The sequence below is a fragment of the Archangium violaceum genome, from assembly GCF_016887565.1.
Classification (GTDB): domain Bacteria; phylum Myxococcota; class Myxococcia; order Myxococcales; family Myxococcaceae; genus Archangium; species Archangium violaceum_B.
On record NZ_CP069396.1, the window covers coordinates 2,701,910 to 2,931,666 of the forward strand.

A 229,757-nucleotide genomic window follows, 5' to 3' on the forward strand; every position below is an offset into this window, starting at 1 on the left:
GGCCTGGGGGGTGATGGTGTTCTTCTGGCCCTACGGTCTGGTGCGCCCGTTCAAGAACCCGCTCAATGCCATCCGCGAGGCGGCGGCGTTCGAGTGGGACGAGCCCCTGCGCTTCCTCGGCCGGGACGTGCGTGGGCGGCGCCTGCCCTGGACGTACCTGCCGGTGTCCATCGGCATCAGCCTTCCCGAGTTCTTCTACCTGGGCCTGCTCGCGGGAGTGGGGGCCTGGGTCGCCCGCTGGCGCGCCGGGTGGCGGTGGGCGGGGCAGGGGTGGATGAAGGCGGGACTGCTGCTCTTCGCCATCCTCTTCCCCATCGGAGCCGTCATCGTGGCGCGCTCCACCGTCTATGACGGCATGCGCCATTTCCTCTTCGTCCTGCCGCCGCTGGCGGTGCTGGCGGCGTGGGGCGTGTCCTCGCTGTGGGACGTGGTGGGGGCTCGCGCGGTGCGGGTGGGAGTCGCGGTGGCGTGCGCGGCCGGAATGGCCTGGGTGGTGGGGGAGATGGTGAGCCTGCACCCCTACCAGTCGGTGTACTTCAACCGGCTGCTGGCGGGGGGCCTGCGGGGCGCGGCCGGACGCTTCGAGACGGATTACTGGGGCGCCAGCTACCGCGAGGCCGCCGAGTGGCTCCTGCGCGAGTACCACCCGGACACGGACGAGCCCATCGTCGTGGCCAACCGCTCCGCCGACTTCCTCTCCTCCTATTTCCTCGAGCGCGCCTCCGGGGGGCGCTTCGTGGGGGCGTACGGACGCGAGCCGCACCTCATCCTCGCCACCGAGCGCTGGGACTGGCACAAGCGGACGCCGGGGCGGCTCCTCCACGTGGTGCGCCGCCAGGGCGTCCCGCTGGCCTACGTCTTCGAGGTGCGCCCACCCGCTCCGCGGCGGTGAACGCCGGGAGGGCCTTCCCGACCCTCCCGTCGCGGCGGGATTGCCGCTACTTCGTCACGATGCCGCAGGCGATGCGGTCACCGGCGTTGCCGGCCGGATCGCTCTGGTAGTCGTCCACACCCGCGTGGACGACGACGGCCGCGCCGTCCTGGTCCTCCACGTCCTTGAGCTTCAGGCCGTGCGCGAAGAAGTCGAACTGGATCTTGCCGTCGGCGGGCACGTGCAGGTTGGGCAGATCGCCCTCGTGCTTGCCCTCGGCGGCGAGGATGCCGTGCTTCTTCTTGGCCGGGTTGAGGTGGCCACCCGCGGTTTTGAAGGGGGCCTCGCACTTGCCCGTCTCGTGGATGTGGATGGCGTGCTCACCGGCCGGAACGTTGGAGAGCGTGCCCTTCACCAGCACGCCGTGGGGCGTCTCGGTGAGCGTCACCTCGCCCAGGGACTGGCCCTTCTGGTCCTTCACGTCGGCGCGGGCGGTGGCGCCACCGGCGGCTGGCTTGTTCTCGGTCTTCTCGGCGGCCTTCTCCTCCTTCTTGGTGGCGGCCTTCTCCTTGGCGGCGGGGGCCTTGCCCTGGGCGAACGCCGGGCCTGCGAGGCAGAGGACGGCAGCGGTCAGCAGCGCGCGAGTCTTCATACGGGGTATCTCCTTCTCCGCGGGAATTCCCGGTTCCGGACTTCCGGGCCGAGAGTGAAGGTGGACACTAATGCGCCGTGCGTGTTCCTCAAGGCTGGAGAGCAGTCAGGGGGACGGGCACCACCCGAGAGGCGCCGTACACGGGGGCCCACCGCCGCTGCACATCGGGGCCATTGAGGAAGCGCACGATTGCCCGGAAGGCGGCGAGCGGGCCACCGAGCCCCTCGGCCCAGGCCAGCCCTCGTGGAGAGAGGTTGGGCACGAGCGGGCCCAGGGACTCCTCGGAGTGGAGGACGCGGGTGATGTCGAGTCCCTCGTCGCGTACGCGCTGGGGCACGAGCAGGGGCGCGAAGCGGGCGTGCCGGTGGTCGTGCACGCAACCTTCCTCCTCCAGGAGGGCGGCGGACAGGGGCAGCTCGCGCACGTTGAAGAGGAGCTTCACCGCGCCGCGATGTGGATCCCACGGGCCGCGCAGCCGGTGGTCGCCGCGGGGGATGAGGCGCCGGTCCAGATAACAGAAGGCGCGAGCCTCGGAGGGGAGGGTGCCGCGGTGACGCGCTCCGGCATAACGGAAGAAGGGACGAACACAGGCCGAATCCACCGCGAAGGGGGGACCTTCCTTCAAGGCCCGCAGCTTGGGCAGCAGGGCCGCGGGAATCCCCTGCGCGCGGGCGAACTCCCCGAGTGCCTCCAGGGGGGTGCGCGCGAAGTCCTCGAGGCGAGCGAGAAGCCGTCGGGGATCCTCATCCACGAGCAGCTCATCGAAGCGGGTCTTCACACCGGTCAGACTCACGGGGACGAGCGAGGTGAGGGGCTCGCCCTCGGAGCGCCAGCGGGCATCGAGCTCGGCGGCCTCTGGGGGAGTGGGAGCCAGACGCCACTCGGGGGCCTCGGGAGTAAAGGGAACCCCCACCATCCCCTCTCCCTCCGGGAGAGGGTCGGGGTGAGGGTACCTGGAGTAAACGGCCCGAGCCCGTGCATCCAGCGGCGACGTCCACACGGTGATGCAGGTGCGCACCTGCGTGCCCGCGAAGGCGCCCGGCCCGAGGTCCACCACCTCGCGAAGAGACAGCGTGCGAAGCAGCGTGTCTCGCAGGGGCGCATAGAGGAAGGCGTCGAGGAGGCTGGTGGGGGTGATGAAGGCGAGCACGCCCGGGCGCGAGGAGAGCCGGTGCGCGGCGAGCAGGAGGAAGAAGGCGAAGTCGTCGCGCAGGCTGGTGCCCGGAGGGAGCGCGAGGGGCAGCAGGGCGCGGAGGCGGGCGTAGGCGTCGCGGTCCTTCAGGAGCGCGGAGGTGCCGTTGTAGGGCGGATTTCCGACCCAGACCTCCCGGTGCGAGGGGGGAAGGCTCGCGAGCAGGGGCTCGAGCCCGCCGCGCAGCGCATCTCCCACGCGGACGTCCGCGCCAGGGACGCGAGCCTGACAGGCGCGGGCCACCTCGGGGGAGAGCTCCAGACCGGCGAGGTGGGCCTCGGGGCGTGCGAGTGCGGCGGCGGCGAGGAAGGCCCCGGCACCACAGGCGGGGTCCACCACCGCGAGCGGTCCGTCGCCGGCATGGGCGAGGGCGAGCGCCAGCGTGCGCTCCACCAGGGGCGCGGGTGTATAGAAGGCTCCGAGCGCGCGCCGGTCGAGTCCGGAGAACTGATGGACGAGCGCCTCCTCGTCGAGTTGAGGCATCCGTCATCCATCCTACTCCGGCGCGCTTTCCTTGCCGGGCCGGACCGTAGCAACATGGCCCCTCCAGGGTGCCCCATGCCGCCTCCGCCGTCCAAGCCGAAGGTTCCAACCAGGGATGTGCCGCTGGGGGATGATGACGAGGCCCCCACGCAGATGCAGCCGCGCAAGCTCGCCCTGCCGCGCGCCCCGTCGCGCGAGAGCGAGAGCACCGTCGTTGGACGTCCCTCCTGGTCGGGCGGAGACGGGTTCGAGGCCTCCGAGGTGAAGACCAGCCCGGGACGGCCGGCCTTCACGGGAGGGCGAACCAACCCCGGCGTGCCGGCGCTCTCCGGGGAGGCCACCAGTCCGGGGCGGCCGGCCTTCACGGGCGTGGCCCCCGAGGTCCGCAAGAGCCTCTTCCATGACCGCTCCGCGCCGCCGCGAGGGCTGCTGCCGTCCGAGGCGCTCCTGGCGGGCCTGGACGAGGCGCTCCAGAAGGCCGCGCAGCTCAAGGCCCCCGTGGCGGCCGTGCGGGGGCAGCTCAAGAAGGACTGGCTCCCCCTGCTGCGCCTGGCGGTGGAGCAGGCCGGTGGGGACGGGATGGATGCCTACGTCACGCAGCTGCTGGCCCCGCCGGGGCGCAAGGCGACGTCGCCCCTGTTCGGAGACCTGGCCTCGGGCATGGAGCGGCTGGAGGCCGCCGCGGACGTCAACGCCCTGAGCACGGTGGCACAGGAAATCCGCGCCACGGTGGCCAGTGCGCTGGGAGACCCCTCGCCGCGCGCCATCTCGCTCAAGCTGTTGGAGAGCGAGCTGGATGGCCGGGTCGAGGTGGACGCGATGCTCTCCATCCGCTTCGCCTCGAACGCCGAGCTCATGACGCGGCGGGTCGAGGCGGAGAAGACGCTGGAGGAGCTTCGCAAGCAGATGCAGGTGCTGACGGGCAAGCCGCCAGGAGGCATCTTCTCCAACTTCGCCCGCGTGAAGGTCGAGAAGCGGGTGATGGACGCCGAGGCCCGTCGCCGCGGCGTCCGTTGAGTCCCCTCAGTTGCGCGTCACCGGAGCCTCGGGGCTGGAGGCCACCGCGTCCGAGGCCGGCGTCTCGGGCCCCGAAGCCACGGCGCCCGCGGGGGTGCCCCTGCCCGGCGTCTGCGCCACCTGCGTCATCAGCGCCGTCATGCGCCGCGCGAAGCGGTTCGGATCCTCCACGCTGCTGCCCTCGGTGAGCAGCGCCTGGTCGTAGAGCATCTCCACCCACTCCGTCACCTGGGGCGAGCCCGCCTCCTTCTCGTTGAGCGCGCGCAGGTGCTCGATGATGGGGTGCGCCGGGTTCACCTCCAGGATGCGCTTGACCCGAGGCACGCTCCGGCCGCGCTCGCGCAGCAGCCGCTCCACGAACGCGTGCGAGCCGCCCTCCGGCACCACCAGGCAGCACGGCGAATCCGTGAGGCGATCCGACACCCGCACCTCGCGCACGTGCTCCTTGAGCACCTCCTTCATCCGGTCCGCCAGCGGCCCCAGCCCCTTGGCGCGCTGCTCCTTCTCGCGCTTCTCCTCTTCCGTCTCCTCGAGCTTGAGATCCGCGTGCATCGCCGACACCAGCGGCTTGCCCTGGAACTCGCGCAGCCCCTGCGACGCCCACTCGTCCACCGGGTCCGTCATGTACAGCACCTCGTACCCGCGCTTCTTCAGCGCCTCGAGGTGCGGCGAGTCCACCACCGCCTTCCGCGACTCGCCGAAGACGTAATAGATGGCCTTCTGGCCCTCCTTCATCCGCGACACGTAGTCCGCCAGGGAGGTGAGGCCCTCCTCACGCGAGCTCTCGTAGCGCAGCAGCGCGCCCAGCTTCTCGCGGTGCTCGGTGTCGACCGCCAGGCCCTCCTTGAGCACCGGGCCGAAGCCCTGCCAGAACGTGCGGTAGTCCTCCGGCTTGTCCTTGGCCAGCTTCTCCAGCATGTCCAACGTCTTCTTCGTCACGTGCTTGCGGATGGCCTGCACCACCGCCGAGTCCTGCAGCAGCTCGCGCGACACGTTCAGCGGCAGGTCGTCCGAGTCCACCACGCCGCGCACGAAGCGCAGCCACTGCGGCAGCATCTCCTCGCAGCGGTCCATGATGAGCACGCGCTTGACGAACAGCCGCACCCCGCGCTGCTGCGGGCTGTTCAGGTCGAACGGCGGCTGCTTCGGCAGGAAGAGCAGTCCGGTGAAGACCTGGTTGCCCTCGGTCCGGAAGTGCGTCCACGCCAGGGGCGGCTCCCAGTCGTGCGTCAGGTGCTTGTAGAACTCCTGGTACTGCTCGTCGGTGATCTCACTCTTCGAGCGCTGCCACAGGGCGCTGGCCTTGTTGACCACCTCGAGCTGCGTCTCGGTCTTCTTCGCGTCCCCCTCGCCCGTGGTCTTCTTCACCTGGAGCTTGATGGGGTGGTTCACGTAGTCCGAGTACTGCGTCACCAACGAGCGCAGGCGCCACTCGTCGAGGAACTCCTTCTGGTCCTCCTTGAGGTGCAGGACGATGGAGGTGCCGCGCGTGGCGCGCTCGGCGGGTTCCACGGTGAAGCTGCCCTTGGCATCCGACGTCCACCGCCACGCCTGCGTGTCCTTGCCCGCCGCCCGGCTCACCACCGACACCTGGTCCGCCACCAGATAGGAGCTGTAGAAGCCCACGCCGAACTGGCCGATCAGGTTGACGTCCTTCTGGCCCCGCTGCGACACCATCTCCAGGAACTCGCGGGAGCCGGAGTGGGCGATGGTGCCCAGGTTCTTCACCAGCTCGTCGTGCGTCATGCCGATGCCGGTGTCCTCGATGGTCAGCGTGCCCTTCTCCGCGTCGGGGATGAGGTGGATCTCCAGTGCGGAGGCTCCTTCGAGCAGCTCGGGCTCGGTGACCGAGCGGAATCGCAGCTTGTCGAGCGCGTCCGACGCGTTCGACACGAGCTCACGCAGGAAGATCTCCTTGTGGCTGTAGAGGGAGTTGATGACCAGGTTGAGGAGCTGGTTGATCTCCGCCTGGAACTTGTGGGTCTCCCGTTGAGTATCGACGGACATTTTTCCTCCGGGCGCCTCGGCGGGCGCGGACGCCCTCCCTGTAACCATTGAAAACGGGCTGTCCAGCCATCTGGCTCGCCTGGCAGTAGGGCGGGCAGGGCCTTTCTGTCCTAGGCTGTGACGCCTGGGAGGACAGCGTGGATACGACCGCACCGCACTTCGGACCGCCGCGGGGAGAGCAGGAGCTCGCCACCGCGTGTGACATCGTCGCTCAGGCGTTTGGCATGAGTCCGGACGAGATGGGTCCCTGGCTCCAGAGGGTCCAGGACGGGCAGGGCCAGTTGAAGGTCATGCGCGAGGGGGGGTCGACGGTCGCCACGCTCGTCTTCATTCCCATGGGGCAATGGTTCGGTGGGCGATCGGTGCCCATGGTGGGGATCGGCGGGGTGGGGGTAGCTCCCGCCAGCCGGGGCCAGGGCACGGCCACCCGCCTGATGCAGACGGGTCTGCGGGAATTGCGCGCCCAGGGCGTGCCCCTCGTCAGCCTCTATCCCGCCACCCAGCCGCTCTACCGGCGCGTGGGCTTCGAGCAGGCCGGCTCGCGCTTCGAGATTCGCGTGCAGGTCTCGGGGCTCGACTTCCAGGAGCGCACCCTCTCGCTGCGGCCGGTGCGGGCGTCCGACATGCCGGCCCTCCACGAGGTCTACCGCCGCCATGCCCAGCGGCAGCAGGGGTGGATCGACCGGACCCCGTATACCTGGAACCGCGTCACCCACCCCAAGGGGGAGACCGCCTACGGCTACCTCGTGGAGGGCAAGGCCGGGGTGGAGGGCTACCTCTACCTCACGCGCCGGGCGGATCCGCGCAACCTGAAGCAGGAGCTCAACCTCACGGACCTGGTGGCGCTCACCCCGGCCGCGTGCCGACGGCTGCTGAGCTTCATCGGCGACCACCGCTCGCTGGCCATGGAGGCGGTGTGGCGCGGCGGGCCGGTGGATCCCATCCTCTTCCTGCTGCGCGAGCAGACGTACCAGGTGAAGCACCTCTTCTACTGGATGCTGCGCGTGCTGGACGTGCCCGCGGCCCTCCTGGCGCGCGGCTACCCGGTGGGGCTCTCGGGCGCGCTGCACCTGGAGGTGGACGACGACCTCTTCCCGGAGAACCGGGGCCGCTTCGTGCTGGAGGTGGAGAACGGCGAGGCCGAGGTGCGCCCCGGAGGGGATGGGGACATGAAGCTGCACGTGCGCACGCTCGCGTCCCTCTACAGCGGCTTCCTCTCGCCCGCCGCCCTCCAGCTCGCCGGGGTGCTCGAGGCGGACGAGACCTCCCTGCGCACCGCCACGGCGCTCTTCTCCGGACCGCCGCCCTGCATGCCCGACATGTACTGAGCCTCGGGGCGACTCCCCGGCTCAGACGTGCCGGCGGAACAGGAGCGACACGTTCGTCCCTCCGAAGCCGAAGGAGTTGCTCATCACCGCGTCCACCCGGCGCTCCCGCGCCTTGTTGGGAACGCAGTCCAGCCGGATGCGCGGATCCTGACGCTCCAGGTTGATGGTGGGGGGCAGGAAACCCCGGGTCAGCGCCAGGATGCTGATCGCCGCCTCCGCCGCGCCGGCCGCCCCATTCATGTGGCCGGTCATCGACTTGGTGGAGGACACCGCCAGCGAGGGGAGATGCTCGCCGAACACCGCCTCGATGGCTTCCGCCTCCAGGGCATCCCCGATGTCCGTGGAAGTTCCGTGGGCATTGAGATACCCCACCTCCGCGGGGCTCATGGCCGCGTCCTTCAGCGCGAGCCGCATGGAGCGCCGCGCGCCCTCGTGACCGGGCGCCGGAGAGGTGACGTGGTAGGCGTCACTGCTGGCGCCGTAGCCCGCGAGCTCGGCGTGGATGCGCGCTCCCCGTGCCAGGGCGTGCTCCCGCTCCTCGAGCACCAGCATCGCCGCTCCCTCCGCGATGACGAAGCCATCCCGGTCCACGTCGAAGGGCCGGCTGGCCTTCTCCGGGGCGTCGTTGCGGGTGGAGAGCGCCTTCATCGCGTTGAAGCCCGACACGGCCAGGATGCAGACGGGCGCCTCGGACCCGCCCGTCACCGCCACGTCGAAGTCGCCCCGCTCGATGCCCCGCATCGCCTCGCCAATGGCGTGGGCGCTGGTGGAGCAGGCCGAGTTGGTGGCCCAGCTGGGGCCCTTGATGCCGTGGCGCATCGTGATGTAGCCCGCCGAGAGATTCACGATCATCTGGAGGATGAAGAACGGGCTCACCCGATCCGGGCCCTTCTCGAGGACCTTCCGGTACGTCTCCTCCAGCGAGGAGATTCCGCCGATTCCACTCCCGACGATCGCCGCCACGCGCTCGGCGTTGTCCGCCGTCACGCGGAAGCCCGAGTCGGCCAGGGCCATGTCGGACGCGGCCACCGCCAGGTGCTCGAAGCGGTCCATCCTCCGCAGCTCCCGCCGGTCGATGAAGTCCTCCGGCTTGAAGTCCGGCACCTCGCCCGCGAAGCGCGTCTCCAGCGCGCTCGCATCGAACAGCGTGATGGGGCGGACTCCACTCCGGCCCTCGATGAGATTCCTCCAGCTCGCTTCCACCCCGGTGCCACACGGCGTGATGAGCCCGAGCCCCGTCACCACCACTCGCCTGCGCTTCATGGTTCTCTCCTGGAATCGAACGGTCGTATGATTTTCGGGCATGCGTGCTCCTCGTGGGCGCGTCGTGGAGTGAAGAAGTCAGTTCATGGCCTGGGCCAGCAGGTCCTCGAACGCGGCGAGGGCGTGCTCCTGGGCCCTGGGGTTCTGAAGCAGCCGGTGCGAGTGGTGGTAGCTGAGCAGCAGCCCCTGGACGGAGAAGGCCAGCCGGTGCACATCGAGCCCGGCGCGCAGCTGCCGCTGCTCCTGGGCCTGGCGCGCGAGCTTGACGATCAGCAGCAGCAGGCTGCGCATCTGCGCCACCACGCTGTCGCGCACGGGCCCGGGGCAGTCATCCACCTCGGAGGAGGCGGAGAGCAGGATACAGCCGCCGGGAACCTCGGGGCGGCTCAGCCACGCCAGCCAGCGCTCGAACAGCGTGCGCAGGCGCGGCAGTCCGGGCTCCATCCGAAGCGCCGGTTGGACGACCCTGTCGTTGAAGGCTTCCGACGTGAAGTCCAGGACCTCGAGCTGCAGGCTCTCCTTGGAACCGAAGTGGGCGAAGAGGCCCCCCTTGGACATCTGGGTCTCCTCGGCCAGCTTGCCAATGGTGAGCGCCTCCAACCCCTCCCGGCTGGCCACCCGCACGGCGGCGTCCAGGATGCGCTGGTGCGTCTGTTCTCGCTTGCCCACGAGGGATTATTACGACCGTTCGATTTCTGGCGCAAGCGGCCGGAGTCCGAATCTCAGGGCACCCAGGGGCCGAGCCCGGCGGGCGCTCCGCCGCAGGCCGCGCGGAGCCGCGCGAGCGCCTCGTCGTAGGAGAGGGTCTCCGCGGCTTCCTTCACGGTGGGGGAGACCCAGTCCCGCCAGGAGCGGAGCACGGTGACGTGACGGCCACTCTCCGCCTGGGCCTCGGAGAGGTGCACGAGCAGCCGCTCCTCCAGGGCCTCGCGGGCCTTCGTCCACTCGCTGTCCTTGTCCAGGCGGACCACCCGGTCCCGCTCCACCGCCGACAGCAGGGTGCGCGCCTGGGGGGCGAGCCCCTCCAGCGAGCGGCGGCGCCGCGACGGCTCCATGGCCACGCGGTACACCACGGGCCACAGCGAGGCGTCCACGAAGGCCACCTTTCCTTCCACGAGCCGCACGGCGAGCACCTCGTCCGAGGCCCTCAGCATGCGGCCGAGCCGGTACATCAGCCGGCCCTTGGCGTGGTTCCTCCAACTCCCGTGCACCGGGCCTCCGGCCACGGCCTCGACGAGCGACGTCACCCCGAGGGCGGGAACCTCGGTGACGACCAGCCTCTGCCGGATGAGCTCCAGGGCGTCGTGTTCGGTGTGGACCACGCTCGCGCTCCCTTCGGGGGCCGCCGCCAGGTACCCCGGACGGAGACCCACCGCACCGACATGGGCCGCGTCGCCCATGCCGATGCGTGTGAGATGCCTTCGCGTCAGCCCTGGTCGCCGGTGCCCTTGTCATGGTGCGAGCAGCCACACGCGGCTGCCTCGCCCGAGCCGCCCTGGGCTGCTGCCTGGGCGCAATGCGGACAGCCACAGCCCTTGGCCTCCGCCTGAGCGGAGCCCTCCTGGGCCTTGGCGTGGTGCGCGCAGCCACACCCCTTCTGGCTCTCGCCCTGTGTGCCCTGTTCCATGGAGGTGCTGGACGCGGTGGCGTCCTCGCGGGGCGCCGTCTGGGTGGTGGCGCAGCCGGCGAGCAGGGACATCGTGGTGGTGGAGAGGACCAGCAACAACGTACGTACGCTCATGTCATGACTCCTTCGACCGGGGGGGAAGGGGGGGCAGGTCCGAGGATGCCAGTCCCTCGGTCGGGAACGCTTCAGGCCACGAGCGAACCCCCAGGGGAGTGGAAGGAGTCGTCATGTACTGAACGCGGCCGGTATGCTCCGGGCCGGGTCACGGTGTCGCGGGAGGACGTCCCGATGCTCGAGCAGCTCCTCGGTCTCTGGCATGGGCTCTCCTCGTCGGACAGCGGCATGAAGGGTCCGCTCGTCTGGGCGATCCCCGTCCTGCTCGCGATGATGGTGCTCGAGGCCCTCGTGAGCGCGCTCACGCGTGACGGCCACTACGACGCACGAGACCTGCTGGCCAACCTGGGCATCGGCATGGGCAACGCCGTGGCGAACCTCGCCTGGAGCCCGCTGGCCCTGGCCGCCAATGCCCTCGTCTACGCGCACACGCCGCTGCGCATGCCTCCGGACGCCGTCTGGGCCTGGGTGCTGCTCTTCTTCCTCGAGGACCTCTGCTACTACGCCTCCCACCGGGCCGAGCACGGGCTCCGCATCCTGTGGGCCTCGCACCAGGTGCACCACTCCTCGGAGCGCTTCAATCTCAGCATCGGCGTGCGCACGCCCTGGCTGCATGGCGCCTTCCTCTGGGTGTTCTGGGTGCCGCTGGCGCTGCTGGGGTTCTCTCCGCTGATGATCGTCACCCAGCAGGGGCTCAGCATGGTCTGGCAGTTCTTCTCCCATACCGGGCATGTGGGACGGCTCGGTCCCCTCGAGCACCTGTTGAGCACGCCGTCGAACCACCGCGTCCATCACGCGCGCAATCCGCGGTACCTGGACAGGAACTTCGGCGGGGTGCTCATCCTCTGGGACCGGCTCTTCGGCACCTATGTCCCCGAGCGGGAGCCTCCCGACTATGGCGTGCCGGGGGCTCCGCGCTCGTACAACCCGTTCATCCTGGTGCTCCACGAGTGGGGGGCGCTCCTCCGGGATGCCGCTCGCGCGCCCTCGTGGTGGAAACGCCTGCGCTGCCTCGTGGGCCCGCCCTGAGTCTCATAGGATTGCCTGGTGAGGGGCCCTGCGGGTACTCCCAGGGTCGGGAAAGGAATGCCCGTCCGAGGGGTTCCGCTCAAGTATTCCGGACTTCGTGCGGATTCTGATATTTCCGGAATACAGGTAATGTCCGGCCAGGGCCGGAGCTCAAATCACCCGGGGGGGTGCTCATGGAGATGAGGAGCAAGGGAATCAGTATCGCTCCGCGAGAACCAACCTCGCGGTTGGACGAGGCGACGGCCCAGCTGGAGGTGCTGTGGAACGCGCCCCTGGGCATCGCCTTCGTGGACCAGGAGCTCCGGATCCTTCGCCTCAATCGGGCCCTGGCCGAGATGAAGGGCCTTCCCCTTCCCGAAGCGCATTCGGGCAAGCTCCTCGCCGACGTGCTTCCGCCGGGCGAGGCCTCGCGGGACCTGATCGAGCGTGCCCGGCGGGTGCTCGTGACGGGTCAGCCCCTCACGAATGTCGAGCTGGAGTGGGGGACGCGGGAGCAGCCCGGCCAGCACCGCTTCTCCCGGGTGAGCTGCCATCCCGTCCACGATGGCGTGGAGGTGGTGGGCCTGTGTGTGTACGTCGAGGACATCACCGAGCGGATTCTCGTGGAAGAGGCACGCCTGGTGAGCGAGGCCGGGCTGAGGCGGCTGTTCGACTCGAACCTCATCGGCATCCTCGTCTGGGAGCGGACGGGGCGCATCCTGGATGCCAATGGCCGGCTGCTCGAGATGTTGGGGTATCGCCGTGAGGACTTGAAGAGCGGGGGCCTCGACTGGCTGGCGATCACTCCTCCGGATGACGTGGGAGCCCACGAGCGTGGCCCGGAGGAGCTGTTCTCCTCCCAGGTGCCTTCCGAGCGGGAGCTCGTGTGCAAGGACGGCAGGCGGGTGCTGGTGCTCCTGGTGGGCGCCTTCTTCGAGGGCTCCCGGTCCGAGGGCATCACCTTCGTGCTCGACATCACCGAGCAGAAGCACGCGCGTGAGGCCCTGCGCGAGAGCGAGCTGCGCCTGCGGGGCGTCGTGGCCGCCCTGTCCGAGGGCATCGTCTTCCACGATGCCTCGGGCGCTATCGGCTTCTCCAACGCGGCGGCCTGCCGGCTGCTCGGTCTCACGCAGGATCAACTGCACGGCCGCACCTCCTTCGACCCGCGCTGGCAGGCCGTGAAGGAGGACGGCAGTCCGTATCCGGGAGAAGAGCACCCGGTCATGCTCGCCCAGCGCACGGGGACTCCCCAGCTCGACAAGGTGATGGGGATCTACCGTCCGGATGGCTCCCGGGTCTGGTTGTCCATCAACGCGCTTCCGCTCTCCGGTCCCGATGGAAGGACTCCCCGGGGGATGGTGGCGTCCTTCTTCGACATCACCGGGCGCAAGGAGACGGAGGCGGCGCTCCGGGTGAGCGAGGAGCGCCTGCGGATGGCGATGGACTCGGCCGCCATCGGCACCTGGGATTTCAACCCGGTCTCCCTCGGGCTGCTGTGGGACTCCCGCACCCGGGCCCTCTTCGGGCTGCCGCCGGACGCGTCGGCGGACTATGGCGTGTTCCTCTCGGGCCTCCACCCCGAGGACAGGGAGCGCACGGAGCAGGCCATCCAGGCGGCCCTGCGGCCGGAGAGTGGCGGGCACTATGACATCGAGTACCGCACCGTCGGACTCCAGGACGGTGTCGAGCGGTGGCTCGCGGCCAAGGGGCGTGCCTGGTTCGACGACAAGGGCCAGGCCGTCCGCTTCGTCGGCACGGTGCTGGAGATCACCCAGCGCAAGCGGACCGAGGCCAGCGCGCGCTTCCTCTCGGAGGCCAGCCGCCTGCTGGCGGAGCGCCTGGACAGGCCCGAGGAGATGCTCCAGCGGGTGGCCCGGCTCACCGTCTCCACCCTCTCCACCTACTGCATCATGATCGTGGTGCAGGAGGACGGCGGCCTGTCGCGTGTGGCCGGTGCGCACAGGGACGCCTCCAAGGAGGTCTTCATCCGGGCCTCCTCGAAGTTGGGGACCGGGGCCCGGGAGCCGACCCCCCTGTTGGAGGTGGTGCGTACCGGCAGGTCGAGCCTCGTGCGCGACTTCACCCCGGAGGTCCGGCAGCGCTATGCCGTCAGCCCCGAGCACCTGGACGTGATGAACACGTTGGATGCCTGCTCGATGATGTGCGTGCCGATGAAGGCCCGGGGGCAGGTGGTGGGCTTGATGCTCCTGGCGGCCGCCGCGCCCCAGCGGAGGTATGACGAGCAGGATCTCGTGCTCGCGGATGAGCTGGCCCAACGGGTGGGCATGGCCCTCGAGAACATCCGCCTCTTCCGCGAGGCCCAGCATGCCGTGGGTCTGCGGGACGAGTTCCTCTCCATCGCGAGTCACGAGCTGAAGACGCCGCTCACCTCGCTCAAGCTGCAGCACGCGCTCATCGACCGGTTCCTGGGGCCGGAGACCCGGGCGGCGGTGGGCCCGAGGCTCTCGGCGGCCATCCGGCAGGTGGAGCGGCTCTCCTCGCTCGTGGGCAGTCTGCTGGACGTGAGCCGCATCGGGGCCGGCCGGTTGACGCTCGAGCCCATCGACATGGAGCTCACCCAGCTCATCCGTGAGGTGATGGATCGCTTCTCGGAGGTGTTCGCCGTGGCGGAGTGCACCGTGGACTTCCCCGCCACGCCGCCGGTGCGCGGGTACTGGGACCCCCTCCGGTTGGATCAGGTGATCGTCAACCTGCTCTCCAACGCGGCCAAGTACGGGGCGGGCAAGCCCATCCACGTGCGCGTGGAGGTGGAGGGGGCGTTCGCCCTGGTGATGATCCAGGACCAGGGCATCGGCATCGCCCCCGACGACCTGCCCCGCCTGTTCTCCCGTTTCGGGCGAGCGGTGTCGGAGCGGCACTACGGCGGGTTGGGGCTGGGGCTCTTCATCTCCAGGCAGATCATCGAGGCCATGGGGGGTAGCATCCGCGTGGAGAGCTGGCCCTCCCGGGGCTCCACCTTCACGGTGGAGCTGCCACTGAGGGCGGGCCCGCCGAAAACCCCGTGAACTGGAGGTTCACCGTGGAGCGCACGACGCTGCACTCAGACAGAGCACCGAAGGCCGTTGGTCCCTACTCGCAGGCCGTCGTGGTGGATACCACCCGGACCGTCTACCTCTCCGGCCAGACGCCCATCGAGCCCTCCACGGGCGAGCTGATCCAGGGAGACGTGAAGGCGCAGACCGAGCGGGTGCTGGAGAACCTCCGCGCGGTGCTCGCCTCCGGTGGGCTGGACTTCTCCCACGTCGTCCGGTGTGGCGTCTTCCTCGTCGACATGGCCGACTTCGCCGCGATGAACGAGGTCTACGGGCGCTACTTCCCCGGCAAGCCACCGGCGCGGACCACCGTGCAGGTGGCGGGGCTCCCGCTGGGAGCGCGGGTGGAGATCGACTGCATCGCGGTGGTCGTCCGCTGAAGCGCGTCACCCGGGCGGGGGCACGAGGCGCCCCAGCCCCCGCCGGGGACGGTGCTCAGGTGGTCTGGGGACTCGAGGTCGGCACGGACACGGGGACGGGCGTGACCGCTGGGGCGGGCGCGTCGGCTTCCGCACCCACGTGCATGCGATGCCGCACCTCGTCGAAGCGGCCGGCCGCCGTGGGCTCGGGGGAGAGCAGCGACACCACCCAGCCCACCAGGAAGGCCAGCGGCATGGTGACGAGGCCCGGGTTCTTCAGCGGGAAGAGCGCCTCCGTGTGGCCCAGCAGATCCACCTGCACCGTGGGCGACAGGAAGATGAACAGCACCGCGCTGACCGAGCCCGTAATCATGCTGGCCACCGCGCCGCGCGTGGTGAAGCCCTTCCAGGCCATGGACAGCAGCAGGGCGGGGAAGTTGGCGCTCGCGGCGATGGCGAAGGCCAGGCCCACCATGAAGGCCACGTTCTGCCCCTTGAAGACGATGCCCAGGAAGATGGCGAGGATGCCCAGGCCCAGGCTGGCCAGGCGGGCCACGCGCAGCTGCTCGTGCTCCGGCGCCTTGCCCTTGCGCACCACGCTCGTCCACAGGTCGTGCGAGAGCGCCGCCGCGCCCGACAGCGTCAGTCCGGCCACCACCGCGAGGATGGTGGCGAAGGCCACCGCGGAGATGAAGCCGAGGAAGGGCTTGCCACCCACCGCCTCGGCCAGCATGGGCGCCGCCATGTTGCCGCCCTTGTCCACGAGCTTGATGGCATCGCGGCCCAGGAGCACCGAGGCGCCGAAGCCGAGGATGAACGTCACCAGGTAGAAGTAGCCGATGAGGCCGGTGGCGTAGAACACCGAGCCGCGCGCCGCCTTCGCGTTGGGCACCGTGTAGAAGCGCATGAGGATGTGGGGCAGGCCCGCGGTGCCGAACATCAGCGCCAGGCCCAGCGACACCGCCTCCAGCGGGCTGGACACCAGCTTGCCGGGGGCGAGCACCTCGGGGCCGTACTGGTCCGCCGCCGCCTGGAAGAGCGCCAGCGGGTTGAAGCTGAACTTCACCAGCACCATCAGCGCCAGCACCGTCGCGCCCGCCAGCAGCAGCACCGCCTTGACGATCTGCACCCACGTGGTGGCGATCATCCCGCCGAAGAGCACGTAGAGGATCATCACCACGCCCACGATGACGACGGCGGCCTCGTAGGACAGGCCGAACATCATGTGGATGAGGTTGCCGGCGCCCACCATCTGGGCGATGAGGTAGAAGCTCACCACGGCGAGCGTGCCCACCGCGGCGGAGATGCGCACCGGCGTCTGCTTGAGCCGGTAGGCCACCACGTCCGCGAAGGTGTACTTGCCCAGGTTGCGCAGGGGCTCGGCGATGAGGAACGTCACCACCGGCCAGCCCACCAGCCAGCCCACCGAATAGATGAGGCCATCGAAGCCGGAGAGCGCCACCAGGCCGGCGATGCCCAGGAAGCTCGCGGCGCTCATGAAGTCACCGGCGAGCGCGAAGCCGTTCTGCACGGCGCTCACCCCGCCACCCGCCGTGAAGAACTCCGAGGTCGTCTTCGTCTTGCGCGCCGCCCAGTACGTGATGGCGAGCGTGAAGCCCACGAACACCAGGAAGAAGACGATGGCGATGGTGTTGGGCTCGCCAATCGAGGTCGCTGCCTGCTGTGGATTCATTGGTGTGTTTCCCCTGTCAGCGACGGAACTGGTGGAGGGCCTTGTCGTACGTGTTGTTGGCCCACAGGACGTAGATGCCGGTGAGCACCCAGGCGGCGGCGATGACCAGCGCGCCCAGCAGGATGCCGAGAGAGAGCCCCGGGGCGAGCTGCTTGCCCATGAGCGGCTTGTCGAAGGCCACGAGCAGGATGAAGCCGAAGTAGGACACCAGCGTGCCGGCGGTGAGGACGGCGGCCACGCGCCATCGCGCCGCCGCCAGGGCTTCGAGCTCTTCGGCCTTTGTCTTCTGGGACATGGTGCGGGGTTCTCCTTGGGTGGGCACGCGCACCTCCCAGGAGCAACGCTCGTTCCAGCCCGCGGCATGAAGGGTCTCGCGGACTTGGCGCCTGCCACGCCGCGTCAGATGTTTCGAAAGGTAACGTCCCCGTCACCCCGGTAACGCCGGCCCCCCGCCCCTCGGGAGCCCCACCAGGCATTCGTTCACGGAGGTCTCCGCGGGGCACATTGCTCCGTCTGCCGGAGGTGTCCATCCCTTCACACATCCAGGGGGTGGAGGCCGATGACGCGCGAGCGGTACCAGAGGGAGGGGCAGCCGAGCGGAGCGCACGGTCAGGGAGCGCCGCCATCCGGGGCGCTGCCCTTGCCGACGCTGCGTGTCATGGACGCCATCGCGCTCATCGTGGGCATCGTGGTGGGAGCGGGCATCTTCCGGACGCCCTCACTGGTGGCGCAGAACTCGGGGGGTGGGGGCACCGTGCTCCTGCTGTGGAGCCTGGGCGGGCTGGTCTCCCTCATCGGGGCCATGTGCTACGCGGAGCTGGCCAGCACCTGGCCGAACGCCGGCGGGGACTACCACTACCTGCGCCGGGCGCTCGGAGAGTCGTTGGCCTTCCTGTTCGCCTGGGCGCGGCTGACGGTCATCCCCACCGGCTCCATCGCGCTGCTGGGGTTCATCTTCGGGGACTACGCCTCCCAACTGCTGCCGCTGGGCGACCACTCGTCCGCCGTCTACGCCGCGCTCTCGGTGGTGGTGCTCACCGGGTTGAACGTGGCCGGCATCCACCTGGGTAAGTGGACGCAGAACCTGCTCACGGTGGCGGTGGTGGTGGGGTTGGGGTTGGTCATCGTCGCCGGGCTCCTCTCCCCGCCGCCCAATCCTCCACCGGTCACCGGGGGGACTCCTGGCGGGGCGGGCCATGCCGGCTGGGGGCTGGCGATGGTGTTCGTGCTGCTGACGTACGGCGGTTGGAACGAGGCGGCCTACATCTCCAGCGAGCTGCGCGGAGCGCGTCGTGGCATCGCCTCCGCGCTGCTGTGGAGCCTGGTGGCCGTCACCTGTCTCTATGTGCTGGTGAATGTGGCCTACCTGAAGGCGCTGGGGCTGGCGGGGGTGGCGCAATCGGATGCCGTGGCGGCGGAGCTCCTGCGGCGCGTGGTCGGGCCCGGGAGCGCCCAGCTCATCAGCCTGATCATCTGCGCGGCGGTGCTCACCTCGTCCAACGCCACCGTCCTCATGGGCTCGCGCACGAACTACGCGTTGGGACGCGACTTCCCGATGTTCTCTCCCCTGGGACGGTGGAGCGCTCGGGCGGGCTCGCCGGTGAACGCGTTGCTGGTGCAGGGGACGCTCTCCCTGGCGCTGGTGGGCGTGGGCGCCATCACCCGGCGGGGCTTCGAGACGATGGTGGAGTACACCGCGCCCGTCTTCTGGTTCTTCTTCCTGCTGACGGGCATATCGCTGCTGGTGCTGCGCCGGCGCGAGCCGGACGTGGTGCGCCCCTTCCGCGTGCCGCTCTACCCGCTCACCCCGCTGCTGTTCTGCGCGACGTGCGCGTACCTCCTCTACTCGAGTCTCGCCTACACGGGGACCGGGGCGCTCGTTGGCGTGGCGGTGCTGGCCACGGGGCTGGTGCCGCTGGTGCTCATGCGGCGGAAGGCTCGCCAGCCAAGGAATCCGTTGCACGGAGGTCGTACACCATGGGGACTCGGAAGGCAGCGATCGGCGTAGCACTGTTGGCGGGCCTCGGGCTCGGGGGCGGCTCGCTCGCCACGCAGGCACCCGAGGAGCAAGACTCCTCGGACTTCGTCTACGTTCCCCCCAACATGGGGCGTGCGGATCTCCCCGAGCGGGCGCCGGACGTGCCGTACGTGCCCACCTCGCAGAATCTGGTGGACGCGATGCTGGAGCTGGCCGGCGTGCGGCAGGGGGACGTGGTCTACGATCTGGGCTCGGGAGACGGCCGCATCGTCGTCACCGCGGCGAAGAAGTACGGTGTGCATGGGGTGGGCATCGACATCAACCCCGAGCGCGTCCAGGAGGCGGAGGCCAACGCGCGGTCCGCGGGCGTGCAGCGGCTCACCGAGTTCCGGCAGGAGGACATCTTCAAGGCGGACATCGGTGATGCCTCGGTGGTGACGATGTACCTGCTGCCGAGCGTCAACACCCGGCTGAAGCCCAAGCTGCTGCGGGACCTGGAGCCGGGGACGCGCATCGTCTCGCACGCCTTCGACATCGAGGGATGGGAGCCGCTCAAGACCATCGAGGTGGATGGGACCACCCTCTACCTCTGGGTCGTCCCCGAGAACCCATCCCAGGTGCGGTAGCGCGCCGCGACCGGGTCAATCGAGGAAACGACGTTCCCAGCGGCGCAGATCCTCCGGGGTGAAGTCGGTGCCGCCCTGGGATTGCTCATGGTAGAGCCAGGGCTCCAGCACACGCGCCAACTCCCGGTAGGCTGGCAGTGTCTGGCCCTGCTCGGTGTCACCTGCCTCTGGCCAGGGGCCGAGGGTGACGACGGCCCGGTCACCTTGCATGTCCTGCACGGTGGTTCCCGGCGAGTGCAACCGGGAGCGCAGCCCGGACGTGCCCCCCAGCTCGCCGAGCACCGGTTGGCCCAGGAAGGTCATCCACGCGGAGCCTCGCACCTGCGTGCCAAGGTGAAGCGAGTAATCACCTGGTTTGGGAATGTCCATGCCTGGGTAGCGGAAGCACTGCTGTCGAATCTCTCGTTCCACGCCCAGAAGCTCTGTGTCGCAGTTGAAGGAAAGACCCACGTAACCGGAGCAGAAAGGCAGGTGGCCCGCGACCTCGAATGCCAGCTCACGGAGCTTCTCCGGCCCATGTTCCTCGAGATACTCGGTGGGGAGCCAGAAAGACGCCGCGCACGTCATCCCCAGCCGATCAGCCCTGGATGGGTTGTCCAGCGGCCTCCCGTAGTATCGGAATCGATACCGATCCTCCGCGTTCGATGCATCTCGCAAGTGGATGATGGGCCAGCGGCGCTTGTTCATCTTTTCCCGGATGTGCTCCCAGCCAGCATGATCCAGCTTCTGCCAGTCCCCCTCCTCATCCGCATAGAGGCCGAGCGCATCTGGTCCTACCGTACGCAGGTACGCCGTTAGCGCGTTCATTACTGCGCGAGAAAGCTCCGCATGAGGGCGGTGCATATAGAAATCGAGGCTCAGCCCCTCGCGTATCAGCAGGTACCCGCTGCGTGAGCAGGTGCGAATCCGCGGGTAATGGTGGCTTGCCATCAAAAGACTCCCAAGCGGGGGACGATCATCCGTGGCTTTGGTCCCAGTGCTTCCTTGACGAAGGTCATCTTCCAGCAGCAGGGCGGACCTGTCCTCGAAAGGTGGACACTACGCCGAGCCGCTGGTGCCTTTCATACAGAGTCTCGGGCTCGCCGTGGCTCTCGCGCCGGGCCGGCCCCTATTGTCGGGCCATCGCCCGAGGCTCGCGCATGAGTGTCCGACCCAACATCTACGCCCCCAACATCTGGAACAATCCGCACTCCTTCTACTCCTCACTGCGGCGTGAAGCGCCGGTCAGCCAGGTGGAACCGGGTGGCATGTGGGCGGTGACCCGCTACGAGGACGCGCTCCATGTCCTCAAGAATCCGCAGATCTTCTCGTCGGAGGGCCTGCGCGCGGCCACACAGCCCGCCTGGCTCGGGCAGCGCAACCCGGTGAGCGACTCCATCCTGGTGTTGGATCCACCGGACCACACCCGCCTGCGCTCTCTCATCACCCGCACCTTCTCGGCCCCGGGCGTGGCCCGCCTGGAGTCCTTCGTCCGCTCCAATGCCGAGTCGATCGTCGCCGACATGCTGGCGCGCCGCCGGGTGGATTTCGTCGAGTCGATGGGTCTGACGCTCCCCTCGCGCACCATGAGCGCGCTGCTGGGGCTGGACACCTCGCTGGCGCCGCGCTTCAAAGGCTGGGCGGATGCCATCGTGAGCTTCGGCATCACTCCTCCGGATGCCACGGAGCGGCAGGCCGAGCTGCGCGCCACCCTGACCGAGCTCAAGCATCACCTGGGACAGGTCCTGGAGCTGCGCCGGCGCGAGCCCGGCAACGACGTGGTCAGCGATCTCCTCCAGGCCCGGGCTCAAGGAGGGGTCCTCTCGGATGACGAGCTGCTGGGCTTCCTCGTCCTGCTGCTGGTGGCGGGGCTGGAGACGACGTACGACCTGCTGGGCCTCTGCGGACTGATGTTGGCGGACCAGCCGGACATCTGGGCACGCTTGAAGGCGGACCGCACGCTTGTGCCGAAGTTCGTCGAGGAGGTGCTGCGCTTCGAGTCGCCCTCTCAGTCCACCATGCGCATCACCACCCAGGAGACGGAGCTGGGTGGGGTCCGGCTGCCCAAGGGGGCGGTGCTGATGGTGCAGTTCGTCTCGGCCAACCGGGACGAGTCGGTCTTCCCCAACCCCCACCGCTTCGACCTGGACCGCACGGGTACTCCGCACCTGGGCTTCGGCCATGGCATCCACTTCTGCGTGGGCGCCCCCCTGGCTCGGCTGGAGGCGCGGCTGGCCGTGGAGGTGCTGCTCGAGCGCTGCTCCAAGCTGGTGCGCGAGCCCGGGCCGGTGCAGTGGAACGTGGCGGTGACGACCCGCGGGCCCGCGGTGCTCCCCCTGGAGCTGCACCCGGCCTGAGCTGCGAGCGCCTGGCGTGGCTCAGGCGCGGATGCGGGGAATGCCCAGCCGCTGGCGCTTCTCCCAGAGCGCCTTGCGGCTGATGCCCAGCCGGCGCGCCAGCTCCGTCTCCCCCAGCTTGTCCTGGTGCTCCAACACGAAGCGGCGGAAGTACTCCTCCAGCGAGTCCGGTGAGGCGCTGCCCTCGATGCCGGGCTCTGGCAGCTCGTGCGTCTCGAAGGTGATGTTGCCACCGGGCTCCAGCGCGAGCAGCCCGGGCGTGACGAGCGGGCCATCGGCGAGGATGACGGCGCGCTCGATGGCGTTCTCCAGCTCGCGCACGTTTCCGGGCCAGGGGTGCGTGGTGATCGTTGTGAGCGCCTCGGGCGAGAAGGTGGCGGGCGGCCGGTTGAGCCGCTGGCACGCCCTCTCCAACAGATGCTTCGCGAGCGCCGGGATGTCCTCGCCGCGCTCGCGCAGGGGCGGCAGCTTGATCTCCACCACGCGCAGCCGGAAGTAGAGATCCTGCCGGAATGCGCCCTCCTGGACGCGCTTGGGCAGGTCCCGGTGAGTGGCGGCGACGATGCGCACGTCCACCTTGCGCGAACGGGTGGCTCCCACGCGTCGCACCTCGCCGTCCTGCATCATCCGCAGCAGGCGGGCCTGGGCGGGGGCGGGCAGCTCGCCAATCTCGTCGAGGAAGAGCGTTCCTCCGTCCGCGCTCTCCACCAGGCCCGCGTGCGCGGTCTGCGCTCCGGTGAAGGCCCCCTTCTCGTGGCCGAACAGCTCGGACTCCAGCAGGCCCTCGGGGATGGCGGCGCAGTTGACGGCCACCAGCGGGCCATCGCGCCGGGGGCTCTGCGCGTGGAGCGCCCGCGCCACCAGCTCCTTGCCGGTACCGGACTCGCCCAGCACCAGCACCGTGGCAGGCGAGGCGGCCACCTTGCGGATTCGCTCGAAGGCGTCGCGCATGGCCAGGCAGTTGCCCACCATCCCGCTCACCGCGTACGTGCGCTCCACCTCGCGCTTCAGCGCCGCGTTCTGCCGGTTCAGCCGGCCCTCGCGCAGCACGCGCTCCACCTGCAGCAACAGCTCGTCGTGGTCGAAGGGCTTGGCGATGTAGTCCACCGCTCCCAGCTTCATGGCCTCCACCGCCGAGCGCACCGTGGCGTAGCTGGTCATGATGAGCACCGGCACTCCCGGCGCCTTGGCGATGACGTCCGTGCCCGCCGCGCCCGGCAGGCGCAGATCGCTCAGGATGAGGTCGAACGTGTCCAGCTCGTGGTTGGCCTCGGCTTCGTGCACGGCGCCGGCCTCGGCCACGTCGTGCCCCGCCCGCGTCAACAGGCGGCGCAGCTCGGTGCGGATGACGGGCTCGTCCTCGATGACCAGGATGCGGCTCATAGGTGCTTGCCCCCCTGTCCGAGGTCGCTCGCGGAGGCCCGGCGCGTTCTTCGGAAGGCTTGACCGTAAGGGTAGTCCCTCGGACCCGTCCTGTCTCCACCTCCAAACGGTTTGACGAGGCGCGTCATGCCCGGTGCGCGGCTCGGACCCGCCAGGCCGGAGCGCGTGCGGGAGGCGGTGCGGGATGTGCTGAAGTCCTGAGCCGCCGGGCCTTTCTCAGGGCACGGCCACGGCGCTTCCTCCATCCACGCGCAGCAGCGCGCCGTGGATGTAGTTCGCCAGCGGGCTCGCCAGGAAGGCCACGGCATGCGCCACGTCCCTCGGCACGCCGATCCGTGCCTGTGGCGTCGGATAGTACTCCTCGACGATGTGTGCCTTGACCTCTTCCCAGGTCTTGCCCCAGCCACGATGCACTCCCATCATGAACATGTGGGATTGCATCGACTCGGTCTGGATCAGTCCCGGGCTGACCGTGTTCACGGTGATGCCCGAGTCTGCCAGCTCGAGCGCGAGGCTCGCGGTCAGGTGGTTCATGGCGGCCTTGGAGGCGCCATAGGCGGCCATGTCCGCGAGCGGGCGGGTCGATACGTTGCTCGAGATCTGGATGATTCTCCCGAAGCGTGCCTCCTTCATCGCGGGGACGAGCGCGTGGATGAGCTCGATCGAGGCCACGACGTTGATGCGGTAGGTCCGCTGCCACTCCTCGGGGGGCGGAGTGAACCAGCCGGGCATGGCGAAGCCAGGGGCGTTGTTGACGAGAATGTCCACCCCGCCGAGCCGTTCCCGGGCCTCCGCCGCGAGGCGCCATCCCGCTCCTGACGGCTCGAGGTCGACGACGAGGGGGACTGCTCGCCCGCCAGCGTCGCGGATGGATTGGGTGATGGCCTGCACGCGCTCGGCGTTGCGGCCGTGGATGGCCACGGTGGCGCCTTCGGCCGCCAGGGTCCGGGCGATCTCCTCGCCAATGCCCATGCTGCTGCCAGTGACGAGGGCGCGCTTGCCCTCGAGTTCCAGATTCATGGAGCCTCCATGTCTTCGCTTCGGGAGGAGTCGCTCAGGCCACCAGGCGCTCGAAGTCGATGCCCAGGTCCTGACAGAGGATTTGTGCCGAGGCGCGGCCACTGCCCGCGCTGATGCTGCCGCCTGGGTGGGTGCTCGAGCCCGTCATGTAGAGCCCGTCGATGGGGGTGCGGTACTGGCCCCAACCCGGCAGCGGCCGCAGGGCCATCGACTGGAAGAGGTAGTTACCGAGGTGTGTCGATTCCCCCTCGATGAAGGCGGCGTTGCGGCGCTCGATCTCCCGCGGGTTGATGATCTTCCGGTGGATGAGGTTCGACGCGCTCATGTTGGTCGTGTGCCGCTCCAGGTGCGAGAGCACCTCGTTGGCCACTCCCATCTCGATTTCATCCCACTTCTCCGCTCCCTGCTCGAGGTGGTAGGGCGCGTAGCAGTGCAGGTAGCCGGTGTGCTTGCCGGGCGGTGCGCGCGTGGGATCGAACAGCGTCTGCGTGACCATGGCTGGCACGTCCGGCCGGAGCTGGCCGCGCTGGAGATCATCGAAGTAGCGGCGGAACTCCCTCCGTGTCGCGGGAGAGAATTCGACCATGGCGGAGCGATTGACCTCCTCACCGGCCTTGTAGCGGGGCGCCTCCTCGAGGGCCATGAGCTGGCAGAAGGACTGGAAGGGATTGATCTTCAGGCGGCGCACCCGGTGGGGCATCTCGGAGGGCAGCTCCTTGGGGTCGAGCATCCCGAGGAAGAGCTGCTTGACGTTGACGCCGGACACCACGGCCCGCCGCGCCGTGAGCGTCTCGCCCGTCTCGAGCTCCACCCCGGTCGCCTTCCCGCCCTGTACGAGGATCCGCCGCACGCCACTCCGGGTGCGCACCGTGGCTCCGTGGTCACGCAGACATTCCGCCAGCTTGTCGACGAGCACCCCGCTTCCTCCCTCGGGCACGCCGATGCCGAAGCGGTGGATGAACGGGGTGAGCATGTAGAGATGGCTCCCCGTGCCCACCTCGTGCGGATCGAAGATGACCTCGCTGGCCTGGCGGGCCATGGCGATCTTGAGCCGGTCATCCTCGAACCACTCGTCGAGCAGCTGCATGCCGCTCAGCATCAAGGCATGCATCGTCTCCCGTCCCGCGTCGCTCTGGTCGAGCATCGAGAAGAGCTGTCCGGTGGGCGGACAGGCGGAGAACATCGTGGGCAACATCATCTCCAGCCCGTCCCCCGCCCATGCGCAGAAGCGCTTGTAGGCATCCGCGTCACGGGCCGAGAACTTCTCGGCGATCGATGCGCAGGTGCGATCGATGTCGCGGTAGCAGATGAAGGAGCTGTCGTCGGGAAAGACGACCGAGTAGAGGATGTCCGGGTAGTGATACTTGAGCCCGTACTTCGACATCAGCCCCAGCTCGTCGTCGAGGAGGAGCGGGTTGGCCTGGATGGTGATGTGGCAGGTCGACGCGGGGTCGGACTTGAATCCCGGGCCGCACAGCTCGCGAGTCACGCAGCCGCCACCGAGCCCGCCACTCTTCTCGAGGACACAGACGTCGAGCCCCGCCTTGGCCAGATAGGCCGCGGCGGTCATGCCGTTGTGGCCGGAGCCAATGACAATCACATCGTAGGAGGGGTTCTTCATGGATTCATGAAATTTGGGATTGGAGGCCGAACCGCTGCTGGAGGACACACGCGCTGAGGGCGGCCAGGAGGATGGGGTCCAGCGCGTTACGGGTGGGAAGGTCCATGCCAGGCAGCCGGTCGAGCAGGGCGAGGACCTTCTGGGGCTCATAGAAGGGCAGGGCTCGGAAGGCCGGTCCCCGCAGTGAGTCCTGCACCAGCTCGTAGAACCGGCTCCCCTGCGACAGGGTCGACGGAGGCGCCATGAACGGGTGTTTCTGTCGCCGGTAGACGGCGTCCGTCAGCACGGGCCGTGCCGCCTCGCGCAGCACGTACTTCTCCGTCGTGCCGCGGATCTTCTGCGAGATGGGGAACGTCCGCGCGAGCTCCACCAGGGGGTGGTCGAGGAACGGCAGCCGACCCTCGATGGAGTTGGCCATCTCCATCCGGTCTCCCAGCAGGCTCAAGACGTAGTTGGGAAGCCCGCATTTGGACCAGAGATACAGCGACTGGTTGACGGGCGCTCGCCCGGTGAGCTGGCCGCGCACATCCAATCCGCCGAGGAACAGGCGGTAGGCGTCCCGCCCGGCGAAGTGTGTCGCGAACCGCTGGGAGAAGAGGCCTCGGCTGTGGGTCGCGATGTTGGAGAAGCTCGCGAGGAACGAGGGGACGAACCCGAGCACCCGCGAGATGCTGGCGTTCTCGGGGTTGTTCGCATCGGGCAGCAGGGTGCCACGCGAGACCTGGTTCGCGGCCCGGAGCTCCTCCAGGGCCCGCTCGATGGCCGCTGGATCCTGACCCCGCTTGTCGTGGAGCAGCATGTCCCGGCGGAAGTGCGGGTAGCCGGCGAGCACCTCATCGGAGCCCTCTCCCGTGAGGACGACCTTGTAGCCCGCCTTCCGCACGGCGCGGCTGAGCATGAACTTGGCGACGCTGTTGGCATTGATGAGGAAGGACTCCCCGTGCCAGACGGCATCCGCGAAGTGGTCGGCGAGATCCTCCTGGCGCACGGGAATGGGCGTGAAGCGCGCGCCCGCCTTCTTCGCCATCTCTTCGGCGATGGAGGACTCGTCATACTCGGGACGGTCGAATCCGAGCGTGAAGGCGTGGATGGGCTTGCCGCATTGCCGCTGCGCCAGGCCCAGCACGGCACACGAGTCCAACCCGCCGCTCAGGTACATGCCCACGGGGACGTCCGCGTGGAGGCGCAGGCGGATGGCCTCGTCCAGGGCCGTACGGAACCGCTCGACGTACGTCTCCGTCTCCTGGGGAGCCGCCTGTGTTTCCTCGGTCGGATAGTCGAAGTCCCAGTACTTCAGGAGCTGGAACTGTCCCTCCGTCGCCAGCCCATAGTGCCCGGGAGGAACCTGGTGGATGCCCTCGAAGAGGGTCCTGTCCTGGAGCGGGTTGAGCAGGTGGTGGAACTGGAAGACGGACTCATGATCCCACCGGGCGGGCACGCCGGCGGCGAACAGGGCCTTGGCCTCCGAGGCGAAATACAGCGTGTCGCCGTGCCGGGCGTAGAAGAGGGGCTTGATGCCGAAGCGGTCCCTCGCCACGAAGAGCAACCGGTTGCGCTCGTCCCACAGCACCAGGGCGAACTCGCCCCTCAGGTGGTGGAGGCATTGCGGACCATACTCCTCATACAGGTGGAGGACGATCTCGCTGTCGGAGCGGGTGCGGAAGCGGTGCCCGCGCTCCTCCAGCTCACGCCGGATGCGCTGGAAGTCGTAGAGCTCGCCATTGACGACCACTCGCAGGGATTCGTCTTCGTTGGTGAGCGGCTGATCTCCGGTGCTGAGATCGATGATGCTGAGCCGGGCATGCCCCAGCCCGACGCGCCCGTCTCCCCGGAGCCAGTACCGCTGCGCGTCGGGACCGCGATGGTGAAGGGCACGCGTGGCGCCAGCCAGTACGTCTGGGGAAATGGGCCCTTCCTTGGACAACAGGGCGACGAATCCACACATACATCCTCACCAGGTTCGCGTAGGAGAAGGGAACGGCTTCGGGACCATCAGAAGGAGAGCGACTCCACCGACTCGCTCTCCTCGGACAGCAACTCATCGGCGGCCGAGCGTCTGTCGAAGAGCGGGTACTCCATGGGGCTGGGACCCTCGGCGACGACCATGGCCACGGCGAACCCGGCGCTGTGGCTCAAGCTCAGCTTGAACCGGTGGATGCCGAGCTGCTGGGCGATCTGGTGCGCGGCCCCGGACAGCCGGAGCTCGGGCTTTCCGTCGGCGGCACTGAGCACCTCCAGCTCGTGCCAGTGCAGTCCCTCGGGGGCCCCGAGCGCCTTGATGACGGCCTCCTTCGCCGCGAAGCGCGCCGCGAAGTGCTGCCCTGGCTGCTTGCGGCCACGGCAATACGTCCGCTCCGCCTCGGTGAAGACTCGCTCCTCGAACCGCCCGTCATGCCTTTCCAACGCCCTGGACAGGCGCCCGATCTCGCACAGATCGATTCCGATGCCGATGACCATGGATGACTCCCACTTCCGTGCTTCGTACCGTGCTGCGTGGTGCGTGCCCGAGGGAGTCGCTCCCTCGGGACCGCGTGGACCGCGTCAGGGCTTCGCCGACATGAGCGAGTAGAGGTCGCCGACGGTCTTCAGCTTCTTCTCGACCCCGTCGTCGATCTCGACATTGAAAGCCTTCTCCAGGGCGCTGCAGATCTCGACCATCTCGGTCGAGTCCACATCCAGATCGTCCTTGAGGGAGATCCTGGCGTTGATCTCCTCGATCTTCCGCTCGAGCAGGTTGGACAGGATGCTGTTGATCTTCGATTCGACCTCTTGCGGCATGGGAATGTCCTCGATGTGTTGTGGGGTTTGTTTTCTCTACCTGCCCGAGTCGCGGCGGATGACCAGGGACGCGTTCATGCCGCCGGAGCCGCGCGAGTTGATCAGGACGGCATCCAGCTGGTTGACGGCGGTGGCCTGGGTGACCACGGACAATCCCAGACTCGGATCCTGCTGCTTCAGGCCGACCGTGGGCGGGAGCTGGCGGTGCTCGAGGGCCAACGCGCCCCAGGCCGTGTCCAGCGCCCCGGCCGCCCCATACAGGTGGCCGGTCATGGACTTGGGTGCAGTCACGGGCAGGCGGTGGCGGAGGTCTCCGAACACCTTCTGGATGGCGGTGGCCTCCTGCTGGTCTCCTTCCCGGGTGGCGAGCCCGTCCGCCAGCAACAGGTGGATGTCCCTGGGCTCGAGCCCGGCATCCTTCAAGGCGCCGGACATGGCGCGCGACAGGCCTCCCTCCTCGGGAGGGAGCGTGGCCGGGTGGCACGCGTCGCTCGACAGGCCGAAGCCGTCGATCTCCGCGTAGACATGGGCACCGCGCCGCAGGGCGTGCTCCCGCTCCTCGAGCAGCAGGAAGGTGGCGCCCTCACCCGGCAGCAGGCCCTGCCGCGACACGTCGAACGGGCGGTAGGCCCGGGGCGCGGTGGCGTCCTGACCCCCGGCGATCACTCCTTCCGTCACGCAGGCCAGGTAGGCGAAGGGCGTGAGGGGGGCTTCCGCTCCACCCGCGAGGATGATGTCCGCGGAGCCCTGGGCGATCGTGCGCGCCGCATAGCCGATGCTCACCAGGCCGCTGGCGCGGTCACACACCAGCGTCTTGCTGTGGCCCCGGAGCTCGAACAGGATGGAGATCTGCCCCTGCGGAGCGGCGGGGAACCATGCTGTCGCCTGGAAGGGGCTGAGCTCCTTGTAGCCCAGGGTGTGAAGCTTGCGCAGCTCCCGGTCGGTGAAATCCCAGCCACCGAGGCAGTTGCCCACGAAGACACCGAAGCGCTCGCGGTCGACCTTCTGCAGGTCGACCGAGCCATCCTCCAGCGCGAGCTTCGACGCGGCCACCGAATACTGGGTGTACGGGTCGAGCTTGCGTGCCAACCGCATGGGCATGAAGTCGGAGGGGCTGAAGGCCTCCAGCGCGCCTCCTTCCCAGCCGGAGCGCTCCGCCAGCGGGTCGCCGGTGAGGGGGCGGATGGACTGCTTCCCAGAGAGGGTACTCGCCCAGGCGTTGCGTTTGCCGATACCGCCAGGGGTGATCATTCCAAGGCCAGTGATGACGACGCGGCGGCTCATCGCAGACCTCCAACGAAATCAGGGTTCGAGAAGACGACGGCGCTGTGGATGCCAGAGAAACCGCTCGCCTCCTTGAGGACGACATCGAGCTTCTGCTGGATGCTCTTGTTGGGCACGTAGTGCAGGTCGCAGGCCGGGTCGGGCGTCTCGTAGTTGATCGTCGGAGGGAGCTTCCCGGTGTGCAGGGCGAGCAGGGCCGAGATGCTCTCGAGGACGTTGGCGGCGGCCAGGGGGTGGCCCACCATGGACTTCAGCGAGCTGACGTGGATTTCATAGGCGTGCTTGCCGAGCACCTCCTTGAGCGCCGTCGTCTCGTTGACGTCGTTCTGCCGGGTGGAGCTGCCGTGCGCGGAGACGTAGCTGATCTCCTGGGGGCGGACGCGGGCGTCCTCGAGGGCCGCGCGCAGGGCCCGCGCCAGGTCGTGACCGTCCGGCGGCAGGTCCGTCATGTGGAAGGCGTTGTTGCAGGAGCCGAACCCTCGCACCTCGGCGTAGATGGGGGCGTTGCGCCGCAGGGCGTGCTGGCGCTCCTCGAGGATGAGGATGCCGGCACCCTCGCCGAGCACGAAGCCGTCGCGGTCGGCATCGAAGGGACGCGACGCCTGGTGCGGAGCGGCGTTGCGCTTGCTGGAGAGCGCGCCGACGACGTCGAAAGCTCCCATGGCGATGGGGGTGATGGGCGCCTCGGAGGCACCGCAGATCATCACGTCCGCCTCGTTCGAGCGGATGCGGTCCAGGGAGAACCCGATGGCATCCAACCCCGCGGTGCAGCCGGTGCTCAGGGTGAAGCAGGGCCCGAATGCCTTGTACTCGGTGGCGAGCTCCGCCGAGGCCACGTTGAAGGTGGCGCCCTGGTAGAGCCAGCGCTGTGCCCACGCTCCGTTCAGGGGCGCGGTGCCCCCCTCGGTGAGCACCAGGAACTCCTCCTCCATGAAGCGGGTGCCGCAGATGGCGTTGGCCACGCACACGCCCAGCCGCTCGTGGTCCAGCTTCTGGAAGTCGATCTTCGAGTCCCCCGTGGCCATGCGCGCCGCCGCCAGGGCGAACTGGGCATAGCGGTCCAGCCGGCGGATCTGCTCCTCCTTCAGCCCGAGATCCCGCGGCCGGAAGTCCTTCACCAGTCCGGCGATCCTGGACCTCAGTCCATCGAGCGGGAACCGGTCCACCTCGAAGATGCCGGACCTTCCCTCCAGGGTGTTGCTCCAGAAATCGTTCAGGCCGATCCCGTTCGGGGCGATGATGCCCATCCCGGTAACGACGACACGTCGCTCTTTGTTGTTATGTGTTTTCACCTGTTGCCGCTCCGGATGGCGAGTTGCTAGTAGTTGCCCAGACCGCCGCAGATGTTGATGGCCTGCGCGGTGATGCCCCTGGCGTGGTCGGAAGCGAGGTAGGCCACCATGTCCGCCACCTCCTCGGGGGTGATGTAGCGGCCGATGGGAACGCGCTGCTCGATGCGCTTCTTGGCCTCTTCCACCTGTACGCCCCAGATGCGCGCGTAGTTGCCGCGGACCTTCTCGGCCATCCCGGTCTCCACGAAGCCCGGACACACCGCGTTGACCGTGATGCCCTTGCTCGCCAGCTCCAGGCCCAGCGACTTGGTGAAGCCCACCACGCCATGTTTGGACGCGCTGTAGGGGGCGCCATGGAGGACGCCCTGCTTGCCGCCCGTCGAGGCGATGTTGATGATGCTCTGGAGAGAGGGGCTGGCCTTGAGCACCGCCTTGGTGGCGTAGAAGACGCTGTTCAGGTTGGTCTCGATGACCTCCCGCCACAGCTCATCCTCCACCTCGCTGGTGGTGCCACCGCCGGGGCGGCCCGCGTTGTTGACGAGCACCTCGATGCCTCCCAGCGAGGAGACCACGTCATTCACCATCGAGTAGATGGACTGCGGCGAGCGCACGTCGCACTGGGCGATGACCGCCCGGACGCCAAACGCTCGAATCTCGGAGGCCACCTCCTCGAGCTGCTCACGCGTACGCGCCGCGAGCGCCACGTCGAATCCATCCTTCGCCAGCCGCAGGGCCGCCGCCTTGCCAATGCCGCGACCCGCCCCCGTCACCAGCGCCCGCTTCCGGTTGTTGCTCTCGTTCCTGGCCGTCTGCTGCATGGGTTCTTCTCTTTCTGGGATGTGATGTGCTTGCCGCTGGCTTCAGGCTGACAGCCGCTTCTGGATGGCCTGCATGGTTCCGCGGCTGTTGGCGTTGATGGCCTTCTCGACGCGGTCGAGTGCCTCCCCCGCGCTCAGCTCCCCCCAGAACTGCTTCACCTTGTCGGGCTTGAGCTCGACCAGGTGCCGGGAGGTGACGCGCACTCCGCCGGAGACCGGCTCCAGCAGCCACTCGCCGGTGTGGATGCGAATCAACGGAGGGGGCTCGGACTGGAAATAGGAGACGCAGGAGGAGGGATTGCAGTGGCGCACGGTGCGGATGCGCTCCTGGCCAGCCTGGGTGGACACGGTCATGATGAACTCCTGGTGGTGGCCGTCGTCGTAGACCATCTCCACGGAGTGGCAGTGGGGCAGGAGCCTGGGCCACTCGTCCGCCCGCTTCAGCAGCTCGAAGATGGCCTCGGGCCGGGCGGCGATGACCAGCTGCTCCTCGAACTGCCTGCGCCACGCATGGGTGGCGCTCTTGGAAGGATCTCGCTCGAGGTATTCCTTGATGGCGGACAGCTCACGCTGGCTGTTGGTGTCCACCGAGCGCGTCATGAACTCCAGCGCCTCCCTCGGGTTGGTGACGCCCTGGATGCCGTGGTTGGGGTCGAGCTGCTCCTTGATGTCGAAGCGATGCTCCAGCACCACCAGGGTGCCCTTGCGCAGGGGGAAGAAATGCCAGACACCTTCCATCCAGCTCAGCAGGGGAGAGGGCTTGACCTGCCGGAAGGTGATGACACGCGAGTCGCGGAAGAGCTCCCGCCGCGAGCGCCAGGTCATCGGCTGGCCGTTGGCCAGCGCGGTGAGCTCGATGAGCTGAGAGCGCTCGTCTTGCTCGATGACCTTGGCGGCCTTGCACGGCGGGAAGATCTGGGGCCAGCGCTCGACCTCCAGACAGAGCTTGTAGGCGGCCTCGACGTCGGCATCGATCTCGATATGGTGTTCCATCAGGTGCATCGGTGTCTCCTCTCCTGCGTCAGACAATCGCCACGACGCGGCACCAGGCCGCGTCGGCACGCGCCAACTTCACTGGGAAGCACGCCACCTTGAATCCATGGGGCTGGCTGATCCCTCCCAGATTGGCCAGCCGCTCGAGCTGGCAGTACTCGCGCTCCCGGCCGAAGAGATGGGCGGGCCACAACTCTCCCGGGTCCCGGGTGCGCAGGTAGGCGTTGATCATCCGGGGGAAGGGCGCGTCGAAGCCGAAGCTGTCGATGCCAATCACCCGGATTCCCTGCTCGATGAGCCAGGCCGTGGCGGCGCGAGTGACACCCCGGAAGTGGGTGAAGTACTCGCGCTTGCCCAGATGGGCATCCCCGCCGGTGTACAGCAGCACCACGTCGAGCGGCTTGAGGCGGTAGTCGATCCGCTCGAGCGCGGCGGCCACCTCCTGCTGGGTGACGGGTCCCTGCTCCGCCGGCCCGCGGACATCCAGCACCACCCCATCGCGGAAGCACCACTCCAGGGGGACCTCACAGATGGTGCGCGCCTTCTCCCCCTGGGCATTCTTGTCGCCGTAGTGGAACGGCGCGTCCATGTGGGTTCCCGTGTGGGTCGTCAGGTAGTAGTGCATCAACGACAGACCCTTGCCGTCCGGGAAGTTGCGATGGTCGAGCCCCTTGCCGAGGTGGTGTTTGAGCCACTCGCGGACCGTGGCGAACCAGGAGCCACGCACCGCGTGGATGAGGCCCTTGCCGAGCAGGTCGGCCCCCTTCCGGTGGTCGATGTATTTGACCGTGACGGGCTCTGGCTCCCAGTACCGTGGATCCACGGGAACGCTCAGATCGATGAACCGTTGCGCGGGGCTGGACGCGGAAGTCCGCGAGGCTGGAGAAGACATGGTGGGAGGGGTGCTCTCAGCGCCGGGCGCCGGCAGGGAGGGGAGCGGTGGCTCCGAGCTTCTGGGCCATCCAGTCGCCGAAGCGCGGGATGAAGTCCGCGAAGTAGTTGGTGCTCACATGCCGCTCACGGGGATAGGAGATGAGCTCGAATCCACCCCGGGCCCAGTCCTTGAAACGCTTGCAGGCGACGAAGGGGAAGACGTTGTCCTGCTCGCCATGGATGCACAGCAGCGGGGCGGTGAGGGCGGGGGCGTCGTTCAAGTGCAGACGCTCACGGGCCAGGAGGTTCATCGCCTCGTCGTCCTTCTGCTTGAAGACGAAGCGGAAGTCCGTGCGAACCCGGGGGTTGATGCTCAGGTAGTTCTCGAGGTCGAAGGTGCCGGCCAGATTGATGCAGGCCTTGATGTCCTGGGGGTGGAAGGCCGCCGCCCGGCTGGCCAGATATCCGCCGTAGCTCACCCCGAAGATGCCGATCCGGTTCAGGTCGATGCCACTGTTGCCGCGCATCTTCCGCAGCACGGCTCCCACCACGTGCTCGAAGTCGGGCGTCAGCGGCTCCACGCCGATGAGCTCACCCTGGCCAGGGCCGTCGAAGAGCATCACCGCCATGCCCCGCGCCAGGAACGTCTGGGCGAACACGAAGAGCTCGACCTCCTTGGCCGAGTCCAGACCATTGACGAGGATGACGCAGGGGTGGGGGCCCGGGGTGGCCGGGCGCATGAAGTAGGCCGGCAGGGCGTGGCCCTTGTACGCCACGGTGAGCGGCTCCGTGGGGTACTCCAGATAGGGGATGGCCCGGTGGAAGACGCGGGTGACCCACATGCGCGTCTCGTGCTTGAGTGGCGGGTTGTCGAAGTACATGAACTCCGCGAAGTGGCCGGCGGCCGCGGCCTTGAGCAGCCATTGCCGGGCCGTGAGGTGGTGGCCCGCGGCCAGGGCCTTCTCCGCGGACTGCTCGTAGTCCTTCCCGAGCTTCAGCCAACGGTCATGCCAGTCCCGCCAGTCGACCTTGCCCGGGGCGCCGGGCTTGAAGCCCTCCAGCGCGATGGTGGCGTCTCCCCAGTCCAGCCCGGCGAAGACCAGGCGCGTGAAGAACGCCTCCCAGGCGTGGAAGGCTTCCACTGGAAGGCTCCGGGTCTGCGGGAGCTCGTTCGATACGGACTGGCCAGGGTCTTTCGCCACGTTCTGCATGTGATGGTGCTCCTTGAAGGTGAGGCGGGTGGAGGTTGTTACTGGCGCTCGGCCCAGTCCTTGAGGTGCGTGAGCACCTGCGCGGTGTTGGAGTAGACGTTCCGCCCCAGCTCCTCCCGGGCCTGCACGGTGGGCTGCGCCGGCTCGAAAGTGTGGATGACCACCAGCTTGGAGCCACCCTCACAGGGCTCGACGCTCCAGGTGCCGTGCATTCCAGCGAACTGGGGCGGCACGGTGATCATCTTGAACTGGATGTGCTGACGCTCGTGCGCATAGTGGCGGTGCGAGCGGATGGTGTTGGTGCCGAAGGCGTTGCGGACCGTCATCTCCATGATGACCTCTCGCGTGTCCGCGCCCACCGCGCTCTGCTTCACCGACAGACAGGTGGGGAAGACCTGGGGCCAGGACTCCACCTGCGTACAGCAGCGATAGACGATGTCGGGGGTCTGCTTGATGATGATCTCGTTCTTGACGGAGGTTTCCATGGCGGATTCCGGGAGTGGCTCTCCCCATCCGCCGGCTGGCGGCAACGAGGAGAGGAGGTGGGTTCGAGGCGAAAGACGGTCGCGGCTGGGACTACTCGATTCTGGAAGTCTGGCGGGGGATGAGCCTGCCGCTCAGATTGAAGCCATCCCGCATCATCAGGGTGAGCAGGTAGATGTTGGTTGCCCCCGCGAGGATTTCCACGAGCTGGAGCACCGTGAACAGCGTGCCGAAGGAGCCACGTAGCGCCAGCATGTAGAGCGTGATGGCCAGGGGGGTCAGCACCAGAAATCCATTGGAGGCGATGAACCGCATCCGGGCCTGCTTCTTCTGGATGAGGGCGCTCTTGCGGTTGGCGGCCAGCGAGCGCCCCACCGCCGCCGTCGCGATCATGCAGGGAACCGCGAAGACGAGCGCATAGGCGATGTAGCGTTTGGCGGCGAGGATCCAATCCGTCCTGCCCGAGAGCTCGACGATGCTGGACGTGATGAAGAAGCTCAGGATGAGGAGGAGCGCGGTCGTGCCGAGGATGGCGTGGATGCGGTTCTTCATGTCGTGGCGCTCACTGTCCCTTGTGCGTGCCGTCGCTCTCGAGGCCGGCGGCCGGCGGGACCTGCTGTTTCAGATCATTGATGACGAAATCGAGGATCTCGTTGGCGACAGCGATGATCTGTTGCGCTGTGTAGCCATTGTCCCTCAATTGCAGGATGAATCCTCGGACGGTGCTCTCGGAGTTGTGAGACTTTGCCATGGCCAGCATGTGAACTTTCTGTGAACCGGTAACGCCGGATGGAGAGGGCGTGCGCGGAGGTGCTCACACGTCAGGCTTTTGACGTGTTGATGGCTTTTGAGAACGTGAGAGAGTGGAGAAGTCCGCTCTCACTGATTTTTATTGTGCAGACAATCATACCGCTTGGCAATGCTGTTTTCTTTTGTGCAACGCGGGTGCCAGCTTCGGGAGATCCTCAAGTCGCCTGGAATGCTAGGAGTGGGAGGAGTTGGGGTGTGGCGTCTCCGCGCAGATGTTTCGTTTCGCGGTTGGAGACCAGCAAAATTTGCGTCTCTCCGCTTTGGGAGTCTTTGATTTGAGAGTCAATCCCGGGTGATGGTGCACGGCTGTCAGGATTCAGCCGGCGGCGGCTATCAGTCAGGATTTGAGGGGGAGCTCACGCCCGGGCAGCGGGCGGAGGGGTGTTCCGTCTTCCATCAACCGGCGCGGTGTCGGAGGATTGCCTCGGCGATGCGCGTGCGCTCTTCGGGCGTCAGGGCGCGGGTCTTCTCCACCATGGGCTTCATCGCCTCGAAACCTTCCGGGGAGACCCGCGGAGCGCTCTTCCCCTCGAGGAACTGGACGAGCTCTTCCCGCGAGGAGTAGTGCGTCGAGATGAGGCGGAGGGAGGGGCCCAGTCCCTCGGTGGACGGCGTGTGGCACGAGGAACATCCATGTTTCGCGAGCACGGTGTCCGGTGCCTCGCATCCCACGAGGAGCCAGGCGGCGAGGAGTGCCGTCGGCAGCGTGGCGGTGTCCTTCATGCGGCCACCATCAGCGCCCAGCGCTGCCGGTAACGCCAGAGCAGGAACAGCTCGCAGGAGACGAGGAAGAGGGCCATGACCATTCCCGGCCCCGTCTTCGCGAGCAGCAGCAGGTAGAGCGCGATGTTGGTGATCACCGGGGCCAGGATGGCCACGCTGATGGGAATGTACCGTCCGGACAACAGCAGGGCTCCCCCCATGACCTCGATGACTCCCAGGAGCGGCCACATGTATCCGCTGGTCATCAGGGCCGCGATGAACGTGGCGGCCTCTGGCGGCACGGGGGGGGTTGGCATGAACGGGTAGAACTTGCTCGCTCCGAAGAGCACGAATACCGCCCCCATCAGCCACCGGACCACGACTTCCAATCGCTGCATGTCGACCCCCTTACATTGTATTGTTGCTCGGACAACTATACGGAGAGGGGAGGGGAGGGGCAAGATTCAATTGTGCGGACAAGTGTTTCTGGATAGATGGAGCCGGTCATGTGGCACGACAAGGAGAATCGGCGACCCCCTCGATTGGCGCCACCGGCGCGACCGGGCATCATCGATGCGGAGGACGCCGTGGAACTGAACGACCAGCTTGGATACAACCTCTATCGCGCAGCGCTCTTGTTCCGTCGAGAGCTCATCCGAGCTTTGAGGGAGCACGACCTCACGCCCGAGCAGTGGCAGACCCTTGCATCCCTCTGGGCGCACGGCCCGCTGTCTCCCTCGGAGATCGCTCGCGTGACCCTGCAGGATCTCCCCTCCATCTCCCGGATGCTCTCCCGCATGGAGAAGCGAGGGTGGGTTGGCAGGGTGGAGGATCCGAAGGACGGGCGTTCGTTCCGTGTGGAGCTCACACGGGAGGGGAGCCATCTGCAGACCATCCTGCCTCCCCTCATCTTCGAGCACTTCGAGGAGGTGCTCGACGGATTCCCCGAGACGCGTCGCCGGAAGCTCCTGGAGCTCCTCCGCGAGCTCCGGCAGGTGCTGGGAGATCCAACCCCCTGAGCCTTCAGGATGACACCGGAGCAGGCGGGGCCGGGTCATGTCGAGCCATCGCCTTTGGAAGGGTGACGCGGATGGTGGTGCCCGCCTCGGGCTGGCTGTCCACCTCCAGCGTGCCTCCGTGCTCCCGGATGATGCTGGACACCAGCGCGAGCCCCAGCCCCGTTCCCTCTCCAGGCTGCTTGGTGGTGAAGAAGGGCTCGAAGATGCGCTGCGCCAGCTCGGGAGGAATCCCGTGGCCCTTGTCCACCACGCGCACGCGTACCTGCTCTCCCGCCTCCTCGGCGAAGAGCTCCACCAGGCCACCTCGTGGCGAGGCGTCGATGGCGTTGGTGACCAGGTTCACGAAGACCTGCACCAGCCGCTGTGCGTTCCCCACCACCTCCAGGCTCTCGGGGCAGTGGCTCACGCACTGCACGTCCGCGCTCTTGCGGCCCAGACGCGAGAGCTGCGCGGCCTCGGTCAGCAGCGGCGCCAGTGGCACCCGGGTGATGGGCTCCCCCTGGCTTCCCGCCGCCCCCGCGTGGCTGAAGGTGACGAGCGCCCGCACGATGGCGTCGATGCGCTTCGCCTGCTGGAGGATGAGCTGCACCCGCTCTTGAATCTCCGCCGGATCCTCCTCGTAGCGGAGGTTCTGCGCCACGCTGGTGATCGCCGTCAGCGGGTTGCCAATCTCATGCGCCACGCCCGCCGCCACCCGTCCCACCGAGGCCAGCCGATCCTGATGAGCCAGCCGCGCGTCCATCGCCTTGCGCTCGGTCAGGTCCTCCAGCAGCAGCACCGCGCCCTCCAGGCGCTCGGGCTCCGCCTCCGAGGCTCCCGAGGGCGTGGCTAGCGAGCGGTGCAGCCGGAGGATGCGCTCGCGTCCGTCCAGCCGCACCTGCGCCTCCGCGTCCGCGTCCGGGCCCGAGGCGAAGCCGGAGAGCAGCTCACCCCAGGGCGGAGGCAGGCGTGACAGCGTCTGGCCTCGTACCTCCTCGGACTTCAGCCCGGACAGCCGCTCCAGCTCCGCGTTCCAGATGACCACGTCCTGGTCCGGTCCCAGCGCGCACGCGCCCAGGGGCAGCTCCTCGAGGATGCGCTGCAGGTAGCGCCGCACCGCCTCCAGCTCGCGCACCGGGCCCTTCATCCCACTCGCGTCCCGCAGCCGCTCCTCCACGAAGCGCAGTTGCTCGGCGAGCGCCGTGCGCGCCTGGGGGTCCACCTGCAGCGCCTCGCTCACCGCCAGCCGCGCCAGCACCGGGCCGAGCAGGCCGGACAGGTTGCGTTCGATCTGATCCCTCAACCGGCGCAGCTCGGCGGGGCGGCGCTCCCCCTGCGACAGCCCGAGCTCGGCGAGTGCCCGGTCCAGCTCGGCGACGGCGGCGTCCGGGCCGAGCACGGGGGCCAGCTGGCGGCGGAACTCCTCCGGAGAGCCGGCCGTCACGCTGCCAGCGGCGAGCGACGGGGCCTCGCGCGCGCACAGCCGGGCCGCCTCGGCTTCCTCGGAGGAGGGCCGCGTGGCCAGCGACAGGCCGACGAAGGCCAGCGCGTTGAGGATGAGGGAGGTGAAGGTGACGAAGCCCCAGGGCTCGACGGTGGAGAAGCCCAGGAGCGCCGCCAGCGCCGTGGCTCCCGGGGGCAGGCCGCCGCCGAGCCACAGCGGCCGCAGCAACAGCACGCCCCACACGGTGGTGCCGGCGGCCAGGCCCGAGAGGAAGCCCACGCGCGTGGCCCGGGGCCAGAAGAGGAGGCCCAGCAGCCCGGGGATGAACTGCGCCACGCCCACGAAGGAGACGAGCCCCAGGTCCACCAGTCCCGCGGCCCTCCTGTCGAGCAGCAGGTAGAAGCCGTAACCCGCGAGGATGATGGCGGCGATGAGGACGCGCCGCGCCCAGAGCAGCCGGCGGTACAGGTTGCCCGGCGCGCGCGCGTAGCCGAGCGGCAGCACCAGGTGGGTGAGGCACATGGGCGCCATGGCCAGGGTGGTGACGATGACCATGGCGCTGGCGGCGGAGATGCCGCCGAGGAAGGCCAGCAGCGCGAGCGCGTGAGCACCGCGCGACGCGGGCACCGCGAGCACGTGGAAGTCCGCCGGCCCCGTCAGGCCCAGCGCGGTGCCGGACCAGAGGACGAGCGGCACGGCCACGTTCATCAACAGCAGCAGCAGCGGAAAGGCCCACGTGGCCGTGGAGAGCGCGTCGCGCTCGGGGCTCTCCGTGAAGGCGACGTGGTACTGGCGCGGGATGAGGAAGGCCGCGGCGCAGGAGAGCACGAGCAGCGGTGTCCAGGAGGCCTCGCGCGCGGGCTGCTGCATGGCGCGCAGGGCCTCGGGGTGCGCGTCCAGCCAGGACTGGAGTCCACCCGGACCGCCGAAGATGGAGACCACCGCCCAGGCGCCCACGAGCACCAGGGCCACGCCCTTCACCAGCGACTCGAAGGCGATGGCGAGCGCGAGGCCCTCGTGGCGCTCGCCCGGGGTCAGGTGGCGGGCACCGAAGAGGATGGAGAAGACGATGGTGATGATGCAGAAGCCCAGGCCCAGCACGGTGGCCGAGGCCGAGGGGCTGAGGACGCGCGCGGACTCGACGATGGCGCGCACCTGGAGGGCGAGATAGGGCAGGGTGCCGGCCAGCAGCCCCAGCGTCACCAGGGTGCCGGTGGCCTGGCCCGGGTAGCGGAAGGCGAAGAGGTCCGCGAGCGAGGTGAGCCGCAGCTCCCGGGTGAGCTTGAGCAGCGGGCGCCACAGCACGGGGACGAGCAGGCAGGAGAGGGTGGCGCCCAGGTAGATGCCGAGGTAGCGAAAGCCGTGCTGGGAGGCGTAGCCCACGCTGCCGAAGTAGGACCAGGAGGTGGCGTAGACGCCGAGCGCCAAGGCGTAGACGAGCGGGTGCTGGGTGACGCGCGAGGGGATGCGCCCGCGCTCGGCGGCGTAGGCGATGAGGAACAGCACCAGCAGGTAGGCGAGGGAGGCGACGACGAGCGTGCCGAGCTCAAGGGTCATGGCCGCTCCGGCGCGCGGCCCACGCTCCGAGTGCGATGACACCGAGCCACACGGCGAAGGGCTGGTACCAGGGCGCGCCCTCGCGCAGCCACAACTGGCGCAGCGGCGAGCCGAAGAGGAGCGCAGCCACGGTGAACACGAACAGCGAGAGCATGGCCGGTTGTCCCCCCGGCTCCGAAGCGCGCTTCATCGGCTCCGAGCATAGCAGCGCACGGGCGGGAGCCGCGTTCCCGGAGCTGTTAGGCTGCGTCCGCCATGTCCGCCTTCGTCCTGGGGGGGTCGGCGATCGTGCCGTCCCTCCTCCTGCTCTGGTACATCCTCGCGCGCGACAAGAACCCCGAGCCCCGCTCGCTGCTGGTGAAGACGTTCCTGCTCGGGGTGTTCATCTGCCTCCCGGTGGCCCTGCTGGAGGAGGTCATCCAGGGGCTGTTGCGGCCATGGCTCTCGGGCATGTGGCGGGCGGCCTGGCTGGAGGCCCTCTTCGTGGCCGCCATCCCCGAGGAGGTCTTCAAGTTCCTGGTGCTGTTCGGCTACGTGTGGCGCAAGCCCGCCTTCAACGAGCCGCTGGATGGCGTCGTCTATGGCGCCACCGCCTCGCTCGGCTTCGCCACGCTGGAGAACATCTTCTACGTGAGCGAGGGCGGCATGGGGGTCGCGCTGGCGCGTGCCCTGTCCTCGGTCCCGGCCCATGCCTTCTTCGGCGTGGTGATGGGCGCCCATACCGGCCGGGCGCGGTTCTGCGAGACGGAATCCGAGCGCTTCAGGCTCCTGTCCACGGGCCTGATTGGCGCCATCGCGCTGCATGCCGCCTACGATGCCGTCCTGCTCACCCGCAGCGAGTTCGTCCTGCTGATGCCCGTGGTGCTGTTCGTCACCGTGTTCTGGGGGCGGAGGCTCTACAAGCGGCTCCAGGCCGAGCAGGTTCGTGTCCTCCCCGAGGTCACCGAGCAGATCCTCGTGCCGGAGTGGATGCGCGCGGCGGGCGGCATGGGTAGAGCGCTCCCGGCGGATCCATCGGTCCCCTCCACCGGGCTGGTTCAGATTCCTCTCGAGCCTCCAGTTGTCGAGCGCACCTGGTGGTCGTGGTGCAAGCTCATCCTCGGCGGGCTGGGGCTCTCCTTCAGCTCGTTCGTGCTGCTCGGTGCGTCCATGGGGGTCTCCGGGTGGAAGACACCGTGGGGCCTCGCGGAGATCGTCTCCTTGGGAGTGGTCCTCCTGATGGTCGGGCTGCCGTCGGTGGGCTCCTTCCTCATCTTCCGCTCGGGGCTTCGTGGCCCCTTCGCTCCGGCTCGCGGGCCCTGAGCGTCTCGGATGGCTCCGGCTCGCCCCCGGGGTAGAGCACCTCCCGGCCATGCAGCACCGCGAAGGGTGTGAGCTCGTGAGGGGCCGCGCGGGTACGGCTGGTGATGTGCCGCGCCACCACGCCCCGGGCGTACAGTGCATCCGCCACGAGCGAACGGTGGCAGCGCCAGCGCACCGCCTCGGCGCACATCAGGGCCAACGGACCGTCTGGCGTGAGCTCCCGTAGTTCTTCGAGCCCTCGTGCGAACTCGTCGGTCTGCATGTAGTCCGCGTAGCCCCGGAAGCTGGCATTGCGCCACGCGGAGTTGGGGGAGTCCTTGTGCGCGCGCCGCAGGCCTCCGAGCCTTGGTAGGTGCACGTAATGGATGTCCTCTTTAGCGAGTGTTTTCGGCAGCGTGTCCTGGTTGAACTGGGGGTTCGTTCGCGAGCGCGGCACCGTGCGGATGTCCACGAGCGTCCGGATTCCGTGGGCCCGTAGCAGCTCCACCAGTTCCTCCGCCGAGCGCGTGGAGTGGCCCACCGTGTAGATGTCCGCCTTTCCCCAACCCGGTGCTTTCCGTTTCCGCTGCTCCGTGCCCCGCTTCGTGCCCATTGGTGGGTTCCCCTGGCCAGAAGGTGGGCACGGGGACGCACGAGGGGAAGCAAATACCCTCACCCCAGCCCTCTCCCAGAGGGAGAGGGAGCTTGCGACAGTGGGTCAGCGGGGCTCGATGCGCACTCTCGCTCCCCTGCCTGCCCTCAGTACGTCGGCCGCGCTGCCGTCCCGTATGGAGACCTCCAGCAACCCCGTGCTTCCCACCAGTGATAGGGGTTCTCCGGAGGCGACGACCTGGTAGTGCGCGTGGGGCGCTTCCGGGATGGTCGTCGTCCCGATGTGCACCCGGAAGCGCGCCGGCAGCATCGCTCCAGGGAGGTTGGTGATGAGGTTGCCGTAGGTGTCCACGTGGAGCACCTCGCCCACCGGACATCCGTCCTCCTCCTTCGGAGCCGGGAATGAGAACGGTCTCTCCAGGTGGTGCAGCGCCCGGCCCAGCCTCTCCAGGGGCACTCCCGCCGCCAGGTGCCCCACCGCCGGGGCGAACACGTCCCTCCCGTGGAAGGTCCTCGATTGTCTCGGCCCCCAGTATTCCGGCTCGGTCAGCTCGACCGCCGATGCCAGTCCTCCCAGTTGTTCGAGGGCCGGCACCAGCAACCCGTTGTCCGGGCCCACCAACACATCGCCTCGCCGTGTCCTCGCCGCCACGGCGCGTCGCGTCGACCCCACCCCCGGGTCCACCACCGCCAGGTGCAGCGAGCCTTCTGGAAAGGCCTCCACCGCGCTCCACAGCAGGAAGGCTCCCGCCTTCACGTCCTGCGCGGGAACCTCATGGGTGAGGTCCACGAGGTCCACTCCCGGGGCGACCCGGAGGATCGCCGCCTTCATCTGGCCCACGTAGGTGTCCTTCAGGCCGAAATCCGTCAGCAGGCTGATGGGGGGTGGCATCGCCCTGAAGATATCCACGGGCCTCCCGTTCATGGAATGAAGAGGGGGCATTCACGCCTCGGGCTCCATCCGCGATAGAACGGAGACCAGTCCCCCCGGCTCCGTATGCACCTCGTCATTCTCGGATGTGGAGTCTCTGGCCTGTCCTGCGGTGTCCGGCTGCTCGAGGCCGGTCACTCGGTGGAGCTTTGGGCGCGCGAGCTGCCCCCGCACACCACGTCCGATATCGCGGCCGCCGTCTGGTACCCGTACCGCGCTTTTCCCCAGGACCGGGTCACCGCCTGGTCCCGGCGTACCTTCGAGGAGCTGTGTGTGCTCGCCGGGCAGCCCGAGACCGGTGTCCTGCGAGTGCTCGGGCTCGAGCTGCTGCGCGAGCACGCTCCCGACCCGTGGTGGCGGCCGTGCGTGCCCGACTTCCGCCGCGCCTCCCCGGCCGAGCTGCTCCCGGGCTACGTGGACGGCTACGTCTTCGAGGCTCCCGTCATCGACATGCCTCGCTACCTCCCGTACCTGCTGGCCCGCTTCCGCCGGCTCGGCGGCACCGTGCTCCAGCGCGAGGTGCATTCGCTGGACGAGGCGTGGACGGCGGCTCCACTGGTGATCAACTGCACCGGCCTGGGGTCTCGTTCCCTGCTGGGGGACGAGACGCTCGTTCCCATCCGGGGTGAGGTGCTCCGCGTGGCGCCGCTCCCGCTGGAGCGCTTCCTCCTGGACGAAGACGAGGCGCGAGGCATGGCCTACCTCATTCCCCGTACCACCGACTGCATCCTCGGCGGCACGGCGGAGGAGGGCAACGCGTCGCTGGCGCCCGACCCGGCCCAGGCCGAGGCCATCCTCGCTCGCGCGGCGCGGCTGCTGCCCGCGGGCACCCGCATCCAGGTGCTCCAGCACCTCGTGGGGCTGCGGCCCGGGCGGCCCTCGGTCCGCCTCGAGCTGGAGCGGGTGGCGGGGCGCCCCGTCGTCCACAACTACGGCCATGGTGGGGCGGGCGTAACACTCTCGTGGGGTTGTGCCGAGGAGGTGACGGCGCTCGTCGCTCAGGTCGCCAGTGGCGCGGACCCCCTTGGATCGGTCAAGAATCCTTCGAGCACTGGGAGGACGGATGGAAACTGAGCAGAGCCACGAGCGCCTTCAGGCCGTGCTGCGGTTGCCCGCGGCCAGGCGCTACTCGTACTTCCTCCAGCGCGCGGTGGAGTCCGGCGAGGTCTGGGGACTCGATGGCGAGGGGTGGGCGCTCGCGCTCGACGACGCGGGGCGGGACGTGCTGCCGCTCTGGCCCGCGCCCGAGTTCGCCGCGCTCTGCGCCAGGCGGCTGTGGTCCGGCTTCCAGCCTCGCGCCATCAAGCTGGAAGAGCTGCTGGACAACGTGCTGCCGCAGCTCGAGGAGGAGGGGATGCCGGTGGGCATCTTCTTCACGCCGGAAGGTCAGGGCCACCCGGTCTCCGCGCGCGAGCTCATCGACGCTCTGCGCGCGGCCAGCGGGCCCGTGGCCTGAAGTCCCGTGCCCGGGGGGTCTCACGTGGCGTGGAGCGGGAGCCCGCTCCGCCGCGAGTGGAACCTTGCACCTCCAGATACCTGCGCGTACCTGTACCGCCTTGAGGCACACCCGGGCGGGGCTTCTAGCTTGCGTGCCATGCCTGGAGATTCCGACAACAAGACGGTGTACGCGAAGGGGATTGGCCCCCGTCAGGGAAGCGGTGGCTCGAAGCCCTGGGTTCCGTGGCTGGTGACGGCGCTGGTGGTGCTCATCTCCGGTGCCGCGGGCTATTTCGGATTCAACGCCTGGTCGGCGCAGAAGACGCGCGCGGAGGGCGCGGAGAAGTCGGCCGCGGAGGCCCGCGCGCAGGTGGTGGCCACGGAGCAGGCGCGCAAGGAATTGGAGGTGAAGCTCTCGGAGCAGCTCGCGGTGAAGGAGCAGAAGCTCTCGGCGCTCGAGGACGAGCGCACGCGGCTGTCCACCGAGCGCGACCAGCTCTCGCAGGCGGTGCAGGAGAAGGAGGCCGAGCTCGCGCGCCTCAAGGCCACCTACGAGGACATCGAGCAGAAGCTGAAGGCGGAGATCACCGATGGGGAGATCCGCCTGTCCCAGGCCGAGGGCCGCATCCAGGTGGACCTCGTGGACAAGATCCTCTTCGACTCCGGCGAGGCCAACCTCTCCGAGCGGGGCGCCGAGGTGCTGGCCCGACTGGGCACCGTGCTCTCCAAGGTGGAGGGCCGCTCCATCCTCGTGTCGGGCCACACGGACGATGCCCCGCCCTCGCAGCGGCTGGCGGCCACCTTCCCGACGAACTGGGAGCTGTCCGTGGCCCGCGCGGTGAACGTGGTGCGCTTCCTCGGGGAGAAGGCCAGTGTTCCCCCGGGCCGGCTCGTGGCCGCCGGTCACTCGGATACGAAGCCCGTGGCCAGCAACGCCACGCCCAAGGGGCGCGCCCGCAACCGCCGCATCGAGATCCTCCTCATTCCGGATCTCCCGGCGGGCAAGCGCAACGAGGCCAAGGCCGACGCGAGCGCGCACTGAGCCCGTACGTCAGGGAGTGCCCGGGCGGTGGGGCGGCTGCCTGCGCTTCGACAGGCGGACGGAGATGAAGGCGAAGGCCGCCGCCGCCACGACGAGCACCGCCAGCCAGTACCAGAGCAGCGGGCCGCTGGTGACCGCCTGATTCTCTCGCGTCTGCGCGAGCGCCAGCACGGGGGTGAGCAGGTACAGCATCCAGACCGGGATCGTTTGTGAGCTCTTCATCACCCCGGAAAGCTGGCCATGTGTTCCGGGGCTCACAAGCCGAGGGCGTCGTGCCGCCCGCTCGGACTCCGGGCGGGCTTCTTCACGGAGGAGGCGTCAGCGCCATCGAGCCGGGTGAGGCCGCCTTCGGGGCATGCCGTTTCAGCAGGGCCTCCAGCTCGGAGAGCTCATTCGCGTGGAGGATGGGGGTCTTGAGGTAGGTGGCGCGCGCCGCCAGGGCGAGCTTCAGGGCCCGCTCCTGCTGCTGCCCGGCGTCCCAGAGCGCCCGGGCCAGGGCGAACCGGACGGAGGCCGCGTACTCGGGCCGTCCCGGGTGCCTCTCGATGACCTGGAGCGCGTGCTCGAGCAGGGGAATGGCCTCGGTGGCCCTGCCCAGCTTCTGCAGCGCCTCGCCCTTTCCCGCCACCGGCAGGACGCCGGCCGGCGAATCGACGCCCATCACCTTCTCGAAAAGGGGCAGCTCCTTCTCGAAGAGGGGGAGCGCGCGAGCGGCCTGGCCCATCTCCAGGTAGGTGGTGCCGATGTCCACGCGGATGAGGGCCGTGTTGAAGTGGTCGGGTCCCAGGTACTGCTCGCGCAGTTGCAGCGCCTGCTGGCGCAGCCGCAGGGCCTTGTCGTTCTGGCCCCGTATCTCGTGCAGCTGCGCGAGCCCGAGCAGGGCCATCGTGTAGATGTGCTCGTGCTGCCGCGGGTCCTTCTTCGCCACCTCCAGCACCTCCTGGAAGGTCTGCTGGGACTGGGACAGCCGCTCCAGCGAGGTCTGGGCCTCGGCCACCTTCTCGAGCGCCTGCAGCAGGTGGGTGCTCTCCGGACCCGTGAGCTCCCGGAACAGGCGCACGGCCTCCTCGTAGTGCGAGAGGGCGTTGAGATCCCTCCCTTCCGAGGCATCGAGATCGCCATAGGCGAGGTGCAGGTGCGCCCACTCCTCGGAGCGGTTGCCATAGGACTTCTGGTTGATCTCCCGCACCCGGTCGAGCAGGAGGCGCGCGTCGGAGATCCGCCCCTGCGAGGCATAGGCGTACGAGAGGTTCGTCAGGGGCTGGGTGAGGAACGGGTGCAGGGGGCCGAGGTAGGTCTCGCCCATGCGCACGAGGGACTCGAGCGCCCGCTGCGACTCGTCCATGCGATCCAGGTTGCCCAGAGCGGCCAGGGAGTTGGTGGCGTAGCGCAGCGTGGTCGCGCTGGCCGGACCGAGCTGCCGCTGCGCGAGGGCGAAGGCCTTGTCGAAGGACTCGTAGGCCTCGGCGAACTTGCCCTGTTGATAGAACGCCATGCCCTGGTTGTTGAAGAAGATGGCCCGCAGCTCGCCATTCTCCCCCAGCCTGTCCAGCGAGGCCTGCGCGAAGTGCCTCCAGCGCTCGGCTTCCTCCTGGGGGCCGTTCAGGCAGTAGTAGCCCATCAGCCGCACGCTGGCCGCCGTCGCCACGGTGTCGTGCCGGGACTCGAACGCGAGCCACAGAGCGTCCGTGAGCAGCGGGGGCACGCCCTGGTTCTGCCCGGAGATGATCTGCGTCCACGCCCGCGTGAAGAGGGCCTCGGCGTGGACGGGCTTGTAGCCGAGCGTCGCCGTCTTCTCGATGACCTCCGAGGCCAGGGTCAGGGCCTCCCCGTACTTGCCGGCCTCGGTGAGCGCCTTGACGCGGGCCAACCGGGCACGCTCGGCCTCCACGGCCTGGCGCGTGGTGGCGTCCTCGGGGGGCTTCACCTCGGACAGCAGCGCCTCCACGTCCGCGCAGCGCCGCAGGGGCCGCAGGGCGCTGGTGGCGGAGATGGCCTTCTCCACCACCGTGGCGTCGGCCTCGGTGAACACGTCGGTGAGCGCGGCCAGCTCCTTCCGGCTGCCCTCCAGACACGCCATGCGCAGGGACATGACGGCCTCGGACTGCTCACCGCGGATGCGCGTGGCCTCGCAGGTGTCCTGGTGCATGTCCGTCCACGCCGTGGTGTACGCGTTCAGCGCCTCGCGCACGCGCCCCCAGGTGTCCTGGGCATGGGGCTGGCCGGTGGCGAGGAAGGCCTTCTCGATGGCCGTCTGGCGCGGCGCGCCCCACACGTTCTCCAACTGCGCGGGAACGCCCGTGCACACGTGGACATGGTGGTGGTGCCACTCGGTCCAGGCCATCACGCTCGCGCCCGTGACGAGGAGCAGCAGGGCCGCGACGGACAGCCAGCGGCGGCGCACCTGGGCCGGATCCCTCTCCAGGATGGCCAGCAGCGCGTCCAGCGAGGGGTAGCGCGCCTCCGGCGGCGTGTTGAGGGCGCGCAGCAGGGCACGGTGCACGAAGGGCGGCACCTTGGAGTGGGGCGGCGGCGGCTTGATGCGGCCGGCCAGCACGTTCTGCTTGCGCTCCTCGGGAGTGCTCCCCTCGAAGGGGCGCTCACCGTAGAGGGCCTCCCACAGCGACACGGCGAAGGAGAACTGATCGCTCCGCGCGTCCGCCGTGGCGCCGCGGAACTGCTCGGGCGCCATGTACGCCGGAGTGCCCAGCACCGCGCCCCGCTGCGTCAGCTGCAGCTCCAACAGGCTGTGCTGCTTGACCGGGCCCGTGCTCGTGCCCGTGGCGGGCGCGCCGTCGCCGGACGAGGGCTCCTCGGCGGGCGCGTTGTGCGGGCGCGCCAGGCCGAAGTCCGTCACCCGGATGCGGCCGTCCCTGCCCACCAGGACGTTGGTGGGCTTGAAGTCGCGGTGCACGAGCCCGGCGGCGTGCGCGGCGGCCAGGCCCCGGCCCGCGTCCAGGAAGGCGGAGAGCGTCTCCTTCCAGCTCCGCGGCTTCTCCTGGTGCCACTGCAGCAGGGTCTGTCCGTCCACCAGCTCCATGGCCATGAAGACCTGGGCGCCGTGCTGGTGCACGTCGTAGATGGCCACCACGTTGGGGTGGGAGAGCCGGGCCATGGCCTGCGCCTCGCGCAGCAACCGGGCCCGCCCGGGTGACCCCTCGGTGCCCCCGAGCGGGTCCTCGGGCGGCAGCAGCTTGAGGGCCACCTTCCGGTCCAGCACCGAGTCGTAGGCGGCGTACACCATCCCCATGCCGCCCTGGCCCAGGGGATCCAACACCACGTACCGGTCCAGGGGTGTTCCCCGGCCGAGCGCCGGCGCTTCCGGCGGACGGGGGCTGGCGCTCGGACCTGGCGTCGCCCCCGTGCCGAGCGCGAGCGTGCGACGCTCGTCGGTCACGAGCGTACGGCGCTCGTCGGTCACGAGCGTGCGGCGCTCTTTGTCATCGAAGGACCCCATGCCACCTCGCTCCCGCAGGATGTCACGCTCACGGGGCAGCGAGAATGCGTCGCTGCGTCGATTCTCCAGTCAACCCGCGGAGGGCGCCGTGAGGCAGGCCGCCTGGCGGGGGAACGGCCTCAAACGGCCCGCGCGAACCGCTGCAGCGCCTCGCCGGTGAGGCGGAAGAGCTTCCACTCCCGCTGCATCTCCGCGCCGAAGGACTCGTAGAACTCGATGGCCGGCGTGTTCCAGTCGAGCACGGACCACTCGAAGCGCCCGCAGCCCCGCTCGACGGCGAGCTTCGCCAGGTGGGACAGCAGCGCCTTGCCGTGCCCCCGGCCCCGGTGCTCCGGCAGGACGAAGAGGTCCTCCAGGTAGAGGCCCGGCTTGGACAGGAACGTGGAGTAGTTGTGGAAGAAGAGGGCGAAGCCCACCACCTGTCCGGCCTCCTCGGCGAGGACGACCTCGGCGTAGGGCCGGTCTCCGAAGAGGTGCTCGCGCAGCTCCTCCTCTCGGAGGGTGACGACATGGGTGAGCTTCTCGTACTCGGCCAGGGCGCGGATGAGCCGGCTGATGACGGGGACGTCCGAGGGGGTCGCGGAGCGAATCATGCGCGTGATGCTAGCGCGTGGGAGCACGGCCGCCCATGGTAGCGTCCGCCAGCATCCGCACACCCGATACCCGGAGGAGCAGCACCATGCGCAGGTTCGAGTTCGTCGAGGGCACCAGCGCGAAGTTCTGGATGGCCGAGGTCCAGGGCAACACCTTCATCGTGGTGTACGGGCGGTTGGGCACGGAGGGGCAGCGCAAGGAGAAGGATTTCCCCGACGAGGAGGGCGCCCGGCGCGAGTACGACCGCAAGGTGGCCGAGAAGCTGCGCGAGGGCTACCACGAGGTGTCCGCGCAGGCGCCCCAGGAGGCACCCACCAAGGGGGCGAAGGGGGCCGCTGCGGCCTCGCCGAAGCTGACGCTCCCTCCCCGGGTGCGCGCGGGCAGGCCCACCGCCGAGCAGGTGGCCGCGGCCGTCGAGGCGCTCACCCGGCTCGACACCCTGGTGGGTGGACGGAGCTGGCGGGTGGCGCTCCAGGCCCGCCGGGCGCGGCGCGCGCTCCGGGCCCTGGGCGGACTCGAGCCGTCCAGCCACTCCGCCATGGGCCCGGTGTTCTCCTCGTTGATGGAGAAGGTGGTGGCTCCCAAGGAGCAGCCGCGGCTGCCGCTGTGGGCGGCCATGGCGCTGCTGGCCGAGGTGGATGTGGCGGCCTTCGTCCGGACGCTGGAGCAGTGGAAGCGCGCGCCCGCCGGAGCTCCGGCCCTGGCCGCCACCGGTGTGCTGGCCCGTCAGGCCGAGGCCCTCGGCGAGCCCGAGCTGGCGCTGCGCATGGGGGCGCTGCTGACCTCGGACGAGGCCTGGGACAAGCGCTGGAGCGCGCTGCGCCCGCATGTCGAGGGGCACCTGGTGGCGGGGGGCAGCTCGCTGCCGGCCTGGCTGCGCTCGCTGGACGCCGGAGGGGATTCGCGCCTCGCCGAGCGCCTCTCCCGCCTGGGCGCGTGAGGGGTGTACCGTGCGGGACATGACCGTCTCCCGCTGGTTCTGGGTGCCCGTGCTCGTGCTGTGCGCGACCGGATGTGCTTCGGGCAGGAGGGCCTCGCGTGCCCCCTCGGGCTCCGCCACCGAGCAGCGCGCGCGGGACCTGGAGGCGCGCAACGAGGCGATGCGCCAGGAGCTGAACCGCAAGAAGGCCGAGCTGCAGCAGTCCTTCCAGACGATGGCGCAGGCGGAAGGCGCCGCGGGCCTCGGCTCGCTCGGCTGCACCGGAGTGGCTCCGGCCAACGGGCCGATGCAGGGGCTGCCCCGCTCGGGCGCCGTCCACGCCTCGTTCAACCTGCGGGGCCAGCCCTACCGCATGACGGCCACCTTCTCCGCGCCTCGCCCGTCGGGCGGGTGGCGCGTGTCCCAGGGCACCTGCAGGGTGGTGGGGCCGTGAGGGCCCTCCGACTCGGACTGCTGGCGCTGGGGGCGCTCGTTGGCGCGGGCTGCGCAACTGATCCGGCCACGCGCCTGCGTCTGGCCGAGCAGGAGAACCAGCGCCTCACCCGGGAGACGGCGGAGACGGACCTGGCCCTCCAGTCCGTGCACGCCTACACCGAGGAGCTGCGCTCGCCCGGCGCGTCGGGGCGCTCCTTCAACATGTACTTCTCGCCCGCGTCCCTGCAGCAGCTGGCCTCGCAGCTGCTCCCCATGCGGATGGCCGCGCGCAACTTCCACAAGCAGCTCGAGGGCGAGGTCATCGTCGAGAGCCTCTCCGACATCCGCTTCGGCCCGCTCAACACGCTCACCTGCAGGGCCGTGATGCGCGGGGAGAACGTCCGCTACACCGGCAGCGTGCCCAAGGGCTACCAGAACGAGATCCGCAAGTTCCAGGCGGGCGTGGCCGCCGGCGTGGTGGCGGACCTGGTGGTGGAGCTCTCCCTGAGCGAGAGCTCCCTGGTGGCCCGGGCGCGCGCCACGCAGACGCGGCTCAAGGCCAACTCCAACGGCACGGCGGAGGGCATGCTGAGGGATCAGATGAATGAACGGACCCTGCGCTCGCCCTTCGCCTTCGACCTCACCATCCAGGGCAGCGGCGCGGTGCCGCGCCGCATGGTGCTCACCTCCAACCACCTGGTGGTGACGTACGCCCCGTAGTGCTCGCGCTCAGTTCCCGCCCGACGACGAGCTCTGGGCGGGAGCCGACGTGCCCGACAGGTCCGGCTGCGTGTCGATCTCCTCCGCCGGCCAGCCGCGCGCCGCCTCGTAGTAGCGCGGCGCCTTCACCTTGCGCTTGTCCTTGGCGCTCAGGCCCTCGGGGGACACCAGGCTCTGCTCGCCCCCCTTCACGGACTGGACGATGTGGCCGTCGCAGAAGAGCCACTCGGTGCGGCCGTCGGCGAACTTGCGCGCGTAGTACACGTCGGTGCTGCCGATCTCCGGGTTCTTCGCGCACCACGTCTGGCGCGCCGTCTGCTCGCGCTGCGGTGCTTCCTCGTTCCACTTGGCCTGTGCCGCCTCCACCGCGGCCACCGCCGTGGCCTCCACCAGCCGCGTCCGGGACATCTCCACCAGCTCCGTGCCGCGCTTCGTCAGCTCCGGGAAGGCTCCGGACTTCGCGAAGGCGCACGACTGCACCGCCTTGAGGTTGGCCTGGTGCACGTCCAGCACCTTGCCCAGCGAGCCCGAGGCCTCCTTGAGCAGCGCCACCTGCTGCGCGTACTCCGCCGCCTTCGGATCCTTCGCCTGCTCCGTCGAGGACAGGAAGCGCGCCAGCAGTCCGTTCACTCCGCTCAGCTCGTCCGACAGCCAGCGCGGCTCCGCCTCACAGATGTTGGCCTTGGCCCCCGTGTAGTCGCGGTACTCCGCGCGGGCGGATCCCAGGCTGTACTGCTGTGACGGTGCCACCCGCTTCGCCCCGCACGCACCCAGCGCCAGACTCAAACCTCCGACAATCCACAGCTTCCGGCTCAAGAAATTCATGGCTCCCGACTCTATCGGACAAGGACGCGTCCGGTCGAATTGCTTGGAGTTCAAAATACATGACCAGCGGGTTGATCAAACCCCGACAACCCAGGGCCTTTCGTGACAGGGCTGTCACGGTCTTGCAAGAACCCGGTGAGTTGAGCGGTGGACGGTTGAGGCGCTTGGCGCGTCGTCACACAGTCGTGGCGCACGTGTCGAGGGGAGGACCGTCGGGATGCGGAAGCTGCTTCCAGGAGTGCTCGCGGTGGTGGTGGCGCTGGTTGCCTGCAAGGAATCCAACCAGGGCTCCTCCGGAGCCTCGGCGTCCGCGCGGAAGCAGGAGGTGGTGGGCGGGCCGGCCCTGGTGCTGACGGTGGCCTACGGCAGTGAGAAGAAGAGCTGGTTCGAGGAGCAGGCGCGAGCCTTCGAGCGGAGCGGGGCGAAGACGAAGTCGGGCCGCTCCATCCAGGTGCGGGGCCAGGCGATGGGCTCCGGGGAGGCGGTGCAGGACATCGTCTCCGGCAAGCTCAGGGCGCACGTCTACAGCCCGGCCTCCAGCGCCTACCTGCCGCTGCTCAACAGCGCGTGGCTGATGTCCTCGAGCAGGACGAAGCCGGTGGTGGGGGAGGGGGAGCCGCTGCTGCTCTCGCCCATCGTCATCGCCATGTGGAAGCCCATGGCGGAGGCGCTGGGCTGGCCGGGCAAGCCCATCGGCTGGGCGGATCTGATGAAGGTGGCGGCGGACAAGCGCGGGTGGGGCGCGTACGGGCACCCCGAGTGGGGCCGCTTCAAGCTGGGTCACACGCACCCCGAGTTCTCCAACTCGGGGCTGCTGTCGGTGCTGGCCGAGGCCTACGCGGGGGCGGGCAAGACGCGCGGGCTGGCGGTGGCCGACGTGGAGGGCGAGAAGGCGAAGGAGCTGCTGACGGACATCGAGGGCACGGTGGTGCACTACGGCAAGTCCACCGGCTTCTTCGCGGACAAGATGCAGCAGCGCGGTCCGGGCTACGTGTCGGCGGCGGTGTTGTACGAGAACCTGGTCATCGAGTCCTACGGCAAGCCGTCGGACGCACCCTTCCCGCTGGTCTCCATCTACCCGGTGGAGGGCACCTTCTGGTCGGATCATCCGTACGCGGTGCTGGACGCGGACTGGGTGGGGGCCGAGGAGCGTGAGGCGGCGCAGGCCTTCCTGACCTTCCTCAAGGCGCGACCGGCGCAGGAGCGAGCGCTGGCGCTGGGCTTCCGTCCGGCGGACCCGGCGGTGGCCATCGCGGCGCCAGTGGACGCGGCGCATGGCGCGGACCCCAAGCAGCCGCAGACGCTGCTGGAGGTGCCCGGCGCGGACGTGCTGGAGAAGCTGCTGGCCGTGTGGCGCGAGACGAAGAAGTCCACGGACGTCACCTTCGTCTTCGACAAGTCCGGCAGCATGTTGGGCCGCCCATTGTCGGAGGCCAAGGTGGGCGCCCGCCGCTTCCTGGAGTCGCTGTCGGACCGGGACTCGGTGACGCTCATGCTGTTCGACAACAACGTGTACCCGCCGATGGGCCCGCTGGAGCTCGGCAAGGGCCGCGGCGAGCTGCTCGGACGCGTCGACAACATCATCGCGGACGGAGGCACGGCCCTCTACTCCGCCACCCTGGCCGCCTATCAGTCCGCCGTGGCCCGGGCGCGGAAGAGCCCGGGGAAGATCCACGCGGTGGTGGTGATGACGGACGGCAAGGACGAGAGCAGCACCATCACGCTGGCGCAGCTGCAGAGCGGCCTGTCCTCCTCGAGCGAGGAGAACCCGGTGCGCATCTTCACCATCGCCTACGGGCAGGGCGCCGAGGGCCAGGTGCTGGAGCGCATCGCCGAGGCGGGCAAGGGCTCGAGCGCGAAGGGCGGCGTGGAGGACATCGTCCAGGTGTACCGGGACATGGCCTCCTTCTTCTGAGAGCGGGACATGGAACGCATGCGGGGGACGAGGGACGGGATGACGGGACGCGGCAGGAGCGGACATGGCCGAGCGCGGTGAGTCGACGCTGGTGGGCCACCTTCCGAAGGTGCTGGCGCGCTCGGCGGGGAGCACGCTCAACCTGGTGGTGGCGGGCTCGTCGGCGTTGCTGGCGGCGGCGCTGCACTCCTGGGCGGTCGCGGCACTGGGAGGCGCGGCCTACGTCGCGCTGGTGGCCTGGGACGTGGTGTCTCCCGTCTTCTGGAAGGAGACGCTCTCCGGTGCCTCGGACGAGGCGCGCAAGCTGCCCGCCCCGGGCCGGCTGGAGGATCCCCGGGTGCGCGACTCGGTGCGGGCCATCCACCAGGCGCGCGAGGAGCTGACGCGCACGTTGGAGGGCGCGCCGCGCGGGGTGGTGTCGCACCTGGGGCTGGCGCTGGCGTCGGTGCGGGAGCTGGAGGGCCGGGCGGCGCGTCTGGTGCAACGGGGGGAGGAGCTCTTCCGCTACCTGCGCACGGTGGACCTGAACGCGGTGCGCGAGCAGATCCGCCTGTTGGACGAGCAGGCCCGGGCGGCGCGAGACACGGAGGCGCGGGGGCAGTACGAGAGCTCGCGCAAGGCGCGCGAGGAGCATCTGGCGGCGCTGATGGACATCCACGCGGCGTACGAGCGGGTGCTGGCGAACCTCTCGAGCGTCGCGGTTACCTTCCAGGGGCTTCCCGCCAAGGTGATGCGCCTGCGCGCTCTGGACGCGCAGGCCACGGACAGCATGTACGGGGACCTCAGCGAGGAGCTCGGCCGGATGAACGGTGAGCTCCAGGCCTTCGAGGACACCCTGCAATCGTTCAAGGAGGTTCGAGTCGCATCATGAAGCCCAAGGTCTTCATCATCCTGGGGTTCCTCGTCGCGGTCGGCGCGGTGCTCTTCATCACGTCCTCGAACAAGGACAAGGCGCAGCAGGGCGGAGAGACCGCCCCTTCCTCGCAGGCGCGCTCCTCCGGGCCGGCGACGGAGATCACCTTCCTCTACAGCACGGAGAAGAAGGAGTGGGTGGAGGCCGCGGTGGCGGGCTTCCAGCAGGAGAACCCCTCCATCCGCGTGAAGCTGGTGGGCAAGGGCTCGCTGGACGCGGCCCAGGCCATCCTGGACGGCAAGGAGAGGCCCACGGTGTGGAGCCCTGCCGACAGCGCCGTGCTGCGCATGCTGGCGTCGGACTGGTCGACGGATCCGCAGCGCGGGCAGCTGTTCGCCACCAGCGGGGACGACGCCCCGCAGCCGCTGGTCATCACCCCGCTGGTGTTCGTGGTGTGGGAGGACCGGGCCGAGGTGTTGCAGAAGGCGTCGGGGGGCGTGGTGTCGTGGAAGGCCATCCACAAGGCGGTGGCGAGCGACCAGGGCTGGCCGGCCATCGGCGGCAAGCCGGAGTGGGGCTTCGTGAAGCTGGGTCACACGGACCCGACGCGCTCCAACTCGGGCCTGCAGGCGATGCTGCTGGCGACGCTGGAGTTCTACGGCAAGCGCTCGGGGCTGTCGGTGGGAGACCTGCTCAAGCCCGAGTACCAGACCTGGGTGAAGGAGCTGGAGAAGGGCGTGACGCGGTTCGAGACCTCCACCGGCACCTTCATGACGGACATGGTCCGCTTCGGCCCGTCGAAGTACGACATGGCGGTGGTGTACGAGAACCTGGCCATCTCGCAGATCGGCAACGCGCAGGGCCGGTGGGGCAACCTGAAGGTGTACTACCCGGCGCTCACGTTGTGGAGCGACCACCCGGCGGCGCTGCTGCTGGGAGACTGGGTGACGCCGGAGCAGCAGGACGCGGCGCGCAAGTGGCTGGCGTACCTGCGCAGCCGTCCGGTGCAGGAGCGCGCGCTGGCGTTCGGCTTCCGCCCGGCGGACCCCTCGGTGCCGCTCAAGACGCAGGACGCGGCCAACCCCTTCACGCGGCTGGCCTCCCAGGGCATCCAGGTGGACGTGCCCCCCGTGGCCGAGGTGCCGGAGGGGCCGGTGGTCCGCAACCTGCTGACGATGTGGTCGCGCGTGGTGGGCTCGGCACAGCGCTGAGCCCCCCGTGCTCATCAGCAGCAGCGCCCGCCGCCGCCCCGGTAGCGCGCCCGCATGCGCTCGTCGAAGAACTCCTCGTAGCTCATCACCGGCCGCGAGGGGTGGTGCTGGCGCATGTGCGCGACGTAGGTGTCGTAGTCGGGCACGCCGATGAGCAACCGGGCGGTCTGCACCACCCGGCGCCAGAGGGTCTTCGGGGTGTCTCGCGAGGCGTCCATGTCACGGGCCCGCCGTCGCGAGGGGGACATGCGGCGTTTCCTGGGACGTCGGTACCGTCGAGCGGCGGGCCGCCAGCGCCGCGCGGACTCCGAACGTGAGGGTCGCCACCACCACCAGCATGAAGATGACGGTGAGGGTGGCGTCCACGTAGTCGTTGGTGATGACCTGCTGCATGTCCTCCAGCGACTTCGCCGGTGCCAGCACCCTGCCGCCCTCCGCCGCCGCGGAGAAGGCGCGCGCGTGGGCCAGGAAGCTGACCCGGACATCCGCGCCGAACACCTTCTGCCAGCCGGCGGTCAGCGTGCAGCACACCAGCCAGACGGTGGGAACCGCGGGAATCCACAGGTAGCGCTCGCGCTTCATCTTCACGAGCACCACGCAGGCGAGGATCAACGCGATGGCGGCCAGCATCTGGTTGGCGATGCCGAACAGCGGCCACAGCGTGTTGATGCCGCCCAGCGGGTCCACCACGCCCTGGTAGAGGAAGTAGCCCCAGCCCGCCACGCAGATGGCCGTGGCGATCAGGTTGGCGCTCCAGGACTCGGTCTTCTTCAGCGGCGCGTAGACCAGACCGGCCAGCTCTTGAATCATGAAGCGCCCCACGCGCGTGCCCGCGTCCACGGTGGTGAGGATGAACAGCGCCTCGAACAGGATGGCGTAGTGGTACCAGAAGGCCATCATGCCCTCGCCACCCACCAGCCCATGGAGGATCTGCGCCATCCCCACCGCCAGGGTCGGCGCGCCACCCGCTCGGGACAGGATGGAGGACTCGCCAATCTCCCGGGCGGTCTGGGTGAGCATCTCGGGGGTGACGACGAAGCCCCACTGGCTGATCGTCTGGGCCGCCTGCTCCACGGTGGTTCCAATCACCGCGGGCGGTGAGTTCATGGCGAAGTACACGCCCGGTTGCAGCACCGTGGCGGCGATCAGCGCCATGATGGCGACGAAGGACTCCATCAGCATCGCGCCGTAGCCCACCATGAGCGTCTCGCGCTCGTTGGCCAGCATCTTCGGCGTGGTGCCCGAGGAGATCAGCGAGTGCCAGCCGGACACCGCTCCACAGGCGATGGTGATGAAGAGGAACGGGAACAGGTTGCCCGCGAACACCGGGCCCGAGCCGTCGACGAAGCGGGTCATCGCCGGCATCCGCAGGTCCGGCATGGCCAGGACGATGCCCACCGCCAGCAGCAGGATGGTGCCGATCTTCAGGAAGGTGGACAGGTAGTCGCGAGGCGCGAGCAGCAGCCACACCGGCAGCACCGAGGCACAGAATCCGTAGGCGATGAGCATCCAGGCCAGCGCCTTGCCGTCATAGGTGAACAGCGGCGCGAAGGTCGGATTCTCCGCCACCCTGCCGCCCAGCCAGATGGACAGCATCAGCAGCACGAAGCCGATGACGGACACCTCGAGCACGCGGCCCGGACGCAGGTAGCGCAGGTACAGACCCATCAGCAGGGCGATGGGAATGGTCATGGCCACCGTGAAGGTGCCCCAGGGACTCTCGGCCAGGGCCTTGACCACCACCAGGGCCAGCACCGCGAGGATGATCATCATGATCATCAGCACGCCGATCATCGCCACCACTCCGGCGGCGGGGCCCAGCTCCATGCGCACCATGTCGCCCAGGGACTTGCCGTCGCGGCGGGTGGACAGGAACAGGATCATGAAGTCCTGCACCGCGCCGGCCAGCACCACGCCGAAGAGGATCCACAAGGTGCCGGGCAGGTAGCCCATCTGCGCGGCGAGCACCGGGCCCACCAGCGGACCGGCACCCGCGATGGCGGCGAAGTGGTGGCCGAACAGCACCCACTTGTCGGTGGGCACGTAGTCCAGGCCGTCATTGCGGCGCTGCGCCGGTGTGGCCCGTGAGGGGTCCAACCTCAGGGCCCTGTCGGCGATGAACCGGCCATAGAAGCGGTAGCCGAGCAGGTAGATGCTGACGGACGCCACCACCAGCCAGGTGGCGTTGATCGTCTCCCCCCGGTGCAGCGCCACCGTGCCCAGACAGAACGCGCCGAGAATGGCGAGCAGTGCCCACCCCAGTTTGCTTGCGACACGATTCATGGTGTTCCCTTCGCTCGGTGCATCCCGGGAACGTTCCCCAGGGACCGGGCCGGGTCAATGTTCCAGATCGCGCTCCGGGCACCAGTCGTCAGCGCGGGTTCAGCCGAAGGTCACCGGGAGGTGCTCCAGGCCCCGGATGAAGGCCGTCTTGCGCCACTCCAGGCGCTCGGGCTCCACCGCCAGTTTCACCCCCGGCGCCCGGTTCAACAGCAGCTCGAAGGCCACCGCCGCTTCCATCCGCGCCAGCGGCGCTCCCAGGCAGAAGTGGATGCCGGAGCCGAACGCCACGTGCCGGTTGGGCGTGCGCCCCACGTCGAAGCGATCCGGCTCGGTGAACACCTCCGGGTCGTGGTTGGCCGCCATGAGCCCCGCGACCACCATCTCCTCCGCGGGAATGATCTGACCGCACACCTCGATGGGTTCCACCGTGAAACGCGCCGTGCTCGTCTCCACCGGGCTGCAGTAGCGCAGCATCTCCTCCACCGCCGGGCCCATCAGCTTCCGGTCTCCCCGCAGACGTTCGTGCTGCTCGGGGTGCTCGAGCAGCGCCAGCAGCCCACTGCCCAGCAGGTTCACCGTCGTCTCGTGACCGGCCACCAGCAGGAGGAAGACCATGCTGGTGAGCTCGGTGGGACTGAGCCTCTCTCCCTGCTCCTCGGCCGTCATCAGCGCGGTGAGCAGATCCTCCCCCGGCTCGGAGTGCCGCCGCTGGATGAGCGTGGAGAGGTACTTCACGAAGCTCTGGCCCGCGGCCATGGCGTGCTCGGGGTTGCCGTCCGCTGGCGGAACGAACAGGGCCTGTGTCCACTCGCGGAACTGATCGCGATCCTCGGCGGGTATTCCCAGCATCTCGGCGATGACGATGACGGGTAGGGGGAAGGCGAAGGCATCGATGAAGTCCACGCTCCCACGAGCCAGCGCCGCCTCCATCAGCTCGGTGGCGATGGCGACGATGCGCGGGCGCAGCGCCTCGATCCGCCGGGGGGTGAAGGCCTGGGAGACCAGCGCGCGCAGCCGGGTGTGGTCCGGCGGGTCCGAGGCCAGCATGTGCTCGAGCAGCCCCTGCTGGGCGGAGCGGAAGACGGTCGACCGCGCGTGCTCGCTCAGCTTGCGCGGGTCCTTGGTCAGACGCTCATCGCGCAGCACCTCCACCGTGTCGTCGTAGCGGGTCACCAGCCAGAAGGGCACCTGCCGCAGGGGCTCCAACAGGCGGACGATGGGCGACTGCTCGCGCATGCGCGCGTAGAGGGGCCTCGGGTTGGCGCGGTGGGCGGGGGTCCACAGGTCAAGGCTTCTTCCAGGCATGGCGGTTCTCCGAGAAGAGACGGATGCGGGAAGCTCGAGGCGCGTTCATTCTATCGATGCGCGGCGAGGGCCTGGGACTCCCGTTGGGCGTTTTGTTGCTTGGGCAGCGCGTAGTGGGTGCGCCAGAGCGTCAGGTAGGCTCGGGCCTCGGACTCCCAGTGCGCGTCGTCCCAGCCCAGCTCGTGCTGGCAGAGCGCGCGGAGGACGGGCAGGTGTTCCTCGCCGCCGTTGGGCAGCAGCAGCCCCAGCCTGACGCGCCGCAGCAGCAGATCCTCCAGGTGGACGACGCCCTCGCTCCGGGCCGCCCAGCGCAGCTCCGCCCAGAGGGTGGAGCTGCCGGGGATGGTGTCGAGCTCACCGGGACGCGCCGAGGCCACCAGGGCGGACGCGTCCGCTCCGTAGCGCCCCCGCAGGCGCAGGCGGGCCGGTGCAGCCAGGGGCACCTCATCCAGCGCGGGTGGCGTATCGAGGAAGGGTCCCTCGGTTTTCAATGAGGCCAGCTCGGGCAGCCGGTGCCGCAGGACGCGCAGGGCATCGTGCGCGATGGCGCGGCAGGTGGTCAGCTTGCCGCCCGTGACGGTGACCAGTCCCTCCTCCTCGAGCACGAGGTGCTCGCGGGACTCCTTGGACGGGTCGTTCTCGCCGGAGGAGATGACGGGCCGCACGCCCGCGTAGCAGGACACGATGTCGTCCAGCGTGAGCCGTGGCGAGGGGAAGCGGGACTCCACCGCCTCCATCAGGTAGGCCACCTCCTCGGAAGAGATGGAGGGCTCCTCGTCCAGCGAGGGGCGGTGGTCCAGGTCCGTCGTCCCCACGAGCGTGGAGTCCTCCCAGGGCACGGCGCACACGAAGCGCCCGTCGCGCGGGTGGCGGAAGCTGATGCCGTGCGCGAGCGGGAAGCGTCTGGAGGAGAAGACGAGGTGACTGCCGCGCAGCGGGCGCAGCCTGGGCGCGGCGGACAGGTGCGCGCGCACTTGATCGGCCCAAACGCCCGTGGCGTTGACGACGGCCCGGGCCCGGACGGTGGTGGAGCGCCGCCCCACGGTGTCCGACAGCTCGACGCCCGTGACGCGGCCCTCCTCGCGGAGCAGGCCGGTGACACGCACGTAGTTGAGCGCCGAGCCTCCCGCGGCCACGGCCTCGCGGAGGATGCGCAGCACCAGCCGCGCGTCATCGACCCAGGCCTCGTCGTAGGGCACGCCGAGGAGCCCCTCCTCCTGCCCGAGCGAGGGCACCCGCTCGCGGAGCTGATTGGAGGAGTGATTGCCGCGAGGCCACCTGCCGGTGAGGAGCTCGTACACGAAGATGCCGACGCGGCCCTGCCAGTGCTTGCCGCCTTCCCTCGGGTGGCTGGCGAGCAGGAAGTCCAGGGGCACCACCAGGCCGTGGCCCTCGGCGAGCAGCCGTTTCCGCTCACGGATGGACTGGCGGACCATTGGCACGTCGCCGTTGGCCAGGTAGCGCAGTCCGCCATGGACCAGCTTGGTGGAGCGACTCGAGGTGCCCCAGGCGAAGTCCCGCTGTTCGACGAGCAGGGCCTTCAGGCCCGCGCGGGTGGCCTCGCGCAGGACCGAGGCGCCGGTGATGCCGCCTCCGATGATGATCAAATCCCAGGGTCGTGCGAGGGCTCCCCAGAGCGCCTCTCGTTCAGTGGATGCGGACATGATGTGACGACTCCCCCCAACGGCGTGTCAGACGAGCTTGCCCGGATTGAGCAGGCCCGTCGGATCGAAGGTTCCGAGCATCTGGCGGATGGCGGCGACGCCGAGCGGCCCCTTCTCCGCCTCCAGATAGGGCCGGTGGTCCGTGCCCACCCCGTGCTGGTGGCTGATGGTGCCACCGTGGGCGACCATGGCGCGGCTGGCCGCCGTCTTGAGCGCGAGCCAGCGGGCGTGGGTCTCCGCTGCCTCGGCGCCCAGGCGGAAGATGAACGTGGTGTAGAGATTGGAGCCGCTCGGGTACACGTGGGACAGGTGGGTGAAGGCGAGCACCCGCTCACCCCGGTCCGCGAGGGCCTCGCGCAGTGCGCCCTCGACGGCGGCGAGCAACCGGGGCACGTTGCTCCAGGAGGTGGCCGTCTCCACGGTGTCCACGCCCCAGCCGCGCTCCCAGGCGGCGTTGCGCAGGTAGGGCGAGCGGAAGCGGCCCTTCTTCCACTTCTCGCCGAGAGCGGGCACGCGCACGCCGCCGTGCCGGCCCGCGAGGTCCAGCGCCATCCTCCGGCCGTGCTCCACGTTGCGCGCGCTGCCGGACAGGCCGAGCACCAGCATGCAGCTGTCCGGGCCGATGCCCCGTAGCGAGAGCACTCCCGACAGCAGTCCCACCATGCGCGGGTGGCCGGCCAGCGCGAGGTTGATGGCCGTCTCCTCGGGGGTGCTCAGGCGCAGCATGGACAGCGGCGCGCCGCTCTGCGCCAGCTCTCGCACGGCGGTGCGGGCCCGCTCCCAGTCGGGGAAGAAGAGGGCGAGGAAGTCCTCCCGCTCGGGCAACGGGGAGATGCGCACCGTGGCCTCGGTGAGGATGCCCATGCGCCCTTCCGAGCCGAGGACGAATTCACGCACGTCCGGCCCGGTGGCGCTGGCGGGGAAGGTGGGCAGCACCAAGGTGCCCGCGGGGGCCTCGAGCCGCCCTCCGGCGAACAGGTTCTCGATGCGCCCGTAGCCGAGCGACTGCTGCCCGCGCGAGCGGGTGACGATCCACCCGCCGAGCGTGGACTGCTCGAAGGACTGCGGGAAGTGCCCGAGCGTGTAGCCGCGGGCGCGCAGCTGCTCCTCGAGCCGGGGCCCGCTCACGCCCGCGCCGAAGGTGGCCAGCCGGTCCTCCTCGGAGAGCGCGTGGAGCTGTTGGAGGCGCTCCAGGGACACGGTGAGGATGGGGGCGTCACCGGGCTCGACGTTGACATGGCCGACGACGCTGGTGCCCCCGCCGTAGGGGATGATGCGTGCGCCCGCGTCGCGCGCGTAGGCGAAGAGCGCGCGCACTTCTTCCGATTGGTTGGGGAAGGCCACGCCATCCGGGAAGGCCGGCACGTGCCCGTCGCGCATGACGATGAGGTCGGGGAAGCTCTGACCGCGCGCATGGCGCACGCGGACCTCGGGCTCGGTGGAGACGAGCGGATGGGGAGGCAGGCGCGAGGGAGGCACGGAGGCCATCACCTCGGGCAGCGTGGCATCCCGGGGGGTGGTGCCCGGACCGACCCGTTCCGCGAGGACGGCGGCGGTGGTGTCCGGCAGCGGGTAGCCGACGGCTGCGTGTCCCCAACCATTCCAGCGCCTCACGACTTCCTCCTGACGGGGGCGTCCGGCCCTGGTGCTCCCGGGTTCGCTGACCGTGCGGGCCCGCGAGCGCAGTGTGCGGGGCGCATCCGGTACTGGCAAGAGAGGCCCCTGGCCGTGGAGCTGGACTGGTATAGGGGCGCCGTCCGCAAGACCCCTAGGAGTCTCCCATGTCCGCGACCGTCCCATCCCTTCGCGCGGTGGATCGTCTCGAGGTGTTCGTCGTCGTCGACAACGTGCTCGATCTTCTCTCCACCGTCCCATCCACGGTGACGCCGGAGGTGCCCAACCTCGTGCGAGCCGGGATGCGGGAATTCACCGGCTCGTGCCTTTGCTGCGCGGCATGGGGCCTTTCACTGATGGTGACGGCCCATGTCGGAAACACCCGGCACACCGTGCTGTTCGACGCGGGGCCCGAGTCCTATGCCTTCGAGCGCAATGCCCGGCGGCTCGGGGTGGACCTGGGTTCCATCGAGGAGGCCGTCCTGTCGCATGGGCACTTCGACCACGCGGGCGGGCTGCCCCAGGCGCTGCGGATGATCAAGGAGGCCAACGGTGGCCGGGACATCCCCCTGCACGTCAACCCGGGGATGTTCGGCAAGCGCGCCTTCAAGCTCGCCGATGGCCGCGTCCTGCCGCTGGGAGATGTGCCCTCGGTGGAGGAGCTGGCCGCCGCCGGTGGCGCGGTGGTGAACGCGCCCGAGGCCCGCACGCTCCTCGAGGACATGTTCTTCGTCAGTGGGGAGATCGCCCGGGTGACGCCCTACGAGAAGGGGCTGCCGCAGCAATTCCGCCGCGCGGAAGACGGGAGCTGGGTCCCCGACCCGCAGGTGCTCGACGAGCGCTACCTGGCCGTGCACGTGCGGGACCGGGGGCTGGTGGTCTTCAGCGCGTGCTCGCACGCGGGCATCGTGAACGTGCTGAAGGACGCCGCGTGGCGCTTTCCCTCGGTGCCGCTCCACGCGGCCATGGGGGGACTGCACCTCTCGGGGCCGTTCAACGAGCAGTGGATCGACGACACGGTGCGGGACATCCAGGGGTTCGGTTTGAAGCGGCTCGTCCCGGGGCACTGCACGGGATGGAGGGCGACCCAGGCCCTCGTTCGTGCGCTCGGAGACGTGGTGGTGCCCGGCGCGGTGGGGCAGCTCCACCGGTTCGGTCAGGAAGGGTAGGGCAGCGTGGGATTGCCACGGTGGGCGCCGGTGGGCGCCCTCTCACTCATCGTCCTCTTCCTCCATGCCGCGTGCGTGACGCAGGCGCCCATGGGCGGCCGTGGGGCGGGGAGCGGCCACTCAGGGGGGCCGACAGCGGAGCGCGAGAGGCGCACGGCGCCGAGGGAGCCGCGGCCGATGGTTGTCGTCTACGCGGGCCTCGTCGAGGCGCGCGGGAAGACGCGAGTGGTGGCCCGCACCCAGGAGGAGTACCAGCGCGCGGTGGCGAAGCTCGGCCACCGGTTCCTCGTGAAGGGGACGCCCCAGGAGACAGCCCAGCGTCTGCTTCAGGCCATGCCGGAGGAGGAACTGCTCGCTGAGGTGTACCGCGACAAGGTGCTCACGCTGGTGCCGCTCAACGACAAGGGTCCGCTCGTGCCCGAGGCCGAGGCGGCGCTGAAAGTGAAGTACCTGCGCTGGTGCGAGCGGCGCGGAGGAGGTGACTGCCTGGGCCTCTTCGCGGATGGGCCCTACCTGCGCACGGACGACAGGCGGACTCTGGCTCTGGCCCTGGCCTTTGGTTCCGTGCTCGACGAGACGCAGGCGGCCCTGGGGCGGGAGCTGAGCCCGCGGGCGATTCTCTCGTCGCTGGTGTGGGCCGCGGGCCTGTATCTGGCGCTCTGGCTATTTCCCGATCCGAGCACGAAGGCAGTGGCGGCCGCGCTCTCGGTGGTGCTCCTGGCCTGGTTGGGCCTGGACGCCATGTGGGGCCTCGTGGACGGGTGGGCCAGCATGGCGCACCGGGCTCACGAGGCCACCACGTTCGAGGAACTGCGCGAGGCGGGCGAGTCCTTCGGGCGGGTGATTGGGACGGATGCGGCCCGGGCCCTCATTCTCGCGGTGGCCACCCTCAGCGGGAGGACGCTCGGGGATGTGGCCGCTCACGTGCGCTCGCTGCCGAGGTTCAACCAGGTGCAGGCGCAGTGGGCGGCCCAGGGCATGGAGGGCTCGGTGGCGATGGCCATGGAGGAGGCGGCCGCCGTGGAGGTGGTGGTGGAGGAGAGCCGCGCTCTCGTCGTCCTCACGTCTCCGCAGGTGCCCGTGGCAATCAACGTCCTGGCGAAGAGTGGTGCTGGCGGGCACTCGGGCACCGTGGTCATCCAACACAGAGGCGGAAACAAGCAGGTGGTCCTCGGCAACGGGACGCGATGGCACCTTCCACGGGGCAAGAGCCCCAACGACATTCCGGCGGAGGACCGACTGGGCGACGAGCTGCAGGCGGCCGTGAGGGAGGAGGCGGGGAGGTGGTCCCAGGCCAGGCTCACGCCGGAGGAGCGAGAAGCCATCAAGGCGATGAGGGACGCAGGAAAGGAGCACTGGGCGAATCTGCTGGAGCGGCAGGCTCGCGGGCGGTGGGTCGAGAGACAGGTGGCAGACCGCTTCCCGCACCTATCCTGGAATAGCCGCGGTGTGGACGTCACCGGACCGGGCGGCCAGAACTACCACTACGAGATCCTGTCTGGTACGGAGTCCAACTTCGCGCTGCACGGGCGACGAATGGCGAGCACCTTCTTTCGCATGATCTTCTTCTGAGGGCCGCGTGACTCCCAACATCCACTACGAGAATCGAGAGATTGAGGGCGAGCGACTGGAGCTTACGGATAAGAAGGCCATTTACTGGCTCGGGCCGAACGTCACGCTCCGGGGCTGTACGCTGGTCACCAACATTTCGGCGCGGTGGCTGCATCTGGTGTCGGGGAATCTGATCGACTGCACCATTCACGCGAAGAGCCAGCTGAAGACCCTTCCGTGGGCGCCAATGAAGCTGAAGGGGTGCCGGTTCAAGGGCCGCTTTACCGGCAACGAGTTCGGGTTCCGCACGGACCTGGACGACAGGTGGAAGGGGGGGGGGATCGAGGACTGCGACTTCTCCGAGGCCCTGCTCCATGGGTGTGGCTTCTACAATTGCGACATGAGCACGATCCGACTGCCGCGCTGGCCGTGCTTCACCTTCTTGGACCCACTCAGGCATGCGGCGGAGCTGCGCCAGCACGCCTGGCCCGGTCGGTTCGGTCGGGTCTCCGTCGAGGTGGTGTGCGAGTCCCCCAAGGGCACAGTCGCGGTGACCTGGCACGCGCCCACCGTCGCCGAGAAGATGGACACGACGGTCGAGGAACTGCGCGCGGCCCTGGAGAGGGTTCCGCAGGTCGTCATGTAGACAGTTGCCGCGCCGTCGCGGACCTGCTTCAGATGAGCCCGTCCCAGCCCTGGTCGTGCCGCCGGAACGCACCCCGGATGCGGTCCACCAGGGCGTCGGGCAGCGGGCCCTTCTCCACGGCGCGCAGGTTGCGCTGGAGGTTCTCCACCTTCGTGGTGCCCACGATGCAACTCTCCACTCCGGGCGCGAAGGCGGCGAAGCGCAGGGCCAGCTCGCTCCAGTCCAGACCCTTTCTCTCCTCGGACTGCCCGTAGCTGGGCGCCGTGTCGAGCAGGTTGATGCCCGCGTCCAGCACCCCGTTCAACAGGGCCTCCGCCTCGGACTCGGACAGCTCCGGGCTGCCCACGGGCCCCGCTCCGAATCCCAGGACGGAGACCCGCGTGCCGCTGTTGCCCAGAGCTCGATGAATCATGAGGTGTTCCTGCTCCCACGCGCGGCCAGGTCGATGAAGCCGCGAATCCAGAGGAGGTTGATGGCGTGGCAGGCTTCTAGCGGAGTCCGGGTGGTCGTCTCCAGCGTCGCGGTGTAGGGCACCCCGCTGCGCAGGAAGTAGTCCGTGACGCTGCCATCGTTGTACTCGATGAGGCCGTCCGCGTCGGTGCGGTTGACCTCGTCCACCTTCTCATTGCGGATGACCTGGGCGTGCTCCGAGGCGGCCCTCATGATGGGCCGGTAGAAGTCCTTGTCCCCGAAGGTATAGGCGTAGGTGGCGGCACCCGGCAGGTAGTTGTCCTGGTGGATGTCGAGCGCGGCATCGGGGGCGGGGTGGCGCACGATGTCCGCGCGCACCGCGCGCGTCTCCTTGGGGCCACCGTCGTAGAGCGCCCAGCGCAGGAAGGCCTCGCCGCGGCCGAGCTCGCCCTTCCACACGCCGGGCGCCGTCTCGTAGCGCATGAAGTCGTTGTTGGGCTTCTCCCCGCCGCGGTTGTAACGGGTGCCATCCTCGAAACCCGAGGGGTTGATGCACGGGTACACGCGCAGGCCCACCCGGCGTTCCCGGGCGTAGGTGGCGATGTCCGCGAAGTAACGGCACAGCGTGAGCGGGCCGGCGGGCTCCTCGCCATGGAAGCCCGAGGTGATCACCAACCAACGTTCGCCCGGCACGGTGAGCCGGAAGAGGGGATATTCGACACCCCCTTCGAGCACTCGGGCGTACTCGTTCACCTCGGCGATATCGACGTAGCCGCGGATGCGGCGGGCGTACTCGTCATAGTTCTGTGGCACTCCCCCAGGTTACTCATTGGGGGAGGGGCCGGGGACGGGACTGGACCCCGGTCCAACCCCCATGTGTGCTTCCGCATGCAATCCGGTGCTAGCGGGCGTTCATGTGCTCACGGACCTCGGACGTCACCTGCTGGCGCTGCTCCGGGGTGAGGATGCGGTGGGCCTCCAGGGCGGCATCGGCCACCTTGTGAGCGAAGGCCCGGAAGGCGTCCACGCGCTCGTCCACCAGCGAATGCACGGCCCTGGCGTCCGGGTTGGGCGACTCCCACTGCTCCAGCATCTCGGCCCTCGCGCCCTTCTGCTCCGCGAAGAGGCGCTTGCCGTCCTCGAAGAGCGAGTCCTTCAGCCCGTGGAGGGCCTGCTTCTGGGCGTCCGTGGCCTTCAGGTCCTCCAGCCGGTCATCCATCCGCCAGGTGATCATCTGCTTCACGCGCTCGGGGTCGCGCGGGCCGCCGAAGTGGCCCCCGCGGAAGCCGGAGAGGAGGACGAAGGCGAGGACGGCGGAACCGGCGACGAGCAGCTTGTTCTTCGTGGTCATGACGTATGCTCCCAGGGGCCTTCCGGGCCCCGCGTTCTTTCCGTGGACGCCGTCAATCGGCGACGGTGTACAGGATGCGAGGGGCCCATTTCGGGGGCTTTGGGGTGACGTAAAGAAGTGTGAAGGCCGCGCGGCGGCCTCCGGCTACGCCCAGGCCCCGGTTCCGCTCGCCCGTCTGGCCGCCCGGCGGGGAGGCTTCCGAGGGGAAGCCCAGGTGTCAGGCCGTGTGTCCCACACCCGACCCGGTGCCTCCTTCACGCCCCGTGCGGGGCATGGCACAAGGCGCCGAGGCCGATTTTCCGGCCTCGGAAACATCGAGCGGCGGAGAACTGGCGCTCTCCGCGACCCTGAACAAATGTGGTGCTGTACGACCCCTTCCTGACTACCTTCCAGCCATGTCCTTTACCCATCTGCACCTGCACTCCCTGTACTCGCTCCTCGATGGGGCGATCCGGATGAAGGACCTCATCAAGACGGTGAAGGAGAAGGGGATGACGAGCGTGGCCGTGACGGATCACGGCAACATGTTCGCCACCATCGACTTCTACAAGAAGGCCAAGGACGCGGGCATCAAGCCGATCATCGGCATGGAGACCTACGTCGCCGGTCCCAAGGGCCGCAAGGACCGCTCGGAGAAGGTGGGCCACCACCTCATCCTGCTGGCCAAGAACAAGGAGGGGTACGACAACCTCAAGTACCTCTCGTCCATGGCCTACCGCGAGGGCTTCTACTACCACCCGCGCATCGACAAGGAGCTGCTCAAGGACCACAGCAAGGGTCTCTTCGCGCTCACCGCGTGCCTGGGTGGTGAAGTCACCGGCGCGGCCTTCCGCGGGGACATGGACCACGCCCGCAGGGCGGCCCTCGAGTACAAGGGCATCTTCGAGCCCGAGCACTTCTTCCTCGAGGTGCAGTCCAACGGGATGCCCGAGCAGGAGAAGGCCAACGAGAACCTCAAGCAGCTGAGCCGGGACCTCTCCATCCCCCTGTGCGCCACCGCGGACGCGCACTACATCAAGAAAGAGGACGCGCGCGCGCACGAGCTCCTCATGTGCATCGCCAGCGGCAAGACGCTCGCCGATGGCAAGCGCATGAAGCACTCCACGGACAAGCTCTACGTCACCAGTCCCCAGGAGATGCTGGAGTACTTCAAGGACACCCCCGAGGCCGTCCACAACACCCAGCGCATCGTCGAGCAGATCAACCTGGAGCTGAAGCTGGGCAAGCCCATGCTGCCCACCTTCCAGGTGCCCGACAGCCACAGTCCGGACAGCTTCATGGCGGAGCTGGCGCGCGCGAACCTCGAGGAGCGCTTCAAGGAGATCGACCTGGCGCGCTTCCGCGCCGGCCAGCCTCCCGTGGACCGCGAACCCTACAAGGCCCGCCTGGAGCTGGAGATCGGCGTCATCCAGAAGATGGGGTTCAGCGGCTACTTCCTCATCGTCCAGGACTTCATCAACTGGGCCAAGCAGAACGGCATCCCGGTGGGGCCGGGCCGTGGCTCGGGTGCCGGCTCGCTGGTGGCCTACTGCCTGCGCATCACCGACCTGGATCCGCTCCCGTACAACCTGCTCTTCGAGCGCTTCCTCAACCCCGAGCGCGTGTCGATGCCGGACTTCGATATCGACTTCTGCCAGGACCGGCGCGACGAGGTCATCAAGTACGTGGGGCGCAAGTACGGGGAGAACAACGTCGGGCAGATCATCACCTTCGGCTCGCTCAAGGCCAAGAGCGTGCTGCGCGACGTGTGCCGCGTGTTCGCGCTGCCCTTCAGCGAGGGCGACCGCATCGCCAAGCTGGTGCCCGAGGTGCTCGGCATCACCCTCAAGGACGCCATCGAGCAGGAGCCGCGTCTCAAGGAGATGATGGAGAAGCCCACCGCCATCGGGCAGGTGGACGGCAAGGACGTCACCACCAAGGACGTGCTGGAGATCGCCCTCGCGCTGGAGGGCCTGCACCGCCAGCCCGGCATGCACGCGGCCGGCGTCGTCATCGCCGACAAGCCGCTGTGGGAGTTCGTCCCCACCTACCAGCCTCCGGGTGAGGACACCCTCATCACCCAGTTCGCCAAGGACGAGGTGGAGGCCGCGGGCCTGGTGAAGTTCGACTTCCTCGGCCTCAAGACGCTCACCGTCATCCAGAACGCGCTCAACCTCATCAACCGCAACCCGCCGGACGGCAAGCCCATCCTGCGCGAGGACATCCCGCTGGTGGGGGACGAAGCGGTCTGGAAGCTGATGGCCGAGGGCGACACGGCCGGCGTCTTCCAGATGGAGTCCAGCGGCTTCACCGAAATGGTGATGAAGCTCAAGCCGTCCTGCTTCGAGGACGTCGTCGCCGCCGGCGCGCTCTATCGCCCGGGTCCGCTCGACTCGGGCATGGTGGACGTCTTCATCAACCGCAAGCACGGCCGCGAGCCGGTGGTCTACCCGCACCCCGCCCTGGAGCCCGTCCTCAAGGACACCTACGGCGTCATCGTCTACCAGGAACAGGTGATGCAGATCTCCCAGGTGCTGGGAGGCTACACCCTGGGCCGCGCGGACCTGCTGCGCCGCGCGATGGGCAAGAAGAAGGCCGAGGTCATGCAGGCCGAGCGGGCCGGCTTCCTCGAGGGCTGCAAGAAGAACAACGTCGACCTGAAGGTCGCCGGGGAAATCTTCGACCTCATGGAGAAGTTCGCCGAGTACGGCTTCAACAAGAGCCACTCGGCGGCCTACGGCCTGGTCACCATCCACACGGCGTGGCTCAAGGCGCACTACCGCGTGGAGTTCATGGCGGCCCTTCTCACCAGCGAGAAGGACAACACCGACAAGGTGGTGCTGCACATCGGCGAGGCGCGCCAGTCGGGCGTGCAGGTGCTGCCGCCGGACGTGAACCAGTCGGACATGGCCTTCGGCGCGGTGGAGGGGAAGATCCGCTTCGGCCTGGGCGCCATCAAGGGCGTGGGCGAGGGCGCCATCGAGTCCATCGTCGAGGCGCGCAAGGAGGGGCCCTTCAAGAGCCTGTTCGACTTCTGCGAGCGCGTGGACTCGCGCAAGGTGAACCGCAAGGTGCTGGAAGCGCTGGTGAAGGCCGGGGCCTTCGACTTCGAGAACCGCCCGCGGCGGCAGCTCTTCGAGAGCATCGAGCGCGCGATGAGCCGCGGCTCCAGCAGCCAGAAGGACAAGGCCGCCGGGCAGAGCTCGCTCTTCGGCATGCTGGGCGGTGGCGGCTCGAGCGGCGGCGCGATGAAGGACGACTACGTCCAGGTGGAGGAGTGGTCGGAGAAGGAGCGCCTGGCGCTGGAGAAGGAGGCCATCGGCTTCTACGTGTCGGGCCACCCGCTGCACCAGTACGACAAGGAACTCAAGCGCTACGCACGGCCCATCACCGCGGTGCAGCGCGCGCGCAAGGACGAGAAGATCACCATCGCCGGCATCGTGGCGGCGCTGCGCGAGCGGCCCACCAAGACGGGTAAGCGCATGGCGTGGGTGACGCTGGAGGACCTGTCGGGCTCCATCGAGCTGGTGTGCTTCCCGGGCAAGGACGGCACGCGCAACGTGATGGGCAAGGACGGCAAGTGGACGAAGGCGGGACCCAAGCCCGGCTTCGAGCACTGGGAGCCGTTGCTCAAGAGCGATGACCCCATCCTCGTGACGGGCACGGTGCAGATCAACCAGCGCGACGAGGACACGCCGGTGGCGGAACTCATCGTCGAGGACATCCAGAGCCTCAGGGCGGTGCGGGAGAAGCGCACCAAGCGGCTGGAGCTGCGGCTGCCGGTGGACCTGGCCACGGACGAGCGGCTGGCGAAGCTGGCGGAGATCGCCAAACAGTACGCGGGGGCCACGCCGGTGGCGGTCAGCCTGCTGTTCACCAACGAGGCCGAGGCGCTCATCGGCAACACCGCGCTCAAGGTGCAGGTGAGCGACGAGCTCATCCAATCCGTGGAGCGGCTCTTCGGCATGAAGGTGGTCGAGTTCGGCTGAGCGCGCGGGCGTGGACGCTGCCCGGGCGTTCTGCTCAAGTGGCCCTTCCTCGCGAGGGAGGGCCCTGAATGACGGCCGCATACCAGTCTCTTCGTATCGAGCAGGCGGATGGCATCGCCGAGGTGGTGCTCACCGGCCCTGGCAAGGGCAACGCGCTCGGGCCGGACTTCTGGCGCGAGATGCCCGAGGTGCTCCGGACGCTCGACGCGGATGACTCGGTGCGCGTCGTCCTCCTGCGAGGCGAGGGCGCTCACTTCACCTACGGCCTGGACCTGACGGCGATGATGGAGTCGCTCGGGCCGCTGCTGGTGGGGGAGGGGAACCTCGCGCTCGAACGCACCCGGCTCCTGCAACTCATCGAGAGGATGCAGGCCGCCACCGAGGGGCTCGCCCGCTGCCGCAAGCCGGTGCTGGCCGCGGTGCATGGCTGGTGCATCGGTGGTGGTATCGACCTCATCGCCGCGTGCGACTTCCGCTACTGCTCGCGCGAGGCGAAGTTCTCCCTGCGCGAGGTGCGCGTGGGCATCACCGCGGACCTCGGTGCGCTCCAGCGGTTGCCGCGCATCATCGGCGAGGGGAACACGCGCGAGCTCGCCTATACCGGCGGCGACATCGACGCGGACCGTGCCCTCCAGATGGGACTGGTGAACCGGGTCTTCGCCACCCCCGACGAGCTGCTGGTCGAGGCGCGCGCCACCGCGCGGAAGATCGCCGAGAACCCGCCCCTGGTGGTCCAGGGCGCCAAGCAGGTGATGGAGTATTGCGCGGACAAGTCCGTGGCGGACGGTCTGCGCTACGTGGCGGTGTGGAACTCCGCCTTCCTTCAGTCGCATGACCTCGCCGAGGCCTTCGCTGCATACGCCGAGCGGCGGCCTCCGCGCTTCCAGGGGAGATGAGTCACATGGCACAGGGTGTTTTCCGGGACGGGCTGTTGGCGGGCAAGGTGGCGTTCGTCACCGGCGGCAGCAGCGGTATCAACCTCGGCATCGCCGAGGCGTTCGTGAAGGCGGGCGCCAAGGTCGTCATCAACGGCCGCAACGCGGAGAAGCTGGAGGCGGCCGTGAAGGGTCTCCAGGCGCACGGCACCGCCATGGGCGTGCCCGCCGACGTCCGCAACTACGAGGCCGTGGAGAAGGCCTTCCAGGCGGCCCATGACGCGTACGGGGAGATCGACATCCTCGTGTGCGGCGCGGCGGGCAACTTCCCCGCTCCGGCGCTCGGCATGTCCTCCAACGGCTTCAAGTCGGTGCTGGAGATCGACGTGCTGGGCACCTTCAACGCGTGCCGCGCCGCCTACGAGCACCTGCGCAAGCCGGGCGCCTCCGTCATCAACATCTCCGCGCCCCAGGCCTACCTCCCCATGGCCATGCAGGCCCACGTCTGCGCCGCCAAGGCCGGCGTGGACATGATCACCCGCACCCTCGCCATCGAATGGGGTGGGGCGGGTGTGCGCCTCAACTCCATCACCCCCGGCCCCATCGACGACACCGAGGGCATGCGCCGGCTCGCCCCCAGCGATGACGCCCGCGAGAAGCTCACCCGCGCCCTGCCCCTGGCTCGCTTCGGCACCAAGCAGGACATCTCGCAACTCGCGCTTTTCCTGGCGTCGGATGCGGCCTCATACATCACCGGCTCCATCATGGTTTGCGATGGTGGCCAGTCTTTGCTCGGCTCTGGCCTCATGCTCCAGGCCATGGGGATGTGAAGCAGGCGGGCAGGTAGGGCGTCTTTCTTCTGGTACTGAGTTTTTCCAGGGGCGGAGTGTCTGGTAAAAAGCACTCTGTCCTTGCCCTCTCGGTATCGGGTGAGGGCTTGGCCCCTCTACCTGGAGACGTTCATGAAGCATGGACCCCCCACGCTCGCGCGACTGGTCGCGTGGAGCGTGTTGTTGCTCGGCCTGTCCGTAGGATGCGGCTCGGGTTGTGGCGATCCCATCGTCAATCCGCCGTCCTCGCGGGAGCAGCCGGACCCAGATCGCTCGACGGTGGAAGTGGACAAGGCCGTGGGCCTCCGGGCCAATGGCCAGGACGCCGCCACCCTCACGGTGACGGTGCGCAAGGCGGACGGAACGCCGCTGTCGGGCCGCACGGTGAAGGTGTCGGTCTCCGGCGAGGGCAGCGTGGTGACGTCGCCCGAGACCACCAACGCGCAGGGTGTGACCACCGCGAAGGTGGCGTCCACCGTGGTCGAGACGAAGACGGTGACGGTGTCCGTGGATGCCGAGGGCGGCCCGGTGACGCTGTCGTCGCGGCCCACCCTGGACTTCATCGTCCTGCCGGCCTCGAAGCTGGCCTTCATCTCGGCGCCTACTTCTGGCACGGCCGGAGCGGAGCTCGGGGTGTTCGACGTGGCCATCCAGAACGCGGATGGCGAGACGATGACGGAGGCAACGAACACCATCACCGTGGCGATCGGCTCCGGTCCGGCGGGCAGCAGCCTGAAGGGCACGGTGACGGCGCAGGCGGTCAAGGGCGTGGCGCGCTTCTCCGGGCTGGTGCTCGAGAAGGCCGCGCGGGGCTACACCCTGGCGGCGAGCGCCCAGGGGCTGACGGGCACGACGAGCCCGGCCTTCGACGTGGCGCCCGCCGCGCTGGCCTCGCTGGGTCTGTCCCAGGTGGTGTCGCCCGTGGCGTCTGGCAGCCCGCTGAGCCTCGAGGTCTCCGCGATCGACGCCTTCGGCAACGCGGTGACGGACTACACCGGCACCCTGCACTTCTCCTCCGATGACGGCGCGGACACGCTGCCCGCGGACTACACCTTCACCGCGGCCGACGCGGGCCGGCACGCCTTCACCAACGGCATCGTGCTGAGGAAGGCGGGCGGCGCCCGGAAGGTGACGGTGGCGGACAAGGCCAACGCGGCCCTCACTGCTTCCCTCTCGCTGGACGTGGTGGCGGGTGCCCCCGCGAAGCTCGTCTTCACCGCGCAGCCCTCCGACACCACGGTGCGCACGGCCTTCGGCGTGGCGGTGGTGCTGTTGGACGCCGCCGGCAACCGGACGACCGCCGGCTCGCCCCTGGTGTCACTCTCCCTCGACAAGGGCGGGGCGCTGTCGGGCGGCGCTTCGGTGGCGCCGGTGGACGGCGTGGCTTCCTTCCAGGGCCTCTCCACCGCCGATGACGCCACGGGTTATGTGCTGACCGCTTCCGGGCCCGGGCTCGTCCCGGCGCTCAGCAACCCCTTCACCGTCACGGACAACCTGAAGCCCGACCAGCCGATGCTGTTCCGGTCGGCCCTCACCTCCACCACCGCCACCGTCACCTGGACGGCGCCGGGCGATGACGGGGCGTTCGGGCGGGCGGCCCGCTATGACTTCAGCTACTCCACCAACCCGGATCTCTCGGGTGCCCAGACGGTGTCCATGGCGGCTCCCAAGGCGTCCGGCAGCGCCGAGTCGGTGTCGCTCACGAACCTCACCCCCGGCCTCACGTACTACGTGGCCCTGAAGGTGTCGGACAACGCGGGCAACTTCGTCCTCTCCACGCTCGAGTTCACCACGCCGTTCTCCACCGCCTCCAAGCTCGTCTTCACCACGCAGCCGCAGAACGGGACGGCCGGCGTGAAGCTGGCCCCCTTCCGGGTGGCCATCCAGGACGCGAATGGCGTGACCGTGGGCAACGAAAGCTCGGCGGTGACGGTGAAGGTGAATGGTGCCACGGGCGCCGGGACGCTCACCGTGAACGCCCTCAACGGCGTGGCCACGTTCGACTCCGTGCGGATCGACAAGGCGGGCAAGGGCTATACCCTGGATGCCTCCGTCGCCTCGGGCAGCATCACCCCCGCGACCAGTACGCCCTTCGACATCGCTCACGCCCCGGCCGATCACCTGGAGATCTCCGGTCCGAGCACGACGGTCGCCTCCCGCGCCATCAGCGTGACGGTGAAGGTGTTCGACGCCTACGGCAACGCCGCGGAGGGCTACGCCGGTCCGGTGGCGCTCTCCTCCAATGACACCGCCGCCGAGCTGCCGGACGCCTGGTCCTTCACGGCCGCCGACAAGGGGCAGCACACCTTCGATGGCGTGGTCCTGAAGACCTCGGGCCCGCGGACCGTCACCGCGTCCGCGTCGGGCCTGACGCCTGACACGCTGAACGTGGAGGTGACCGAGGCACCCCCGAGCAAGCTGGTGCTGACGGGCCTGCCGGCCACGATGAAGGCCGGCGACTCGGTGGAGATCACCGTCGAGCGGCTCGACGGCTCCAACCAGCGTGAGACCGGCTACACCGGCACGGTGCGCTTCACCTCCACCGACGCGAAGGCGGCGCCGCTGGGCGAGTACACCTTCACGACCGCCGACCAGGGCCTCAAGAAGCTCACCGTGCAGATGCTCACCGTGGGCACGCAGACCCTCCGGGTGGAGGACAAGGCCGCCCCGTCCATCTTCGCCACGGCCGACACCTCGGTGACGTGGAACACGGTGGCGAAGCTCGTGCTGGATGCTCCGGGCTCCGTGAAGGCCGGCGACCCGCTGCGTGCGACGGTCACCGCGCTCGACGCCCACGACAACGTCGTGAAGGACTACTCCGGGACCGTGCACTTCTCCGCGGACCCGGCTGACGGGGTCACGGTGCCGGCCGACTACGCCTTCCTCGCCGAGGACAATGGCAGCCGCGGGTTCGACTTCACGCTGGAGAAGGCCGTTGCCACCACGCTGACCGTGACGGACGCGGCTCGGAGCCTGAGCGCCTCCGACACGGTGGACACGGTCTCCCCGGCCGACGCCCGGACACTCGTGCTGGCCGCGCCCACGGGCCCGTTCACCGCGGGCACCGCGTTCACCGTCGACGTGACGCTGAAGGACGCCTTCGGCAACGTGGCCACCGGCTACAGGGGCACCATCGGCTTCACTGCCTCGACGGATTCGAAGGCGGTCCTGCCCGGCGACTACACGTTCGCCGCCGCGGACAACGGCCACAAGTCCTTCCAGGTGACGCTGAAGACCGCGGGCAATCAGCCGCTGGCCGTGAAGGACCAGACCAGCGGCTCGCTGAGCGATGGGAAGTCGATCAGCATCAACCCCGACGTGCCCAAGCTGCTCGCGTTCCGCGACCAGCCCCAGAGCGCCAGGGTGCGCACATCGCTGGGCTCGGTGACCGTGGGCATCACCGACGAGTTCGGAAACCTCGTCGACGTCGCGACGCCCACCATTACGCTGGCCCTGTCCGGCGGTAACGTGTCGGCCGCGCTGGGCGGAGTGCTGACCATCGCTCCGCAGCACGGCATCGCCAACTTCCCGGATCTCACCGTGGACCAGCAGGGCACGGGCTTCCAGATCAAGGCCACGGGGACGCCACTCAGCGACGCCACCAGTGCCGCGTTCAACATCACGGACGATGCCGCACCGAGCGTCGCGCCGCTCACCGTGGTGAGCACGACGAGCACCCAGGTGAAGCTGAGCTGGCTGCCCGTGGGTGATGACGGAGCCGCCGGCACCGCCACCAGCTACGACCTGCGCTACTCGACGAGCGCGATCACCGCGGAGTCGTTCGAGTCCCTCACCGACCGGGTGTCCACGGGTGCCCCCCAGGCCCCGGGGAGCCCGGATCCGGAGACGGCCACCGTCACCGGCTTGAGCCCCTCGACCACCTACTACTTCGCCCTGAAGGTCCGGGACGACGCGGGCAACAGCTCGTTCTCCGTCATCTCGGCGGAGACGGCCAACGCGAGCCCGTGCGTCCCCGACTGCGCGGCGCCCTCGTCCACCTGCGGCGCGGATGGTGTCTCGCTGACCACGACCACGGAGACCTGCGTGGTCGTGGACAACAACCCCACCTGCCAGCCGTCGCAGACGACCACCACGTGCCCCGGCCCCAGCGGCGTCTGCTTCAAGGGCGCGTGCGACACGGCCGCCGCGCCCGCAGCGGATCAGCTGAGTATCTCCGAGGTGATGCACAACCCCAACACGGGCACCACCCAGTACATCGAGGTGTCCAACAACACCTCGAACCTGCTCGACCTCAATGGCCTGCTGGTGGAGTACGTCAACGGCGGCTCGACCACTTCCTACACGGTGGGCGGTGGCGGCTCCGTTCCGGTGGTGCTCGACCACAAGGGGACGTTCGTCCTGGCGCAGGACGCGGACACCGCCAATAACGGTGGGGTCTCCGCCAACGCCGCCTACGGGAACGCCATCACCCTGAGCAGCTCGGGGGTCATCCGGCTCAGCCACGGCGCCACCACGGTGGAGGACTTCACGTACACGACGGCCTTCCCGCAGACCCGTGGCAAGGCGATGAGCCTCTCGTCGGCCGTGATGGGCACCAAGGCCCATGCCCAGTCCTGGTACTGGTGTGACGCGGAGACGCAGCTGGCGGGCGGAGACTACGGCACGCCCAACGCGCCCAACTCCACCTGCGGGGTGGACGCCACCGCGCCGGTGGACTACTGCGTCATCCAGAGCCCGAAGACGTTCCCGTCCACGGATGGCAACTACCCGGCCACCGTGGAGCCGGGCTCCTCGTGGACCATCTACAGCCAGTTCTACGAGCCGAGCGTGACCGACCGGAACACGTCTGGGAACGACTTCTACCCGTTCGTGTCCGCCGAACTGGGCTACGGCACGGACTCCACCAACCCGGCGGCCTGGACGTGGTCTCCCGTGTTCTTCAACGGCGGCTACTACAGCACCACCGCCAACAACAACGACGAGATGATGGGGACGCTGACCCTTCCCTCCGCTCCAGGCACGTACAAGTACGGCTTCCGCTACCGGTTCCAGGATCCGGCCACGGGTGACTACTCGGACTACGTGTACTGCGACCAGAGCGGGGCCGTGACTCCGCCCGCGGGTAGCTACGGCAGCGTGACCGTCGTCTCGTCGGTTCCCGTGCTGACCAACCACGTGGTCATCAGCGAGTTCTCCGGGGGTAATGGTTCCGGTGCCGGCACGACGGATGAGTTCGTCGAGCTGTACAACCCGACCGACAGCCCCGTGGATCTCAATGGGTGGACGGTTCAGTACAAGGCGGCCGCTAGCACGACGGCCTACAGCGGCACGGTCACGATCAACGCGACCACCGCCCCCGGTGGGACGATCATCCAGCCCAGGAAGTACTTCCTGCTCGGAGGTGCCAATTACACCGGCGCGAAGGACGCTTCCTACACCTTCGACTCGTCTGCTTCGACCGCGGCCGGCGGCCACATCCGCATCGGGCCCGGATTGGTTACGACCAATCTCAATGATCCGAACACGGTGGACAAGCTGGGGTATGGCACCGGGAATCAACCCGAGGGCACCGCTGCTCCGTCTCACCCGGCGGTTGGTGGCAGTCTCGAGCGCAAGGCGTACGCCACCTCCACCTCCGCGACCATGGGAGTGGGGGGTGTTGATGCCAACCACGGCAACGGTACCGACACCGACAACAACGCGAATGACTTCGTGACGCGTGCCGTCCGTCAGCCTCAGAACTCCTCGAGTCCCGCCGAGTTGCCGTAGTCGTTCGCTTCGCTGATTGTTCGACAGGCCGCTCCGGGCTACCGGGGCGGCCTCTTTCTTCTGGATGGCACCTCGTCCAGCAGGCGGCCGGTCAGGGGCGGCCGGGCGAGGTGTACGAGGGGACGGGTGCCCTTCGTCCCCCGGGCAGCCATCTTCCTGGGAGACACCCGCGGCAGGAGGATCCAGAGCCGTGAGCGCGATCATCACCTTCGACGATTCGCTCTGGCCGTTGCTCGTCATCCGCCTCACTGGCGCGCTGACGGACGCGGAGTTCGAGGCGTTCCTCGCCCGATCGCTCAGCTATGCACAGCGGGGGGAGCGGCATGTCGTCGTCTCGGACCTGTGCCAGGTGGGCCTCTTCACGGCCCATCAGCGCCAGAGGCAGGCGGAGTGGACACGCCAGCACGAGGCCCTCCTGCGTGAGCAGGTGATCGGCAATGCCACCATCGTGACCTCGGCGCCCGTGCGCCTGGTGCTCAGCCTCATCTTCCACCTCAAGGCCATGCCCATGCCGCACGTCGTCGTCTCCGACATGGGCTCGGCCGTGAGGTTCGTGACGCAGAAGCTGGAAGAGAGCGGGCTCGGCGCGGATGCCGAGCGCATCCGGCATCACTTCGGACTGTCCGGCATCCACGCTGGTTGAGCCCCCGGCCTCCGGATGGCCCGTCACCGGAGGGGGAGGGCGCCCGTGGCCGGGGTGGGCCACGGGCACTGCTTCAGTCCGGGCTCACGACTCCACGGGGGTCTGCTTCACTCCCCAGATCTCCTCGGCGTACTGCTTGATGGTGCGGTCCGAGGAGAAGATGCCCGCCTGCGCCACGTTGAGGATGGCCTTGCGCGTCCAGGTCTCCTGGTCCTTGTACGTGCGCGCCACCTCTTCCTGCTTCGCGGCGTACGAGGCGAAGTCCGCCAGCACCAGGTAGCGGTCCTCCTCCAGCAGGCTGTCCACCAGCGGCTTGAAGAGGTTCTTGTCCTCCGGCGAGAAGAAGCCCGAGGCGATGAGATCCAACGCCTCGCGCAGCTCGACGTTGCGCTCGTACTCGTCACGCGGCCGGTAGCCGGCGCGCTTGCGGGCGATGACCTCGTCCGCCGTGAGGCCGAAGAGGAAGAAGTTGTCGTCGCCCACCACCTGGCGGATCTCCACGTTCGCGCCGTCCAGCGTGCCCAGCGTGAGCGCGCCGTTCATCATGAACTTCATGTTGCCCGTGCCCGAGGCCTCCATGCCCGCGGTGGAGATCTGCTCGGACACGTCCGTCGCCGGGATGATGCGCTCGGCCAGACTCACCCGGTAGTTGGGCACGAACAGCACCTGCAGGCCCGTGGTGCCCGCGTCGCTGTTCACCACCTCGCTGATGCCGTTGACCAGCCGGATGATGAGCTTGGCCAGGTGGTAGCCCGGGGCCGCCTTCGCGCCGAAGAGGAACACGCGCGGGGCGATGATGGTGCTGGGATCCCTCCGCGCCTTCATCCACAGCGACACGATGTGCACCGCGTTGAGCAGCTGGCGCTTGTACTCGTGCAGGCGCTTGATCTGCACGTCGAAGATGGCGTTCGGGTCCAGGTTCACCCAGCACGTGTCCCTCAGGTAGCGCGCCAGGTCCTCCTTGTTCTGCTTCTTCACCTCGGCGAAGGCCTTGCGGAACTGCGGATCCTCCGCGTGCGGCACCAGCTTCTGCAGCTGATCCAGATCCGTCGCCCAGCCATCGCCGATGCGGCTGGTGATGAGCTTGGACAGCCGCGGGTTGCTCCACAGCAGCCAGCGCCGCGGCGTCACCCCGTTGGTCTTGTTGTTGAAGCGCTCGGGGTACATCTCCGCGAAGTCCGGCAGCACGTCGCGCCGCAGCAGGTTGGTGTGCAGCGCCGCCACGCCGTTGACGCTGTGGCTGCCCACCACCGCCAGGTGCGCCATGCGGATCTTCTTCTCCGGGCCCTCCTCCACCAGGCTCATCCGCCGCATCCGGTCGTTGTCGAACGGGTAGCGGATCTGCACCTGCCGCAGGAAGCGCTGGTTGATCTCGTAGATGATCTCCAGGTGCCGGGGCAGCAGCCGCTCGAAGAGCGTGGCGGGCCACTTCTCCATGGCCTCGGCCAGCAGCGTGTGGTTGGTGTAGCCGAACGTGGCCTGCGTCACCGCCCACGCCTCGTCCCAATGCAGGCGCTTCTCGTCCACCAGCACGCGCATCAGCTCGGCCACGGCGATGGCCGGGTGCGTGTCGTTGAGCTGGATGGCGGCCTTCTTGGGGAAGTCGTTGAAGTCCGTGTGGCTCTTCAGGTAGCGCCGGACGATGTCCGCGATGGAGCAGGCCACGAAGAAGTACTGCTGCTTGAGGCGCAGCTCCTTGCCGGCCTGGAAGGCGTCGTTGGGGTAGAGGACCTTGGAGATGACCTCCGAGTCGTTCTTCTCCACCACCGAGCGCTCGTAGTCACCGGCGTTGAAGAGGAGCAGGTCGAACTCCTCGCTGGCGCGCGCCTGCCACAGCCGCAGGGTGTTGACGGTGTTGTTGCCGTAGCCGGCGATGGGCGTGTCGTAGGGAACGCCGATGACCGTCTTGCCGCCCACCCAGCGCGCCACGGGCCGGCCGTCGGCGCCCTGGTGGTGCTCCACGCGGCCGAAGAAGCGCACCGGCACCGCCTTCTCGGGGCGGACGATCTCCCACGGGTTGCCGAACTTCAGCCACTCGTCGGCGCGCTCCACCTGGTAGCCGTCGACGATGTCCTGGGTGAAGATGCCGAACTCGTAGCGGATGCCGTACCCCATGCCGGGGTAGCCGAGCGTGGCCAGCGAGTCGAGGAAGCACGCCGCCAGGCGTCCCAGGCCACCGTTGCCCAGGCCCGCGTCCGGCTCCATCTCGATGAGCGAGGGCAGGTCCACGCCCACCTCGCGCAAGGCCTGCTCGGCGGCGTCGTACATGCCGATGTTGATGAGGTTGTTGCCCAGCGCGCGACCCAGCAGGTACTCGGCGGACAGGTAATAGGCACGCTTCACGTGCTGCCCGTGATAGGTGCGCGCGGTGCGGACCCACCGATCCGCGAGGCGATCGCGGACGGCCAGCGCCAGCGCCATGAAGCGGTCATGCGCGGTGGCCGTCTCCGGGTTCTTTCCGCGCGAGAAGCGGACGTGCTCGAGGAAGCCTCGGCGGACGTTGCGCGGGTCCAGCCCGGTGCGGCTGGGCTCACGTCCCGTGTCGTGCGTGTCGGTCGCGGAGGTGTTCGGCAGATCGGCGACGGGTGCGAGGTTCGACATTCGTGGAGCTCTTCGGGGATGTTCAGGTTGCGAGATGCGCACGGTGCTCTCACTCCAGGACCGTGCGCTGGGTGGGCCAGGGTATCCGTCTCTGGCCCCGCTCGCACCGAAAGAAAAAACGAGTGCTTCCAGGGCGGGCAGGCTGTCCCCCGGCCGGCTCGCGCCAGGGGCTCGTGGACCGGGCCCGCCATGGCGCGGATGCAGGCCTTGGAGGCGGGCATCCCCCTCGGTGGACGGCGGGAAGCGGTGGTGCAGAGACTTGGCCGATCAGATGAAGAGTCTGGTAGTAAGCATGGGCATCCAGGTCCCGCCCCCGGCCTGGGACCCGGAAGGTCTTCCATGCCCAGCGACAAAACCGACCTCGCTCAGCGGATCGCCATCTGCAAGCCCGAGGACACCGTGCGGGGCTTCATCTTCAAGTCCGTGTATGGGCTGGTGGAGCAGCGCGTGGGCAGCGCGGGAACCGACCAGATGATGCAGCAGCTCCGGGTGCACAGGATGCCGGTGGACTTCTTCTCCTACCCGGCGGCGGACTTCCTGCGGATGCTGTACGCGGCCGTGGACGTGTTGGAGCCCCAGTATCCCTCCGTGCTGGATGCCTTCCGGGCGTGCGGGGCCGCCACCGTGACGGGCTTCTTCAACTCCTACGTGGGCAACACGCTGATGCGGCTGGTGGGGCTGGGAGATCCCAAGCGCGTCTTCTCCTCGGTGGACACCATCTATTCCACCCTGGTGAGCTACGGAAAGCGCTCGTACGAGGAGCTCGGAGAGGGCCGCATCCGGCTGCACTACCGCGGAGACATGCAGCCCATCTACTTCCATGAGGGAGCCCTCACGGAGGCGCTGCGCGTGCTGCGGGGCAACGGCAAGGCCACGGGCCGGGCCGTTTCCCTGAACTACGGCGAGTACCTGCTCGAGTGGTCCTGAGCTCCGTCCGGAGGCTCAGCGCCGCTGTCCCGCCCAGAAGAGGTTGGTCCCCGTGGAGTCCGTGGTGAGCTCCAGCGTGCTCATCCGGCGCTCGGGCGGGCCCTCGCACATCACCTGGAACTGCGAGGGGGTCCGGTGGATGACGAACCAGTCGCACACGTACTCCATGAGGGCTCGCCAGGGATTGTGCCCCTCGTGCAGGTTCGTCAGCAGCAGCAGGCCGCCGGGCGCGAGCATGGAGGCCATCGTGTCCAGGAAGCGGGCGATGACGTTGTCCTTGAGGTAGTCGAGGATGCCCGCGGCGACGATCACGTCCATGGGGCCGCTGGGGTCGTGCAGTTTGTCCACGGCCTCGCGGTGGCGCAGCAGCTGGTAGGTGGAGAGCTGGACGTATTGGATTTTCGGCTCGGGCGCGCCGCCGCGGGGCAGGCGCGCCAGCTTGTCGAATTGCCGGCGGCAGTAGTCCAGCGGCGCGGGGTCGAAGTCGCACAGGGTGTAGGCGCCGGTACCGCCCAGGGCGGTGTGCTCCCTCAGCGTATGTTCCGGCCCGCAGGCGAAGGAGAGCACGCGCAGGGGGCGCCCCAGCTCCTGCTCCCGCCGGCGGATGTGGCCGAGCAGCCAGGGGGGCCGCGCGCGGTGCGCCTGCGAGGGGCCGCAGTGGAGCGCGTAATGGGAGATCAACCGGGCCATGGTGGAGACGCCCTGATCCTCGCTGCCGAAGAGCATCTCCACCGTGACGTAGTCCCCGGGGTAGCCCAGGGGCTTGTCCACGCACCGGCGGATGAGGGGACTCTGCAGGAAGTAGGGCTGGATGGCCGCGCGGTGGTGCTCCAGCGCTCCCTCCCGCTCCTCCTCCGTGAGCGCCTTGTCCAGCTCCGTGAGCCGGGCATAGAGGCCGTTGAGCCAGCTGGTCACCTCGGGCGTGCGCCGCCGGAGGATCTCCCGTTGCTCCTCCTGCATCGTCTGGCGCTGCTGCGGATCCCTCGGGAACCGCGCCAGGCGCTCCGGCAGGCCCTGCTGCAGTTCCGCACTGAGTCGGGCCAGCCCACTGTGGAGCTCCTCGGCGGTCTGGATGAATTCGGCGATAGCGGACATTTTCTGCCTGGGGGGATGGGGGGGTACTGCCTGGGGGTAATTTTCCATCCTATCAGGCAGGTCGGCCCTCGCCGAGGGGCCCCCCGCACGGCGGCCTGGCTCGCGGTGGAGCGGAAGGCGCGAGCGGACCCTACATCCCAGGTCTAGCGGCTTTTCGGGGAAGAGCCTATTTCTGGGCGCCCACCGCCGCCACGGAGACGGCGTCGAGCTGCTGCGCCAGAGGGGCCAGCTTCGCGCGGAAGTCCGGGAGCAGGTTCTTGGGCAACGGCTCCGTGCGCGGGAAGTTCTGGTTGAGCGGGTTGACGTAGGCCCCGTTGCGCTTGAGGGCATAGTGCAGGTGCGGGCCGGTGCTACGGCCCGTGTTGCCCGACAGGGCGATGACCTGCTTCTGGCTCACCCGCGCCCCCGCACGCACGCCCGCGCCGAACTTGGACAGGTGCAGGTAGCACGTCTCGAAGCCGTTGGTGTGCCGCAGGCAGACGGTGTTTCCGCCCGCCCCCGTGTTGTGCGCCACGGTCACGGTACCGTCCGCCACCGCCCACACCGGCGTGCCCACCGTCGCCGCGTAGTCCACGCCGTTGTGCGCCTTCACGTACTGCAGCACCGGGTGGAAGCGGCTGCCGAACCGGCTCGTGACGTGCGCGTACTTCAGCGGGCTCTTCAGGAAGGCCTTGCGCGCGCTCGAGCCGTCCTCCTGGAAGTAGCTCGCCCTCCCGTCCGGCATCTCGTAGCGGAAGACCCGCTTGTGGCCCACCGACTCGCCCTCGTACGTCGCCGCCAGCACCTCGCCGTAACGCAGGATGCGGCCCTTGGAGACGAACTTCTCCACCAGCGCCCTCGCCCTGTCCCCCTTGCGCACGTCCCGGTAGAAGTCGATGTCCCAGGCGAATACGTCCGCCAGCACCATGCCGATCAGCGGATCCTCTCCCGCCGCCAGCGCCGCCTCGTACAGCGAGTTGTTGATCTCCAGCGACACCAACCCCACCTGCTTCTCCACCTCGATGGCGCGCTTGCTGCCGACGAACTTGTCTCCGTCGCGCCGCACCTGCCACTCGTCCACCGAGCTCTGCCGGTAGTCGAAGAAGTCCAGCTCGCCACCCTTCATCACCAGGCGGAACTGGTCTCCCACCCGCGACTTGCGGAAGTCGAACACGCCCTCCAGCGCGGAGATGACAGCCCCCGCCTGCTCGACCGGCAGCCCTGCCTCCTGCAACGCCACCGCCAGCGGCTGGTTCGGCTCGATGCGGCGGTTCCTGACGGTGTACTGCGTGGTCGAGGCTTCGGCGAAGGGCGCGGCGAACAGCACACCCAGGCACAGGACGGTGGCGGCGAGTCTCATGGGGCCCGCGCAGTGTAGTGGAGCTACAGGCCTGTGCCTAACTTCCGGCAGAAGATTTCCCCATGATACCGGGCGCTCGGTTGCTCGGCTGCCCTCCCGGATTCAGGGGGACCAGGGTTTGGGCCACGGGGGAGGGGATGACCCTCACCCCAGCCCTCTCCCAGAGGGAGAGGGGGCATACACGGGTTCGGCCCGGTTAGAGGTCGATCTTCTTTTCCGTGTGGTTCTGACCGTCGAAGCGCAGCAACACGCCCTTGTTGTCGTACTTCGTGATGATGCACGTCGGCCGCCGCCACAACGACTGCAGGTTGCGCAATGTCTCCCGCGCGTAGTCACCCTTCAGATCCTGCCCGTCGTGCTTGTGCGCCAGCAGCAGCTCTCCTCGATTCTCGTGGTTGCCGTCCACCACCTCGATGATCGGCTGCCCGAAGTTCGTCAGCCCCTGCAACAACTTGTTCTTCACCTTCCGGAACTCACGGTCCAGGATCTCCCATGAGTTCCTCTTCTCGTTGAAGCCGTACACGAACAGCTTCTGCTCGATCGCGAACTCCGGCGTCAGGAACGTGTCGATGAAGGTGATGTCGTTGTAGTGCTTGCGCACCTCGAAGATCTTCTCCCGGCCCACTCCCAGCTTCTTGTCCCACGAGCGCCGCGCCCTCAGGTCATCGCACTCGTCCCACTCCTTGCCGAACCGGCCCTTGTTCCACCTCTCCTCGATGTCCCGCCACAGCTCGATCCCCAGCTTGTATGGGTTGAGCGCTCCGGGCCTCGTCCCCATCGTCCCCGAGTGCCGGTCCGCGTAGTCGATGACCTCGTCATCCTTCAGCGCCCGCCTCGTCATGATCGTCGAGTGCCAGTAGCTGGCCCACCCCTCGTTCATGATCTTCGTCTGGCCCTGCGGCGCGAAGTAGTAGGCCTCGTCCCGGATGATGGACAGCACGTCCGACTCCCACGGCTCCAGCGGCGCGTGCTCCAGCAGGAACAGCAGCACGTCCCGCTGCGGACGCTCCGGGAACTTCTTGGCCCGCTGCTTCTCGTCCTCCACCTTCTTGCGCTGGCTGTCCAGGAACTCGGCCGGGTTGATGAAGCCGCGCATGTACTCGCGGTTCACCTTGAAGCCCTCCACCCGCTCGTTGGACTTCATCTCGTCCTCGGCCCTCTTCGGGTCCGGGTTGCGACGGATGTGCGGCGCGTGCTGGTCGATCAGGTTCTCCAGCGACAGCGTCCGGTCGATGAAGTCCTCCACCTTCTCCACGCCAATCTTGTCGATCCACCGGCGCACGCGCGTGGCGTGGTTCGCCATGTCGTCGATCATCCGGCGGTTGGTGTGGCGGAAGGAGAAGTTGTTCTTGAAGAAGTCGCAGTGGCCGTACACGTGCGCCATCACGAGCTTCTGATCCACGTCCGAGTTGCTCTCCAGCAGGTACGCGTAGCAGGGGTCGTTGTTGATGACGAGCTCGTAGATTTTCGAGAGCCCGTACTCGTACCCCTTGGACAACTGCTCGTACTCCATTCCCCAGCGCCAGTGCGGATAGCGCGTGGGGAAGCCTCCATAGGAGGCCACCATGTTGAGCTCGTCGTAGCTGACGACCTCGAAGATGGTCTCGAAGAAGTCGAGACCGAACTGGCGGGCGTAGCCCTCGATCTCCTCCTTCAGCTTGCTCAACGGCGGGGTGAGGCTCTTGGGCATCGCGAGCTCCGGCGACCGCGTCAGCGGCCCTTACCGAGGAAGTCCTTGATGGAGGCGTAGATGGCGTCCTTGTCCGCGATCTCGCTCAGGGCGACGTTGTTGGAGTCTCCGATGGCCTCGCGCAAATCCTTGATGAACTGGCCACTGCCATAGGGGCTCTCCACCTGGCCGTAGGCGAACTGGTTCACACTGGGCAGGATGTCCTCGCGCAGCATCTCGATGCACTGCCGCGTGTCGTCCGCGCTCCAGTTGTCTCCGTCCGAGAAGTGGAACGGATAGATGTTCCACGCGCTCTTCGGGTAGTCCGCCTTGATGATGTCCCGGCACAGCTTGTAGGCACTGGAGATCATCGTGCCGCCGGACTCGCGCGTGTGGAAGAACGTGTCCCGGTCCACCTCTCGCGCCACGGCGTCGTGGATGATGTAGCGCGCCTCCAGTCCCTTGTACTGGTGGCGCAGCCACGTATCGAGCCAGAAGCTCTCGATGCGGACGATCTCCTTCTGCTCGTCTCCCATCGAGCCCGACACGTCCATCATGTAGATGATGACCGCGTTCGTCTCCGGCAGCTCCTGCAGCTTGTAGCTGCGGTAGCGCCGGTCCTCGCGTGTCGGGACGATGATGGGTCGCGCCGGGTCATACGTCCCCATCGCGATCTGCCGCTTGAGCGCCTGTTTGTAGGTGCGCTTGAAGTGGCGCAACGACTCGGGGCCCGTGGTGTTGACCCCGGTGTACTTGATCTTCTGGGTGACGATCTTCTCGTTGTGCCGGCGCTCGATGTGGGGGAGCTGCAGCTCCTCCCCCAATATCTGCGCCAGCTCATCGAGCGTGACGTCGACCTCCAGGGAGTGGTCGCCCTCTCCCTGGCCGGCCTGATGCCCGTCCCCGGGCTGTACCGCGCCCGGGGAGAGCTGCTGACCCACCTCACCATCTCCCTGTCCGACGCCCCCCTGCTCCTTGTGGCCGTACTTGAAGTGGGGGATGTCGATGAAGGGGATGGGGATGGCGATGGTGTCCTTCCCCTTCTTTCCGATCATCTCCCCCTTCTGCACGTACTTGCGCAGGTTGGATTTGATCTTCCCGCGGACGATCTGTTTGAAGCGCGAGTGGTCCTGGTGGATCCGCAGCGACACGACTACCCCCTTGGGTCCTACTCCTTGGCGTCACCCCGCGCGAAGATGCTGGCCACGAAATTCAGCACGTCCGTGGAGCAGATCTCGCAGTAGCCGTAGTTCTTCATCAGCCGGTCCTTGACCAGGTCGATCTTCTCCTGGGTCTCCTTGTCCACCACCGTGGATACGAGGTTCTTGAGCTTGATGCTGTCCTTCTGGTCCTCGAACAGCTTGAGCTCCAGTGCCTTGTGGAGCCGCTCGTTGGTCCGGTAGTTGAAGCTCTTGCCGTCCACCGCCAGCGCGCCGATGTAGTTCATGATCTCCCGGCGGAAGTCGTCCTTGCGGCTGTCCGGGATGTCGATCTTCTCTTCGATGGACCGCATCAGGCGCTCATCCGGCTCCTCGTAGAGACCGGTGTACTTGTTCTTCACCTTCTCCTTCTGGGTGTAGGCCTTGATGTTGTCGATGTAGTTGCCGCACAGCTTGCCGATGGCGTCCTCGTCGGCGCTGATGGCGCGCTGGACCTCGTTCTTGACGATGTCCTCGTACTCCTGCTTCACCGAGGTGAGCATCTCGCGGAAGCGCTTGCGGGAGTCCTCGTTGTTGATGAGCGAGTGGCCCTTGAGTCCGGCCTCCAGCTCGTTGAGCACCATGAAGGGGTTGATGCAGCCCTCGCCCTTGTCGCTCACCAGGGCATTGGAGATCTTGTCCTGGATGTAGCGGGCGCTGATGCCCTCGAGGCCCTCGCGCACGGCCTCCTTGCGCAGCTCCTTGATGTTGTCCTCGGTGAAGTTGGGGAGCGTCTTGCCGTTGTAGAGCTTGAGCTTCTGCAACAGCGAGAGGTTGTGCTTCTTGGGCTCCTCCAGGCGCGTGAGGACCGCCCACATCGCCGCCATCTCCAGCGTGTGCGGCGCGATGTGCTTGCCCTTGATGGCGCGGGAGTTGAAGTCCTTCTCGTAGATCTTCACCTCCTCGGAGAGCTTCGTGATGTACGGGATGTCGATCTTCACCGTACGGTCGCGTAGCGCTTCCATGAACTCGTTGTTCTCGAGCTTCTTGTACTCGGGCTCGTTGGTGTGCCCGATGATGACCTCGTCGATGTCCGTCTGGGGGAACTTCTTGGGCTTGATCTTGTGTTCCTGGCTGGCCCCCAGCAGGTCGTAGAGGAAGGCCACGTCGAGCTTGAGCACCTCGACGAACTCGATGAGGCCGCGGTTGGCGATGTTGAACTCGCCGTCGAAGTTGAAGGCGCGCGGGTCGGAGTCCGAGCCGTACTCGGCGATCTTCCGGTAGTTGATGTCACCGGTGAGCTCGGTGGAGTCCTGGTTCTTCTCGTCCTTGGGCTGGAAGGTGCCGATGCCGACGCGGTCCTTCTCGCTGAAGATGAGGCGGTTGACGCGGACGTGCTCCATCACCTTGGAGAAGTCGCCCTTGTACTGCGTCATCAGGTCCTTGAAGACGAAGCGGCAGGCGGGGCACAGCTCGCTGCCATCCGGGATGGTGTAGCCGCTCTCGGGCGGGCACAGCTCGGCGAGCACCTTGGGCCGCCACTCCCGGGGGATGAGGTTGAGCGGCTCCTCGTTCATCGGGCACTTCATCTTCTCGCGGACGGTGACGCCGTCCAGGCCCTTCTTGTCGGTGAGCCAGGAGAAGGTGTACGAGGCGCCCTCGGGCGACTTGGAGTAGTCCTCCAGGCCCTTCTTGAGCAGGCGCGCGATGGTGGACTTGGAGGAGCCCACCGGTCCGTGCAGGAGGATGACGCGCTTCTCGGTGCCGTAGCCCTGGGCCGCCGACTTGAAGACGTTGACCAGCTTCATCAACGGCACGTCCAGGCCGAAGATGGCGTCGCGGCCACCGAACTTCTCGTCACTGAAGAAGTGGTAGCGGATGAGCTTCTTCTTGTTGTCGATGTACTCCGTCTTCCCGTGGCTGAGGATCATGTCGTAGATCCTCTGGAAGGCGGTGCGGGTGACCTTGGGGTTCTTCCGGACGATCTCGAGGTATTCCTCGAAGGAGCCCTCCCAATGGAGCTCCGCGTAGGTCTTCGCGTCCTGCAACGCGGCGATCCTCGCGACCCAGGAAGATGAAGCCTTGTTCTCTACGTCCTTCATGTCTCTCCCTCGAGCCACCCGGAGCGCGGGATTTCCGCGCCTTTAGAGGGCCAAAAAGTGAACCTGGGGGTGTAATGGGCCATTCCAACACCACCCACGACGGGTCCCAGAACGACACGAACGCCCGACCTGCCCTTTTCGGGACCCCGCCGCGGGGTGGGACCGCGTGGCCAGCTCGTGTCGGAAGGGCGCGTCGCCGATGCGGCGGCCCCGCCTCCACGGGGTGAAAAGGCACACTCCATTATAAGGGTGCGCCGGGCGGCGGGGAGGGGGCTCGCGAAAACTCAGCCTTCAGTGAACGACAGTACGAGGGGAAGGGCGGAAATTGGACGGTCAACTGTGGGGCAGCGTCCCCGCCTGCTCTACATGTCGGCGCGCGGCTGACACGGCCCAGGCGGCCAGGGGCCAGAGGACGAGACAGAAGGTGAGCAGTGCCGCCCAGGTGGGCAACAGCTCGGAGGGGCCCGTGCCGCGCAGGGCGGACTCACGCAGGCCGTGGAGGGCATGGGTGGCGGGGAGGAAGCGGGCCACGGCGCGCAGGAAGGGCGGCAGCACGTCTGTTGGATAGAGGACACCCGCGAAGAGGTAGCTGAGGGTGTCCAGGGCGTAGGAGAAGGGGTCGCCCCGCTTGAAGACGAGCACGAAGGCGGCGGACAGCAGGCCGAGCGCACAGAAGGTGAGGGCGCTCAGCACCAGCGTGAGGACGAAGGCGGCCGGGTGGAGGTGCAGCCGTGCACCAAAAAGGAGCGCTCCGAAGCCGAGCAGCCCCACCGAGCGCAGCAGCGCGTTGGCCACGGGCCAGGCCCCCATCAGGGTGACGACGTGGAAGGTGGACAGGGGAGCGCCCAACAGCGGCTCCAGCGAGCCGTCGTTCTGTGCCGCGCGTACCGCGCCGCTGAAGCCCGTCTGCAGGGCACGCAACAGCGCCGCGGTGGCCAGCCCCACCAGCGCGAAGGAGAAGTAGTCCGTCCCGTAGCGGCCGCGCACCAGCGGTGTCTCGCCCACCGTGCGAGCGAGGAAGTAGAAGAGGGTGAGGGTGAAGAGGCCTCCCGAGACGAGCAGCAGCGCGTTGAGCCGGTAGGCCGTCGCCATCTGAAGGTCGCGCCGCAGGAAGGCGAGCAGCAGGCGCATCACGCCTCCTCCCGGGGCACGGCGGCGAAGACGGACTCGGCGGCCGGGCGCACCTGGGCGAAGGTGCCGGCGGCGGCGAGGCGGCCCGCGTCCAGCAGCAGCACGCGGTGGGCCACGGCCTCCACCTCGGCCAGGTCGTGGCTGGCGAAGAGCACGGCCGTCCCACGGGCGGCCACGTCCGACAGCAGGCGCGTGCGCAGGCGGCGCGCGGCTCCCGGGTCCAATGAGCGCGTCACCTCGTCCAGCAGCAGCACCCGCGGCCGGTGCAGCAGCGCCCGCATCAACACCACCCGCGCCTTCTCCCCGCTGGAGAAGGTGCGCACCTCCCGGTCCAGCAGGCGCCGGGCCTCGAGCGCCGCGGCCCACTCCTCGATGCGCGTGTCCACCTCGGGCGGGGGCACGTCGTAGAGCGCGGCGTAGAAGCGCAGGTTCTGCCGCGCCGTGAGGCGGGGCGCCAGGCCCCGGTCATCCGCGAGCGCGGCGCCCACCTCGCGGCGGCACCCGGGACGCTCCCGCACCACGTCGCGCGAGGCCACCCGCGCCGTGCCCGCGCTCGGCAGCAGCAGGCCCGAGAGGATGCGCAGCAGCGTGCTCTTCCCCGCGCCGTTGGGACCGATGAGGGCCACCACCTCGCCGGCCTCCACCTCGAAGGACAGGCCGCGCAGGGCCGTCCTGGGGGCCTCGTTCCGGCCACGCGGTCGCGCCCACGGCCACCAGGGCCGCGGGTACGTCTTCTCCAGGGCGACGACCTCGACCTCCAGCGGTGGCACGTGCGAGCTCCTTCCCGCTAGCCCGTGGGCGAGAGGGACATGAGGTTGGACAGCAGGGTCAGCAGCTCGGAGGGCTCCACGGGCTTGGCCACGTGCATGTTGAAGCCGACCGTCAGGGCGCGCGCCCTGTCCTCCACCCGGGCATAGGCCGTGAGGGCCACCGCTGGCACTCCGCCACCCTCCTCCACCGGGAGCGCGCGCACCTGGGTGATGAGCTGGTAGCCGTCCTCTCCCGGCATGCCGATGTCGGAGACGAGCAGCTCGGGCCTGTGCTCGCGCACGGCGCGCAGGGCCTCGGCCGCGGAGGCCGCGGTGAGGACGTGCGCCCCGTACTCCTCCAGCATCATCTTCAGCACCTCGCGGTTGTCCTCCTCGTCGTCCACCACCAGGATGCGGCGCTTGGCGAGCACGGGGTGGAGGGGCTGCCTGACGGAGGGCAGGGCCATCGACTTCCGGGGCGCGGCGGAGTCCGGCGCCGTCTGACGGGGGAGGATGGGGGGCAGGCGGACGGTGAAGGAGGCTCCGCGGCCCAGGCCCTCGCTCGCGGCGTGCACCGTTCCTCCATGCAGCTCGACGAGGTGCCGGACGATGGCGAGCCCCAGGCCCAGTCCCCCGTGCCGCCGGGTGGTGCCTCCCTCCAGCTGGCGGAAGCGCTCGAAGATGTGCGGCAGGAAGTCCTCGGGCACGCCGGGCCCCTCGTCCGCCACCGTCACCTCCACCGAGCTGTCCACGCGCCGCAGCAGCACCCGCACGCGGCTCCCCCCGGGAGAGAACTTCACCGCGTTGGACAGCAGGTTCCACACCACCTGCTGCAACCGGCCCGGGTCCCCCATCACCAGGTCCTCCGTCTCGGAGAGCTCCGGTTGGAAGCGGATGTCCTTGGCGTCCGCCGCGGGCCGCACCGACTCCATCGCCGCCTGCACCACTTCCGCCAGGTGCACCGGCCGCGTCTCCAGCCGCAGCTTGCCGGTGATGATGCGGCTCACGTCCAGCAGATCCTCGATGAGCTGGGCCTGGGCCTGGGCGTTGCGGTCCACCGTCTCCAGCGCCCTGGCGTGCTTGTCGGGGGCGAGCCGCCCGCTGCGCAGCATCTTCACCCAGCCGAGCATCGCCGTGAGGGGCGTGCGCAGCTCGTGGCTGACGGTGGCCAGGAAGTCGTCCTTGAGGCGGTTGGCCTCCTCCGCGTGCTTGCGCTCCTCCTGCGCCAGGGAGAAGAGCCGCGCGTTGTCGAGCGCCATCGCCGCCCGGCGCGCCACCTCCTCGAGCAGCAGCACGTCTTCTTCCTCGTAACGGCGGCCGGAGGTCTCCGAGGTGACGAACGTCAGCACGCCGAGCGTCCGTCCACGCGCCAGGAGCGGCGCGGCCACGAGGGAGCGTGGCCTCATCTCTTCCAGGGTGAGCCGCAGGTGCTCTGCGTTGTACGCCGCTCGCTCCACGAGCTCCCGGGTCATCTCCGGCAGGTGGACCGTCCTGCCCGAGTGCATCGCCCGGGCGGAAGGATGTTCGTTCCCGGTGGGCGGGAAGCGGCGGAGCTGTTCCGCCAGGGGGGCCAGGGTGTGGTCCGCGTGGGTCACCTCGACACGCTCGATGCGACCGTCCTCGCCCTTCAGGTCCACCAGGCACCAGTCCGCCAGCGACGGCACGGTGAGGCGGGCCACCTGCTGGAGCGTCGCCGCGTGGTCCAGCGAGGCCGCCAGGGCCGCGCTCGCCTCGGACAGGAAGAGGAGTGACTCCGCGCCGCGCGTCTGCTCGTCGATGTCCGTGCAGGTGCCGAACCACTGCGTGATGTGTCCCTCGGAGTCCCTCAACGGCAGGCCGCGCGCGATGAACCAGCGGTACGCTCCATCCGCCCGCCGCAGGCGGTACTCGATGCCGTAGGGCTCTCCCGTGGTGACCGCGCGCTTCCAGGTCTCGAGCGAGTGCACGACATCCTCCGGGTGCAGGGCCTGGCTCCAGCCATCGCCGAGCGCCTGCCCCGGCTTCTGCCCCGTGTACTCGTACCAGCGCGGGTTGAAGTACTCGGTGTACCCGTCCGCGCGGGACATCCAGATGAGCTGGGGCAGGGTCTCCGCCAGCAGCCGGAAGCGCGCCTCGGACTGGCCCTGGAGCTGCTCGGCGCGCTCGAGCTCGGCGAGCGCGGCCTCCGCCGCCTGCCGCGCGTGCACCTGCTCCGTCACCTCCACCGCGAAGAGCAGCACCGCTTCCAGCTGCCCCCCCGCATCCTTCAGGGGCTGGTAGGTGAGGTTGAAATAGCCCTCGGTGAACCGGCCGTCGTTGTCGCGGTCCAACATCACCCGCATCCCGGTGGTCGTGAAGGGCTGGCCCGTCCGGAAGACGTCGTTGAAGATGTCGTGGAGCGGGGAGCCCTTCTGCTCCGGAAAGGCCTCCCACACCGCGCGGCCGAGCAGGGGACGCCCGTGGAGCTTCTCGAGGGCCGGGTTGGCCAGCTCGCACACCTGATCCGACGCCCGGTAGACGCCCACCGCGGCGGGCACCTGCGTGAGGATGCTCTGGAGCCGGATCCGCTGCCGCTCGGCCTCTTCCTGCACGCGCAGGGCCTGCTCGCGCGCCAGCAATTCCTCACGCTCGGCCTCCGCTCGCTCCCGGGCCCGCCAGTCCCGCATGAAGGAGAGCGCCGCGAACCCGATGAAGCCGAGCAGGAAGCTACTGCCCGACAGCACGATGACGTCGGCGCGCTCGGAGGCCTGCCCCAGCTGCGCGTTCTGCTCCTCCAGGCGCCGTTGTTCCTCCTCGCGCAGCTCTCGCTCGAGCACGCGCAGCTCGTCCATGAGCCGCTTGCCCTCGCCGGCGCGGACTTGCTCGGCCGCCTCGGCGGGCTGGCCTCCGCGTGAGAGCGAGATGGTCTGCTCCATCACCTCGAGCTTGCGCTGGATGAGCGCGTCCATCCGCTCGAGGCGCTGGCGCTGGGAGTCATCCTCCGACAGGAGCGAGCGCAGGCGCTCCTTCGAGGGGCGGATGTGGAGGAGCGCTTCCTCGTAGGGGGCGAGGAACAGCTCCTCGCCGGTGAGGAGGTAGCCGCGCTGGCCCGTCTCGGCGTCCTTCAACAGCGACAGCAGGTGATCCGCCTCGCTGATGACATCGAGGGTATGCGTCACGCGGCCCGAGGTCCGCGACAGTTGGTGGGTCGAGCGCAGGAAGAGGCCGGCGATGAGCAGCACGGCGAGTGAAGCCGCCAGATGCCCGGCGAGGACCAGCAGTGGAAACCGATGCGAGCGCCTGGGTGTGTGGGGGCGCGGGGGGTTGCTTGCCATGCGGGCCTTCTTTCGAGGCGCCGCTCCAACCCCTTTACCGGGAGCCCCGGTAAGAGCGGCCGTGGCGCGCACCCGGTCCGTAACACATCACGGCCTCGCGGCATCTCCTGGGGAAGAGGGGAGGAACCCACACCCACACGCCAGCCCCACGAGCATGCGGTCAGGGGAGGAGGGTGGAAAAATACCCCCTCGGCGGGCTGCTCCCTTGGCTTTGGGCCGCGCCTGCGTATTCTCCGCGACCCCATGTCGTCCGCTTCGACCGTCCCCGCCTCCCCGCCGCGTCCCTCTGGCTCCAACCCCGTGCTCTCCGCCGTGCCCGACGTGGCCCGGGAGCCGAGCACCCGGTTGCTGGTGGGCCTGCTGCTCGCCGCGGCGCTGCTCCCGCGCCTGCTGCTGATGCCCTTCAACGAGAACTTCTACGGTGACGCGGTGGCGCGCATGGAGCTGGCGGAGCGCTGGCTGCGCGATCCGCACCTCATCACCTCCTATGGAGATGGGGCCTACCAGTTCGGACCGCTCCACCTGTACCTGGTGGCCTTCGCGCTGGAGCTGGTCCCCGACAAGGCGCTCGCGGGCCGGTTGGTGAGCCTGTTCTTCGGCGTGCTGGCGGTGGTGCCGCTCTTCTCCCTGACGCGGCGTGTCTTCGGCTGGCGCTCCGGGGTGTGGGCCGGGCTGGCCTTCTCCGTATGGGGCATGCACCTGCAGATGTCCACGACGGCGGCCAGCGAGTCGCTCTCGCTCTTCCTGATGTTGTCGGTGTTCGCGCTCATCGCGCGGGGGCTGGACGAGAACCGCCTGGGGCCTCTCTTCGGGGCGGCGGTGGTGCTCAACCTGGCGTGCGCCACGCGCTACGACGCGTGGCTCTTCATCCCGTTGCTCGCCGTGGCGCTGTTCCTCTGGGGAGATGACCGGATCGCCGGTGCCACCCGCGCCGTGAGCTTCGGCCTGCTGTGCCTGCCCTTCCCGCTGCTGTGGATGCAGGGCAACGAGCTGGCGCACGGGGACCCCTTCTACCCCATCCGCGCGGTGGAGCAGTTCCACTCGGACTGGGTGCGCGATGGCATCGCCCGGGTGGGGGCGTGGCGCTACCGGCTGGAGAACCTGGGCTTCTGGCCGGGCGTGGCGCTGCTGACGCTGTCGCCGGGCGTGGCGCTGCTGGGCATGGTGGGCATGAAGCGGATGTGGAAGGCGCAGCCAGAGGTGCGCTGGCTGGTGCTCTCCGCGGTGGTGCCCACCGCGTACTTCACCTTCCGGGCCGCGGTGTTGATGGACTTCCAGCCGCTGGGGCGCTTCACGGTGACGGAGGTGGCGCTGCTGCTGCCCTTCGTGGTGCCGGGCTTCGAGGCGTGCGTGGGCCAGAGCGGGGCCGGGGTGCGCCGGGCCGTGGCCGGGCTGTGCGCGGTGCTGGCGGTGGCCGTGCCGCTGGCCCTGGGCCTCTACACCTTCCGCGCCGACGGCGGTCTGCACGACAGCCTCCGGCCGGTGAGCCCCACCTCCACCAACCCCGTGCCGGTGATGCAGGTGGCGCGCTTCCTCAAGGACGAGGTGGCCGCCAAGGGGGGCGCGGCCATCCTCGACGAGGACCCGAGCTACCTGGACCTCCAGCTCGCCTTCTTCTCCGCGCTGCCGGACGAGCGGCTGGCCCGCGTGCGCTGGGCGACCTTCCGCAAGCACCTGCGCGAGGCCCAGCCGGAGTACCTCGTGCGCTTCGAAAACGGCGCGCTGATGAAGGACCCCGGCGCGAAGCTGGAGGGCCGTACGCTGACGCTGGATGACGTGGCGTACGAGGAGCTGGACGGCTTCTCCGCGCCGCTGCACGTCTACCGGCGCCGCTGAGGGCCGGGCTGCCTGCTCCAGGGTTGGCCATGTGACACACACACGGCCAGCCCCCGGCCACCGGGTGGTCCGCGTCGTGGAAGGAATGGCCCGGGCCCGCCTCGTCATGAGACAACGATGAGCGCCGGGCTCCTGACTCCCCAACTCGAGACGCTCACCCCCGCGCCATGATGTCCGCCGCCCCCCTCACCGCGCCGTCCTCCCTGCCCGCCCAGGCGCGCATCCTGCTCGTCGAGGACAGTCCCAATCAGCTCCTCGCCATGGAGGCGCTGCTCTCTCCCCTGGGCCAGGAGGTGTTGACGGCCTCCTCGGGTGGGGAGGCCCTGCGGCTGTTGCTCGAGAAGGACTGCGCCCTCGTGCTGCTGGACGTCCACCTGCCGGACATCAGCGGCTTCGAGGTGGCGCGCCTCATGCGCGAGCGGGAGCGGTCCCGCCGCACGCCCATCATCTTCGTCACCGGGATGACGGCCGACGCGTACTTCACCAGCCAGGGTTACGCCCTGGGGGCGGTGGACTTCCTCTTCAAGCCGTTCGACCCCCTGGTGCTGCGCGCCAAGGTGGAGGTGTTCGTCGAGCTGTACCTTCACCGGGAGCGGCTCAAGGAACAGGCGGAGCGCGAGCAGGCCGAGCTCGAGCGCACGCGGCTGCTGGGCCTGCTGGTGCAGACTCCGGCCGCCATCGCCATCACCCGCGGGCCGGACTTCGTCTTCGAGTTCGCCAATCCCCTCTACGAGAAGGTGATCGGCCGCCCCGTCGTCCTGGGGAGGAGCCTGCGCGAGGTGATGCCGGAGGTGTACTCCCAACCGGGGGTGATGGACGCGCTCCGGCACGCGATGCGCACCGGCGAGCCCTTCGTGGGCCGGGAGTTTCCCGTGTCGCTCGACCGGCTCGGGGACGGCCACTCGGAGGAGGCCTTCTTCGACCTCGTCTACCAGCCCCTGCTCGACGACCAGGGCCAGGTGGAGTGGCTGCTGACCCACGCGGTGGAGGTGACGGAGCAGGTGCGCGCGCGCCGGAGGCTCGAGGCCACCGAGCAGGCGCTGCGCCAGCGGGAGGCGGAGTTCCGCCGGCTGGCCGACAACATCCCCGACCTCGTTGCCCGCTTCGACCGCCAGCACCGGCTGCTCTACGTCAACCGCCGCATCGAGCGCACCACGGGCCTGCCCGCGGAGAGCTTCCTGGGCCAGACCAGCAGGGACCTCGGCCTGCCTCCGGACAAGGTGGAGAGCGCGTCGCGCGCCATCTCCGAGGCCTTCCGGGGAGGGACGGCGTCGCTCTCCTTCGACCTCTCCACGTCCGAGGGGACGCGGCACTTCGACGCGCACCTGGTGCCCGAGCGGGACGAGCGGGACGAGGTGGTGTCGGTGCTCTCCGTCACCCGCGACGTGACGGAGTCGCGCAACCGCGAGCGGGCGCTGCGGGAGAGCGAGGGCCGCTTCCGGCTCCTCGCGGAGGCGGGCGAGCTGCTCTCCTCCCTGGATGACATGACCGTCCTGCAGCGGTTGGCGGAGCTGGTCATGCCCCGCCTGGCGGACTGGGTGACGGTGGACCTGCTCTCCCACGCGGGGACGGTGGAGCGGGTGGTCTCGGTGCACCGTGACCCGGAGAAGGTGGCGCTCGCCTTCGAGTCCGTGCGTCGCTGGCCCATCGACAAGGACGCCCCTGGCGGAGTGGCCCGCGTGCTGCGCACCGGCGAGCCCCTCCTCGTGAAGTCCCTCACGGACGAGGCCCTGTCCGGCCTGACGCGGAACGAGGAGCACCTGAGCGTGGGTCGCACGCTGGGGGTGACCTCCTCGCTGATGCTACCCCTGGAGGCACGGGGACGGGTGCTGGGCGTGCTCTCGCTGAGCCAGGCGGAGAGTGGCCGGCACTTCACCGAGGAGGATGTCCCGCTGGCCCGGGAGCTGGCCCGGCGGGCGGGGCTCGCGGTGGACAACGCGCTGCTGTACCGCGAGGCGCGCGAGGCGCAGGGGCGTGCCTCCCGTCTCCAGGCGGTGGCCGCGGCGCTCTCCCGGGCCGCGACGCCCGAGGAGGTGGCGCGCGCCATCCTCACCGAGGGGCTCCTGCACGCCGGCACGCACGCGGGCGTCGTCTTCCTCCAGGAGCGTGATGGCGCGCTCCGCAGCCTCCATGACGTGGGCTACCCCGAGGAGTTCATCCGCCGCCTGCGCTACATCCCCCCGGGGGAGCGGACGCCGTACGGGGACGTGGTGCTCGCCCGGGAGGCGCACTGGTTCCTGTCCGCCGAGGAGCTGACGGCGAACTACCCCAGCTTCTCGTGGCTGTCGCCCACCTACGAGGCGCGCGCCGGCCTCCCCCTGAGGGTGGAGGAGCGGTCCCTGGGGTGCCTGTGGCTGTCCTTCCCGGACAAGCGGCGCTTCCCGCCCGAGGAGCGGGACTTCCTCGTCGCCCTGGCGCAGCTGTGCGCCCAGGCGCTCTCTCGCGCGTCCAGGGCTCCCGCGTAGGGCTCGCGCGGGGGGCCGGGCTCAGTGCCGGTGCCGGGGCAGCCGCACCGTGAAGGTGGTGCCGTCGTCCCCGGTGGAGCGCACGTCGAGCGTGCCGCCGTGGCCAAGGACGATCTGCCGGGTGATGAAGAGGCCCAGGCCCAGGCTGCCCCGGCCCGTTCCGGCCTCCGGCCCCTGCCGGTAGGGCTCGAAGAGGGTGGGGAGCAGCTCGGCGGGGATGGGCGCGCCCTCGTTGTGCACCTCGAGGCAGACGCCCGGACCCTCGCTCCAGGTGGACACCCGCACGGGCGTGCTCGCGGGGCTGTGCTGGAGGGCGTTGCCCACCAGGTTGGTGACGACCTGGGCCAGGCGGCCCTCGTCCCATTCACCCTGGCCGTCGCCGCGGGCGTGGAAGTCGATGTGCCGCTCGGGGTGGGCCCCCTGCACCTCGTCCACCACGCGGTGCACGTGCTCGTGGAAGTCCAGCGGCCGACGGTGGATGGGGATGCCTCCCACGCGCGCCTGGGTGAAGTCGAGCAGGTCGCGGATCATCCCGCTGGCCCGGTCCGCCGCCGCGTAGATGCGGCGGATGGCCTTCGCGGTGCGCTCGTCCACGTCCTCGCGCTTGAGCAGGGTGGCGGCCGACAGGGTGATGGCGTTGAGGGGGTTGCGCAGGTCATGGCTGACGATGGCCACCACGTCCTCGCGCACCCGGGCGGCCTCCTGGGCCTCCTGGTAGAGGCGCGCGTTGTCGATGGCCACGGCGGCGCGGTCCGACAGGCCCTTGGCCACCTCCAGGTCCGCCGCCATCGTCGTGGCCCGGGAGCGCAGCCAGGCGAAGCAGATGACGCCGAGCTTGCGGCCCCGGGCCACCAGGGGCACGACGACCACGGACTTCGGTCCGATCTCCTCCAGGAGGGCCCGGTGCTCCGCGTTCACCGCGACGGAGTCCAGCCACTCGGGGGTGACGAGGGGCACGGCCTGCGCCTTCCCGCGCTCCAGGACGCGGATGAGCGGGCCATGGTTCGCCACGGGGGGCGCGTAGGCCATCGTCTGGAGGATGAGCTGATGGATTCTCTGCTCCTGCGTGGCCACCTCCAACCGGTGCAGCTGCCCGTCCTCCCCGAGCAGGTCCACGATGCAGTAGTCGCACAGGCGCGACACGGCCAGCGAGGCGAGCTTCTTCAGGGTGGTGGCGACATCGAGCGACTGGGACAGCAGCGTGCCCGCCTCGACGAAGAGGGCCTGGGCCTCCATGGCGCGCTTGCGCGCGGAGATGTCGCGCACCAGCCCCGTGAAGAAGCGGCCCTGGGGAAGGCGCGTCTCGCTGACGGCGAGCTCCAGGGGAAAGACGCTCCCGTCCTTGCGCCGGCCCCGCACCTCGCGCCCGATGCCAATCACCTTGCGCACGCCCGTGCGCAGGTAGTTGGTCATGTAGTCGTCGTGCTCGCTCCGGTAGGGCTCGGGCATCAGGATGCTGATGTTGCGGCCGATGAGCTCCTCGGGGGCGTAGCCGAAGATATGCACCGTGGCCGGGTTGAGGTTCTGGATGATGCCCCGCTCGTCGATGGTGATGATGCCGTTCACCGCCGTCTCCAGGATGGCCTGGAGCCGCTGGGTCGTCTCGCGCAGGGCCTGCTCGCCCTGCTTGCGCTTGGAGATGTCGCGGGTGACGTCGGAGAAGCCGCGCAGCACGCCGTGCTCGTCGCGCAGGGCGGTGATGACGGCGTCGGCCCAGAAGCGCCCGCCGTCCTTGCGCACGCGCAGCCCCTCCGCCCGGCAGTGGCCCCGCTCCGCCGCGACCTGGATGCACCTGTCGGGGTCCCCCGCGGCCACGTCCTCGGGCGTGTAGAAGACGGAGACATGCCGGCCGAGCACCTCCCGCGCCTCGTAGCCGTTGATGCGCTCGGCGCCCGCGTTCCAGCTGACCACCCGGCCCTCCGGGTCGAGCATGATGATGGCGTAGTCCTCCACCTCCTCCACCAGCAGGCGGAAGCGCTCCTCGCTCACGCGTTGGGCCTCCTCGGCGCGCTTGCGGTCCGTGATGTCCAGCACCGAGGAGCCCAGCAGGAGGAGCTCCCCGGCCGCGTTGTGCACCGGGTAGTGGCTGACGAGCCAGTGGCGCACCTCCCCGCCCGTGCCGGCGGTGATGCCGGAGAGCTCCACGCCGATCTCCGGCTCCCCCGTCTCCAGCACCCGCTGGTAGATGGGCTCCAGGTAGGCGGCGAGCTCCGGGATGACCTCGCGCAGGTGGCGGCCCACGGTGCCCTCGAGGGGGATGCCGTTGATGTCCGCCAGCATCTGGTTGATGCGCACGTAGCGCAGGTTCCGGTCGAGGAAGGCCAGGCCCACCGGGGCGGTGGTGAGGAGCGTGTCCAGCAGGGCCAGGGCCTCCTCCGCCTGCTGGCGGGCGTGCTTCTCCCAGGACAGGAGCGCGGCGTGCGCGGCCTGGGCCTGCTGGCACTCGGTGAGCTCCAGGGAGAGGGCCCCGCGCGTGGGCGGCGGGTGCGCGTCGTGCTGGCGGAGGGACTCGGCCACGCCCTCGGCGATGCGGGTGGTGATGAAGTCGCCGAGGGCGCGCACCTCGCCGAGGGTGAGGTGCTCGCCCGTCTCCTCCACCAGGTCGAGGATGCACCCGTGCAGCACCTGGTACTCGCGCACCAGCGCCTGCACGTCGAAGTCGTCGCGCGGGCGCTGGCCGCCGGGCTGCCGGACTCCGGGGCTCCTTCCTCCGGCGGTGTGCCGGCGCAGCGCCACGGACAGCTCCCGCAGGGTGTCGCCGATGTGGTCCTCCAGCTCGGCCCGGGTGGGGACGCCGGGCGCGAGCCCCTCGCGCAGCCGCGCGAGCCAGCGTTGGACGAGCTCCTCGTGCCGGGCCAGGAGCAGGTCCGCCAGCGCGAGCCGTGAGCGCTCCGGGGGTTGCGGTTCGATGCTCACGGCCGCTTTCCCTCGGTGGGGGACCGCGGCGGCAGCTCCACGGTGAAGGTGGCGCCCGCTCCGGGGGTGCTCTCGACGTGCACCGTGCCACCCTGGACCTCGACGAACCGCCGGGTCATGTAGAGGCCCAGGCCCAGTCCGCCATAGTGGCGCTCGGACACCGCGCGCTCGTAGCGGTCGAAGATGCGTGGCACGTCCTCCGGGGCGATGCCGATGCCCTCGTCCCGCACCGTCATCCGCGCCCGGCCCTCCACCCACGACACCCGGAGGTGCACGGGCCTGCCGGCGCCGTACTTCAGGGCGTTGCTCAGCAGGTGGAACAGCACCTGCTCCAGGAGCCTCCGGTCCCACAGGCCCGGCACCTCGCCCTCGGTCTCCACCTGCAACGCGCAGCCGGCCCGTGCCGCCTCGCCGGCGAGCCGGTCCGCCACCCCGCGCGCCAACGTGCTCAGCTCCACGCGCTCCACCCGCGGCTCGAGCCGGTCCTCGTCCAGGTGGCTCACATCCAGCAGGCCGTCCACCAGCTCCGAGAGCCGCTTTACCTGCCGGCGCATCGCGTCGAGCTGGTCGAGCGTCCGGCGGGCCAGCCGCGCGCCAGACTCGGCCTGGAGATCTCTCCAGAGGGACTGCAACCGCAGCGTGAGGGTGGTGAGGGGCGTGCGTAGCTCGTGGGCGGCCACGGTGAGGAACTCGTCCCGGGCGCGCACGGCCTGCCGCAGATCCTCGAGGAGCCGCTCACGCTCTTCCCGTGCCCGCTGGCTGGCGGAGATGTCGGTATTGGTGCCCACCCACTCGCGCAGCGAGCCATCGGCGTTGAAGACGGGGGTTCCTCGCGCGAGGATGGGGGTGTAGCTCCCATCGGGCCGCCGCACCCGGTACTCCACCACGTAGGGCTTCCGCTGGGCCACGGCCTCGAGCCAGGCCTTGCGTACCTGGGGGCGATCCTCCGGATGGACGGCCTGGAACCATCCGATGCCCAACCACTGCTCCAACGTCTGGCCGGTGAAGGCCCGCCAGCTGGGGCTGTCCTCCACCACCAAGCCCTCGGCATCCGCCGTCCACACCACCTGGGCGGTGGATAGCACCAGCGAGCGGAAGCGCGACTCGCTCAGCTGGAGCGCCCGCTCGGTGCGCCACCACCGGGTGACGTCCTGGACGGTGGTACCCAGGCCGATGATGTCCCCGGCGCCGTCCCTCACGGGGTAGTAGTTGACGAGGTAGTGGTGCTCCTCGTCGTGGGTGGCGGGGGTGCGGACCTCGAGGAGAGTGTCGACGAGCGGCTGGCCCGTGGACAACACGTGCCTGAGCGCCCCCACCAGCTCCGGGGGCAGGTCCGGGATCAGCTCGGGAATGCTCCTGCCGATGTGGTCCTCGGCGGGCAGGCCGTTGATGTCGGCCAGGGTCTTGTTGATGCGCACGTAGCGCAGGTCTTCATCCAGGAAGGCAATGCCGATGGGGGCCGCCCACAGGGAGGCGAACTGCGAGCAGGCGAGCGCATCCCATCCCCCCCAGGGAGACACCTCGGTGGCGCCAGTGGCGGTCGTGTCCGGTTTCATGAGGCCTGTCCGCGCTTGCCCGTCCATGCGTGAAGCCGCCCCGGCCGCGAGACAAGACCGCGGGACGGAAGTGGAGTCCTTTAGGGGACATATGCAGGGAGGGTTCGAGTGGCATGGGCGGCCCCGCCGCACTCGCGCGAGAAGCAGGGGGCCGGGCGAGTCCCCGCAAGAGGGGTAGCGCACCGGTTGATCGCTACTGGACTGAATATCCTTCTGGATTCCGCTTGTAAGAACTCCGGCCGGGACACGGACCCCCTGGATAAGTGTTGAAGATGACAGAGGGGCGAGTTGGCATGCTTCGTGCTCAAAGCAGGCCCGGAATGCGTAGACCCGAGAGCCTGGACAAGTACACCGTGGAAGTCAGCCCCGCCGCCTGGCGGCAGCTGTCCCACCTGCCGTTGGAGACATACCAGCGCATCCGCGAGGAGCTGGATGCGACCGCGGCCCGGTTGAGACCGGCGACTCCCGTGCCCTTGCCGCAGAAGCTCGTCAGGACGGTCGAGACGCGCTCCATCCTGGTGGATGGGCATGTCGCGCTCTTCGAGGTGGACCCGGATCGCAGGCGCCTCACGCTCAGGGAGATCGCCCGCCGCATTCCGTGAGGAGCCCCCGTGACCGGGCGGGTTACAGGGAAACCCGCCAGGGCACTCCGGCCGGGCACTTCGCACCGCCAACCCCGCGAAAACAGGAGGAAATGTACCTCGGCACGCGTTGTGCTCCGGACACTCGCGTCCTCATTCCGGGAGAGATCCACCCATGACGAAGAGCCTGCTGGGAGCCCTTGCCTCCCTGACCCTGATCGCCGCCGCCCCGGTCGACAAGAACGGAGTGCGCACCGTGGAGCTCACGGTGACCGCCAAGGGCTTCGAGCCCGCGAACGTGAAGGTGAAGGCGGGGCAGCCGGTCCGCCTCGTGGTGACGCGCAAGACGGACAAGACGTGCGCCACGGAGATCATCCTGGACGACCTGGGCATCAACCAGCCGCTGCCCCTGGACACGCCGGTGACGGTGGAGTTCACCCCCAGCGAGTCGGGCACGCTGCGCTACGCCTGCGCGATGAACCACATCGGTGGGGTCGTCACCATCCAGTAACCGCTAGCGCGGCTTGAAGTCGTCGGAGCGGATGCTGTAGCGCTTGAGCAGGCGGTGCAGGCTCTCTCGCTCGATGCCAGCGTGCTCGGCGGCACGGGTGACGTTGCCCTCGAAGTCACGCATCAGTGCCGTGAGGTACTCGCGCGAGAAGCGATCCCTGGCCAGGTCGAGCGCGTCCCGGTAGGGCAACTGCTTCGCCGCCGCACCCGGCAGGGCGCCTTCCTGCCGCTCTCGCACCTCGGGCGGCAGGTCGCGCTCCGTCACGTGGGGGCCGGTGGCCACCGCCACCGCGCGCATGAGGGCGTTCTCCAGCTCACGCACGTTCCCCGGCCACGGGTAGCCCATGAGGGCGCGCAGGGCCTCCGGGGTGATGCCCTCCAGCGGGCGCCCCATCGTCTTGCAGTGCTTGTCGAGCAGGTGGGCCGCCAGCAGGGGGATGTCCTCCTTGCGCTCGCGCAGGGGCGGCAGCTGGACCGGGAAGACATTGAGCCGGTAGAAGAGATCCTCCCGGAAGCGCCCCTGGGCCGCCGCGGCACGCAGGTCACGGTGGGTGGCCGCCACCACCCGCACGTCCACCTGCACGGGCCGTGTCTCCCCCACGCGCCGGACCTCCCGCTCTTGCAGCACACGCAGGAGCTTCACCTGCGCGTTCAGCGGCAGGTCACCCACTTCATCCAGGAAGATCGTTCCGCCGTTGGCTTCCTCGAAGAGGCCCGCCTTGGCCTGGACCGCGCCGGTGAAGGCTCCCTTTCCGTGGCCGAACAGCTCGCTCTCCACGAGCTCCGTCGGCAGTGCGCCACAGTTGACGGGCACGAAGGGGCGCTCGCGCCGGGCGCTGTTGAGGTGGACGGCCCGCGCCGCCAGCTCCTTGCCCGTGCCCGTCTCGCCCGTCAGCAGCACGGTGATGTCCAGGCGCGCCGCCTGCTCGATGAGCCGATGCGCCTCCTGCATCGCCGCGCTGTGGCCCACGGCCCCGGTGAAGGAGAAGTCCGGGCTCGGTGATTTCCGCCCCAGCACCTCCGCCTGGAGGCGCAGCCGCCGACGCTCCATCGCCCGTGTGACCAGCTCGACGGGGGCGTCGGGGAGGAAGGGCTTCTGGAGGTAGTCGAAGGCGCCCGCCCGCATCGCCTCCACCGCGTCCGGCACCGTGGCGTAGCCCGTCATCATCACCACCTCGGTGTCGGGGTGGCGGGATTTGACGGCGCGCAGCACCTCGAAGCCGTCCGCGCCGGGCATGCGGACGTCGGACACCACGACGTCGAACTCCTGCGCCTCCAGCAGCGCCAGGGCGCGCGACCCGTCCTCCGCGCACGTCACCTCATAGGTATCGCCCAGCAGCCGGGCGAAGAGCTTGAGGATGTTCTCCTTGTCGTCCACCACCAGCACGCGTCCGCGCGTCTCCATGCCTCACGCCCTCCCTGGCTGCGTGGCGGGCAGCCACACGGTGAAGTGTGCACCGGGCCCCGTACCGGCGGCGGCCTCCAGGTTGCCACCGTGCGCCTGCACGATGCTCTGACTGATGGCGAGGCCCAGTCCCGTCCCACTGGGCTTCGTGGTGAAGAAGGGCTCGAAGAGGCGCTCGCGCGCCGTGACGCTCAGGCCCGGGCCCGTGTCCTCCACGTGCAGCTCGGCGCCCTTCTCCGTCTGCGCCAGGAGCACCCGCACCCGTCCCTCCGCTCCGCAGGCGTCCACCGCGTTGCGAATCAGGTTGAGCACCACCTGGCGCAGCTTCGTCAGGTGTCCCGCGGTGCGCGCCTCGCCTTCGACGTCCACCCGCACGGCTCCGAGCTGGCCTCCCTGCCGCAGCCGCTCCACCACCTCCTCGCACAAGGCGCGCAGGTCCACCGGCTCCGGCTCGGCGGGGAGGGGGCGCGAGAGCGCGAGCAGGTCCTCGACGATGTCACGGCTGCGCACCGCCTCGTCCTCGATGACCTGGAGGTCCTCGCGCAGGCTCCCCTCCGCCTTCTTCTTCATCATGCCCACATAGCCGAGGATGACGGTGAGCGGGTTGTTGATCTCATGGGCCACGCCCGCCGCCAGCCGGCCGATGCCCGCGAGCTTCTCGCTCTGCACCAGCCGCTCCTGATGCTCGCGCAGCGCCGCCGTCATGGCGTTGAACTGGTGGGCCAGCTCGCCGAACTCGTCGGGGGTCGTGATGTCGATGCGTGCGTGCATGTCTCCCGCGGCCAGCCGCGCCGCGCCCTCGCGCAGCCGGGCCACGGGCCGGGCCACGGAGCGGACGACATAGACGCCCACGCCCATGGCCAGCAGCGGCGCGCCCACCAGGAAGAACAGGGTCCACTGGAAGGCGGAGCTCTGGAGCTCGCTCACACGGGCCTCGGCCTCGTCCACCGAGCGGTTGAAGTGGCTCACCAGCCGGTCCGTGCGCTCCTCCATCTGGGACACGAGCCCGAGCGCCCGGCCATGCTCGCGGTCCATGTCCTCCTTCCTTCCCGACAGCACCGCGGGCAGGAGCGCCTCGCGGAAGAGGGTGTCCAGCGACCGCTGTGCGCGCTCGATGTCGGCCACCCAGGCCTGCTCCTCGGGCTCCGAGGCCTGCGCCTTCATCACCTGCGTCAGCCGGTTCACCCGTTGGGCGGCCGTCTCATAGAAGTGCAGGTGGCTGTCGTTGCCCAGGATGAGGGTATGGGCCTGGTGCGCGTAGGAGTCCCGGATGGCGCTGGCCACCTCGAGCGCCGAGCGGACGGCATGCTGCCGCGCCTGCATCTCGACCAGGCGGGAATGGATCTCCCGCATATGGACGAGGACGAGGAGGGAGGAGACCACGAAGAGGGAAACCAGGGCGGCGAGGGCCAGGCTGAGACGTCGGGCGGTGCCTGAGGGGACCTGCATGGATGAGCTCTCCTCCATCAGTAGTACGCAAGGCGGGTGCCACCTGTCCTCCCCGTCGATGCGCGCGCCTTTGCCCCACGGGAGATGTGATTCCCAGAGTTACACAGTGACTCGCCGGGCGCCTGATGGAGCACGCCGTGCCCGGGGTTCCTCTCTCTCGGGCGGGACATGGCCCGTGGCACAAGCCGTGCACAACCCGGGGTCGTGCAACCCACTCACGACATCTCCCGGTCTGTCCTCGCCTCGGGCTGGCGGCGCTCCCCGCGAGGGCACCTGGCTCTCGTGCTGGTGCTGCTCTCGCCGCTGGTGGCGCTCGCGCGGGAGGAGACTCGCACGCCGGTCACTCGAGCGGCTCCCGCATCGGCGCTGCCGACGGACGCGACGCTGGAGCAGCTCCTCGCGGAAGCCCTCGAGGCGCGCCCGGAGTTGCGCCAGGCGGAGGCCCAGGTGCGGGCCGCTCGGGAGCGTGTCCCCCAGGCGGGAGCCCTGCCGGATCCGGTGCTGCAGGTGGGCATCCAGAACGACGGCTTCGACGGACTCATGATCGGCGAGATGGAGGGCAGCTACATCAGCATCATGGCCTCCCAGGCACTGCCCTTCCCGGGAAAGCGCGCGCTGCGCACCGAAGTGGCCCGGCTCGGCGCCACGGCCGTGTCGGCGCGGGTGGCGCGAGCGCGGCTGTCCATCGAGGCCGAGGTGCGCCGGGGCTACCTCGACCTGCTGCTGACGCGCGAGCGGCTCGTGCTGCTGGACCGGCTGCAGGCGCTCTGGAAGCAGTCCGCCGACATGGCCCGCATCCGCTACGAGACGGGCGAGGGGGCCCAGTCGGACCTGCTGCGTGCCCAGCTCGAGCTCAACCGGCTGCGCCAGCGCCAGCTGGCCCTGCGCGCCGAGGAGCGCGTCCGTGTGCAGTCCCTGAACCGGCAGAGCGGCCGGCCCCTGGATGAGCCCCTCCCCACCACCACGCGCGTGCGCGACGTGGGAGTGCCGGAGCTCGGCGACCGCGAAGCCGCGGAACGGGACTCGCTCGAGCGAAGCCCCGAGCTGGCCGAGAGGCGTGCGTTGATGGCGCAGGCGGAGCAGCAGATGGCGCTGGCGCGCCGTGAACGCCTGCCCGACTTCACCGTGAGCGCGGGGGTGATGCCCCGGGGCGGCGACTTCCCTCCCATGTGGCAGGCCAGCGTTGGCGTCAACCTGCCCGTCTTCTCCGGGAGGATGCGGAGCCGCGTGGTGGCCGAGAGCGGTGCCCAGACAGAGTCCACGACCCACGCGGTGGCCGCGCTGGAGCAGGATCTCCGCCTGCGGGTCCGGGAGCGCCTCATCGCCCTGGAGGCGCTGCGCGACACGGTGGCGATCTACCGTGACGGTCTCTTGATGCAATCGGCGGCGACCGCCGAGAGCACCCTGACGCAGTACCGGGTGGGGCGCGCCTCGTTCGCCTCGGTGCTGGAAGCCAACACCGGCATCATCCGCGACGAGGAGGACTATCTGCGGACGCTCGTCGACGCGCAGCGCCTCGCCATCGCCCAGGCCGAGGTGAGCCTGGAGCCCGTGGCGTCGATGGGCGGCGGTGGTCAGGGCGCGGGCGGAATGCCCGGGGCGGGGAGCGCCCCCTCCGCTTCCGCGCGTGGCGCCGCTCCAGCGGGGAGTGCTCCCGGTGCGGCCCCCTCAACCTCTTCCTCCATGTCGGGGATGTAGCCCCGGAGAACCCATGTCCCTCGAGACTCCGCCCATCCCCCCTTCGCCACCCCCGTCGCGCCGCCGCTTCGGAGCCGCCGTGCTCGTCGTCACGGCGCTGGCCAGCGCCGTACTGGGCGGCGGCGTCGTGCACCTGCTGTCGCACGGGCATGAAGCGCCCGACGCTCACGCGCCGGCCCCCGCGGCCGGCACCACCCCGAGCGCCTCCGAGCCGGCGGTCACGAAATACCAGTGCCCGATGCACCCGAGCATCGTGCAGGACCACCCGGGCAAGTGCCCCATCTGCGGCATGGACCTGGTGGCGATGACGCCCGGGTCGGCTTCTCCTGGCGACCCGGGCACCGCCGCGGTGGAGGGCCTGGCCCCCATCACCATCGACCCCTCGCGCCAGCAGCTCATCGGCCTGCGCACCGCGCCGGTGACGGAGGGCAGGGTCGGGGGAACCTGGAGGACCACGGGCCGGGTTGCCATGGACGAGACCCGCGTGCGCCGCGTCACCATGAAGGTGCCCGCGTTCGTCGAGCGCGTGTACGTGGACTTCACCGGCAAGCCGGTGCGGAAGGGGGAGCCGCTCTTCTCCGTCTACAGCCCGGAGCTGCTCGCGGCCCAGGAGGAGTACCTGCTGGCGCTGCGCACGCGGCAGTCCCTGGGCCAGGCCGGAGGGATGGCGGCGGACGGTGACGCCCTGGTGGCCGCGGCCCGACGCAAGCTGCAGCTGTGGGACGTGCCGGCGGCCACCCTGGAGCGGCTCGCCGAGACGGGCGAGGCCACCCGCTCCCTCACCCTGGTGTCGCCCATCTCCGGGGTCATCACCAAGAAGGACGTGGTGGAGGGGGCGCGCCTGGAGGTGGGCGCCACTGCCTACGAGGTCGTCGACCTGTCGCGAGTATGGGTGCTCGCCGATGTGTACGAGACCGAGCTGCGGCACGTGAAGGTGGGCATGCCCGCCACGCTTCAGCTCAAGGCGTTCCCCAACCGGGTGTTCGCGGGGAAGGTGTCCTTCCTGGACCCGGTGCTCGACCCGGCCACGCGCACGGTGAAGGTGCGCCTGGAGTTCCCCAATCCCGACGGCGACCTGCGTCCCGAGATGTTCGGTGAGGTGGTGCTCCGGGGCACGACCCGCGAGGGGCTGAAGATTCCGTCCGACGCGGTCGTCCCCACCGGCACGACCCAGGTGGTCTTCGTGGCGCTGGGCGACGGCCGCTTCCAGCCGCGCGAGGTGCGCCTGGGCGAGTCGGATGGGAAGAGCGTGGAGGTGACGTCGGGCCTGAAGGCGGGCGAGCAGGTCGTCACTGGCGCCAACTTCCTCATCGACTCCGAATCGCGCCTGCGCGCGTCGCTGGCGGCGCTGGCCGCCTCCTCCTCGGGGGGCACCCCGGCGCCTGCTCCTCCCGCCGCCTCCGGCCACGGAGGCCACTGAGCCATGATTCGCGCCATCATCCGCTTCTCGGCGGAGAACAAGTACCTCGTCATCGCGGCCACGGTGGTAGCGCTCCTCGGCGCCTGGTGGACGATGCGGAACACGCCGCTGGACGCGCTGCCGGACCTGTCCGACACGCAGGTCATCGTCTACGGGCGGTGGGACCGCAGCCCCGACATCATCGAGGACCAGGTCACCTATCCCATCACCACCGCGCTGCTGGGCGCCCCGAAGGTCAAGGCGGTCCGAGGCTTCAGCGACTTCGGCTTCAGCTACGTGTACGTCATCTTCGAGGATGGCACGGACATGTACTGGGCGCGCACGCGGGTGCTCGAGTACCTGTCGAAGATAACGTCCCAGCTGCCGCAGGACGTGAAGGTGGAGCTGGGCCCGGACGCCACCAGCGTGGGGTGGGTGTTCCAGTACGCGCTGGTGGACAGGAGCGGCAAGCACCGGCTGGACGAGCTGCGCTCCTACCAGGACTGGTTCCTGCGCTATGCCATCCAGAGCGTGCCGGGCGTGTCCGAGGTGGCGACCGTGGGCGGCCAGGTGCGCCAGTACCAGGTGACGGTCAACCCCAACACGCTGGCCAGCTACGGGCTGTCGCTGGACGCGGTGGTGCGCGCGGTTCGCCAGGGCAACAATGACGTGGGGGGACGGTTGGTGGAGGTGGCCGGGCGCGAGTACATGGTCCGCGGCCGTGGCTACGTGAAGAGCGTGGAGGACATCGAGAAGCTCGTCCTGAAGGCCCAGGGAGGCACGCCCGTCACCATCAAGGACGTGGCCAGCGTGACGCTGGGTCCCGAGCTGCGCCGGGGCGTGGCGGACCTGGACGGGGAAGGGGACGTGGTGGGCGGCATCGTGGTGATGCGCCAGGGGGAGAACGCACTCAACGTCATCGAGCGCGTGAAGGCGAAGCTCGAGGAGCTGAAACCCTCGCTGCCCGAGGGCGTGGAGATCGTCACCACCTACGACCGCTCGGACCTCATCGAGCGCGCCATCGACACGGTGACGCACAAGCTGGTGGAGGAGATCCTCATCGTCTCCCTCATCATCCTCATCTTCCTGTGGCACGTGCCTTCCGCCATCGTGCCCATCGTCACCATTCCAGTGTCGGTGGCGCTGGCCTTCATCCCCATGTACGCGATGGGGCTGAACGCCAACCTCATGTCGCTGGCCGGCATCGCCATCTCCATCGGCGTGCTGGTGGACGGAGCCATCGTCGAGGTGGAGAACGCGTACAACAAGATCCACCACTGGATGAAGGACGGCAAGAAGGGCGACTTCCACCAGGTGCGCCTGGAGGCGCTGATGGAGGTGGGGCCGGGCGTCTTCTTCAGCCTGCTCGTCATCGCCGTGGCCTTCATGCCCATCTTCACGCTGGTGGACCAGGAGGGCCGTCTCTTCCGGCCGCTGGCGTATTCGAAGAACCTCGCCATGGCGATCGCCGCGCTGCTGGCGATCACCCTCGACCCGGCCATGCGGATGCTCTTCGCACGCGTGGAGCCCTTCCACTTCCGCCCGAGGTTCCTGGCGTGGGCGGCGACGCAGGCCTTCGTGGGCAGGTATTACTCGGAGGAGCGGCACCCCATCAGCCGGCTGATGCACCGGCTCTACGAGGGCCCCTGCCGCTTCGTCCTGCGGCACGCGAAGGCCACCCTGGCGGTGAGCGCGGTGCTGGTGGCGACCACCATTCCCCTGTACCTGCAGCTGGGCAGCGAGTTCATGCCTCCGCTCAACGAGGGCACCATCCTCTACATGCCCTCGGCGGTGGAGCCCGGCATGTCCGTGACGGAGGCGCAGCGCGTGCTGCAGGTGCAGGACAAGCTGCTCATGCAGTTCCCCGAGGTGGAGCGCGTCTTCGGCAAGGCGGGCCGCGCCAACACCTCCACGGACCCCGCCCCGTTCACCATGATGGAGACGACGGTGCTGCTGCGCCCCGAGTCCCAGTGGCGCGAAGTGCCACGCTGGTACAGCGGCTGGGCGCCCGAGTGGCTGAAGGGGATGCTGCGCCCCTTCTGGCGGGACCGCATCACCCAGGCGGAGCTGGAGTCGAAGATGAACGCCGCGCTCCAGCTGCCGGGCATCTCCAACGCCTGGACCATGCCCATCAAGGGCCGGCTGGACATGCTGTCCACGGGCATCCGCACGCCGGTGGGCATCAAGATCATGGGAGCGGACCTGACCACCGTGGAGCGGATCGCCCGCGAGACGGAGGCCGTGATGGCCCGGGTGGAGGGCACCCGCAGCGCGTTCGCCGAGCGCGTGGCGGGAGGCTACTTCCTGGACTTCGTGCTCAAGCGAGGCGAGCTCGCCCGCTACGGCCTGAGCGTGGATGACGCGAACATGATGGTGATGACCGCGGTGGGGGGCGACAACCAGTCCACCACCGTGGAGGGCCGCGAGCGCTACGGCATCAACGTGCGCTACGCGCGTGACTACCGCGAGGACCTCCAGTCGCTGAAGCGCGTGTTGCTGCCGCTTCCGGACGGCAAGGGCCAGATTCCCATGGAGGCCATCGCGGACGTGGTGCTCGCGCATGGCCCCTCGATGATTCGCAACGAGAACGGGATGCTCACCGGCTACGTCTACGTGGACTTCGACACGTCGAAGTACGACGTGGGCGGCTTCGTGGAGCGCGCGAAGGAGGCGGTGGCCGCGGGCGTGAAGGTGCCGGCCGGCTACTCCATGACGTGGAGCGGCCAGTACGAGAACATGCTGCGCGTCAGGGAGCGGCTCCAGCTCGTCATCCCGCTCACGCTCGTGCTCATCTTCGGGCTGCTGTACATGAACACCAAGTCTGCCTTCAAGGCGGGCCTGGTGATGCTGGCGGTGCCCTTCTCGGCCATTGGGGCGGTGTGGCTGCTGTGGGCGCTCGACTACAACATCTCCATCGCGGTGTGGGTGGGGATGATCGCGCTGATGGGCCTGGACGCGGAGACCGGCGCCTTCATGCTGCTCTTCCTGGACCTGTCCCACGACGAGGCGAAGAAGCGCGGGATGCTGCGCACGGAAGGGGACCTGGTGGAGGCCATCGTGCACGGTGCCGTGAAGCGCGTACGGCCCAAGGCGATGACGGTCATGGCGGCGATGTTGGGCCTGCTCCCCATCATGTGGTCCACCGGAACGGGCGCGGACGTCATGAAGCGCATCGCGGCACCCATGGTGGGCGGCCTGGCCACCAGCTTCCTGTTGGAGCTGCTCGTCTACCCGGCGGTCTATTTCCTGTGGAAGCGCCGCGAGGTGGTGCCGGGTCCCGCGCTCCCCGAACCGAGCGTCCCGGTGTGACGCCGGCTTCAAACCGCCTCGAGCGGCTCCGTGACGATCTCCACGGTCGTCGTGGTCATCAGCTTGTGGATGGGGCACTGCGCGACGGCGGCGTGGAGCCTCTGCTTCTCTTCCTGGGACAGCGCGCCGTGGAACGCGAGCTTCACCCGGAGCGAGTAGGTGCCCTGGCGCTCGCGCGAGTCGTCGCGCTCCACGTGGGCCTCGACGCGCTCCAGGGCGATGCCGTGCTTCTTCGCGTACCAGGTGGCCGTGAGCGCCTTGCACGCCGCCAGGGAGGCATCGAAGTAGTCATGGGGTCCCGGAGCGGAGGCCTGGCCGCCCATCGAAGGGGGGACGTCGGCGTGGAAGGTGTGGGAGCCGACGTGGATGACCTGCCGGAACGTGCCGCTCTGCTCGGTCTGGGAATCGATGGACATGGGGTCTCCTGGGGTGGGTTCGGACGAGAAGGTCGGGAACGTCGCGGAATGTAGCGGTGGGCGGTAGCCCTGATTAGATGGGTCGGACTGGACGCATTGTTCCACTCATGGAACGACTTCCGGAGCGGGAATCGACATGGACCTCAACGAGCTCCTGGTCTTCGCCAGGGTGGTGCAGGCTGGCAGCTTCACGGAGGCGGCGCGGGGGCTCCAGATGCCCAAGTCCACCGTCAGCCGGAAGGTGTCCGAGCTCGAGGAGCGTGTTGGCGCGCAACTGCTGCAGCGCACGACGCGCAAGCTGCACCTCACGGAGGTGGGCCGGGCCTACTACGAGCACTGTGCCCGCATCGTGGCCGAGGCGGAGGCCGCCGAGCAGTCCGTCACTCGCATGCAGGCCGTGCCCCATGGGCTGCTGCGCGTGACGGCCCCCCTGACCTTCAGCCACCTGGGGCCGCTCGTCGCGGAGTTCATGAAGAGCTACCCCGAGGTGCAGCTCGATCTGGTGTGCACGGATCGCACGGTCGACCTGGTGGGGGAGGGGTTCGACCTGGCCATTCGCGCGGGACGGCTCGCCGACTCGTCCTTCATCGCCCGGCGGCTGGGAGTCATCGAGCGGCTCGTCGTGGCGGCTCCGAGCTACATCAAGGCGCGGGGAGCGCCCAGGTCCCCGAAGGAGCTCGAGAAGCACGACTGCCTCCTCTTTGGCGCGGGGAGGGAGGGGAACGTCTGGAGCCTGAGTGCCGGGAGCCGGTCGGTCGAGGTCCAGGTCCGCGCCCGCTTCGTCGTGAACGAGCCGGACATGCTCCGCGCCGTGACGCTGGCGGGGGCCGGGGTCGCCCTCCTGCCCAACATCCACTGCTCCAGCGATATCGCCGCCGGACGCCTGCAACGCATCCTGCCGGACTGGGGGTCGTCGGGAGCACCGGTGCATGTGGTCTACCCGAGCGCCCGGCATCATTCACCCAAGGTGATGGCCTTCGTGGACTTCCTGCGGGAGCGCTGGCCCGCGCCTTCACCGGAATGATGGGGGAGGATTGTTCTACCCTTGGAACAGTCCATCCTGTCATCCACCGCTAGTGGGGAGCGGGTGTTTCCCACATGCTGTTGTACGTCCTGACGAGCTGCCCTGATCTGCTGGAAGGAGTCACACATGAGCTGGGATGAAACGAGAGAGACACACCTCCCCCCCGGGATGGAGACGCTCATCGTCACCCGTACCCGGGACCTGGGTGATGGATTCGAGGTGCGTCGGGCGCTGCCCTCGGCCCAGCGCCGGATGGTGGGCCCCTTCATCTTCCTCGACCAGATGGGGCCCGCGGTGTTCCGCTCGGGCCATGGGCTCGACGTGCGGCCGCACCCCCACATCGGCCTGGCCACCGTGACCTACCTCTTCGAGGGGGAGATCCTCCACCGCGACAGTCTGGGCATGGTGCAACCCATCCGGCCCGGCGAGGTGAACTGGATGACGGCGGGGCGCGGCATCGTCCACTCCGAGCGCACGGGCCCCGAGACGCGGGCCGCGGGCGGGCGGCTCTTCGGCATCCAGGCCTGGGTGGCGCTCCCGAAGAAGCACGAGGAGACCGCGCCGGCCTTCGTCCACCATGCCACCGAGACGATGCCCTTCCTCGAGGGCGAGGGCGTGCGGATGCACGTCATCGCGGGCTCGCTCCACGGGAAGCGCTCGCCCGTCCAGACGCTCTCGGACATGTTCTACGCGGACGCGGTGCTGGAGGCGGGGGCGGGCCTGGTGATTCCGGCCGAGCACGAGGAGCGTGCGCTCTACCTCGCCCAGGGCACGGTGGAGATCGACGGCATCGAGTTCAGCGCGGGAGAGCTCCTCGTCTTCCGTCCTGGGAGTGAGATCGCCCTCCAGGCCTCCGAGCCGGCGCGCATGATGTTGCTCGGCGGCGAGCCGATGGACGGACCGCGCTACATCTACTGGAACTTCGTCTCGAGCTCGAAGGAGCGGCTGGAGGAGGCGAAGGCGGACTGGAAGGCCGGGCGCTTCGCCAAAGTGCCCCAGGAGACGGAGTTCATCCCGCTTCCCGAGGATCCCCCCGCCCCCGTGCGCTACCCGTAGTCCCCGCTCCAGGGGCCACGACTTGTCTCACGGGAACGGAGGGCACGGTGCCCGGGAGGGCGCGCTCCGACGGGGAGCGGCACCCTCCTGGGCGGGTCTTCCTAGAGCATGTCCTTCAGGGCCTTGAGCGGCTGGATCTTCACGACCTTGCGAGCCGGCTTGGCCTTGAACGTCGTCTCCTGGCCGGTGAAGGGGTTGATGCCCTTGCGCGCCTTGGTGGCCGGCTTCTTCACCACCTTCAGCTTCATCAGGCCGGGGACCACGAACTTGCCGGGGCCGCGGCTGCCCAGGCTCTTCTGGATCTGCTCGCCGAGTGCGTCGAAGACGGAGGTGACCTGCTTCTTGCTCAACCCGGTCTGCTCGGCGATGGACACCAGCAGCTCGGACTTGGTCGGGCCCCTGTCGGAGGCGGCAGCCTTCTTCGCGGTGGCGGTCTTCGTCTTCGCGGCCATCTGATTCTCCTGTGGAAACGGCTGGGTGGTGGCTGGTGCACGGAAATCGGCGCCAGCTCGTTCTGCAATGCCCATAGTCGCTCAAATGCGAATCGGCAACGAGAGAAACACCGCGATCCGGACGCGCTTGTGTTCGCCGTCGGCCCGGGACTTGCGATCGAGCCGCCCATCGACAGGTGAACGCATGGGACTTCGTGCAGGCGCGGTGGGAGTGGGACTCGTGGTCATTTCATTGCTCTCGGTGGGTTGCGGTGACCGGACCCGGACAGTCGACCCGCCGGAGAATCAGGAGCCAGGTCCAGGGGAGGGAAGCGAAGTTCCATCGGACACTCCTCCGGTTCTCTTGGTGGATGGCGGAACTCCCCCGGTTTCCACGCCGGACGGGGGGGATGGTGGGGCGACGCCCGATGCTGGCGAGTCGCCAGATGCCGGGACGACGCCGGACGCCGGCGAGCCGCCGGATGCGGGTCCCTGGCCGGTGGATGCGGTGCTCGACTACTCGCGGGCGTTTGGCGTCGGCAGACCGAGGAGCGTTGGACTCGATGAGGGGCTGAACCTCTGGCTGCTCGACGGCAACCGCATCGGCGTGCTGCGCCCGGGTGACGCGGCCCCGACGTGGACCACGGGGGTCGGACAGGCGCGCCTGCCGTTCGGCCGGGATTCGCTCGCCATCGACTCGACGGTCATCTGCGGCGGTGAGGCCGGGCGCGCCTACGTGGGGTATCGCGCCGCCGAGATGCAGAAGGCGCCGGGGATCCGGCAGCGCACGTACATCCCTGGACCGGGCGATGACTACTACACGCCCGAGCGCTACGCCGAGTACCAGAAGGGAGATCTGGACGCGGTCCGCCTCCAGACCGATGGGTCCGTCGTGCTCGAGGAGCACATCTGGCGCACCACCGGCTCGTCGAACGAGGGCAAGCAGATCGGCATCCACAACACGAACGACTTCCACTACGAGGAGGATCGCAGCGTCCTGAACTGCGCCCGCGTGACGCGCGGCAAGTATCGCGGCGACCTCTACATCACGACGAACCACGGGGTGACCCGCATCCAGGGGCTCACGTACAACAGCCACCGTCATCCGGGCTGGTACCTCATCACCACGAATCCGGACGGCTCGCGGGACGAGTCGCTCCAGTGCCCGCCGATGTATGGGCTCGGCATCGCGCCGAACGGGGATGTCCTCGTCGCCAACGAGCAGATGCTCGGCGTGCTCGTCCCGAGTGCGAAGCTCGAGGAGTGGGACCGCGAGAAGACCTGGGAGGGTCCCACGCCCTGGCGGTTCAAGGGCTTCAATGAAGCGCTCAACGGTCAGGCGGATGATGATTTCTGGCGTGCCTTCGAGCAGACCACCTCGGGCCGCTACTACCTGGGGAGCGAGGAGTTTGGCGTCTGGGCGATGACGCCGAAGTCCCGCTCCGCGGGGAACTGGTCGAAGCTCGCCGGGCTGCCGACGAACCGGATCCTGGCGCTCGAGGCGACGGACGATGGTGCGCTCTACATTGGCACGGATGGCGCGGGTCTCTGGAGGTTGGAGCCGGACGGCGTGACGTTGGCCAGGGTGCCGCAGGTATCCGGCCAGCAGGTCTCGCAGCTCGTCTACGAACCCACCGTGACGCCGAGCATGCTGCTCGTGCTCACCGACCAGGGATTGACCGTGCTCCGCGGCCCGTAGGCAGGACTGCCGCATCCCCTCCCGGGTCCGGGGATGCGGTCGTCACACCTCCTCGGTGGCGTCCAGCTCGTACCTGAGGATCCTCAGGTACTTGCCGTGCGTGTCGTTCTCGTAGAGCTGTCCAAGCTCGTTGAAGAGACCGAGGAGCCCATCCACCGAGTCGAAGGTGAGCTGGTATTGCCCGTAGTTGGGGTCGAAGAGATGGAAGATCCCATCTCCGTCCCCGTGCAGTCCCAAGGCGTGTTTGAAGGTGTAGAGCAGGAAGGTGCCCTTCTTCATCGCATCGAAGTCGATGCCCTGGGCCGTGAGCGCCTTCTTGGTGTCCTTGTCTCCGCCATAGCCATAGAGGTGATAGAGGAGGTAGCGGGCGTTGATGTCATCCGTGCCCACGCGCTTCCTCATGAAGTAAACGCCCATGGCACCAATGGCACGGCTGAACTGCCGGGTATCCCAGGAGATGGAGCGCGCGTTGAGCTCGGTATCGAAGTCCTTGAACAACGCGCCGATGTTCGTGTCGTTGAAGACACGGTGGGTGAAGACGGGATCCTCGTCCTTGGCGGAGAAGATGGAGGCCAGGTGCTTGGTGAGCTTGTGCTGCATCTTCATGACCTGGCTCGTATTGAGCCGGGGACGCGCCGACTTCGCGCGCGCGCGCCAATGCGCCGTGGTCCCCTTCAAGTGATCGGCGCACCAGAAGTAGGCGTGTGCCAGGCAGTTCCCGTCCTTGGAGTAGGTCCGTAGGACGTTGTGCGCCATCCAATCGCTGCCCATGAAGAGGGTGTCGGCCAATCCTCCCTTCAGATACAGCCCGGGAGATGCCTTGAAGCTCATCTGGCTGAACTCCAGCTCGCAGTCCGGATTGGACGTGCTGACCCGCTCGAGCATGGCTTCGAACAGGGGGCGATTGATGGGGGGCATTGCGTGATGGTACTGCCACGACACCTGCTCCCACAACGTTGACGGAGGTGCCATGAGTCCTCGCGCCCTTGCTTCTCTCGTGCTCGCGGTGTGCTGCCTCCTGGGAATGCCCGGTGTCTCCGCCGCTCAGTCCGTTCCAGCGAAGGCCCGTGCCCGGGAGCTGGGAATTCCCTTCGGGGGACAGCCAGGAACCCTCGACGCCATCACGGACGTGCCGGGGGTGGAGGTGGGTCACTCCACGATCGTCTCCGGTCAGGGGCGGCTCGTGGTGGGCAAGGGGCCGGTGCGCACGGGAGTCACCGCCGTGTGGCCTCGTGGGAAGGCGGGGACCGCGCCCGTGTTCGCGGCCACGCATGCCCTGAATGGCAATGGGGAGATGACGGGCACCCATTGGGTGAACGAGTCCGGGTTGCTCTATGGCCCCATGCTGCTCACCAACACCTCCAGCGTGGGCACGGTGCGCGACGCGCTCATCGCCTGGGCGCTGAAGCGAGGCCGGTCATTCGAGCTCAGCCTGCCCGTGGTGGCGGAGACCTACGACGGCATCCTGAACGACATCGACGGCTTCCATGTGAAGCGGGAGCACGTCTTCCGAGCACTCGATGGTGCGAGCCCGGGGCCCGTCGCGGAGGGCTCGGTGGGCGGTGGAACGGGGATGATCTGCCACGGCTTCAAGGGAGGCATTGGCACGGCCTCGCGCAAGCTCCCGGAGGAGCAGGGGGGTTATACGGTGGGTGTGCTCGTGCAGTGCAACTACGGCCAGCGCCGGCTCCTGACCGTGGCGGGCGTCCCGGTGGGCGAGGAGCTCCCGGACCTGCGAGCGTGCACGACGGGGGATGGGGCTCCGTCGAACCCTCTCATCACCGACATGCCCCGGTGCTCGAAGCAGGGGGCCTCCCGGCAGTCCTTCCCCGAGGGAATGGGCTCGATCATCGTGGTCGTGGCGACGGACGCGCCCCTGCTGCCGCACCAGCTCGGGCGGCTCGCCCGGCGCGTGCCGCTCGGTATCGCGAAGATGGGCGGGCTTGGGGAGGACGGCTCCGGAGATCTCTTCCTGGCCTTCTCGACCCAGGCCACGCTCCCGCCCACGCCGGGCCCGGTCGCCCCGGTCTCCACACTCGACAACGAGCGCATGAACCCGCTCTTCGAGGCCACCGTGCAGGCGACGCAGGAGGCCATCCTCAACGCGATGTTGGCCGCCGACACCATGACCGGCGCGGATGGGATCCGGGTCTTCGCCCTCCCGCATGACCGGTTGATGGAGGCCATGAAGAAGTACGGCCGCGAAGGTTCCGACAGATAGTGGCGAGGCCGGAGTTCTCGGCCAATCCTCCGATGCTGCGGTCGCTCGACCGCTTCCGGGAAGGATCCACGCATCGTGATGACTCAGGACGCCAGCAACACGCCCAAGCGGTTCGATGGGCTCGACACGCTGAGAGCGGTGGCCATCCTGCTGGTGTTCGCCTACCACTACAGGGTGTTCGTCAGCGGCACGCCGACCTTCGGTTGGGCCAGCACCGTGGGCTGGACAGGGGTGGACCTGTTCTTCGTGCTGAGCGGCTACCTCATCGGCAACCAGCTCTTCGCCGGCATCGCGAAGGGGAAGACGCTGTCGCTGAAGGCGTTCTACATCCGGCGGCTCCTGAGAACGCTGCCCAACTACTACGTGGTGCTGGCGCTGTATTTCGCGCTGCCCACGGTCATGGGCGGCAGGCCACCGCCGCCCTTGTGGCGCTTCCTGACCTTCACGCAGAACCTGGGGTTGCAGCCGGGGACGGCGTTCTCGCATGCCTGGTCGCTGTGCATCGAGGAGCAGTTCTATCTGTTGCTACCGCTGCTCATCCTCGGTGCGCTGCACTTCGGCGGTTCCCTGTCGAAGCGGGCCGCCTGGTTCGCGCTGACAAGCCTGATCCTCGCCGGCATCGCGCTCCGCGGAGTGCTGTGGTTCCAGTACGGACAGGAGCCGGGCGGTGTCGACCGGGGCTACTACCCGAACATCTACTACTCCTCGTTCTGCCGATTCGACGAGTTCCTGCCTGGCGTGGCCATCGCCATGCTGAAGAACTTCCATCCGCGCCTCTGGGAGCGGGTGATTGGATGGGGCCGTGCCACGCTGGCCGCCGGTGTGCTCGCCACCGTGGGCCTCTTCTACCTGCTCGCGAACTACTACTACATCGAGGGCTACGGTTATGGCTTCGCCATGACCACCTTCGGCTACTCGCTGCTGGCCTGCGCGTTCGCGCTGCTGGTCGTGGCCGCGCTGAGCCCGGGCTCTCTGCTGTACCGCGTGCGCGTGCCGGGCGCCGCCTCCCTCGCGGCGTGGTCGTATGCCATCTACCTGTCGCACAAGCCGCTCGCCCATGTCGCGCGAAAGCAATTGGAGCCCTGGGGCCTGGGGGAGGGTTCCACGGTGGCGATCATCGCGGCCGTCTGCCTGCTCGGAGGCTGGCTGCTGCATCGCTTCGTCGAGACGCCGTTCATGCGGCTGCGCGATCGCCATCATCCGACGAACTTCCACACAGCGGTAGGCGCGGGGGCCCGCCAGACCAGCGAGACGCTGGCCGGCGAGCCCTCGCGATAGACTCCGTCTCGAGCTCAGGCGTGCTACTGCATGCCGAAGCGCTGGCGGTACTCCGTGGAGGTGATGAAGCCGTTGACGACCGCGCTGTAGTCACCTCCCGTGTTCAAGATGTTCAGCCAGAAGGAAACTTCCGACGCACTCGGCTGGCGCCGCAGGAAGTTCGTGTAGCAATGGGTGACGAAGGCCGAGTTGTAACCAGACGAGGCCGGGTTCAGATCCGGGTCCTGCTGGCGGTTCTCCGGTGATTCGAGGATGTTGCGCGCGATGGCGACGCGGTTCGAGGCCAGACAGGTCGCGTTCCCATTGCAGCTCTGCAAAATGCTCACATTGTTGGCGAGCCCGCCCGCGTCGGGCTCGCGCTTGAGCACATCCAGGTAGGTCTGCCGGACGAAGAACTCCGAGCGGTCGATGGGATTGGTCGTGAGGGCCTGACGCAGGTCCGGCAGGGGGCCGATGTGGCGCGGGTCGGAGCCCTGCGGCGTGCCGGTGCCAGAGAGGAGGTTGAGCACCGTGCTCGGGGTGAGCACGCCGCGCCCGGAAGCGCGGGCGGCGCCCTGGATGCTGGCCACCGCGCCGGTGACGACGGGCGCGGAGCTCGAGGTGCCCGAGAAGGTCGCGGTGTACCAGCGGTTGACGCCCTCGGTGCTGTAGAGGTCGCCGTAGCCGGTGGTCGTCACGCTGTCACCCCAGCCCTGCAGGTCCACCGTGGAACCGTAGGTGGAGTAGTCGTGGGGGGTGCGCGCCGTACTGCCCCAGGCGGGCGACTTGCCAGCGCCCACGAGGATGGCGCCCGAGTCGTTGGCCGCCAGGAACGGGTAGTGTCCGTTGTTGCCGGTGGAGTAGATGGCGTCATCCAGGTTCTGGCTGCCGTTGCCCGCCGTCTCGACGACGATCTTGTTCGCCGCCACCGCCGCCTTGATGGCGTCGTACCAGGGCTTGTACCACTCGGGCGGTACGTACTTCCCGGTGCCATTGGGACCACTGATCTGCTGCTCGATGAGGATGACGTCTCCGGCGTTGATGTTGGCCGCGCAGGTCGTCACGGCCGCGCCCACGTTGTAGCCAGACGCCGTATTGGCATACGCGAACAGCTTCTGCGCGTTGTAGGCGATGCCGGTGGTGCCCTCGCCGTTGGACAGGCTACCGTACACCCCCGCCACCGCGGTGCCGTGATTGGTGTTGTTGAAAGGGTCCACGCCGGCGGGGCCCACCGCCGTCACCGTGCCCAGGTCCGCGTGCGCGCCGTTGAAGCTGTACTCCACGTCGCAGATCTTCACGTTGGTGCCGCGCGCGCCCGCCACGGTGTCGGCATAGCGTCCATCGATGCCCGCGGGCGCCGCGTCCTGGTACTTCTGATACGAGCCCGTGCTCACCGAGTAGTAGTCCGGCGCCGTCGGCGGCTCCACGGGGACGGGCACGCGGTAGACGGCCTCCACCTCCGGAAGCTGGAGGAAGGCCGCCGCGATGCGATTGGCATCCAGGCCCACCGGAAGCCGCACGCGGAAGTACAGGTTGAGGTCCGGCTGCGGCTCGGCCGTCCGCTTCTCGCCCTCGGCCTGGAGCGTCTCCAGCGCCTCCTCGGACGCATCGTGAGAGCGCATCCACCTGCCGCCCTCCACCGCCTTCAGCAGCACCGAGGCCTGGGACGTGCGCAGCCCGCGCCCCGCCAGGTCCGTGGGCGCGCCATTGCGCAACCGGATGAGCTGGTTGTCATGAAATTTGATCTCCAACAGATCCGCTTCGACAGACTTCTCGCCACCCAGTGCCCGGACCTGAGCCTCGACGCCCGCCAGCGCCGCCCGCTCCGAGTCCGCCGCCAGCGCTGCGGTGCTCCCCGTCAGCCCGAGAGAGATGAGCCACGAGCTCCACGTCTTGAGATGCATGCCTGCTCCTGCTATTGCGGTGGGGAATCCACGGCGGGCGGCTCTATACGCTTTTCCCAGGTAAAGTCAGTGAGAATCACCGCGAGGAATAGGCACTTCTTCGTGATGTCGTCTCCTTCGTAAGCCCTCGCAAGTGAGCGACCGCGGCGGGCCTCGCGAGTCTTGTGTGTCTCCGACAGGGCGTCGCGAAGGGGTTCACTCCAGGTGAATTTTGGAGGAGCGCGTTCATCCGGAAAGACGTAGAATCATGCTTCCCACTCAACGCAGGAGGAATGGCACATGAAGATGTCCTGGATTCGTGGCATGGGGCTGCTCGTCGCAACGCTGGGCCTGGCCGCGTGTGGTGGTCCCATCGAGGAGGAGTCCGTGACGGAGGTGGCGTCGACCGAGCAGGCCCTCCGGATGTGCAACTTGCAGGGCCAGTGCGGCACCAACGAGGTGTGCGTCGGTGGCCCCGGTGGCACCTGTTACCCTTGCAGCCGGTACCCGCAGTACTGTGACCTCGCCAGGTAGCGGGTCCAGTCCGAGCGGGGCCCTCCCTGGTGGGGGCCTCGCTACGCGGTCGCGCGCGTGGGCAACTCCTGGTGGGTCCTTTCTCCCTTCCAACGCGCCAGCCCGACCACGACCAGCGCGAGAATCAAGACACTGATGGCGGAGCCTTCGAGGCCAAAGTCGCCCCCGGTCAACCATGTGGGCTTGCCATGGAGTACCGGGGTCCACCATCCCTTGGAGGCGTTACCACTCACACCGAATCCCAGGCTACCCTGCGCCCAGTTCCATCCCATATGCACCCCGATCGGGAGTGCCAGGCGACCTGTGCGCAGGTAGCAATAGCCCAACATCCAACCCGCCAGGAAGATGTTGAGCATCGCCAGGACCCTGACGCTTCCATCCATGGCTGGGTCGAAAGGGTGCGCGAGGGCGAAGATCGTGGCGAACACGAGCTGGGACCAGAGCGGGCCCATCCCCCTGATGGCCCGCTGGAACGCATAGCCGTGAAAGAGCGTCTCCTCGAAGAGCGCGACGGCGAGCATCGTCCCCGCACCCTTCAGGAGATTCGAGGCGGCGCCATCTGGCGTCCGCACCAGATGAAAACCGTCGAGCAGCCAGACGCCCAAGGCCGTCAGACCCACGAGACCTGCTCCGCCGACCAACCCGAGTCCAAAGTCACGACCTGAAGCCTTGCTGATGGCGAAGCCCTGGGCGGCAAGGGACGTGCGCTCCAGGCGCGAACATACCCAGGTCGGGACAAACGCTCCCAGGAATGCGAGAACCACCTCCGGCACGAATGGCCTCACGGTGTCAGGCAACATCCTGCGGATGAAGATCAGGCCGACCACGAAGAGGGCCGTCATGAAGAAATAGCCAAGAATCTTCCAGCCGTTGCGCAAGCTGTTTTCGGCATTGAAAAATAGAGATTTCATGATTGTCATTCTTACGGACGGGGGCGTCAGGGCTTGCGTGGCTTGCGACGGATTCCCCGGGTCCTGGCGGGTGCCTCGGTGCTGGACCGAGGCTGTTGGGAGGAGGGGTGATCCGCCATCCGGGCGCGCGCCTCGGCGATACGTTCGCCGAACGGCTTCACCTCGAGCGCGGCGATGGCCGTCTCCAGCGTCAGCGAAAGGGGAGTGGGCAGCTCGGCATCCAGATCGGCTGCGGCGCCCGCCGTGGCTCGCCAGCACGCTTGCAGCCGAGGGAGCAGCTCACGTCCGGCATCCGTGAGTCGAACCAGGCGTTCGCGCCTGTCGCCCGGCTCCGACTGCGCGGAGACCAGGCCTTCCTTGACCATGAGCGCGACCGTCTGCGTCACGGCGGGCTGGGTGATTCCCGCGGCTGCGGCGATCTGACCGATCGTCGATGGCTCGCGCTCCATCAATGCGCGCATGACCGGCGTGTAGCGCGGTCGGTAGGAGAGCCCCTCCTGCGCATAGGCTTCGCTGACTGCACCATCGAGGAGTTCGATCAAATGCCGCAATTGCGTTCCGAGGCCCGCCTTCATGCGGGCATCATATAAGTGCTTATATAACGAGTAAAGGACTTCCCTCCCCTCTGAAGGGCCACCTGGGGCGTCACCCCTCTGCTTCACCCTCTACGGTGGGGTACGCCGACAAGCTTCTAGTGGCCGCCCCCTGCTGCGTCGATGATGCGTTTGACCTCATCATCGAGCAGCGCACCCCCGTCGAGTCCCATGTCCTTGAAGACAGAGGAGAGCTCGAGGCTGACGATGCCATGCAGGCGCGTCCAGAAGAGGACGCCCAGGCGCAGGATGTGCGGCGGGAAGCTCACGTTGCCGGCGCGACGCCGGGACCAGGCCGTGAGCTGGCGGTCGAGCGCGTCGGGAGGCCTGGTGACCGGCCGGTCGCCAGCGATGTCGGCGAGGAGTCGCAGGAGGAGGAGCATGCCTTCGTGGATCTCCGCGATGGCCTCGGCCGGGTCCTTGAACTCTTCTGCACGCCCGCCAAACAGCAGCGCGTACCGGCGTGGATGCTTCAGCGCCCAGCCACGGTAGGCGGAGGCGTACGCGGCCAGGTGCGCGGAGGGTGCGCGCCCTGTCGACGCCTCGGCCGCTTCCCGGACCGCCGTCACCAGTTGGGCGTAGATGTCGGTATGAAGCGCGCCGAGCAGCTCGTCCCGTGAGGCGAAGTACCGGTAGAGGGCGGGGCCGGACATTCCCAGCTCCTTCGCGATCGCGTTGAGAGAGAGCGTCGCGAGGCCTCCTTCGTCGACCTGTCGCAGGGCGATGCCGCGGATCTCACGGACCGTCTCCGCATGGATGCGCTCGCGCCGGGAGAGAGGGGGGTGGGACATGGACCTGAGAATAATAGGGTCACGCGCTTGCGTCATGCGGTTAGTTTAGTTACAACATCTAACCAATATGACAGCCACTAACGAAAGAGCGCGTGCGACCGGTGCCTCCGTCGGCGACTTCCGGCCGCTCGTCCCACTGGCCCTGGCCCAGTTCGTCGTGGTGCTGAGCACCTCCATCGTCAACATCGCGCTGCCGTCGATTCGCGTCGGCCTGGGGCTCGCGCCAGCCGGATTGACCTGGGTGGTCAACGCCTACGTCCTGGCCTTTGGCGGCTTCCTCCTCGCCGGCGGGAGGGCGGCCGACATCCTCGGGCGCCACCATGTCTTCACGGTGTCCCTGGCCGCCTTCGGTATCGCCTCGCTCGCCGCCGCCGTCGCGCCTGGGGCCGGCTCCCTCATCGCCGCCCGAGGCCTGCAGGGCGTCGCCGCCGCCGTCTTGTCTCCCACGGCGCTGTCCATCGCGCTCACCCTCTATCCGGGTGGCGAGGCCCGGAGAGTGGCTCTCGGTGTCTGGGGAGGGGTGTCCGGTGCGGGCGGTGCCGCGGGGGTCATCGCGGGAGGGCTGCTCACCGCGACATTCGGGTGGCGCTCGGTGTTCGTCGTCGCCGTCCCGTTCGTGGTCGTGGCCCTGGCCATGTCCCGTTCCCGGGTCGTCTCATCCCCCAGGCCTTCCGAGCGGCCGGCCTTCGACGCTCCCGGTGCCCTCCTGGTCACCGCAGCGCTCGGTCTCCTCACCTATGGTCTCGCTGGTGCCACGCGCGACGGTTGGCTCTCGGCCCGCACGCTGGGGCTCCTCGCGACCGGGGCGCTCCTGCTCGTCGCCTTCGTCCAGGTCGAGCGGCGCAGTGCGGCGCCTCTGGTGCATCTGGGCATCTTCGCCAACCCGAGCGTGCGCTTCGCCAACGCCGCCATGACACTCGTGGGGGGCGCCTGGGTCGGGCTGTTCTTCTTCCTTCCCCTCTACCAGCAGCAAGTCCTCGGCTATGGCCCGCTCCGAACCGGGCTGACACAACTGCCGCTCGCCGTGACGCTCACGGCCGCCTCGGCCCATGTCCGCCGCATCACCGGGTGGATGGGGGCCCGGAAGACGCTCGTCGCCAGCCTCGTGCTCCTCACCGTCGGGCTTGCCTGGTTCGGCCGGGTCCCGGTCGAAGGAACCTTCGTCGCACACCTCCTCGGCCCCTCGCTCCTGGTTGGCACCGGCCTCGGCATCGCCTTCGTCGAACTGACCCGCCTCGCCACTCACGGCGTCACACTGGCTGAGTCCGGGTTGGCCAGCGGGCTCGTGAGCACCACACGCCAGTGCGGCGGCGCTGTCGGCCTGGCCTTGCTCATGTCACTTGCCGCCAGCCGCATCGGGAGCACCGCGGAGCCCGGAGTGGCCGCCCTCACCGAGGGCTACCGCGCCGCGTTCCTCGCCGCCTCGCTGCTCACGGGTCTCGCCGCGCTCCTGGCGCTGCGCGCACCCACCCCGCCGGCGGCGCTTGCTTCACCTGTAACCCACAACCCCTGACCCACGAGGACACACGCACATGACCACCCCCGCTCCATTCCTGACCGGTCCGTTCACGCCAGTCCCCGACGAAATCACCGCCACCCACCTGCGAGTGCGAGGCACCCTGCCGGCCGAGCTCCATGGGCAACTGGTGCGCAACGGCCACAACCCCATGCCGGGCGTCGTGCCGATTCATTGGTTCAAGGGCAGTGGCATGCTCCATGGGATTCGGCTCCATGAAGGGCGAGCCGAATCCTACCGCAACCGGTGGGTCCGAACGCCCGCCCTCCAGGGCGCGCCCTACATGACCGAACACGGCCCTGACTATACCGCCCACTCCGCTGGCACCCATGCGATCAGCCACGCGGGCCGGATTCTCGCCCTCAACGAGGCGGGCCTTCCCTTCCAGGTTACGCCCGAGCTCGACACCGTGGGAGTGTTCGACTTCGCGGGAAGGCTCACCACTGCGATGACGGCCCACCCGAAGATCGACCCGCGCACCGGAGAGCTGCATTTCTTCGGCTATGGACCCTTCCCTCCGTACCTCACCTACTACGTCGCCTCGCCCCAGGGAGACATCATCCGGGCCGAGGTGGTGCCCGGCGCCGGCCCATCGCTGATGCATGACTTCGCCATCACCCGGCGCCACATCGTCTGGTTCGACATGCCCGTGGTGTTCGACATGAACGACACGTCGGGCATGCCCTACGCATGGAACGACGACTACCCGGCACGAATCGGAATCATGTCCCGCGAGAGCGGAACCGTCCGTTGGTTCGAGGTCGACCCCCTCTACGTCCTTCACGTCACCAACGCCTACGACGACGCGGAGGGCAGGGTCGTCCTCGACGCCCCCGCGTTCGACCGCGCCGGCTGGGTGCGGTCAACGGCCTGGTGGGCGGGTCGTGCCGACCGGGGTCCAAGCCTCCTGAGTGGGGCGAGCCACCGGCGATGGATCCTCGACCCCCAGAAGGGAGTCATCGGCTCGCGGACCGTGGATGACCTCATCGTCGAGTTCCCCACGGTCAGTCCCGCCGTGGTCGGGCAGCCCTTCCGGTACGGGTACGCCCTCGCGCTTCCCGATGGCGAGCGGGGCCCCTGGGCCCTGGCGAAGCACGACCTGACCACGGGCACCCGTCAGCTCCGCTCCTTCGGCCCCGGACAACTGCCGAGCGAAGGGGTATTCGTGCCCGCGGCTGGAGCTACCAGCGAGGACGCCGGCTACATCCTCACCGTGGTGAGCAACGCCGACCAGTCGCCGGCGGAGCTGCTCGTGCTCGACGCCACCCACATCGCTGGCGAGCCCGTGGCGGTGGTGGAGCTCCCCCGCCACGTCCCCGGTGGTGTGCACGGCTCGTGGATTCCGGCGGAGGCATGACCATGGCACTCGCTCCCAGCTCATTCGAGACGTCCATGGACATCGACCGGAATGCCCCCGTCATCGTCGCCGAGGAGATCCGGATCCTGGCTCCACCCGCCCGTGTCTGGGACCTGCTGACGGAGATCGACCGGTGGCCGGACTGGAACCCCGACATCAGCACCGCCGTCCTCGGCGGTGCGGTAGCGGTTGGCTCGACGTTCCGGTGGACGACCGCTGGACTCGCCATCGTCTCCACCATCGGCGAGGTTGTACCCGGCAAGCGGCTCGCCTGGTCGGGCGACACCCATGGAATCTTTGGCATCCACGTATGGACTCTCGATCCCGGTGACTCGACTGGCCGGACCACCCTGGTCCGCACCGTCGAGTCCTGGAGCGGTGAAGTCGTCCGGCAGGATCCCGAGGCCCTGCGAGGCCAGCTCGAGGCCGCCATCACGGCATGGCTCGGCCATCTCCGCTCCGAGGCCGAGACCCTCACACCGAGCACGACCCACCTTTAGGGCTCCCCGTGAGGTGTGGAGGCAGGCGGAGTGTACCCGGCGCAAGAGTCGACCCAGGCCGCGTGGTGCGGTAAAGCCGCGAGCCGCGATGCGGCCTGGCTCATGGACGGCCTCCGCCGGCTTGTCGGCCGGAACGCTGAAGCCGGTGTCCTTCATGCCCAGCGGCTCGAAGAGGCGCTCCCGGAAGAGATGGGATGGTCGCCCGGCGTGAAGATGGCTCCCATGCCCATGCGCAGCGTCAGCAGCTCGCCGACGAGGAGCGGTCGGTGGGCGGGGACGGGGTCATCCACCGGCTCGGCAGACCAGGAGCGCTACGCGCGCCTGGCCGCCGAATAGATGGCGAACACACCGCCCTGCGGATCCATGCACTGGGCGATGCGGTCTCCGCCGGGGACGTCCATCGGGCCGTTGAGCACCTTTCCGCCCTTTTCCGGGATGCGCCTGGCGGTCTCGTCGGCGTTCTTCACGTTGATGTAGTGCAGCCAGTGAGCAGGGGCCTTCATCATGTTGGCGGCATTCGACATCCCGCCCATCGACTGCTTGGGGTCGGTGCCGAACATGAAGTACTCGCCGAACTCGGGGCCCATGTTCATGGACGAGGTGGCCTTCCAGCCGAAGAGCGCGGAGTAGAATTTCCAGGCGCTCTGCCAATCCGTGGTGTTGAGCTCGGCCCAGCTGAAGTTGCCGAGCAGCTCGCGAGGAGCGAGCTCGCCTTCGCGGGGCAGCGGTTTGAAGACGGCGAACACGGCACCCTGCGGATCCTCGAGGACGGCGAAGCGGCCGACGGTGGGGATGTCGGAGGGAGGCGACATCACCTTGCCGCCCATCTTCCGCGCCTCCTGAGCGGTGGCATCGACGTTGTCGGCGTGGATGTAGCCCATCCAGTGCTGCGGAACGCCAGCGCGCTTCATCTCGTCAGGCAGCGCCATGATGCCCCCGACGCCTTTGTCGCCGGCTTTCAGGAGCTCGTAGTCACCGCCCGGAAACTTCTCGGTCTTCCAGCCGATGATGTCCGAATAGAAAGCCTTCGCACCGGCGAGGTCGGAGCACATCAGGTCGTACCAGATGAATCGGCTCATCGCGTTCCTCCAAAGGGGTGGAAAGCGCCTCTCTATTACACGACAGGTCGCCGCAGGTGCGGCGAATGGAGCCGGTAGTCCGCGACAGAACGGACGGGCACGCTGAACGACTCGCGGCCATGTCATTCCCCGTGAACGGACTCGCTCTTCGTGGGGGTCCACGTGTCCTGCAACCCGGTCATCTTCGTGCGTCGCTCGGGCGACGTCGACCTGTTGACGACGCATTGATCGCGGAGATCACCGACGAAATCGAGCGGGGCGAAAACCTTGTTCGTACTGGATTGATAGACGGGGAAGAAGTACGAGGCCGTCGAGAAATAATTGCCTTCGATGAGCGAAACCACGTCATCGCTCGCGCCAATTCCCATGTAAAATTTGCCATCGTGGTAGTTGTTGACGAAGTGCACCGTTCCTGATGGTTTGATTCTCCGCGACCAGGAGCATCACCCAGTGGTGCTTGCCGTTGCAGTAGTGGCCACGGTCCGTCGTTCCGTCCTCGATTCCTCCAGCGCGGGTGTCTTCATCGTGGACGAGTTCCGGTAACACGGCCAGCCGCACCGTCGATACCAGCCGGAGAGGGAACGATTCCGCGCCAGTTCGCAGCCCTTCCGGCTTCGTTGACGCTGTGAACCCGCTGCCCGAGTTGCTTCGCTCATGGCGGGCTTGAAGGGCGCGTGCGTAGTGGATTGAGCGGGTCGTCCTGACGCCTGCCGCGAGAGCGCAGGGCAGCGGGGCGGCCAGCAGTTCCCCCCGCGAGCCGTGCCGGCCTCAAGGGGCTGCGCGCCCGCCGCTCTCCGGGAAGCGTTTGTAGGCTCGCAGGAGCGCGTCCAGGTGCGTGGGGTTGTCCACGTCGAGCGGCGCCTCCGTGAGCCGGAGGTGCGCGCCCCACATTCTACGGGTTGCGGCCCTGCGCTCCCCGGAGGAGTTCGAACGCTGCGTCCCATATTGGGGAATCGGATGCACCGCGCGGCGGCAGGCGGTCGCGGGCGGGCCGGTCGTCCTCGTCCGGGGCCTCTGGATCGGCGCCCGCGTCGAGAAGCAGCCTCATCATCGGGATGTCCAGCCGCGATGCCGCAAGCCCGAGCGCAGTGTATCCGGCCTGCCCGCCCCATTCGTTGATCGTCCTGGCGGCCCCCGCGCCCAGGAGGAGCGAGGCGATGCCCAGATCGCCCACGCCCGCGCACGCCCGCAGCGGCGTGTCCCCTTCGCTGCTGCGCACGTTGGGATCAGCCCCCGCCTTCAGGAGCGCTTCGACTGCCGCCTGCTGGCCTTCGAAGACCGCCACCAACAAGGGGGTCACGTCCCGCCCGACGTTCCATGCGTTGACGTCCGCGCCGTGCTCAAGGAGCGCCATGATCACGTCGAGCCCGCCTCTCTCTGCGAGTTCGTTGATGGCCACATGCAGCGGACGCAAACCCGGCCACTGCGCCTGCGGCTCGTTCGGATCGGCACCACCGGCCAGCAGCGCCTTGACCCGGGACGCATCGTGCTGTTCGATCGCTGCGAAGAGTTCTTTCGACATAGCTCATAGCTCCGCCATCGGATGACCAGGGGCGCAATTCTGGTCTTCAAGCTTCCTGGTATTCGCGAAGCCCTTCTCTACTTCGGTGATTGCGTTCTCATGGCTCGGGTCGGGCTTGCCTCCAAAGCATTCTTTCTGAATCTGCCACCGCTTCTCCAGGAGCTTTTTCTGAGCTTCAAGACGCTGCCGGATCCTAGAGCACGGCACCTTGGCCATCTTCTTATCGTTCCATGATCCGGGCGACTTCGGATCGAGGGGTGGGACTGACCGGTTGAGCAGATCCTTCTCCTCCTGAAGCTCGTCGAGCCGGCTGTTCTTGCAGGTCTGATCCGCGTGGCGGGGGACCCGGTCGTACTCCTCCACGCTGGTGTAGTTCCTACCCGTCGCCGGATTGGTCTTTTTCCGCCAATGGGTGGGAGCCGTGACCGCCGCAACCGGGTCCGAATCAACGTCCGGCACGACCTCCTCTGCTTCCTGACGCTCAAATTCCTCCATGAGCCGCTGCGACTCCTCCGCTACGTCCAGTAGCCGCGCCTCGTACTCCCGTTGAGCATGGACTCCCTTGGCCAGACGCTGAGCGCCTTCAATTCCTTGCGCCTGGGACTCACCAGCGCCGCACCGGCGGGTGTCCAGGGCGTCTTTCCGGTGTTTGTCAATTCCTGTTCCACGGCCAGCCGCACCACGCCGGTTTTCCTGCCCTCGCGGTAGGTGTCGGAGCGGTAGCTGTTCGCGTACGCGCTGGTGACAGTGTTGCCGGGACGTGAGGTGACGTCGAAGCCGAGGTCTCTGTAGGCAACGCCTCCTTCGCCCATGCGCCCCTGGGCGATGAGGCCCGTGAGCCCCACCTGCCCGCCGCACTCGGCCTGGAGGTGTGCCTTGTCCTCGCGGCACTGTTGAGCTTCCGCCCGCGCCTGCTGCTCGCCCTGCCGGTAGGAGGCCAGCGTGCGCTGGTGCCGTGTCACCTCCACCTGCCGCTCGGCTTCGGAGGGGTGCACCACCAGCTGGAAGGTGACGCTTGCCGGGGCCGCACCGTCCTGGAAGTGGACTGTCACCGGTACGCGCTCCCCATCGTGAAGCATCTCGGTGGGGACGAGCGCGAGGCCGACGTCCCCCTCTATCACCCGGAACCGCTCCCGCGAGGCCAACTCCACACGCGCCAGCTTCGAGTCGAAGAACAGGTTGGTGGACAGCTCCGGGTGGATGCACACCTCCGGGGGTTTGTCTGGAGCATCCGCTTTCAGCTCGATGCGGCGTGTGCCCGTCTCGCAAATGGGGAGTGGGGTCCGCTCGGCGGCTCCAGCGGGCGCGGTGAGCAGGACGAACCCCAGGGGGCAGCGCAGGACAGGGCGAACACGGGGCGGGAACCTCCAGGGACGTGGATGAGACCGGAGAAGTGGGCCTCTACCACACCTCCCGCCCGGTAGTGCATGGCGGCTCGCTATCGACAGGTACTCCGTCGGCCTGGTCGAAGTGGTCCACGACCTCCACCTCCGCGACGGGACCGACCAGCATGTTCTCCGGCGTGCTGCCGGGCTGGATGAGCGTGCCGGGCACGTTGCGGTAGTTCAGTCGCAGGCAGACCTTGTACGTCTCCCCGGTGGGTGTGCGGGCCTCGGTGAAGCGGCCGTACACGCGCTTCTCCCCGAAGTAGAGCCGCCCGTAGAGGAGGGTCTTGTGCGGCAGCTTGTCCCCCCAAAGACCCGCCACTCGGAAGGGGGTGTCCTCGTGCACGGGAACAGGCCGGCCCCGTACATCGGACCAGTCGCCGCTGGTGACTTCTCCGATGTCGAGGCCGAGCGTGCGGGTCATGGTCTCCACTGCGCCGGCAGGGCACTCCTGGGGTGGAGGCATCGGGCGCACCGGCGGCACCTGCTGCTGCGCACTGAGGCAGGCCTGCAGGGCAACTCCGGTCAAACCCAGACACACGTTGCGCGCCACGGCCCCCTCGCTCCTGGACTGCGTTTCACGCTGAGGGTCCTTCGTCCTCTGCTTCTGCTGCTTCTTCACGGGAGCTGTGTCCTTTCCGGACGCCGCGGGCGGGGCGGCGGCCGCAGGGGGATACTCCACCGGCGGCGGAGTCGCGGCCCGTGAAGATTCCGGCGGTGATTCCGAGGCCGCCACTTCCTGGCCAACACTGGCCTCCCGCATTGGAGACTCAGCGGGCAACGTGACGGGTGAGGAGACGGTGGCCATCTCGCGCCTGGCCCTCCACTGTCCAGCGAGCCATGCGCCGCCCAGCACCAGCCCCAGTCCCAACCCCACGCCCGCCCAGGCCGCCGCACGCCGCACGCGTGCCCACCGGTTGCCTTTGCCGGCCGCACGAGCCCTGCCGAGCAGTGGCACCTTCCAGGACTCGTCCGCCCGGGCCCTCAGTTTCTCCAATGCCGCGCACAGCGCCACCGCGCCCGGATGGCGTGCTTCGGGCGTCTTCTCCAGCAAACGCAGGCACACTTCTTCCACCGCTCGGGGCACGCGCGGGTTGACGAGGTGCGGCGGCAGCGGCGCCTCGTGCAGCACGGCCTCCACGTCCACGCCTCCACGCTCGCCCAGCAGGAAGGGGTCTCTGCCTGTCAGCAGCCGGTAGAAGACGACACCCAACGCGTACAGGTCATCGCCCACCCCGGCCCGGTAGTGCGCGCCCGGCACGTCCTTGTTCTCCCGGCCGAAGCGCCACGCCTCGGGGCTGCGGTAGCGGGGCCGGGCGGCAGTGGCGGCATGTCGAGCGCACTCATGATGCCCTCACGTCAGAGGTACCTGGAACAGGAGAATGGCGATGTGAGGTCATGGGACTACCTCCCAGGACCTCAACTTAGCAGGTTCCGTACCCCAGCCGCCTCCCTTGATGAGACGCTCGTCGAAAGCGCCACATGCGGAGTCTTCACGGGCCGCAGCCAGGCGTCTGGTCGGCGCCCGCGCCAATGCGTCGGGTCATCCAGCTCTGGGCGACCGCGAACCACTGCTGGGCGTCGAGGATGGTGTTGAGGTCGTGTCCCGCGCCGGGCAACACGAAGGCCTCCACACAGGGCACCTGGGCTCCGAGCCGGGGCTTCTCGGCGGCGATCAGGGCCTCCGCGCTGGAGCAGACCGTTCCGGAGAGCGTGGGGCCGCAGAAGATCCGATCCTCGGCGCCATTGACGAGCAATACGGGGACGCGAATGTCCAGCGGCCGGGCGAGGATGACGGCGAAGGGGGAGAACTCGGTGTCCGTCACCGTCCCCTTGGTCCGCTCGTCCAGGGCGACCACCGCGGGATCGGCCTGTCCCGGAGCATAGAAGGCGCCGTAGCGCGTGCCGGGCTGCGTGGTCATGTACGTCAGGTCATAGCCCTGGCCGAAGAAGGCCGGGTCCAGCGCGGCGGGATACAGCGGCACGAGGACCCGCAGCGGGGATGTGAGCTGGATGGTATGGCTGACGCCACTGAGGATGACGCCGTCCACGTCCCGGTAGTCGCTCGCCTCGTACCAGGAGGTGAAGGAGCCGTACGAGTGTCCGACGAGGACCACCTTCTGGAAGCCGACCGCTCCCGAGGGCCCCGCCACCTGGCCCGCGCGCAGCGCCTGGACCACCTGGTGGACGACGTACGCGTTGGAGTCGATGGAGACGGTGGCCCCGGGCGGATGGGAGCTCTTCCCGCTGCCGATCCGATCCATCGCCAGCGTGGCGAAGCCCGCGTCCAGCGCCGCGCTCACATAGGAGTAGCGTTGGGTGTGGCCGGTGGGGTCCGGGAAGTCCCAGTGCAGATGGGAGTAGGTGATGCCGTGTATCAGGAGCTGCACCGTGGCGGGTGTCTGTCCCGGGGGCAGACACAGCCGCGCGAACACCTCCTGGTCGGCGGGCAGGCCGGGCGCGAGCGCCACGGGAATGTGGTTGTCCTGACAGGCCCCTTGTGTCCCGAGCGCGTGGGAGTCGGGCGCGGCTCCGAGGAGTGCGCCCAGCACCGTCAGGGACAGTGCCGCGTGGGAGAGCTTCCGCCCATTCGATGTCTTCATGTGTGGACCTTGTTAGAGGTGCTCGTAGACGCGGACGTGGTCCACGTACACGCGATGCGGGAACAGGTTCATGTCCACGCCCTGGGTACCTCCCCACGAGCCGCCAATCGCCAGATTCAGCAGGAGGTAGTGGGGCTTGTCGAAGGGCCACTTGTCACTCGTCCCCTCACTGGAGCTCGCCGTTGCGCACGTAGCCGACCTCGTAGCCCCAGCGGGTCGGGTCCGGGAGGCCCGAGCCGTCGAACTCGTCCTGCCAGACCAGCCGCCAGTTGAAGGGCGGGGGCGTGCCCGTCTTCACCTCCACCAGCGTGGGTGCCTCCTCGTGCCACGCGCCGCTGGTGTCCTGCCAGCTGCTGAAGAGCGTCCAGGTGCCATGGGCATCCGTGGTGGTGAAGTCACGGCCGGCCGTCAGCGTGAGCGTCTGGCCGGGCGCCAGCGTCCGCGCCCCCGTGCCGGGTGACAGGTCCACGTTGCCACCACATCCCGCCATCCACACGGCGGCGAGCACATGGATCCACTGAAGCTTCATGGCATGACTCCGCACTTCTAGTAATTCCAAGAATAACACCTCGTTCGAGGAATCCATGGAGTCATGAGCGCGTCCGGGGCGGGGGCGGCTGGCGAATGGCAACTCCCGGACGTTTTCTGGGGGAAGAAGCACTCGATGGGCCAGAGAGAACTCCGACGCAGCGGATGGGCTCGCCACGGGCGTCTCGGACCTCGCAGAAGGCGATCTGTCCGGTGTAGCAGAGCGGCTCTCCTGTTGGCTCGCCGCAGCACCCTTCGCCATCGAAGTAGGGCCCCCTGCTCTCGTGAGAGCCGTTCGCCTGACGACAGGTCCTCGAAGAGGGAAATCCTGACGGGCAACGCTCCACGGATGATGATGTCCGCTCGTTCGCGACACCTTCCGAGGAGTGGCCGATGGACTTTCTGCAAGCGCTGGGGCTCGAGGCCGTGGGTCTGGGCACGGGCATCGTCTTTGGAGCCGTGGGCTGGTTCGTGGTGCGCTGTGTGCTCACCGGCTTCTTCACCGTGGAGCAGAGTGAGCGCGCGGTGAAGGTGCGCTTCGGCCGCGCGGTGAGGCTCGCCGGGGAGCCCACGACGAAGCGGGGTCCCGTCAGCGAGGGCCTGGCGCGCGCGGACGAGGACCGCTACGTCTACCCCCAGCTCGAGGTCATCCATCCGGGGGGCCCCTACTTCAAGTGGCCCTGGGAGCGGGTGGTCAAGGTGTCGGTGGCCACCCAGACGCTCAACATGGCCTATGATCCCGAGTCCCCGAGCGCCAACCAGGGCGGCACGGTGCTCGAGGCCGTCACCAAGGACCAGCTCAACACCGGTCTCACCGGGCAGCTGCGCTACCGCGTCTCCGAGCAGAACCTCTATGCGTACCTCTTCGCGGTGAAGCGGCCCATCGCGCACGTGATGGGCTACTTCATCTCCATCCTGCGCGAGCGCATCGCCAGCTTCGAGGCGCCGCCTCCTCCCCCGGCCGAGGAGGGCACCCTGCAGGCCGTCGAGGCGACGATCGTCTCCGACGTCTCCATCAACGACCTGCGCAAGAACCTGCGCGACCTCAACGAGCACATGGACCGGGAGTGCCGCGGCAGTCTGTCTCGCTATGGCATCGTCCTGGATGCCTCGCTCATCACCGGTATCGATCCGCCGGGAGAGGTGGAGTCGGCGCTCGCCGCCATCAACACCGCGCACAACCATGTCTCCTCGGACATCAGCCTCGCTCAGGCGGCGGCGGACCAGAAGATCGTCCAGTCGCGCCGGGCCGTGGAGATCGAAACCCTGAAGGCCCAGGCCGAGGTGGAGCCCCTGACCGCCATGGCCACGCAGCTCTCGCTGCTCCACCAGAGCGGACCCGGCGCGTTGGAGGCCTACCTGCGCAACATCCGCCTCGGTCTCTTCTCCAAGGCGAGCCAGGTGGTGGTGGGGGTGAAGTCATGATGGGCTTCCTCGTCGGCGCCGTCATCGGCTTCCTCGCCATGACGATGGGCGAGCCCATCTTCCTGGGCCTGTGCCGGATGTTCGGCCTCTACGTCACCGTGGAGGAGCGCACGTGCCGGGTCTATGTGTTCCTCGGCAAGGTGGTGGCCGTACTGGACGAGCCCGGGCTGCACTTCCTCTGGGCCCGGCTCGGATGGAAGGCGCTCCTGGTGAACTGGGTGGGACGCTGCCACGTGCTCGACCTGCGGCTGGACCAGCAGTACCTGCGCAGCCAGGCGGTGAACTCCGAGGAGGGCGCGCCGATGGGGATCGGCATCTGGTACGAGATGTTCATCTCGGATCCCCTCAAGTACCTGTTCGAGAACGCGGATCCGCGCGGCTCGCTGGCGGCCAACGTGAGCAACGCCACCGTGCGCTGCCTGTCCAACATGAAGCTCGCCACCATGCTCGAGAGCCGGCACGGGATGAGCCGGACGGTGCGCACCGAGGTCTCCCCCATGTCGCACGCCTACGGCTACCAGCTCGGCTCGGTCTACATCCGCAAGGTGCACTTCCGCGACGTGGGGATGATCCGCCAGATCGAGGAGAAGGTGGTGAACCGGCTCCGGCAGGTGACCTCGGCCATCCGCCAGGACGGAGCCAACCAGGTGAGCATCATCACCAGCACCGCCGAGCGGCAGGCCGCCATCGAGTTCGCCAAGGCGGCCGCCCTGCGCCCGCGCATTGTCGGCGCGGCGCTGCAGCGGATCTCCCAGGACCCGGCCGTCGCGTCGGCCATGTTCGAGATATTGGAGCTGCAGCGGCTCCAGGAGAGCGGAGCGAAGGTGACCCTCATTCCCGACGGACAGAAGGGCGAGCTGCTCGCGCAGTTGCTGGCGGCGGCACCGGTACCGGTTCCTTCCCGGTGATTCCTTTCTCGGCTCACCCCTCGGCCAAGGGTTCACGTTAGGTTCCCGCTCCCACCTTCCTGGAGAGTGTCGATGCGCGTTTCCCTGGGTGCCCTGGTCCTCGTGGTCTGCCTGCTGCGCGCGGAGGTGAGCCGTGCGCAGGACTCGGGGCCGATCGACCCGGCCCGGGTCTCACGCATCATCCAGACGCTCGCTTCCGACGAGTTCGCCGGTCGCGCGCCGGGCGGGCCCGGTGAGGCCAAGACCGTCGAGTACCTCATCGGTCAGTTCAAGGAGGTGGGTCTGGAGCCCGGAGGTGAGAACGGCGGCTGGACGCAGAAGGTGCCCCTGGTCCACTTCCAGGTGCGCAACGCCGACGCCAGGCTGAGCCTGCGTGCCGGGGGCAAGACGACCCCGCTGCGCCAGGGCCAGGAGGCCATCGTCACCACCCTGCGCCCCATGGAGCGCGTGAAGATCGACAAGGCCCCGCTGGTGTTCGTCGGCTATGGGGTCTCGGCGGCCGAGCGGGGATGGGACGACTTCAAGGGCGTGAAGCTGCGCGGGAAGATCGCCGTCTTCCTGATCAATGATCCGGACTTCGAGGCCCAGGAGGGTGAGCCCGTCCTCGGTCGATTCGGCGGCCGGGCGGCGACCTACTACGCCCGCTGGACCTACAAGTTCGAGGAGGCGGCGCGACAGGGGGCGCTCGGAGCGCTGATCATCCACGAGACGCCGGGGGCGGGCTATGGCTGGTCCACGCTCCAGTCCGGCACGGGCGAGAGCTACGACATCGTCCGGGCCAACCCCGCCAAGGAGAAGGTGCTGCTGCAGGGCTGGCTCCAGCGCGACGTCGCCGCCGACCTGTTCGCCCGCTCGGGCCTGTCGCTCGACACGCTGAAGCTCGAGGCGCGCAAGGCGGGCTTCAAACCGGTGGCGCTCAAGGGTGCCAGCTTCAGCGCGGACTACGCCCTGACCCATACGCGCGCCGACAGCCACAACGTGATTGGCCGCCTGCTTGGGAAGGAACGTCCGGACGAGTCCATCATGTACGCGGCCCACTGGGATGCCTACGGAATCGGTCCAGCAGATGCCTCGGGCGACAGGATCCGCCGCGGCGCCGTGGATGACGCCATCGGCCTGGCCGGACTGATCGAGATCGCTCGCGCGTTCCAGGCAGGGCCCCGGCCCGCGCGCTCGCTCCTCTTCGCCGCCTGGACCGCCGAGGAGCCGGGCCTGCTGGGCTCGGAGTACTACGGCGCGCATCCGCTCCAACCCCTGGACACCATGGTGGCCAACCTGACCATGGATGTGTTGCAGACCGCCGGGCCCGCCCGCGACGTCGTGCTGGTCGGCCATGGACAGAACGAGCTCGAGGACGCGCTCGCCCAGGCCGCCGCGAAGCAGGGGCGCACGGTGACGCCGGATGCGAAACCCGAGCGGGGCCTGTTCTACCGCGCCGACCACTTCTCCCTGGCCCGGCGCGGCGTGCCCGTGCTGCTGCTGATGGGGCTGGGCGGTGGCGCGGATCTGGTGAACGGGGGCAGGGAGGCCGGTGAGCGCTGGGTCGCGGACTACACCGCGCGCTGCTACCACAAGGCCTGCGACGCGTGGAGCGCCGACTGGGATCTGCGCGGCGCCGCCCAGGACATGCAGTTGCTCCATGAGGTGGGCCGCGACCTGGCGAACTCGAATCGCTGGCCGAACTGGAAGCCGGGTTCGGAGTTCAAGGCCGTGCGCGACCGGTCGGCCGCCGCGCGCAAATGAGAGGCGTTTCCATCAGCCGGTGGATCTGCTCTTCGCGGCGGATGCGGCTCCGCGGGGGAGCCGGACGGTGAAGGTCGTCCCCTCGGCCTCGGTGGAGCACACCTCCACCATGCCGCCGTGCGCGTGCACGATGTTGTTCACGATGTAGAGGCCCAGCCCGATGTTCCGGCTCGACGTGTCCCCCTTCTTCGTGCCGCGCATCATGGGGTTGAACAGGCGAGGGAGGAGCTCGGGGGGGATGGGCTTGCCCTCGTTGTGGACGCGAAGCAGGAAGGTGTCATCCTCACCGCGCGTCTCGACGCGCACGAGCGTCTCCGGGGGGCTGTAGGTCAGTGCGTTGTTCAGCAGGTTGGTGACCACCTGCGCCAGCCGGTCTCCGTCCCACTCGCCCCGGCCCTGACCGCTCTGCACCACCTCCACCTCCCGCTCGGGGTGCGCGAACCGCACCTCGTCCACCGTCTGCCGGGTGAGGTGGTGGAGATCGAACGGCCTGCGCTCGATGGGGATGCCCCCACCGAGCCGGGCCCGGGTGAAGTCGAGCAGGTCTCGAATCAACCGGGTCGCGCGCTCGGCCGCCGCCGCGATGCGTGCGATGCCCTTCGCCTGGCGCTCGCTCAGGTCTTCATTCCGTAGCAGCGCCGCCACGGACAGGTTGATGGCATTGAGGGGATTGCGCAGATCATGCGAGACGATGCCGATGAGCTGCTCCTCGAACTCCGCCCGCGTCCGCCTCTCCGCCTCCTGACGTTTCTTGTCGGAGACATCGTGGACGGTGCCGATGAAGCGCACGGCCCGGCCCCCCTCGAAGAAGGCCCGGCCCGTCGCGCGTACCCAGCGTTCCACTCCATTGTGTGGCACCGCCGAGCGGAACTCGGTGTCGTACTCACCCCCGTTCTCACCGGAGAGCGCCCGCTGGACCACCGCGGCCGTGTGCGCGCGATCCTCCGGATGGATTCCCGAGAGAAAGGAGTCGTACGTCACGTCCGCCTCGGGCGGCAGGCCGAAGAGGGCCTTGCACCGCTCGTCCCAGCGCAGCACGCCCGTCACGGGGTCCATGTCCCAGGTGCCCAGCTCCGCCGCTCGCAACGCCAGCCGCAGCCGGTCCTCGCTCGACCGCAGCGCCTCGCTCGCCGCCTTGCTCTCGGTGATGTCCTGCATCACCCCCACCATCCGTACGGCCCTGCCGCCAGCGTCCCGCTCGATGAGGCCGTGGTCGGTGACGTTGACGTAATGCCCGTCCCGGTGGCGGAAGCGGTACTCGTCCCGCCAGCGCTCCGCCTCGCCGTCGATGGCCGCGTGGATGCCGTGGACGACGCGGTCCCGCTCCTCGGGGTGGATGTGGTCGTACCAGCCGGAGATGTGCCCGCCGAGCTGCTCCCGGGGGTGTCCGAAGAGCTTCTCGACCCCCTGGTTCCAGGAGAGCTCATTCGTCAGGAGGTTCCACTCCCAGACGGCATCGCTGATGGCCTCGGTCGCCAGCCGGTAGCGCGTCTCGGACTGGCGCAGCTGCTCGTTGGCCTGGCGGAAGCGTTGGAGCAGGAGGGTCTTCTCGATGATGCCGGAGAGGTACTCCACCAGCGTCTCGAGGTAGCGCCTCGCCTGGGGCGCGAAGGGGCGGAGCTCCGCGATGCCGATGTAGAGCACCCCGAGGAGCTTGCCGTGTGGCCATAGCCGCAGGCCCAGAAGGGAGTGCACGCCGCTGTGGCGCACGGCCTCGGCCACCTCGAGGTTGGCGCTCGCCGCGTCCGCCAGCTCCACGGGTTCGTCGGAGGCGGCCACCCGGGCCACGAAGGAGGCGGAGTCCACCGGGACGGGTCCGGTGTCGGCCCCGGTGCTCCACGCTCCGGTGGATGTGGCGGGGAGGAGCTTCTTCCCGCTCGGGTCCGTGAGCAGGAGCGCGGCTCCTTTCGCGTGCAGGGCCTGTCGCACCACCTCCACCAGGGCCCCGAGCCGCTCGTGGAGGGGTTGGGGGTTCTCGACATCCCCCATGAGCTCGGACGCGAGTGCGTCGAGGCGGCGCAGGGTGCGCTTCTCGCGCTGCCGATCCTCCAGGGTGTCGCCGCTGAACGTGGCGACCACCTGGTTCATCGCGTCCTGGAGCTCCGCGAAGAGGAGCGCCGTGTCCTCCGTGGAGGGCTGCTCCTCTCGTGGAAGGTTCTCCCACAGAGAGGCGATGAGCCGGCCGATGAGGACGTACTCTCCCGTGACCTCCTCCTGGTTGTAGCCATGCCGCAGGCGCAGGCTGATGTGCGTCTCCTCCAGGCGCTTCTTCGTCTTCTCCGGCTCGAGCCGGTGTCCCTGGCGGGAGAGGGCCGTCAGCGTCGAGAGATACTCGGGCAGGGTGTCGAGGACCTCGTAGGGCTTGAGCCCCCGGGCCGACTCCAGCTTGCTTGCCTCCCGCAAGAAGCGCTCGATGAGCTGCTCGCGGTTCTTCTCGATGAAGTCAGCGACCCTGGGCATTCGGTTGTTTCCCGAGCACTGACGATGGGGATGCTCACGGCCCCGTACCAGTCCCAACGGCGGCGGGAGTCACTCCTCCCGGAAGCTCGGGTCTTCTTCTCCCGGCTCGGCATCGAGGGGCAGCCGCTGGGAGACTTCCAGGAGGGTGACGACCTGGCGGTCATCGTCGATCTCGTAGAGGACCACGAAGCGCTCGACGAAGAACGACAGGACGGGGAGGCTGGAGCGCATCAACGTCTCCAGTCCCGGTGGGGGGCGCTGTGTGGACAGGGCGGCGAGGGCGTCCAGCTCGCGCCGGATGCGCTGGAAGAGCTCCCCCGGGACCGCGCCCAGCTGACGCCATGCCGCAGGCGCGATGTCCACGGTGTACGGCTGTCTTTGAGGGTTGAAGTTGCGCATCTCCCCCGGGCTCCCGAGAAGCGAAGCTAGGGCGGGCAATCCTCCTTCGCCAGGAGGGGCGCATCTCTCCGGAGCCAATCCCACGCACCCGTTGAGCAGACAACGAAGGGGTTTCAACCCGGGCAGCCATCAACCGGCTGCCTTCAATCGCTTTCGACTACCGAACGGGCGTCATGGCTGGCTGGCTGCCCCACGAGCAGGCGTCAAGGGGCTCGGGAGAGGTGCCGCTGAAAACGTGGGTCGGTGGACGTTTCCTCTTCCGCGCATGGTCAAGCACGACAGAGTCGAAGGGGAGCAGGGGATGGGGGGCCTGGGGGACTTCATCCGGCGGCACGGTTCCCACATCCTGGCCCACTGGGAGGTGGAGGTACGCCAGCTGCCCTATACGAGGGATCTCTCGCGGCCCCGGCTGCTGGATCATCTCCCGGAGCTGTTGGAGCGGATGGCCCGCGTGGTGGAGAGCGCCCAGACAGGCGAGCACCCGACGCTCGAGGCGGTGCCGGAGGTGCATGCGCTGGAGCGGTTGGACTCGGGCTTCGACCTGGACGCGGTGGCCGAGGAGTACGCCCTGCTTCGCGCATGCGTCCTCCAACTCTACGGAGATCATGTGGCCTCGGCCGGCGCGGAGCACATGGCCCTGGCGATGCGGGAGATGTTGCGCTTCAACCGGACGTTCGACGAGGCCGTGGCCGCCGCCGTCTCCCGCTATGCGAAGGCCCGCGAGCGTACCCTGGTGGCGCTCGACCGCATCTCCGAGGCGGCGCTCGGCACGGAGGACCTGGACACCTTCCTGCCCAGGCTGTTGCGCGTCATGTTGGAGACCACCGAGGCGGTGGACTCCGTCAGCCTGATGTTGCGCGAGGGAGAACTCCTCCGGGTGCGCGCCTCGGTGGGGCTGGAGGAAGAGGTGACCTCCGGCTTCACCTCGCGGGTGGGCGAGGGGTTCTGCGGGAAGATCGCCGCCGAGGGGCGTCCGGTGGAACTGCGCTCGGCGGCGACGGATCCCCTGGTGCGGAGCGAGGCCATCCGGGTCCGGGGCACCCGCGCCCTCTATGGGGTGCCGCTGCTGTACGGCGGCGAGGTCATCGGCGTGGTGCACATGGGCAGCCGCACGGCCTTCGAGTTCTCCCACGAGGACAAGCTCCTCTTCCGGGCCATGGTGAGCCGGACCACCGCGCTCGTCGTGCAGACGCAGCTGGCCGCGAGCGAACGCGCCGCGCGCCAGGAGGCGGAGGAGCACAAGCAGTTGCTGCGCCTCATCATCGAGCAGAGCGGTGACGCCATCACCATGGTGGACGCGCGGGGCGTGGTGCGCATCTTCAACGCCGAGGCCAGGAGGCGGCAGGGCATCGACCTGAAGGAGGTGGGCCCCTCCGAGTGGTCCGAGGCCTACGGGCTGCTCACCCTGGACGAGCGCCCCCTACCGCTGGAGGAGTCGTTCCTCTACCGGGCGCTCCAGGGAGAGACGGTGAGCGATGTCCGGTGGAAGGTGCGGCGCCCGGATGGCGCGGTGCGGACCTTCGTGGGCACGGCCGCGCCGCTGCGCCTGCCGGATGGCTCCCTGGCCGGGGCCGTGCTCACCGCCCGCGACGAGACGGAGCGGCTCCTGCGGGAGGCGCAGGTGGATGCCCTGGTGGAGGCGGCTCCCGCGGGCCTGGCCCTGCTCGACACGGAGCTGCGCTACGTGCACATCAACGAGGCGCTGGCCACCGCCAACGGCCTGCCCGTGGAGGACCACCTGGGCAAGCGGGTGTCCGAGGTGGTCCCCGCCAGCGCGTCGATGCTCGAGCCCCGCTTGCGGCAGGTGCTGGAGACGGGCGAGGCGGCCCGGGGGAACGAGTTCAGCGTGGCCCCCGCGAATGACCCGGGTGTCCTCCACCACTGGGTGGCGGACTTCTTCCCGGTGCGCGGGCAGGACGGGCGGGTGCTCGGGGTGGGCGGCGTCATCCTGGACATCACCGAGCGCGAGCGCCAGGAGCAGAAGCTGCGCCAGACGGCGGAGTTCCGCGAGCGCTTCCTGGGCATCGTCTCGCACGACCTGCGCAACCCACTCAACGCCATCCTCCTGTCCGCCAACGCGCTGCTGCACGCCGATGACCTTCCCGCCAACCGGCTGAAGACCGTGCGCCGCATCGCCGCGAGTGGCGAGCGCATGGGGCGGATGATCGCCGAGCTGCTCGACTTCACGCGCGGGCGGCTGGGGGGTGGCATCCCCATCCATCGCCAGCCGATGAACCTGCGGCACCAGTGCCGTCACGTGATGGAGGAGCTGGAGATCAGCCATCCCGGGCGGGAGCTGCGGCTGGTGGCGGAGGGCCACTTCCACGGGATGTGGGATCCGGACCGGCTGGCGCAGCTCCTGGGCAACCTGGGGAAGAACGCGCTGGACTACAGCCCTCCGGACACGCGCGTGGACTTCAGGCTCCACGACGAGGGCGACAGCGTGCGCGTGGAGGTGCACAACGAGGGCTCTCCCATCCCGTGCGAGCTGCTGTCGGGCATCTTCGAGCCCTTCCGGAGAGCCGTGGAGGGGGATGGCCACCCGACCTCGGGCCTGGGGCTGGGCCTCTTCATCGTCCAGCGGATCGCCGAGGCCCATGGTGGCACCGTCGAGGTGCGCTCCCACGTGGGGGACGGGACGACCTTCATCGTCCGATTGCCCCGGTACGCAGGGGGCTCGGAGGCCCCTGGCGAAGCGGTCAGCGGCAGTGCTCCTGGATGAGGGCCAGCAGGGCATCCAGCTCGAAAGGCTTGCCGAGAAGCCCCTGCGCTCCGGGCGGGGGGGCGTGGATGCTCGCCGTGCAGAGGATGACGGGGATGGTGTTGTAGGCGGGAATCCGCCGGAAGTGCTGCAGGAACGCGGCGCCGTCCATCACCGGCATCATCATGTCCAGCAGTACGAGGCAGGGCTCCGGCAGATGGGGGAGGGCATCCAGCGCCTCGCGTCCGTTCGCCTTGAGGACGACTTGGTGGCCATCGAACTCCAGGACCTCTCGGACGGCTTCGCGGATGTCGGGGTCATCGTCGACGACCAGGATGGGCCTGGAGCTCGGGGGCTCGGTCATAGGTGCGGTTCTGCGTTCCTCCCCCCAACCTGGACACGTCGGGCACTCGCTGGATGAGGCGCTGGACGCGCCCCGGCGGAGTGCTTCTCCCAGGTGGGGGAAGGCAATGGGATGAACGTCTGCCCGCGCGGGCTCGGGGCCACCGTGCCCCCGTCTGCTCGGTTGCCCTCTCACCCGAGCGGGCCTGCCTCGGGGCTGTCAGCGCCGACGCAGGAGCGGATCGTCATCGGGACCGAGGTTCAGCTTGCGCGAGTCCTCCGTCTCCCCGGACGTGCGGACGTCCACCTCCTCGTGCCGCAGCGGCTCCGCCACGCGGCGCTCCTCCTCGATGGCGTCCTTGTGGATGACCACTTCCTCGTCCACCACCGGGCGCTTGTGGATGTCCACCTCCTCTGCGCGCACGGGCACCACCACCGTCTCGTCCTGGAACGAGGCGTTCATCGCGGGCCGGTCCGGGGTGACATCGCGGCGTTCCACGCGGACGCGCTCGCGGCGCACCGGTACGTCCACCGTCTTCACTTCCTCCACCACTTCCTTGTGGATGCGCACCTCACCGGCCTGCACCTCGCGCTTGGTGACGTCCAGCTGCTCCTTGTGTACCGGGATGGCGACCTCGTCCGTGCCGCCACCCTCCCAGGAGCGCTCGGTGCGGGTGGTGCTCGCATCCGCCCGGAGTCCGGTGTCCGTCGCGCCCAGGCCCAGGCCACTCGTGGCGCCCGTGCTCATGCCGGCCGTCGTGTCCGCACCCAGGCCGCTCGTCGTGCTGTACTTCTCGTCGCCGGAGAGGCGTCGGAGGCTCTCACGTCCGTGTAGGAGGATGATCTCCCCATCGCGGATGTCGGAGATGTCCGCGTACCGCACGAGGTAGTCCTTCGGAAAGAAGAGACCTTTTTCGATGTGGAACGCGTCATCGCTCAAGGCGAACACCCTGCCGAGTTTCTCGCCGTCGAAGCTGCGGACCGTCATGCCTTCCTTCAACTGACTGCGCTGGAACATGGCTGCCTCCTGTTTCGTGATCACGCCGGCGGACCGCGCCACTTCCGTTCCCCCCTCGTTCGTGGCGGGTGCCAGGGGAGGGGAGACGTGCGCGGCGGCCAGGGGTGAGAATGGGGACTGTTATCCCCGGGGACAGGAGGGCGTTGGTCGTCCGGCCGCATTCCGTTCCAGGTATCGGCCATGAATCCGGGCGGTTCGGGGCTGGCGGTGAGCGGGGCGCAGTGCCGCCCCGGGCCCACCGCCATGCTTCACCGCGTGGGAGCGCTCACGGGTATACCTCGCGGCGCGTGGGAGGCAGACCGCCCTCCGGTGGCGGAGTCACCACCGCGCCCTCGGCGTAGATGCGCTGGTGTTTGCTCACGCCCACCGTGGCCCCGAGGATGGCGGAGATGAGCCCCAGGAAGAGGGCGCCGAAGACGCCCCAGAACGCCTTGCCCGTGACGTCCGCCGCCTGGAGCGCGCCAGTCTGTACCGTCCGGGCCGCCTGACCCACCTGGGCCTGGAAGCCGTTGAACTGCGCCTCGATCCGGTTCGCCACGTCCTCGGCGTCCGCGCGCGAGAGGGCCGTGTTCTGGGCGAGAGAGTCCACGAGGAGCTGACGGTCGAGCCGGCCCTGCCTCACCGCCGTCTGCACCACGTCCTTCGTAGCGGCCTGGAGCTGGTCCGCCGTCACCTGGGGCTTGCCTTCCGCGCGCAGGCGCTCGTTGACGGGGCGCAGGGCATCATCGGCATCCAGCCCGAAGCTCCGGGCCGCCTGGCCGAGGTCTCCGGACTGGGAGGCTCCCGCCGACACCGCCGAGCCGGTGGCCTGGACAGCCGTCTTGCCCACCGAGAACAGGCCGCCCGCCAGGGCGGACACCAGATTGCCGAGCAACCAGAGTCCCACGAGCGTGGTGAGACCCCACATCACGAGCCCGTGGATGCCTCCACTCGCCTTCGTCTGGGCCCCCGAACTCCGTCCGGCCACGATGCCGCCCACGAAGAGGGCGATGAGTGGCGATACGAGGCTCCAGATGCCGGTGAAGATGCCGGAGGACCTCGCGCTCCCGGTGTCCTGCGGATTGATGGAGGACAACCCGAGGGCCAGACCCAGCGCGTACAGCAACACCCACAACCCCAGCGCGGTCACGGCCCCCGCGAAGATGGAGCCCCAGCTCACCTTTTCCGGAGCGCCCGCCAGGAATCCCCACCGTGCTCTGTCCTGTGTCGTCGTCGCCATGGCTCACCTCTGGATGAAAGGGATCAGTCCCTTGCCTTCCAAAGATGGACACCCTGGCTCGAAGGGAGAGCATCCCCGCTGCGCACCCGTTCTCCTGTCCGTGGAGGAGGGCGGGAGCAGGGCGCTACTTCGCGCCGCGAGCCCGCTGACGCGCCACTTCACGTCTCCGGGTCGTCATCGTAGGCCTCGTGTGCCGGGTGCCGGGCGTCGAGCCAGCCCTGGAGGATGAACTGGGCGGCCATCTGATCGATGACCTCGCGGCGCTTCGCGCGCGACAGGTCCGCCTCGAGCAGGGTGCGCTGGGCGGCCACGGTGGACAGGCGCTCGTCCCACAGCTCCACCGGCAGCCCGAGCGTCTGGGTGAGGGCGTCCACGAACTTGCGGGTGGCCTCGGCGCGAGGGCCCTCGGAGCCGTCCATGTTGAGGGGGAGCCCGACGACGAAGCGCTCGGCCTCGTACTCGCGCACCAGGCCGCCCAGGGCGGCGAGGTCCGCCTTGAGGCTGGTCCGGCGGATGGTGGTGACCGTCTGGGCGGTGAGGCCCAGTCCATCCGAGACGGCGACACCGATCGTCTTGGTTCCGTAGTCGAGGCCGAGGGCGCGCATGCGCGGCGGAATCTAATCGCAATCTCCCGCCGTGGACCGCTCCGTCCGCGGGGCAGGACGTCACTCGGCCGGGGGAGCGGGCCAACCCGCTGAATTCGTTGGAGTCGGGCCCCGCTCCGAGGTCGGCATCCCCGCTGCAATGCGTCGGGCGCGGAACACGGCGCGGCGGAAGGGGCATGGAGCCTCTCGGTCCGCGCGGGAGGGTCCATGAGTGACTTCTTTGGGGGTATTGGGAAGGCCATCAGCAGTGGGGTGAACTTTCTTTCGGCCGGCGGGCTCATCGATGCGCTGGGCAATGGGTTGGGGTTGCCGCCGGTCATCACCAATGCGGTGAAGACCGTGACGGGGGCGGTGACGGGCAACGTGCTGCTGACGGCCGCCGGTGTGATGGGGCTCGCGAAGGAGCTGTCGCAGAACCAGGCGGCCTACACCGAGTTCGCGCCGTCGAAGGACGACAAGGTGGCCTGTGAGGGCTACGCGAAGCCGGGGGGCAAGAGCTCGACCCACGACGCCTCACCGGCGACGCAGGGGACGAAGGGCTCCGCGGCTCCGGGAGAGGTGCGTCCGGATGGCGCGCTGGACCCGAGCATCCTGGAGTACCGCCAGGCGCTGAAGACGCTGGATGCGAACTTCACCCTGTTCGACACGGTGGACAACGTGAAGAACGGCAAGTTCACCCGCCAGACGCTCGAGAAGGTGGCCGACAGCGCGAGCATGCCGGCATCGGTGCGGAACGCGGCGCGGTTCCTCCTGGCGCATCCCGAGTACCGGACCCAGCTCGACACGGCGAGCCAGAAGGGCGGATTCGTGGACGGCACCTTCAGCACGAAGGACGTGCGCGCGGCGCTGAGTGATGTGGAGACGCGGATCGCGAAGTACGGCGTGCGTGGTGAGAGTCAGGCCGCGCCGCCGCCCCCGCCCCCGCCGGGCACGTCCGTCGGTACCCAGCCTCCGGCTGGTGGGAAGAAGACCGACGAGCCGGCGACGTCGACGCCGTCCCCGAGGAGCGGCCCGGCCAGCTCCAGCGTCAAGGACATCATCAACGACCCGAACATGGGCCTCGAGGAGAAGATCCAGGCCATCCTCATGGCGCTGACGGAGCGGATGGACGGGGAGATCCTCGACACGATGGATGACCTCGCGGCGGCCCAGGACAAGATGGCCGGCATCTCGAACGAGAAGGGCAACGAGAAGGCGCTCTCGGATGCGAAGCGCGACGTCGACCGCATCACCACGCGCCTCCAGCAGCTCGTGGAGAAGCGGAAGATGATGTTCGAGATGATGAGCACGATGTCCATGAAGTTCAACGAGATGGCCAAGACGGCGCTCTCCAACATGCGGAGCGCGTGAGGCTCGGATGGGACGCGTCATCAAGTACGAGGGAGGACTCATGGATACGGCGACGACGGAGAAGCTGAAGGCGTTCGTGCGAGGGGAGATGACCTGGGCGGAGGTGGAGGGGATGACCTTCGAGGAGGCGAAGGCGATCGCCCAGGTGGGGTGTGACCTGGCGGCGGCGGGGCGGTGCGAGGAGGCGCGCATCCTCTTCGAGGGCCTGGTGGAGGGGAACCCGAAGGACACGGCGAGCCGCGCGGCGCTGGGCACGGTGTACCAGAAGCTGGGGCGTCTGCAGGACGCCATGCGGGAGTACTCGGCGGCGCTGGAGAGGGATCCGCGCAACCCGGTGGCGCTGGTCAACCGCGGCGAGCTGTACCTGCGGCAGGGCAACCGGCAGGGCTTCACGGACATCGCCAACGCGGTGGAGGCGGACCCGCACGGGGAGACGTCGGCGGGCCGGCGGGCCAGGGCGCTGGTGAAGGCCATCGCGCTGGCGGCCGTGGAGAAGATGAAGGAGGCGAAGGCCCAGGCGTAGGGGCCGGGACGGTGTGGGAGCAGCCGGGCCGCGGAGGGGCGCGGTCCATGGGACATGCGGCCCGGCGGGAGATGCCGGCGGGAGGGTTCACCGATGAGGTGGGCCCTCCCGCCGGCGCTCTTTTTTCAGGGCACGTCCCGTGCGGCGGGAGGGGTCTGGGGACCGGGCGCGGGGGGAGGGACCGCGGCGAGGCGCTCGCCGATGGGCGGGTGGCTGTGGCCCTTGAGGACCACCCAGCGAGGTGGCTCGGGGTCCATCTTGTTCACCCGGGCCGCCTTCACCAGCATGCGGCGGAAGGCATCGGGATCCTGGGTGAGGCGCAGCGCGTAGCGATCGGCCTCGCGCTCTCGCTCTCGCGAGAAGGCCGCGGAGAGAGGTGTGCTCAGGAAGAAGATGACGAAGGTGAGCAACCACAGCAGCGGCAGCGTGCGGATGTCCGCGAAGCGCGTGGTGCCGAACCAGCCCCGTGCGGCGGAGTGCCGCAACAGCCGGTCGATGGCGAAGAGGAGCGCCACCAGCGCCAGCGAGGAGGCGATGCGTCCCGGCCACTTCGGCTCGTGGACGTGGCCCGCCTCGTGCGCGACCGCGGCGAGGAGCTCGTCCGGCGCGAGCTCCTGGAGCAGGACATCGTTGAGCACGATGGTGCGCGTGGGACCCTGGCCCGCGAAATAGGCCTGGAGGCGCTTGCTGGCCACCGACGTCTTCTCCACCAGCACGTCCTGGAAGGGGATGTCCGCGCTCGCCATCAGCGCGGTGATGCGCTCGCGCACGGGCCCCTGCTCCAGGGGCTTCTGGTCGAAGAAGACACGGCTGCGGTAGGGGTCGAGCGCCGAGGACACCAGCAGCAGCAGCGCCGAGGGGATTCCCAGCACCAGCCACCAGCGCTTCACCCGCCTCGCCAGCCCGTAAAGGCCCAGCACCAGCGCCGAGGTGGCCACTCCCTCCACGGCAATGCCCTTGAGCTCGTCCAGCGCGTACCGCAGCGGCGTGTACGCGGACATGCCGTAGCGGTGCTCCAGCACGTAGCCAAAGTACGTGTTCGACGGCGCGTAGACGAGCTCGAGGAAGAGATCCACGAACAGCGCGAAGAGAATGGCCGCGCCCCAGCCCGGCTCTCCCCACAGCCGATCCATGGCCTGGATGACGACGCGCAGGACCGGCGCCGTCCGTAGGAATTCGAGCCGCTGGGTCAGCCAGCCCGCACAGGACTCGGCTCCCCGGTAGAAGGGCCGCACCAGCACCCCCAGGATGAACAACAGGACTCCCAGGTAGACGGCGGGGCTCACCGCGCTCCGGATGTAGAGCGGCAGGTGGTAGGCCTTGATCTCCGCGAGCTGCTCGGGGGTGAAGATGGGGTCCATGGGTCGGAGTATCGTAGACCCTCACCCCAACCCTCTCCCAGAGGGAGAGGGGGTTTGTTCAGGAGTGCGGCCCGGTCTCGGCTGGCTCGGACGGCACCGGCGTCGCGTCCGTGTCCGCCAACAGCAGTGCCTTCATCTTCTCCAGGCTCTTGCGCGTCTTGTCCACGAACGCGTTCTGCGAACCGATTCGCTCCGCCGCCTCCAGCGTCCTCTCGTAGATGTTGATGGACTTGGTCAGCAGCACCCGCACCTTCTTGCGCAACTCCTCGCGGTACACCTGCGCCTCCTCCGCGTCCAGCTCCGCCGGCGCCGGCGAGTTCACCAGGTGCTCGTACAGGTTCTCGTACATCGTCCCGATCTGCGAACCCGCCGCCGTCGCCCAGTGGCCGTTGCCCACCCGGATGGAACGCAGGTAGTGCCCCTGCGCCGACAGCAGCAGCTCCGCCTTGTAGTTCAGATCGTTCGCCAGCGCGTCGCTGCCCTTGGCCGGATCCAACTTCACCGTCTCGTAGTGCAGCCGGTAGATCTCCCCGATGAAGAAGTGCGCCTGCGCCGGGAAGTAGTCCTCGACCTCGTCCTTGTCCGCCAGCCCCTCGTACGTGCCCAGCGCCTTGCGCAGCGTGGTCTCCGCCTTCTCCGACTGCCCCGACTCCAGCTCGCACACGCCCTGCTGCACCTGCGCCTCCAGGCGCTTGCCCACCGGCAGATCCTCGCGCGCCGCGATCGTCGACAGCACCTTCGCCGCGTCCGCGAAGCGCTCCAGGTGGTAGTGCGTCTCCGCCAGCCGGAAGGCCGCGTCCAGCGCGTCTCCCGTTCCCTTCTCCGCGTCCGCCAGCTCCGAGAAGCGCAGGTTCGCGTCCTCCCACTGCTCCAGCCGCTCGTGCGCCAGGCCCGCGTTGTAGAGCGCCGCCCGCCGGTGCTGGCTGTCCGGGAAGAAGTCCGCCAGCCTCCCGAAATAGCGCGCCGCCTTGGCGAAGTCGTTCGCCGCGAAGGCCGACGTGCCTCCCGCGAACAGCTCCTCGTCATTGAGCGACGCCAGCTCCAGATCCCCCGTCACCGTCACCGGCTCGAACTGGACCTGATGCCTGGGCGTCTCCGTATCGCGCACCGCCGTGCCCGTCGTCCGACACCCCACCAGGCCCACCACTCCCACCAACACCCACTTGCGCCAGGTGGCCGACATGTATGTCCTCCGCTTCGAGTCTCGTCAGGGGCCCCCCGGGGGGCCGTCCGCGTTTCCTGCCTCCAGGACAGCATCCGCCGCCCCGGAGTTCCCAAAACGGGTCCCAGCTTAACCTCCACCCGGCTTTCCCGCCCGCATGGCTCGCCGTCCAGCGAGTGGGCGGGCGGAACGGTGGACACTCGGAGGTGCACGATGTTGGCCTGTCTGGACGTGGATTACCGACCCGAGGTCACCGTGGCCGCCTGTGTGCTCTTCCGGGACTGGGGGGATGCCACCGAGGCCTCGCACCTGGTGGAGCGAGGCCCTCCCGCCGCGCCCTATGAGCCCGGGCAGTTCTACCGCCGCGAGCTGCCCCACCTGGTGAAAGTGCTCGCCGCCGTGCCGGAGCCGCTCGAGGCCGTGGTCATCGACGGGTACGTGTGGCTCGGCGAGGAGCGGCCCGGGCTCGGCGCCCACCTGTACGAGGCGCTCGGGCGGCGCCTGCCCGTCATCGGCGTGGCGAAGACGGCGTTCCACGCCCATGTGGCGGTGCCGGTGCTGCGCGGAGAGAGCCGGCGCCCGTTGTTCGTCACGGCGGTGGGGATGGAGGCCCGCACCGCCGCCGAGCACGTCCGGCGGATGCACGGAGCCTCGCGCATCCCCACGCTGTTGGGCCGGGTGGACCGGCTGTGCCGAGACTCCTGACCGCGTTCAGCGTGACGAGAGCTGCCGGCGGCGCGCCACCAGGGGAATGAGCGCCAGCAGCCACGCCAGTGCCGCGGAGGGAGACGTCGCTCCGCAGCCGCAACCCAGGGGCCTGGCCTGGACGACGACGTTGAAGGCACAGCTACTCTTGTTGCCGGCCGTGTCCGTCGCCTTGACCTCCACGGAGGTGGTCCCGAGGGGGAAGGTGCTCCCGGAGGGGATGCTGTACTCCAGCACCGGCGTGGACACGGCGTCCGTGGCCGTGGCGGGCTGGTAGTCGACCTTCACCTCGGCTGGGAACGTCCTCGTCACCGTTCCCGGGCACTTCAGGTCGGGCGCGGTGGTGTCCTGGACGGTGACGGAGAAGGTGCACGTGGTGGCGGGGTAGGCCGGGTCGGACGCCGTGAGCGTCACCTGGGTCGTGCCCATCGGGAACAGGCTCCCCGAGGCGATGCTGGTGCTGACCGGGAGCGAGGACGCCACGTCACCGGCCCGCTGGAAGGTGGGGAAGTCCACGCGAGCGCCATCCGGGCCCGTCGCCTCCACCGCGGGCAGGCCGAGCGGACACTCGACGGGCGCCAGCGGAAGTGCCCAGGGCTCCCGGCCCTCTCCTCCGTCCTGAATGAAGAAGATCCGCTTGCCTGCCTCCGCGAAGGTGGCCAGGGAGTAGGCGTTGGAATTGTTCTGATCGCCGAGCTGGAGCGGTTGGACCAGGCCCGTTCCCGCCACCGTTCCATCACTCCGCCACAGCTCCCAGCGAGCGCGCGCGGGGGCGTAGAGGGTCAGGTACAGCCGTCCCCTCACGTTCGCCATCGTCCCGAGGGTCGGATATTCGTTCCCCGAGACGCTCAGGAGCTGCCGGATGAGGCTCGTGCCCTCCACCGTGCCGTCGCTCTTCCACAGCTCGAGGCCGCGGCCGGACACCAGGAAGAGCGTACCGTCGATCCCCGCGAGCGCCTCCGGGCTCTTCGTCCGGGAGAAGAGCTCCGGGAATGACTGGGTCCCGGCCTCCGTCCCATCGCTCCGCCACAGTTGGAGCGGGAGATTGTTGGAGGCGAGTGGTTGCAGGAGGAGGAAGAGCTTTCCGTTCACCGCCACCATGCTTCGCACCGAGCCCCCGTTGATGCTCGCGTCCTTCTGCAACAGGATCTTCACCCGTGCCGTGCCGCCCGCCGTGCCGTCGCTCTTCCACAGCTCCAGGCTCTTCGAGCCGCTGCCGACGATGAAGTAGAGGGTCCCGTTCATGACCACCGGGTAGCCAATCTCTCCCGAGTAACCCGTGAAGAGCTCCTTCACGCGCACCGTGCCGTCCACCGTGCCATCGCTCTTCCACAGCTCGGCGTGGGTGTCGTCCCAGACGGTGAAGAAGAGGGTTCCGCCGAAGTCCACCAGCGAGGAGACATAGGTGGGGTAGCCCGTGGTGGAGCTGGAGGGGAAAGTGTGGAGTTTCACCGTGCCCGCATCCGTCCCGTCGCTCCTGAGCAGGACGCGGTCCTGGATGAAGAAGAGCCTCCCGTTCACGGCGGTCAGTTGGGATGCGCCAGAGGCCTCGAGGCTCACCGTGCCAGGGATCGTGCCATCGCTCTTCCACAGCCTCCTGCCGTTGGAGCCATCATTGGCGGTGAAGAAGATCGTGTTTCCGATGGACACCAGGCTCTGGGGATCGGAGCCCGCGCGGGCCGGCACGGTGTCCCGCACGAGCACGGTGCCCGCGGTCGTGCCGTCGCTCTTCCAGGGCTCGAAACCGTGGACGCCGTCATCGGCCCAGAAGAAGAGCGTCCCATTCACGTCCGCCGTGATGGACGGTTCGATCGAGCTGTTGTCGAGAATCCGCGGGGAGTCATCCTTCACGCGCCCCGTGCCGCTCTCCGTGCCGTCGCTCTTCCACAGCGCGTCATCGGCGCTACCGGGGTTGCAGTTGACGAGGAAGAACGCCGCGCTCCGGGTGCTCGCCAGCTTGTATGGCTCCCCAAAGGAGGTCGCGGGGCAGGGGTCCACGACGGGCGCCGTACCGGAGGCCGTGCCATCGCTCTTCCACAGCACCTCTCCGGTGTCGTCCCGCCAGATGGAGAAGACGACTCCTCGCGGCGTCGCCACCAGGGCGGAGATGGAGTCGCCGGGGCTCGCGACGCGCACCGTCCCGTCCTTCGTCCCATCACTCGTCCACAGGTCTTTCAGGCCCGAGAAGAAGATGCGCCCGTTCGAGGCCACCAGGGACGCGAAGCCGCCGAGCTCCCCCTGGAGCGGGAATGTGCCCTCGGCGGTGCCGTCGCTCCTCCACACGGCATCGTCCAGTCTGGAGTCGTTGACCAGGAAGAAGAGCGTGCCGTTGACGGGCACCAGCTCGAGGGTGGTGAGCGCCGATGCCGATACGAGCTTCAGCGGCGCCGTACCGGAGGCCGTCCCGTCGCTCTTCCAGAGGTGGACCCCCGCGCTCGTGGTGGCGGAGAAGTAGAGCGTGCCATTCACGGCCACCAGCCCGCGAGCGGAGGTGAACGCGTCGCCCTGGATGGGGACCGTCCCGGCCTCGGTGCCATCGCTCACCCAGAGCGAGGTGCTGGTGAGCAGGAAGAGCCGGCCGTTCACCGCCGCCGTCGCCACCACCTGGGGCACGTTGCCCTTGACGCTGAGCGTGCCCTCCTGCGTTCCATCGCTCTTCCACAAGGCGTGGTTGGTACCGTCGTAGAAGAACAGCGTCCCGCCCACGTCCGTGAGGAACCTGGCGCTGCTGAAGCCGTTGGCGCTCCGGACGAGCACCGTGCCCGCTTCCATCCCATCGCTCTTCCACAGCCCCGCGCCGGAGCCGCTACCGCGAATGAAGAAGAGCGTGCCGTTGACGACCGCCACCGCCTCGGGCCGTGAGCCCAGCCCCTGGGTATTGATGTCGCGCACCAGGTACGGCTCGTTGGCGGACAGCGCCCGGTCATCCTCACGGAGCGCGGGCTCGCCCGCGTTGCCGACGGCGGATGGACCACACCCGGCGAGCAGCCCCGGTAGGAGCGCCAGCACGAGGGCTCCAAGCCCCCGGAATCTTCTCTGTTGCATGTCTCGAACTCCCCCCTCACGCCGGCCGGCCCACCCACGGCGAGAGACCTCGGGATCCGTGAGGATCCTCGCAGGTGCATCTACTTTGTCGGGTCAGGAATTGTCGTTCAAGATTCGAAACAATTTGAAACGCAGGGCGCTCACCGCCGGGTCTCACCCGACGAGAGCGCGGCGGGGGAGGGGAGCGCCTCGTCCCCGATGAGGTAGCGCGCCGTGCGCCACAGCGCCCCGATGTCGTGCACGTCCAGCTCGAAGCGCGGCACCTGGATGAGCGGGGTGCCATCACACACCGCTTGAATTTCCGCGATGCCCCGCGCGTCCTGCTCCGCCAGCATCGTCAGCTCCCGCAGCGTCTCCTCCACCTTCGCGCGCCGGGTGGGAATCAGACCCTTCGCCTCCTCCCACAGCGCCTGCGCCGGCATCGGGTGCACCCGGTTCACCACCACCGCCACCACCTCCATCCGGTTCTGCTTCAGCAGCCGGTGGAAGTGCGTCACCTCGTCCAGGCGCTCGCGCCCGGGGCTCGTCACCAGCACGAAGCCCGTGGACTCCGCCTCCAGCAGCTCGCGCACCCCGCGCGCCCGCTCCCGGAAGCTCTCGTTCATCGGGGCGATGGCCATCATGAAGCCCGCCAGCTCCTGCAGCGTCTCCGTGCCCGTGAACTTGGAGATCGTCTTCGCCACGTAGCTGCTGCCCAGGCTGAAGAGCGACAGGCCAATCTTCCCCGCCGCGAGCGCCGGCGTGAGCAGCCACTTGGCCGCCTCGTTGTCGAGGAAGTCCAGCACCCGGTTGGGTGCCTCGAGGAAGTCCAGCGCGTGCGCCGTGGGCGGCGTGTCGAGCACGATGAGCTCGTAGTCGCGCTTCGTGCGCAGCTCCCACAGCTTCTCCATCGCGATGTACTCCTGGCTGCCCGCGAGGGCGCTGGAGAGCGACTGGTAGAAGCGGTTGGCGAGGATCTTCTCGCGCTTGTCCGGTGGGGCGTACTTGAGGATGAGGTCGTCCCACGTCTGCTTCATGTCCAGCATCATCGCGTGCAGGCGCCCCCGGGGCTTCACCCCGAGCGGCTCCAGCGCGGACGGCGGCACCTCGGCCTCCACGTTGCCCAGCGCGTTCAGGCCCAGCGAGTTGGCCAGCCGCTTGGCCGGGTCGATGGTGCACACCAGGCTGCTGCGCCCGTCCACCGCCGAGCGCAGCGCCAGCGTCGCGGAGATGGTCGTCTTGCCCACGCCGCCCGAGCCCACGCACACCAGCACGCGCTTCTTCGACAGCGCCTCGGAGAGCGCGTTCATGTCTCCGCCTTCCCCGTCACCAGTGGCTCCAGGTGGCCCATCACCTGCTCGATGGCCTCGCGTCCGAAGCCCGGCGTGAAGATGCGCGGTACCTGGTACACCGGCACGTGCAGGTTGCGCTCCAGCTTCATCTCCGCCAGCACCGTCTGCGCCGCCCGGTCATGGTGCGCCCGCGCCACCCGCAGCAGCTCCGGGTGGTCCACCAGCGTCTCCAGGTCGTCCTCGGTGAAGCGCTCGGGGAAGGCCGCGTTGAGCACCGCCGCGTGGGTGCGCACCCGCACCTGGTCGCGCAGTGCCGAGTGCAGCTCCAGCGTCTCGTTCACCGGCATCTCCTCGGGCAGCGACACCAGCACCGCCGCCGTCGTCGCCGGGTCCTCCAGGATGTCCCGCATCTTCATCGCCTCCCGGGTCATCGGCCCGGGCGGCAGCGTCTGCAACAGCACCTGCGGCACCCTCAGGAAGGTGATGGCGTGGCCCGTGGCCGGCGCGTCCATGACGATGCTGTCCCACAGCGGCTGGCCATCCGGCCGCTTCTCCTGCGCGTGGAAGAGGATCTTCCCCAGCAGCACCAGCTCCTGCAGCGAGGGGATGAAGCGCAGGAAGTAGCGCACCACCTTGTTCTCGAAGACCGTCTTGTAGAGGGTCTCGAAGCGCAGGACCATGAGCGCGTACTCGCGCATGGCCTCCTGGGGCCGGACGTCGACCGCCCACAGGTTGTCCTCCAATTTCGTCACCTGGGGGCCCACGGGCTGATGCCCGAGCAGGCGGCTGATGCGCTCCTGGGTGTTGACCTCACACACCAGGGTGCGCCTGCCAGCGCGCGCCGAGCGCAACGCCAGCGCCGCGGCGATGGTGCTCTTCCCCACGCCGCCCTTTCCGGAGACGATCCACAACCTCTTGTCGAGAAGGCCGGCCATCGAGAGCGGCGAACCGTAGGGACGCCCCTCTGCCCTGTCAACGCGCTCTGTCACCTGGATGCCATCTCTTGACACGTCGCGTCGTGTCCTTCCAGAGTTCGCGCGTTTCTTCCAGGACTTTCCGTGACCCCCATGAATTCACGCGGCTGGATGGATACCCCCATGCTCAAGAACAACCCGGTGGTGAAGAAGCTCGTCGAGACTGGCGAGGAGCGCGTCGGCAAGCTGGCGCAGCAGCTGATGTCCAACGAGAAGTTCGTGGCCATGGTGCAGACGCTGGTGTCGCGCTCGCTGGCCGCCAAGGGCACGCTGGACAGCGCGCTGCGCTCGGCGCTGTCGGCGATGAACCTGCCGTCCACCGCGGACCTGGAGCAGCTGCGCAACAAGGTGGATGACCTGGAGCGGCTGCTGTCCTCCGTGGAGTCCAAGGTGGACACGCTGGTGGCGGCCCGGAAGAAGTAGAGGCAAGCCATGCGGCGCATCGCCTTCATCAACGAGAAGGGTGGGACCTGCAAGACGACGCTGGCGGTCAACACCGCCGCGTGGCTCGCCAGGGACCGCGGGCTCGAGGTCCTGCTGGTGGATCTGGACACGCAGGGGCACGCGGGCAAGTCGCTCGGGCTGGACGTGCGCACGCTGCCGCGCAACGTCTTCCACCTGCTCACCGACCCGGGCGTGCGCCTGGAGGACGTGATTCAGCCCTCGGCCATCGAGGGGCTGTCCGTGCTGCCCGCCTACAAGGAGATGGCGGACTTCCCGCTGGTCGTGGCCCATGACGAGCGCCGCGCGCACCGGCTCGCGGAGCGGCTCGCCCCGGCCGAGGCCGCCGGCTACGACGTCATCGTCTTCGATGCGCCGCCGTCCATGGGCATCACCACGCGCAACATCCTCGTGGCCGCCACGGAGGTGGTGGTGCCGGTGGCCCTCACGTACTTCGCGCTCGATGGTTGCGCCGAGGTGGCCGACACCGTCCGCCAGGTCGCCGAGACCGAGGGCCGTCCCGAGCTGCGCATCACCAAGGTGGTACCCACGCTCTACCGGCGCACCTCGCTGGCCACCGCCATCCTCGAGCGCCTCAAGGCCTACTTCCCAGACACGCTGGCGGCCACGCCGCTGGGCTACAACGTGAAGGTGGACGAGGCCCAGAGCCACGGGAAGACCATCTGGGAGTACGCGCCCAGCAGCACCGGCGCGAAGATGCTCGGCGCCATCGCGTCGGAGATCTACGACGGCGCGCCCGCCAAGGCGAAGCGCGGCAAGAAGCGAGTGGCGTAGGCTGCAAGGCGTCGATGACGTCCGCGCCTACCTCGTTCGCTTGAGGATGTAGTCCAGCCCGCCCACGCGGTACCAGCGGTAGCCATAGCCCTCGAGCTCCACCTGGTGCTGTCCGCGCTCGTCCGCGCGCGAGGCCCTCGAAACCTGGGCCCCTTATTGGCCCCGGGACGTGGCAGCAGCTCTTCCCGGGGCTTGGGGGCGGGCTTCCTTCCCGCTTCCCAGGTTACTGCGGGTTCTTCTTCTCCAGCTCGTCGAGCTTCTTCTCGAGCTCCCCCAGGCGCTGCGTCAGCACCGCCATGTCGCGGCCGAGCGCCGGCAGGTTGCCCGCCAGGTTCTCCACGACGTGCTTCACCCGCTCGTCGATCTTCCGCTGCCAGTCCTCCAGCGCGCGCTGGCTGGCCTTGAGCAGCTCGCTCGCGCCACCGGAGCCACCGGCCGCTTCCTGCGGCTGCGCCGGAGCCTGCTCGGCCGTCGGCTCGGCGGGCGTGGGCTCGCCCTCCTGCTTGTCCTCCTCGCGCTTGTCCTCGCGCCGCAGCAGCTTGTCCAGGCGCGACTCGGCCTCCTCGCGGATGGACACCACGCGGGGCGTGACCGCCTTCTGGATGAAGTCCGTCAGCGACTCGCCCGGATGGCGGATGATCTCCCGGAGCACCGTGAGGGGCATCCGGTTCCGCTTCTTCTCTTCCTCGAAGATGATCTGCGCGAGCGTGACCGAGGTGAGATCCTCTTTTGTCCGATTGTCGACGATCTGGACCTCCACGCCGTCCTTGATCATCGCGGCAATCTCGTCGAGGGTCACATAGCGGCTCTCGACGGTGTCGTAGAGCTTGCGGTTGGTATACCGCTTGATGACCTTGGGCTCCTTGCCCGGCACGCCTGCCTGCTCTGGCTCGCTCATATGTCTGGATTCTCCGCCTACCGGGGGCTCTCGCACACCTTCGCGGAAGGAAAGCCTGTAGCAGAGGGGGTGGGAGCGGGCAAGCCGGGGAGTGGCATGCTCGCGGTGGTGGCCCTCTGCGCCTATACTCTCGGACCGGCCGAGCCCTGAATGATCGTCAAGTGTGAGCGGTGCCAGACGCGGTTCAAGATCCCCGACGAGAAGGTGACGGAAAAGGGGGTCAAGGTCCGTTGCACGAAGTGTCAGCATACCTTCCGGGTGGCGCGTGAGGACGTCTCGTCCGCCGCGCCCGCCCCGGCCATGCCTTCCGTCGAGGTGGCTCCGTCCGCGAAGCCGCCAGCGACTCCTCGTGCGGGCACTCCGCTCGAGGTTCCCCGGACCTCCGCGCCCGCCGCCTCGTCCTCCGTGCCCTGGGGCGGTTCCCCCGCGGCGGGCAAGGCTCCGGGTCGACCCGGAGGCGCCTCTTCCCTCGACGCGCTCTTCGATGCGCCGGGCAGCTCTCCGGCCGCCTCGGGTCCCGGCGTCGCCGTCCCCCGAGGGGGCGCTCCAGCCATCCCGCTGCCCCGCTCGATGGAGCCGCCGAAGACCCCGGCGACGATCGACCTGGACCCCTTGATGGAGTTCATGGGCGACAACACGCCGACTCCCGCGGAGGCGCTCAAGCTCGCCGCCAAGGCCCCCCTTCCCAACAAGCCCGCCGGAGCGCTGGCGCTCGGCGCGACCCAGCCCGGCCCGACCGCGCCGGCCGCGAAGCCCGCTCCGGCTCCCAAGCCGGCCCAGGCCGCCGCGCCCGTGCCGGTCCAGGTCCCGGCGAAGAGCCCCGCGCCCGTCCAGGTCCCGGCGAAGAGCCCCGCGCCCGCCCTGCCCAAGAGCAGCGCGCCCTTCACCTTCGACGAGAACGATCCGTTCGGCGCGAGCGATGCCGGGGCGATGCTCGCCGACCCGGTGCCCACGCCGCCGCCGGCTCCCAAGCCGGCTCCGATGCCCGTGCCGGCTCGGAGTGCCCCACCGGCGCCCAAGCCGGCCCAGAGCGCCGCCCCCGCGCCGGTCCAGGTTCCGGCCAGGAGCCCCGCGCCCGCGCCCGTCCCGGCGCACAGCGCGCCGATGGCGTTCGAGGAGAATGATCCGTTCGCGCTGCCGCCGGATGATTCGCCGACGGTTCCGGCCACGCCCACGCTGCCTCCCCGGGGCGCCGCGCCCGTCCCGGCGCACAGCGCGCCGATGGCGTTCGAGGAGAACGATCCGTTCGCGCTGCCGCCGGATGATTCGCCGACGGTTCCGGCCACGCCCACGCTGCCTCCCCGGAGTGCCGCGCCCATTCCGGTTCCGGCTCCCGCTTTCGAGGAGATGGAGGGGCTCGAGGGCAACAACCCGTTCGTCTCGTACGAGCCCCCGCCTCCAGCCCCGGCTCCGGCTCGTGCCGCCGCGCCGATGCCGATGCAGACCGCGGCCCCGAACGCGATGGCGGGTAACAACCCGTTCGCCACGTTCGACCCCGTGGCGGCGCTGCCTCCATCCCCCGCGGACAGGATGCCCATGACGCCCTCGGGCTCGTTCGATCCCGTGGCGGCACTGCCTCCAGCGCCCGCGGCCAGGGCGCCCGCTCCGGTTCCTGCTCCGACTCCCGCGGCCGCTCCGTCGGGCATCCCGGATTGGGGTGCTCCGCAGGGGGCCGTTCCGTCGGGCATCCCGGATTGGGGCGCTCCGCAGGGCGCCGTTCCGGCGGGTATTCCGGACTGGGGTGCCACGCAGACGGTCCCGGCGACCCCGCTGGCCAAGTCGGGGGCTCCGACGGAGCGCAATCCGTTCCCGGACTTCCCGGGGCCGGGGGCTCCCCAGGGTCGGGAGATCCTCGCCGATCTTCCGGCCATGCAGCCGACACCGACGCCCCCGCCGCCGGTGATTGCCGCCCCGCCTCCGAAGAAGGAGGAGGCTCCCAGCGAGCGCCAGGGTCCGCGTCTGGTGCAGCGTCTGGCCGCGGTGGCCGCTCAGCTCGTCGTGGCGGCGGTGCTGGTGGTCGGCCTCGTCGCCGTGGGCAGCGCCTGGCTCAACGATGGCCGGGTGGAGCTGTCGGCGCTGTCGCCCTCGCGCATGAGGGAGATGGTGTCGCCCACGCTGCCCCTGGTGCCGAAGGACCTCTCCAACGGCCTCTACGAGACGCGTGACGGACACACCCTCTTCTTCGTCCGGGGCGAGGTGGAGAACCGGGGCACCGCTCCCGTCCGGGTGAAGGCGCGCGTCGCGCTGTACGAAGGGGACCAGCGGGTGAAGAGCGCGGAGGGCCTCGTGGGCGCCGTGCCCACGCCGGAGGAGCTCTACTCGCTCGTGAGCGCCAGTGAGGCCGACGCGCTGCGGAGCCGCCTGGACGGAGCCGCCAAAGAGGTGGCTCCCGGGGCCCGGGCACCCTTCGTCGTCTTCTTCTACGAGTACCCGGCGGATCTGGCCGGCTTCCGGCTCGACGTGACGTTCGAGTCCCTGGCCAAGGAGGGGAACGCGGGCAATGCCCAGCCGTGAGGAGGCCAAGAGCGTCGTCCGGCGGCTCCATGCCCTGAGTGGGAGCGCGGAGATCGTCCGCAAGGCCGCCGCGCGCGAGCTGGCGAAGCGGGATCCGCTGGATGCCAACGAGCTCCTCCACGAGGTCATCTTCCTGGCCCGTGGGGGCTGGGAGCCGGCCACCTGCGTGCTCTCCGCCTTCGTGGGGGCGCTGGGCCAGGAGGCGGCGAACATCCCCTACGCGGACTCGCTGCGCCGCATGGCCGAGGTGCAGTCCCTGGAGTCGGTGGCGGACCTCTTCGAGACGGCGCCGGCCCGCAAGGAGCTGGACGAGGGCGCGGCGGCCAAGGCGGACGCCCAGGTCTCCAACCAGTCGCTGGGGCACCTCAAGCAGCAGGCCCGGCTCACGAGGGATCCGGACGTGCTCTCGCGGCTGGTCACGGTGAGCAATCCCGCGGTGGTGCGCAACGCGCTCCTCAACCCCCGCCTCACCGAGCCCCTGGTGGTGCGCATGGCGGCACGCCGCCCGGCCCGTCCGGAGCCGCTGATGGAGATCTGGAAGTCACCGCGCTGGTCCTCGCGCCACGCCGTGCGCCGCGCGCTCGTCTTCAACCCGTACCTGCCGCCGGAGGTGGGGGTGAAGATCGTCCCCCTGCTCAGCACGAGCGACCTGTCCGAGCTGGCGGCGGATTCCTCCGTGCACCCGTCCCTGCGCGAGCAGGCCGCGCGCCTGCTGGACGGCGCGTCCGGGCAGCGCTGAAGGCGGGCTCAGCCGCGCTTGGGGCCGGAGTCGGTGTACTCGGCGTCGGAGACGTCCTGGCCGCGCTTGGAGCGGGGCAGGGTCTTCGCGTCCACGAGGTCCTCGCCCTTGGAGGCCTTCTTGAACGAGTAGACGAACTTGCCCACGGCGTTGCCGAGTTGGCCCATCCGCGCGGCGGAGAACACCACCACGAGGATGAAGGCGATGAAGAGAATCTCCCCGGTACGCAGCCCCAGCATGCCGCGCACAGTGCAGCAAAGCCCGGGGTGAGGCAAGCCGCCTGTCACTCCGTGGACGGCGGTTCTCGGGACGCTCGCTCCCCGGGGCGGGCTGTCGCACACTGGTGACATGCTCCTGCTCGCCCACCGAGGTGCCAGCGCCGATGCCCCGGAGAATACCCTCGCCGCCTTCCAGGAGGCCGTGGCCCAGGGGGCCGATGGCGTGGAGCTGGACGCCATGGTGTGCGGCTCCGGCGAGGTGGTGGTGTGCCACGACGAGAAGCTGGACCGGCTCGCGGGCCTGCCCTGGGAGGTGCGCACCACGTCCTGGTGGAAGCTGAAGCAGGCGGACGTGGGCAGCCGGCTCGGCTTCGCGCCCGAGCGCATTCCCCTGCTGGAGGAGGTGCTGGACGCGCTGCCCGCGCACTTCCTCGTCAACATCGAGCTCAAGTGCGACCACGCCGACGATGGAGGCCTGTCCCAGAAGGTGGCGGAGCTCGTCACCCGCCGGGAGCTGGCCGAGCGCGTGGTCATCTCCAGCTTCAACCCGCTGTGCCTCTTCCGGACGGCGGCCGCCGCGCCGTCGCTGCGCCGCGGCTTCCTCATCGACCCGGACAAGCGCTGGGGGCCGCAGGCGTACGTGGTGACGCCGCTCGTCTCGTCACACTCGGTGCACCCGTACCACGAGCAGTGCACGCCGGAGCGCGTGGAGGAGTGGCGCCGCCGGGGGCTGCGCGTGGCGGTGTGGACGGTGGATGACGCGGAGCGCGCCCGGGCGATGGAGGAGATGGGCGTCTCCTACCTCATCACCAACAGGCCCCGCGCCGTGCGCGAGGCCCTGCGCGCCGGGGCCTAGAAGTCCAGGCCGAGCGTGGTGTTGAAGGCGAACACCGCGGGCAGGGCCCGGTCCCTGACGGCACCCGTCGTGGTGTTGGCCACCTGGAGGGTGCCCTGGTTGCTGAGGGACACCTCGGCGCCAAGCTGCAGCGCGCCGCCGATGAAGCGCACGCCACCGTAGAAGCGGGTGTTGATGTTCTCGCCCAGCTTCACCTGCTCATAGATGCCGGTGTTGTCCAGGCCCGCGTAGGGGTTGGAGTTGGGGTCCGTCGGCACCTGCCGGCGCTGATCGAAGTCGAGCGTGTCGGAGCTGGCCGCCACACCGACCAGGTCGATGCCGCCGTAGGGGGTGAGTGTCACCATTCCCCCGAGCGGGAACTGCTTGCCCACGCCCACGTCCAGGCCAGCCGCCGTCAGGTTGAAGTCCTTGTTGCCCAGCAGCTGCGTCACGTGGGCGCGCACACCGATGTCCGGCAGCCAGGTGAAGCCCTCGTTGACGGCCCACTTCAGCTCGCCCGTGGTGGCGAACATGTTGCTGCGGTCGATCCACCCCACGCGCGCACCGAGCTCGAGCGAGAAGGGCAGGCCCTTGCGCACATGCACCGAGGGCAGCAGCAGCGAGTCCGTCTGCGTGCTCTCCGTGGGCAGCAGCACCTGGCCGTCCTCGCTGCCCAGCGTGGGCAGGCCGATGACGCTCAGCTCCGCGTTGACGGCGAAGCCCGCGTGCCCCAGCGTCTCCGGGGGCATCAGGTTGGCCGAGGTCATCACCGCGGCGAAGGTGCGGGCGAAGGCACGGAAGTCCCCGTTGGCCTCCGGGTTGTAGTTGGTCGAGAGATCAGTAGAGCCCAAGGACCTGAACCGGTTCGGGTTCCCCAGCTTCGTGAGCTGGAAGTCGTTGCGATCCGCGTACGCGGCGGGGCCGCTCACCAGAACCGCCAGGGCCATCCAACGGCTGAACGTCCGCATCCTCAGTACCGCCTCCCAAGGCGCACGTCCGGCGACGGCGCCAAACGGGGTGACGCTAGCGTGCGTCCGAGGAAAGCGTCAATAAAACGGGCGGCTTCCGAGGGGGCGGGTGAGCCCCGACGAAAGCCGCCCGGAAGGAAGGCGATAGTCGCGCTACTTACGGCGTCGCGCTCTTGCCCGGCTTGGTGGCCGAGGCCGGCGCCGCGGCCGAGCCCAGCTTCTGGGCCAGCTCGGCCGGACGGCGGCGGATGACCAGGGTGCGGCGGCTGGCGAAGTCGGTGCTCTCGCGCGCCACCACCAGGACGTTGTTGTTGCCCTCCTTGAGGGAGAACTCGGTGGTGAACTTGAGCTTGCGCGGCTCGTTCGCCTTCGCGTTCTGGTCCACGCCCTGGAAGTACACCTTCTGGTCGTTCACCAGGATGTACATGTCCAGCAGGCCCTGGGCGTCATCCACCTCGCCGGTGAGGGTGTACTTGTCCCCGTTGGCCACCAGCCCGCCCTGGGTGGAGTCCACGTCCAGCTTGATCTCCGGCGGCGAGCGGCGGGCCACGTACGTCAGACCCTGCACCGGGGTGGCCTTGCCGCGCGCCTCGCGCACGTCCTGGCTGCGCACGAAGGCGAAGCGGTCCTTCTCCAGCTCCACGCGGTAGAAGCCCTTGGTGACGGCCTCGGCGTTGAGCACCGCCGGCTTGGACAGCTTCGCCAGCACCGTGCCGTCCTGCTGCGGCGAGCCCAGCAGCTCCGCCTTCTCCGCCACCTTCACCAGGCTCTTCTTCGGCTCGAGCTTCGCCACCGGCACGTCCGACACCGGCAGCTCCAGCTTCTCCATGGCGAACTCCTCGAGCGGCTCGTCGACGATGGCCAGCTTCAGCGGGAAGGTCGCCTCGCGGAAGCCCTTCTTCACCTCCAGCTGGAAGCGCGCCGTCTTCGTCTCGCCCGAGGCCAGCTCGCCCAGCTTGAAGCGGCCCTTCTCGATGAAGATGTTCGGGTCGCCAACATTCTTGATCTGCGCGAACGAGTCGAGCGCCTTGCCCTTGCCGGTGTTCGTCACGTCCAGCACCAGGATGATGTCCTCGCCGCGCTGGGCCACGCCGTCACCGTTGCACGTCTCGCAGGTGTCGATGACCTGCCAGTTGAAGGCGAAGGCGGGACGCGGCAGCTCCGCGAAGTTCAGCTCGCTCACCACCGTGGTGGGCAGCGCGCCATTGTCGTCGAAGAACTTCACCGTCACGTCGTCGCGGCGCGAGGTCAGGTCCTTGGGCAGGCGCACCTTCACCTTCCACGTCTTCTTCTCCCCCGGCGCCAGGCTGCCGAAGAGGAACTCGCGGCGGTCCAGGTAGAAGTTGTCGCTCTCCGTGTAGGCACGCACCCGCTTGAGGGCCTCGCCGCCCTTGTTCTCCGCGGTGACGGTCATGTCGAACGTCTCGCCCGCGGCGATGTGCTGGTCCGCGGCGGGGCTGAAGCTCCCCGTGAGCTTCACGTCCTTGGGCGTGGGGCCCGCGCTCCAGTCCACGTTGAGCGCGCTGATGGCGGAGCTGATGCGCTGCTCCTCCTCGCGGCGCTTCTGCTCCACGAAGGTCTTGCCCTTCTGCAGCATCTGGCGCCGGTCCGTGAAGGGCACCTGGAGGACGTAGTCCCGGGCGAACTGCACCTCGAAGTCCTCCTTCACCTCTTCCTGGCTCTCCGCGTCGAGCTGATCATCCAGCTCCTCGCCCGTGCCCACCGAGTCCACGTCCAGCAGCGGGTGGCCGCCGGAGCGGTCCTTGGACGCCGTCTCGTTGTTCTTGGCGGCCTCCTCCTGCGCCTTCTTGGCCAGCGCCTGCTGCTTCTCGTCCAGCTTGAGGTACTTCACCGTCTCGAGCGGCTTCTCGCGGCCGAGCACGTCCTCGCGCTTCTTGGCCACCGAGTCCGAGTTCGGGTTGCCGAAGTGCTGGTCGAGGTCCGCCTCGCCAATCGTCTTGCGCGGGGCGAACACCAGCACGCGCTCGTCGGTGACGGCCGAGGGCACCAGCTCGATGTCCGGGATGATGCCCACCTCCTGGATGGAGACGTCGCCCGGGGTGAGGTACTTGGCGATGGTCAGCTTGAGCGCGCTGTCGTCCGGGAAGTCGTACAGCACCTGCACGCTGCCCTTGCCGAACGTCTGGCGGCCGATGATGACCGCGCGGTTGAGGTTCTTCATCGCGCCGGCGACGATCTCCGAGGCCGAGGCGCTGCCCGCGTTCACCAGCACCGCCACCGGGAAGGTGTCCTCACCCTCGTCCGGACGGGCGCGCTTCTCCTCGCGCAGCTTGTCCGACAGGCCCACCGTCGACACCAGCGTGCCGTTGGAGATGAAGGTGTCCGACACCTGGATGGCCTGCTCCAGGAGGCCGCCCGGGTTGCCGCGCAGGTCCAGCACCACGCCCTTGAGCCCACCCTTGGACTCGGTCTGCCGGCGCATCTCGGAGAGCGCCGCCTGCAAGTCCCTCGTGGTGTTGCCCTGGAAGTTCTTCAGCCGGACGTAGCCCACGTTGCCGGCGAGCAGCTTGGACTGCACGCTCTCGATGGAGATCATCGCGCGGCTGAGCGTCATGGCGCGCGGCTTGTCCCAGCCCTTGCGATCCACGGTGATGGAGACGCGGCTGTCCACCTGGCCGCGCAGCTTCCCCACGGCCTCGTTGAGGTCCATGTTGACCGTGGACTCCTCGCCAATCTTCTTGATCTGATCGTCCTTGAGGATGCCCGCGCGAGCCGCCGGCGTCTTGGGCAGCACCTTCACCACCGTGAGGTTGCCCTCGCGCATCTGGATGACGAAGCCCAGGCCGCCGAACTCACCCTTCGTCGACAGCTTCATCTCCCGATAGATTTCGGGGCGCAGCAGCACCGAGTGCGGATCCAACGTGGAGAGCATCCCGTTGACGGCCGCGTACTCGATGTCACGCGTCTCCTCCATGGGACGCATGTTCTTGTTCACGAAGTCGAAGACGTCCTTGAGCGTGAAGGACATCTTCCACAGTGAGTCGACGTGGCTGATGTCGAACTCGCGCGTCTTGCCGTTGACATTGACGTTGAGCCTGCCCGTCTCGGCGTTGCCGTCCACGAGCACGTCCGGGACGCTCTTCTCCACGTACTCCAGCGCGGAGATCATCATCTCCTTGGGCCGCACGCGCTTGGGGTCGACGTAGTTGTCCTTCACATAGAGGATGACCTTCGTGAAGACGCGCAGGGAGGAGAGCTCGTGCTGCGAGCCTCCCTTCTCACCCGAGAGGCGAGTGGAGTCAGAAGCGTTTCCCTGGCCGGCCTCCGCCGCACCGAGTGTCAGGGGCAGGGGCGCCCGGTCGTTGCCCACGAGGGCCCAGGCGCCAAGAAGAACGGCGACGGCGAGAATCCGGCGAAAGAGTCGCGGCATGGTCCATCCAGAGTGAGGCTCGTGAGCCTCGGGGTGATGCGTGAAAAGCCCAGCGAATTCGAGCAGTTGGCGTGAGGAACTTGTGCCGGGAGCGACCGGGCAAGCCTAATCATGACCCCTCGGTGCTTCAAGCGGAGGCCTTCCCGCAGAGTCGGATAACGCCACGAGCGCGCGCTGCGTTCCCGCGCCGGGGCCACCAGACGAGACAACCGGCCCCGGCGATTATTTCCCGCCCGGCTGGGAGGGTGGGGGCGGCACGGTCCCCACCACGAGCAGCCCTCGGTAGAGGAGCGTGCCGCCAACCACCGCCACGGGCAGGAAGAAGCTGTTGAGGATCGGAACCCAGAGCAGGACGAAGACGCCCGCGCCGAAGCCCATGCACAGCAGCCAGCGCTCGCGCAGCGCCCGGCGCACCTGGGCGAAGTGGTACCCGTGGCGCGTCATCGGCGCGGCCAGATGCTCACCCGCCAGCCAGAGCATCGTCCACAAGGTGCCAAGCACCGTCCACGCCGTGTTGCCCGCCACGGGCACCAGGTTGAGGGGGAAGAGCACGGCCAGTCCCAGGAGCAGGAAGAAGACACGCGCCAGGGTGTGCGCCACGCTGGTGACCAGCCCCCGCACGAAGGGCCCCAGCTGGAAGGGCGGCGAGGTGTAGTTCCCGCACAGCTCCTCGGTGCGCTCGGAGAGGGGATCCTGCAGCGGCGCCAGCACCAGGGGCAGCACGACGTTGGCCCCCACCACCAGCAGGATGAGGAACATCAGCGCCAGGACGAGGTACCAGAGGACCCGGCCATACCAGGCCTCGGGCTGGGTCCAGAGCCACCCCAAGAGGCGCGGTGTGTACGTTCCGAGCAGGACGGTCAGTCCCACCAGGGCCGCCAGGGTGACGAGCGCGCACAGGGCGGACAGGCTCAGCAGCCGGGGCGTGCGGAAGATGAGGCTCCAGGACCGGAGGAGCAGGGCGAGTCCCTGGAAGAAGTCCGCCGGACCGGGCCGGGCGGAGAAGGAAGGCACCGGCGAGGAGTGGGTCATTGTCGGGACGATGCGCAAATGACGGCGACAGGGTCAATGACCGTTATATAGGGGCCCGCCATGTCTCTCGACCTCCAGCGCACGGCCACCGAGCCGATCACCTCCGTCGACATGTTGTTGGCCGGCTTCCGGTCCGCGGAAAAGCCTCGCTCCAGCCACCTGTTGGGTCTCGAGCACGAGAAATTCGTCTACCCGCTCCAGTCCGCGCGACAGGTGCCCTACGAGGGCCCCTCGGGGATCGGCGCGCTGCTCGAGCGGCTGGCTCCGGCGGGCTACACCCCCTTCCGCGAGACGCCGACCTCCCCCGCCATCGCCCTGCAGAAGGGGATGCTCACCATCTCCCTGGAGCCCGGCGGGCAATTGGAGCTGTCCGGCTCGCCCTGGCGCACCGCGCGCGAGGCCCACGCGGAGAACCTCGCCCACCTCTCCGAGGTGAAGGCCGCCGCCGAGGCGCTCGGTCTGCGGCTGGTGGCCTTGGGCTACCGCCCCTTCGGCACCCCGCCCGAGATGTCGTGGATGCCCAAGACGCGCTACGTCGCCATGCGGCAGAGCCTGCCCGAGCGGGGCCGTCTGGCGCACAACATGATGTTGATGACCTCCACCGGTCAGGTCTCCCTCGACTGGGAGGACGAGGCCGACTGCGTGCGCAAGACGGTGCTCGTGGCGCGCCTGGCCCCCCTCATGGTGGCCCTCTACGCCAACAGCCCGCTGGTGGACGGCAAGCCCTCCGGCTACCTGTCCTTCCGCAGCCGGGTGTGGGACGAGGTGGATCCCACCCGCTGTGGATATCTGCGCTCCTTCTTCGACGGCTCCTTCTGTTACCGCGCCTACGTGGAATGGGCCCTGGACGCGCCCATCCTCTTCCTGCGCCGGCGCGGCGAGTATCTCCGCCCGAAGATGACCTTCCGCCAGTTCATGAAGGAGGGCTTCGAGGGCCAGCCCGCCGACATGACGGACTGGACGGATCACCTCTCCACGCTCTTCCCCGAGGTGCGACTGAAGAAGGTGGTGGAGGTGCGTGGCGCGGACTGCGTGTCGGCGCCGATGACGGGCGCGCTCGCCGCGCTGTGGCGCGGGCTGCTGTACGACCCGGGCGCGATGGAAGAGGGCGAGCGGCTGCTGCCGCGCCTGTCCTACGAGGAGCACCTGGCCTTCCACGACACCTCGCGTCGGCAGGGTCTGGCGGGGAAGCTCGGCAACCACGAGCTGCACCGGCTCGCCGCGGAGATGGTGGCCATTGCCCGCCGTGGCCTGGAGCGGCTGGATGCCGCGGATGCGCCGCTGCTCGAGCCCCTCGCCCAGGTGGCCGCCTCCGGCCGCTCGCCGGCCCAGGCCGTGCTCGAGGCCTGGGAGAAGGATCCCCGCCCCGAGGCCCTGCTCGCGCGCAGCGCCCTTTGATGGGTGGTTGACAGTTGTAGTGCCGTTGTAGATTTCCGCTGTGTTCCGAAAAGCCCCCCTGAGGTATGGGGGCCCCGGGACCAGGGTGCGGTCAGGAGGGTGGGTGTGAGCCGGTGGATGTCCGGCGGTCCGTCCGAGAGGCCAACCCGATGACTGTGCGTGCCAGGGTACTGCTGTTCGCGTCGGTAGCCGTGGGACTCGTCGTGGTGGTGGGAGGCGCGCTGTTCGCCTTGTCCATCCAGGGGCGACGGAGCACCGAGCAGATCTTCTCCATGCAGGAGCAGCACTCCCTCTACGGGAAGCTGAACGGGGACGAGGTCTCCGTTCCCCACGCGCTGATCGACGCGCGGGAGCGGGGACAGGACCTGGGAGAGGTGCTCGCGCGGGAGGAGCGGCGGGTCGAGGCGGACTTCGAGCGACTGCGCGAGCTGGTGCGGCAGGAGGTGGGGCCCGAGGCCCTGCCGGAGGAGCTCGCGCGCATCGACGCGGTCCGGGCGGCGCACCTGGGGTGGATGCGGTGGACGGAAGCGCGTGTGCGGGCGGCTCCAGCGGGGGCCGTGGACCAGGTGCTGCACGGAACGCTCGATGCCTTCCACGCGGAGGTGATTCCGCACCTGGAGAAGGCCTGGGAGGCCAAGCGCGCCCAGGTGGCGCGGCACAAGTACGTGCGGCTCGAGACGCTGCGCTTCACCCAGTTCCTCGGGGTCGTCGTTCCCCTGGTGGCCCTGATTGTCGTGTTCGGGCTGGCGGCCACCATCCTCGTCGCCCTGCACCGCTCGTCGAGGGAGCTGCTGCGGGGCGCCGAGCGCATCGGGCGGGGCGACTTCACGACCGAGCTGCCCGTGAGGGGGCAGGACGAGTACAGCATGCTGGCGCGGGCCTTCAACCGGATGGCCGCCGAGCTGCGTGACACCGTGCGGCAGAAGGAGTGGCTCGCCAAGGCGGAGGCCGAGTCCTCCGAGCGGGAGATGCGGCGCTACAACGCCTTGCTGGAGGAGACCGTGCGCCAGCGCACCGCCGAGCTGGAGGAGGCCAATGGCCAGCTCCTCTTCGCCGACCGGCTGGCGACCGTCGGCCAGCTCGCCGCGAGCGTGGGCCATGAAATCAACAACCCGCTGGCCTTCATCCTGGGCAATCTCGGCTACGTGAGGGAGGAGCTGGGCCGTCAGGGCACTCCCTCCTCGCTGGAGCGCGAGGAGTGGTTGGAGGCGCTCGCGGAGGCGCAGGAGGGGGCCGAGCGGGTGCGCCTGCTGGTGCAGGATCTCAAGCTGCTCTCGCGTGCGGACGACGCGGGGAGCGAAGCGGTGGACCTGGGCGCGGTACTGCGGAGCGCGTCGAAGATGGCGGCGCATGAGATCCGCCTCCGCGCGCGGCTGGTGATGCAGTCGGAAGGCGTGCCCCGGGTGCACGGCAATGCCGCGCGGTTGTGCCAGGTGTTCCTCAACCTGCTCCTCAACGCGGCCCACGCCATCACCCCGGGAGCGGTGGAGCGCAATGAGATCCGGCTGATCGCCCGGCGAGGGGAGGGCTCACGCGTCCTCGTGGAGGTGTCCGACACGGGCTGTGGGATTCCTCCGGAGAACCTGGAGCGCATCTTCCGTCCGTTCTTCACCACCAAGCCGGCGGGCGTGGGAAGCGGGCTGGGCCTGTCGGTCTGCCACCGCATCATCACCGCGCACGGTGGAGACCTCTCCGTGGAGAGCGAGCCGGGCCGTGGCACCACCTTCCGCGTGTCCCTGCCGGTCCACTCCGCCGAGCAGCCCTCTGCACCCGCGCCCCTGGTGGCATGAGGGACGAGAAAGCCCCGCCGCACCTCGGCTCGCGAGGTGGGGCGGGGCGCGTCTTCGGGGTGCTCGACGCCGGGCGGGCTAGAAGCGGCCACCCACCATCAGACCGAAGTTGACCAGGTTGCCGCTGGTGTCACCATCCGGATCGGCCGTGTCCGCGAACTCCTCGCCGAAGAGGACGCGGTACGTGGCGCGCGCGCCCGCGTAGATGCTCTCGCTGAAGCGGTAGTCCAGGCCCGCCGCGAGCGGTACCTCCTCGATGAAGTCGTTGTCGTAGAGGGAGTCCGCGCCGTCGGTGGCGTTGATGTAGCTCAAGCCGACGCCCGCTCCCACGTACGGCCGCAGCTTGTCGTCCATCACGAGCGGGCCGGCCTTGGCCAGCACGCCGACGTTGTAGCGGTACAGGGCCTGCTCGTCTCCGACGCGCACGTCGTCGATGGGCAGGCGCTGGCCCTCGATGCCGCCCTCGAGGCCGATGAGGCGCCAGGGCTGGGCCGCGGCCGTTATTCCGAGCAGCGGGCCCGGGGCCGTCCGGTCGCCCGAGTCACCGGTCAGGCCACCCACGCCCACGCGGACGTCCACGCCCACCTTGGTCTGGTTCTCGTCGTACTTGAGCTCCTGGCCCACGCGCGTGGCATCGACGGCCGCGAACGCCGAGCCAGCGGTGCACAGGGCCACCAACGCGAAACCACCCATCCACGAACGCCTCATCTCGTCCTCCCATCATTTCGACACTGGGTGTCTGCTGGACGAAATCTGGCCATTCGTCCGGAATGAGAAGGTCTGAGCCCCGTCGGGGCTCGGGTGCTCGTGCGCGACTCGGGCGTGACGTGGGCCGCTCGCAGGGCCCCTCGCTCCCCGGGGCGGTGCTCAGCGGCGTCCGAAGAGCTTGCGCAGGCCGGAGAGGAGCCCACCCGGACGATTCCCGGGCTCGCCCTCCAGCGGAGAGCGGGAGATGACGGCCTCCAGCTCCGCGTCCTCGGGCATGTCCGCCGCGAGGGTGACGGAGTGGCGCTTCACGCCGGGCAGGGTGGCCGCCAGCGACAGGGTGCCGTCCTGCGAGAGGCTGAAGTGCACCTCGGCCTCGCCGGGGCGCTCGATGGAGAAGGAGAGGGTGCCGAGGTACTCGTTCTCCGCGGCCACCGGCGAAGGCCCCTGGAAGAGCGCGAGCACGAGCGGCCCGGGCGTGATGGGGAGGACGAGCGTCTTCTCCGCGGGGAGGCGGGTGTTGCGCTCCAGGACGCGGCGCAGCGTGCCCCCGCGCTCGGCCACGCCGATGGGGACGGAGAGCACCTCGGAGACGGTGGCGCCGGGCTTGCCCGCCTCCGCGTCGAGGATGCCCTGGCCCAGCAGCGCCGCGCCGAGCGCCGCGGAGTGGGTGGCCTCCACGTCCGCGCGCACGGGCACGCCCAGGCTCTCCTCCAGCCGGCGGCGCACCAGCGGCGAGCGGCCCTGGCCCCCGAGCAGCAGCACCTCGTCGAGCCCCTGCGGCGTGAGCGCGCTGGACTCGAGCACCTGGCGCACGACGAGGGTGATGCGCTGCACGAGGTCCGCGGTGAGGGCCTCCAGGCGCTCCCGGTCGAGGGAGAACGGGGGCAGGCCGCCCGGGAGGGGAACGGAGACCTGCTCCTGCTCGCTGAGGGCCACCTTGGCGGCCTCGGCGGCGGTGAACAGCGGGCTCCAGTCGGAGGGGTGCTCGGGGCGCGGGACGCCCTGGGCCTGGAGATCGCTGGCGATGGCCTCGGCGATGCGCGCGTCGAAGTCCATGCCGCCCACGGTGGGGTCTCCTCCGGTGGTGATGACCTCGAGGTCGTCTCCGGTGAGCTGGACGACGGACACGTCGAGCCCGCCACCGCCCAGCTCCACCACGAGGATGCGCTTGCGGGCGAGCCCCCGCTCATGGCCGAAGGCGAGCGCCGCGGCCGAGGGGGCGTTGAGGATGCGCAGGACGTTGAGCCCGGCGAGCGTGCCCGCCTCGCGCATGGCGGCGCGCTGCCGGTCGTCGAAGTGGGCGGGGACGCAGAGGACGGCCCGCGTGGCCTCGTGGCCGAGGAAGGTGGCGGCGGCGGACTTGAGCTCGCGCAGGAGCCGGGCGGCGAGCTCGGGCAGGAGGTGGCTCTGGCCGCGGAGCTCGATGCTGGCGTCACCGCGCGGGCCGGCGACGATGGAGAAGGGCAGGGGGCCGCCGAGCGCGCGCACCAGGGGCGAACGGGCGCGCAACCCGAGGAACCGGCGGAGCCCATGGGCGGCGTGACGCGGAGCGCGCTCGGCCTCGGTTCGCGCCGCGGTGCCCACGAGGAGCTGGCCCGTCTCGTCGATGGCGACGAGCGAGGGGAGCGATGGGGTCTCGCCAAGGGTGATGAGCTGGAGCCGACCCAGATGGTGCACGGCGACACGCGCGCCCGAGGTGCCGAGGTCGATGCCGAGCACCACCTCGGGATGGGTGACCGTCACGGGAGGGGAGACGGCCACATCGAGAATGGCGCGCCGACGGCCCTTGAACTCCGGCGAGGGCGGACGGCGGAGCTCCTCGGGGAGGGGCTCGGTGGGCGCGGGCGTCTCACGGGCGGCGGGAGGCGCGATGGGCTCCGCCGTGACGGGAGCGGATGGTGCCGGTGTCTCGGTGACGGGCTCCTCTCGTGCGGAGGGCGGGACGGCGGGCTCCGCCGTGGTGGGCACGGGCGGTGCCGGTGTCTCGACGACGGACGGCTCCGCCGGAGCGGGAGCCGTCGGTGCCGGTGCGATGGAAACGGGTAGTTCCGACTCCAGCGGGGAGATGAGCGAGGGCTCCAGGTCCTCGGGAGCAAGATGATCCAGGATGGCGTTGGCGATGAGATCCTGGGTCGTGGGTCGCGTGGATGCCTCGGGCGAGGGGCGCTCCGGGATCGCCGGGGCGGCAACCTCCGCGACGGTGGGCACCACGGATGCGGTGACCGGGACGCTCGCCGGTGCGAGGGCCTCGGGCGGCTCTGGGGGTGCAACTGGGGCCCGCTGCTCGATGGGAGCGGGAGGTCTCACCGCCGCCGGAGGAGGGGGCGCGGCCGGCTTCGGAGCAGGCGGGACCGCCTGCCGGGTTGGCACCGGGGCCGGATGCTTCGGAGGGGCGGCGCCGTTCTGTGACGGCGTGGCGGGTATGGCTGGCTTCGCCGCCGGCTTCGCGGCGGGCGTCGGGACCGGAGCCGCTGCCCTCGAAGCGGTGGCATCGGGCGCGGCCGGCTTCGGCGCCACGGGAGCGGCGGGGCGGGGCGGGTTCGCGGCCTGCTTGCGAAGCGCCTCCGCGGAGATGACGGGGCGCCCGCGCTTCGGCGCGGCCTGCTGGGGCTCATCCGCGCGTGGCTTCTCGGACGTGGGAGGAGTCTCGGTGCGGCGGGCCAGGATGCGGTCGATGAGCGCCTTGCTGTGCGCATCCAGGCGGACGAAGCGCACGGTCATGCCGGCGCGTGCGCCCTCGGTCTGCGCCTTCACCACCATGCCCTCGCCGCGCAGCAGGCGGCCTCCATCGGCCAGCACCAGCTCGAAGGCGAGCCCGGTGCCCTCGGGCTTGGGCGAGCGCGTGGCGATGAAGAGGCCCCCACGCGCGACGTTGGAGCCATACTTCTCGATGAAGTCCTCCTCCGTCGCGTACGGGAGGCGGATGCGCAGCGGGAGGAGCTTGGGCTCGACCGTCACCGTCCGTCACCGCCTCCAGGAGGGCCTCATTGCTGCAGAGGCAGGCGAACGTCCTCGCCGCTGCTGGTGGGCAGCAGGAGGGTGAGCCCGGGAGCGAGAGCGGACGGCGGCACCTCGAAGATGAGGACGATCGAGTCGCGCTGGTCCTGCTCCCACGTGCGGTTCAGCTTGCGCGTGCCGGCGAGGGTCTGGGCGTCCTGGGCGATGGGGTAGTCCTTTCCTGCCGCGTCCACCACGCGCGCCGTCGAGAACGCGACGTGCGCGGGTTGAGAGGGATCGGTGCCGACGTTCTGGGCGATGAGCTGCACGCGGAGGAAGAGTTCCTCGGTGGTGAGGCCCACCTTGCCCGAGCCGCGCAGCGAGTGCAGCGACTCGAGTCCGGTGAGCTTCACGGCGAGCGTGTCCGCGTGCACGGTCGGGTTGGTGGAGGGGAGGGCGAGTGTCTTCGCCTCCTCCTCCTCCTGGCCCGTGGCGAGCCCGGCGAGCCGCGCGTTGGGGTCGGTGCTGTTGTCCGAGGGCGGCCCGGAGGGAGCGCCGCCCTGGTTCACGCGATCCACCTCCTCGCGCAGCTTGGCGAGGGTGCGGTCCTCGGGGGGGGCGGGCTCCTCCTTCTTGCAGCCCTCGAGGAGGGCCGCCGCGCAGAGGAGCGCCGCGAGGCCACGGGCGGACGGGCTCATGAGAGGCTCGTTCCCTTGACCAGCTCGTAGAACTTGTCGAAGGCGGCGGGGATGCGCGAGGGGTCCTCGCCACCACCCTGGGCCAGGTCCGGCTTGCCACCGCCGCGGCCGTTGACCTCCTTGGCCATCTCCTTGAGCAGGTTGCCCGCGTGGATGCCCCGGGCCACCACGTCCTTGGTGGCCGCCACGAGCAGGACGACCTTGCCGTCCTTCTCTCCGCCGATGACGATCACCCCGGACTTGATGCGGTCGCGCAGCTGATCCGCCAGCCCGCGGAACACGTTCGGATCGGCCGGGTCCATCCGCGTGGCGAGCACCTTCATCCCGTTGATGTCGCGCGCCTGGTCGAGCAGATCCTTGCTGGAGCCGGCCTGTGCCTTCACGGCCACCTCCTCGATCTTCTTCTCCAGCTCCTTCATGCGCTTCTGCGTGCTCTCCACGCGCTTGACCAGGTCCTTGGGCGAGGTCTTCAGCAGCTCGGCGGCCTTCTTCAGCTCGCGCTCGGTCTCGCGCACGTACTGGAGCGCGCCCAGGCCGGTGACGGCGGTGACGCGCCGCACGCCCGAGGCCACGCCGGACTCGGAGAGCACCTTGAAGAGGCCGATGTCACCGCTGCGCCGCACGTGGGTGCCGCCGCACAGCTCGGTGGACTGCGGGTGCACGGTGACGACGCGCACCGTCTCGCCGTACTTCTCGCCGAACATGGCGACGGCGCCGGACTTCTTCGCCTCCTCCAGGTTCATGATGCGCGTCTGCGCCTCGGTGTTCTCGCGCACCCAGCCGTTGACCAGGTCTTCCACCTGCTCGAGCTGCTCGTGCGTCATGGGCGCGAAGTGCGAGAAGTCGAAGCGCAGGTAGTCCGGCGCCACCACGGAGCCGGCCTGCTTGACGTGCTCGCCGAGCACCATCTTGAGCGCCTTGTGCAGCAGGTGCGTGGCCGAGTGGTTGGCGCGGATGGACGAGCGCCGATCGCCGTCCACGCCCGCCTGCACCATGTCGCCGACCTTGAAGGTGCCCTGGGTCACCTTCACCTCGTGGACGATGAGGCCGGACACCGGACGCTGCGCGTCCTTCACCTGCGCCACCGCCTTGCCACCGTGGCCCACGATGCGGCCGGTGTCGCCCATCTGGCCGCCGGACTCGCCGTAGAAGGGCGTGCGGTCGAGCACCAGCTCCACCTCGTCACCCTCGCTGGCGTGCGTCACCTCGGCGCCGCCCTTGAGAATGGCGCGCACGGAGCCCTCGCCCTCGTGCCCCACGCCCTCGTAGCCGAGGAACTCGCTGGGGCCCAGCCGCTCGAGCAGCTGCTGGTAGATGGCGCCCACCGCCTTGTCACCGGAGCCGGCGAACTTGCCCCGCTTCGCCTCCTCCTCCATCTCCTTCTCGAAGCCCTCGAGGTCGGCCTCGTAACCACGCTCGCGGAGGATGATCTGCGTGAGGTCCCACGGGAAGCCATAGGTGCTGTGCAGGTCGAAGACCTTCTTTCCCTCGAGCACCTTCTCGCCGGACTTCTTCATCCGGGAGACTTCCTCGTCGATGAGCTTCATGCCGCGGCTGAGCGTGCGGCGGAAGCTCTCCTCCTCGTGGCGGGAGACCTCGAGGAGGAAGGTGCGGTTCTCGCGCAGCTCGGGGTAGGCATCACCCATGAGCTCGATGACGCGGTCCACGACCTTGAAGAAGAAGACCTCGTCCAGGCCCAGCAGCGAGCCGTGGCGGATGGCGCGGCGCATGATGCGGCGCAGGACGTAGCCGCGGCCCTCGTTGGAGGGCTGCACGCCATCGGCGACGAGGAAGGCGGTGGCGCGACTGTGGTCCGCGACCACGCGCATGGAGGCCCCGCCCTCCTGGGTGTAGGGCTTGCCGATCAGCTGGCTCACCGTGGACAGGATGCCCTGGAAGACGTCCGTGTCGTAGTTGGAGCGCTTGCCCTGGACGACGGCCGCGATGCGCTCGAGGCCCGCGCCCGTGTCGATGGACGGCTTGGGCAGCGGGATGAGCGGCGCGTCCTTCTCCTTGCGCTCGAACTGCATGAACACGAGGTTCCAGATCTCGAGCCACCGGTCGCAGTCACATGCCACGCCCTGACACGGACGGCCCGCGGCCTCCTCGACACAGGGGATGTCGTTGCCCTGGTGGAAGTGGATTTCCGAGCACGGACCGCACGGGCCGGTGTCGCCCATGGCCCAGAAGTTGTCCTTGTAGCCGAGCTTGAGGATGCGGTCGCGGGACACGCCCTGCTTGGCCCACAGCTCGAAGGCCTCCTCGTCCCAGGGGATGCCCCGCTCGCCGTTGAACACGGTGACGGCGAGCCGGTCCTTGGGCAGCCCGAGCGTCTTCGTCACGAACTCCCAGCCGTAGGCGATGGCCTCGGCCTTGAAGTAGTCGCCGAAGGAGAAGTTGCCGAGCATCTCGAAGAACGTGTGGTGGCGAGCGGTGTAGCCCACGTTGTCGAGGTCGTTGTGCTTGCCGCCGGCGCGCACGCACTTCTGCGAAGTGGTGGCGCGTGCGTAGTCGCGCTTCTCACGCCCGGTGAAGACGTCCTTGAACTGGACCATGCCCGCGTTGGTGAACAGCAGGGTCGGGTCGTTCTGGGGGACGAGGGAAGACGACGCGACGCGGCGGTGACCGCGCTCTTCGAAGAACTTGAGGAACGCCTCGCGAATCTGGGAGGCGGACAGGACAGAGGACATGGTGAGGGTATATGCCACAAGTGGTGGGTGCGCTGCGTTTCTTATGGACCGGGCTAGGATCGAAGCCTGACATGCGCTTCCCATCCCACCTTGTCGCCTGCTTCCTGCTTGTTCTCCCCATAACCGTCGTAGCCCAGACGAATCCCCAGACGGCCTCGCTCGGCCGGTTGCTGAGGAAGGGAGCCGAGCCCCCGCAGCGCATCCAGGCGGCCCGGGTGCTGGGAGAGTCGGAGGACCCGCAGGCGCTCCAGCCCCTGTGTGAGGGGCTCCAGGACCCGAGCGGGGAGGTGAGGGCGGCGGCGGCCGAGGCCCTGGGGAAGCTGGGCGAGGTGGGGGGCGTGGAGTGCCTGGAGGCTCGGAAGGAGGAGCCGGACGAGGCGGCCCAGGCGGCCATCACGGCGGCCCTGAAGACGCTGCGCGAGCTGAAGGCACGGCCCGCGCGTCTGTACGTGATGCTCAACGGGGTGAAGGACGCGACGGGGACGGTGCCTCCGGAGTGGGTGAAGGCCACCGAGGCGCGGATGCGGCGGAAGCTGACCCAGCTGGGCGCCCGGCTGGCCCCGGAGAAGGAGAGCGAGGCGGAGGCCCGGGGGGTGCTGAAGAAGGAGAAGATCCAGGGCTACCGGCTGATGGCGGAGATCCGCCCCGGACCCGATGGGGGGTTGAAGCTGTCGGTGATGTGCCTGCGCTACCCGGGCAAGCAGCTCATCGGGAACGTGGAGGTGCAGGCGTCCGGAGCGGAGCAGGGGGACATGCTGGAGGCGCTGGCGCCCCGGGCCATCGAGGAGGCCGCGAGCTCGTTCGGCTGGAAGAAGTGACGCCCCGCGGCGTGCCCGGGGGGGCGCTGTGTTCTTCGCGGACCGGGCTAGGATCGGTTCCCAGACATGCGGCGCCCGTTCTCGCTTATCGCTCTCTTTCTTCTCTCGTTGCCAGGGGCCGTCCTGGCCCAGGTGGACTCCCGGACAGCTTCCTTGAGCAAACAGCTCGGGAAGGGGACGGATCCCAAGCAGCGCTCACAGGCCGCGCTCGGTCTGGGGGCCTCGGATGATCCGGAGGCCCTGAAACCGCTGTGTGATGGGCTGAAGGATTCGAGTGAGCAGGTGCGGGCGGCCTCGGCCCAGGCGTTGGGGAAGCTGAAGGAGCTGGCCGGACTGGAGTGCCTCAAGGCCCGGAAGAGCGAGACGGATGCGGCGGCGCGGACGGCCATCCAGACCTCGCTCCAGGTGCTGCAGGATTTGAAGGCACGGGCACCGAAGCTCTACGTGCAGCTCGGTGGGGTGAAGGACAAGACGGGCCAGCTGCGGCCGGAGGTGGTGAAGGTCACCGAGGCGCGGATGCGACGGAAGCTGACCCAGGTGGGGGCGTTGCTGGCTCCGGCGAAGGAGAGCAAGGCGGCGGCGCAGGGCGTCCTGCGCAAGCACGGCATCCACGGCTACCGGCTGCAGACGGAGATCCACCCCACGGAGAGCGGGGGCCTGAAGGTGAAGGTGGTGTGCATCGGCTACCCGGACCAGGCGCTGCTGGGCGACGTGGAGGTCCAGGCGTCGGGAGCGAAGCCCGAGGAGCTGCTCAAGGTGCTGGCGCCCCGCATCATCGAGGATGCCGCGGATACGTTCGAGTGGGATACGTGAACGAGTCAGAGGGCTCCAAGTAGTCTGAACGGAGGCCCCTGGAGGAGCCACGTGTTCGCGAGTCTGCTGCTGCTACTACTCACGCAAATCCCATGCACGCCGGGTGAGACGACGACGGTGTGCCACTGCAAGGCGGGGATGTTCAGCGCGTGCGAGACGCTGATGCAGACCCACCCGAAGAAGGCGGCGGAGATTCTCGCGCAGCTGGAGAAGATCGCGGCGCTGGCCAAGGTGGTGGAGGAGGCCGGTCAGAAGGCGGAGGCGGCGATCGAGGCCGAGGCTGCCTCCGACTGTTCCGAGCCGAAGGAGTGCAAGGGGCAGTTGCACCACATCATCTCCAAGCCCATCGCCAAGGCGTTGGAGGAACACGGAACACTTCGCGGCCATTACAAACCACGCGACCCGCGCTTCGTCTCCCGGGCCGATGATGAGAAGGCCCACTGCGGCTATCAGGAGTGGCACCGGAAGGTGGACGCGGAGGTCATCAAATGGCTCGAGGGCAACGAAATGGCGACCCCGAAGCAGTTCGAGTCCTTCCTTCGGGAAATCTACAATCGGCCCTTGATGCGTGCGAGGTTCCCCAATGGCTTCTGAGTCGTCAGCCTCCCCACGCTTCTTTGTCCTGGAGAAGGGCGCGCTCGGGTCTCGTTACGATGTCGATGTCGAGAAGGTCGAGCCCATCAATCGCGAAGAGGGCGCTCATTGTCCGAGGTGCGGTGGCCCCATTGGAATGATGAGGTGGCTTCCCCCTTACCGCGTCGAGCTGATGTTGCACGGTGAGGAATTCGGGGACTTCATCGAAGCCCCGGGGCATTACCTTTTCATCTCCGAGCGGCTCGTCCAGGCTTTCAAGGAGGATGGACTCACGGGGCTGGAGGGCTTCCACCCAGTGGAGGTGGTACGGGTGCGCCGCAAGCGGCGAGGCCCCAAGTCCGCTCACGTGCCTTGCTACCTGGCCGTCACGGCCCGCTATGGCCGCGCTGCGGTGGATCTGGTGCGCAGCCGTATCCGTTATGCCGACGAGCCTCCCACGTGCGAGGAGTGCCGCAATGCGACCAAGAACGCCATCCATGGCTTCACTCTGGAGGCTGGTACCTGGCAGGGAGAGGACATCTTCCGTCCCCGGGGGCTGACTGGGCGTCTGGTCGTCTCCGAGCGCTTCGCGCGCTTCGTGGAGCGGCACGGGTTCACCAACATGGTCCTGATTCCTACCGAGGAACTCGTGTGGGACCCCTTGGAACTCGGGCCGCCACCCGGTTAGGCGCGCCGGATGAGCCCCATCTCTTCGATGGCCGCATAGAGACGCACGCGGGCCTCGGACCACGGGAGCAGCTCCACGCGGTAGCCGGCGAGCGCGTCCAGTATCAACTGCCGGTAGCTGGGGTGGCCGGGATCGGCGATGACGACCACGCCCCGGTCCCCGTGCGAGCGGATGAGCCGGCCCACGCCCTGGCGCAGCATCAGCAACGCCCGAGGCAGCCGGTAGTACAGGAATCCCAGGTGCGCGTTGCCTCCACGGGCCAGTGCTTCCTCGCGCGTGGCCACCAGCGGGCGGCTGGCGGGCTCCAGCGGCAGCTTGTCGATGAAGACGCACCCCACGCCCCGGCCGGGGATGTCCACGCCCTGCCAGAAGCTCTTCGTGCCCAGCAGCACCGTGCCGGTGTCCTTCTCCTGCCGCGCCGCAAGTGAGCGTCCGTGCCCCCGTGACTGCCGCATCACCTCGATACCCTGCGGCTCCAGCTTCGCCTTCACCTGGTCCGCTACGCGCTCCATCCGCCGCGTGGAGGCGAACAACCCCAGCACTCGCCCGCCCATCACCTGGGCAATCCCGGACACGCGCATCGCGGCCCAGTCGATGAACGCCTCCTCGTGCGCGCGGGGCGCGTCCGTCACCAGCACCACCAGCGCCTGCTTGCGCAGGTCGAAGGGCGTGGGCGCGCGCAGCAGCCGGGGTGGTGGAATCCCCTCGTTGCGCCCGTCCAGTCCCAGCCGGCCGAGCACGTACGGCATCCGCTCGGTGCCCGTGCTCAGCGTGGCCGAGGCCAGCACCAGGGCCCGCTTGTGCTGCGCGAAGTCCCTCGACACATAGGCCGCCACGTTCACCGGCTGCGCGAGCAGGCTCCAGCGCTGCTTGCGAGGCACCGCCGTGGCCGCGTAGCACCGGCCCTCCGAGGGGTCGTCGGACAGCTCCGACGCCAGCGTCGTCAGCTCCTGCACCTCCGAGACGGCGCCCGCCAGCTCCCGCTCCAGCGGCGGAATCTTCACCGCGAGGTCCGGCAACACCTCCGCCAGCCCCACCGTCAGCAGCTTGTGCAGCGACTGGAGGCACTCGCGCACCTCCACCAGTCCCTCGCGCACCGGCTCCCACGCGGCGGAGGCCCGCACCTCGCCCGTGATGCGCAGCTCCGGCGCGTAGGCGGACTCGTCCGCGTCCTCCGAGGCGCTCGTGGCGGCCGGCTCGCACAGCCCCACCACGTGCTCGCCCAGGGCCCGCGAGGCCGCGCCCACCGAGAGCAGGGAGCTCTCCACCTCGCTCATCAGCACGCGGGCCTCCGCGCGCCGCGAGGCGAACAGCGCCCGCCTCAATTCCGCGAAGAGGCCGCGCCGCCCGTCGCGTCCATGCAGCCGCTCGGTGAGCCGGGAGAATGCCAGGTCCGACAGCTCCGAGGAGAGCGCGGTGGTGGCCACGTCCTCCACCTCGTGCGCCTCGTCGAGCACCAGGTGGTCCAGCTTCGGGTAGCGCAGGGGCCACGCGAAGGCGAGCGACTGGTTGATGACGAGCACGTCCGCGTCGCGCGCCTGGGCCACCGCCGAGTGGTAGTAGCAGCGGTGGTAATGCGGGCAGCGCTCGCCCAGCGTGGTGGCCGCCTCCGAGCGCACCGCCGGCGCCAGCGCGAGCAGCACGGGGAAGCGCTCGCGGAACCAGTGGCTCAGCCGGTCGAGGTCTCCCTCGCGGCCGCGTCGCATCAGGGCGCGCAGGTAGGCGCGGGGGGCCCGGGCGGCGTGGCTCATGCCGGGCTCCACGCGGGTGATGTCGAGCGCGCGGCGGCGGCAGAGGTAGTTCGTCTGGCCCTTGAGGAGCGCGTACGAGAAGGCGCCCTCGGTGGCGCGGTGCAGGCGGGGCAGGTCCTTCTCGATGAGCTGGTCCTGCAGCGTCTTGGTATGCGGGGCCACGCCCACCTTGCGCCCGTTGCGAGCGGCGAAGAGGGCCGCGGGCGTCAGGTACGCCAGCGACTTGCCCGTGCCCGTGCCGGCCTCCACCGCGAGCTGCCCGCCCTCGGAGAGCGTGCGCGCCACGGCCTGGGCCATCTCGAGCTGCGCGGGCCGGGCCGCGAAGCCCTCCTGCGCGCGCTCCAATGCGCCTCCAGGGCCGAGCAGCGCCGACACCTCCTCGGCGCGGACGGGCTCCACCGGAGTGTCCTCTTCCGGCTCGGGGGGCGGCTTCGTGCCGTTGGTCCGCAGGTGCTCGGGGCGGCCGGGGAGGAAGCCCGTGGCCTCCAGCTTCAGAGGGGCGGAGTGTCTCCGGCACAGGTTCCACAGGCCAGTGAGCACCGAGACGAGGGGCCTCGCCTCCGGGTCGATATCTCCCTCCAGATCCTCCAGCCCTGCCTCGCCGGCCTCTATCTGCGCGAGCCGCAGCGAGGCGCGCGGATCCAACGTCTCCAGCAGGTCGGCGAGGTCATCGGCGCGCCCGTCGCGGATGCAGCCCTCCATGGCGTGCACCAGCACGGCGTGGGTGGCCTCGCAGTCCGTCATGGCGCGGTGCCGCGAGCGAGGGCCCTTGCCGGCCCAGCGCAGCAGGGCCTCCAGCGAGTGGCTGGACAGCTCCGGGTGCAGGTAGTGCATCAGCTCGCACGAGTCGAGCACCGGGGCGCGGATGGGGCCCAGCAGGTCCGGGAGGAAGCCCTTCTCGAAGGAGGCGTTGTGCGCCACCACCGTCCAGCCGGCGAGCAACTTGCGCAGCTCGGGCACCTTCTGCGCGAGCCGGGGCTGGCCGGCGAGCATCGCGTCCTCGATGCCCGTGAGGCGGCGGATGGTGAGGGGCAGGGGGCGCGAGGCGGAGAAGAAGTGGACGTACTTGTCCACGACCCGACCGTTCTCGACGAAGAGGGCGCCGAGCTCGATGACCTCGTCGACGCGCGGATCCAACCCCGTCGTCTCGAGGTCCAGGAACACGTGTCGGGTGAAGAGTTCCGCCGCGCCGCCCATGGGGAAGGAGGGCCAAGCCTAGCCGTCTTCGGGCGTCATGCCGAGAAACCGGGCGTCCGGGGTCTGATGGGGCGGGACAGTCTCCCTGGAGGACGCCGGAACGGAACGGGTGAGCAGGAGTTTCCGCTCGTGGACTTCACGCGGGGAGAGGGCGTGGTTCACCGGCCGCACCCGTGGCGGCGCGGACACACGCCCAAGGGCGTCCGACCGCTCGGCGCCGCGAACCGACCGTTCGGCGTGGAGGCCCTCGCGGGCGCGCTGGATGGGCCCAACCTTGCACTGCACCGCGCGACGAACTCGCGCCCCTGGAGTCCCGTATGACGATCGCCGCTTCTGGTTTTCCGACCGATACCGCCGAGGTTTCCCCGGCCCCCGCCGTGTCCCGTCTCCGTCGGCCCCGGGCGACGTTGCTCGCGGCGCTCGGGCTGGGCGTCTGCGCCGAGGTGCTCTTCGACGGACCCTCGCTCGGCCTCTCGTTCCCTCTGTTCATCGTGCTCCTCGTGTCGGCGCTGCTCACGCTCGGCGGCCGCGAGGGCTGGCAGCGGGCCCGTCCCAATTCCTGGCTGCTCGTGCCGCTGCTGTTCTTCTCCGGCATGGTCTTCGTGCGCGCCAGCCCGTTCCTCACCACGCTCAACGTGCTCGCCTCGGGCTTCCTGCTGCTCCTGGTGACGCACTTCTGGGCGGCCGGACGCGTGGAGCGGCTCGGGCTGTGGAGCTACCCGTTCACCGTGCTCGGCACGTTCTTCCGCGCCGCGCTGCTGCCACCGGGCGTGTTGCGCGCGGAGGTGGACCTGTCCTCGGCTCGCGAGCAGGTGCCGAAGCTGATGCCGGTGTTGCGCGGCGCGCTGCTCGCCGTGCCCGTGCTGTTCATCTTCACGGCCCTGCTCGTCTCGGCGGACGCGGTCTTCGAGGACGCGGTGGCGCGGGTGCTGTCCTTCGGCTCGGACCTGACGTTCCTGGATGGCCTCTGGCGGGCGGTGTTCGTTGGCGGGAGCGCGTTCGGGGTGCTCGGCCTGCTCGCCCATGCGCTGCGCCGCCGCCGCCATGGCTCCGAGGTGGGGGAGTCGGAAGTCACTCCGGCCGTTCCCCGCCTGGGCTTCACCGAGGCCCTCACGCTCGTGGGGTTGGTGGACCTGCTCTTCCTGGGCTTCGCCGGCATCCAGCTCGCCTTCTTCTTCGGCGAGGCGCATCTGCCCTCGGGGCTCACGTACTCCGAGTATGCCCGGCGCGGCTTCTTCGAGCTGCTCACGGTGTCGGTGATGACGCTGGGCCTCAGCCTGGCGCTGGCGCGCTGGACGCGGCTGAAGAGCCAGGGGCAGCTCACCGCCTTCCAGGCCTCGTGCACGGCGATGGTGGGCCTGGTGCTGGTCATCCTCGCGTCGGCGATGAAGCGCATGGCGCTCTACGAGTCCGCCTACGGCTACACGCACCTGCGCGTGTACACGCACGTCTTCATGGTGGCCCTGGCCGGGGTGCTCGCCTGGCGCGCGGTGACGCTGTGGTGGCGCCCGGAGCGCTTCGCCATCGGTGCCTTCGTCGGCGCGCTCGGCTTCGTCGCGGCGCTCAACGTGCTCAACCCGGATGCCTTCATCGCGCGCGGCAACCTCGAGCGCTCCGTGGAGGGCTCCTCGCTGGATGAGTCCTACATGCTGCTGTCGCTGTCCGAGGACGCCGCGCCGGAGCTCGCCGCACACCTGGCCCGGAATCCCGAGGGCACGTTCGCGACGAACATCCGGAGCCGGTTCTGCCGCTTCTCCGAGCCCATGCCGGGAGGCTGGCCGGCCTTCCACCTCGCGCGCCACCGGGCGGCGACGCTGGTGCAGCCGCTGTCGTGCCAGGACTGAAAACACGAAGGGGGCCTCCACCCGCGGCGGGTGGCCGGCCCCCTCGTCGTGTCCGGTGGGCTCACTCCACCATGAACACGCCGCTGATCATCTTCCCCATGGCGCAGCCGTAGACGAGCTTGCCCGTCTTGGTGGGGGTGAAGGACACCTCCACCGGCTGGTTGAGGGGCAGCTTCGTGTCGATGCCGTACTCCTCGAGGACGATCTCCGTCGCGCAGGTATGGTCCGTGGTCCGGGTCAGCACCAGCTTCACGGGCTCGCCCTGCTTGAGGGTGACGGGGCTCGGCTCGTAGCCCTTCTCGGTGACGGAGAGCGCGATGGTGCGCGGCTCACCGGGCTTCTTCGCCTCCTGGGCGGCGGGGGCCGCGGGGGCGGAGGGCTCCGGTGGGCTCGCGGGCTTGGAGCAGCCCTGCTCGGCGCTCAGCACCGCGCCCGCCAGGGCGAGGGCCAGCAGCGGCTTGATGATCTTGGAGAAGAAGGTCATCGGCGTTCCTCGGGGCTAGTCGTTCTGCCCGGACTCGTCGGAGCCGTCGGACGCGTCGGCCGTGTCCGTCTCCGCGGCATCCACCGGGGAGAAGCGCACGAGCGCGTGCAGGGGGATGAAGACCTCGTGCCCGTCCTCGCCGACGATGAGGTCGAACCGGCCGACCACGCGCAGCGGCATGGACAGCTGGATGCCATTGCGCAGCGTCAGCTTCACGAGCTCGCCCTGGTGGGGGAGGAAGGGGCGGGGGTCGGAGAAGGGCCGCTTGTCCGGCTGGCGCGCGACGTTGGCGGGCTTCTGGGCCAGCTTCTGGTCGCGCTCGAGCTGGGGCGTGAGCTGCTCCCAGTCCGAGCGGCGGGTGAGCATGACGACCTGGAGCTTCTCCATGCGCCCGCTGCGGCCGAGCACGAAGGAGATGGGCTCCACGCTCGCCACGGTGTCGAGCACGGTGCGCTCGCCCAGCACGACGGCCAGCTCCGTCTTCGACTCCACGAGCCCGTTGATGAAGTGGGCCACCGAGGTGTCATCCACCTCGCCACGGGCCTGCTTCACGGCCGCCTTGCGCTGGGTGCGCTCCTTGCGCGAGAGGAACTCGGCCACGGTCAGGCCGCTCTGCAGCACGCCGAAGGCATCCGGGAGCGACAGGCCCGGGTTCTTGCCCATCAGCTCGTACACCTGGTCGAAGCGCTTGGCCTCCTCGGCGTGCAGCTTGCGCCACACCCGGCACTTCATCTTGCCCTCGAGCTCGCCCTTGGCGATGCGCGCCGGGACGTGCTCCTTGGTGGCGAGTGCGAGGATCTGCTCGGGAGTGGGAGGCGGACGGGGCGCCCTGGGGCGGCCGAAGCCTCCGCCGGGGCGAGGACCCATCGAGCCCATCCCTGGCGCGCGGCCCGCCGAGGGGGCGGGACGGGGCGAGGCGGAGGTGCCGGGCACCACGGTCCGAGGCGCCACGGGGACCGGGGGCGCCGCCGGCATGGAGGGGGCGGCCGGGGTCGGCGTGGGCCGGGGCGCGGGGGTGGGAGGCACCACGGAGCGAGGCGTCACGGAGACGGGAGGAGCCGACGGCGTGGGTGTGGCCGTCGGGGTCGGCGTGGGCCGCGGGGTGGGAGTGGGGGTAGGGCGAGGGCTGACGGTGCTCGCGGGCGTCGGGGTGGGCGCGGGGGTGCCGGGAGCGGCGGCCGGGCGCCGGATGACCTCGACTGCGGGGGCAATCCGCCGTGTCTTCCGATCGTTCACGTTCGTATGCTACCTGATTGAGGCGCGAGTGGCCTGGGTAAGGCCTGGTCTCACGGTTGCTGGAGGGAATCCGTAAGGTCTACCTTCCATCCGGACGGTTCTCGAACCATCCGGACCTGGCTCTTTCCACTCGAGGAGACCACGCCCACCGTCGCCACGTCCCCCTCCTCGCTCGCCAGCGTGACCTCCGTAACATCGGTTGGTGGAGGAACATTCGCGAAGAAGAAGGCTAACGGGTCCGCCTTCACCGCGCCGCCAGAAGCCTGGGCCGCCGCCTGGGCCCGTTGCTGGAGGGTGTCCTGGGTGGGCTTGGAGAGGGCCGCCCAGGCCTGCTTGTACTCCCCGTTGCGCACATGGGAGTGGAAGGTCTTGTAGGCCTTGTCGGGCGTGTCGTAGCCGGTTCGGCCGCAACCTCCCAGGGCCAGCAGGGCCAGCAGGAGCAGCGGCATCGTTGGCAGCAGGCGCATGAATCAGCCATCTAGGCCAAAGCGCCGCGCTCGCCAAGGGGCAGTGTCAGTTCGAGCCCTCTTCCTGGTATTGGCGGACGCAGTTGCGGCCGGCCGCCTTGGCCTCGTAGAGGCAGGTGTCGGCGGCGCGCAGCAGGTCCTCCACGCCCACCAGGCGGGGGTCGGGTGCGTTGGCTACTCCCAGGGAGGCCGTGCATCGCACCTCCTTGCGGGAGCCGTCCTGGGCGCGGTGCTCCAGCTGGAGTGCCGCGATGGCCTCTCGCACCCGCTCGCACGCCCCGAGCGCCTCCTTGGGGCCCGTCTCCGGCAGCAGGGCGATGATCTCCTCGCCGCCGTAGCGCGCCACGAAGTCCACCTCGCGCAGCTTGCCCTTCACCGTGCGGGCCACGGTGCGCAGCACCTCGTCCCCGAAGGGGTGGCCGTAGGAGTCGTTGAGCCGCTTGAAGTGGTCGATGTCCAGCATCACCAGCGCCAGGGGCGAGCGGTAGCGCGTGGCGCGGGCGAACTCCTCGGCCAGCCGCTCCTCGAAGTAGCGGCGGTTGCTCAGGCCGGTGAGCGCGTCCGTGCGGGTGAGGGCCAGCAGCTCCTCGCGCTTCTGCGCCAGCTCCTTGTTGGCCCGGTCCAGCTCGCGGTTCTTGTGGTCCAACTCGCGGTTCTTCTCCATCAGCGTGTCCTGCAGCGCCTTGAGGCGCAGCATGGACTTCACCCGCGCGGACAGCTCCAGCATGTCGAAGGGCTTGACCAGGTAGTCGTCCGCCCCCAGCTCCAGGCCCTCGATCTTTCCCCCCGCCTGCCGCGCCGTCACCAGGATGATCGGGATGAAGCCGAAGCCGCCCTCGCCCCCGTTGGCCTTGATGATGCGGCACACCTCCACTCCGCCCAGCCGCGGCATCTCCACGTCCATGATGATGAGGTCCGGGCGGACCTCACGCACCGAGCGCAGGGCCTCGGCGCCATCGAGCGCCTCGCGGAAGCGGTAGCCGTGCGAGGCCAGGCCATCGCGCACGTGCGTGATGTTGGCCGGATCGTCGTCGACGACCAGGATGGTGCGGTTGGCGTACGAAGTCGTGGACCCGGTGCGGCGGACTGTCTCTCCCGTCTTCCTGATCGAGCCGTCCGCCATATCGCTGCCGTTCACCATGGGTGCTTTTCGGACTTCCGAGGTCCGCCGATTCTTTCCTGGAAGGGACGTGCTGCCAAGTCACTCGCCCGCCAGCCCGCTGGGGCGGGAGCCGTGGACCGGACCGGGATGGGAACATTGGCGTACACCTCCGCCTACATCACTTCCAGTCGACTGGAGGTGAGGGGAGGAGCCGACGCCTCAGGTGGGTTTGCGCAGGCGACCGCGGTACACGGGCTCGCCGCTGGCCAGGTAGCGCCGCTCGCGCGTGGAGGGGACCTCTTCGGGGTCATAGGGGTGGAACACCCCCTTGCCGAGCGGATTGATGAAGCCGGCGTCCTCGAGGATGGCCAGCATGGCGACGCCCCGGTCCTGCACGTCCGTGCGCATGTCGAAGAGGCCGCCCGGCTTCATCCGGTCCAGCAGGAGGCGGGCGAACTCGGGCTGGATGACGGCGCGCTTGAAGTGGGCGCGCTTCCACCAGGGGTCGGGGAACTGCAGGTGGATGGCGTCCAGCGAGCCCGAGGCGAAGATGCGCGGCACCACGAAGCGTGCGTCCGCCTCCATGACGCGCAGGTTGCGCAGGCCCATCTTGCTGGCCCGGTCCAGGGTGTCGCGCGCGTACTTCTTGCGCCACTCGAAGGCGACGAAGCGCACCTCGGGGTGGCGCCGGCAATACTCCAGGGCATGGCCGCCGGCGCCGGAGCCGATCTCCAGCTCCAGGGGGCCGGAGAAGCCGAACTCCGCGTCCCAGTCGGGTGGGGTTTCGAGACTGGCCAGATGCAGGCCGACGGGATCGGGGAGGAGGCGAGGACGGGGCATGACGGATGCGTGACGCTGGGGCGCCTCTTCTCACGGGGTGGGGCGGTCTGACCAGGGCAAAGCGACGGCTTTGGCGCTATACCGGCGCCCCATGAAGGTCTTCCACGGTGTCACGGAGGCGCGGGAGCTGGCCGGCTGCGCGCTCGCGCTGGGTAACTTCGACGGGGTGCACCTGGGCCACCAGGCCCTCTTCGCCGAGGCCCGGCGCCACGGCGCTCCCGCCGCGCTCACCTTCCAACCCCACCCGGGCAAGGTGCTCCAGCCGGACCTGGCCCCCAAGCTCATCACCCTGCTGCCGCGCAAGCTGGAGCTCTTCGAGGCCTTCGGGCTGGAGGCGGTGGTGGTGCAGCCCTTCACGCTGGAGTACGCCCGCCACTCGCCGCGCGACTTCGAGGCCTCGCTGCTGGACGTGGTGGGCGCGCGTCACATCGTGGTGGGCTACGACTTCACCTATGGAGCCGCTCGCGCCGGCACCGCGGACACCCTGCGCGAGGCCGCCGCCGCCCGGGGGGCCCAGGTGCACGTGGTGCCTCCCGTCACGGTGGATGGGGTGGTGGCCTCGTCCTCCAAGGTGCGCGAGTACATCCTCGAGGGTCGGGTGGGGGCCGCGCAGCGGCTCCTGGGGCGGCCGTTCGATCTGGACGGCACCGTCGTCACGGGTCACGGCCGGGGCCGGGGCATCGGCTTCCCCACCGCCAACGTGGACACCCAGAACGAGCTGCGCCCGGCCGCCGGCGTGTACGCCATCCGCGTCCGCCTTCGCGGCGAGCCGGAGTCCTCCTGGCGCCCCGGGGTGGCCAATATCGGTGTCAAACCCACCTTCGGGGTCAACGAGGTCACCATCGAGGCGCACCTGTTGGACTACCAGGGGGACCTGTACGGCAAGGAGCTGCGGGTGCAGTTCCTGGAGCGGCTGCGCGCCGAGCGGCGGTTCGGGTCGGTAGCGGAACTGGTGGGGCAGATCAAGAGGGACGTCGAGGCTGCCCGGACGGTGATCGCACGGGCGTCCGACTGAAATTTTCCTGAAAGGATTCAGCGAGTTGGTGGGGGAGGGGGTCCGGGGCGCCGCCTTGACAGGGTTGCGCGTCACTTCCTTTAATCCACCCGTCTCATGCGCTCTTGCTTTCGCGCATCTCGGGTGTCCGCTCGCGTCGTCACGCGGCGGGCGCCATTCGTCATCCCAACGCTCGAGGCTTTTGAATGTCCGGTCGACTTGGTGAACTGCTGGTTCGCGAGAACCTCATTTCCGTCCAGCAGTTGCGCAAGGCCCAGGAAGAGCAGCAGAAGAACGGCACGCGCATTGGCACGGCCCTCATCAAGACGGGCGCCATCGAGGAGTCCAAGCTCACCGACTTCCTCTCCAAGCAGTACGGCGTTCCGGCCATCAACCTGAAGGACTTCGACATCGACGCGGAGATCATCAAGCTCGTGCCGAAGGAAGTGGCCGAGAAGCACCTGGTGATCCCCGTCAACCGCGCCGGCCCCTCGCTCATCGTGGCGATGTGCGACCCGTCCAACATCTACGCGGTGGACGACCTGAAGTTCCTCACCGGCTACAACGTGGAGCCGGTGGTCGCCTCCGAAATCTCCATCCGCGAGGCCATCGAGCGCTACTACGCCGAGAAGGGCCCGGACATGAACGCCCTCGTCGACGAGATCGCCGAGGACATCGAGGTGGCCAAGGAGGAGGAGGAGGGCAACATCGAGGAGATGGCCCGCGCCGCGGACGACGCCCCCGTCGTCAAGCTGGTGAACCTCATCCTCCAGGACGCCATCAAGAAGCGCGCCTCGGACATCCACGTCGAGCCCTACGAGAAGGACTTCCGCGTCCGCTTCCGCATCGACGGCTCCCTCTACGAGGTGATGCGTCCGCCGATGAAGCTCAAGAACGCCATCACCAGCCGTCTGAAGATCATGGCGGACCTGGACATCTCCGAGCGCCGCCTGCCGCAGGACGGCCGTATCAAGATCAAGCTCGGCGGTGGCAAGGAGATGGACTTCCGCGTGAGCGTGTGCCCCACGCTCTTCGGCGAGAAGGTGGTGCTCCGCCTCCTGGACAAGTCGAACCTCCAGCTGGACATGACGAAGCTGGGCTTCGATGCGCAGCCCCTGGCCTGGTTCAAGGAGGCCATCGAGCGTCCCTACGGCATGGTACTGGTGACGGGTCCCACGGGCTCCGGCAAGACGACGACGCTCTACTCGGCGCTCGCGTCGCTCAACCAGATCGACACCAACATCGCCACCGCCGAGGACCCGGTCGAGTTCAACTTCGCCGGCATCAACCAGGTGCAGATGCATGAAGACATCGGCCTGAACTTCGCCGCGGCGCTGCGCTCCTTCCTCCGTCAGGACCCCGACATCATCATGATCGGTGAGATCCGCGACTTCGAGACGGGCGAAATCGCGGTGAAGGCGGCGCTCACGGGCCACCTGGTGCTCTCCACGCTGCACACCAACGACGCCCCTGGCACGGTGAGCCGTCTGCTCAACATGGGCATCGAGCCCTTCCTCGTGACGGCCTCGCTCAACCTGATCCTCGCCCAGCGTCTGGCGCGCCGCCTGTGCCCCGCCTGCAAGCGGCCGGCGGAGAGCGTGGACGAGCAGGCCCTGCTCAACGCCGGCGTACCCGCGGAGAAGCTCGGCACCTTCACCATGTACGAGAAGGTCGGCTGCCGCGATTGCAACGACCGCGGCTACCGCGGCCGCGTGGCCATCTACGAGGTCATGCCCTTCTGGGATGGCCTCAAGGAGCTGGTCATCAACGGTGCTTCCGCCGCCGAGCTCAAGCAGGAGGCGATCCGCCTGGGCATGAGCTCGCTGCGCATGTCGGCGCTGGCGAAGATGATGGACGGCGTCACCACGCTGGACGAGGTGGTGGCCAACACGGCGCCCGACACCTTCTAACCCGCTCCACCTCCCGCCATACTCCATCTTTCCGAAGGACGGTTTTCGTGAATCTGCATCAGCTGCTCAAGGCGATGGTCGAGAAGGGTGCTTCCGACCTCCACATCACCACCGGCTCCCCGCCCCAGCTCCGCGTGGACGGCGAGCTGGTGCCGCTCAAGACGGCCCAGCTCACCCCGGTGGAGACCAAGCAGCTCTGCTACTCCATCCTCACGGACGCGCAGAAGCACAAGTTCGAGGAGGAGAACGAGCTCGACCTGTCCTTCGGTGTGAAGGGACTGTCGCGCTTCCGCGCCAACATCTACATGCAGCGTGGCGCGGTGGCCGGTGCCTTCCGCACCATTCCCTTCAAGATCCTCACGTTCCAGGAGCTCGGCCTGCCCCCGGTGGTGGCCGAGCTGGTGAAGAAGCCGCGCGGCCTCATCCTGGTGACGGGTCCCACGGGCTCGGGCAAGTCGACCACGCTGGCCTCGATGATCGACAAGATCAACACCGACCGTCATGAGCACATCATGACGATCGAGGATCCGATCGAGTACCTGCACCCGCACAAGAACTGCCTGGTGAACCAGCGCGAGGTGGGCGCGGACACGCGCAGCTTCAAGACGGCGCTCAAGTACATCCTCCGCCAGGACCCGGACGTGGTGCTGGTGGGTGAGTTGCGCGACCTGGAGACCATCGAGGCGGCGCTCGTCATCGCCGAGACGGGTCACACCTGCTACGCCACGCTGCACACCAACAGCGCGGTGCAGACCATCAACCGCGTGCTGGACGTGTTCCCGCCGTACCAGCAGCCGCAGGTGCGCGCGCAGCTCTCGTTCGTGCTGGAAGGCGTGATGAGCCAGGCGCTCATCGCCAAGGCGGGCTCCCCGGGCCGCGTGCTGGCGCTGGAGGTGATGATCCCCAACCCCGCCATCCGCAACCTCATCCGCGAGGACAAGGTCCATCAGGTGTACTCGTCCATGCAGGTGGGTCAGGCCAAGTTCGGCATGCAGACCTTCAATCAGGCCCTGGCGGCGCTGCTGGCGCGGCGGCTCATCAGCCAGGACGAGGCCTTCGGCCGCTCGAGCGACCCCGAGGAGCTGCGCAACCTGCTGGCGGGTGGTGGCCCCGCTGGCATGCCTGGTCAGCGTCCGGCCGGTCCGGGCGCACGGTAATTCGCGAAATTCAACCGCGGGGATAGACTCGCGTCCCCCTCGGAGGGCTGTATGGCTGCAACAGCGACTCAGAAAGCTGCACCCCAGAAGTCCAAGAACACGGCCCAGTTCCTCTGGGAGGCCAAGACCAAGGCTGGCGAGACCAAGAAGGGCGAGATGGAGGCCGCCGACATCGAGGCGGTCAACGCGCGCCTCAAGTCGCTCGGTCTCAATCCGGTCAAGGTCCGCCGCAAGGGGATGCTGGATTCCAACCTTGACCTGAGCTTCCTGGGCGGAGGCGTGACGGGCAAGGACATCCTCATCTTCACCCGTCAGTTCGCCACGATGATCGACGCCGGCCTGCCGCTGGTGCAGTGCCTCGACATCCTGGGCAGCCAGATGGACAACCCGGCCTTCCGCAAGGTCGTGTTCGCCATCAAGACCAAGGTGGAGCAGGGCTCCACCTTCGCGGACGCGCTGGCGGACCACCCCAAGGTGTTCGACGAGCTCTTCGTCCAGCTGTGCGCCGCGGGCGAGGTGGGCGGTATCCTCGACACCATCCTCAACCGGCTCGCGGCCTACCGCGAGAAGAACGAGAAGCTCAAGCGCAAGGTCAAGGGCGCGATGACCTACCCGGCCATCGTCATCCTGGTGGCCTTCGGCGTGACGGCGCTGCTGCTCCTCAAGGTGACGCCGACGTTCGAGAAGATGTTCAAGGACTTCGGTCAGGCCCTGCCCGCGCCCACCCAGTTCGTGGTGGACCTGTCGGCCGTTGCGCAGGCGTACTACCTGCACGCGTTCGGCGCCATCGTCGTCGCGGCCGTCTCCTTCACGTACTCGTACCGTCACCCGCAGGGCCGGCGTTTCTGGGACAAGATCTTCCTGATGGCGCCGCTGTTCGGGCCCGTCATCCGCAAGGTGGCCGTGGCGCGCTTCACCCGTACGCTCGGCACGATGATCTCCTCGGGCGTGCCCATCCTGGACGCGCTGGACGTGACGGCGAAGACGGCCGGTAACCGCACGGTGGAAGAGGCCATCTACTTCGTGCGCGGGAAGATCGCCGAGGGCAAGAACATCGCCGGTCCGCTGCTCGAGACGAAGGTGTTCCCGCCCATGGTGGTGCAGATGATCGGCGTGGGCGAGGCCACGGGCGCCATGGACACGATGCTCAACAAGATCGCCGACTTCTACGACGACGAGGTGGACACGGCGGTCGCGGCCCTCACGTCGATGATCGAACCGCTCCTCATGGTGTTCCTGGGCGGCGTGGTCGGTGGCTTCCTCATCGCGATGTACCTGCCCATCTTCTCCATCGCCGGTGCCGTCAAGTAGCGTCGGCGGCCGTCTGGTCCTCGCCGCTCCGCCCGAGGCGGACGCGCTTCGCACGCGGCTGGTCTGGCTCACCGTGTTCCGCACGGTGGCCGTCAGCCTGTCGCTGATCGCCGTCGCCGTCCGCCTGTTCGTCCAGCCCCTCGAAGAGCCCAGCCGCACGGACATGTTGTCCTTCGCGGTCATCGGGCTCGTGTACGTCTTCACCCTCGTCTACGGCCTCATGCTGCGCCGGGGGCAGGTGGACCGGGTGGCGGCGGCGGTGCAGGTGATGGGGGACCTGATCATCGCCTCGGCGCTCGTGTTCCTCACGGGCGTGGGAGACAGCCCCTTCACCTTCCTCTACCTGCTGGCCGTCATCGTCGCGAGCATCGTGCTGGATGGCCGGGGAGCGCTCGTCACCGCGGGGGCTGGCGCGCTCGCCTATGCCTCGCTGCTGGTCGCGGTGAAGTTCAGCTGGCTGGTGCCGCCCATCAGCTCCACCACCCCCACGCGAGGCCGGTTCGCCTTCCTGATGGCCAGCAACGTGCTGGCCCTCTTCCTCATCGCCGTGCTGGCGGGCTACCTGGCGCGCCAGCTGTCGGCGACCGGTGGCCAGCTGTCCGCGCGCGTGGCGGACCTCAAGCGGTTGGATGTCCTGCAGCGGCAGATCCTCGCCTGCATGCCCTCGGGGCTCATCACCTGCAACGCGGCTGGGGTCGTCACCTTCGTCAACCGCGCGGCCAGCTCCATCCTGTCGCTGGAGCCCCGGCTGCCCGCGAGCACGCATGTGGAGGCGCTGCTGCCGGGGGCGCTGGGGGCGGATGTCCGCCTGCGCCGCCGGGAGCTGACGGTCCGCACGGCGTCAGGCCTGCGCACGCTGGGGCTGACGGTGACGGAGCTGGAGGGCAGCGAGCTGGGGACGCTCATCGTCTTCCAGGATCTCACCGAGCTGCGCCGCATCGAGGAGGACTTGAAGCGCGCGGACCGGCTGGCGGCCCTGGGGACGCTGGCCGCCCAGCTCGCGCATGAGATTCGCAACCCGCTGGCGGCCATGCGGGGCTCGGCGCAACTGCTGGTGCAGGACCCTGGGACGGACCCGGGCTCGGCCAAGCTGGTGGAAATCCTGCTGCGCGAGTCGGACCGGCTCTCCAAGCTGGTGGAGGACTTCCTGCGCTTCGCCCGGCCCCCCCCGCCCACCAAGCTGGAGCTGGAGCTGGAGGTGCTGGTGGCGGAAACGGTGGACATGCTGCGGGCGGATCCGATCGCCCGGCAGGTGCGGGTGGAGACGGCGCTGGCACCCCTGCGCGTGCCAGTGGACGCGGATCAGCTCCGGCAGGTGCTCATCAACATCCTGCGCAACGCCTTCCAGGCGGCCGGCGAGGGAGGCGGGGTGCGCGTGACGCTGGAGCCCTCCGGGGAGCAGGCCCTGCTGAGCATCTGGGACTCGGCCGGCGGCATTCCCGCCTCGGACCTGTCGCGCATCTTCGAGCCCTTCTTCAGCACCCGGGATGGCGGTACCGGGTTGGGGCTGTCCACGGCGTACTCCATCGTGCGTGCGCATGGTGGCAACATCCGCGTGTCCTCCTCTCCGCGGGAGGGCACCGAGTTCCTCATTCAGTTGCCCCTGCAGGGTTGAGGGGAAGGGAGAGCGTGGCCGTGCACATCCTGGTAGTGGACGATGAGCTGTCGATGCGCGAATTCCTGGAGGTGCTGCTCACCCGCTCGGGCTACCAGGTGACGTGCGCGGAGAACGTGCGGGTGGCCAGGGAGGTGTTGGGCTCCAAGCCGGTGGACCTGGTCATCACCGACATGAAGCTGGGAGCCTCGCAGAGTGGCATGGACGTGCTGCGTGGGGCGCGAGCCCTGGCCGAGCCGCCCGAGGTCATCGTCATCACCGCCTTCGGCACGGCGGCCTCGGCGGTGGAGGCCATGCGCGAGGGGGCGTACGACTACATCGGCAAGCCCTTTGACAACGAGGAGCTGAAGCTGCTGGTGCAGAAGGCACTGGAGAAGCGCGAGCTGCGCCGGGAGAACGTCTCGCTGCGCGAGCACCTGGTGCCCGGGGCCGGTGTGATTGGCGTGGGCCGCAGCGAGCGGATGCGGGCGGTGTGGAACCTGGTGGAGAAGGTGGCGCCCACCCGCTCCACCGTCCTCATCCACGGCGAGAGCGGGACGGGCAAGGAGCTCATCGCCAAGGCCATCCACCTCAAGAGCCCGCGGGCAGGCCAGCCCTTCCTCCCCGTCAACTGCGCAGCGCTCAACGAGGGCGTGCTGGAGAGCGAGCTCTTCGGCCACGTGAAGGGGGCCTTCACCGGCGCCACGCAGGAGCGGCCGGGCCTGCTCGTGCACGCGGGGGAGGGGACGGTATTCCTCGACGAGATTGGCGAGATACCGCAGGCCACCCAGGTGAAGCTGCTGCGCGTGCTGCAGGAGAAGAAGGTGAAGCCGGTGGGCAGCGCGGCGGAGGTGCCCTTCAACGCGCGCGTGCTGGCGGCCACCAACAAGCGCCTGGAGACCGAGGTGAAGGCGGGGCGCTTCCGGGAGGATCTCTTCTACCGGCTCAACGTGATTACGCTGGAGCTGCCGCCGCTGCGCGATCGCGCTGGCGACATCCCCCTGCTGGCCGAGCACTTCCTCGAGCGGCAGCGCAAGGAGTTGGGGCGGCTGGGGCTGCGCTTTTCCCCGGAGGCGATGGCCGTGCTGTCCTCCTACGCCTTCCCCGGCAACGTGCGCCAGCTGGAGAACATCGTCGAGCGCGCGGCCACGCTGGCGGATGGGGACGTGCTGACGCTGGCCTCGCTGCCTCCCTCGCTGCGAGGGGAGCCGGAGCGGCCCTCGGCGGAGCAGGGGCAGCAGGTGACACTCGGCTCCGGCTTCTCGCTGGAGCGCCACCTGGACGATGCCGAGCGGCGCTACCTGGTAGCCGCCATGACCCAGGCGGGTGGGGTGAAGACGCGGGCGGCGGATCTGCTCGGTCTGACGTTCCGCTCCTTCCGCTACCGCCTGGCCAAGCACGGACTGTCCGAGCAGGACGACGAGCCGTGAGGCACCTCGCCGCCCCGCTTCGGGCGGCCTAGCGGAAGTCCCGCTTGTTGAAGAGGAGGACGGCCAGGGACACCAGCACGCCCGTGAAGGCGAGGGCGTAGCCCGCCGAGGGCAGCAGCTCGCCCATGCTGGTGACCACGCCGTAGGTGGCATGCGGGCGGTAGTTGAGCCGCTCCAGGTCCGGCAGCAGGTAGTAGGCGGCCCGGCCCACCTTCTGGACGAGCCCGCTCTCGGACTTCTGCGCCAGCTTGTAGATGTCACCCGCGAGGTGCCCGGCGAAGTAGACGCTCACCGTCACGAAGGCGGACACCGCCTGGCTGGAGAAGCTCGACATCAGGAATCCCACGCCACTGAGCACCCACAGCTCGAACCACAGCATGACGATGGCGGTGAGGTGCGAGGCGGTGACGGGGTAGCCGTAGCCGGCCATCAGCAGGAAGAACAGCACGCTCATGGCGGCCAGCAGCACCGTCAGGGTGAGCATGTTGCCGACCAGCCGTCCCACCAGGAAGGCGCCGCGCGAGATGGGCTTGGACACCATCAGGAAGATGGTGCGCCGTTCGATCTCCCGCGACAGCAGTCCGCTGGACAGGAAGATGGCGAGCAGCGCCAGGGTGAGGCTCATGGCCCCCAGGCCCATGTCGGTGAGGACGCGCTCGAAGGTGGTGATGGTGACCGAGACCACCAGCGTGCTGCTCAGCAGCAGGATGAGGGCGAAGACACCCACCACCATCGTGATGCGGTTGCGCCGGGCCTCGCGGAAGCCATTGAACGCCAGGGCAATGAACGGATTCATCAGGAGATCTCCCCTCCAACGGGGCCCTGCCGCGCTTCCTCGAGCGCACGCAGGAAGAGGTCCTCGAGCGAGAAGCGGGCGGGCTGCAGCTTCGTCACCCGCGCTCCCGCCTCCAGCAGCTTCTTGAGCAGCGGCTGCGACTCCGACTCGCGGATGCGCAGCATCACCCGGCTCTCCAGGGTCTGCGCGGACTCCAGCGGGACGCCCAGGGACTGGATGCGCTCGAGCGGGAGTCCCTCCACCGTCAGCTCCACCTGTGTCGTCTCGGAGCTGAGCAGCTCGGCCACGCTGCCCTCGCGCACCCGCCGACCTCCCACCAGCACCGCCACCCGCTCGCAGAGCGCCTCCACGTCCGGGATGATGTGCGTGCAGAAGAGGATGGTGGTGCCGCGCTCGCGCTCCTCGAGGATGAGGTCGCGGATCTGCCGGCGCCCCACGGGATCCAGCCCCGAGGTGGGCTCGTCGAGGATGAGCAGGGAGGGCCGGCTCACCAGCGCCTGTGCCAGCGCCACGCGCTGCACCATGCCCTTGCTGTAGCGGCGGATCTGCAGGCCGGCCGCGCGCTCCATCTGCACCATCCCCAGCACCTGGGAGACGCGGTCATCCAGCTCCTTGCCGCTCATTCCGGCCAGCCGTCCCGAGAGCGTGACGAACTCGCGGCCGGTGAGGTACTCGTACGGTGCCGGGTTCTCCGGCACGTAGCCCACGCGGCGCCGCGCCTCCTTGTCGTCCGGCGTCAGGCCGAAGAGGCGGGCCTCGCCCGCGGAGGCGCGCACCAGGTTCATCAGGATCTTGATGGTGGTGGACTTGCCGGCCCCATTGGGGCCGAGCAGCCCGTACACCTGGCCCGGCATGAGCGTCAGATCCAGCGACTGGAGGGCGCGGACCTGCCGGTTCATCAAGAAGCCGAGCCTGTACGTCTTGGACAGGTTGCGAATCTCAATGGGTGCTGAGGAGTCCATGGAGCTCACTTCCACTGATAGCCCCGGTTGTTGGGGGTGAAGATCTCGAGCCGACGGCGCTGCGTCTCCGAGTAGGCGCGCTCGTCGTGGCCGATGTAGAAGTCGCCGCCGGCCGGGTCGACCGGGGGGCGAGGCAGGAAACCCAACCAGAGGAGCGTCGGCACGTCGGGAGGCGCCACACCGAAGTGCTCCCGGAAGGTCGCGATGGCCTTGTCCACGCGCTGCAGCTCCGCTTCCATCTTCAAGTCCTGGATGCGTTGCTCGAACGCGGCGCGCGTCTCCTCGTCCTGCGCGGACTCGGCGAGCGAGACCGCCAGGGCCATGCCCGCGTCCACCTCACCGGATTGGGCATAGAGGCGGGTGGCCAGGGGGGCAAGGTAGTCGGGCGCGCCGGGCAGCTTGGAGGCATGCTCCAACACCTGGGCGGCCTCCCGGTACTCCCTGTGGTAGGTGCTCAGGTTGTAGGCCAGCAGGATGTTCAGCTGCAGATCATCGGGGAAGAGCGGCAGGCCCTTGCGGATGATGCGCGTGGACTCCTGCGTGTTCACCCACTGCTCGCGCCCCAGGTTGGTGGGCAGCGCGGTGCCCGCGAAGCGGTAGACGAGGCCGAACTTCGGGTCCAGGTCGGTGAGGAGCTCCGCGTAGGGGTAGATGTCGCGGTACTCCTCGGCCGTTCTCGCGCGCCCGGTCTCCTGGATGAGTTGGATCCACAGGTAGTCCACGAGGAGGGGCAGGTGACTGCGTCCCACCACCTGCAGCACTTCCTTGCGCGGCAGCAGAGGCTCTTCGTGGGGACCGCGCGGGGGCTTGCGTGGAGGAGCGGCGAGCAGGGCCAGGGCGCCCAGACTGACGATGCCGACGACGAGAGGGAGGAGGGAGGTTTGCGGCCTCATGATTGCGCCAGGAGACAAGTGCGCCCTAAAACCAAGAAGGGCACCTGGATTATTTCCAGGTGCCCTTCGGATTCAACACCAACCGGTTGCCCGGTAGGTCAGCTCGACTCAGTCGCAGTCGACGTCGTTGAAGGTGCTGTACGGCGTGCCGGCCACGGCGTTGGTCTCGTCGGCGTCGGAGCCGCAGGGAGCGGAGCCAGCCTTGGCGTCCTTGGTCGAGATGTACCAGGTGTCCACGCCGGTCTTGTCGTTGTCGATCTGACCAGCGGCGTAGGCGTCCACGTTGCAGCCCGGGCAGTCACCGGAGATGCCGGGGTTCGACGGGTCGTCACCGGCGCCAGAGTACGTGAAGGTGGCCTTCGTGGGCGTCGGCTTGTCGGTGGCGGTGGTGTGCTTGCCCTGGTCCACCGTGATGCAGGTGGTGTCGGTGCCGGCCGCGGGACCGGTCACGCCGGAGACAGCGCGAACCTCGCACTCGCCGCCGCTCTTGAACTCATAGTAGTAGCGGTTGCCGCGCTCGGGGGCGTAACCGATCGCCTTGATGTTCTCCGAGTAGCGGTCCTTCTCCTGCAGGTAGGCGCGCTCGGTGGTGAACCAGGCCTTCAGGTTGGACTTGGCCTCACCCTGCTTGGAGCGGGCCTGGAACTTGATGAAGTTGGGAATCGCGATGGCGGCGAGGATGCCGATGATGGCAACCACGATCATCAGCTCGATGAGCGTGAAGCCACGGTTCTTCCGGGCGAACAGACGGGTCATGGGAGTCCCTTCGGGTGAAGGATGGGTTGCGGCCGAAGCCGTGATGAGGAATAGCACGAACGGTGCCACGGTCAAACCACCCGACCCGTGACGGCGATCCAAGGACTTGCATCGGTCCGGGTGCCCGGAATGGTCAGGCAGGTGCCAATTTTTGTCACCAGGGTGACAGGAATCGTCCGCCCGCGGTGGGCGCCCGGGCCCTATGCTGCGCGATCAGGAGCTCCTCGCGGAAGAAGGGACGCAGAACGTGACTCCTCAGGCCTTGGAGGGAGCGGCCGTGGCGCTGATTGTCGTCATGGGCCTGCTCTTCGGCAGTTTCTTGAATGTCGTGATCGCTCGTGTGCCCTACGATCAGAGCATCGTGCGGCCGCGCTCGCGCTGCCCCAAGTGTGGGCATCAACTTGCGTGGTACGAGAACATTCCAGTCCTATCGTGGCTGGCATTGCGAGCGCGCTGTGGCTCATGCGGCCAGCCCATCTCCTGGCGCTACCCGGCCATCGAGCTGCTCACCGCGGCGCTCTTCTTCGCCAGCCAGCGGCGCTTTGGTTGGACCCCGGAGCTGGTGTCCGCCCTGGTGATGGTGATGGTGCTGGTGCCGCTGGCCTTCATCGATCTGGAGCATTGGATCCTCCCGCATGAGCTGACCCTGCCGGGCATCGCCGCGGGCGTGGCGCTGTCGGTGCCCATCGGCATGGATCGGCTGATCGCCTCGGTCACTGGCGCGGTGGCCGGGTTCCTCGTGTTCTGGGCGCTGGAGTGGCTGGGGGAGAAGATCTTCAAGAAGGAGGCGTTGGGCGGAGGCGACAAGTTCCTGCTGGCGCTCATCGGCGCCTTCCTCGGCTGGAAGGTGCTGCTCGGCGTCATCTTCCTCTCCTCGTTGCAGGGCGCGGTGGTGGGCTCGCTGCTGCTGCTCATCCGCGGGCGGGCGGGACCGGCGCCGGAGGCGGAATCGGAGACGGAAACCCCTGTCGCCGGCACTCCCGCGCCGCCTCCAGCCGGAGCCGCTCCGCAGCCCGAGGTCTCCACCGCGGCCTCTCCCGTCACGGCGCCCGACGTGCGAGAGCCCTCCGCGGACGCCGCCAGTGCTGACACCGCCAGTGCTGACGCCGCCAGTGCCAGTCCGGCGAGGGAGGAGACCGGGAGCGAGGCGAACGCGGACGAAGATGGGGAGGAGGACGACTGGGTTCCGGGTCCCACCAACATCCCGTTCGGCCCCTGGCTGGCGCTCGCGGCGCTCGAGGTGATGCTGCTCGGCCCGTGGCTGCGCGAGGTGCTGCCGATGCCGATCGACATCCTGTTGACGGGAGTGCCGTGAGGGAGCGCGGGCGCGGATGAAGTGGCGGGTCGTCAGCGTCGCCTTCCTGCTCAGCGTGGTGGGCACGGGCCTCACCTGGCTCACCCTGCAGCGGCCGCTCCTGTCGTTGATGGAGGCGGTGCGCCACTGCGCGGCGTACGGCTCGCCGGAGTCCCTGGTGTTGGCGCGCACGCTCGGCTCGCTGCCCTTCCTCCTCGGGCTGGACCTGGTGCTGCTCACCGCCGTGGCATACGCGGTGCTGGACTTCATGGTGGGCCGGCCCCTGCGGCGCACCGAGGAGGTGGTGGAGCAGCTCGGGCGGTTGGAGCTGGACGTGGCGATGCCGGTGAGCGCGGGGCCGATGCTCTCGCGCATCCAGCGGGCGCTCTCCCGCATGGCGGCGGTGCTCCAGCGGGAGCAGGACACCACCCGGAACCAGATGGAGGCGTTGCGTGCCGCCAACGCGCGCCTGGCCCTGGCGCAGACCGAGCTCGTCTCCACGGAGCGGCTGGCCACCGTAGGGCGGCTCGCGGCGGGCGTCGCCCACGAGGTCGGCAACCCGCTGGCGGGCATCCTCGGCTACCTCTCGCTGGCCGGTGCCCGGACGAAGGACCCGGAGGTGCAGGAGTACCTCGCGCGCATCGATCATGAGGTGCAGCGCATCGACGGCATCGTGCGGGGGCTGCTGGAGATCGGCCGCCCGGGGCGGGAGCGGTTGGGGCCGGTGGACGTGGGGCGCGTGGTGGAGACGTGCGTGCAACTGGTGAAGGCGGGGCGGGACTTCTCGCGGGTGAAGCTGGTCCTCGAGCTGGCTCCCGGCCTGCTGGCGCGGGCGGACTCCGGGCCGCTGTCGCAGATCGTCATCAACCTGTTGCTCAACGCGGTGCAGGCCATGGAGGGGGAGGGGGTCGTCCGGCTTTCCACCCGGAGTGGGGAAGGGGACGTGCTGCTGGTGGTGGAGGACACGGGACCCGGGATTCCGCCCGAGGTGATGCCGCGCCTCTTCGAGCCCTTCTTCACCACCCGTGAGCCCGGTCAGGGCACGGGGCTGGGGCTGGCCGTGTCGCGGCACCTGGCCGAGGGCATGGGAGGACGACTGACAGTGGAGAATGTCCCGGAGGGAGGCGCTCGCTTCTCCGTCCGACTGCCGGGCGTCTGAGGCGGAATCTGGCCGCGCCCCCGGGAGTGGGCTACTTCTGGGGTATAGCCATGGCCCTCTTCCGCAGCATCCTCGTCGCCGACGACGAGCCCTCCGTGCGCCACGTCCTCACCCTGGTGCTGTCCGGGCTGGGCTACGAGGTGCGTGCGGTGTCCGACGGCGAGGAGGCGCTGCGGGAGCTGGCCGCGCGCGGCTATGACGTGCTGCTGTGCGACGTGCGCATGCCCCGGCTCGACGGGCTGTCCCTGCTGCGTCAGGCGCTCGCCGAGCACCCGGGACTGACGGTGGTGGTGATGAGCGCGTACGGCTCGCAGGAGCAGGCGCTCGAGGCGGTGGGGGCCGGTGCGTACGACTACGTGCGCAAGCCCTTCAAGCCCGAGGAGATCGTCTTCGTCCTGCGCAAGGCGGAGGAGCGCGAGCGGCTGCTGCGGGAGAACCGGCGCCTGCGGGGAGTGGGTGGGGCCGTGCCCGTGGAGCGCATCCTCGGCGACAGCGAGCCCCTTCGCGTGGTGCTGCGGCAGGTGGAGCGGCTGGCGCCGGTGGGCACCACCGTCCTCATCACGGGCGAGAGCGGGACGGGCAAGGAGCTCGTCGCGCGGGCGCTGCACGCGCGCTCGCCCCGGGCCGCCATGCCCTTCGTCGCCGTCAACTGCGGCGCCATTCCCGCGGGCCTCATCGAGAGCGAGCTCTTCGGCCATGCCCGGGGCGCCTTCACCGACGCGCGCACCGCCCGGCGTGGCCTCTTCAGCGAGGCCGATGGGGGCACGCTCTTCCTCGACGAGGTGGGGGAGCTGCCCCCGCCCGCCCAGGTGAAGCTGTTGCGCGTGCTACAGGAGGGGGAGATCCGCCCGGTGGGGGAGAACCGCGCGGAGAAGGTGGACGTGCGCGTCATCGCCGCCACGCTGCGCGACCTGGGCCGGCTGGTGGAGCGGGGCGAGTTCCGCGAGGACCTCTACTACCGGCTCAACGTGGTGAACGTGCGGGTGCCCCCGTTGCGCGAGCGCACCAGCGACATCCCCCTGCTGGCGCGCGCCTTCCTCGCCCGCTTCAACCGCGAGCTCAACCGCGAGCCGCCCGTGCGGGGCTTCAGCCCCGAGGCCGAGGCGTTGATGGCCTCCTACGCGTGGCCGGGCAACGTGCGCGAGCTGGAGAACGCCGTCGAGCGTGCCGTCCTGCTGGCCGAGGGAGAGCTGATCCTCCCGCAGAACCTGCCAGAGCGGCTCTGGACCGCGTCCGCGCCGGCCCCCACGCAGCCACCCCCCACCCCCACGCACCCTCCCGCCGACGCCAACCTGTCCCTCAAGCAGGCCATCCGCGACCTGGAGGAGTCCTACATCCGCGCCGCCCTGCGCCGCACTCGGGGCAACCGCACCCGCGCCGCCGAGGTATTGGAGATCAGCCATCGGGCCCTGCTGTACAAAATCAAGGAGTACGGAATCGACCCGGACGCGGAGGGTGAGCGAGGCTGACTGGCCGCTCAGTAGGGGACGGAACGGCGAGAGGGCCGATTTGACGAGACACGTCCGAGGCCGGAAAATCGGCACTTGGAATGCGGCGTGGGTTCTCCGCCGTGGGATTTCGGGGGATTGGCCGGCTGCCCTGCGGGCTGGCGCGGAGCACTTTTTAGGAGGGCTCGCGAGCCGGTGCTACGCTGGCGGCCCCTCCACGGAGCAACGACTGTATGGCGAAGGGAAAGCTGGCTCTCGGTCTCGATATCGGATCGACCTCGGTGAAGATGATCCTGCTCAAGGAGCAGCGCAAGCGTGGCCAGGTGAGCTACGCGCTGCAGAGCTTCGGCATGAAGCCGCTGCCGCCCGAGGCCATCGTCGATGGCGCGCTGATGAACTCCACCGCCATCGTCCAGGCGCTGCAGGAGCTGATGTCCGAGCTGAAGGTGAAGAACAAGGAGGTCGCCATCGGCGTCTCCGGCCACTCGGTCATCATCAAGAAGATCCAGATGCCCCGCATGAGCCAGGAAGAGCTCGAGGAGAGCATCCAGTGGGAGGCGGAGCAGTACATCCCCTTCGACGTGAAGGACGTGAACATCGACACGCAGATCCTGGACGCGGGGGGCAATGACGCCACCGGCCAGATGGACGTGCTGCTGGTCGCGGCCAAGAAGGACATGATCAACGACTACACCACCGTGGTCTCCGAGTCGGGGCTGCAGCCGGTGGTGGTGGACGTGGACGCCTTCGCCGTCCAGAACATGTTCGCCTCCAACTACGACGTCCCCGACAAGGAGACGGTGGTGCTCATCAACGCGGGCGCCTCGGTGGTGAACATCAACATCATCTCCAACGGCATCACGGTCTTCACCCGTGACGTCACCATCGGCGGCAACCAGTTCACCGAGGAGATCCAGAAGCAGCTCAACGTCTCCTACGAGGAGGCCGAGGCGCTGAAGATCGGCGGCACCCGCGGTGACTCGGACGCGGTCGTCCCGCAGGAAGTGGAGCGGGTGCTGATGAGCGTGGCCGAGCAGGTGGCCGGTGAAATCCAGCGCTCGCTGGACTTCTACGCGGGCACCGCCGTGGACGCCAACTTCACCAAGGTCTACCTCTCCGGTGGAACCGCCAAGATTCCGGCGCTGTTCAAGACCATCGAGACGCGGGTGGGCGTGCCGGTGGAGATCCTCAACCCCTTCCGGAAGATCGACGTGGACAACCGCAAGTTCGACCCCGCCTTCATCATGGAGGTGGCGCCGATGGCCGCGGTGGCCGTGGGTCTCGCGCTTCGCCGCCCGGGCGACAAGCTCGGCTGATCTTCCCCCTGCTTCGAAGGACTGACGCACATGATGATCCGCATCAACCTTCTGCCCGTCCGTGCCAAGGCCACGCAGAGCATGGGCCGGCAGATCCTGGTCCTCTTCGCGGTCGTGCTGATCGGCGCGCTCGTGGGCAACTTCTTCTGGTACTCCGATCGCGACAGCGTGGTCGAGCGCCAGCAGAAGGGCATCGCCGACACCAACCGGCGCATCACCGAGCTGGACAAGACCATTGGCGAGGTGAAGAACATCAACGCCCGCAAGGTCGAGGTGGAGAAGAAGCTGGCGGTGCTGGACGAGCTGCGCAAGGGCCGCTCCGGCCCGGTGCGGCTGCTCGACGCCCTGGCCACCTCGCTGCCCAAGAAGGCGTGGATCAACACCTTCAACGAGGAGCGCGGCAGCGTGAAGCTGCAGGGCTCGGCCGTCAGCCATGACGACGTGGCCGAGCTGATGCGCAACCTCAACAGCATGGTCTGGACGCCCAAGGGTATCGGCCGCCTGGTGGAGCAGCGCCGCGAGGCCAAGACGTCCCGCGTGGAGCTGGTGGCGGCGGACGTCGCCATCGAGGAGTTCCCCGTCAACGACATCAAGCCCTTCTTCAGCAACGTCGACCTGAAGAGCACCCAGCAGAAGAACAGCGCGGCCAAGCCGGGTGACGTGGCGACGGTGGACTTCGACATCACCCTCACCGCCAACTACGCCATCTAAGGAGCCGACAAGCCATGGACAAGTACCTGGATAGGATCGTCAAGGCTCCTCCCGCGGTGAAGTTCGGCGGGCTGGCGGCCGCGGTGGTGTTGATGACCGCCGCCAACTTCTTCTTCGTCATCCAGCCGCTCGAGGAGAACATGGAGCGGTTGCGCGCCGAGCAGCGCCGGTTGGATCTGGACCTCGCCGAGAAGAGCGAGATCGCCCAGAACCTCAACGAGCGTCGGCGCGAGATGGACGTGCTGGAGCAGCGGCTGGCCGAGGCCCTCACCGAGCTGCCCGAGAACAAGGACGTCGAGGAGCTGCTCTCTCAGCTCAACGACATCGGCAAGAAGTCGGGGCTGGCCATCGCCCGCGTGGAGCCGGGCCCCGAGACGGTGGGCGGCGGTGACTTCTTCGCGCGCATCCCCATCAAGATGCAGGTGAGCGGCAACTACCATGAGATCGCCATGTTCCTGCAGGAAGTGGCGAACATGCGGCGCATCGTGAACGTGAACAACATCAAGCTCGATGGCGCCAAGTTGAAGAACGAGAAGGTGGTCCTCCAGAGTTCCTTCCTGGCCACCACCTTCCGGTTCGTCAATACGAAGAGCGCGCCGTCGAAGGATTCCAAGAAGAAGTAGATGAACTCCATTCGGAAACTTGATCGGTCCTGCAAATGGGGCGACAAGGGGACCAGAGGATGAAGACGTTCCAATCCATGTTCATCTCGGGGGCATTGGCCCTCGCGCTCACCGGTTGCGGCGAGGAGCCCCCTCCGCCGGCGCCCGCCACTCCGCGCCCGCCGAGCGCCGCGTCCCAGAAGGACAAGGCCGCGGAGACGCCGGTGGCGGCGCCGCCCACCTACGTCTACAACTACAACCCGGTGGGCAAGCGTGATCCGTTCCGCAGCCCCGTCGATGAGATGAAGCCCGACGCGCCGCAGATCGGGCCCCAGGTGGCTTGCAACGAGCCGTTGTGCCAGTGGGATATCGACCAGCTCAAGCTGGTGGCGGTGGTCAGCGGGGATGCCAATCCGCTGGCCATGGTGGAGGACCCGCTGGGCCGTGGCCACATCGTGCGCCGCAACACGCGCATGGGCCGCCAGGGTGGCAAGGTGACTCAGATCCTCCGTGACGAGGTCATCGTCACCGAGGTCATCACCACACCGGAGCGGGTGATCTCCAACCCGGTGAAGCTGGAACTGCGGCAGGAATCCCAGCGGGACCCCGCCTACGACCTGATGACGGGCAAGAACTGGGAGCCGTAGGGCTCCCGGTGGTGGGGAGCCGGCGGGTCCGGCTCCTAGTGCCCACTGCGACTTGTTGAGGGGACGCATGCTCGAGGAGAGCGCTGTGACGAGGGGCAAGTTGATGAGCATGGTGGCCGCCCTGGTGGTCGCCATCGTGGGTGTCGGGGCCGAGGCCGCCGAGCTCAATACCCTGCGCGACCTGAAGGTGGTGCAGACGGGCTCGGGCACCCAGGTGGTGGTGACCGGCACGCGGGCACCCACATTCACCGTCTTCCGGCTGAGTGGTCCGGAGCGGCTGGTGGTGGACCTCTCGTCGGCGGACGCCACGGGCATCAAGGGGCTCCACAACGGCTCGGGACCGGTGTCTGGAGTGGTGGCCTCCCAGTTCTCGGACGAGCGCGCGAGCGTGGGCCGGGTGCTGGTGGCGTTGCACCAGGCCGCGCAGTACGACGTGCGCGCCGAGGGCAACAAGGTCGTCATCTCGGTGGATGGAGCAGCGGCGCAGGCCGAGGCGAAGCCCGCCCCCGCACCGAAGGCCGAGCCCGCCCCCGAGGTGAAGCCCGCCGCGCCGGCAGTGGCCAAGGCCGAGCCCGCGCCGAAGGTCGAGTCCGCGCCGAAGGTCGAGTCCGCGCCGAAGGCCGAGCCCACCCCGGTGGTGGCCGAGGCCGAGCCGCGGAAGAAGCCCGTCGAGCAGCCCGCGCCGGCCGTGGCTTCGGCCCCCGCGCAGCTGCCGGAGAACGTGGTGGCGGCCGAGGCGGACGAGCGCGAGGTGGCGCATCCGGCCCGCCGCATCACCGCGGTCTCCTTCAACCGTGACACGCTGAACATCCGCACGGACGGCGAGGTCGCTCGCTACGAGGTGCTGGAGCTGGCGGATCCGCCGCGGCTCGCGGTGGACGTGTACGGCGTGGGCCTGTCCGCTCGGGCTCCGCGCGTGCGCTCGGGCCTGCTCAAGGACGTGCGCGTGGGTGCGCACTCGGACAAGGTGCGTCTGGTGCTCGATGTGCGCGGGGAGATGCCCGGCTACCGGGTGGACCGCAGCGGCCGGGGCCTGGAGGTGGTGCTCGGTGGCAAGGTGGCCCGCAAGCCGGCCGCGCCGTCCGACACGCCGGAGAAGGTGGTCGCGGAGAACGAGCCCCTGCGCTCCACGCCCGTGAGCGCGCAGCCGGCCGCCGTGGACGTCAAGGACCTGACCTTCGACGAGAACGACACCGGTGGGCGGGTGAACCTCAAGCTGTCTGGCGCGGTGGTGTGGAAGGTGGAGCGGCCGGATCCCCGCAGCGCGGTGCTGTCGCTGGAGAACGCGAAGCTGCCGCGGCGGCTGGAGCGCAGCCTGGACACCAGCGCGCTGGAGACGCCGGTGAAGATGATCAGCGCCTTCGCGGTGCCCGGCGAGGGCAACCGGGTGCGCGTGGTGGTGGCCGCGGACGGCGCCATCGAGGAGAACGTGAGCCAGGTGGCCGGTGGCCTCTCCTGGCGGCTGAGCGTCAAGGGCGTGAAGACGGAGCAGGTGGCCGTCACCCAGCGCACCGCCGGCTTCACCGCCGAGGCGCCCACGTACGTCTCCGAGGGCGCGCCCCAGCAGGCCCGCTACCGCGGCAAGAAGGTGTCCTTCGAGTTCAAGGACATCGACATCCAGAACCTGCTGCGCGTCATCGCGGAGATCTCCAAGAAGAACATCGTGGTCGCCGATGACGTCAGCGGCAAGGTGACCATCCGCCTGCGCAACGTGCCCTGGGATCAGGCGTTGGACCTCGTCCTGCGCACCAAGGGCCTGGGCAAGGAGGAGTTCGGCAACATCGTGCGCGTGGCGCCGCTGAAGACGCTGGAGGAGGAGGCCAAGCTGCGTCAGGAGCGCAAGAAGTCGCTCGTGGCCCAGGAGGAGCTGCTGGTGAGCCTCATCCCGGTGAACTACGCGGTGGCCAACGAGATGTCCACCCGAGTCAAGGACGTGCTGAGCGAGCGCGGAACGGTGACGGTGGACACGCGCACCAACGTGCTCATCGTCAAGGACGTGCGCGCCAACACCGAGAAGGCGCGGGCGCTGGTGCGCAACCTGGACACGCAGACGCCTCAGGTGCTCATCGAGAGCCGCATCGTGGAGGCCAACACCTCGTTCAGCCGCGAGCTCGGCGTGCAGTGGGGTGGTCAGGCCCTGGCCACTCCGGCCACGGGCAACGCCACCGGCCTCATCTTCCCCAACACCGTGGCCGTGTCGGGTGCCTCGGGCGGTGGCGCGACGGGCGTCTCCGACGATCCGAACTTCGCCGTCAACCTGCCGGTTGGCGCGGGTCAGGGCCTCGGTGGTGCGTTGGGCTTCGTGTTCGGCTCGGCCGGTGGTGCGCTGGCCCTCAACCTGCGCATCTCCGCGGCGGAGGCCGAGGGTGTGTTGAAGACCATCTCCGCGCCCAAGGTGACGACGCTGGACAACAACACCGCCCGCATCAGCCAGGGTCTGTCCATCCCGTTCAGCCAGGTGTCCGCGGCCGGTGCCAACACCACCTTCGTCGAGGCGCGTCTGTCCCTCGAGGTGACGCCGCACATCACCCAGGACGGCAGCATCCTGATGACCATCAACGCGCAGAACAACCAGCCGGATCCGGCCAACACCGGTGCCAACGGACAGCCCGCCATCCAGCGCAAGGAGGCCAACACCCAGGTGCTGGTGAAGGACGGCGACACCACCGTCATCGGCGGCATCTACGTCCGCCGCGGCAGCTCCCAGAGCAACTCGGTGCCCTTCCTGTCGAAGATTCCGGTGCTGGGCCTGCTGTTCAAGAACCACCGCGAGCGTGATGAGCGCCAGGAGCTGCTCATCTTCATCTCGCCGCGGATCCTCAACCGGCAGACGATCGCCCAGTCGCTGTAGCCGGTGTCTCTCTCGAGCTCATGAAGGAGTCGGTGTCCATGAAGCGATTGATGCTGGTTGCCGCATTGGCGGCGTCTTCTTCGGCCTGCGTGGCCAATCAGGGGGATGCGTCCATCCGCTTCCTCCAGGCGGGTGCCCTGGCGACGGAGGATGGACGCTGCAGCGTCGCGACGGGTGGGGCGCAGGTGCCCCAGGGGTTGCTCGACATCTCCGGTGGTCAGAGCTACCTGCTGGGTCTGGTCGTCGAGACCAACAGCACCCAGCGTGACATCACCATCAATGGTGATCTGCTCTCGGGGCCCGGGCTCAACGACATCACCCTGAACGAGGTGGTCCTCTCCTACGAGGCGTCGCCGCGCGTACCGGGCCTGCCCGAGGAGGAGATCTTCCCCATCTACGGTGTCTTCCGCCCCGCGACCTCATCGGGCAGCTACGCCGTCCTGTACGCGCTCGGACCCAAGGCGCTCACCGCGCTGGCGGCCGCCGTGGGGGAGGGTCAGCAGGTGACCGTGTTCTCCACCATCAAGGCCCGGGGACAATTCAGCAGCGGCATGGCCACGGAGAGCAACGAGATCACCTTCCCCATCAACATCATCAACAGCGGCTTCGATCCGTCCACCCTGGGGTGTCCGGCTGGCCTGACCTTCACGCCGGCCCAGGCGGTGGGGCCCTGCGGCCAGCTGGGCCAGGACGTGGGCAACATCTGCCGCCCGCCGCCCCCCACAACGACGCCTTGACCTGACCCCCTGGCCCTCCTACAAGGCGGCAGCCATGTCCTTCCGCACGCACCTCGAGTCGGTGGTCAACCAGGTCGATGGGGCCCTGGCCTGCAGTGTGATGGGTTTCGACGGCATCGCCGTGGAGACCCATCAGCGGGACGAGGCGGGTGATCTGGAGCTGACCGGGGCCTGGGTGGAGTACGCCAACCTGCTCGGTCAGCTGCGGCAGGCCGCCGAGACCCTCAAGACGGGCGCCGTCCAGGAGGTCAGCGTCAACAGCGAGCGGGTGCTCACGCTGATGCGCCTGGTGTCTCCGGAATACTTCCTGGTCCTGGCGCTCCGGGCGGACGGTAACTACGGAAAGGGCAGATACGTCCTCCGGGTGACCGCCCCCAAGATCCTCGCCGAGCTGTAGCCTGCCGGGCGGACGGCGCAGCGCGCCGCGCCTTTCCGCTTTGCAAGGCGCGGCCCCATCGGCTAGACACCCCGGACTTTTCAAGCTGTCCGAAGGAGCCTGTCCATGGCCGGTGTCATTGATACGTCCGAGTTCCGCAAGGGCATGAAGATCGAAGTCGACGGCGAGCCCTTCGAGATCGTCGAGTTCCAGCACGTCAAGCCGGGCAAGGGCTCGGCGTTCGTGCGCACGTCGATCCGCAGTCTGCTGTCCGGGCGCGTGCTGCAGCCGACCTTCAAGTCCGGTGACAAGGTGGGCAAGCCGGACATCGAAGAGAAGGACATGCAGTACCTGTACGAGCAGGCCGGCGACTTCTACTTCATGGACACGCGCAACTACGAGCAGACCTTCATCAGCGCGGACGTGCTCGGCGAGGCGAAGAACTTCCTCAAGGAGAACATCAACGCGTCCATCCTGTTCTACAACGGCAAGGCCATTGGCGTGACCCTGCCGAACTCGGTGGACCTGAAGGTCACGAAGTGCGATCCGGGCGTGCGTGGCGACACGGTGTCCGGTGCGTTGAAGCCGGCCACGCTGGAGACGGGCTACACCGTCAACGTGCCGCTCTTCATCAACGAGGGTGACATCCTCAAGATCGACACGCGCGATGGCAAGTACCTCACGCGCGTGGCCACCGCGGGCTAGTCGGCCCACAGCGGTTCAGGGAGGGGACGGAATTGGCAACCAAGCGCAAGGTAACCCGAACGGAGTCGGCGCCCGCCGAGCAGGCAGGCAACGTCCGCGTGGAGGGCAACACCACCTCCCTGGATGTGGAGGCGCTCCGGCAGATCGTGGAGATCCTCGAGGCCTCCGAGGTGACGCGGCTGGTGTGGCAGCGGGGTGAGGAGCGGCTGTTCATCCGCCGGGGCCCCGTGCCGGCGCCCACCATCGTTCACGCGGCTCCCGTGTCGCCCTCGGTGAGCCCCGCGCCCGTGGTGGCCGCACCGGTGTCCGCCGCGCCCGTGGCGTCCGCTCCGGTCATGGCGCACGCCCCGGCCGCGGTCGCGGCTCCGGCCGCGGAGAAGCCCGGTCACGTCGTCACCAGCCCGTTCGTGGGAACGTTCTACCGGACGCCCGCGCCGGAGCAGCCCGCCTTCGTGGATGTGGGCACCGTGGTGAAGAAGGGCCAGGTGCTCTGCATCATCGAGGCCATGAAGTTGATGAACGAGATCGAGGCCGACGTGGCGGGCAGGGTGGCTGAGATTCTCGTGGAGAACGGGCAGCCGGTCGAGTTCGGCCAGGCGCTGTTCCGCATCGAGCCGGTCTGACATACGCGGGCGGTCTGACGCCCCGCGGAGGCACGACATCGTGTTCAAGAAGGTGCTGATCGCCAACCGCGGGGAGATTGCCCTGCGGGTCATCCGCGCCTGCCGCGAGCTGGGTATCGCCACTGTGGCGGTGCACTCCACGGCGGACGCCAATGCGCTGCACGTACGGTTCGCCGATGAGTCGGTGTGCATCGGTCCGCCGCCGTCCAAGGAGAGCTACCTCAACATCCCGCAGCTGCTCTCCGCGGCCGAAATCACGCGTGCGGACGCCATCCACCCGGGCTACGGCTTCCTCTCGGAGAACTCCGAGTTCGCCAAGGTGTGCCGGGACTGCAAGATTCATTTCATCGGCCCCCGGCCGGAGATGATCTCGCTGATGGGCAACAAGGTGCGCGCGCGCGCCGCGGCACGCGAGGCGGGCCTGCCCCTGCTGCCCGGGAGCGCGGGCACCGTGAAGGACGCCCGCGAGGCCGAGGTCTTCGCCAAGGAGATCGGCTATCCCGTCATCCTCAAGGCGGCGGCCGGCGGTGGTGGCAAGGGCATGAAGATCGTCCGCGAGCCGGGCGCCCTGGCCCAGGCCTTCGCCACGGCGGCCGCGGAGGCGGTGGCCTCCTTCAACAACGGCGACCTCTACATCGAGCGGTACGTGGAGAAGCCGCGCCACATCGAGATCCAGGTCGTGGCCGACGAGCACGGCAACATCATCCACCTGGGTGAGCGCGAGTGCTCCGTGCAGCGGCGCCACCAGAAGCTCATCGAGGAGAGCCCCTCGCCGGCGCTCACCCCGGAGCTTCGCCGCGAGATGGGCGAGGTCTCCATCCGCGCGATGCAGAAGCTCGGCTACAACAACGTGGGCACCATCGAGTACCTGCTCGACGAGAACGGGCGGTTCTACTTCATGGAGATGAACACCCGCATCCAGGTGGAGCACCCGGTGACCGAGCTCGTCACCGGCATCGACCTGGTCCGCGAGCAGATCACGCTCTCCTCCGGCGAGCCGCTCAAGCGCAAGCAGGAAGACATCCAGATGCGCGGCCACGCCATCGAGTGCCGCGTCAACGCCGAGGACCCCATCACCTTCGCCCCCTGGCCGGGGAAGATCACCGCCTACAGCGTCCCCGGCGGTTATGGCGTGCGTGTGGACTCCAGTGCGTACGAGAACTACACCGTGCTGCCGTACTACGACAGCCTGCTGGCCAAGCTGATCGTCTACGCGGAGGACCGGCCCACGGCCATCCGCCGCATGCAGCGGGCGCTGGGCGAGTACGTGGTGCAGGGCATCCGCACCAACATCCCGTTCCACCGGGCGGCGATGGCGGAGGACGCCTTCGTCGAGGGCAACTACGACACGCGCTTCGTGGAGCGGCTGCTGGCTTCCGAGACGGGCAGCCACCGGCTGCGCAAGGCCATCGAAGAGACGCCCTGATCGGGCTCCCTCGGTTGCCCTTCACGCAACCCCCTGATCCTGCGGGGGGTTGCGGCGGGTGGATTCCTTGACCCGCCAGGGAGGATTCCGCTAGCCTCGGTTCTCCCTCGTAGTCTCCTTGAAGGAAGCAGAAACCCCGGATTTTCCAGGGGTTTCGCTCGGCAGGAAGCCCACGCTCGATGGACAAGAACAAGATCATCGAAGCCGCCGCCAAGCTCGTCGCGAAGGGCGCCTACGACAAGGCCATCAAGGAGTACCAGAAGATCCTGGACGTGGACCCGAAGGACGGCCGGGTCCTCCAGAAGATGGGGGAGCTGTACCAGAAGAAGAACGACAACGCTCAGGCGGCCCACTACTTCTCCAAGGTCGCCGAGGGCTACTCGGCCGATGGTTTCTTCCTCAAGGCCGTCGCCCTCTACAAGCAGGTCCTCAAGCTCAACCCCAACCTGCTGGACGTCAACCTCAAGCTGGCGGAGCTCCATCAGCAGCTCGGACTGATGTCCGAGGCTATGGCGTATTTCCAGATCGTCGCCAACCACTACGAGAAGGCCGGCGACGTCAAGAACTCCCTGGATACGCTCAAGAAGATGGTGGATCTCGACCCCGAGAACGTGGCGTCGAAGATCAAGCTCGCCGAGCTGTACGCGCGCGAGAACCTGCCGCGCGAGGCCGCCCAGGAGTTCAAGCGCGCCGCCGAGTACCTCAAGCGCAACAGCCGGATGGACGACTGGATGCGCGTGGCGGAGCGGCTCTCCACCCTCGAGCCGGACAACGTCGCGCTGGCCAAGGAGCTGGCGCAGCAGTACCTGGCGCGCGCGGATCAGAAGCGCGCCCTGGCCAAGCTGCAGGTGTGCTTCAAGGCGGACGGGCGCGACGTCGAGACGCTCAACATGCTGGCCCAGGCCTTCCACGGGCTCGGCCAGACCGCCAAGACCATCTCCGTCTACAAGGAGCTGGCCAAGGTCTACCAGGAGCGCGGCCGCACCAGGGACGCCAACGAGATCTGGGACCGCGTCGCCGAGTTGGATCCGGCTGATCCGGAGCTGGAGGCGTACAGGGCCTCGGGTCCCGTCGCCGCGGCGCCCGCACCGGTTCCCGCGTCCGCGCCGGCTCCAGCCCCCGCTCCGGCCCCGGCGCGTGCTCCGGCCGCGCAGCCGGCTCCGGCCGCCAAGGCCCCGGTGGCCGCGGCTCAACCGGCTCCCGCTCCCGCTCCGGTGGAGGCTCCCGAGCCCGCGCTGGCTCCCGCGGCCCAATCCGGCAAGGATCAGTTCTCCAAGCTGCTGACGGAGACGGACGTCTACGTCAAGTACGGCCTGCACGATAAGGCGCTCGAGCACCTGCGGAAGATCTTCGCGGTGGACCCGGAGAACCTCGACGCGCACGAGAAGGCGTACCACATCTACGTCGCCTCCGGGAACGCGGCCCAGGCCAGCGAGCAGCTGCTGAACGTGCTGCGCCTGTGCACGCGCCGCGTGGAGGTGCCGCGCGCCCAGCCGTACCTGGCCGCCATCCTCCAGCAGAACCCCGGCCACCCCGAGGTGCCGGCCTTCCTGGCCGTGCTGCGCACCGACGAGTCCGGTGCCACGGTGGGCGCACAGGTGGAGTCGGTGGGCGAGGACGCCATCCTGGTGGACTCGAGCGACGATGAGATCGTCGTCGCCGATGCGCCCGCGGACGCCCTGGAGCATCCGCCGGGCGACGAGCTGGCCCTCGTCTCCGCGAGCAGCACGGATGAAGATGAAGAGGAGCAGATCGTCTCCGCCGACTTCGCCATCCCCGCCGACGCGGAGGATGGGGTGGTGCTCGCGGACGAGCCGGGCGCGGTGGTGTCGGACGACGAGCCCCTCTTCGGTGCCGGCGACGAGCCCGAGGAGGCGACGACCGTCTTCATGGAGCCAGTCGGCTCCGACGACACCGCCCTCGAGGTCGCCTCCGACGACGAGCCGCTGCTGGCGGACTCGGGGACGGAGCTGGCGCTCGGCGACGACGAGCCGTCTACGACCCAGGTGTCGGCGCCCTCGGCGCAGCTCCTCCAGGATTCCTTCGCGGACGAGCCCGTGCTCGGGCAGGCACAGGACATTCCCACGCAGGTGTCGGCGCGCCCGCTGGAGCTGGACACCTTCGCGGACGAGCCCACCTCGTTCGGCTCTCCCGAGCTCGAGGACGAGGGCACCCCGGTGGATACGCCGGCGCTCGGCTCCTACGAGCTCGAGGAGCCCGAGCCCGAGACCCTGCCCGTGGTGGTGGCCAAGGCTCCGGTTGCACCCGCCAAGGCGCCGCCCCAGGCCGCCACGCCCGCCGCCAAGGCTCCGGCTGCTCCGGCAAAGGCGCCGCCCCAGGCCGCCACGCCCGCCGCCAAGGCTCCGGCTGCACCCGCCAAGGCGCCGCCTCAGGCCGCCGCGCCCGCCGCGAAGGCCCCGGCTGCTCCGGTCAAGCCGCAGCCCGCGCCCGTCGCCCAGGTCGAGGAGCCCCAGGAGGAGCCGGCCGGCGAGGAGTGCGACGAGGCCAGCTTCTTCATCGACCAGGGCCTCTTCGAGGAGGCACGGGAGATCATCGAGACGGTGATGATCGCCTTCCCGGGTCACGCGCGCGCCACCGAGCTGATGGAGCGGCTCGAGGCGCTCGAGTCCGGGGGCGCCCCGGCGGCCCAGGAGGAGTCCGAGGCCGAGGCGGTGTCCGTGCCCGCCGTGCCCGCGCTGGGCGAGTCCCCCGCCGAGCGCGATGCGTTCGACCTGGCGGCGGAGCTGGCCGGCGAGTTCGGCGACCTGGGCGGCGATCAGCCCGCGGCGGCCGCCGAGGAGGACTTCCAGTACTCGGTGGAGGAGGTCTTCGCCGAGTTCAAGAAGGGCCTCGCCAAGGTGGTCAAGCCCGAGGACGTGGACACCCACTACGACCTGGGCATCGCCTACCGCGAGATGGGCCTCATCGACGACGCCCTCAACGAGTTCACCGTGGCCCGCGAGGGTTGCATGGGCAAGAAGCGTGAGGTGGACTGCCTCACGATGATTGGCATGCTGCAGGCCCAGAAGGGCGATGCGGGCGCGGCCGTGGACACCTTCAAGCAGGCACTGGCCAGCGAGCACGCCACGGGCGAGGTGTCCAAGGCGCTCGGGTTCGAGCTGGCCATGGCCTACGAGGCCCGTGGCGACGCGGGCAAGGCCCTCTATCACTTCCAGCGCGTGGCCGCGCTCGACGCGAAGTTCCGCGACGCAGCCGGTCATGCGGAGCGGTTGGCCGCCACCACCTCCCCGGTGGTGGATCCGCTGCCCACCAGCGGACCCAGGAACGGGTCCAACGGTGCGGCCAAGGCCGCCAGTCCCCGAGTGCCCGTCGCCGCGGCCAACCCCGCGGCGGCGAGCGCAGCCAATCCGCGCAAGGTAGGCTACGTCTAGCGCTGTCCGAGGTCCGCCGAGCCCATGACCTACCTCGACTATTTCGAGCTCACCCAGGAGCCCTTCTCCAACGCGCCGGTGAGCCGGTTCTATTACAACTCGGCTCAGCACTCCCAGGCACTGACCCGGCTGATGCATGCCGTCAGCTACATGAAGGGTCTGTCCATCCTGGTGGGTGACATCGGAGCTGGAAAGACGACGCTCGCGCGCCGCATGCTCGACTCGCTGCCCGAGTCCGAGTACGAGGCCGCGCTGCTCGTCATCATCCACTCCGGCATCACCGCCAACTGGCTGCTGCGGCGCATCGCCCTGCAGCTGGGCGTGGAGAACCCGGCCCAGGAGAAGCTGGCCCTGCTGTCCCAGCTCTACCAGCGGCTGCTTCAAATCTACGAGTCCGGCAAGAAGGCCGTCGTCCTCATCGACGAGGCCCAGATGCTGGAGACGCGCGAGCTGATGGAGGAGTTCCGGGGTCTGCTCAACCTGGAGGTCCCCGAGCGCAAGCTCATCTCCTTCGTCTTCTTCGGACTCCCGGAGATCGAGAAGAACCTCAAGTTGGATCCGCCGTTGGCCCAGCGCGTGGCGCTCCGCTACAAGCTGGAGCCCTTCACGGCCGAGTCCACCGAGGCCTACATCAAGCACCGCCTGCGGTTGGCCGGCTGCCCGCGCATGCCCTTCACCCCCGAGGCCCTGCTGGCCGTTCACCAGCGCTCGGGTGGCACTCCGCGCGTCATCAACAGCATCTGCGACAACGCGCTCTTCGAGACCTTCCTGGCCCGCGAGCAGACCATCGGCGACAAGCTCATCCAGCGCATCGCCGACAATCTGGGCCTGGTGGGCTCGGTGCCCCAGCAGGACGCTCCCCAGCCGAAGCCGGCCGCCGCCGCCGCCAACCAGAGCAGTCGGGCAGGCGGCAACTCGAAGGTCGACCTCGCGGAGATCGACCGTTATCTCGAGGGACTCGGTAAGCTGTAGCGGTTTTGGCTCTACGGAACAGGCAGCAGGGCGCGCGCAAGGCGCCGCTGTGGCTCATCGTCCTCGCACTCGTGCTGGGGACGGTGATGGCCTTCCGTACGCGCACCGTCTGGGAGGGGTTGTGCACCCAGGCCCGGCGCCAGCTCCCCACGCTGCTCGGGCTCGAGGTGGGCATCGGCCAGTGTGAGGTGGATCCGCTCGGCCAGCGCGTCATCCTCCGCGGACTGTCCGTCTTCGAGAAGGGCTCGGACACGCCGCTGCTCGCCGCGGACTCGGCCGAGGTGCAGATCGGCCTGCCCCATCCCATCTCCGGCAAGGTCTCCATCGACATGGTGCGGGTGCTCCGGCCGCGGCTCGCGCTGGACCTGTCACGTCCGCGAACGCCCTCGGGCGAGCCGGGCGTGTGCCCGCTGCAACCGCTGCGGCGGCTCATCCTCTCGCGGCTGGCCATCACCGGCGCGGAGGTGCGGCTGCTGCTGCCTGGTGGCCGCCAGGTGGAGGTGTCCGAGCTGGACGTGAGCGTGCGCGAGCGCTGGGGCGAGGAGGAGTTCGAGGTGGAGGCCCGGCGCGGCCTGGTGCGGCTGGGCCCCGGACAGGAGCTCGCCCTCGGGCGGCTGGCGCTCTCGGGCGGGCTGGACGTGGACGAGGAGCTGCTGGAGGTGGACCGCGCGGAGGTGTCGCTGGACGACGTGACGGTGAACATTTCCGGCCGGGTGGAGCAGCTGTGCGATCCGGTGCTCGCCATGGACGCCCAGGTGTTCCTGCCGCTGCGGACGCTGTCGCAGGCGGGGCTGCTGCCCAAGCCCGCCAACGGGCACCTCTGGTCGCGTCTGACGGTGAATGGCCGCCCGGCGGCGCCCAGCGTGTCGCTGGAGCTGGCCGGCAGCGGGCTTGCCTATGGAGGCTTCACCCCGGGCTCGCTCACGGCGCGGCTGGCGTATGCCGGGGACGTGGTGACGGTGGAAGAGCTCACGCTGCCCATCGGCAAGGGGGATGCGCGCGTCTCCGGCACCCTCGGGCTGGGGCCGGGGTTCCCGGTGGAGGTTCACCTGGAGACCCGCGACGCGCCGTTCGGCCTCATCCTGGAGAAGGCCGGCCTGACGGGCTCCTGGGTGGACTTCCCCGCCAACGCGACCGCGGACCTGCGCGGCACGCTGATGCCGAAGCTCAACCTGTCGGGCAACGTGGACCTGCGCACCGGCCGCTTCGTGCTGGCCACGCGCGCCTTCGACGCGCCTCCGGCCTCGGGCCGCACCCTGCTCACCTTCGAGCGGGGCCACGTGGCGACGCGCGTGTCGCTGCTGGGAGACCGCGTCTCCTTCTCCGATGTCCAGCTCGAATCGGGTGGCTCCCGCGTTGGTGGCGAGGTGACGCTCTTCTACGACGTGCAGAAGGGCCTCCTGGCGGACGTCCACGGCGACGTGGACCTGTCGGACTTCGGCCACATCGCGGAGCTCGAGTGGGCGGGGCGCGGCTCGATGAGCACCACCATCGAGGGCCCGTACTCGGACGTGAAGATCGGCGCGAGCCTGTCGCTGCGTGACTTCGAGTTCTGGGGCTTCGACCTGGGCGTGGTGCAGGGCAAGGTGGCGTACGCGGACAAGGTGCTGGGCTTCCCCACGCTCACGGGCCAGAAGGGGCGCACCCAGTACTTTGGCAACGCGGCGCTCACCTTCGGGCGCTCGCTGCACGCGCGGGCCGAGGTGGAGGTGCCCCGGGGCCGCACCGAGGATCTGATCGACATCATCGCCGGCCTGCACTCCACCATCTCCGTCATGCAGGGGCCGTTGGTGGGCGAGGCCTCGGGCCGGGTGGAGATCGACAGTCCCATCGACCAGTTCGAGGGGCTGGTGGCCTTCGACTTCAAGAACACCACCTACTACGGGCGGCACATGGGCGACGGCTCGATGCGGCTGCGCTTCGACGATGGCAAGGCCATGGTGCTCGAGCGCACGCTGCTGGAGGGCCGGTTGGGCCGTACCTGGGTGGATGGCTCCTTCTTCTTCTCCGGGCCCGACAAGGGCAAGCTGGACTACCGCTTCGGTGGCGACAACCTGTCCCTGGCGGAGCTCGTCGGCCCGGAGTCGGAGCGCCTGGGCGTGAGCGGCCTGTTGGAGATGGAAGGCACGGTGTCGGGCAACACGGACCTGCCGGTGACGCGGGCCCGGGTGTGGGGCCCGAAGGTGACGTTCGCCAAGCGCGACCTGGGCAACATGGGTCTCGAGGCGCTCCTGTCGGGGCGTGACCTGCAGGTGGCGGGCCGGCCCTCGCGCGACACGAGCGGCATCCTGTTCATGCGCGTGAAGGAGCCGTATCCCTTCGATGCCGCGGTGACGCTGGAGCTGCCGGAGATCCGCCCGCTGCTGCCCACCAATGCCTTCACCCAGGACCTGTCCGGCTCGGTCAAGGCGGTGGTGAAGGCCCAGGGCGCGCTGCTCGACGCGCAGGCCCTCCAGATGAGCGCCACGGTGGAGCGGCTCACCCTGTCTCGCGGCCAGCTCTCCGGGGCCAACGACGGGCCCATCGCGCTGAGCTTCACCCAGGGGCGGCTGGAGGTGCCCTCCTTCATCTTCCGCGGTCCGGAGACGGAGCTGTCCGCGCAGGGCTGGGTGGGCTTCGATGCCATGGAGCTCTACCTGCGCGGCTCCATGGACCTGCGCCTGCTCGAGTCCCTCTCGCCCATGCTGGTGCGCACCGGTGGCCGTCTGGAGCTCAACGCCGTGGCCAACGGCAGCCCGCGCAAACCCTCTCTCGTGGGCACGCTCCACCTGCTGGACGCGAAGCTGTCCTTGAGGGACCAGCCGGTGTCGGCTCGAGGGCTGAACGGGCGGGTGGAGTTCACCACCCAGCGCATCCTCGTGGAGGAGATGCAGGGCACGCTCAACGAGGGCCGCGTGCAGATCGGCGGCCAGGTGGCGCTGAACGAGTTCCAGCCCGCGGAGCTGCAGGTGAACGTCTCCCTCACCGACGTGGCCACGCGCTTCCACGAGGATCTGCC

187 protein-coding genes and 2 pseudogenes (2 of these 189 running past the window's edge) are annotated in these 229,757 nt (G+C 68.9%); 86 read left to right on the top strand and 103 right to left on the bottom strand.

All coding sequences use genetic code 11. From position 1 onward, the window contains the following. A protein-coding gene (locus tag JRI60_RS11205) for a glycosyltransferase family 39 protein (RefSeq protein ID WP_204225835.1) crosses the window boundary here: on the top strand, nt 1-892 show its 3' portion. The gene continues 743 nt to the left of window position 1, outside the view; only the last 892 of its 1,635 coding nucleotides appear in the window; its start codon lies off the left edge, out of view; it ends in the stop codon at nt 890-892. Between the two features lie 46 nt (nt 893-938). On the opposite strand, the gene JRI60_RS11210 is transcribed toward JRI60_RS11205, so the two are convergent. Together JRI60_RS11210 and JRI60_RS11215 are read right to left on the bottom strand one after the other, a co-directional pair. Further along, on the bottom strand, nt 939-1,523 hold the full coding sequence (locus JRI60_RS11210; RefSeq protein WP_204225836.1) for a superoxide dismutase family protein: 585 nt from the start codon (nt 1,521-1,523) through the stop codon (nt 939-941). A gap of 88 nt (nt 1,524-1,611) precedes the next feature. Beyond that, entirely contained in the window at nt 1,612-3,198 is a 1,587-nt protein-coding gene (locus JRI60_RS11215; RefSeq protein WP_204225837.1) for an N-6 DNA methylase, read from the bottom strand. Between the two features lie 75 nt (nt 3,199-3,273). Here JRI60_RS11215 and JRI60_RS11220 point away from each other — a divergent pair, with 75 nt between their 5' ends. Continuing rightward, a complete protein-coding gene (locus JRI60_RS11220) occupies nt 3,274-4,215 on the top strand; it encodes a hypothetical protein (RefSeq protein WP_204225838.1) in 942 nt (313 codons plus the stop codon). Nucleotides 4,216-4,221: 6 nt separating this feature from the next. On the opposite strand, the gene htpG is transcribed toward JRI60_RS11220, so the two are convergent. Next, on the bottom strand, nt 4,222-6,222 hold the full coding sequence (htpG, locus tag JRI60_RS11225) for a molecular chaperone HtpG (protein WP_204225839.1): 2,001 nt from the start codon (nt 6,220-6,222) through the stop codon (nt 4,222-4,224). Nucleotides 6,223-6,359: 137 nt separating this feature from the next. On the opposite strand from htpG, the gene JRI60_RS11230 reads away from it, so the two are divergent. Further along, a complete protein-coding gene (locus JRI60_RS11230; protein WP_204225840.1) occupies nt 6,360-7,550 on the top strand; it encodes a GNAT family N-acetyltransferase in 1,191 nt (396 codons plus the stop codon). 21 nt (nt 7,551-7,571) lie between these two features. Here the strand turns inward: JRI60_RS11230 and fabF are convergent, their stop codons facing one another. The 4 genes from fabF to JRI60_RS11250 all read right to left on the bottom strand — a co-directional run bounded on the left by fabF (nt 7,572) and on the right by JRI60_RS11250 (nt 10,554). Beyond that, nucleotides 7,572-8,813 (bottom strand): beta-ketoacyl-ACP synthase II, encoded by a 1,242-nt coding sequence (fabF, locus tag JRI60_RS11235; protein WP_204225841.1) that lies wholly within the window; start codon nt 8,811-8,813, stop codon nt 7,572-7,574. 78 nt (nt 8,814-8,891) lie between these two features. Then, a complete protein-coding gene (locus JRI60_RS11240) occupies nt 8,892-9,482 on the bottom strand; it encodes a TetR/AcrR family transcriptional regulator (RefSeq protein WP_204225842.1) in 591 nt (196 codons plus the stop codon). Between the two features lie 53 nt (nt 9,483-9,535). Further along, nucleotides 9,536-10,135 carry an RNA methyltransferase gene (locus JRI60_RS11245; RefSeq protein WP_204225843.1) on the bottom strand — a complete coding sequence of 200 codons (600 nt, stop codon included), beginning with the start codon at nt 10,133-10,135 and terminating at the stop codon, nt 9,536-9,538. Nucleotides 10,136-10,239: 104 nt separating this feature from the next. After that, entirely contained in the window at nt 10,240-10,554 is a 315-nt protein-coding gene (locus JRI60_RS11250) for a hypothetical protein (protein ID WP_204225844.1), read from the bottom strand. A gap of 174 nt (nt 10,555-10,728) precedes the next feature. Here JRI60_RS11250 and JRI60_RS11255 point away from each other — a divergent pair, with 174 nt between their 5' ends. The 3 genes from JRI60_RS11255 (at nt 10,729) to JRI60_RS11265 (ending at nt 14,995) form a co-directional block, all read left to right on the top strand. After that, the gene (locus JRI60_RS11255; protein WP_204225845.1) at nt 10,729-11,583 is read left to right on the top strand and encodes a sterol desaturase family protein; all 855 of its coding nucleotides are present in this window, start codon (nt 10,729-10,731) and stop codon (nt 11,581-11,583) included. A 227-nt stretch (nt 11,584-11,810) separates the two neighbouring features. Then, nucleotides 11,811-14,588: a PAS domain-containing sensor histidine kinase gene (locus JRI60_RS11260; RefSeq protein ID WP_204225846.1), complete on the top strand. Its 2,778-nt coding sequence runs from the start codon at nt 11,811-11,813 to the stop codon at nt 14,586-14,588. Between the two features lie 14 nt (nt 14,589-14,602). Further along, complete coding sequence (locus JRI60_RS11265; protein ID WP_204225847.1) at nt 14,603-14,995, top strand: RidA family protein; 393 nt, start codon at nt 14,603-14,605, stop codon at nt 14,993-14,995. 55 nt (nt 14,996-15,050) lie between these two features. Here JRI60_RS11265 and JRI60_RS11270 read toward each other — a convergent pair whose 3' ends face one another. Continuing rightward, a complete protein-coding gene (locus tag JRI60_RS11270) occupies nt 15,051-16,667 on the bottom strand; it encodes a sodium:solute symporter family transporter (RefSeq protein ID WP_204225848.1) in 1,617 nt (538 codons plus the stop codon). Between the two features lie 16 nt (nt 16,668-16,683). Then, entirely contained in the window at nt 16,684-16,962 is a 279-nt protein-coding gene (locus tag JRI60_RS11275) for a DUF485 domain-containing protein (RefSeq protein WP_204225849.1), read from the bottom strand. Nucleotides 16,963-17,226: 264 nt separating this feature from the next. Here JRI60_RS11275 and JRI60_RS11280 point away from each other — a divergent pair, with 264 nt between their 5' ends. Further along, complete coding sequence (locus JRI60_RS11280) at nt 17,227-18,675, top strand: APC family permease (RefSeq protein ID WP_204225850.1); 1,449 nt, start codon at nt 17,227-17,229, stop codon at nt 18,673-18,675. Beyond that, on the top strand, nt 18,645-19,271 hold the full coding sequence (locus JRI60_RS11285; protein ID WP_239470462.1) for an SAM-dependent methyltransferase: 627 nt from the start codon (nt 18,645-18,647) through the stop codon (nt 19,269-19,271). Before JRI60_RS11280 ends, JRI60_RS11285 begins: the two co-directional genes overlap by 31 nt. Nucleotides 19,272-19,286: 15 nt before the next feature. On the opposite strand, the gene JRI60_RS11290 is transcribed toward JRI60_RS11285, so the two are convergent. Next, complete coding sequence (locus tag JRI60_RS11290) at nt 19,287-20,201, bottom strand: DUF3396 domain-containing protein (RefSeq protein ID WP_239470463.1); 915 nt, start codon at nt 20,199-20,201, stop codon at nt 19,287-19,289. Nucleotides 20,202-20,410: 209 nt separating this feature from the next. Between JRI60_RS11290 and JRI60_RS11295 the strand changes: the two genes are divergently transcribed. After that, nucleotides 20,411-21,607: a cytochrome P450 gene (locus tag JRI60_RS11295; RefSeq protein WP_204225851.1), complete on the top strand. Its 1,197-nt coding sequence runs from the start codon at nt 20,411-20,413 to the stop codon at nt 21,605-21,607. A 21-nt stretch (nt 21,608-21,628) separates the two neighbouring features. Here the strand turns inward: JRI60_RS11295 and JRI60_RS11300 are convergent, their stop codons facing one another. From JRI60_RS11300 to JRI60_RS11380, 17 genes are all read right to left on the bottom strand, one after another. Then, a complete protein-coding gene (locus tag JRI60_RS11300; RefSeq protein WP_204225852.1) occupies nt 21,629-22,990 on the bottom strand; it encodes a sigma-54-dependent transcriptional regulator in 1,362 nt (453 codons plus the stop codon). Between the two features lie 216 nt (nt 22,991-23,206). Further along, nucleotides 23,207-24,010 (bottom strand): SDR family NAD(P)-dependent oxidoreductase, encoded by an 804-nt coding sequence (locus JRI60_RS11305; RefSeq protein ID WP_204225853.1) that lies wholly within the window; start codon nt 24,008-24,010, stop codon nt 23,207-23,209. Between the two features lie 34 nt (nt 24,011-24,044). Continuing rightward, entirely contained in the window at nt 24,045-25,631 is a 1,587-nt protein-coding gene (locus JRI60_RS11310; protein WP_204225854.1) for a phytoene desaturase family protein, read from the bottom strand. 4 nt (nt 25,632-25,635) lie between these two features. Then, nucleotides 25,636-27,576, bottom strand: coding sequence for an asparagine synthase (glutamine-hydrolyzing) (gene asnB, locus JRI60_RS11315; protein ID WP_204225855.1), 1,941 nt, complete (start codon nt 27,574-27,576; stop codon nt 25,636-25,638). 47 nt (nt 27,577-27,623) lie between these two features. Continuing rightward, nucleotides 27,624-28,088 carry a holo-ACP synthase gene (locus JRI60_RS11320; RefSeq protein WP_204225856.1) on the bottom strand — a complete coding sequence of 155 codons (465 nt, stop codon included), beginning with the start codon at nt 28,086-28,088 and terminating at the stop codon, nt 27,624-27,626. Nucleotides 28,089-28,172: 84 nt separating this feature from the next. Next, a complete protein-coding gene (locus tag JRI60_RS11325; RefSeq protein ID WP_204225857.1) occupies nt 28,173-28,409 on the bottom strand; it encodes an acyl carrier protein in 237 nt (78 codons plus the stop codon). A 36-nt stretch (nt 28,410-28,445) separates the two neighbouring features. Next, a complete protein-coding gene (locus JRI60_RS11330; protein ID WP_204225858.1) occupies nt 28,446-29,693 on the bottom strand; it encodes a beta-ketoacyl-[acyl-carrier-protein] synthase family protein in 1,248 nt (415 codons plus the stop codon). Next, on the bottom strand, nt 29,690-30,940 hold the full coding sequence (locus tag JRI60_RS11335) for a beta-ketoacyl-[acyl-carrier-protein] synthase family protein (RefSeq protein ID WP_204225859.1): 1,251 nt from the start codon (nt 30,938-30,940) through the stop codon (nt 29,690-29,692). The genes JRI60_RS11330 and JRI60_RS11335 overlap by 4 nt, the downstream gene beginning before the upstream one ends. 71 nt (nt 30,941-31,011) lie before the next feature. After that, nucleotides 31,012-31,803: an SDR family NAD(P)-dependent oxidoreductase gene (locus JRI60_RS11340; RefSeq protein WP_204225860.1), complete on the bottom strand. Its 792-nt coding sequence runs from the start codon at nt 31,801-31,803 to the stop codon at nt 31,012-31,014. Between the two features lie 42 nt (nt 31,804-31,845). Next, nucleotides 31,846-32,796, bottom strand: a complete 951-nt coding sequence (locus JRI60_RS11345) for an aromatase/cyclase (RefSeq protein WP_204225861.1) — start codon at nt 32,794-32,796, stop codon at nt 31,846-31,848. Between the two features lie 28 nt (nt 32,797-32,824). Next, complete coding sequence (locus JRI60_RS11350; RefSeq protein ID WP_204225862.1) at nt 32,825-33,688, bottom strand: cyclase family protein; 864 nt, start codon at nt 33,686-33,688, stop codon at nt 32,825-32,827. 16 nt (nt 33,689-33,704) lie between these two features. Further along, the gene (locus JRI60_RS11355; RefSeq protein WP_204225863.1) at nt 33,705-34,880 is read right to left on the bottom strand and encodes an alpha/beta hydrolase family protein; all 1,176 of its coding nucleotides are present in this window, start codon (nt 34,878-34,880) and stop codon (nt 33,705-33,707) included. A gap of 38 nt (nt 34,881-34,918) precedes the next feature. Beyond that, the gene (locus JRI60_RS11360) at nt 34,919-35,365 is read right to left on the bottom strand and encodes an SRPBCC family protein (protein WP_204225864.1); all 447 of its coding nucleotides are present in this window, start codon (nt 35,363-35,365) and stop codon (nt 34,919-34,921) included. 91 nt (nt 35,366-35,456) lie between these two features. Beyond that, on the bottom strand, nt 35,457-35,915 hold the full coding sequence (locus JRI60_RS11365; protein ID WP_204225865.1) for a hypothetical protein: 459 nt from the start codon (nt 35,913-35,915) through the stop codon (nt 35,457-35,459). A gap of 10 nt (nt 35,916-35,925) precedes the next feature. Then, a complete protein-coding gene (locus JRI60_RS11370; RefSeq protein ID WP_204225866.1) occupies nt 35,926-36,114 on the bottom strand; it encodes a hypothetical protein in 189 nt (62 codons plus the stop codon). Between the two features lie 455 nt (nt 36,115-36,569). Continuing rightward, nucleotides 36,570-36,896 carry a c-type cytochrome gene (locus JRI60_RS11375; protein ID WP_204225867.1) on the bottom strand — a complete coding sequence of 109 codons (327 nt, stop codon included), beginning with the start codon at nt 36,894-36,896 and terminating at the stop codon, nt 36,570-36,572. Further along, entirely contained in the window at nt 36,893-37,273 is a 381-nt protein-coding gene (locus JRI60_RS11380) for a DoxX family membrane protein (protein WP_204225868.1), read from the bottom strand. The genes JRI60_RS11375 and JRI60_RS11380 overlap by 4 nt, the downstream gene beginning before the upstream one ends. Nucleotides 37,274-37,462: 189 nt before the next feature. On the opposite strand from JRI60_RS11380, the gene JRI60_RS11385 reads away from it, so the two are divergent. Continuing rightward, on the top strand, nt 37,463-37,894 hold the full coding sequence (locus JRI60_RS11385) for a MarR family winged helix-turn-helix transcriptional regulator (protein ID WP_204225869.1): 432 nt from the start codon (nt 37,463-37,465) through the stop codon (nt 37,892-37,894). A 4-nt stretch (nt 37,895-37,898) separates the two neighbouring features. Here the strand turns inward: JRI60_RS11385 and JRI60_RS54465 are convergent, their stop codons facing one another. Continuing rightward, a complete protein-coding gene (locus tag JRI60_RS54465; RefSeq protein ID WP_204225870.1) occupies nt 37,899-40,874 on the bottom strand; it encodes an ATP-binding protein in 2,976 nt (991 codons plus the stop codon). Further along, entirely contained in the window at nt 40,864-41,064 is a 201-nt protein-coding gene (locus JRI60_RS11395) for a hypothetical protein (protein WP_204225871.1), read from the bottom strand. Before JRI60_RS11395 ends, JRI60_RS54465 begins: the two co-directional genes overlap by 11 nt. A 65-nt stretch (nt 41,065-41,129) precedes the next feature. Here JRI60_RS11395 and JRI60_RS11400 point away from each other — a divergent pair, with 65 nt between their 5' ends. Then, nucleotides 41,130-42,176, top strand: a complete 1,047-nt coding sequence (locus JRI60_RS11400; protein ID WP_204225872.1) for a PrsW family intramembrane metalloprotease — start codon at nt 41,130-41,132, stop codon at nt 42,174-42,176. Here JRI60_RS11400 and JRI60_RS11405 read toward each other — a convergent pair. Then, nucleotides 42,124-42,768, bottom strand: a complete 645-nt coding sequence (locus JRI60_RS11405; RefSeq protein WP_204225873.1) for a DUF488 family protein — start codon at nt 42,766-42,768, stop codon at nt 42,124-42,126. The genes JRI60_RS11400 and JRI60_RS11405 overlap by 53 nt on opposite strands. A 105-nt stretch (nt 42,769-42,873) precedes the next feature. Then, a complete protein-coding gene (locus JRI60_RS11410) occupies nt 42,874-43,659 on the bottom strand; it encodes an SAM hydrolase/SAM-dependent halogenase family protein (protein ID WP_204225874.1) in 786 nt (261 codons plus the stop codon). Nucleotides 43,660-43,764: 105 nt separating this feature from the next. On the opposite strand from JRI60_RS11410, the gene JRI60_RS11415 reads away from it, so the two are divergent. The 3 genes from JRI60_RS11415 to JRI60_RS11425 all read left to right on the top strand — a co-directional run bounded on the left by JRI60_RS11415 (nt 43,765) and on the right by JRI60_RS11425 (nt 46,177). After that, a complete protein-coding gene (locus JRI60_RS11415; RefSeq protein WP_204225875.1) occupies nt 43,765-44,772 on the top strand; it encodes an FAD-dependent oxidoreductase in 1,008 nt (335 codons plus the stop codon). Continuing rightward, nucleotides 44,762-45,154: a DUF2750 domain-containing protein gene (locus JRI60_RS11420; RefSeq protein WP_204225876.1), complete on the top strand. Its 393-nt coding sequence runs from the start codon at nt 44,762-44,764 to the stop codon at nt 45,152-45,154. Before JRI60_RS11415 ends, JRI60_RS11420 begins: the two co-directional genes overlap by 11 nt. 138 nt (nt 45,155-45,292) lie before the next feature. Next, entirely contained in the window at nt 45,293-46,177 is an 885-nt protein-coding gene (locus tag JRI60_RS11425) for an OmpA/MotB family protein (protein ID WP_204225877.1), read from the top strand. A gap of 9 nt (nt 46,178-46,186) precedes the next feature. On the opposite strand, the gene JRI60_RS11430 is transcribed toward JRI60_RS11425, so the two are convergent. The 3 genes from JRI60_RS11430 to JRI60_RS11440 all read right to left on the bottom strand — a co-directional run bounded on the left by JRI60_RS11430 (nt 46,187) and on the right by JRI60_RS11440 (nt 50,227). After that, on the bottom strand, nt 46,187-46,399 hold the full coding sequence (locus JRI60_RS11430; protein WP_239470464.1) for a hypothetical protein: 213 nt from the start codon (nt 46,397-46,399) through the stop codon (nt 46,187-46,189). 82 nt (nt 46,400-46,481) lie between these two features. Next, nucleotides 46,482-49,634: a tetratricopeptide repeat protein gene (locus JRI60_RS11435; RefSeq protein ID WP_204225878.1), complete on the bottom strand. Its 3,153-nt coding sequence runs from the start codon at nt 49,632-49,634 to the stop codon at nt 46,482-46,484. A 119-nt stretch (nt 49,635-49,753) separates the two neighbouring features. Further along, nucleotides 49,754-50,227, bottom strand: coding sequence for a GNAT family N-acetyltransferase (locus JRI60_RS11440; RefSeq protein ID WP_204225879.1), 474 nt, complete (start codon nt 50,225-50,227; stop codon nt 49,754-49,756). Nucleotides 50,228-50,313: 86 nt separating this feature from the next. On the opposite strand from JRI60_RS11440, the gene JRI60_RS11445 reads away from it, so the two are divergent. The 3 genes from JRI60_RS11445 to JRI60_RS11455 are packed head-to-tail and all read left to right on the top strand — an operon-like array spanning nt 50,314 to nt 52,302. Then, nucleotides 50,314-51,168 carry a WGR domain-containing protein gene (locus tag JRI60_RS11445; protein ID WP_204225880.1) on the top strand — a complete coding sequence of 285 codons (855 nt, stop codon included), beginning with the start codon at nt 50,314-50,316 and terminating at the stop codon, nt 51,166-51,168. Nucleotides 51,169-51,187: 19 nt separating this feature from the next. Continuing rightward, nucleotides 51,188-51,601 carry a hypothetical protein gene (locus JRI60_RS11450; RefSeq protein WP_204225881.1) on the top strand — a complete coding sequence of 138 codons (414 nt, stop codon included), beginning with the start codon at nt 51,188-51,190 and terminating at the stop codon, nt 51,599-51,601. Beyond that, the gene (locus tag JRI60_RS11455) at nt 51,598-52,302 is read left to right on the top strand and encodes a hypothetical protein (protein WP_204225882.1); all 705 of its coding nucleotides are present in this window, start codon (nt 51,598-51,600) and stop codon (nt 52,300-52,302) included. The genes JRI60_RS11450 and JRI60_RS11455 overlap by 4 nt, the downstream gene beginning before the upstream one ends. Nucleotides 52,303-52,311: 9 nt before the next feature. Here the strand turns inward: JRI60_RS11455 and JRI60_RS11460 are convergent, their stop codons facing one another. Continuing rightward, a complete protein-coding gene (locus JRI60_RS11460; RefSeq protein ID WP_204225883.1) occupies nt 52,312-53,127 on the bottom strand; it encodes a hypothetical protein in 816 nt (271 codons plus the stop codon). 217 nt (nt 53,128-53,344) lie between these two features. On the opposite strand from JRI60_RS11460, the gene JRI60_RS11465 reads away from it, so the two are divergent. The 3 genes from JRI60_RS11465 to JRI60_RS11475 all read left to right on the top strand — a co-directional run bounded on the left by JRI60_RS11465 (nt 53,345) and on the right by JRI60_RS11475 (nt 57,106). Then, nucleotides 53,345-55,042, top strand: coding sequence for a substrate-binding and VWA domain-containing protein (locus tag JRI60_RS11465; RefSeq protein ID WP_204225884.1), 1,698 nt, complete (start codon nt 53,345-53,347; stop codon nt 55,040-55,042). Between the two features lie 64 nt (nt 55,043-55,106). Then, nucleotides 55,107-55,913 carry a hypothetical protein gene (locus tag JRI60_RS11470; RefSeq protein WP_204225885.1) on the top strand — a complete coding sequence of 269 codons (807 nt, stop codon included), beginning with the start codon at nt 55,107-55,109 and terminating at the stop codon, nt 55,911-55,913. Next, on the top strand, nt 55,910-57,106 hold the full coding sequence (locus tag JRI60_RS11475; protein WP_204225886.1) for a substrate-binding domain-containing protein: 1,197 nt from the start codon (nt 55,910-55,912) through the stop codon (nt 57,104-57,106). The genes JRI60_RS11470 and JRI60_RS11475 overlap by 4 nt, the downstream gene beginning before the upstream one ends. Nucleotides 57,107-57,120: 14 nt before the next feature. Here JRI60_RS11475 and JRI60_RS11480 read toward each other — a convergent pair whose 3' ends face one another. From JRI60_RS11480 to JRI60_RS11500, 5 genes are all read right to left on the bottom strand, one after another. After that, a complete protein-coding gene (locus tag JRI60_RS11480) occupies nt 57,121-57,354 on the bottom strand; it encodes a YbdD/YjiX family protein (RefSeq protein WP_430384375.1) in 234 nt (77 codons plus the stop codon). Next, entirely contained in the window at nt 57,326-59,389 is a 2,064-nt protein-coding gene (locus JRI60_RS11485; protein WP_204225887.1) for a carbon starvation CstA family protein, read from the bottom strand. The genes JRI60_RS11480 and JRI60_RS11485 overlap by 29 nt, the downstream gene beginning before the upstream one ends. Nucleotides 59,390-59,488: 99 nt before the next feature. Then, nucleotides 59,489-60,694: a cytochrome P450 family protein gene (locus tag JRI60_RS11490; RefSeq protein WP_204225888.1), complete on the bottom strand. Its 1,206-nt coding sequence runs from the start codon at nt 60,692-60,694 to the stop codon at nt 59,489-59,491. A gap of 50 nt (nt 60,695-60,744) precedes the next feature. Further along, the gene (locus tag JRI60_RS11495) at nt 60,745-62,358 is read right to left on the bottom strand and encodes a glycerol-3-phosphate dehydrogenase/oxidase (RefSeq protein ID WP_204225889.1); all 1,614 of its coding nucleotides are present in this window, start codon (nt 62,356-62,358) and stop codon (nt 60,745-60,747) included. A 27-nt stretch (nt 62,359-62,385) separates the two neighbouring features. Continuing rightward, nucleotides 62,386-63,972, bottom strand: coding sequence for an FAD-binding oxidoreductase (locus JRI60_RS11500; RefSeq protein WP_204225890.1), 1,587 nt, complete (start codon nt 63,970-63,972; stop codon nt 62,386-62,388). Between the two features lie 167 nt (nt 63,973-64,139). Between JRI60_RS11500 and JRI60_RS11505 the strand changes: the two genes are divergently transcribed. The 3 genes from JRI60_RS11505 (at nt 64,140) to JRI60_RS11515 (ending at nt 67,338) form a co-directional block, all read left to right on the top strand. Next, nucleotides 64,140-65,141: an MBL fold metallo-hydrolase gene (locus JRI60_RS11505; protein ID WP_204225891.1), complete on the top strand. Its 1,002-nt coding sequence runs from the start codon at nt 64,140-64,142 to the stop codon at nt 65,139-65,141. 90 nt (nt 65,142-65,231) lie between these two features. Next, nucleotides 65,232-66,713, top strand: a complete 1,482-nt coding sequence (gene sitA5 / locus JRI60_RS11510) for a SitA5 family polymorphic toxin (protein ID WP_430384403.1) — start codon at nt 65,232-65,234, stop codon at nt 66,711-66,713. 7 nt (nt 66,714-66,720) lie between these two features. Beyond that, complete coding sequence (locus JRI60_RS11515; RefSeq protein ID WP_204225893.1) at nt 66,721-67,338, top strand: hypothetical protein; 618 nt, start codon at nt 66,721-66,723, stop codon at nt 67,336-67,338. 28 nt (nt 67,339-67,366) lie between these two features. Here JRI60_RS11515 and JRI60_RS11520 read toward each other — a convergent pair whose 3' ends face one another. The 3 genes from JRI60_RS11520 to JRI60_RS11530 form a co-directional block, all read right to left on the bottom strand. Continuing rightward, a complete protein-coding gene (locus tag JRI60_RS11520; protein WP_204225894.1) occupies nt 67,367-67,750 on the bottom strand; it encodes an aldo/keto reductase in 384 nt (127 codons plus the stop codon). Beyond that, a complete protein-coding gene (locus JRI60_RS11525; protein WP_204225895.1) occupies nt 67,747-68,562 on the bottom strand; it encodes a hypothetical protein in 816 nt (271 codons plus the stop codon). The genes JRI60_RS11520 and JRI60_RS11525 overlap by 4 nt, the downstream gene beginning before the upstream one ends. Before the next feature lie 88 nt (nt 68,563-68,650). Further along, nucleotides 68,651-69,100: a Spy/CpxP family protein refolding chaperone gene (locus tag JRI60_RS11530; protein ID WP_204225896.1), complete on the bottom strand. Its 450-nt coding sequence runs from the start codon at nt 69,098-69,100 to the stop codon at nt 68,651-68,653. A gap of 395 nt (nt 69,101-69,495) precedes the next feature. Here JRI60_RS11530 and dnaE point away from each other — a divergent pair, with 395 nt between their 5' ends. The 5 genes from dnaE to JRI60_RS11555 all read left to right on the top strand — a co-directional run bounded on the left by dnaE (nt 69,496) and on the right by JRI60_RS11555 (nt 81,146). Continuing rightward, complete coding sequence (gene dnaE / locus JRI60_RS11535) at nt 69,496-73,068, top strand: DNA polymerase III subunit alpha (protein WP_204225897.1); 3,573 nt, start codon at nt 69,496-69,498, stop codon at nt 73,066-73,068. A gap of 68 nt (nt 73,069-73,136) precedes the next feature. After that, nucleotides 73,137-73,964: a crotonase/enoyl-CoA hydratase family protein gene (locus JRI60_RS11540; protein ID WP_204225898.1), complete on the top strand. Its 828-nt coding sequence runs from the start codon at nt 73,137-73,139 to the stop codon at nt 73,962-73,964. Between the two features lie 5 nt (nt 73,965-73,969). Further along, a complete protein-coding gene (locus JRI60_RS11545) occupies nt 73,970-74,773 on the top strand; it encodes an SDR family oxidoreductase (protein ID WP_204225899.1) in 804 nt (267 codons plus the stop codon). Nucleotides 74,774-74,905: 132 nt separating this feature from the next. Beyond that, complete coding sequence (locus JRI60_RS11550) at nt 74,906-80,503, top strand: lamin tail domain-containing protein (RefSeq protein ID WP_204225901.1); 5,598 nt, start codon at nt 74,906-74,908, stop codon at nt 80,501-80,503. Nucleotides 80,504-80,693: 190 nt separating this feature from the next. Continuing rightward, nucleotides 80,694-81,146: a hypothetical protein gene (locus JRI60_RS11555; protein ID WP_204225902.1), complete on the top strand. Its 453-nt coding sequence runs from the start codon at nt 80,694-80,696 to the stop codon at nt 81,144-81,146. 84 nt (nt 81,147-81,230) lie between these two features. Here JRI60_RS11555 and JRI60_RS11560 read toward each other — a convergent pair whose 3' ends face one another. Next, the gene (locus tag JRI60_RS11560; RefSeq protein WP_204225903.1) at nt 81,231-83,747 is read right to left on the bottom strand and encodes a glycogen/starch/alpha-glucan phosphorylase; all 2,517 of its coding nucleotides are present in this window, start codon (nt 83,745-83,747) and stop codon (nt 81,231-81,233) included. 339 nt (nt 83,748-84,086) lie between these two features. Between JRI60_RS11560 and JRI60_RS11565 the strand changes: the two genes are divergently transcribed. After that, the gene (locus JRI60_RS11565; RefSeq protein WP_204225904.1) at nt 84,087-84,674 is read left to right on the top strand and encodes a TIGR02265 family protein; all 588 of its coding nucleotides are present in this window, start codon (nt 84,087-84,089) and stop codon (nt 84,672-84,674) included. A 15-nt stretch (nt 84,675-84,689) separates the two neighbouring features. Here the strand turns inward: JRI60_RS11565 and JRI60_RS11570 are convergent, their stop codons facing one another. The 8 genes from JRI60_RS11570 to JRI60_RS11605 form a co-directional block, all read right to left on the bottom strand. Further along, nucleotides 84,690-85,769, bottom strand: coding sequence for a class I SAM-dependent methyltransferase (locus tag JRI60_RS11570; RefSeq protein ID WP_204225905.1), 1,080 nt, complete (start codon nt 85,767-85,769; stop codon nt 84,690-84,692). A gap of 166 nt (nt 85,770-85,935) precedes the next feature. Beyond that, nucleotides 85,936-87,108 (bottom strand): peptidoglycan DD-metalloendopeptidase family protein, encoded by a 1,173-nt coding sequence (locus JRI60_RS11575; RefSeq protein ID WP_204225906.1) that lies wholly within the window; start codon nt 87,106-87,108, stop codon nt 85,936-85,938. 196 nt (nt 87,109-87,304) lie between these two features. After that, nucleotides 87,305-88,798: a SpoVR family protein gene (locus tag JRI60_RS11580; protein WP_204225907.1), complete on the bottom strand. Its 1,494-nt coding sequence runs from the start codon at nt 88,796-88,798 to the stop codon at nt 87,305-87,307. Between the two features lie 20 nt (nt 88,799-88,818). Continuing rightward, nucleotides 88,819-89,928 carry a DUF444 family protein gene (locus JRI60_RS11585; RefSeq protein ID WP_204225908.1) on the bottom strand — a complete coding sequence of 370 codons (1,110 nt, stop codon included), beginning with the start codon at nt 89,926-89,928 and terminating at the stop codon, nt 88,819-88,821. A gap of 17 nt (nt 89,929-89,945) precedes the next feature. Further along, nucleotides 89,946-92,018, bottom strand: a complete 2,073-nt coding sequence (locus JRI60_RS11590) for a PrkA family serine protein kinase (RefSeq protein ID WP_204225909.1) — start codon at nt 92,016-92,018, stop codon at nt 89,946-89,948. A 333-nt stretch (nt 92,019-92,351) separates the two neighbouring features. Further along, nucleotides 92,352-93,149 (bottom strand): ABC transporter permease, encoded by a 798-nt coding sequence (locus tag JRI60_RS11595; RefSeq protein ID WP_204225910.1) that lies wholly within the window; start codon nt 93,147-93,149, stop codon nt 92,352-92,354. Then, on the bottom strand, nt 93,149-93,919 hold the full coding sequence (locus JRI60_RS11600; RefSeq protein WP_204225911.1) for an ABC transporter ATP-binding protein: 771 nt from the start codon (nt 93,917-93,919) through the stop codon (nt 93,149-93,151). The genes JRI60_RS11595 and JRI60_RS11600 overlap by 1 nt, the downstream gene beginning before the upstream one ends. 17 nt (nt 93,920-93,936) lie before the next feature. Then, on the bottom strand, nt 93,937-97,191 hold the full coding sequence (locus JRI60_RS11605) for a CHASE3 domain-containing protein (protein ID WP_204225912.1): 3,255 nt from the start codon (nt 97,189-97,191) through the stop codon (nt 93,937-93,939). 243 nt (nt 97,192-97,434) lie between these two features. Between JRI60_RS11605 and JRI60_RS11610 the strand changes: the two genes are divergently transcribed. After that, nucleotides 97,435-99,027, top strand: a complete 1,593-nt coding sequence (locus JRI60_RS11610; protein ID WP_204225913.1) for an ArnT family glycosyltransferase — start codon at nt 97,435-97,437, stop codon at nt 99,025-99,027. Nucleotides 99,028-99,194: 167 nt separating this feature from the next. Continuing rightward, entirely contained in the window at nt 99,195-101,492 is a 2,298-nt protein-coding gene (locus JRI60_RS11615; RefSeq protein ID WP_204225914.1) for a PAS domain-containing protein, read from the top strand. Between the two features lie 21 nt (nt 101,493-101,513). Here JRI60_RS11615 and JRI60_RS11620 read toward each other — a convergent pair whose 3' ends face one another. Together JRI60_RS11620 and JRI60_RS11625 are read right to left on the bottom strand one after the other, a co-directional pair. After that, entirely contained in the window at nt 101,514-104,408 is a 2,895-nt protein-coding gene (locus tag JRI60_RS11620; protein ID WP_204225915.1) for a PAS domain S-box protein, read from the bottom strand. After that, complete coding sequence (locus JRI60_RS11625) at nt 104,405-105,964, bottom strand: sensor histidine kinase (RefSeq protein ID WP_204225916.1); 1,560 nt, start codon at nt 105,962-105,964, stop codon at nt 104,405-104,407. Before JRI60_RS11625 ends, JRI60_RS11620 begins: the two co-directional genes overlap by 4 nt. A gap of 320 nt (nt 105,965-106,284) precedes the next feature. Here JRI60_RS11625 and JRI60_RS11630 point away from each other — a divergent pair, with 320 nt between their 5' ends. Together JRI60_RS11630 and JRI60_RS11635 are read left to right on the top strand one after the other, a co-directional pair. Beyond that, nucleotides 106,285-106,566 (top strand): type II toxin-antitoxin system RelE family toxin, encoded by a 282-nt coding sequence (locus JRI60_RS11630; protein ID WP_204225917.1) that lies wholly within the window; start codon nt 106,285-106,287, stop codon nt 106,564-106,566. Nucleotides 106,567-106,720: 154 nt separating this feature from the next. Further along, a complete protein-coding gene (locus tag JRI60_RS11635; protein ID WP_204225918.1) occupies nt 106,721-107,056 on the top strand; it encodes a cupredoxin domain-containing protein in 336 nt (111 codons plus the stop codon). 3 nt (nt 107,057-107,059) lie between these two features. On the opposite strand, the gene JRI60_RS11640 is transcribed toward JRI60_RS11635, so the two are convergent. Both JRI60_RS11640 and JRI60_RS11645 read right to left on the bottom strand, forming a co-directional pair. After that, entirely contained in the window at nt 107,060-108,460 is a 1,401-nt protein-coding gene (locus JRI60_RS11640; protein WP_204225919.1) for a sigma-54-dependent transcriptional regulator, read from the bottom strand. A gap of 3 nt (nt 108,461-108,463) precedes the next feature. Then, nucleotides 108,464-109,909 (bottom strand): sensor histidine kinase, encoded by a 1,446-nt coding sequence (locus tag JRI60_RS11645; RefSeq protein ID WP_204225920.1) that lies wholly within the window; start codon nt 109,907-109,909, stop codon nt 108,464-108,466. A 204-nt stretch (nt 109,910-110,113) separates the two neighbouring features. On the opposite strand from JRI60_RS11645, the gene JRI60_RS11650 reads away from it, so the two are divergent. The 3 genes from JRI60_RS11650 to JRI60_RS11660 are packed head-to-tail and all read left to right on the top strand — an operon-like array spanning nt 110,114 to nt 116,315. Beyond that, nucleotides 110,114-111,607 (top strand): TolC family protein, encoded by a 1,494-nt coding sequence (locus tag JRI60_RS11650; RefSeq protein WP_275439192.1) that lies wholly within the window; start codon nt 110,114-110,116, stop codon nt 111,605-111,607. 13 nt (nt 111,608-111,620) lie between these two features. Continuing rightward, nucleotides 111,621-113,027 (top strand): efflux RND transporter periplasmic adaptor subunit, encoded by a 1,407-nt coding sequence (locus JRI60_RS11655; protein ID WP_204225922.1) that lies wholly within the window; start codon nt 111,621-111,623, stop codon nt 113,025-113,027. 3 nt (nt 113,028-113,030) lie between these two features. Further along, nucleotides 113,031-116,315, top strand: a complete 3,285-nt coding sequence (locus JRI60_RS11660; protein ID WP_204225923.1) for an efflux RND transporter permease subunit — start codon at nt 113,031-113,033, stop codon at nt 116,313-116,315. Nucleotides 116,316-116,323: 8 nt separating this feature from the next. Here the strand turns inward: JRI60_RS11660 and JRI60_RS11665 are convergent, their stop codons facing one another. Further along, the gene (locus tag JRI60_RS11665; RefSeq protein ID WP_204225924.1) at nt 116,324-116,731 is read right to left on the bottom strand and encodes an OsmC family protein; all 408 of its coding nucleotides are present in this window, start codon (nt 116,729-116,731) and stop codon (nt 116,324-116,326) included. A gap of 136 nt (nt 116,732-116,867) precedes the next feature. On the opposite strand from JRI60_RS11665, the gene JRI60_RS11670 reads away from it, so the two are divergent. Both JRI60_RS11670 and JRI60_RS11675 read left to right on the top strand, forming a co-directional pair. Then, nucleotides 116,868-117,755 carry a LysR family transcriptional regulator gene (locus tag JRI60_RS11670; protein ID WP_204225925.1) on the top strand — a complete coding sequence of 296 codons (888 nt, stop codon included), beginning with the start codon at nt 116,868-116,870 and terminating at the stop codon, nt 117,753-117,755. A gap of 126 nt (nt 117,756-117,881) precedes the next feature. After that, a complete protein-coding gene (locus tag JRI60_RS11675; RefSeq protein ID WP_204225926.1) occupies nt 117,882-118,811 on the top strand; it encodes a pirin family protein in 930 nt (309 codons plus the stop codon). Between the two features lie 101 nt (nt 118,812-118,912). Here the strand turns inward: JRI60_RS11675 and JRI60_RS11680 are convergent, their stop codons facing one another. Further along, a complete protein-coding gene (locus JRI60_RS11680) occupies nt 118,913-119,263 on the bottom strand; it encodes an HU family DNA-binding protein (RefSeq protein WP_204225927.1) in 351 nt (116 codons plus the stop codon). Nucleotides 119,264-119,609: 346 nt separating this feature from the next. Between JRI60_RS11680 and JRI60_RS11685 the strand changes: the two genes are divergently transcribed. Beyond that, a complete protein-coding gene (locus JRI60_RS11685; protein WP_239470775.1) occupies nt 119,610-120,941 on the top strand; it encodes a hypothetical protein in 1,332 nt (443 codons plus the stop codon). Between the two features lie 42 nt (nt 120,942-120,983). On the opposite strand, the gene JRI60_RS11690 is transcribed toward JRI60_RS11685, so the two are convergent. Continuing rightward, nucleotides 120,984-121,859, bottom strand: a complete 876-nt coding sequence (locus JRI60_RS11690) for a hypothetical protein (protein ID WP_204225929.1) — start codon at nt 121,857-121,859, stop codon at nt 120,984-120,986. 52 nt (nt 121,860-121,911) lie between these two features. Here JRI60_RS11690 and JRI60_RS11695 point away from each other — a divergent pair, with 52 nt between their 5' ends. Next, a complete protein-coding gene (locus tag JRI60_RS11695; RefSeq protein ID WP_204225930.1) occupies nt 121,912-123,162 on the top strand; it encodes a P1 family peptidase in 1,251 nt (416 codons plus the stop codon). A 78-nt stretch (nt 123,163-123,240) separates the two neighbouring features. Beyond that, on the top strand, nt 123,241-124,440 hold the full coding sequence (locus tag JRI60_RS11700) for an acyltransferase family protein (protein WP_239470776.1): 1,200 nt from the start codon (nt 123,241-123,243) through the stop codon (nt 124,438-124,440). A gap of 23 nt (nt 124,441-124,463) precedes the next feature. Here JRI60_RS11700 and JRI60_RS11705 read toward each other — a convergent pair whose 3' ends face one another. Continuing rightward, nucleotides 124,464-126,323 carry a DUF4214 domain-containing protein gene (locus tag JRI60_RS11705; protein WP_204225932.1) on the bottom strand — a complete coding sequence of 620 codons (1,860 nt, stop codon included), beginning with the start codon at nt 126,321-126,323 and terminating at the stop codon, nt 124,464-124,466. Nucleotides 126,324-126,602: 279 nt separating this feature from the next. Between JRI60_RS11705 and JRI60_RS11710 the strand changes: the two genes are divergently transcribed. Next, entirely contained in the window at nt 126,603-126,836 is a 234-nt protein-coding gene (locus JRI60_RS11710) for a hypothetical protein (RefSeq protein ID WP_204225933.1), read from the top strand. Nucleotides 126,837-126,877: 41 nt separating this feature from the next. Here the strand turns inward: JRI60_RS11710 and JRI60_RS11715 are convergent, their stop codons facing one another. The 3 genes from JRI60_RS11715 to JRI60_RS11725 all read right to left on the bottom strand — a co-directional run bounded on the left by JRI60_RS11715 (nt 126,878) and on the right by JRI60_RS11725 (nt 129,131). Then, nucleotides 126,878-127,747, bottom strand: coding sequence for a CPBP family intramembrane glutamic endopeptidase (locus JRI60_RS11715; RefSeq protein WP_204225934.1), 870 nt, complete (start codon nt 127,745-127,747; stop codon nt 126,878-126,880). Between the two features lie 26 nt (nt 127,748-127,773). After that, nucleotides 127,774-128,322, bottom strand: coding sequence for a MarR family winged helix-turn-helix transcriptional regulator (locus tag JRI60_RS11720; RefSeq protein ID WP_204225935.1), 549 nt, complete (start codon nt 128,320-128,322; stop codon nt 127,774-127,776). 116 nt (nt 128,323-128,438) lie between these two features. After that, entirely contained in the window at nt 128,439-129,131 is a 693-nt protein-coding gene (locus JRI60_RS11725; protein WP_204225936.1) for a TetR/AcrR family transcriptional regulator, read from the bottom strand. Between the two features lie 67 nt (nt 129,132-129,198). On the opposite strand from JRI60_RS11725, the gene JRI60_RS11730 reads away from it, so the two are divergent. Genes JRI60_RS11730 through JRI60_RS11740 form a run of 3 tightly spaced genes read left to right on the top strand, consistent with a single transcriptional unit; the run spans nt 129,199 to nt 132,504 of the window. Beyond that, a complete protein-coding gene (locus JRI60_RS11730; protein WP_204225937.1) occupies nt 129,199-130,644 on the top strand; it encodes an MFS transporter in 1,446 nt (481 codons plus the stop codon). Nucleotides 130,645-130,663: 19 nt separating this feature from the next. Further along, on the top strand, nt 130,664-132,004 hold the full coding sequence (locus tag JRI60_RS11735) for a carotenoid oxygenase family protein (RefSeq protein WP_204225938.1): 1,341 nt from the start codon (nt 130,664-130,666) through the stop codon (nt 132,002-132,004). A 2-nt stretch (nt 132,005-132,006) separates the two neighbouring features. Further along, complete coding sequence (locus tag JRI60_RS11740) at nt 132,007-132,504, top strand: SRPBCC family protein (protein WP_204225939.1); 498 nt, start codon at nt 132,007-132,009, stop codon at nt 132,502-132,504. A gap of 311 nt (nt 132,505-132,815) precedes the next feature. Here the strand turns inward: JRI60_RS11740 and JRI60_RS11745 are convergent, their stop codons facing one another. From JRI60_RS11745 to JRI60_RS11780, 9 genes are all read right to left on the bottom strand, one after another. Next, the gene (locus tag JRI60_RS11745; protein ID WP_204225940.1) at nt 132,816-133,583 is read right to left on the bottom strand and encodes a VOC family protein; all 768 of its coding nucleotides are present in this window, start codon (nt 133,581-133,583) and stop codon (nt 132,816-132,818) included. 122 nt (nt 133,584-133,705) lie between these two features. Next, nucleotides 133,706-133,990: a hypothetical protein gene (locus JRI60_RS11750; protein WP_204225941.1), complete on the bottom strand. Its 285-nt coding sequence runs from the start codon at nt 133,988-133,990 to the stop codon at nt 133,706-133,708. Between the two features lie 361 nt (nt 133,991-134,351). Then, the gene (locus JRI60_RS53235) at nt 134,352-134,474 is read right to left on the bottom strand and encodes a DUF5953 family protein (protein WP_430384376.1); all 123 of its coding nucleotides are present in this window, start codon (nt 134,472-134,474) and stop codon (nt 134,352-134,354) included. A gap of 1 nt (nt 134,475) precedes the next feature. Continuing rightward, the gene (locus tag JRI60_RS11755) at nt 134,476-135,105 is read right to left on the bottom strand and encodes an ankyrin repeat domain-containing protein (RefSeq protein WP_204225942.1); all 630 of its coding nucleotides are present in this window, start codon (nt 135,103-135,105) and stop codon (nt 134,476-134,478) included. Between the two features lie 3 nt (nt 135,106-135,108). After that, the gene (locus JRI60_RS11760) at nt 135,109-135,600 is read right to left on the bottom strand and encodes a hypothetical protein (protein ID WP_204225943.1); all 492 of its coding nucleotides are present in this window, start codon (nt 135,598-135,600) and stop codon (nt 135,109-135,111) included. A gap of 20 nt (nt 135,601-135,620) precedes the next feature. Next, a complete protein-coding gene (locus JRI60_RS11765) occupies nt 135,621-136,553 on the bottom strand; it encodes a DUF2381 family protein (RefSeq protein ID WP_204228903.1) in 933 nt (310 codons plus the stop codon). Then, complete coding sequence (locus JRI60_RS11770; protein ID WP_204225944.1) at nt 136,507-137,751, bottom strand: hypothetical protein; 1,245 nt, start codon at nt 137,749-137,751, stop codon at nt 136,507-136,509. Before JRI60_RS11770 ends, JRI60_RS11765 begins: the two co-directional genes overlap by 47 nt. A 232-nt stretch (nt 137,752-137,983) precedes the next feature. Beyond that, nucleotides 137,984-139,093, bottom strand: coding sequence for an alpha/beta hydrolase (locus tag JRI60_RS11775; protein WP_204225945.1), 1,110 nt, complete (start codon nt 139,091-139,093; stop codon nt 137,984-137,986). 166 nt (nt 139,094-139,259) lie between these two features. Then, nucleotides 139,260-139,622: a hypothetical protein gene (locus JRI60_RS11780; protein WP_204225946.1), complete on the bottom strand. Its 363-nt coding sequence runs from the start codon at nt 139,620-139,622 to the stop codon at nt 139,260-139,262. 392 nt (nt 139,623-140,014) lie between these two features. Here JRI60_RS11780 and JRI60_RS11785 point away from each other — a divergent pair, with 392 nt between their 5' ends. The 3 genes from JRI60_RS11785 to JRI60_RS11795 all read left to right on the top strand — a co-directional run bounded on the left by JRI60_RS11785 (nt 140,015) and on the right by JRI60_RS11795 (nt 143,697). Further along, on the top strand, nt 140,015-141,046 hold the full coding sequence (locus JRI60_RS11785) for an SPFH domain-containing protein (RefSeq protein ID WP_204225947.1): 1,032 nt from the start codon (nt 140,015-140,017) through the stop codon (nt 141,044-141,046). Beyond that, entirely contained in the window at nt 141,043-141,954 is a 912-nt protein-coding gene (locus JRI60_RS11790; RefSeq protein ID WP_204225948.1) for an SPFH domain-containing protein, read from the top strand. Before JRI60_RS11785 ends, JRI60_RS11790 begins: the two co-directional genes overlap by 4 nt. Nucleotides 141,955-142,026: 72 nt before the next feature. Beyond that, a complete protein-coding gene (locus tag JRI60_RS11795) occupies nt 142,027-143,697 on the top strand; it encodes a M28 family metallopeptidase (RefSeq protein ID WP_204225949.1) in 1,671 nt (556 codons plus the stop codon). A gap of 12 nt (nt 143,698-143,709) precedes the next feature. Here the strand turns inward: JRI60_RS11795 and JRI60_RS11800 are convergent, their stop codons facing one another. Next, the gene (locus JRI60_RS11800; RefSeq protein ID WP_204225950.1) at nt 143,710-146,157 is read right to left on the bottom strand and encodes a sensor histidine kinase; all 2,448 of its coding nucleotides are present in this window, start codon (nt 146,155-146,157) and stop codon (nt 143,710-143,712) included. 69 nt (nt 146,158-146,226) lie between these two features. After that, nucleotides 146,227-146,556, bottom strand: coding sequence for a type II toxin-antitoxin system RelE family toxin (locus JRI60_RS11805; RefSeq protein WP_204225951.1), 330 nt, complete (start codon nt 146,554-146,556; stop codon nt 146,227-146,229). 265 nt (nt 146,557-146,821) lie between these two features. On the opposite strand from JRI60_RS11805, the gene JRI60_RS11810 reads away from it, so the two are divergent. Then, the gene (locus JRI60_RS11810; RefSeq protein WP_204225952.1) at nt 146,822-149,278 is read left to right on the top strand and encodes a PAS domain-containing protein; all 2,457 of its coding nucleotides are present in this window, start codon (nt 146,822-146,824) and stop codon (nt 149,276-149,278) included. On the opposite strand, the gene JRI60_RS11815 is transcribed toward JRI60_RS11810, so the two are convergent. The 4 genes from JRI60_RS11815 to ruvX form a co-directional block, all read right to left on the bottom strand. Then, nucleotides 149,256-149,621, bottom strand: coding sequence for a response regulator (locus JRI60_RS11815; RefSeq protein ID WP_204225953.1), 366 nt, complete (start codon nt 149,619-149,621; stop codon nt 149,256-149,258). The genes JRI60_RS11810 and JRI60_RS11815 overlap by 23 nt on opposite strands. A 198-nt stretch (nt 149,622-149,819) precedes the next feature. Continuing rightward, nucleotides 149,820-150,617 (bottom strand): YsnF/AvaK domain-containing protein, encoded by a 798-nt coding sequence (locus tag JRI60_RS11820; RefSeq protein ID WP_204225954.1) that lies wholly within the window; start codon nt 150,615-150,617, stop codon nt 149,820-149,822. 265 nt (nt 150,618-150,882) lie between these two features. Beyond that, on the bottom strand, nt 150,883-151,836 hold the full coding sequence (locus JRI60_RS11825) for a hypothetical protein (protein WP_204225955.1): 954 nt from the start codon (nt 151,834-151,836) through the stop codon (nt 150,883-150,885). Between the two features lie 158 nt (nt 151,837-151,994). Next, entirely contained in the window at nt 151,995-152,441 is a 447-nt protein-coding gene (ruvX, locus tag JRI60_RS11830; protein WP_204225956.1) for a Holliday junction resolvase RuvX, read from the bottom strand. A 207-nt stretch (nt 152,442-152,648) separates the two neighbouring features. Here ruvX and JRI60_RS11835 point away from each other — a divergent pair, with 207 nt between their 5' ends. Further along, nucleotides 152,649-153,791 carry a hypothetical protein gene (locus tag JRI60_RS11835; RefSeq protein WP_204225957.1) on the top strand — a complete coding sequence of 381 codons (1,143 nt, stop codon included), beginning with the start codon at nt 152,649-152,651 and terminating at the stop codon, nt 153,789-153,791. A gap of 7 nt (nt 153,792-153,798) precedes the next feature. Then, on the top strand, nt 153,799-154,314 hold the full coding sequence (locus JRI60_RS11840; RefSeq protein WP_204225958.1) for a tetratricopeptide repeat protein: 516 nt from the start codon (nt 153,799-153,801) through the stop codon (nt 154,312-154,314). A 125-nt stretch (nt 154,315-154,439) separates the two neighbouring features. On the opposite strand, the gene JRI60_RS11845 is transcribed toward JRI60_RS11840, so the two are convergent. Together JRI60_RS11845 and JRI60_RS11850 are read right to left on the bottom strand one after the other, a co-directional pair. Further along, nucleotides 154,440-155,675 carry a M48 family metalloprotease gene (locus tag JRI60_RS11845; RefSeq protein ID WP_204225959.1) on the bottom strand — a complete coding sequence of 412 codons (1,236 nt, stop codon included), beginning with the start codon at nt 155,673-155,675 and terminating at the stop codon, nt 154,440-154,442. Between the two features lie 58 nt (nt 155,676-155,733). After that, entirely contained in the window at nt 155,734-156,858 is a 1,125-nt protein-coding gene (locus tag JRI60_RS11850; protein ID WP_204225960.1) for a tetratricopeptide repeat protein, read from the bottom strand. A gap of 192 nt (nt 156,859-157,050) precedes the next feature. On the opposite strand from JRI60_RS11850, the gene JRI60_RS11855 reads away from it, so the two are divergent. Then, a complete protein-coding gene (locus JRI60_RS11855) occupies nt 157,051-157,542 on the top strand; it encodes an endonuclease V (RefSeq protein ID WP_204225961.1) in 492 nt (163 codons plus the stop codon). Nucleotides 157,543-157,548: 6 nt separating this feature from the next. On the opposite strand, the gene JRI60_RS11860 is transcribed toward JRI60_RS11855, so the two are convergent. The 3 genes from JRI60_RS11860 to JRI60_RS11870 form a co-directional block, all read right to left on the bottom strand. Next, complete coding sequence (locus JRI60_RS11860) at nt 157,549-160,587, bottom strand: ELWxxDGT repeat protein (protein WP_204225962.1); 3,039 nt, start codon at nt 160,585-160,587, stop codon at nt 157,549-157,551. A gap of 140 nt (nt 160,588-160,727) precedes the next feature. Then, the gene (locus tag JRI60_RS11865; protein ID WP_204225963.1) at nt 160,728-161,876 is read right to left on the bottom strand and encodes an ArsA family ATPase; all 1,149 of its coding nucleotides are present in this window, start codon (nt 161,874-161,876) and stop codon (nt 160,728-160,730) included. Next, nucleotides 161,873-162,793, bottom strand: coding sequence for an ArsA family ATPase (locus tag JRI60_RS11870; protein WP_204225964.1), 921 nt, complete (start codon nt 162,791-162,793; stop codon nt 161,873-161,875). Before JRI60_RS11870 ends, JRI60_RS11865 begins: the two co-directional genes overlap by 4 nt. A 162-nt stretch (nt 162,794-162,955) precedes the next feature. Here JRI60_RS11870 and JRI60_RS11875 point away from each other — a divergent pair, with 162 nt between their 5' ends. Together JRI60_RS11875 and JRI60_RS11880 are read left to right on the top strand one after the other, a co-directional pair. Beyond that, nucleotides 162,956-163,255, top strand: a complete 300-nt coding sequence (locus tag JRI60_RS11875; RefSeq protein ID WP_204228904.1) for a hypothetical protein — start codon at nt 162,956-162,958, stop codon at nt 163,253-163,255. Nucleotides 163,256-163,264: 9 nt separating this feature from the next. Next, complete coding sequence (locus tag JRI60_RS11880; protein ID WP_204225965.1) at nt 163,265-164,068, top strand: ParA family protein; 804 nt, start codon at nt 163,265-163,267, stop codon at nt 164,066-164,068. 223 nt (nt 164,069-164,291) lie between these two features. Here the strand turns inward: JRI60_RS11880 and JRI60_RS11885 are convergent, their stop codons facing one another. Further along, nucleotides 164,292-164,966, bottom strand: a complete 675-nt coding sequence (locus tag JRI60_RS11885; RefSeq protein WP_204225966.1) for a polyhydroxyalkanoate synthesis regulator DNA-binding domain-containing protein — start codon at nt 164,964-164,966, stop codon at nt 164,292-164,294. A 150-nt stretch (nt 164,967-165,116) separates the two neighbouring features. On the opposite strand from JRI60_RS11885, the gene JRI60_RS11890 reads away from it, so the two are divergent. Together JRI60_RS11890 and JRI60_RS11895 are read left to right on the top strand one after the other, a co-directional pair. Continuing rightward, complete coding sequence (locus JRI60_RS11890) at nt 165,117-167,480, top strand: zinc-ribbon domain-containing protein (protein WP_204225967.1); 2,364 nt, start codon at nt 165,117-165,119, stop codon at nt 167,478-167,480. Next, entirely contained in the window at nt 167,467-168,219 is a 753-nt protein-coding gene (locus JRI60_RS11895; RefSeq protein WP_204225968.1) for a hypothetical protein, read from the top strand. The genes JRI60_RS11890 and JRI60_RS11895 overlap by 14 nt, the downstream gene beginning before the upstream one ends. Nucleotides 168,220-168,227: 8 nt before the next feature. Here JRI60_RS11895 and JRI60_RS11900 read toward each other — a convergent pair whose 3' ends face one another. Further along, nucleotides 168,228-168,458 carry a twin-arginine translocase TatA/TatE family subunit gene (locus JRI60_RS11900; RefSeq protein ID WP_204225969.1) on the bottom strand — a complete coding sequence of 77 codons (231 nt, stop codon included), beginning with the start codon at nt 168,456-168,458 and terminating at the stop codon, nt 168,228-168,230. Between the two features lie 109 nt (nt 168,459-168,567). Between JRI60_RS11900 and JRI60_RS11905 the strand changes: the two genes are divergently transcribed. Then, on the top strand, nt 168,568-169,293 hold the full coding sequence (locus JRI60_RS11905) for a glycerophosphodiester phosphodiesterase (protein ID WP_204225970.1): 726 nt from the start codon (nt 168,568-168,570) through the stop codon (nt 169,291-169,293). Here the strand turns inward: JRI60_RS11905 and JRI60_RS11910 are convergent. The 3 genes from JRI60_RS11910 to JRI60_RS11920 form a co-directional block, all read right to left on the bottom strand. Then, complete coding sequence (locus JRI60_RS11910; protein WP_204225971.1) at nt 169,290-170,240, bottom strand: hypothetical protein; 951 nt, start codon at nt 170,238-170,240, stop codon at nt 169,290-169,292. The genes JRI60_RS11905 and JRI60_RS11910 overlap by 4 nt on opposite strands. A 157-nt stretch (nt 170,241-170,397) precedes the next feature. Then, complete coding sequence (locus tag JRI60_RS11915; RefSeq protein WP_204225972.1) at nt 170,398-173,631, bottom strand: MXAN_5808 family serine peptidase; 3,234 nt, start codon at nt 173,629-173,631, stop codon at nt 170,398-170,400. Nucleotides 173,632-173,853: 222 nt separating this feature from the next. Then, nucleotides 173,854-174,663 carry an EI24 domain-containing protein gene (locus JRI60_RS11920; protein WP_204225973.1) on the bottom strand — a complete coding sequence of 270 codons (810 nt, stop codon included), beginning with the start codon at nt 174,661-174,663 and terminating at the stop codon, nt 173,854-173,856. Nucleotides 174,664-174,723: 60 nt separating this feature from the next. On the opposite strand from JRI60_RS11920, the gene JRI60_RS11925 reads away from it, so the two are divergent. Continuing rightward, complete coding sequence (locus JRI60_RS11925; protein ID WP_204225974.1) at nt 174,724-176,061, top strand: glutamate--cysteine ligase; 1,338 nt, start codon at nt 174,724-174,726, stop codon at nt 176,059-176,061. A 149-nt stretch (nt 176,062-176,210) separates the two neighbouring features. Beyond that, nucleotides 176,211-177,851: a sensor histidine kinase gene (locus JRI60_RS53240; RefSeq protein WP_239470466.1), complete on the top strand. Its 1,641-nt coding sequence runs from the start codon at nt 176,211-176,213 to the stop codon at nt 177,849-177,851. Between the two features lie 78 nt (nt 177,852-177,929). Here JRI60_RS53240 and JRI60_RS11935 read toward each other — a convergent pair whose 3' ends face one another. The 4 genes from JRI60_RS11935 to alaS form a co-directional block, all read right to left on the bottom strand. Then, nucleotides 177,930-178,559: an outer membrane beta-barrel protein gene (locus JRI60_RS11935; protein ID WP_239470467.1), complete on the bottom strand. Its 630-nt coding sequence runs from the start codon at nt 178,557-178,559 to the stop codon at nt 177,930-177,932. A gap of 159 nt (nt 178,560-178,718) precedes the next feature. Continuing rightward, nucleotides 178,719-181,517 carry an Hsp70 family protein gene (locus tag JRI60_RS11940; RefSeq protein ID WP_204225975.1) on the bottom strand — a complete coding sequence of 933 codons (2,799 nt, stop codon included), beginning with the start codon at nt 181,515-181,517 and terminating at the stop codon, nt 178,719-178,721. A 26-nt stretch (nt 181,518-181,543) separates the two neighbouring features. Continuing rightward, nucleotides 181,544-182,194 carry a hypothetical protein gene (locus tag JRI60_RS11945; RefSeq protein ID WP_204225976.1) on the bottom strand — a complete coding sequence of 217 codons (651 nt, stop codon included), beginning with the start codon at nt 182,192-182,194 and terminating at the stop codon, nt 181,544-181,546. Then, nucleotides 182,191-184,884 carry an alanine--tRNA ligase gene (gene alaS, locus JRI60_RS11950; protein WP_204225977.1) on the bottom strand — a complete coding sequence of 898 codons (2,694 nt, stop codon included), beginning with the start codon at nt 184,882-184,884 and terminating at the stop codon, nt 182,191-182,193. Before alaS ends, JRI60_RS11945 begins: the two co-directional genes overlap by 4 nt. Nucleotides 184,885-184,955: 71 nt before the next feature. Between alaS and JRI60_RS11955 the strand changes: the two genes are divergently transcribed. The 4 genes and pseudogenes from JRI60_RS11955 (at nt 184,956) to JRI60_RS11970 (ending at nt 187,776) form a co-directional block, all read left to right on the top strand. Then, on the top strand, nt 184,956-185,702 hold the full coding sequence (locus JRI60_RS11955; RefSeq protein WP_204225978.1) for a HEAT repeat domain-containing protein: 747 nt from the start codon (nt 184,956-184,958) through the stop codon (nt 185,700-185,702). A gap of 153 nt (nt 185,703-185,855) precedes the next feature. Continuing rightward, complete coding sequence (locus tag JRI60_RS11960; RefSeq protein WP_343213400.1) at nt 185,856-186,515, top strand: HEAT repeat domain-containing protein; 660 nt, start codon at nt 185,856-185,858, stop codon at nt 186,513-186,515. Between the two features lie 312 nt (nt 186,516-186,827). Continuing rightward, nucleotides 186,828-187,109: pseudogene (locus JRI60_RS55085) on the top strand (hypothetical protein); the annotation flags it as partial. A 136-nt stretch (nt 187,110-187,245) separates the two neighbouring features. Then, the gene (locus JRI60_RS11970) at nt 187,246-187,776 is read left to right on the top strand and encodes a double-CXXCG motif protein (RefSeq protein WP_239470468.1); all 531 of its coding nucleotides are present in this window, start codon (nt 187,246-187,248) and stop codon (nt 187,774-187,776) included. Here JRI60_RS11970 and JRI60_RS11975 read toward each other — a convergent pair. Further along, on the bottom strand, nt 187,773-190,724 hold the full coding sequence (locus JRI60_RS11975; RefSeq protein ID WP_204225982.1) for a helicase C-terminal domain-containing protein: 2,952 nt from the start codon (nt 190,722-190,724) through the stop codon (nt 187,773-187,775). The genes JRI60_RS11970 and JRI60_RS11975 overlap by 4 nt on opposite strands. Before the next feature lie 317 nt (nt 190,725-191,041). On the opposite strand from JRI60_RS11975, the gene JRI60_RS11980 reads away from it, so the two are divergent. Beyond that, nucleotides 191,042-192,568, top strand: a complete 1,527-nt coding sequence (locus JRI60_RS11980) for a DUF4153 domain-containing protein (RefSeq protein ID WP_204225983.1) — start codon at nt 191,042-191,044, stop codon at nt 192,566-192,568. A gap of 61 nt (nt 192,569-192,629) precedes the next feature. Here the strand turns inward: JRI60_RS11980 and JRI60_RS11985 are convergent, their stop codons facing one another. The 5 genes from JRI60_RS11985 to trmB all read right to left on the bottom strand — a co-directional run bounded on the left by JRI60_RS11985 (nt 192,630) and on the right by trmB (nt 196,697). Then, nucleotides 192,630-193,052 (bottom strand): cupredoxin domain-containing protein, encoded by a 423-nt coding sequence (locus tag JRI60_RS11985; protein WP_204225984.1) that lies wholly within the window; start codon nt 193,050-193,052, stop codon nt 192,630-192,632. A 15-nt stretch (nt 193,053-193,067) separates the two neighbouring features. After that, nucleotides 193,068-194,288 carry a hypothetical protein gene (locus JRI60_RS11990; protein WP_204225985.1) on the bottom strand — a complete coding sequence of 407 codons (1,221 nt, stop codon included), beginning with the start codon at nt 194,286-194,288 and terminating at the stop codon, nt 193,068-193,070. Nucleotides 194,289-194,338: 50 nt separating this feature from the next. Then, complete coding sequence (locus JRI60_RS11995) at nt 194,339-194,755, bottom strand: DUF4878 domain-containing protein (RefSeq protein ID WP_204225986.1); 417 nt, start codon at nt 194,753-194,755, stop codon at nt 194,339-194,341. 46 nt (nt 194,756-194,801) lie between these two features. Then, nucleotides 194,802-195,878 carry a diguanylate cyclase gene (locus JRI60_RS12000; RefSeq protein WP_204228907.1) on the bottom strand — a complete coding sequence of 359 codons (1,077 nt, stop codon included), beginning with the start codon at nt 195,876-195,878 and terminating at the stop codon, nt 194,802-194,804. Between the two features lie 198 nt (nt 195,879-196,076). Next, nucleotides 196,077-196,697, bottom strand: coding sequence for a tRNA (guanine(46)-N(7))-methyltransferase TrmB (trmB, locus tag JRI60_RS12005; RefSeq protein WP_204225987.1), 621 nt, complete (start codon nt 196,695-196,697; stop codon nt 196,077-196,079). A 91-nt stretch (nt 196,698-196,788) separates the two neighbouring features. Between trmB and JRI60_RS12010 the strand changes: the two genes are divergently transcribed. The 6 genes from JRI60_RS12010 to JRI60_RS12035 all read left to right on the top strand — a co-directional run bounded on the left by JRI60_RS12010 (nt 196,789) and on the right by JRI60_RS12035 (nt 205,093). Further along, complete coding sequence (locus tag JRI60_RS12010) at nt 196,789-197,712, top strand: bifunctional riboflavin kinase/FAD synthetase (protein WP_204225988.1); 924 nt, start codon at nt 196,789-196,791, stop codon at nt 197,710-197,712. A gap of 185 nt (nt 197,713-197,897) precedes the next feature. After that, nucleotides 197,898-199,601, top strand: coding sequence for a type IV-A pilus assembly ATPase PilB (gene pilB, locus JRI60_RS12015; protein WP_204225989.1), 1,704 nt, complete (start codon nt 197,898-197,900; stop codon nt 199,599-199,601). Nucleotides 199,602-199,675: 74 nt separating this feature from the next. After that, the gene (locus JRI60_RS12020; protein WP_275439612.1) at nt 199,676-200,758 is read left to right on the top strand and encodes a type IV pilus twitching motility protein PilT; all 1,083 of its coding nucleotides are present in this window, start codon (nt 199,676-199,678) and stop codon (nt 200,756-200,758) included. A gap of 51 nt (nt 200,759-200,809) precedes the next feature. After that, complete coding sequence (locus JRI60_RS12025; RefSeq protein WP_204225991.1) at nt 200,810-202,069, top strand: type II secretion system F family protein; 1,260 nt, start codon at nt 200,810-200,812, stop codon at nt 202,067-202,069. Beyond that, on the top strand, nt 202,056-203,684 hold the full coding sequence (locus JRI60_RS12030) for a two-component system sensor histidine kinase NtrB (protein WP_343213401.1): 1,629 nt from the start codon (nt 202,056-202,058) through the stop codon (nt 203,682-203,684). Before JRI60_RS12025 ends, JRI60_RS12030 begins: the two co-directional genes overlap by 14 nt. Nucleotides 203,685-203,737: 53 nt before the next feature. Beyond that, a complete protein-coding gene (locus JRI60_RS12035) occupies nt 203,738-205,093 on the top strand; it encodes a sigma-54-dependent transcriptional regulator (protein WP_239470778.1) in 1,356 nt (451 codons plus the stop codon). 28 nt (nt 205,094-205,121) lie between these two features. On the opposite strand, the gene JRI60_RS12040 is transcribed toward JRI60_RS12035, so the two are convergent. From JRI60_RS12040 to JRI60_RS55090, 5 genes and pseudogenes are all read right to left on the bottom strand, one after another. After that, nucleotides 205,122-205,889 (bottom strand): ABC transporter permease, encoded by a 768-nt coding sequence (locus JRI60_RS12040; RefSeq protein WP_204225993.1) that lies wholly within the window; start codon nt 205,887-205,889, stop codon nt 205,122-205,124. Next, nucleotides 205,889-206,851, bottom strand: coding sequence for an ABC transporter ATP-binding protein (locus tag JRI60_RS12045; protein ID WP_204225994.1), 963 nt, complete (start codon nt 206,849-206,851; stop codon nt 205,889-205,891). Before JRI60_RS12045 ends, JRI60_RS12040 begins: the two co-directional genes overlap by 1 nt. A gap of 5 nt (nt 206,852-206,856) precedes the next feature. Beyond that, on the bottom strand, nt 206,857-207,744 hold the full coding sequence (locus JRI60_RS12050) for a hypothetical protein (RefSeq protein ID WP_204225995.1): 888 nt from the start codon (nt 207,742-207,744) through the stop codon (nt 206,857-206,859). A gap of 108 nt (nt 207,745-207,852) precedes the next feature. Then, the gene (locus JRI60_RS12055) at nt 207,853-208,425 is read right to left on the bottom strand and encodes a prepilin-type cleavage/methylation domain-containing protein (protein WP_430384404.1); all 573 of its coding nucleotides are present in this window, start codon (nt 208,423-208,425) and stop codon (nt 207,853-207,855) included. After that, nucleotides 208,398-208,500, bottom strand: a pseudogene (locus JRI60_RS55090) (prepilin-type N-terminal cleavage/methylation domain-containing protein); the annotation flags it as partial. The gene JRI60_RS12055 and the pseudogene JRI60_RS55090, both read right to left, overlap by 28 nt. Nucleotides 208,501-208,777: 277 nt before the next feature. Between JRI60_RS55090 and JRI60_RS12060 the strand changes: the two are divergent. From JRI60_RS12060 to JRI60_RS12135, 16 genes are all read left to right on the top strand, one after another. Beyond that, nucleotides 208,778-209,815: a prepilin peptidase gene (locus JRI60_RS12060; RefSeq protein WP_343213402.1), complete on the top strand. Its 1,038-nt coding sequence runs from the start codon at nt 208,778-208,780 to the stop codon at nt 209,813-209,815. 16 nt (nt 209,816-209,831) lie between these two features. Further along, entirely contained in the window at nt 209,832-210,953 is a 1,122-nt protein-coding gene (locus JRI60_RS12065; protein ID WP_204225998.1) for a sensor histidine kinase, read from the top strand. A 50-nt stretch (nt 210,954-211,003) separates the two neighbouring features. Further along, nucleotides 211,004-212,422, top strand: coding sequence for a sigma-54-dependent transcriptional regulator (locus JRI60_RS12070; RefSeq protein WP_204225999.1), 1,419 nt, complete (start codon nt 211,004-211,006; stop codon nt 212,420-212,422). A 212-nt stretch (nt 212,423-212,634) separates the two neighbouring features. Next, on the top strand, nt 212,635-213,717 hold the full coding sequence (pilM, locus tag JRI60_RS12075) for a type IV pilus assembly protein PilM (protein WP_204226000.1): 1,083 nt from the start codon (nt 212,635-212,637) through the stop codon (nt 213,715-213,717). A gap of 30 nt (nt 213,718-213,747) precedes the next feature. Further along, complete coding sequence (locus tag JRI60_RS12080; RefSeq protein ID WP_204226001.1) at nt 213,748-214,428, top strand: PilN domain-containing protein; 681 nt, start codon at nt 213,748-213,750, stop codon at nt 214,426-214,428. A 14-nt stretch (nt 214,429-214,442) separates the two neighbouring features. Beyond that, nucleotides 214,443-215,051, top strand: a complete 609-nt coding sequence (locus tag JRI60_RS12085) for a type 4a pilus biogenesis protein PilO (protein ID WP_204226002.1) — start codon at nt 214,443-214,445, stop codon at nt 215,049-215,051. 59 nt (nt 215,052-215,110) lie between these two features. After that, nucleotides 215,111-215,677: a pilus assembly protein PilP gene (locus JRI60_RS12090; protein ID WP_204226003.1), complete on the top strand. Its 567-nt coding sequence runs from the start codon at nt 215,111-215,113 to the stop codon at nt 215,675-215,677. A gap of 67 nt (nt 215,678-215,744) precedes the next feature. Next, a complete protein-coding gene (gene pilQ, locus JRI60_RS12095) occupies nt 215,745-218,528 on the top strand; it encodes a type IV pilus secretin PilQ (protein ID WP_204226004.1) in 2,784 nt (927 codons plus the stop codon). Between the two features lie 38 nt (nt 218,529-218,566). Next, nucleotides 218,567-219,265: a hypothetical protein gene (locus JRI60_RS12100; RefSeq protein ID WP_204226005.1), complete on the top strand. Its 699-nt coding sequence runs from the start codon at nt 218,567-218,569 to the stop codon at nt 219,263-219,265. 34 nt (nt 219,266-219,299) lie between these two features. Next, nucleotides 219,300-219,662 carry a roadblock/LC7 domain-containing protein gene (locus tag JRI60_RS12105; RefSeq protein WP_204226006.1) on the top strand — a complete coding sequence of 121 codons (363 nt, stop codon included), beginning with the start codon at nt 219,300-219,302 and terminating at the stop codon, nt 219,660-219,662. Between the two features lie 105 nt (nt 219,663-219,767). Next, nucleotides 219,768-220,346, top strand: a complete 579-nt coding sequence (efp, locus tag JRI60_RS12110) for an elongation factor P (RefSeq protein WP_204226007.1) — start codon at nt 219,768-219,770, stop codon at nt 220,344-220,346. 32 nt (nt 220,347-220,378) lie between these two features. Next, on the top strand, nt 220,379-220,969 hold the full coding sequence (accB, locus tag JRI60_RS12115) for an acetyl-CoA carboxylase biotin carboxyl carrier protein (protein ID WP_204226008.1): 591 nt from the start codon (nt 220,379-220,381) through the stop codon (nt 220,967-220,969). 40 nt (nt 220,970-221,009) lie between these two features. Then, nucleotides 221,010-222,395 (top strand): acetyl-CoA carboxylase biotin carboxylase subunit, encoded by a 1,386-nt coding sequence (accC, locus tag JRI60_RS12120; RefSeq protein ID WP_204226009.1) that lies wholly within the window; start codon nt 221,010-221,012, stop codon nt 222,393-222,395. A gap of 179 nt (nt 222,396-222,574) precedes the next feature. Continuing rightward, the gene (locus JRI60_RS12125) at nt 222,575-225,787 is read left to right on the top strand and encodes a tetratricopeptide repeat protein (RefSeq protein ID WP_204226010.1); all 3,213 of its coding nucleotides are present in this window, start codon (nt 222,575-222,577) and stop codon (nt 225,785-225,787) included. A gap of 24 nt (nt 225,788-225,811) precedes the next feature. Then, entirely contained in the window at nt 225,812-226,759 is a 948-nt protein-coding gene (locus JRI60_RS12130) for an ExeA family protein (protein WP_204226011.1), read from the top strand. A gap of 5 nt (nt 226,760-226,764) precedes the next feature. Next, nucleotides 226,765-229,757, top strand: the 5' portion of a protein-coding gene (locus JRI60_RS12135) for a translocation/assembly module TamB domain-containing protein (protein WP_204226012.1). 928 nt of this gene lie beyond the right edge of the window; only the first 2,993 of its 3,921 coding nucleotides appear in the window; its start codon is at nt 226,765-226,767; the stop codon falls past the right edge of the window.

Coding starts and splice junctions, on each gene's coding strand:
- JRI60_RS11210 (WP_204225836.1), bottom strand. CDS start 1,523: ATGAAGACTCGCGCGCTGCTGACCGCTGCCGTCCTCTGCCTCGCAGGC.
- JRI60_RS11215 (WP_204225837.1), bottom strand. CDS start 3,198: ATGCCTCAACTCGACGAGGAGGCGCTCGTCCATCAGTTCTCCGGACTC.
- JRI60_RS11220 (WP_204225838.1), top strand. CDS start 3,274: ATGCCGCCTCCGCCGTCCAAGCCGAAGGTTCCAACCAGGGATGTGCCG.
- htpG (WP_204225839.1), bottom strand. CDS start 6,222: ATGTCCGTCGATACTCAACGGGAGACCCACAAGTTCCAGGCGGAGATC.
- fabF (WP_204225841.1), bottom strand. CDS start 8,813: ATGAAGCGCAGGCGAGTGGTGGTGACGGGGCTCGGGCTCATCACGCCG.
- JRI60_RS11250 (WP_204225844.1), bottom strand. CDS start 10,554: ATGAGCGTACGTACGTTGTTGCTGGTCCTCTCCACCACCACGATGTCC.
- JRI60_RS11255 (WP_204225845.1), top strand. CDS start 10,729: ATGCTCGAGCAGCTCCTCGGTCTCTGGCATGGGCTCTCCTCGTCGGAC.
- JRI60_RS11270 (WP_204225848.1), bottom strand. CDS start 16,667: ATGAATCCACAGCAGGCAGCGACCTCGATTGGCGAGCCCAACACCATC.
- JRI60_RS11275 (WP_204225849.1), bottom strand. CDS start 16,962: ATGTCCCAGAAGACAAAGGCCGAAGAGCTCGAAGCCCTGGCGGCGGCG.
- JRI60_RS11280 (WP_204225850.1), top strand. CDS start 17,227: ATGACGCGCGAGCGGTACCAGAGGGAGGGGCAGCCGAGCGGAGCGCAC.
- JRI60_RS11285 (WP_239470462.1), top strand. CDS start 18,645: ATGGGGACTCGGAAGGCAGCGATCGGCGTAGCACTGTTGGCGGGCCTC.
- JRI60_RS11290 (WP_239470463.1), bottom strand. CDS start 20,201: ATGGCAAGCCACCATTACCCGCGGATTCGCACCTGCTCACGCAGCGGG.
- JRI60_RS11295 (WP_204225851.1), top strand. CDS start 20,411: ATGAGTGTCCGACCCAACATCTACGCCCCCAACATCTGGAACAATCCG.
- JRI60_RS11300 (WP_204225852.1), bottom strand. CDS start 22,990: ATGAGCCGCATCCTGGTCATCGAGGACGAGCCCGTCATCCGCACCGAG.
- JRI60_RS11305 (WP_204225853.1), bottom strand. CDS start 24,010: ATGAATCTGGAACTCGAGGGCAAGCGCGCCCTCGTCACTGGCAGCAGC.
- JRI60_RS11310 (WP_204225854.1), bottom strand. CDS start 25,631: ATGAAGAACCCCTCCTACGATGTGATTGTCATTGGCTCCGGCCACAAC.
- asnB (WP_204225855.1), bottom strand. CDS start 27,576: ATGTGTGGATTCGTCGCCCTGTTGTCCAAGGAAGGGCCCATTTCCCCA.
- JRI60_RS11320 (WP_204225856.1), bottom strand. CDS start 28,088: ATGGTCATCGGCATCGGAATCGATCTGTGCGAGATCGGGCGCCTGTCC.
- JRI60_RS11325 (WP_204225857.1), bottom strand. CDS start 28,409: ATGCCGCAAGAGGTCGAATCGAAGATCAACAGCATCCTGTCCAACCTG.
- JRI60_RS11330 (WP_204225858.1), bottom strand. CDS start 29,693: ATGAGCCGCCGCGTCGTCATCACTGGCCTTGGAATGATCACCCCTGGC.
- JRI60_RS11335 (WP_204225859.1), bottom strand. CDS start 30,940: ATGGGCATCATCGCCCCGAACGGGATCGGCCTGAACGATTTCTGGAGC.
- JRI60_RS11340 (WP_204225860.1), bottom strand. CDS start 31,803: ATGCAGCAGACGGCCAGGAACGAGAGCAACAACCGGAAGCGGGCGCTG.
- JRI60_RS11345 (WP_204225861.1), bottom strand. CDS start 32,796: ATGGAACACCATATCGAGATCGATGCCGACGTCGAGGCCGCCTACAAG.
- JRI60_RS11350 (WP_204225862.1), bottom strand. CDS start 33,688: ATGTCTTCTCCAGCCTCGCGGACTTCCGCGTCCAGCCCCGCGCAACGG.
- JRI60_RS11355 (WP_204225863.1), bottom strand. CDS start 34,880: ATGCAGAACGTGGCGAAAGACCCTGGCCAGTCCGTATCGAACGAGCTC.
- JRI60_RS11360 (WP_204225864.1), bottom strand. CDS start 35,365: ATGGAAACCTCCGTCAAGAACGAGATCATCATCAAGCAGACCCCCGAC.
- JRI60_RS11365 (WP_204225865.1), bottom strand. CDS start 35,915: ATGAAGAACCGCATCCACGCCATCCTCGGCACGACCGCGCTCCTCCTC.
- JRI60_RS11370 (WP_204225866.1), bottom strand. CDS start 36,114: ATGGCAAAGTCTCACAACTCCGAGAGCACCGTCCGAGGATTCATCCTG.
- JRI60_RS11375 (WP_204225867.1), bottom strand. CDS start 36,896: ATGAAGGACACCGCCACGCTGCCGACGGCACTCCTCGCCGCCTGGCTC.
- JRI60_RS11380 (WP_204225868.1), bottom strand. CDS start 37,273: ATGCAGCGATTGGAAGTCGTGGTCCGGTGGCTGATGGGGGCGGTATTC.
- JRI60_RS54465 (WP_204225870.1), bottom strand. CDS start 40,874: ATGACCCTTGAGCTCGGCACGCTCGTCGTCGCCTCCCTCGCCTACCTG.
- JRI60_RS11395 (WP_204225871.1), bottom strand. CDS start 41,064: ATGAAGCGCGCTTCGGAGCCGGGGGGACAACCGGCCATGCTCTCGCTG.
- JRI60_RS11400 (WP_204225872.1), top strand. CDS start 41,130: ATGTCCGCCTTCGTCCTGGGGGGGTCGGCGATCGTGCCGTCCCTCCTC.
- JRI60_RS11405 (WP_204225873.1), bottom strand. CDS start 42,768: ATGGGCACGAAGCGGGGCACGGAGCAGCGGAAACGGAAAGCACCGGGT.
- JRI60_RS11410 (WP_204225874.1), bottom strand. CDS start 43,659: ATGCCACCCCCCATCAGCCTGCTGACGGATTTCGGCCTGAAGGACACC.
- JRI60_RS11415 (WP_204225875.1), top strand. CDS start 43,765: ATGCACCTCGTCATTCTCGGATGTGGAGTCTCTGGCCTGTCCTGCGGT.
- JRI60_RS11420 (WP_204225876.1), top strand. CDS start 44,762: ATGGAAACTGAGCAGAGCCACGAGCGCCTTCAGGCCGTGCTGCGGTTG.
- JRI60_RS11425 (WP_204225877.1), top strand. CDS start 45,293: ATGCCTGGAGATTCCGACAACAAGACGGTGTACGCGAAGGGGATTGGC.
- JRI60_RS11430 (WP_239470464.1), bottom strand. CDS start 46,399: ATGAAGAGCTCACAAACGATCCCGGTCTGGATGCTGTACCTGCTCACC.
- JRI60_RS11435 (WP_204225878.1), bottom strand. CDS start 49,634: ATGGGGTCCTTCGATGACAAAGAGCGCCGCACGCTCGTGACCGACGAG.
- JRI60_RS11440 (WP_204225879.1), bottom strand. CDS start 50,227: ATGATTCGCTCCGCGACCCCCTCGGACGTCCCCGTCATCAGCCGGCTC.
- JRI60_RS11445 (WP_204225880.1), top strand. CDS start 50,314: ATGCGCAGGTTCGAGTTCGTCGAGGGCACCAGCGCGAAGTTCTGGATG.
- JRI60_RS11450 (WP_204225881.1), top strand. CDS start 51,188: ATGACCGTCTCCCGCTGGTTCTGGGTGCCCGTGCTCGTGCTGTGCGCG.
- JRI60_RS11460 (WP_204225883.1), bottom strand. CDS start 53,127: ATGAATTTCTTGAGCCGGAAGCTGTGGATTGTCGGAGGTTTGAGTCTG.
- JRI60_RS11465 (WP_204225884.1), top strand. CDS start 53,345: ATGCGGAAGCTGCTTCCAGGAGTGCTCGCGGTGGTGGTGGCGCTGGTT.
- JRI60_RS11470 (WP_204225885.1), top strand. CDS start 55,107: ATGGCCGAGCGCGGTGAGTCGACGCTGGTGGGCCACCTTCCGAAGGTG.
- JRI60_RS11475 (WP_204225886.1), top strand. CDS start 55,910: ATGAAGCCCAAGGTCTTCATCATCCTGGGGTTCCTCGTCGCGGTCGGC.
- JRI60_RS11480 (WP_430384375.1), bottom strand. CDS start 57,354: ATGTCCCCCTCGCGACGGCGGGCCCGTGACATGGACGCCTCGCGAGAC.
- JRI60_RS11485 (WP_204225887.1), bottom strand. CDS start 59,389: ATGAATCGTGTCGCAAGCAAACTGGGGTGGGCACTGCTCGCCATTCTC.
- JRI60_RS11490 (WP_204225888.1), bottom strand. CDS start 60,694: ATGCCTGGAAGAAGCCTTGACCTGTGGACCCCCGCCCACCGCGCCAAC.
- JRI60_RS11495 (WP_204225889.1), bottom strand. CDS start 62,358: ATGTCCGCATCCACTGAACGAGAGGCGCTCTGGGGAGCCCTCGCACGA.
- JRI60_RS11505 (WP_204225891.1), top strand. CDS start 64,140: ATGTCCGCGACCGTCCCATCCCTTCGCGCGGTGGATCGTCTCGAGGTG.
- sitA5 (WP_430384403.1), top strand. CDS start 65,232: ATGGGCGGCCGTGGGGCGGGGAGCGGCCACTCAGGGGGGCCGACAGCG.
- JRI60_RS11520 (WP_204225894.1), bottom strand. CDS start 67,750: ATGATTCATCGAGCTCTGGGCAACAGCGGCACGCGGGTCTCCGTCCTG.
- JRI60_RS11530 (WP_204225896.1), bottom strand. CDS start 69,100: ATGACCACGAAGAACAAGCTGCTCGTCGCCGGTTCCGCCGTCCTCGCC.
- dnaE (WP_204225897.1), top strand. CDS start 69,496: ATGTCCTTTACCCATCTGCACCTGCACTCCCTGTACTCGCTCCTCGAT.
- JRI60_RS11540 (WP_204225898.1), top strand. CDS start 73,137: ATGACGGCCGCATACCAGTCTCTTCGTATCGAGCAGGCGGATGGCATC.
- JRI60_RS11545 (WP_204225899.1), top strand. CDS start 73,970: ATGGCACAGGGTGTTTTCCGGGACGGGCTGTTGGCGGGCAAGGTGGCG.
- JRI60_RS11550 (WP_204225901.1), top strand. CDS start 74,906: ATGAAGCATGGACCCCCCACGCTCGCGCGACTGGTCGCGTGGAGCGTG.
- JRI60_RS11560 (WP_204225903.1), bottom strand. CDS start 83,747: ATGTCGAACCTCGCACCCGTCGCCGATCTGCCGAACACCTCCGCGACC.
- JRI60_RS11565 (WP_204225904.1), top strand. CDS start 84,087: ATGCCCAGCGACAAAACCGACCTCGCTCAGCGGATCGCCATCTGCAAG.
- JRI60_RS11570 (WP_204225905.1), bottom strand. CDS start 85,769: ATGTCCGCTATCGCCGAATTCATCCAGACCGCCGAGGAGCTCCACAGT.
- JRI60_RS11575 (WP_204225906.1), bottom strand. CDS start 87,108: ATGAGACTCGCCGCCACCGTCCTGTGCCTGGGTGTGCTGTTCGCCGCG.
- JRI60_RS11580 (WP_204225907.1), bottom strand. CDS start 88,798: ATGCCCAAGAGCCTCACCCCGCCGTTGAGCAAGCTGAAGGAGGAGATC.
- JRI60_RS11590 (WP_204225909.1), bottom strand. CDS start 92,018: ATGAAGGACGTAGAGAACAAGGCTTCATCTTCCTGGGTCGCGAGGATC.
- JRI60_RS11595 (WP_204225910.1), bottom strand. CDS start 93,149: ATGCGCCTGCTGCTCGCCTTCCTGCGGCGCGACCTTCAGATGGCGACG.
- JRI60_RS11605 (WP_204225912.1), bottom strand. CDS start 97,191: ATGGCAAGCAACCCCCCGCGCCCCCACACACCCAGGCGCTCGCATCGG.
- JRI60_RS11610 (WP_204225913.1), top strand. CDS start 97,435: ATGTCGTCCGCTTCGACCGTCCCCGCCTCCCCGCCGCGTCCCTCTGGC.
- JRI60_RS11615 (WP_204225914.1), top strand. CDS start 99,195: ATGATGTCCGCCGCCCCCCTCACCGCGCCGTCCTCCCTGCCCGCCCAG.
- JRI60_RS11625 (WP_204225916.1), bottom strand. CDS start 105,964: ATGAAACCGGACACGACCGCCACTGGCGCCACCGAGGTGTCTCCCTGG.
- JRI60_RS11630 (WP_204225917.1), top strand. CDS start 106,285: ATGCGTAGACCCGAGAGCCTGGACAAGTACACCGTGGAAGTCAGCCCC.
- JRI60_RS11635 (WP_204225918.1), top strand. CDS start 106,721: ATGACGAAGAGCCTGCTGGGAGCCCTTGCCTCCCTGACCCTGATCGCC.
- JRI60_RS11640 (WP_204225919.1), bottom strand. CDS start 108,460: ATGGAGACGCGCGGACGCGTGCTGGTGGTGGACGACAAGGAGAACATC.
- JRI60_RS11645 (WP_204225920.1), bottom strand. CDS start 109,909: ATGCAGGTCCCCTCAGGCACCGCCCGACGTCTCAGCCTGGCCCTCGCC.
- JRI60_RS11655 (WP_204225922.1), top strand. CDS start 111,621: ATGTCCCTCGAGACTCCGCCCATCCCCCCTTCGCCACCCCCGTCGCGC.
- JRI60_RS11660 (WP_204225923.1), top strand. CDS start 113,031: ATGATTCGCGCCATCATCCGCTTCTCGGCGGAGAACAAGTACCTCGTC.
- JRI60_RS11665 (WP_204225924.1), bottom strand. CDS start 116,731: ATGTCCATCGATTCCCAGACCGAGCAGAGCGGCACGTTCCGGCAGGTC.
- JRI60_RS11670 (WP_204225925.1), top strand. CDS start 116,868: ATGGACCTCAACGAGCTCCTGGTCTTCGCCAGGGTGGTGCAGGCTGGC.
- JRI60_RS11675 (WP_204225926.1), top strand. CDS start 117,882: ATGAGCTGGGATGAAACGAGAGAGACACACCTCCCCCCCGGGATGGAG.
- JRI60_RS11680 (WP_204225927.1), bottom strand. CDS start 119,263: ATGGCCGCGAAGACGAAGACCGCCACCGCGAAGAAGGCTGCCGCCTCC.
- JRI60_RS11690 (WP_204225929.1), bottom strand. CDS start 121,859: ATGCCCCCCATCAATCGCCCCCTGTTCGAAGCCATGCTCGAGCGGGTC.
- JRI60_RS11695 (WP_204225930.1), top strand. CDS start 121,912: ATGAGTCCTCGCGCCCTTGCTTCTCTCGTGCTCGCGGTGTGCTGCCTC.
- JRI60_RS11700 (WP_239470776.1), top strand. CDS start 123,241: ATGACTCAGGACGCCAGCAACACGCCCAAGCGGTTCGATGGGCTCGAC.
- JRI60_RS11705 (WP_204225932.1), bottom strand. CDS start 126,323: ATGCATCTCAAGACGTGGAGCTCGTGGCTCATCTCTCTCGGGCTGACG.
- JRI60_RS11710 (WP_204225933.1), top strand. CDS start 126,603: ATGAAGATGTCCTGGATTCGTGGCATGGGGCTGCTCGTCGCAACGCTG.
- JRI60_RS11715 (WP_204225934.1), bottom strand. CDS start 127,747: ATGAAATCTCTATTTTTCAATGCCGAAAACAGCTTGCGCAACGGCTGG.
- JRI60_RS11720 (WP_204225935.1), bottom strand. CDS start 128,322: ATGAAGGCGGGCCTCGGAACGCAATTGCGGCATTTGATCGAACTCCTC.
- JRI60_RS11725 (WP_204225936.1), bottom strand. CDS start 129,131: ATGTCCCACCCCCCTCTCTCCCGGCGCGAGCGCATCCATGCGGAGACG.
- JRI60_RS11730 (WP_204225937.1), top strand. CDS start 129,199: ATGACAGCCACTAACGAAAGAGCGCGTGCGACCGGTGCCTCCGTCGGC.
- JRI60_RS11735 (WP_204225938.1), top strand. CDS start 130,664: ATGACCACCCCCGCTCCATTCCTGACCGGTCCGTTCACGCCAGTCCCC.
- JRI60_RS11740 (WP_204225939.1), top strand. CDS start 132,007: ATGGCACTCGCTCCCAGCTCATTCGAGACGTCCATGGACATCGACCGG.
- JRI60_RS11745 (WP_204225940.1), bottom strand. CDS start 133,583: ATGAGCCGATTCATCTGGTACGACCTGATGTGCTCCGACCTCGCCGGT.
- JRI60_RS53235 (WP_430384376.1), bottom strand. CDS start 134,474: ATGTGGGGCGCGCACCTCCGGCTCACGGAGGCGCCGCTCGACGTGGAC.
- JRI60_RS11755 (WP_204225942.1), bottom strand. CDS start 135,105: ATGTCGAAAGAACTCTTCGCAGCGATCGAACAGCACGATGCGTCCCGG.
- JRI60_RS11760 (WP_204225943.1), bottom strand. CDS start 135,600: ATGGAGGAATTTGAGCGTCAGGAAGCAGAGGAGGTCGTGCCGGACGTT.
- JRI60_RS11775 (WP_204225945.1), bottom strand. CDS start 139,093: ATGAAGACATCGAATGGGCGGAAGCTCTCCCACGCGGCACTGTCCCTG.
- JRI60_RS11780 (WP_204225946.1), bottom strand. CDS start 139,622: ATGAAGCTTCAGTGGATCCATGTGCTCGCCGCCGTGTGGATGGCGGGA.
- JRI60_RS11785 (WP_204225947.1), top strand. CDS start 140,015: ATGGACTTTCTGCAAGCGCTGGGGCTCGAGGCCGTGGGTCTGGGCACG.
- JRI60_RS11790 (WP_204225948.1), top strand. CDS start 141,043: ATGATGGGCTTCCTCGTCGGCGCCGTCATCGGCTTCCTCGCCATGACG.
- JRI60_RS11795 (WP_204225949.1), top strand. CDS start 142,027: ATGCGCGTTTCCCTGGGTGCCCTGGTCCTCGTGGTCTGCCTGCTGCGC.
- JRI60_RS11800 (WP_204225950.1), bottom strand. CDS start 146,157: ATGCCCAGGGTCGCTGACTTCATCGAGAAGAACCGCGAGCAGCTCATC.
- JRI60_RS11805 (WP_204225951.1), bottom strand. CDS start 146,556: ATGCGCAACTTCAACCCTCAAAGACAGCCGTACACCGTGGACATCGCG.
- JRI60_RS11810 (WP_204225952.1), top strand. CDS start 146,822: ATGGTCAAGCACGACAGAGTCGAAGGGGAGCAGGGGATGGGGGGCCTG.
- JRI60_RS11815 (WP_204225953.1), bottom strand. CDS start 149,621: ATGACCGAGCCCCCGAGCTCCAGGCCCATCCTGGTCGTCGACGATGAC.
- JRI60_RS11820 (WP_204225954.1), bottom strand. CDS start 150,617: ATGTTCCAGCGCAGTCAGTTGAAGGAAGGCATGACGGTCCGCAGCTTC.
- JRI60_RS11825 (WP_204225955.1), bottom strand. CDS start 151,836: ATGGCGACGACGACACAGGACAGAGCACGGTGGGGATTCCTGGCGGGC.
- ruvX (WP_204225956.1), bottom strand. CDS start 152,441: ATGCGCGCCCTCGGCCTCGACTACGGAACCAAGACGATCGGTGTCGCC.
- JRI60_RS11835 (WP_204225957.1), top strand. CDS start 152,649: ATGAGTGACTTCTTTGGGGGTATTGGGAAGGCCATCAGCAGTGGGGTG.
- JRI60_RS11840 (WP_204225958.1), top strand. CDS start 153,799: ATGGGACGCGTCATCAAGTACGAGGGAGGACTCATGGATACGGCGACG.
- JRI60_RS11845 (WP_204225959.1), bottom strand. CDS start 155,675: ATGGACCCCATCTTCACCCCCGAGCAGCTCGCGGAGATCAAGGCCTAC.
- JRI60_RS11850 (WP_204225960.1), bottom strand. CDS start 156,858: ATGTCGGCCACCTGGCGCAAGTGGGTGTTGGTGGGAGTGGTGGGCCTG.
- JRI60_RS11855 (WP_204225961.1), top strand. CDS start 157,051: ATGTTGGCCTGTCTGGACGTGGATTACCGACCCGAGGTCACCGTGGCC.
- JRI60_RS11860 (WP_204225962.1), bottom strand. CDS start 160,587: ATGCAACAGAGAAGATTCCGGGGGCTTGGAGCCCTCGTGCTGGCGCTC.
- JRI60_RS11865 (WP_204225963.1), bottom strand. CDS start 161,876: ATGAACGCGCTCTCCGAGGCGCTGTCGAAGAAGCGCGTGCTGGTGTGC.
- JRI60_RS11870 (WP_204225964.1), bottom strand. CDS start 162,793: ATGGCCGGCCTTCTCGACAAGAGGTTGTGGATCGTCTCCGGAAAGGGC.
- JRI60_RS11875 (WP_204228904.1), top strand. CDS start 162,956: ATGCTCAAGAACAACCCGGTGGTGAAGAAGCTCGTCGAGACTGGCGAG.
- JRI60_RS11880 (WP_204225965.1), top strand. CDS start 163,265: ATGCGGCGCATCGCCTTCATCAACGAGAAGGGTGGGACCTGCAAGACG.
- JRI60_RS11885 (WP_204225966.1), bottom strand. CDS start 164,966: ATGAGCGAGCCAGAGCAGGCAGGCGTGCCGGGCAAGGAGCCCAAGGTC.
- JRI60_RS11890 (WP_204225967.1), top strand. CDS start 165,117: ATGATCGTCAAGTGTGAGCGGTGCCAGACGCGGTTCAAGATCCCCGAC.
- JRI60_RS11895 (WP_204225968.1), top strand. CDS start 167,467: ATGCCCAGCCGTGAGGAGGCCAAGAGCGTCGTCCGGCGGCTCCATGCC.
- JRI60_RS11900 (WP_204225969.1), bottom strand. CDS start 168,458: ATGCTGGGGCTGCGTACCGGGGAGATTCTCTTCATCGCCTTCATCCTC.
- JRI60_RS11905 (WP_204225970.1), top strand. CDS start 168,568: ATGCTCCTGCTCGCCCACCGAGGTGCCAGCGCCGATGCCCCGGAGAAT.
- JRI60_RS11910 (WP_204225971.1), bottom strand. CDS start 170,240: ATGCGGACGTTCAGCCGTTGGATGGCCCTGGCGGTTCTGGTGAGCGGC.
- JRI60_RS11915 (WP_204225972.1), bottom strand. CDS start 173,631: ATGCCGCGACTCTTTCGCCGGATTCTCGCCGTCGCCGTTCTTCTTGGC.
- JRI60_RS11920 (WP_204225973.1), bottom strand. CDS start 174,663: ATGACCCACTCCTCGCCGGTGCCTTCCTTCTCCGCCCGGCCCGGTCCG.
- JRI60_RS11925 (WP_204225974.1), top strand. CDS start 174,724: ATGTCTCTCGACCTCCAGCGCACGGCCACCGAGCCGATCACCTCCGTC.
- JRI60_RS53240 (WP_239470466.1), top strand. CDS start 176,211: ATGACTGTGCGTGCCAGGGTACTGCTGTTCGCGTCGGTAGCCGTGGGA.
- JRI60_RS11935 (WP_239470467.1), bottom strand. CDS start 178,559: ATGAGGCGTTCGTGGATGGGTGGTTTCGCGTTGGTGGCCCTGTGCACC.
- JRI60_RS11945 (WP_204225976.1), bottom strand. CDS start 182,194: ATGAGCCCGTCCGCCCGTGGCCTCGCGGCGCTCCTCTGCGCGGCGGCC.
- alaS (WP_204225977.1), bottom strand. CDS start 184,884: ATGTCCTCTGTCCTGTCCGCCTCCCAGATTCGCGAGGCGTTCCTCAAG.
- JRI60_RS11955 (WP_204225978.1), top strand. CDS start 184,956: ATGCGCTTCCCATCCCACCTTGTCGCCTGCTTCCTGCTTGTTCTCCCC.
- JRI60_RS11970 (WP_239470468.1), top strand. CDS start 187,246: ATGATGAGGTGGCTTCCCCCTTACCGCGTCGAGCTGATGTTGCACGGT.
- JRI60_RS11975 (WP_204225982.1), bottom strand. CDS start 190,724: ATGGGCGGCGCGGCGGAACTCTTCACCCGACACGTGTTCCTGGACCTC.
- JRI60_RS11980 (WP_204225983.1), top strand. CDS start 191,042: ATGACGATCGCCGCTTCTGGTTTTCCGACCGATACCGCCGAGGTTTCC.
- JRI60_RS11985 (WP_204225984.1), bottom strand. CDS start 193,052: ATGACCTTCTTCTCCAAGATCATCAAGCCGCTGCTGGCCCTCGCCCTG.
- JRI60_RS11995 (WP_204225986.1), bottom strand. CDS start 194,755: ATGCGCCTGCTGCCAACGATGCCGCTGCTCCTGCTGGCCCTGCTGGCC.
- JRI60_RS12000 (WP_204228907.1), bottom strand. CDS start 195,878: ATGGCGGACGGCTCGATCAGGAAGACGGGAGAGACAGTCCGCCGCACC.
- trmB (WP_204225987.1), bottom strand. CDS start 196,697: ATGCCCCGTCCTCGCCTCCTCCCCGATCCCGTCGGCCTGCATCTGGCC.
- JRI60_RS12010 (WP_204225988.1), top strand. CDS start 196,789: ATGAAGGTCTTCCACGGTGTCACGGAGGCGCGGGAGCTGGCCGGCTGC.
- pilB (WP_204225989.1), top strand. CDS start 197,898: ATGTCCGGTCGACTTGGTGAACTGCTGGTTCGCGAGAACCTCATTTCC.
- JRI60_RS12020 (WP_275439612.1), top strand. CDS start 199,676: ATGGTCGAGAAGGGTGCTTCCGACCTCCACATCACCACCGGCTCCCCG.
- JRI60_RS12025 (WP_204225991.1), top strand. CDS start 200,810: ATGGCTGCAACAGCGACTCAGAAAGCTGCACCCCAGAAGTCCAAGAAC.
- JRI60_RS12035 (WP_239470778.1), top strand. CDS start 203,738: ATGCGCGAATTCCTGGAGGTGCTGCTCACCCGCTCGGGCTACCAGGTG.
- JRI60_RS12040 (WP_204225993.1), bottom strand. CDS start 205,889: ATGAATCCGTTCATTGCCCTGGCGTTCAATGGCTTCCGCGAGGCCCGG.
- JRI60_RS12045 (WP_204225994.1), bottom strand. CDS start 206,851: ATGGACTCCTCAGCACCCATTGAGATTCGCAACCTGTCCAAGACGTAC.
- JRI60_RS12050 (WP_204225995.1), bottom strand. CDS start 207,744: ATGAGGCCGCAAACCTCCCTCCTCCCTCTCGTCGTCGGCATCGTCAGT.
- JRI60_RS12065 (WP_204225998.1), top strand. CDS start 209,832: ATGAAGTGGCGGGTCGTCAGCGTCGCCTTCCTGCTCAGCGTGGTGGGC.
- JRI60_RS12070 (WP_204225999.1), top strand. CDS start 211,004: ATGGCCCTCTTCCGCAGCATCCTCGTCGCCGACGACGAGCCCTCCGTG.
- pilM (WP_204226000.1), top strand. CDS start 212,635: ATGGCGAAGGGAAAGCTGGCTCTCGGTCTCGATATCGGATCGACCTCG.
- JRI60_RS12080 (WP_204226001.1), top strand. CDS start 213,748: ATGATGATCCGCATCAACCTTCTGCCCGTCCGTGCCAAGGCCACGCAG.
- JRI60_RS12085 (WP_204226002.1), top strand. CDS start 214,443: ATGGACAAGTACCTGGATAGGATCGTCAAGGCTCCTCCCGCGGTGAAG.
- JRI60_RS12090 (WP_204226003.1), top strand. CDS start 215,111: ATGAAGACGTTCCAATCCATGTTCATCTCGGGGGCATTGGCCCTCGCG.
- pilQ (WP_204226004.1), top strand. CDS start 215,745: ATGCTCGAGGAGAGCGCTGTGACGAGGGGCAAGTTGATGAGCATGGTG.
- JRI60_RS12100 (WP_204226005.1), top strand. CDS start 218,567: ATGAAGCGATTGATGCTGGTTGCCGCATTGGCGGCGTCTTCTTCGGCC.
- JRI60_RS12105 (WP_204226006.1), top strand. CDS start 219,300: ATGTCCTTCCGCACGCACCTCGAGTCGGTGGTCAACCAGGTCGATGGG.
- efp (WP_204226007.1), top strand. CDS start 219,768: ATGGCCGGTGTCATTGATACGTCCGAGTTCCGCAAGGGCATGAAGATC.
- JRI60_RS12125 (WP_204226010.1), top strand. CDS start 222,575: ATGGACAAGAACAAGATCATCGAAGCCGCCGCCAAGCTCGTCGCGAAG.
- JRI60_RS12130 (WP_204226011.1), top strand. CDS start 225,812: ATGACCTACCTCGACTATTTCGAGCTCACCCAGGAGCCCTTCTCCAAC.